The sequence below is a fragment of the Acinetobacter johnsonii ANC 3681 genome (assembly GCF_000368805.1).
Taxonomy (GTDB): Bacteria; Pseudomonadota; Gammaproteobacteria; order Pseudomonadales; family Moraxellaceae; genus Acinetobacter; species Acinetobacter johnsonii.
This window is the reverse complement of record NZ_KB849705.1, coordinates 1,441,889-1,672,574: the sequence shown is the minus strand read 5'-3', so window position 1 is coordinate 1,672,574 and position 230,686 is coordinate 1,441,889. Positions and strand designations below refer to the sequence as shown.

At 41.3% G+C, this 230,686-nt stretch carries 213 protein-coding genes, 7 tRNA genes and 3 pseudogenes (2 of these 223 cut by a window edge); 126 read left to right on the top strand and 97 right to left on the bottom strand.

Features of this window, described 5'->3' with window-relative positions:
• Both carB and carA read right to left on the bottom strand, forming a co-directional pair.
• Positions 1–3,150, bottom strand: partial view of a carbamoyl-phosphate synthase large subunit gene (carB, locus tag F946_RS12200; RefSeq protein WP_004982705.1) — the 5' portion only. 84 nt of this gene lie to the left of the window's left edge; only the first 3,150 of its 3,234 coding nucleotides appear in the window; the start codon lies at positions 3,148–3,150; its stop codon lies beyond the left edge, outside the window.
• A gap of 14 nt (positions 3,151–3,164) precedes the next feature.
• Positions 3,165–4,307, bottom strand: a complete 1,143-nt coding sequence (gene carA / locus F946_RS12195; protein ID WP_004695603.1) for a glutamine-hydrolyzing carbamoyl-phosphate synthase small subunit — start codon at positions 4,305–4,307, stop codon at positions 3,165–3,167.
• A gap of 308 nt (positions 4,308–4,615) precedes the next feature.
• Between carA and F946_RS12190 the strand changes: the two genes are divergently transcribed.
• Complete coding sequence (locus F946_RS12190; RefSeq protein ID WP_004982703.1) at positions 4,616–5,062, top strand: hypothetical protein; 447 nt, start codon at positions 4,616–4,618, stop codon at positions 5,060–5,062.
• Between the two features lie 86 nt (positions 5,063–5,148).
• Here the strand turns inward: F946_RS12190 and F946_RS12185 are convergent, their stop codons facing one another.
• Both F946_RS12185 and yhbY read right to left on the bottom strand, forming a co-directional pair.
• Positions 5,149–5,688, bottom strand: coding sequence for a DOMON-like domain-containing protein (locus F946_RS12185; protein WP_004695605.1), 540 nt, complete (start codon positions 5,686–5,688; stop codon positions 5,149–5,151).
• A 12-nt stretch (positions 5,689–5,700) separates the two neighbouring features.
• Positions 5,701–6,024 (bottom strand): ribosome assembly RNA-binding protein YhbY, encoded by a 324-nt coding sequence (gene yhbY / locus F946_RS12180; protein ID WP_004982701.1) that lies wholly within the window; start codon positions 6,022–6,024, stop codon positions 5,701–5,703.
• Positions 6,025–6,218: 194 nt separating this feature from the next.
• Between yhbY and rlmE the strand changes: the two genes are divergently transcribed.
• From rlmE to F946_RS12160, 4 genes are all read left to right on the top strand, one after another.
• Positions 6,219–6,869, top strand: a complete 651-nt coding sequence (rlmE, locus tag F946_RS12175) for a 23S rRNA (uridine(2552)-2'-O)-methyltransferase RlmE (protein ID WP_004695608.1) — start codon at positions 6,219–6,221, stop codon at positions 6,867–6,869.
• Positions 6,870–7,001: 132 nt separating this feature from the next.
• Positions 7,002–8,894, top strand: coding sequence for an ATP-dependent zinc metalloprotease FtsH (ftsH, locus tag F946_RS12170; protein ID WP_004695609.1), 1,893 nt, complete (start codon positions 7,002–7,004; stop codon positions 8,892–8,894).
• Between the two features lie 134 nt (positions 8,895–9,028).
• Complete coding sequence (gene folP / locus F946_RS12165) at positions 9,029–9,880, top strand: dihydropteroate synthase (RefSeq protein ID WP_004982698.1); 852 nt, start codon at positions 9,029–9,031, stop codon at positions 9,878–9,880.
• 160 nt (positions 9,881–10,040) lie between these two features.
• On the top strand, positions 10,041–10,352 hold the full coding sequence (locus F946_RS12160) for a DUF5713 family protein (RefSeq protein ID WP_004982696.1): 312 nt from the start codon (positions 10,041–10,043) through the stop codon (positions 10,350–10,352).
• A 54-nt stretch (positions 10,353–10,406) separates the two neighbouring features.
• Here the strand turns inward: F946_RS12160 and F946_RS12155 are convergent, their stop codons facing one another.
• Complete coding sequence (locus F946_RS12155; RefSeq protein WP_004982694.1) at positions 10,407–10,775, bottom strand: hypothetical protein; 369 nt, start codon at positions 10,773–10,775, stop codon at positions 10,407–10,409.
• A gap of 97 nt (positions 10,776–10,872) precedes the next feature.
• A tRNA-Leu gene (locus tag F946_RS12150) sits at positions 10,873–10,958 on the bottom strand.
• Between the two features lie 213 nt (positions 10,959–11,171).
• Here F946_RS12150 and F946_RS12145 point away from each other — a divergent pair.
• Positions 11,172–12,938, top strand: a complete 1,767-nt coding sequence (locus F946_RS12145; protein WP_004982691.1) for an alkaline phosphatase D family protein — start codon at positions 11,172–11,174, stop codon at positions 12,936–12,938.
• Between the two features lie 40 nt (positions 12,939–12,978).
• Here F946_RS12145 and F946_RS12140 read toward each other — a convergent pair whose 3' ends face one another.
• Positions 12,979–13,707 (bottom strand): hypothetical protein, encoded by a 729-nt coding sequence (locus F946_RS12140; protein WP_004982689.1) that lies wholly within the window; start codon positions 13,705–13,707, stop codon positions 12,979–12,981.
• Positions 13,708–13,880: 173 nt separating this feature from the next.
• On the opposite strand from F946_RS12140, the gene F946_RS12135 reads away from it, so the two are divergent.
• Positions 13,881–14,393, top strand: a complete 513-nt coding sequence (locus F946_RS12135; protein ID WP_004982687.1) for a hypothetical protein — start codon at positions 13,881–13,883, stop codon at positions 14,391–14,393.
• Between the two features lie 48 nt (positions 14,394–14,441).
• Here the strand turns inward: F946_RS12135 and F946_RS12130 are convergent, their stop codons facing one another.
• The 4 genes from F946_RS12130 to F946_RS12115 all read right to left on the bottom strand — a co-directional run bounded on the left by F946_RS12130 (position 14,442) and on the right by F946_RS12115 (position 18,873).
• Positions 14,442–14,726, bottom strand: a complete 285-nt coding sequence (locus F946_RS12130; RefSeq protein ID WP_004982685.1) for a hypothetical protein — start codon at positions 14,724–14,726, stop codon at positions 14,442–14,444.
• A gap of 121 nt (positions 14,727–14,847) precedes the next feature.
• Positions 14,848–16,188 carry a CitMHS family transporter gene (locus F946_RS12125; RefSeq protein ID WP_004982682.1) on the bottom strand — a complete coding sequence of 447 codons (1,341 nt, stop codon included), beginning with the start codon at positions 16,186–16,188 and terminating at the stop codon, positions 14,848–14,850.
• A gap of 237 nt (positions 16,189–16,425) precedes the next feature.
• Positions 16,426–17,754 (bottom strand): polyamine export protein PaeA, encoded by a 1,329-nt coding sequence (locus F946_RS12120; RefSeq protein ID WP_004982679.1) that lies wholly within the window; start codon positions 17,752–17,754, stop codon positions 16,426–16,428.
• Between the two features lie 129 nt (positions 17,755–17,883).
• Positions 17,884–18,873 (bottom strand): LysR family transcriptional regulator, encoded by a 990-nt coding sequence (locus F946_RS12115; protein WP_004982677.1) that lies wholly within the window; start codon positions 18,871–18,873, stop codon positions 17,884–17,886.
• A gap of 648 nt (positions 18,874–19,521) precedes the next feature.
• Here F946_RS12115 and F946_RS12110 point away from each other — a divergent pair.
• Positions 19,522–21,126 carry an isocitrate lyase gene (locus F946_RS12110; protein WP_004982675.1) on the top strand — a complete coding sequence of 535 codons (1,605 nt, stop codon included), beginning with the start codon at positions 19,522–19,524 and terminating at the stop codon, positions 21,124–21,126.
• 104 nt (positions 21,127–21,230) lie between these two features.
• On the opposite strand, the gene F946_RS12105 is transcribed toward F946_RS12110, so the two are convergent.
• Positions 21,231–21,605, bottom strand: coding sequence for a diacylglycerol kinase (locus tag F946_RS12105; RefSeq protein ID WP_035326984.1), 375 nt, complete (start codon positions 21,603–21,605; stop codon positions 21,231–21,233).
• Positions 21,606–21,813: 208 nt separating this feature from the next.
• Positions 21,814–22,959 carry a glycerophosphodiester phosphodiesterase gene (locus F946_RS12100; protein ID WP_004982671.1) on the bottom strand — a complete coding sequence of 382 codons (1,146 nt, stop codon included), beginning with the start codon at positions 22,957–22,959 and terminating at the stop codon, positions 21,814–21,816.
• Between the two features lie 256 nt (positions 22,960–23,215).
• On the opposite strand from F946_RS12100, the gene F946_RS12095 reads away from it, so the two are divergent.
• From F946_RS12095 to F946_RS17430, 4 genes are all read left to right on the top strand, one after another.
• Positions 23,216–26,320: a multidrug efflux RND transporter permease subunit gene (locus tag F946_RS12095; protein WP_004982670.1), complete on the top strand. Its 3,105-nt coding sequence runs from the start codon at positions 23,216–23,218 to the stop codon at positions 26,318–26,320.
• A 133-nt stretch (positions 26,321–26,453) separates the two neighbouring features.
• Positions 26,454–27,800 (top strand): magnesium transporter, encoded by a 1,347-nt coding sequence (gene mgtE, locus F946_RS12090; protein WP_004982668.1) that lies wholly within the window; start codon positions 26,454–26,456, stop codon positions 27,798–27,800.
• A 115-nt stretch (positions 27,801–27,915) separates the two neighbouring features.
• Positions 27,916–28,509, top strand: coding sequence for a DUF4112 domain-containing protein (locus tag F946_RS12085; protein WP_004982666.1), 594 nt, complete (start codon positions 27,916–27,918; stop codon positions 28,507–28,509).
• A 6-nt stretch (positions 28,510–28,515) separates the two neighbouring features.
• Positions 28,516–28,749, top strand: a complete 234-nt coding sequence (locus F946_RS17430) for a VOC family protein (RefSeq protein ID WP_004982665.1) — start codon at positions 28,516–28,518, stop codon at positions 28,747–28,749.
• A gap of 203 nt (positions 28,750–28,952) precedes the next feature.
• Here F946_RS17430 and htpX read toward each other — a convergent pair whose 3' ends face one another.
• Together htpX and F946_RS12070 are read right to left on the bottom strand one after the other, a co-directional pair.
• Positions 28,953–29,858: a protease HtpX gene (htpX, locus tag F946_RS12075; protein ID WP_004982663.1), complete on the bottom strand. Its 906-nt coding sequence runs from the start codon at positions 29,856–29,858 to the stop codon at positions 28,953–28,955.
• A gap of 117 nt (positions 29,859–29,975) precedes the next feature.
• A complete protein-coding gene (locus F946_RS12070; protein ID WP_004982661.1) occupies positions 29,976–30,848 on the bottom strand; it encodes a lytic transglycosylase domain-containing protein in 873 nt (290 codons plus the stop codon).
• Positions 30,849–31,350: 502 nt separating this feature from the next.
• Here F946_RS12070 and ttcA point away from each other — a divergent pair.
• Positions 31,351–32,274: a tRNA 2-thiocytidine(32) synthetase TtcA gene (gene ttcA, locus F946_RS12065; protein WP_004695645.1), complete on the top strand. Its 924-nt coding sequence runs from the start codon at positions 31,351–31,353 to the stop codon at positions 32,272–32,274.
• Between the two features lie 227 nt (positions 32,275–32,501).
• The gene (locus F946_RS12060) at positions 32,502–32,885 is read left to right on the top strand and encodes an SCP2 sterol-binding domain-containing protein (protein WP_004695646.1); all 384 of its coding nucleotides are present in this window, start codon (positions 32,502–32,504) and stop codon (positions 32,883–32,885) included.
• A gap of 66 nt (positions 32,886–32,951) precedes the next feature.
• Here the strand turns inward: F946_RS12060 and F946_RS12055 are convergent, their stop codons facing one another.
• Positions 32,952–34,064, bottom strand: a complete 1,113-nt coding sequence (locus F946_RS12055; RefSeq protein ID WP_004982658.1) for an MltF family protein — start codon at positions 34,062–34,064, stop codon at positions 32,952–32,954.
• A 364-nt stretch (positions 34,065–34,428) separates the two neighbouring features.
• Here F946_RS12055 and greB point away from each other — a divergent pair, with 364 nt between their 5' ends.
• From greB to F946_RS12030, 5 genes are all read left to right on the top strand, one after another.
• Complete coding sequence (gene greB / locus F946_RS12050; RefSeq protein ID WP_004695648.1) at positions 34,429–34,923, top strand: transcription elongation factor GreB; 495 nt, start codon at positions 34,429–34,431, stop codon at positions 34,921–34,923.
• A gap of 89 nt (positions 34,924–35,012) precedes the next feature.
• Positions 35,013–35,102, top strand: a tRNA-Ser gene (locus F946_RS12045).
• 583 nt (positions 35,103–35,685) lie between these two features.
• Positions 35,686–36,264, top strand: a complete 579-nt coding sequence (locus F946_RS12040; protein WP_004982657.1) for a TetR/AcrR family transcriptional regulator — start codon at positions 35,686–35,688, stop codon at positions 36,262–36,264.
• Positions 36,261–37,166 carry a DMT family transporter gene (locus tag F946_RS12035; RefSeq protein WP_004982655.1) on the top strand — a complete coding sequence of 302 codons (906 nt, stop codon included), beginning with the start codon at positions 36,261–36,263 and terminating at the stop codon, positions 37,164–37,166. The genes F946_RS12040 and F946_RS12035 overlap by 4 nt, the downstream gene beginning before the upstream one ends.
• Before the next feature lie 25 nt (positions 37,167–37,191).
• Positions 37,192–38,064 carry an EamA family transporter gene (locus tag F946_RS12030; RefSeq protein WP_004982653.1) on the top strand — a complete coding sequence of 291 codons (873 nt, stop codon included), beginning with the start codon at positions 37,192–37,194 and terminating at the stop codon, positions 38,062–38,064.
• A gap of 141 nt (positions 38,065–38,205) precedes the next feature.
• Here F946_RS12030 and F946_RS12025 read toward each other — a convergent pair whose 3' ends face one another.
• Entirely contained in the window at positions 38,206–39,354 is a 1,149-nt protein-coding gene (locus F946_RS12025) for an acetyltransferase domain-containing protein (protein WP_004982652.1), read from the bottom strand.
• A gap of 171 nt (positions 39,355–39,525) precedes the next feature.
• Between F946_RS12025 and F946_RS12020 the strand changes: the two genes are divergently transcribed.
• The 3 genes from F946_RS12020 (at position 39,526) to F946_RS12010 (ending at position 41,559) form a co-directional block, all read left to right on the top strand.
• Positions 39,526–40,158, top strand: coding sequence for a TetR/AcrR family transcriptional regulator (locus tag F946_RS12020; protein ID WP_004982650.1), 633 nt, complete (start codon positions 39,526–39,528; stop codon positions 40,156–40,158).
• 3 nt (positions 40,159–40,161) lie between these two features.
• Positions 40,162–41,139, top strand: coding sequence for a zinc-binding dehydrogenase (locus F946_RS12015; RefSeq protein WP_004982648.1), 978 nt, complete (start codon positions 40,162–40,164; stop codon positions 41,137–41,139).
• Positions 41,140–41,205: 66 nt separating this feature from the next.
• Positions 41,206–41,559, top strand: a complete 354-nt coding sequence (locus tag F946_RS12010) for a DUF1304 domain-containing protein (protein ID WP_004982646.1) — start codon at positions 41,206–41,208, stop codon at positions 41,557–41,559.
• Positions 41,560–41,636: 77 nt separating this feature from the next.
• Here the strand turns inward: F946_RS12010 and F946_RS12005 are convergent, their stop codons facing one another.
• The 3 genes from F946_RS12005 to F946_RS11995 all read right to left on the bottom strand — a co-directional run bounded on the left by F946_RS12005 (position 41,637) and on the right by F946_RS11995 (position 44,839).
• Entirely contained in the window at positions 41,637–42,332 is a 696-nt protein-coding gene (locus F946_RS12005) for a pirin family protein (RefSeq protein WP_004982645.1), read from the bottom strand.
• 122 nt (positions 42,333–42,454) lie between these two features.
• Positions 42,455–43,516, bottom strand: a complete 1,062-nt coding sequence (locus tag F946_RS12000) for a hypothetical protein (RefSeq protein ID WP_228128109.1) — start codon at positions 43,514–43,516, stop codon at positions 42,455–42,457.
• Between the two features lie 81 nt (positions 43,517–43,597).
• Complete coding sequence (locus tag F946_RS11995; RefSeq protein ID WP_004982643.1) at positions 43,598–44,839, bottom strand: L,D-transpeptidase family protein; 1,242 nt, start codon at positions 44,837–44,839, stop codon at positions 43,598–43,600.
• A 202-nt stretch (positions 44,840–45,041) separates the two neighbouring features.
• Here F946_RS11995 and hemE point away from each other — a divergent pair, with 202 nt between their 5' ends.
• The 5 genes from hemE (at position 45,042) to F946_RS11970 (ending at position 51,089) form a co-directional block, all read left to right on the top strand.
• The gene (hemE, locus tag F946_RS11990) at positions 45,042–46,112 is read left to right on the top strand and encodes a uroporphyrinogen decarboxylase (RefSeq protein WP_004982641.1); all 1,071 of its coding nucleotides are present in this window, start codon (positions 45,042–45,044) and stop codon (positions 46,110–46,112) included.
• A 36-nt stretch (positions 46,113–46,148) separates the two neighbouring features.
• A complete protein-coding gene (locus F946_RS11985) occupies positions 46,149–46,946 on the top strand; it encodes a DUF817 family protein (protein WP_171065419.1) in 798 nt (265 codons plus the stop codon).
• A 146-nt stretch (positions 46,947–47,092) separates the two neighbouring features.
• Positions 47,093–47,563 carry a DUF3015 family protein gene (locus F946_RS11980; protein WP_004695672.1) on the top strand — a complete coding sequence of 157 codons (471 nt, stop codon included), beginning with the start codon at positions 47,093–47,095 and terminating at the stop codon, positions 47,561–47,563.
• Between the two features lie 69 nt (positions 47,564–47,632).
• Positions 47,633–49,516 carry an Lnb N-terminal periplasmic domain-containing protein gene (locus tag F946_RS11975; RefSeq protein WP_004982635.1) on the top strand — a complete coding sequence of 628 codons (1,884 nt, stop codon included), beginning with the start codon at positions 47,633–47,635 and terminating at the stop codon, positions 49,514–49,516.
• 196 nt (positions 49,517–49,712) lie between these two features.
• Entirely contained in the window at positions 49,713–51,089 is a 1,377-nt protein-coding gene (locus F946_RS11970) for a diguanylate cyclase (protein WP_004982634.1), read from the top strand.
• Positions 51,090–51,145: 56 nt separating this feature from the next.
• Here the strand turns inward: F946_RS11970 and F946_RS11965 are convergent, their stop codons facing one another.
• The 6 genes from F946_RS11965 to F946_RS11940 form a co-directional block, all read right to left on the bottom strand.
• Positions 51,146–51,505, bottom strand: coding sequence for a cupin domain-containing protein (locus F946_RS11965; protein WP_004982633.1), 360 nt, complete (start codon positions 51,503–51,505; stop codon positions 51,146–51,148).
• Positions 51,506–51,591: 86 nt separating this feature from the next.
• Positions 51,592–52,140 (bottom strand): GTP cyclohydrolase I FolE, encoded by a 549-nt coding sequence (gene folE, locus F946_RS11960; RefSeq protein ID WP_171054237.1) that lies wholly within the window; start codon positions 52,138–52,140, stop codon positions 51,592–51,594.
• A gap of 93 nt (positions 52,141–52,233) precedes the next feature.
• Entirely contained in the window at positions 52,234–52,920 is a 687-nt protein-coding gene (locus F946_RS11955; protein WP_004982632.1) for a Smr/MutS family protein, read from the bottom strand.
• Positions 52,921–53,171: 251 nt separating this feature from the next.
• Positions 53,172–53,996 carry an SDR family NAD(P)-dependent oxidoreductase gene (locus F946_RS11950; RefSeq protein ID WP_004982631.1) on the bottom strand — a complete coding sequence of 275 codons (825 nt, stop codon included), beginning with the start codon at positions 53,994–53,996 and terminating at the stop codon, positions 53,172–53,174.
• Between the two features lie 32 nt (positions 53,997–54,028).
• On the bottom strand, positions 54,029–55,663 hold the full coding sequence (locus tag F946_RS11945) for a long-chain fatty acid--CoA ligase (protein ID WP_004982629.1): 1,635 nt from the start codon (positions 55,661–55,663) through the stop codon (positions 54,029–54,031).
• 71 nt (positions 55,664–55,734) lie between these two features.
• Positions 55,735–56,229 carry a 2,4'-dihydroxyacetophenone dioxygenase family protein gene (locus F946_RS11940; protein WP_004982627.1) on the bottom strand — a complete coding sequence of 165 codons (495 nt, stop codon included), beginning with the start codon at positions 56,227–56,229 and terminating at the stop codon, positions 55,735–55,737.
• Between the two features lie 346 nt (positions 56,230–56,575).
• Between F946_RS11940 and F946_RS17425 the strand changes: the two genes are divergently transcribed.
• Positions 56,576–56,752, top strand: coding sequence for a hypothetical protein (locus F946_RS17425; RefSeq protein WP_004982625.1), 177 nt, complete (start codon positions 56,576–56,578; stop codon positions 56,750–56,752).
• Positions 56,753–56,781: 29 nt separating this feature from the next.
• Positions 56,782–59,229 (top strand): winged helix-turn-helix domain-containing protein, encoded by a 2,448-nt coding sequence (locus tag F946_RS11935; protein WP_004982623.1) that lies wholly within the window; start codon positions 56,782–56,784, stop codon positions 59,227–59,229.
• A 115-nt stretch (positions 59,230–59,344) separates the two neighbouring features.
• Here F946_RS11935 and trpC read toward each other — a convergent pair whose 3' ends face one another.
• Genes trpC through F946_RS11915 form a run of 3 tightly spaced genes read right to left on the bottom strand, consistent with a single transcriptional unit; the run spans position 59,345 to position 61,815 of the window.
• Entirely contained in the window at positions 59,345–60,151 is an 807-nt protein-coding gene (gene trpC / locus F946_RS11925) for an indole-3-glycerol phosphate synthase TrpC (RefSeq protein ID WP_004982622.1), read from the bottom strand.
• Between the two features lie 16 nt (positions 60,152–60,167).
• A complete protein-coding gene (gene trpD / locus F946_RS11920; protein WP_004982613.1) occupies positions 60,168–61,214 on the bottom strand; it encodes an anthranilate phosphoribosyltransferase in 1,047 nt (348 codons plus the stop codon).
• A gap of 16 nt (positions 61,215–61,230) precedes the next feature.
• Positions 61,231–61,815, bottom strand: a complete 585-nt coding sequence (locus F946_RS11915) for an anthranilate synthase component II (protein WP_004695699.1) — start codon at positions 61,813–61,815, stop codon at positions 61,231–61,233.
• 842 nt (positions 61,816–62,657) lie between these two features.
• On the opposite strand from F946_RS11915, the gene glnA reads away from it, so the two are divergent.
• From glnA to F946_RS11885, 6 genes are all read left to right on the top strand, one after another.
• On the top strand, positions 62,658–64,073 hold the full coding sequence (glnA, locus tag F946_RS11910) for a type I glutamate--ammonia ligase (RefSeq protein ID WP_171065396.1): 1,416 nt from the start codon (positions 62,658–62,660) through the stop codon (positions 64,071–64,073).
• 90 nt (positions 64,074–64,163) lie between these two features.
• The gene (locus F946_RS11905; protein WP_004982609.1) at positions 64,164–64,439 is read left to right on the top strand and encodes a hypothetical protein; all 276 of its coding nucleotides are present in this window, start codon (positions 64,164–64,166) and stop codon (positions 64,437–64,439) included.
• Between the two features lie 87 nt (positions 64,440–64,526).
• Positions 64,527–65,012, top strand: a complete 486-nt coding sequence (locus F946_RS11900) for a chorismate--pyruvate lyase family protein (protein ID WP_004982607.1) — start codon at positions 64,527–64,529, stop codon at positions 65,010–65,012.
• Positions 65,009–65,890 (top strand): 4-hydroxybenzoate octaprenyltransferase, encoded by an 882-nt coding sequence (ubiA, locus tag F946_RS11895; protein ID WP_004982606.1) that lies wholly within the window; start codon positions 65,009–65,011, stop codon positions 65,888–65,890. The genes F946_RS11900 and ubiA overlap by 4 nt, the downstream gene beginning before the upstream one ends.
• 107 nt (positions 65,891–65,997) lie before the next feature.
• Complete coding sequence (locus tag F946_RS11890; RefSeq protein WP_004982604.1) at positions 65,998–67,338, top strand: alpha/beta hydrolase; 1,341 nt, start codon at positions 65,998–66,000, stop codon at positions 67,336–67,338.
• 98 nt (positions 67,339–67,436) lie between these two features.
• A complete protein-coding gene (locus tag F946_RS11885; RefSeq protein ID WP_004982602.1) occupies positions 67,437–67,667 on the top strand; it encodes a hypothetical protein in 231 nt (76 codons plus the stop codon).
• Between the two features lies 1 nt (position 67,668).
• On the opposite strand, the gene F946_RS11880 is transcribed toward F946_RS11885, so the two are convergent.
• From F946_RS11880 to F946_RS11845, 8 genes are all read right to left on the bottom strand, one after another.
• Positions 67,669–68,148 (bottom strand): DUF2726 domain-containing protein, encoded by a 480-nt coding sequence (locus F946_RS11880; RefSeq protein ID WP_171065395.1) that lies wholly within the window; start codon positions 68,146–68,148, stop codon positions 67,669–67,671.
• 41 nt (positions 68,149–68,189) lie between these two features.
• Positions 68,190–68,265 (bottom strand) — tRNA-Asn (locus F946_RS11875).
• A 288-nt stretch (positions 68,266–68,553) separates the two neighbouring features.
• Positions 68,554–68,629 (bottom strand) — tRNA-Asn (locus tag F946_RS11870).
• Between the two features lie 195 nt (positions 68,630–68,824).
• Positions 68,825–68,900: transfer RNA gene (locus tag F946_RS11865), tRNA-Asn, on the bottom strand.
• A gap of 4 nt (positions 68,901–68,904) precedes the next feature.
• Positions 68,905–68,980, bottom strand: a tRNA-Asn gene (locus tag F946_RS11860).
• A gap of 144 nt (positions 68,981–69,124) precedes the next feature.
• Positions 69,125–69,751, bottom strand: coding sequence for a superoxide dismutase (locus tag F946_RS11855; RefSeq protein ID WP_004982600.1), 627 nt, complete (start codon positions 69,749–69,751; stop codon positions 69,125–69,127).
• Positions 69,752–69,960: 209 nt separating this feature from the next.
• Positions 69,961–70,581: a superoxide dismutase gene (locus F946_RS11850; RefSeq protein ID WP_004982597.1), complete on the bottom strand. Its 621-nt coding sequence runs from the start codon at positions 70,579–70,581 to the stop codon at positions 69,961–69,963.
• Between the two features lie 345 nt (positions 70,582–70,926).
• Complete coding sequence (locus tag F946_RS11845; protein ID WP_004982594.1) at positions 70,927–71,685, bottom strand: Nif3-like dinuclear metal center hexameric protein; 759 nt, start codon at positions 71,683–71,685, stop codon at positions 70,927–70,929.
• A 168-nt stretch (positions 71,686–71,853) separates the two neighbouring features.
• On the opposite strand from F946_RS11845, the gene F946_RS11840 reads away from it, so the two are divergent.
• Positions 71,854–73,032 carry a S1C family serine protease gene (locus F946_RS11840; RefSeq protein WP_004982593.1) on the top strand — a complete coding sequence of 393 codons (1,179 nt, stop codon included), beginning with the start codon at positions 71,854–71,856 and terminating at the stop codon, positions 73,030–73,032.
• Positions 73,033–73,508: 476 nt separating this feature from the next.
• On the opposite strand, the gene F946_RS11835 is transcribed toward F946_RS11840, so the two are convergent.
• The 3 genes from F946_RS11835 to F946_RS11825 all read right to left on the bottom strand — a co-directional run bounded on the left by F946_RS11835 (position 73,509) and on the right by F946_RS11825 (position 77,486).
• Complete coding sequence (locus F946_RS11835) at positions 73,509–74,471, bottom strand: Tim44 domain-containing protein (RefSeq protein ID WP_004982589.1); 963 nt, start codon at positions 74,469–74,471, stop codon at positions 73,509–73,511.
• Positions 74,472–74,589: 118 nt separating this feature from the next.
• A complete protein-coding gene (gene radA / locus F946_RS11830) occupies positions 74,590–75,981 on the bottom strand; it encodes a DNA repair protein RadA (RefSeq protein WP_004982587.1) in 1,392 nt (463 codons plus the stop codon).
• 143 nt (positions 75,982–76,124) lie between these two features.
• The gene (locus F946_RS11825; RefSeq protein WP_004695773.1) at positions 76,125–77,486 is read right to left on the bottom strand and encodes an alanine/glycine:cation symporter family protein; all 1,362 of its coding nucleotides are present in this window, start codon (positions 77,484–77,486) and stop codon (positions 76,125–76,127) included.
• A gap of 331 nt (positions 77,487–77,817) precedes the next feature.
• Here F946_RS11825 and F946_RS11820 point away from each other — a divergent pair, with 331 nt between their 5' ends.
• The 6 genes from F946_RS11820 to F946_RS11795 all read left to right on the top strand — a co-directional run bounded on the left by F946_RS11820 (position 77,818) and on the right by F946_RS11795 (position 83,511).
• Complete coding sequence (locus F946_RS11820; protein ID WP_004695775.1) at positions 77,818–79,221, top strand: amino acid permease; 1,404 nt, start codon at positions 77,818–77,820, stop codon at positions 79,219–79,221.
• Positions 79,222–79,354: 133 nt separating this feature from the next.
• Complete coding sequence (locus F946_RS11815) at positions 79,355–79,579, top strand: hypothetical protein (RefSeq protein ID WP_004982578.1); 225 nt, start codon at positions 79,355–79,357, stop codon at positions 79,577–79,579.
• 32 nt (positions 79,580–79,611) lie between these two features.
• The gene (gene lysA, locus F946_RS11810) at positions 79,612–80,862 is read left to right on the top strand and encodes a diaminopimelate decarboxylase (protein WP_004982575.1); all 1,251 of its coding nucleotides are present in this window, start codon (positions 79,612–79,614) and stop codon (positions 80,860–80,862) included.
• Positions 80,863–80,868: 6 nt separating this feature from the next.
• Positions 80,869–81,714 carry a diaminopimelate epimerase gene (dapF, locus tag F946_RS11805; RefSeq protein WP_004982574.1) on the top strand — a complete coding sequence of 282 codons (846 nt, stop codon included), beginning with the start codon at positions 80,869–80,871 and terminating at the stop codon, positions 81,712–81,714.
• Between the two features lie 154 nt (positions 81,715–81,868).
• A complete protein-coding gene (locus F946_RS11800) occupies positions 81,869–82,780 on the top strand; it encodes a tyrosine recombinase XerC (RefSeq protein ID WP_035326758.1) in 912 nt (303 codons plus the stop codon).
• Between the two features lie 332 nt (positions 82,781–83,112).
• On the top strand, positions 83,113–83,511 hold the full coding sequence (locus F946_RS11795; protein ID WP_035326756.1) for a hypothetical protein: 399 nt from the start codon (positions 83,113–83,115) through the stop codon (positions 83,509–83,511).
• Here F946_RS11795 and F946_RS11790 read toward each other — a convergent pair.
• Positions 83,438–84,043, bottom strand: coding sequence for a GNAT family N-acetyltransferase (locus tag F946_RS11790; RefSeq protein WP_004982570.1), 606 nt, complete (start codon positions 84,041–84,043; stop codon positions 83,438–83,440). The two genes, F946_RS11795 and F946_RS11790, sit on opposite strands and share 74 nt — an antisense overlap.
• Complete coding sequence (locus F946_RS11785; protein WP_004695793.1) at positions 84,043–84,537, bottom strand: Lrp/AsnC family transcriptional regulator; 495 nt, start codon at positions 84,535–84,537, stop codon at positions 84,043–84,045. The genes F946_RS11790 and F946_RS11785 overlap by 1 nt, the downstream gene beginning before the upstream one ends.
• 114 nt (positions 84,538–84,651) lie before the next feature.
• Between F946_RS11785 and F946_RS11780 the strand changes: the two genes are divergently transcribed.
• The 6 genes from F946_RS11780 (at position 84,652) to F946_RS11755 (ending at position 92,118) form a co-directional block, all read left to right on the top strand.
• Positions 84,652–85,257 (top strand): LysE family translocator, encoded by a 606-nt coding sequence (locus F946_RS11780; protein ID WP_004982565.1) that lies wholly within the window; start codon positions 84,652–84,654, stop codon positions 85,255–85,257.
• A 481-nt stretch (positions 85,258–85,738) separates the two neighbouring features.
• Entirely contained in the window at positions 85,739–86,491 is a 753-nt protein-coding gene (locus F946_RS11775) for an electron transfer flavoprotein subunit beta/FixA family protein (RefSeq protein ID WP_004982564.1), read from the top strand.
• 17 nt (positions 86,492–86,508) lie between these two features.
• Complete coding sequence (locus F946_RS11770) at positions 86,509–87,444, top strand: FAD-binding protein (RefSeq protein WP_004982561.1); 936 nt, start codon at positions 86,509–86,511, stop codon at positions 87,442–87,444.
• 260 nt (positions 87,445–87,704) lie between these two features.
• Positions 87,705–88,313: a hypothetical protein gene (locus F946_RS11765; RefSeq protein ID WP_004982559.1), complete on the top strand. Its 609-nt coding sequence runs from the start codon at positions 87,705–87,707 to the stop codon at positions 88,311–88,313.
• A 306-nt stretch (positions 88,314–88,619) separates the two neighbouring features.
• Positions 88,620–91,601: a DNA gyrase subunit A gene (gene gyrA / locus F946_RS11760; protein WP_004982557.1), complete on the top strand. Its 2,982-nt coding sequence runs from the start codon at positions 88,620–88,622 to the stop codon at positions 91,599–91,601.
• Between the two features lie 73 nt (positions 91,602–91,674).
• Positions 91,675–92,118, top strand: coding sequence for a hypothetical protein (locus F946_RS11755; RefSeq protein ID WP_004982555.1), 444 nt, complete (start codon positions 91,675–91,677; stop codon positions 92,116–92,118).
• 33 nt (positions 92,119–92,151) lie between these two features.
• On the opposite strand, the gene F946_RS11750 is transcribed toward F946_RS11755, so the two are convergent.
• Genes F946_RS11750 through F946_RS11735 form a run of 4 tightly spaced genes read right to left on the bottom strand, consistent with a single transcriptional unit; the run spans position 92,152 to position 97,054 of the window.
• Positions 92,152–93,240 (bottom strand): ABC transporter permease, encoded by a 1,089-nt coding sequence (locus F946_RS11750; protein WP_004982553.1) that lies wholly within the window; start codon positions 93,238–93,240, stop codon positions 92,152–92,154.
• Entirely contained in the window at positions 93,237–94,367 is a 1,131-nt protein-coding gene (locus F946_RS11745) for an ABC transporter permease (protein WP_004982550.1), read from the bottom strand. The genes F946_RS11750 and F946_RS11745 overlap by 4 nt, the downstream gene beginning before the upstream one ends.
• Positions 94,367–95,515, bottom strand: a complete 1,149-nt coding sequence (locus tag F946_RS11740) for an HlyD family secretion protein (protein ID WP_004982548.1) — start codon at positions 95,513–95,515, stop codon at positions 94,367–94,369. Before F946_RS11740 ends, F946_RS11745 begins: the two co-directional genes overlap by 1 nt.
• A gap of 21 nt (positions 95,516–95,536) precedes the next feature.
• Positions 95,537–97,054, bottom strand: a complete 1,518-nt coding sequence (locus tag F946_RS11735) for a TolC family protein (protein ID WP_004982546.1) — start codon at positions 97,052–97,054, stop codon at positions 95,537–95,539.
• Between the two features lie 341 nt (positions 97,055–97,395).
• Between F946_RS11735 and serC the strand changes: the two genes are divergently transcribed.
• The gene (serC, locus tag F946_RS11730) at positions 97,396–98,475 is read left to right on the top strand and encodes a 3-phosphoserine/phosphohydroxythreonine transaminase (protein ID WP_004982544.1); all 1,080 of its coding nucleotides are present in this window, start codon (positions 97,396–97,398) and stop codon (positions 98,473–98,475) included.
• A 289-nt stretch (positions 98,476–98,764) separates the two neighbouring features.
• Here the strand turns inward: serC and F946_RS11725 are convergent, their stop codons facing one another.
• The 5 genes from F946_RS11725 to map all read right to left on the bottom strand — a co-directional run bounded on the left by F946_RS11725 (position 98,765) and on the right by map (position 103,604).
• Entirely contained in the window at positions 98,765–99,721 is a 957-nt protein-coding gene (locus F946_RS11725) for a TauD/TfdA dioxygenase family protein (protein WP_004982542.1), read from the bottom strand.
• 167 nt (positions 99,722–99,888) lie between these two features.
• Positions 99,889–100,023, bottom strand: a complete 135-nt coding sequence (locus F946_RS17495) for a hypothetical protein (RefSeq protein ID WP_004982541.1) — start codon at positions 100,021–100,023, stop codon at positions 99,889–99,891.
• The gene (locus F946_RS11715) at positions 100,016–101,224 is read right to left on the bottom strand and encodes an MFS transporter (protein WP_004982539.1); all 1,209 of its coding nucleotides are present in this window, start codon (positions 101,222–101,224) and stop codon (positions 100,016–100,018) included. Before F946_RS11715 ends, F946_RS17495 begins: the two co-directional genes overlap by 8 nt.
• Before the next feature lie 153 nt (positions 101,225–101,377).
• Positions 101,378–102,448 carry an OmpW/AlkL family protein gene (locus tag F946_RS11710; protein ID WP_004982538.1) on the bottom strand — a complete coding sequence of 357 codons (1,071 nt, stop codon included), beginning with the start codon at positions 102,446–102,448 and terminating at the stop codon, positions 101,378–101,380.
• Between the two features lie 328 nt (positions 102,449–102,776).
• The gene (map, locus tag F946_RS11705; protein ID WP_004695821.1) at positions 102,777–103,604 is read right to left on the bottom strand and encodes a type I methionyl aminopeptidase; all 828 of its coding nucleotides are present in this window, start codon (positions 103,602–103,604) and stop codon (positions 102,777–102,779) included.
• A gap of 207 nt (positions 103,605–103,811) precedes the next feature.
• Between map and rpsB the strand changes: the two genes are divergently transcribed.
• The 6 genes from rpsB (at position 103,812) to F946_RS11675 (ending at position 108,148) form a co-directional block, all read left to right on the top strand.
• Positions 103,812–104,561, top strand: a complete 750-nt coding sequence (gene rpsB, locus F946_RS11700; RefSeq protein WP_004982536.1) for a 30S ribosomal protein S2 — start codon at positions 103,812–103,814, stop codon at positions 104,559–104,561.
• Positions 104,562–104,702: 141 nt separating this feature from the next.
• Complete coding sequence (gene tsf / locus F946_RS11695) at positions 104,703–105,578, top strand: translation elongation factor Ts (RefSeq protein ID WP_004982533.1); 876 nt, start codon at positions 104,703–104,705, stop codon at positions 105,576–105,578.
• Positions 105,579–105,661: 83 nt separating this feature from the next.
• Positions 105,662–106,156, top strand: a complete 495-nt coding sequence (locus F946_RS11690) for a DUF3465 domain-containing protein (RefSeq protein ID WP_004982531.1) — start codon at positions 105,662–105,664, stop codon at positions 106,154–106,156.
• Between the two features lie 67 nt (positions 106,157–106,223).
• On the top strand, positions 106,224–107,057 hold the full coding sequence (locus F946_RS11685; protein ID WP_004982529.1) for an AraC family transcriptional regulator: 834 nt from the start codon (positions 106,224–106,226) through the stop codon (positions 107,055–107,057).
• 68 nt (positions 107,058–107,125) lie between these two features.
• Positions 107,126–107,827 carry an AzlC family ABC transporter permease gene (locus F946_RS11680; protein WP_035326754.1) on the top strand — a complete coding sequence of 234 codons (702 nt, stop codon included), beginning with the start codon at positions 107,126–107,128 and terminating at the stop codon, positions 107,825–107,827.
• Between the two features lie 3 nt (positions 107,828–107,830).
• A complete protein-coding gene (locus F946_RS11675) occupies positions 107,831–108,148 on the top strand; it encodes an AzlD domain-containing protein (protein ID WP_004982524.1) in 318 nt (105 codons plus the stop codon).
• Positions 108,149–108,794: 646 nt separating this feature from the next.
• Here the strand turns inward: F946_RS11675 and F946_RS11670 are convergent.
• The 6 genes from F946_RS11670 to F946_RS11645 all read right to left on the bottom strand — a co-directional run bounded on the left by F946_RS11670 (position 108,795) and on the right by F946_RS11645 (position 114,346).
• On the bottom strand, positions 108,795–109,403 hold the full coding sequence (locus tag F946_RS11670; protein WP_004695839.1) for a septal ring lytic transglycosylase RlpA family protein: 609 nt from the start codon (positions 109,401–109,403) through the stop codon (positions 108,795–108,797).
• A gap of 287 nt (positions 109,404–109,690) precedes the next feature.
• Positions 109,691–110,692, bottom strand: coding sequence for a lytic murein transglycosylase B (gene mltB, locus F946_RS11665; protein WP_004982522.1), 1,002 nt, complete (start codon positions 110,690–110,692; stop codon positions 109,691–109,693).
• Between the two features lie 458 nt (positions 110,693–111,150).
• Positions 111,151–111,801, bottom strand: a complete 651-nt coding sequence (locus tag F946_RS11660) for a hypothetical protein (protein WP_004982520.1) — start codon at positions 111,799–111,801, stop codon at positions 111,151–111,153.
• Positions 111,802–111,828: 27 nt separating this feature from the next.
• Positions 111,829–112,641, bottom strand: a complete 813-nt coding sequence (gene queF, locus F946_RS11655) for an NADPH-dependent 7-cyano-7-deazaguanine reductase QueF (protein WP_004982515.1) — start codon at positions 112,639–112,641, stop codon at positions 111,829–111,831.
• Positions 112,641–113,414 (bottom strand): ABC transporter permease, encoded by a 774-nt coding sequence (locus F946_RS11650; protein ID WP_004982514.1) that lies wholly within the window; start codon positions 113,412–113,414, stop codon positions 112,641–112,643. Before F946_RS11650 ends, queF begins: the two co-directional genes overlap by 1 nt.
• Positions 113,411–114,346, bottom strand: a complete 936-nt coding sequence (locus tag F946_RS11645) for an ABC transporter ATP-binding protein (protein ID WP_004982512.1) — start codon at positions 114,344–114,346, stop codon at positions 113,411–113,413. Before F946_RS11645 ends, F946_RS11650 begins: the two co-directional genes overlap by 4 nt.
• A 178-nt stretch (positions 114,347–114,524) precedes the next feature.
• On the opposite strand from F946_RS11645, the gene F946_RS11640 reads away from it, so the two are divergent.
• From F946_RS11640 to F946_RS17490, 3 genes and pseudogenes are all read left to right on the top strand, one after another.
• Positions 114,525–114,600 (top strand) — tRNA-Arg (locus F946_RS11640).
• A 709-nt stretch (positions 114,601–115,309) separates the two neighbouring features.
• Positions 115,310–115,696: pseudogene (locus F946_RS17560) on the top strand (tyrosine-protein phosphatase); the annotation flags it as partial.
• Between the two features lies 1 nt (position 115,697).
• Positions 115,698–116,300: a tyrosine-protein phosphatase gene (locus F946_RS17490; protein WP_407637081.1), complete on the top strand. Its 603-nt coding sequence runs from the start codon at positions 115,698–115,700 to the stop codon at positions 116,298–116,300.
• 159 nt (positions 116,301–116,459) lie between these two features.
• Here F946_RS17490 and F946_RS11630 read toward each other — a convergent pair whose 3' ends face one another.
• From F946_RS11630 to moaA, 6 genes are all read right to left on the bottom strand, one after another.
• Complete coding sequence (locus F946_RS11630) at positions 116,460–116,927, bottom strand: molybdenum cofactor biosynthesis protein MoaE (protein WP_004982505.1); 468 nt, start codon at positions 116,925–116,927, stop codon at positions 116,460–116,462.
• Position 116,928: 1 nt separating this feature from the next.
• A complete protein-coding gene (locus tag F946_RS11625) occupies positions 116,929–117,180 on the bottom strand; it encodes a MoaD/ThiS family protein (RefSeq protein ID WP_004982502.1) in 252 nt (83 codons plus the stop codon).
• 196 nt (positions 117,181–117,376) lie between these two features.
• Positions 117,377–117,982, bottom strand: coding sequence for a molybdenum cofactor guanylyltransferase (locus F946_RS11620; RefSeq protein ID WP_004982500.1), 606 nt, complete (start codon positions 117,980–117,982; stop codon positions 117,377–117,379).
• Between the two features lie 140 nt (positions 117,983–118,122).
• A complete protein-coding gene (locus F946_RS11615; protein ID WP_004982496.1) occupies positions 118,123–119,340 on the bottom strand; it encodes a molybdopterin molybdotransferase MoeA in 1,218 nt (405 codons plus the stop codon).
• On the bottom strand, positions 119,337–120,260 hold the full coding sequence (moaCB, locus tag F946_RS11610; protein ID WP_004982494.1) for a bifunctional molybdenum cofactor biosynthesis protein MoaC/MoaB: 924 nt from the start codon (positions 120,258–120,260) through the stop codon (positions 119,337–119,339). The genes F946_RS11615 and moaCB overlap by 4 nt, the downstream gene beginning before the upstream one ends.
• A gap of 139 nt (positions 120,261–120,399) precedes the next feature.
• Entirely contained in the window at positions 120,400–121,395 is a 996-nt protein-coding gene (moaA, locus tag F946_RS11605) for a GTP 3',8-cyclase MoaA (RefSeq protein WP_004982492.1), read from the bottom strand.
• 377 nt (positions 121,396–121,772) lie between these two features.
• Here moaA and F946_RS11600 point away from each other — a divergent pair, with 377 nt between their 5' ends.
• From F946_RS11600 to F946_RS11575, 6 genes are all read left to right on the top strand, one after another.
• Positions 121,773–124,187, top strand: a complete 2,415-nt coding sequence (locus tag F946_RS11600; RefSeq protein WP_004982490.1) for an FdhF/YdeP family oxidoreductase — start codon at positions 121,773–121,775, stop codon at positions 124,185–124,187.
• Positions 124,188–124,274: 87 nt separating this feature from the next.
• Positions 124,275–125,075 carry a formate dehydrogenase accessory sulfurtransferase FdhD gene (gene fdhD / locus F946_RS11595; protein WP_004982488.1) on the top strand — a complete coding sequence of 267 codons (801 nt, stop codon included), beginning with the start codon at positions 124,275–124,277 and terminating at the stop codon, positions 125,073–125,075.
• An 84-nt stretch (positions 125,076–125,159) separates the two neighbouring features.
• Positions 125,160–125,510 carry a winged helix-turn-helix domain-containing protein gene (locus F946_RS11590; RefSeq protein WP_035326753.1) on the top strand — a complete coding sequence of 117 codons (351 nt, stop codon included), beginning with the start codon at positions 125,160–125,162 and terminating at the stop codon, positions 125,508–125,510.
• Positions 125,511–125,792: 282 nt separating this feature from the next.
• Entirely contained in the window at positions 125,793–126,533 is a 741-nt protein-coding gene (gene modA / locus F946_RS11585) for a molybdate ABC transporter substrate-binding protein (RefSeq protein WP_407637080.1), read from the top strand.
• Positions 126,533–127,225: a molybdate ABC transporter permease subunit gene (gene modB / locus F946_RS11580; protein WP_004982482.1), complete on the top strand. Its 693-nt coding sequence runs from the start codon at positions 126,533–126,535 to the stop codon at positions 127,223–127,225. The genes modA and modB overlap by 1 nt, the downstream gene beginning before the upstream one ends.
• Before the next feature lie 4 nt (positions 127,226–127,229).
• Positions 127,230–127,847: an ATP-binding cassette domain-containing protein gene (locus F946_RS11575; RefSeq protein WP_004982479.1), complete on the top strand. Its 618-nt coding sequence runs from the start codon at positions 127,230–127,232 to the stop codon at positions 127,845–127,847.
• Positions 127,848–127,890: 43 nt separating this feature from the next.
• On the opposite strand, the gene F946_RS11570 is transcribed toward F946_RS11575, so the two are convergent.
• On the bottom strand, positions 127,891–128,304 hold the full coding sequence (locus F946_RS11570) for an Mpo1-like protein (RefSeq protein ID WP_004982478.1): 414 nt from the start codon (positions 128,302–128,304) through the stop codon (positions 127,891–127,893).
• Between the two features lie 67 nt (positions 128,305–128,371).
• Here F946_RS11570 and F946_RS11565 point away from each other — a divergent pair, with 67 nt between their 5' ends.
• Together F946_RS11565 and F946_RS11560 are read left to right on the top strand one after the other, a co-directional pair.
• The gene (locus F946_RS11565; protein WP_004982476.1) at positions 128,372–129,196 is read left to right on the top strand and encodes a helix-turn-helix transcriptional regulator; all 825 of its coding nucleotides are present in this window, start codon (positions 128,372–128,374) and stop codon (positions 129,194–129,196) included.
• A gap of 166 nt (positions 129,197–129,362) precedes the next feature.
• A complete protein-coding gene (locus tag F946_RS11560) occupies positions 129,363–130,139 on the top strand; it encodes a class II aldolase/adducin family protein (protein WP_004982474.1) in 777 nt (258 codons plus the stop codon).
• 33 nt (positions 130,140–130,172) lie between these two features.
• Here the strand turns inward: F946_RS11560 and F946_RS11555 are convergent, their stop codons facing one another.
• Positions 130,173–131,588 carry an aminotransferase-like domain-containing protein gene (locus tag F946_RS11555; protein WP_004982472.1) on the bottom strand — a complete coding sequence of 472 codons (1,416 nt, stop codon included), beginning with the start codon at positions 131,586–131,588 and terminating at the stop codon, positions 130,173–130,175.
• 127 nt (positions 131,589–131,715) lie between these two features.
• Here F946_RS11555 and F946_RS11550 point away from each other — a divergent pair, with 127 nt between their 5' ends.
• Both F946_RS11550 and F946_RS11545 read left to right on the top strand, forming a co-directional pair.
• Entirely contained in the window at positions 131,716–132,576 is an 861-nt protein-coding gene (locus F946_RS11550; protein ID WP_004982470.1) for a DMT family transporter, read from the top strand.
• Between the two features lie 411 nt (positions 132,577–132,987).
• Entirely contained in the window at positions 132,988–134,829 is a 1,842-nt protein-coding gene (locus tag F946_RS11545) for a monovalent cation:proton antiporter-2 (CPA2) family protein (RefSeq protein WP_004982468.1), read from the top strand.
• Between the two features lie 118 nt (positions 134,830–134,947).
• Here the strand turns inward: F946_RS11545 and F946_RS11540 are convergent, their stop codons facing one another.
• Positions 134,948–136,525, bottom strand: a complete 1,578-nt coding sequence (locus tag F946_RS11540; protein WP_004982466.1) for a sensor domain-containing diguanylate cyclase — start codon at positions 136,523–136,525, stop codon at positions 134,948–134,950.
• A 323-nt stretch (positions 136,526–136,848) separates the two neighbouring features.
• On the opposite strand from F946_RS11540, the gene F946_RS11535 reads away from it, so the two are divergent.
• A complete protein-coding gene (locus F946_RS11535) occupies positions 136,849–137,028 on the top strand; it encodes a hypothetical protein (RefSeq protein WP_004982464.1) in 180 nt (59 codons plus the stop codon).
• A 155-nt stretch (positions 137,029–137,183) separates the two neighbouring features.
• On the opposite strand, the gene F946_RS11530 is transcribed toward F946_RS11535, so the two are convergent.
• Both F946_RS11530 and F946_RS11525 read right to left on the bottom strand, forming a co-directional pair.
• Entirely contained in the window at positions 137,184–137,414 is a 231-nt protein-coding gene (locus tag F946_RS11530) for a DUF2171 domain-containing protein (protein WP_004982463.1), read from the bottom strand.
• A 183-nt stretch (positions 137,415–137,597) separates the two neighbouring features.
• A complete protein-coding gene (locus tag F946_RS11525) occupies positions 137,598–138,116 on the bottom strand; it encodes a serine O-acetyltransferase (protein WP_035326747.1) in 519 nt (172 codons plus the stop codon).
• A gap of 524 nt (positions 138,117–138,640) precedes the next feature.
• On the opposite strand from F946_RS11525, the gene F946_RS11520 reads away from it, so the two are divergent.
• Positions 138,641–138,859 (top strand): hypothetical protein, encoded by a 219-nt coding sequence (locus F946_RS11520; protein ID WP_004696033.1) that lies wholly within the window; start codon positions 138,641–138,643, stop codon positions 138,857–138,859.
• Positions 138,860–139,195: 336 nt separating this feature from the next.
• Here F946_RS11520 and F946_RS11515 read toward each other — a convergent pair whose 3' ends face one another.
• The gene (locus F946_RS11515) at positions 139,196–139,792 is read right to left on the bottom strand and encodes a hypothetical protein (protein WP_004982459.1); all 597 of its coding nucleotides are present in this window, start codon (positions 139,790–139,792) and stop codon (positions 139,196–139,198) included.
• A gap of 89 nt (positions 139,793–139,881) precedes the next feature.
• Positions 139,882–140,580 (bottom strand): exonuclease domain-containing protein, encoded by a 699-nt coding sequence (locus F946_RS11510; protein WP_004982458.1) that lies wholly within the window; start codon positions 140,578–140,580, stop codon positions 139,882–139,884.
• Positions 140,581–141,072: 492 nt separating this feature from the next.
• Here F946_RS11510 and F946_RS11505 point away from each other — a divergent pair, with 492 nt between their 5' ends.
• From F946_RS11505 to ahpF, 7 genes are all read left to right on the top strand, one after another.
• Entirely contained in the window at positions 141,073–142,332 is a 1,260-nt protein-coding gene (locus F946_RS11505; protein ID WP_004982456.1) for an alpha/beta hydrolase, read from the top strand.
• Between the two features lie 156 nt (positions 142,333–142,488).
• Positions 142,489–143,742 carry a serine hydroxymethyltransferase gene (glyA, locus tag F946_RS11500; RefSeq protein ID WP_004982454.1) on the top strand — a complete coding sequence of 418 codons (1,254 nt, stop codon included), beginning with the start codon at positions 142,489–142,491 and terminating at the stop codon, positions 143,740–143,742.
• Positions 143,743–143,912: 170 nt separating this feature from the next.
• On the top strand, positions 143,913–144,317 hold the full coding sequence (gene rnk, locus F946_RS11495; protein WP_004696044.1) for a nucleoside diphosphate kinase regulator: 405 nt from the start codon (positions 143,913–143,915) through the stop codon (positions 144,315–144,317).
• A 313-nt stretch (positions 144,318–144,630) separates the two neighbouring features.
• Positions 144,631–145,419 (top strand): hypothetical protein, encoded by a 789-nt coding sequence (locus F946_RS11490; RefSeq protein ID WP_004982453.1) that lies wholly within the window; start codon positions 144,631–144,633, stop codon positions 145,417–145,419.
• 19 nt (positions 145,420–145,438) lie between these two features.
• Positions 145,439–146,572, top strand: a complete 1,134-nt coding sequence (locus F946_RS11485; RefSeq protein ID WP_004982450.1) for a toxic anion resistance protein — start codon at positions 145,439–145,441, stop codon at positions 146,570–146,572.
• Between the two features lie 33 nt (positions 146,573–146,605).
• The gene (locus F946_RS11480) at positions 146,606–147,532 is read left to right on the top strand and encodes a hypothetical protein (RefSeq protein ID WP_004982449.1); all 927 of its coding nucleotides are present in this window, start codon (positions 146,606–146,608) and stop codon (positions 147,530–147,532) included.
• Between the two features lie 171 nt (positions 147,533–147,703).
• Positions 147,704–149,269, top strand: a complete 1,566-nt coding sequence (gene ahpF / locus F946_RS11475; RefSeq protein ID WP_004982446.1) for an alkyl hydroperoxide reductase subunit F — start codon at positions 147,704–147,706, stop codon at positions 149,267–149,269.
• Positions 149,270–149,555: 286 nt separating this feature from the next.
• On the opposite strand, the gene F946_RS11470 is transcribed toward ahpF, so the two are convergent.
• The 3 genes from F946_RS11470 to F946_RS11460 form a co-directional block, all read right to left on the bottom strand.
• A complete protein-coding gene (locus F946_RS11470) occupies positions 149,556–149,810 on the bottom strand; it encodes a YfhL family 4Fe-4S dicluster ferredoxin (RefSeq protein ID WP_004982444.1) in 255 nt (84 codons plus the stop codon).
• A gap of 14 nt (positions 149,811–149,824) precedes the next feature.
• Complete coding sequence (trhP, locus tag F946_RS11465) at positions 149,825–151,225, bottom strand: prephenate-dependent tRNA uridine(34) hydroxylase TrhP (RefSeq protein ID WP_004982443.1); 1,401 nt, start codon at positions 151,223–151,225, stop codon at positions 149,825–149,827.
• Between the two features lie 463 nt (positions 151,226–151,688).
• Entirely contained in the window at positions 151,689–152,117 is a 429-nt protein-coding gene (locus tag F946_RS11460) for a Cd(II)/Pb(II)-responsive transcriptional regulator (RefSeq protein WP_004982435.1), read from the bottom strand.
• A 76-nt stretch (positions 152,118–152,193) separates the two neighbouring features.
• Between F946_RS11460 and F946_RS11455 the strand changes: the two genes are divergently transcribed.
• From F946_RS11455 to F946_RS11425, 7 genes are all read left to right on the top strand, one after another.
• A complete protein-coding gene (locus F946_RS11455) occupies positions 152,194–152,817 on the top strand; it encodes a cation efflux transmembrane domain-containing protein (RefSeq protein WP_004696060.1) in 624 nt (207 codons plus the stop codon).
• 200 nt (positions 152,818–153,017) lie between these two features.
• Positions 153,018–155,627 (top strand): type VI secretion system Vgr family protein, encoded by a 2,610-nt coding sequence (locus tag F946_RS11450; RefSeq protein ID WP_004982431.1) that lies wholly within the window; start codon positions 153,018–153,020, stop codon positions 155,625–155,627.
• Positions 155,624–156,568, top strand: a complete 945-nt coding sequence (locus tag F946_RS11445) for a DUF4123 domain-containing protein (protein ID WP_004982429.1) — start codon at positions 155,624–155,626, stop codon at positions 156,566–156,568. Before F946_RS11450 ends, F946_RS11445 begins: the two co-directional genes overlap by 4 nt.
• Positions 156,569–156,576: 8 nt before the next feature.
• Positions 156,577–159,327 carry a T6SS effector BTH_I2691 family protein gene (locus F946_RS11440; RefSeq protein WP_004982427.1) on the top strand — a complete coding sequence of 917 codons (2,751 nt, stop codon included), beginning with the start codon at positions 156,577–156,579 and terminating at the stop codon, positions 159,325–159,327.
• Position 159,328: 1 nt separating this feature from the next.
• Positions 159,329–160,102, top strand: a complete 774-nt coding sequence (locus F946_RS11435; RefSeq protein ID WP_004982426.1) for a putative type VI secretion system effector — start codon at positions 159,329–159,331, stop codon at positions 160,100–160,102.
• Positions 160,102–160,917 carry a putative type VI secretion system effector gene (locus F946_RS11430; protein ID WP_171065418.1) on the top strand — a complete coding sequence of 272 codons (816 nt, stop codon included), beginning with the start codon at positions 160,102–160,104 and terminating at the stop codon, positions 160,915–160,917. The genes F946_RS11435 and F946_RS11430 overlap by 1 nt, the downstream gene beginning before the upstream one ends.
• Entirely contained in the window at positions 160,917–161,717 is an 801-nt protein-coding gene (locus F946_RS11425; RefSeq protein ID WP_004982421.1) for a putative type VI secretion system effector, read from the top strand. Before F946_RS11430 ends, F946_RS11425 begins: the two co-directional genes overlap by 1 nt.
• Before the next feature lie 127 nt (positions 161,718–161,844).
• On the opposite strand, the gene F946_RS11420 is transcribed toward F946_RS11425, so the two are convergent.
• Entirely contained in the window at positions 161,845–162,687 is an 843-nt protein-coding gene (locus F946_RS11420) for a hypothetical protein (RefSeq protein WP_004982414.1), read from the bottom strand.
• Positions 162,688–162,938: 251 nt separating this feature from the next.
• Here F946_RS11420 and F946_RS11415 point away from each other — a divergent pair, with 251 nt between their 5' ends.
• On the top strand, positions 162,939–163,505 hold the full coding sequence (locus F946_RS11415) for a TetR/AcrR family transcriptional regulator (protein WP_004982412.1): 567 nt from the start codon (positions 162,939–162,941) through the stop codon (positions 163,503–163,505).
• Between the two features lie 387 nt (positions 163,506–163,892).
• Here the strand turns inward: F946_RS11415 and F946_RS11410 are convergent, their stop codons facing one another.
• Positions 163,893–164,693 (bottom strand): DUF2071 domain-containing protein, encoded by an 801-nt coding sequence (locus F946_RS11410; protein WP_004982410.1) that lies wholly within the window; start codon positions 164,691–164,693, stop codon positions 163,893–163,895.
• 110 nt (positions 164,694–164,803) lie between these two features.
• Positions 164,804–165,583 (bottom strand): ferredoxin--NADP reductase, encoded by a 780-nt coding sequence (locus tag F946_RS11405; RefSeq protein WP_004982408.1) that lies wholly within the window; start codon positions 165,581–165,583, stop codon positions 164,804–164,806.
• A 102-nt stretch (positions 165,584–165,685) separates the two neighbouring features.
• Here F946_RS11405 and tsaA point away from each other — a divergent pair, with 102 nt between their 5' ends.
• On the top strand, positions 165,686–166,396 hold the full coding sequence (gene tsaA, locus F946_RS11400; protein WP_035326744.1) for a tRNA (N6-threonylcarbamoyladenosine(37)-N6)-methyltransferase TrmO: 711 nt from the start codon (positions 165,686–165,688) through the stop codon (positions 166,394–166,396).
• Positions 166,397–166,401: 5 nt separating this feature from the next.
• Here the strand turns inward: tsaA and F946_RS11395 are convergent, their stop codons facing one another.
• A complete protein-coding gene (locus tag F946_RS11395; RefSeq protein WP_004982403.1) occupies positions 166,402–167,658 on the bottom strand; it encodes an MgtC/SapB family protein in 1,257 nt (418 codons plus the stop codon).
• Between the two features lie 208 nt (positions 167,659–167,866).
• On the opposite strand from F946_RS11395, the gene F946_RS11390 reads away from it, so the two are divergent.
• The 4 genes from F946_RS11390 (at position 167,867) to F946_RS11375 (ending at position 172,235) form a co-directional block, all read left to right on the top strand.
• The gene (locus F946_RS11390; protein WP_004982400.1) at positions 167,867–169,624 is read left to right on the top strand and encodes a type IV pilus assembly ATPase TfpB; all 1,758 of its coding nucleotides are present in this window, start codon (positions 167,867–167,869) and stop codon (positions 169,622–169,624) included.
• 104 nt (positions 169,625–169,728) lie between these two features.
• Positions 169,729–170,091 carry a NirD/YgiW/YdeI family stress tolerance protein gene (locus F946_RS11385; RefSeq protein ID WP_004696098.1) on the top strand — a complete coding sequence of 121 codons (363 nt, stop codon included), beginning with the start codon at positions 169,729–169,731 and terminating at the stop codon, positions 170,089–170,091.
• Between the two features lie 144 nt (positions 170,092–170,235).
• Positions 170,236–170,898, top strand: a complete 663-nt coding sequence (locus F946_RS11380) for a response regulator transcription factor (RefSeq protein ID WP_004982398.1) — start codon at positions 170,236–170,238, stop codon at positions 170,896–170,898.
• Positions 170,898–172,235 (top strand): sensor histidine kinase, encoded by a 1,338-nt coding sequence (locus F946_RS11375; protein ID WP_004982395.1) that lies wholly within the window; start codon positions 170,898–170,900, stop codon positions 172,233–172,235. Before F946_RS11380 ends, F946_RS11375 begins: the two co-directional genes overlap by 1 nt.
• Positions 172,236–172,357: 122 nt before the next feature.
• On the opposite strand, the gene hemP is transcribed toward F946_RS11375, so the two are convergent.
• Positions 172,358–172,525: a hemin uptake protein HemP gene (gene hemP / locus F946_RS17080; RefSeq protein ID WP_004982394.1), complete on the bottom strand. Its 168-nt coding sequence runs from the start codon at positions 172,523–172,525 to the stop codon at positions 172,358–172,360.
• 150 nt (positions 172,526–172,675) lie between these two features.
• On the opposite strand from hemP, the gene F946_RS11370 reads away from it, so the two are divergent.
• A complete protein-coding gene (locus F946_RS11370; protein WP_004982385.1) occupies positions 172,676–173,575 on the top strand; it encodes an NUDIX domain-containing protein in 900 nt (299 codons plus the stop codon).
• A 12-nt stretch (positions 173,576–173,587) separates the two neighbouring features.
• On the opposite strand, the gene F946_RS11365 is transcribed toward F946_RS11370, so the two are convergent.
• Positions 173,588–174,136, bottom strand: coding sequence for a tetratricopeptide repeat protein (locus F946_RS11365; protein ID WP_004982382.1), 549 nt, complete (start codon positions 174,134–174,136; stop codon positions 173,588–173,590).
• Between the two features lie 21 nt (positions 174,137–174,157).
• On the bottom strand, positions 174,158–176,554 hold the full coding sequence (mrcB, locus tag F946_RS11360) for a penicillin-binding protein 1B (RefSeq protein WP_004982380.1): 2,397 nt from the start codon (positions 176,552–176,554) through the stop codon (positions 174,158–174,160).
• A gap of 153 nt (positions 176,555–176,707) precedes the next feature.
• On the opposite strand from mrcB, the gene F946_RS11355 reads away from it, so the two are divergent.
• From F946_RS11355 to F946_RS11345, 3 genes are all read left to right on the top strand, one after another.
• Positions 176,708–177,646, top strand: a complete 939-nt coding sequence (locus tag F946_RS11355) for an NAD(+) kinase (protein WP_004696112.1) — start codon at positions 176,708–176,710, stop codon at positions 177,644–177,646.
• A gap of 3 nt (positions 177,647–177,649) precedes the next feature.
• On the top strand, positions 177,650–177,916 hold the full coding sequence (locus tag F946_RS11350) for a YeaC family protein (protein WP_004696113.1): 267 nt from the start codon (positions 177,650–177,652) through the stop codon (positions 177,914–177,916).
• A gap of 84 nt (positions 177,917–178,000) precedes the next feature.
• Positions 178,001–178,441, top strand: coding sequence for a hypothetical protein (locus F946_RS11345; protein WP_004982379.1), 441 nt, complete (start codon positions 178,001–178,003; stop codon positions 178,439–178,441).
• Between the two features lie 28 nt (positions 178,442–178,469).
• Here F946_RS11345 and F946_RS11340 read toward each other — a convergent pair whose 3' ends face one another.
• A complete protein-coding gene (locus F946_RS11340; RefSeq protein WP_004982377.1) occupies positions 178,470–179,465 on the bottom strand; it encodes a glycosyl transferase family protein in 996 nt (331 codons plus the stop codon).
• A 409-nt stretch (positions 179,466–179,874) separates the two neighbouring features.
• Between F946_RS11340 and F946_RS11335 the strand changes: the two genes are divergently transcribed.
• Both F946_RS11335 and F946_RS11330 read left to right on the top strand, forming a co-directional pair.
• Positions 179,875–181,218 (top strand): dicarboxylate/amino acid:cation symporter, encoded by a 1,344-nt coding sequence (locus F946_RS11335; protein WP_004982375.1) that lies wholly within the window; start codon positions 179,875–179,877, stop codon positions 181,216–181,218.
• 142 nt (positions 181,219–181,360) lie between these two features.
• Positions 181,361–182,503 carry an acyl-CoA dehydrogenase family protein gene (locus F946_RS11330; protein ID WP_004982372.1) on the top strand — a complete coding sequence of 381 codons (1,143 nt, stop codon included), beginning with the start codon at positions 181,361–181,363 and terminating at the stop codon, positions 182,501–182,503.
• A 55-nt stretch (positions 182,504–182,558) separates the two neighbouring features.
• Here F946_RS11330 and F946_RS11325 read toward each other — a convergent pair whose 3' ends face one another.
• Positions 182,559–183,077 (bottom strand): DJ-1/PfpI family protein, encoded by a 519-nt coding sequence (locus F946_RS11325; RefSeq protein WP_004982371.1) that lies wholly within the window; start codon positions 183,075–183,077, stop codon positions 182,559–182,561.
• A gap of 456 nt (positions 183,078–183,533) precedes the next feature.
• Here F946_RS11325 and pheA point away from each other — a divergent pair, with 456 nt between their 5' ends.
• From pheA to F946_RS17075, 5 genes and pseudogenes are all read left to right on the top strand, one after another.
• Complete coding sequence (gene pheA / locus F946_RS11320; RefSeq protein ID WP_004696123.1) at positions 183,534–184,643, top strand: prephenate dehydratase; 1,110 nt, start codon at positions 183,534–183,536, stop codon at positions 184,641–184,643.
• A gap of 67 nt (positions 184,644–184,710) precedes the next feature.
• On the top strand, positions 184,711–185,802 hold the full coding sequence (hisC, locus tag F946_RS11315; protein ID WP_004982369.1) for a histidinol-phosphate transaminase: 1,092 nt from the start codon (positions 184,711–184,713) through the stop codon (positions 185,800–185,802).
• 3 nt (positions 185,803–185,805) lie between these two features.
• Entirely contained in the window at positions 185,806–188,055 is a 2,250-nt protein-coding gene (locus F946_RS11310; RefSeq protein ID WP_004982367.1) for a bifunctional prephenate dehydrogenase/3-phosphoshikimate 1-carboxyvinyltransferase, read from the top strand.
• A gap of 108 nt (positions 188,056–188,163) precedes the next feature.
• Positions 188,164–188,529 carry a hypothetical protein gene (locus F946_RS11305; RefSeq protein ID WP_004982365.1) on the top strand — a complete coding sequence of 122 codons (366 nt, stop codon included), beginning with the start codon at positions 188,164–188,166 and terminating at the stop codon, positions 188,527–188,529.
• An 85-nt stretch (positions 188,530–188,614) separates the two neighbouring features.
• Positions 188,615–189,367, top strand: a pseudogene (locus tag F946_RS17075) (IS5 family transposase).
• 93 nt (positions 189,368–189,460) lie between these two features.
• Here the strand turns inward: F946_RS17075 and F946_RS11290 are convergent.
• Complete coding sequence (locus tag F946_RS11290; protein WP_004982361.1) at positions 189,461–189,901, bottom strand: DUF2147 domain-containing protein; 441 nt, start codon at positions 189,899–189,901, stop codon at positions 189,461–189,463.
• Between the two features lie 394 nt (positions 189,902–190,295).
• On the bottom strand, positions 190,296–190,925 hold the full coding sequence (locus tag F946_RS11285) for an alpha/beta hydrolase (protein WP_010327145.1): 630 nt from the start codon (positions 190,923–190,925) through the stop codon (positions 190,296–190,298).
• Positions 190,926–191,051: 126 nt separating this feature from the next.
• On the opposite strand from F946_RS11285, the gene yaaA reads away from it, so the two are divergent.
• Together yaaA and F946_RS11275 are read left to right on the top strand one after the other, a co-directional pair.
• Complete coding sequence (gene yaaA / locus F946_RS11280; protein WP_004982360.1) at positions 191,052–191,831, top strand: peroxide stress protein YaaA; 780 nt, start codon at positions 191,052–191,054, stop codon at positions 191,829–191,831.
• A gap of 15 nt (positions 191,832–191,846) precedes the next feature.
• Positions 191,847–192,473, top strand: coding sequence for an HD domain-containing protein (locus F946_RS11275; RefSeq protein WP_004982359.1), 627 nt, complete (start codon positions 191,847–191,849; stop codon positions 192,471–192,473).
• Here the strand turns inward: F946_RS11275 and F946_RS11270 are convergent.
• Positions 192,470–193,897, bottom strand: coding sequence for a cryptochrome/photolyase family protein (locus F946_RS11270; RefSeq protein ID WP_004982358.1), 1,428 nt, complete (start codon positions 193,895–193,897; stop codon positions 192,470–192,472). The genes F946_RS11275 and F946_RS11270 overlap by 4 nt on opposite strands.
• A 228-nt stretch (positions 193,898–194,125) precedes the next feature.
• Here F946_RS11270 and F946_RS11265 point away from each other — a divergent pair, with 228 nt between their 5' ends.
• The 4 genes from F946_RS11265 to F946_RS11250 all read left to right on the top strand — a co-directional run bounded on the left by F946_RS11265 (position 194,126) and on the right by F946_RS11250 (position 197,543).
• A complete protein-coding gene (locus F946_RS11265) occupies positions 194,126–194,365 on the top strand; it encodes a hypothetical protein (RefSeq protein WP_228128108.1) in 240 nt (79 codons plus the stop codon).
• A 369-nt stretch (positions 194,366–194,734) separates the two neighbouring features.
• Positions 194,735–196,057, top strand: coding sequence for an NCS2 family permease (locus F946_RS11260; protein WP_004696144.1), 1,323 nt, complete (start codon positions 194,735–194,737; stop codon positions 196,055–196,057).
• A gap of 67 nt (positions 196,058–196,124) precedes the next feature.
• Positions 196,125–197,126 carry an adenosine deaminase gene (locus F946_RS11255; RefSeq protein WP_004982350.1) on the top strand — a complete coding sequence of 334 codons (1,002 nt, stop codon included), beginning with the start codon at positions 196,125–196,127 and terminating at the stop codon, positions 197,124–197,126.
• 54 nt (positions 197,127–197,180) lie between these two features.
• Positions 197,181–197,543, top strand: coding sequence for a hypothetical protein (locus F946_RS11250; protein WP_004982348.1), 363 nt, complete (start codon positions 197,181–197,183; stop codon positions 197,541–197,543).
• Positions 197,544–197,569: 26 nt separating this feature from the next.
• Here F946_RS11250 and F946_RS11245 read toward each other — a convergent pair whose 3' ends face one another.
• Positions 197,570–198,124 (bottom strand): cytochrome b, encoded by a 555-nt coding sequence (locus F946_RS11245; RefSeq protein WP_004982345.1) that lies wholly within the window; start codon positions 198,122–198,124, stop codon positions 197,570–197,572.
• 236 nt (positions 198,125–198,360) lie between these two features.
• Here F946_RS11245 and F946_RS11240 point away from each other — a divergent pair, with 236 nt between their 5' ends.
• From F946_RS11240 to rnhB, 3 genes are all read left to right on the top strand, one after another.
• Positions 198,361–198,738: a hypothetical protein gene (locus tag F946_RS11240; RefSeq protein WP_035326742.1), complete on the top strand. Its 378-nt coding sequence runs from the start codon at positions 198,361–198,363 to the stop codon at positions 198,736–198,738.
• Positions 198,739–198,877: 139 nt separating this feature from the next.
• The gene (locus F946_RS11235; RefSeq protein ID WP_004696154.1) at positions 198,878–199,240 is read left to right on the top strand and encodes a hypothetical protein; all 363 of its coding nucleotides are present in this window, start codon (positions 198,878–198,880) and stop codon (positions 199,238–199,240) included.
• 64 nt (positions 199,241–199,304) lie between these two features.
• Positions 199,305–199,892, top strand: coding sequence for a ribonuclease HII (gene rnhB, locus F946_RS11230; RefSeq protein ID WP_004982342.1), 588 nt, complete (start codon positions 199,305–199,307; stop codon positions 199,890–199,892).
• Positions 199,893–199,940: 48 nt separating this feature from the next.
• Here rnhB and csrA read toward each other — a convergent pair whose 3' ends face one another.
• The 3 genes from csrA to alaS form a co-directional block, all read right to left on the bottom strand.
• Positions 199,941–200,195, bottom strand: coding sequence for a carbon storage regulator CsrA (gene csrA, locus F946_RS11225; protein ID WP_004982340.1), 255 nt, complete (start codon positions 200,193–200,195; stop codon positions 199,941–199,943).
• A gap of 273 nt (positions 200,196–200,468) precedes the next feature.
• Entirely contained in the window at positions 200,469–201,749 is a 1,281-nt protein-coding gene (locus F946_RS11220) for an aspartate kinase (protein ID WP_004982338.1), read from the bottom strand.
• Positions 201,750–201,815: 66 nt separating this feature from the next.
• Complete coding sequence (gene alaS, locus F946_RS11215) at positions 201,816–204,509, bottom strand: alanine--tRNA ligase (RefSeq protein WP_171065392.1); 2,694 nt, start codon at positions 204,507–204,509, stop codon at positions 201,816–201,818.
• A gap of 392 nt (positions 204,510–204,901) precedes the next feature.
• On the opposite strand from alaS, the gene gap reads away from it, so the two are divergent.
• Positions 204,902–205,936 (top strand): type I glyceraldehyde-3-phosphate dehydrogenase, encoded by a 1,035-nt coding sequence (gene gap, locus F946_RS11210; protein ID WP_004982334.1) that lies wholly within the window; start codon positions 204,902–204,904, stop codon positions 205,934–205,936.
• A gap of 113 nt (positions 205,937–206,049) precedes the next feature.
• The gene (locus F946_RS11205) at positions 206,050–206,355 is read left to right on the top strand and encodes a hypothetical protein (RefSeq protein ID WP_004982331.1); all 306 of its coding nucleotides are present in this window, start codon (positions 206,050–206,052) and stop codon (positions 206,353–206,355) included.
• A gap of 9 nt (positions 206,356–206,364) precedes the next feature.
• Here F946_RS11205 and F946_RS11200 read toward each other — a convergent pair whose 3' ends face one another.
• Both F946_RS11200 and F946_RS11195 read right to left on the bottom strand, forming a co-directional pair.
• Positions 206,365–206,664, bottom strand: a complete 300-nt coding sequence (locus F946_RS11200; protein WP_004696169.1) for an AzlD family protein — start codon at positions 206,662–206,664, stop codon at positions 206,365–206,367.
• Positions 206,661–207,407: an AzlC family ABC transporter permease gene (locus F946_RS11195; RefSeq protein WP_004982329.1), complete on the bottom strand. Its 747-nt coding sequence runs from the start codon at positions 207,405–207,407 to the stop codon at positions 206,661–206,663. Before F946_RS11195 ends, F946_RS11200 begins: the two co-directional genes overlap by 4 nt.
• Before the next feature lie 164 nt (positions 207,408–207,571).
• Between F946_RS11195 and F946_RS11190 the strand changes: the two genes are divergently transcribed.
• On the top strand, positions 207,572–208,027 hold the full coding sequence (locus F946_RS11190) for an Lrp/AsnC family transcriptional regulator (RefSeq protein WP_004982327.1): 456 nt from the start codon (positions 207,572–207,574) through the stop codon (positions 208,025–208,027).
• Between the two features lie 133 nt (positions 208,028–208,160).
• Here F946_RS11190 and F946_RS11185 read toward each other — a convergent pair whose 3' ends face one another.
• Positions 208,161–208,571 carry an Lrp/AsnC family transcriptional regulator gene (locus tag F946_RS11185; RefSeq protein ID WP_004982324.1) on the bottom strand — a complete coding sequence of 137 codons (411 nt, stop codon included), beginning with the start codon at positions 208,569–208,571 and terminating at the stop codon, positions 208,161–208,163.
• A 134-nt stretch (positions 208,572–208,705) separates the two neighbouring features.
• Here F946_RS11185 and F946_RS11180 point away from each other — a divergent pair.
• Positions 208,706–209,250, top strand: a pseudogene (locus F946_RS11180) (cysteine hydrolase family protein).
• 69 nt (positions 209,251–209,319) lie between these two features.
• Here F946_RS11180 and F946_RS11175 read toward each other — a convergent pair.
• Positions 209,320–209,829 (bottom strand): hypothetical protein, encoded by a 510-nt coding sequence (locus F946_RS11175; protein ID WP_004982321.1) that lies wholly within the window; start codon positions 209,827–209,829, stop codon positions 209,320–209,322.
• Positions 209,830–210,258: 429 nt separating this feature from the next.
• Between F946_RS11175 and F946_RS11170 the strand changes: the two genes are divergently transcribed.
• The 4 genes from F946_RS11170 to F946_RS11155 all read left to right on the top strand — a co-directional run bounded on the left by F946_RS11170 (position 210,259) and on the right by F946_RS11155 (position 214,280).
• On the top strand, positions 210,259–211,425 hold the full coding sequence (locus F946_RS11170; RefSeq protein ID WP_004982318.1) for an ATP phosphoribosyltransferase regulatory subunit: 1,167 nt from the start codon (positions 210,259–210,261) through the stop codon (positions 211,423–211,425).
• A gap of 69 nt (positions 211,426–211,494) precedes the next feature.
• Positions 211,495–212,814 carry an adenylosuccinate synthase gene (locus tag F946_RS11165; protein ID WP_004982316.1) on the top strand — a complete coding sequence of 440 codons (1,320 nt, stop codon included), beginning with the start codon at positions 211,495–211,497 and terminating at the stop codon, positions 212,812–212,814.
• Between the two features lie 200 nt (positions 212,815–213,014).
• The gene (locus F946_RS11160; protein WP_004696180.1) at positions 213,015–213,320 is read left to right on the top strand and encodes a hypothetical protein; all 306 of its coding nucleotides are present in this window, start codon (positions 213,015–213,017) and stop codon (positions 213,318–213,320) included.
• Positions 213,321–213,506: 186 nt separating this feature from the next.
• Positions 213,507–214,280 (top strand): M48 family metallopeptidase, encoded by a 774-nt coding sequence (locus F946_RS11155; RefSeq protein WP_004982314.1) that lies wholly within the window; start codon positions 213,507–213,509, stop codon positions 214,278–214,280.
• A 124-nt stretch (positions 214,281–214,404) separates the two neighbouring features.
• On the opposite strand, the gene F946_RS11150 is transcribed toward F946_RS11155, so the two are convergent.
• A complete protein-coding gene (locus F946_RS11150) occupies positions 214,405–215,454 on the bottom strand; it encodes an NADP(H)-dependent aldo-keto reductase (RefSeq protein ID WP_004982312.1) in 1,050 nt (349 codons plus the stop codon).
• A gap of 203 nt (positions 215,455–215,657) precedes the next feature.
• A complete protein-coding gene (gene crp, locus F946_RS11145) occupies positions 215,658–216,365 on the bottom strand; it encodes a cAMP-activated global transcriptional regulator CRP (protein ID WP_004696183.1) in 708 nt (235 codons plus the stop codon).
• Between the two features lie 147 nt (positions 216,366–216,512).
• On the opposite strand from crp, the gene F946_RS11140 reads away from it, so the two are divergent.
• The 3 genes from F946_RS11140 (at position 216,513) to F946_RS11130 (ending at position 221,419) form a co-directional block, all read left to right on the top strand.
• Positions 216,513–216,935 (top strand): OsmC family protein, encoded by a 423-nt coding sequence (locus F946_RS11140; protein WP_004982311.1) that lies wholly within the window; start codon positions 216,513–216,515, stop codon positions 216,933–216,935.
• 390 nt (positions 216,936–217,325) lie between these two features.
• Positions 217,326–219,905 carry an ATP-dependent chaperone ClpB gene (gene clpB, locus F946_RS11135; RefSeq protein WP_004982310.1) on the top strand — a complete coding sequence of 860 codons (2,580 nt, stop codon included), beginning with the start codon at positions 217,326–217,328 and terminating at the stop codon, positions 219,903–219,905.
• 227 nt (positions 219,906–220,132) lie between these two features.
• Positions 220,133–221,419 (top strand): DUF945 family protein, encoded by a 1,287-nt coding sequence (locus tag F946_RS11130; RefSeq protein ID WP_004982307.1) that lies wholly within the window; start codon positions 220,133–220,135, stop codon positions 221,417–221,419.
• Positions 221,420–221,542: 123 nt separating this feature from the next.
• On the opposite strand, the gene rlmKL is transcribed toward F946_RS11130, so the two are convergent.
• The gene (gene rlmKL / locus F946_RS11125) at positions 221,543–223,747 is read right to left on the bottom strand and encodes a bifunctional 23S rRNA (guanine(2069)-N(7))-methyltransferase RlmK/23S rRNA (guanine(2445)-N(2))-methyltransferase RlmL (protein ID WP_004982304.1); all 2,205 of its coding nucleotides are present in this window, start codon (positions 223,745–223,747) and stop codon (positions 221,543–221,545) included.
• Between the two features lie 231 nt (positions 223,748–223,978).
• On the opposite strand from rlmKL, the gene F946_RS11120 reads away from it, so the two are divergent.
• From F946_RS11120 to F946_RS11100, 5 genes are all read left to right on the top strand, one after another.
• On the top strand, positions 223,979–224,332 hold the full coding sequence (locus F946_RS11120; RefSeq protein ID WP_004982301.1) for a hypothetical protein: 354 nt from the start codon (positions 223,979–223,981) through the stop codon (positions 224,330–224,332).
• Between the two features lie 286 nt (positions 224,333–224,618).
• A complete protein-coding gene (locus F946_RS11115) occupies positions 224,619–225,635 on the top strand; it encodes an aspartate carbamoyltransferase catalytic subunit (RefSeq protein ID WP_004696193.1) in 1,017 nt (338 codons plus the stop codon).
• Positions 225,636–225,645: 10 nt separating this feature from the next.
• Positions 225,646–226,881, top strand: coding sequence for a dihydroorotase (locus F946_RS11110; protein ID WP_004982299.1), 1,236 nt, complete (start codon positions 225,646–225,648; stop codon positions 226,879–226,881).
• 160 nt (positions 226,882–227,041) lie between these two features.
• The gene (locus F946_RS11105; protein ID WP_004982295.1) at positions 227,042–228,499 is read left to right on the top strand and encodes an OmpA family protein; all 1,458 of its coding nucleotides are present in this window, start codon (positions 227,042–227,044) and stop codon (positions 228,497–228,499) included.
• 114 nt (positions 228,500–228,613) lie between these two features.
• Positions 228,614–229,636, top strand: a complete 1,023-nt coding sequence (locus tag F946_RS11100) for a hypothetical protein (RefSeq protein ID WP_035326969.1) — start codon at positions 228,614–228,616, stop codon at positions 229,634–229,636.
• A 100-nt stretch (positions 229,637–229,736) separates the two neighbouring features.
• On the opposite strand, the gene F946_RS11095 is transcribed toward F946_RS11100, so the two are convergent.
• Positions 229,737–230,686, bottom strand: the 3' portion of a protein-coding gene (locus F946_RS11095) for a short-chain fatty acid transporter (protein WP_004982290.1). 460 nt of this gene lie beyond the right edge of the window; only the last 950 of its 1,410 coding nucleotides appear in the window; the start codon falls outside the window, past its right edge; it ends in the stop codon at positions 229,737–229,739.

Here is a 230,686-nt window from a genome sequence, read left to right as displayed (position 1 = left end):
GTTCAAGGTCGTAGTGTTATACACTTTCGCTTGAAGCGCTGAACGACGAATCGAGAACGAATCTTGTTGAGCTTGTTTGCCTTCAGTTGTATTGATAATGAGGTGAACTTCGCCATTTTTCAAGCGGTCCACGATATTAGGACGGCCTTCAGTGACTTTATTTACACGTTCACACTCAATACCTGCAGCTTTAATGAACTCATAAGTACCGCCAGTCGCAAGTACTTTGAAGCCAAAGCCTACCAGTTGCTTAGCTATACCAACAGCACGAGGCTTGTCTGAATCACGCACAGAGATAAATGCATGCTTCACTTCGCCCTCTGTAGGAAGACCTGGTACGCGTTCATTTGAGCCTAACACAGCTTTGTAGAATGCTTCACCAAATGTTTTACCAACACCCATTACTTCGCCTGTAGATTTCATCTCAGGGCCAAGAATAGGGTCAACACCCGGGAACTTGTTGAACGGGAACACCGCTTCTTTTACAGAGAAGTGAGTCGGGATGATTTCTTTAGTAAATCCTTGAGATTCTAAAGACTGGCCCGCCATACAACGCGCAGCAACTTTCGCTAAAGACTCACCAATACATTTAGAAACGAATGGCACAGTACGAGACGCACGTGGGTTCACTTCTAGGATGTAAACGTCTTCGCCTTTGACTGCGAACTGTACGTTCATTAAACCAACAACGCCAAGCTCTTTTGCCATAGCAACAGTTTGACGACGCATTTCGTCTTGGATTTCAACTGAGAGCGAGTATGGAGGAATCGAACATGCTGAGTCACCTGAGTGAATCCCTGCTTGTTCAATGTGCTGCATAATACCGCCAATCACAACGTCTTTACCGTCAGATACACAGTCTACGTCAACTTCGATCGCATCATCTAAGAAACGGTCAAGAAGAACTGGCGCTTCATTTGATGCTTGAACCGCATCACGTAAGTAGCGTTTAAGTTCGTCGTCGTTGTATACGATTTCCATCGCACGACCACCGAGTACATAAGAAGGACGTACCACAAGTGGGTAGCCGACTTTCGATGCTTCCGCCATACCTTCTTCAGCAGATTTTACAATGCTGTTGTTTGGCTGACGAAGTTGTAGACGTTGAATCATTTGTTGGAAACGTTCACGGTCTTCTGCGCGGTCAATCGCATCTGGTGATGTACCGATAATTGGCGCACCTGCTTCTTCTAAAGCACGAGCCAATTTAAGCGGAGTTTGACCACCGTACTGCACGATAATGCCTTTTGGCTTTTCAGTACGTACGATTTCAAGTACATCTTCCAAAGTGATTGGTTCGAAGTACAAGCGATCTGAAGTGTCGTAATCTGTTGAAACTGTTTCAGGGTTACAGTTCACCATGATGGTCTCAAAACCATCTTCACGCATTGCAAGCGCCGCGTGCACACAGCAGTAATCGAATTCGATACCTTGACCAATACGGTTAGGACCACCACCGATCACCATGATCTTATCTTTATCAGATGGGTTTGATTCACACTCATCATCGTAAGTTGAGTACATGTAGGCAGTGTCAGATTCGAATTCTGCTGCACAAGTATCCACACGTTTGTAAACTGGAGTCACGCCCAAGTTCCAACGGTGCTTACGGAATTGTTTTTGTGAAATACCCATCAAGTTCGCGATGCGAAGGTCAGATAAACCTTTACGTTTGAACGAACGGATGTTGTCTGCGTTTAGATCACCAAAACCTAAAGTTTTGATTACATTTTCAGTTTTGATGATGTCTTCGATTTGGATCAAGAACCATTTATCGATTTTCGTCGCTTGGAACACGTCTTCTAAGGTGAAACCATGACGGAATGCATCGGCTACATACCAAATACGCTCTGGACCCGGAACTTTAAGTTCAACCAAGATCTTTTCTTTCGCGCCTTCAGTACCTACTGCGATTTTTTCATCAAAACCACACGCACCCACTTCAAGACCACGAAGTGCTTTGTTTACAGACTCTTGGAAGTTACGACCAATGGCCATTACTTCACCCACAGATTTCATCTGTGTGGTCAGTGTTGCGTCTGCTTGTGGGAATTTTTCAAAGTTGAAACGTGGAATTTTTGTTACCACGTAGTCAATTGCAGGTTCGAACGAAGCAGGAGTCGTTCCGCCTGTGATGTCATTTTTTAATTCATCAAGGGTATAACCAACTGCTAGTTTCGCGGCGATTTTTGCAATCGGGAAACCAGTTGCTTTTGATGCAAGGGCAGATGAACGCGATACACGCGGGTTCATCTCGATGATTACCATACGGCCAGTATCTGGGCAAATACCGAACTGAACGTTAGAACCACCTGTTTCTACACCAATTTCACGAAGAACTGCTAAAGATGCATTACGCATCAATTGATATTCTTTGTCTGTCAATGTTTGCGCAGGAGCAACAGTGATTGAGTCACCTGTGTGCACGCCCATTGGGTCAAAGTTTTCGATCGCACAAACGATAATACAGTTGTCGTTTTTGTCACGAACAACTTCCATCTCGTATTCTTTCCAGCCAATTAAAGATTCATCAATCAATAATTGTTTGGTTGGAGAAAGATCGAAACCGCGTTCACAGATTTCAAGGAATTCTTCTTTGTTATAAGCGATACCGCCACCCGAACCACCCATCGTGAATGACGGACGGATAATCACAGGGAAGCCGAAGCGCGCTTGAATCTCTAAAGCTTCTTCCATGTTTTCAGCAATCGCAGCTTTTGGACATTCAAGACCAATTTTACGCATTGCTTCATCAAACAGTTTACGGTCTTCAGCTTTTTCAATCGCTTCTTTAGTCGCACCAATCAATTCAACATTGTATTTTTCTAAAATACCGTTAGCATCCAGTGCAAGCGCACAGTTCAATGCTGTTTGACCACCCATTGTTGGAAGGACAGCATCTGGACGCTCTTTTTCAATGATTTGAGCAACAGTCTGCCAAGTGATTGGCTCGATATAAGTTGCGTCTGCCATCGCAGGGTCGGTCATAATGGTTGCTGGGTTAGAGTTCACCAAAATAACACGGTAGCCTTCTTCACGAAGAGCTTTACACGCTTGCGCACCTGAGTAGTCAAACTCACATGCCTGTCCGATGACAATCGGACCTGCACCAATAATTAAGATACTTTTAATGTCTGTACGTTTAGCCATGATCGCTTCCTTAATTACTTCTTAGATGCTTCGATAAGTTCGATGAAATGATCGAACAATGGTGCGCAGTCATGCGGACCAGGGCTTGCTTCAGGGTGACCTTGGAAGCTGAACGCTGGTTTGTCTGTACGATGAATCCCTTGAAGAGTTTGATCGAACAAAGACTTGTGCGTAGCTTTCAAGTTTGCAGGAAGTGTTTCTGCATCCACTGCGAAGCCGTGGTTTTGAGAAGTAATCATCACTGTGCCTGTTTCCATGTTTTGAACAGGGTGGTTAGCACCGTGGTGGCCATGCGGCATTTTCACCGTTTTTGCACCTGAGGCAAGTGCAAGAATTTGGTGACCCAAGCAAATACCAAAGACGGGTAGGTTGCGAGCGTCTTCTACAATTGTTTTTACAGCTTCAATTGCGTAGTCACATGCAGCTGGATCGCCAGGGCCGTTCGATAAGAACACGCCATCCGGATTCAATGCTAGCACGTCAGCAGCAGGAGTTTGTGCAGGCACTACAGTGAGTTTACAACCGCGGTCTGCAAGCATACGTAAGATGTTGGTTTTGACACCGTAGTCGTATGCAACAACATGGAATTTAAGTTCAGGTTGTGTGAAGCCTTTGCCTAATACCCAAGAACCTTCTGTCCATTCGAAACCAGTTGGGTCACAGCATTCTTTAGCTAGGTCTAAACCATTTAAACCACCAAATGCGCGTGCTTTTTCTAAAGCCTGCTCTTCAGTAATATTTTCACCAGCAAGGATGCAACCATTTTGCGCACCTTTGTCACGCAAAATACGGGTTAATTTACGCGTATCAATATCTGCAATTGCGACAACATTATGTTCTTTTAAGTATTCGCCTAAAGATTGCGTTGATCGGAAGTTGCTATGCAATAAAGGTAGGTCACGAATGATTAATCCGTTGGCCCACACTTTATGAATTCGACCTGACTCAGCGTCTTCATCATTACAACCTGTGTTACCGATATGAGGGTAAGTTAAAGTCACAAGTTGCTGTGCATAACTCGGGTCAGTCAAAATTTCTTGATAGCCAGTCATGGCAGTGTTGAAAACGACTTCACCAGTCGTACTACCCGATGCACCAATAGACGTTCCTTTAAAGATCGTACCATCGGCAAGGGCTAAAATTGCTGGGGTGCTCAAACCAAAGCTCCTGAAATTTAGGCTGTAAAAAAGCGAGTAGACGAAAAAAAAGGAAGGCTATCTAAAAACCTACCCTCCCTATGTCTGCTCGCTTGAACTTAACATGGCACTATACGCAACTTCACTAACAAAGTCCATGCCAATAAGATGGAATTAACAAGATAAAGTGCTTTTATTTTGTAGCGGAAGCTGTTTCTAAGTTTTGTAAAGAAAAATGTAACAACAAATAATTGTCTAACAAATCAAAATCTAAATTTTATCGAATCACGCTAAGCTGTCGCTGTGTATATAACAACAGGAATAACATCATGACTGAACAAGACAAAGTGACCAAACCAAAGCCAGCGTTGAAAGAAGTTGTTGCAGAAAGCACTGAAAAGCTTGAGCAAGTGGCGAAAGAAGCAACAGAGCAGGTCACTGAAGCGGTAGTTGAAAGCAAAGAAAAGCTTGAAGCTGAAGCGAAGCAGTTGAATGCCAGTGTGCAAGAGCAACTCCGCCAGTTTAAACAAGATCTTTTACTGCGCTTAGAAACCATTAAAGGGCAGTTATCGAACTCTCAAAAAGACTTAACTGAACTAAAAGAGTTTGTTAAAACTGAGTTTACTGCTGTTTTAGATGACTTGACCAAACTAGGTAAAGAGTTAAAAGGTGATGTCAGCGAAATTTCAGTAAAACATAAAGATCAGTTGACTGAAACGTTTAAACGTTCAAAAGAACACACCTTAGATGCGTGGAATAAAGTTTCAAACAAATAATCTAGCTGTACGAGACTCAAGATTAAGTGCATAAAAAAGTGAGGTCATAGCCTCACTTTTTTATTGATCTGGTTTGTTTGTCTGGATTAAAACTGATGCAACCAATCACGTTTATTGTGAAAGTCAGCTTGTTGGCCACTATGCTGCATGGCATAGAACTGTTGACCTTGTGAGGTATTCAACACCGCGGATAAACCCAGATATAGGTCAGCCCATTTCAGTTTGTGTTGCAGCATAAATTCAGTCAGATCAATGCTGACATTTAAACCATAGTGAGTACGCTTCAATTGATTGAGTTCAATATCGTAAGCGACCTGTGGCGGCATATCTTCAGGATAACGATATTCCTCAAACTGATAGGCCTGCCAAGCTTGCGAAGGGGAGAGATTGATCTCGCGATAATAATCTTCGCCTTTTACCCCGATAAAGACTTCAAAACAGGTATTTTCCCATAAAAAGTCTTGACGAGGATTTGCATTCACGACTTCGGGCCAGTGCATGTACAAATTGGGATCGCGTAACCAAAAGCCGATATTGAGAGCATATGGGCTTTGTTGTTCAATCGCACCAACAAGCGAAATAGCTTGAAAGCGACGATCAAATGCACTGAGTTCGTAACTTGCCATAAAAAACTACAATTATTTTGCTGCGTGAGCGAAACGAACTAAATTAGACAATTTGGCATTTTGTTTCGCCGCTTTTTTGTAAAGCAACGCAATTTTACCAATGGTCTGTACAATTTCTGCACCTGTAGTTGAGGCAATTTCTGCAATAATTGCAGCGCGCTCTTCACGGTCTTCACCCGCGATTTTGACTTTAATCAATTCGTGGTCGTTTAAAGCACGTAAAATTTCTTCAACGACATTTTCAGTCAGACCTGAACCGCCAAGCATTACCACAGGGTTTAAAGCATGACCGATTTGACGCAAACGCTTGCGTTCCTGAATGGATAAAGTCGCCATAAAGATAACCTAATTTTAAAAACGGCTTAGTATAACAAACTGCGAAATTAAACGCTTTATATTCTGTGGAAATAATCGATTTAGATAATAGAAAAAAACAACTAAAACCCAAGATTTGGATACAGATGTATACTGCAAGCCTAGAGAATTTAACGTACAATTAAGTTTAAGAAATTTTAATGTTTTAGAGAGATATGGCAACACGCATTACCAACCAAAAGTTATCCAAAAGTAGCCGTGCGTGGATGAGAGAGCACCTTGATGATCATTTTGTGAAAAAAGCGCAAAAAGAAGGTTATCGAGCACGTGCAGCTTATAAGTTACTTGAAATTCAAGAAAAATATAACATCATTCGTCCGGGCATGACCGTGGTTGACTTGGGTGCTGCACCTGGAAGTTGGTCACAAATTGCAGGAAAGCTGGTCGGTGATCGAGGATTGGTGGTTGCATCTGACATTTTGGAAATGGATGCACTCCCAGATGTGACCTTCTTGCAAGGTGACTTCCGTGAGCAAGAAGTATTCGATAAATTGTTAAATATTTTAGATGGACGTAAAGTAGACGTTGTAATTTCAGATATGGCCCCCAATACTTCAGGTAATAAGGCTGTAGATCAACCTCGCCAGATTTACCTCTGTGAATTGGCCATCGATTTTGCTACGAAAGTGCTCGGTCCAAATGGTCAATTTGTTGTAAAGGTATTCCAAGGTACAGGCTTTGACGAGTTTCGTAAGCAAGTAGTCGACAACTTTGATGTGTTAAAGACAGTAAAACCTGCTGCATCACGTGCCCGATCTAAGGAAGTATTCTTAGTTGGGCAAGGCCGTAAGAAGGCTTTCAAATAAAGTTTACTTGCCAAGTCGTTAAAAATTGTGCATTTTGTACCTTTTTATTATTTTGCGAAGCTGATCTTCAGCAGAAACTTTAAGGTCACCCGATAGGGCATGATCAAATTAGATTGATATGGGAATAAAGCTTTGAGCGATCTCTTCAAGAATGCCATATTGTGGCTAGTGATACTGGGCGTACTGATCCTTATTTTCAGTAATGTCAGTAGCAATGAAAAGCCGACAGCGATGAATTATTCAGAGTTTGTTGCTGCGGTGAATGCTGGTCAAATTAAGCAAGTGACAATTGATGGCGAACGAATTCATGGCCAAAAATCAAACGGTTCAGAGTTTGAAAGTATTCGTCCTGCGGTTCAAGACCCAGAGCTTATGCCTAATCTGATTAAAAATAACGTTGTCGTTGAAGGTACTGCACCTGCACGTCAAGGTTTATTGATGCAACTTTTGATCGCAAGCTTCCCTGTACTTTTAATCATTTTGTTATTCATGTTCTTTATGCGCAACATGGGTGGCGGAGCAGGTGGTAAAAACGGTCCAATGAGTTTTGGTAAGTCAAAAGCAAAAATGTTGGCAGAAGACCAAATTAAAGTGACTTTTACCGACGTCGCTGGCTGTGATGAAGCAAAGCAAGAAGTTGTAGAAATTGTTGATTTCTTAAAGGATCCTTCAAAATTTAAACGCTTAGGTGCAACGATTCCTAAAGGCGTGTTAATGGTGGGTCCACCGGGTACAGGTAAAACTTTACTTGCAAAAGCAATCGCAGGTGAAGCAAAAGTACCATTCTTTAGTATTTCTGGTTCTGACTTTGTTGAAATGTTCGTGGGTGTGGGTGCGTCTCGTGTCCGTGACATGTTTGAACAAGCGAAACGTCATGCGCCATGTATCATCTTTATTGATGAGATTGATGCTGTGGGTCGTCATCGTGGTTCAGGTACAGGTGGTGGTCACGATGAACGTGAGCAAACCTTGAACCAAATGTTGGTCGAAATGGATGGCTTTGAAGGCAATGAAGGTATTATCGTCATTGCTGCGACAAACCGTGCCGATGTACTGGATAAAGCTTTACTTCGTCCGGGTCGTTTTGACCGCCAAGTAATGGTTGGCTTACCAGACATTAAAGGTCGTGAGCAAATTTTAAATGTTCACATGAAGAAATTGCCTTCAGTGACTGGTGTCGATGTACAAGTGCTTGCACGTGGTACGCCGGGCTTCTCGGGTGCACAATTGGCGAACCTTGTGAACGAAGCTGCACTCTTTGCTGCGCGCCGTAACAAGAACACTGTCGATATGCATGATTTTGAAGATGCAAAAGACAAGTTGTACATGGGCCCTGAACGTAAGTCGATGGTGATTCGTGAAGAAGAGCGTCGTGCAACCGCGTACCATGAAGCTGGTCATGCGATTGTGGCTGAAATTCTACCGGGTACAGACCCTGTGCATAAAGTGACTATTATGCCGCGTGGTTGGGCGTTGGGCGTAACATGGCAGTTGCCTGAACATGACCAAACTAGCCACTATAAAGACAAAATGTTGAATGAACTTTCAATTTTGTTTGGTGGTCGTATTGCTGAAGAAATCTTTATCAACCAAATGTCGACAGGTGCTTCAAACGACTTTGAACGTGCAACTAAAATGGCACGTGCGATGGTGACCAAGTACGGTATGTCTGACAAACTTGGTGTAATGGTGTATGAAGATGACTCTCAGCAATCATTCATGGGCAGCATTGGTAGTCGTACGATTTCTGAAGCAACACAGCAACAAGTAGATGCTGAAGTTCGTCGTATCATCGATGAGCAATACCATGTAGCGCGCAATATCTTGGAAAACAATAAAGATATTGCTCATGCGATGGTGAAAGCTCTGATGGAATGGGAAACGATTGATCGCGAGCAAATTCGTGACATTATGGAAGGTCGTGAGCCACAACCACCAAAAGTATATGTTGCAGAAAATCCTGTGATGGATGTAACTCCAACGGATGGTCCAAGCACACCACCACCATTACCATCGGCAACTTAATTTTTAAAAGTTAAAATAAAAAGCCACTTTCGGGTGGTTTTTTATTGCGCAAACTTTCACTACTGATGAAGAAAAATTAGCGCGTAAAGTTGGGAAAGCGTTAAGATAACGCGAGTTGAACTGGAGAATATCACATGCAATTGATGGCTTTGCCGAAGAAAATCCTACATTGTAGTGAGCTATCACTCGATCTGTCGGTACCGCATGTGATGGGTATTTTAAATGTGACGCCAGACTCGTTCAGTGATGGCGGTAAACATAATGGCAAAGCACAAGCGATTGCACATGCTAAGCAAATGATTGCGGATGGGGCGACAGTCATCGATGTTGGGGGTGAATCGACGCGTCCGGGTGCATCTGTGGTTGAGGTTGAGGAAGAGATTCGTCGTGTCGTTCCAGTGGTGGAAGCTTTGGCTGAACTTGATGTGGTCATTTCGATTGATACCTCTCAAGCTGAAGTGATTCAAGCAGCGGTCGCAGCAGGTGCGCATATTTGGAATGATGTGAGAGCATTAACACGTCCGAATGCTTTAGAGACGGCAGCTGAACTGAATATTCCAGTGATCATCATGCATATGCGTGGTGAACCGACCACCATGAATGGTTTAGATCAATATGATAATGTCACTATAGATGTGATGGCTGAGCTTTCCCAGCGTGTGGCGGATGCGCTCAAGGCAGGTGTCAAAGCTGAAAATATCATGATTGATCCGGGTTTTGGCTTTGCTAAAAATGCAAAGCAGAACCTTAAGCTTTTAAAAGAATTCCATCAGCTAAATCAACTTGGGTATCCCATCTTGTCCGCATTGTCACGGAAACGCTTTATCGGCGAAGCCTTAGGTGGGGCAGATGCAGGCCAGCGGGCCGTGGGTTCTGTAGCGGGACATTTGCTGAGTATTCAACAAGGCGCGTGTATGGTGCGCGCTCATGATGTCAAAGCCATGAGTGATGCGATCAAAGTTTGGCAAGCGATGAATATGGCTTAATGGGGCGGCGGAATGCTGGGCTAATGATTTAATTTGAAAATTTGATCTATATCAGATTGTTAGACTAGCAGCATCTTAAGATGCTGCTTTTTTATTTGGTGATTTGTTTGGTTTATGTTATACAGACTCGTTTTTTAAGTTTCTCGTTTTGAGTGCCTGTATGTTTGCAGATTTACTTCTCCCTATGTTTGATGATGAATATTATCCCGATATTCTTGTTGCTGAAGTGAAGCAGCATGTTGAGACTTTTGCTAAAAAAATTGTAAAAGCAAAATCTGAGGGTGATATTTATCAATATGCCAATGCCACAGTGGCTGAAATTAATGAAATGAAGCCGCATTTTGAAGATCTAGATTCATCATTAGATGACTCTGCTGCCGATTTTATTGCTGAAGCGATGATGATGGTGGTGCAAGATGCTGGCTTTATGGATATTGAAATGGAAGAATTGGTGGTGAACAGAGAGTGGTGAGTCACTCTCTCATTTCAAGTTCTGTTGGTTTTGCTTTAGAAACAGAGTTTGCTGTTACAACTCATCTAAAAGATCGGTGAGATGACAATTTTGGTTTAAATGTTCATCTCCAATCGCATCGACCGTCATCAGGTATTCGCCTTCGACCATTTCAGCATTTGCACTGAGATTCAGCCAAAATTTTGGATGCTTTTTCATGAGCTCACGAATATGTTGCTCATCTTTAGTGTGATTAAAGCTTAATTTAAAATGAGCATCTACTGATTTACACACATGTAAATAAAGTTGGTGGTCTTTTTCAATAATCGTGCCTGCAAACAAGTCATAAAACGTGTCGCCACCCGTTTGTTGAGAGAGTGTTTCTGCATGGCCGATGTTTGAAAAAATTAGGCATAAAATGATAATGAGAGTGTTCTTTTTCATATTGTGATTGTTATGTGATTCGATGCATAAATTATAGACATAAAAAAACCAGCATATCGCTGGATTTTTTATTGCACCATCTTAATTAGCTTAAGAATGGTGCCCGAGGCCAGACTCGAACTGGCACGCTTTGTGGGCGGGGGATTTTAAATCCCCTGTGTCTACCGATTTCACCACTCGGGCATGAGCGCAATAATAGAGGACGAAATAAAAGTTGGCAAGTCTATTTGTGATTATTTGCTTTCTTTTCAATCAATTCAGCGGTTTATGTTTAAAAAATAGCAAAATTATCTGTGCTGCACTTGTTCAGGCTTCATAAAAATGTCATCGACTTGAGATATGGATGTCATCTTTTTCGCATAAATTTCAAGTCCATATCGTCTTTAGGCAATCCACATGACAAAAAAAATGAACCGCCGAGAACTTATTCAAAAAACTTTGGCAGGATTTGGTGCTTTATCTTTACCTATTTCACTGACTGCTTGTGGTGATGACGCCGACTCAAACACACAGCCCAATACGCAAGTGCAATTTTTGCATGGGGTTGCCAGTGGTGATCCTTTACAAACTCAAGTGATCATTTGGACACGTGTAACACCGACGGACAGCAGTGCGCGTTTAGAGGTGCTCTGGGAAGTGGCAAAAGATGCAGGCTTTAAACACATTACAGCAACAGGAAAGGTGCTGACCACGGCTGCACAAGATTTTACGGTGAAAGTGGATGTGACGGGACTTGCTGCGGGACAAGTGTATTTCTACCGTTTTAAATCGGCGTCGAAGTATTCAATCACAGGGCAAACCAAAACCTTGGCAACGCAAGTACAGTCGGTACAGTTTGCCGTATGCTCATGTTCTAATTATCCAGCGGGCTATTTCCATGTTTATAAAGAAATGGCCAAACAGGATGTGGATGTTGTGATTCATTTGGGGGATTACATTTACGAATATGGCATGGGCGGATATGCAACGGAAGAGGCGGTGGCGATGGGGCGCACACTGGCGGATGATAATAATACAGAAATTATTCGCTTAGATGACTATCGCAAACGTTATGCTTTATACCGACTAGATCCAGATTTGCAGGCCGCGCATCAACGTCATCCTTTTATTGTGATTTGGGATGACCATGAACTCGCAAATGATGCCTGGGAAAAGGGTGCTGAAAATCATCAGTCAGATACTGAAGGCGATTTCCTTGAACGTAAACTTGCGGCACTGGCGGCCTATTTTGAGTGGATGCCAATCCGTCCAATTGATGATCAGCATATCAAGATTTATCGTCAATTTGATTTTGGCACGCTTGTTCAATTGACGATGCTGGATACACGGATTATTGCACGTAATGTGCAATTAGATTATGCAAACTATATGACTGCTACAGGTTTAGATATTGCAAAATTCCAAGCCGATTTAATCAATCCTGTGCGTAGCTTGATGGGTGTGGAGCAGCGAAATTGGTTATTGCAGAAACTTCAGCAATCTACGGCAACATGGAATGTACTCGGCCAGCAGATTCTGATGAGCAAAATGTTTGTTCCAGCAGAATTGTTAATGTCGCTGGCAGAAATTACAGCAGGAAATCCTAGTCCTGAGACCTTAAGCAAAATCACCACACAAATCACTGAACTATTAGAAATTAAAGCTCGAATGGATGCAGGTGATCCAACCGTAACTCCAGAGGAAAAAGCACGTCTTGCGGTTACTGCACCTTATAACTTAGATGCGTGGGATGGCTATTTTGCTGAGCGTGAAATTTTGTATGGCACTTTGGTACAACTTAATAAAAAAGTTGTGGTCCTTGCTGGAGATACCCATAATGCTTGGGCTTCAGATTTATCGAGTAAAGATGGGGTATTGGTTGGCGTGGAGTTGGCAACCAGTTCGGTCTCTTCCCCTGGGTTGGAGAAATATTTGTCCATTCCGATGCAGCAGCTACAAGCATTTGAATTTGCGTTTACCAGCTTGATTGAGGAGTTAAATTATTGCAATTTGAATCAACGCGGTTATTTGAAAGTCCGTTTTACCGCAGAGCAGGTGCAAGCGGATTGGATTTTCGTGGATACCATTAAGAACAAAGAATACATCGTTGATGAAACTCGCTCGCATCAAGTGATATTAGACTCGACATTATTGCCAATCAGTGCGTTAAAGCAAACGGCCTAAAATGACCTTAGAAAAAACCGAGCATCATTGCTCGGTTTTTTTATAATTTCTCATCGATATAACTGTCGAGATCGATATGCTTAATCTGCTTACAGTAAGCATGCTCATACTTCAGAAGTTGCACATACAAATCTGCTTCATGCCCCAGCTGGGTTTTCCGTGCCTGATAAACTTCAGATTGATGGGAACTAAAGCGTAATTGGAGTCGTGATTTGACCGTTTGCTTATAGGCCCAAAAACAAACGCGTCTGAGTTGTTGTAACTGATGATGTTCAACCGACTGGCTGTGGTCTCGAAATAAATTTTCTTTATAGAAGCGCACAAAACCAAAGTTCACACCAAAATAAAACAATATCCACATCAGCAAACTGCTTTCAAGGAACATCAGATTTAGTCCACTTAAAAGAATCACGGCAGCGAGTTTGAAGGGCGCATGGCGTTGCAGTTGATACAAGGAGTTTGATGAATGTTTAATTTGCTTAATGACAAAAGGTAAGACCCACATCAGTACCAGTAAAATACTAATAATGGCGTAACTATGACTTTGGAGCGGGTCGAGATTCTCCAAGTGAGTTAAGTAAAAATCTTTCAGAATTAAGCTGATTGGAATAAAAATCATCACCGCCAAAACCCACGGAATAATTTCACGTTGGTCATCTAAAATACCGCGTGTTTTGATTTGACTATAAAGCAAGTAATTACGTTTAAATGCGGCAGGGTAGCGGGTCTCTAATTGTTGCAGTAACAGTTGAACTTGTTTGGATTGCATCGTCAAAAAAGAGCGTATGAGAAAAATAGCCTTTACTATAGTAGATTTGGAGGAGGATGGCTCAAAAAAATACGTGAAACAGAATATTCACAGAGAAAAGCACAACAATTTCGCTTTTTCGCTCTGAATTATGCGAAAATGTCGGATTCAATTTTTTTGTCTAAGGGCAGTTCATGACTGATCATTCTCCTGAATCTTTAAGTGATATCGAAATTTTAGACATTTTGCAGTCTATGAAAGACGATGAGCTTGATACAGAGGCAAAAGAAGAGATTCGTAAAGGTGGTAAAGCGGGTCGTCAAGAAGCACATAAACTTGCGATTGTGGCTTTGAACCAATCTTTTGAAAGTAAGTTTGTTGAAGCTGTAGCTTTGGCATTGGGCCTGAATGAAGGTCAAGCCAAAAAAATTCGCTATAAGAAAGACCGCATCCGTATTTTAAAAGTACGTGGGATTGATTACATGGCGATTGATGGTGCGGAAACAGCACAAGTCTTGTCACAAGTTGCACAAGCCATTGTACGGGAAGATGCGACCGTGACACATGATTTGCACAACATCTTCCCATTTTGGAAAGAAGGCTGGCCAATGGTTCAGTTTGACAGTGCATATAAAATTTTATCTGAAGATATTAGCATTCACTATCAAGCGACTTTAGATAAACTGCTTGAATTATATGGTCGTTAAGATCGCAGTCTCAAAAGCACCTTCGGGTGCTTTTTTATGGTCTTATATTTAACTATGGAAAATCCAAGACAGTAATAAGCTGATGGGCCAAATAAACAGTCGCCACCATGTAATCAGTGGATTCCAGAAATACTGTCCAAAAGACAGAGTCTCGTTAAAGCTGCGTTGCCCACGTTCATAAGCATAAGGTGTAATCCGCCATGCTAAAATCAGCAAAACAATCGCACTTACGATCAGCAGCGTGTGGCTATATTGAGCAAAATAATAATAAATCAGATAGAGCGCAGAATAAAAGAAAGTACATGCCAAAACAGCGGGCAATGAAAAAGACATAAACTTGACTCTATTGTATTGTTATATCAAGGCATTATAAATGAAAATACCCGATGTGATACATCGGGTATTTATTGATTGTTGAACTTAAGGTTCGTTATAGCCCAGTGTGAGTATTCGATTAACCTAGTGTTGAATAAAGTGGGAAAATACCAAAGATCATCGCTGTAACCAACATGACTAAACAGGTAATTACTGCCCACTTGATGGTAAATTCTTGGTGTTCACCAAAGTTAATTCCAGCCAATCCACAGAGTAAGTAAGTCGATGGAACCAATGGAGACAGTAAGTGTACAGGTTGACCGACAATCGATGCACGAGCCATTTCCACAGGGGTAATACCATAGTGCCCAGCGGCTTCAGAGAGTACAGGCAGTACACCAAAGTAGAAGGCATCATTCGACATAAAGAAGGTCAGTGGCATACTAATCACAGCCGTGATTGGTGCTAAATACGGTCCCATACTTTCCGGAATAATGGCAACCAGTTCTTGAGACATGGCTTCAACCATACCTGTGCCGGACAAAATGCCAGTAAAAATACCTGCCGCGAAGATAATCCCGACTACAGCTAGGGCACTGGCAGAGTGGTTGCCAACCAAACGCTTTTGCATGTCTAAATCTGGATAGTTCACCACCAAGGCAATACACAGCGCTACCATGAACAGAATCGCCGCAGGTAAAACACCCATCACTAAGCAGACCATCAAGACCAAAGTCAGTAGAGCATTAAACCATCTTAAGTGGGCGCGGTTGGCTTCAGGTTCTTGTGAAATCTGAATACTGTCACCATGGCTAATATCTAATTCCACAATACCAATGCGCTTACGCTCCATACGGCCATACATAAAGCCGAGGAAGTATAACCAACCAATTGCAACCAGCATTGGTAAAATCATCGGAACAAAGACATCGTTTGGATCAACATGCAATGCCGTTGCAGCACGTGCTGTTGGTCCACCCCATGGCGTTAAGTTCATGATTCCGCTCGCAAGCATCATTAGGCAGGCCATAATTAAAGGGCTCATACCAATACGCTTATACAGCGGTAGCATTGCGGCAACACAGATCATATAAGTGGTTGAACCGTCACCATCCAGGGAAACAATTAAAGTCAGCGTAATGGTGCCAAGGGTCACTTTTAAAGGATCGCCTTTAACCTGCTTTAAAATCCACTTCACAGAAGGGTCGAATAGACCCGTATCGATCATAATTGCAAAATAAAGGATTGCGAAAAGGAGCATTACGCCCGTAGGAGCGAGCTTTTTAATGCCTTCCATCATCATATTGCCAAGTTCAGCAATATCAAATCCAGCAAGGTTGTCAACAAAGAGACTTAAAACATAAGTAAGTAATGCAAAAATGATAGGGATTAAAGTTAAAGCAACAAGAGCGCTCAGTCGTTTGGACATGATTAAGTACATGAAGCACATAATCATGCCTAAACCTAAAATGGTCAGCATGGATCAATCCTTTGAACGTGTTAAGTCTGTTTATTCATCAAGTGACAGCGATAGTATGCAATTCAGCATGATTTTTAAATGCTCTTAAACATATGTGATTTTTCGTTCTATTTTTCTAATAAATAATATATATCTATAAAGTATGGTTAAGATACTTATTTTGTATAACTCCATATGGTTAAATCTGAGGCCAAAAAAAACCTTGCAGTTGCAAGGTTTTGATTCAAGGCGATGTTTCTATTCATCGACTGTTTTGGTTTCAGGCTGTAGTGTTTCTTCAAGTAAACGCGTCACTAAAAGTTGGTCAATCTTAAAATGATCGACATCGACCACTTCAAATTTAAAGCCTGCGTATTCTACGGTATCTGCAGGGCGTGGAATTTTGCGCAGACGGTACATCATAAAACCAGCCAAAGTTTCATAATTTTCTTCATCCGGCATTTCATCAATGGCCAGTGCATGCTTCATGTCTTCAATCGGCGTGCTGCCATCAATCAGCCATGAATTATTATCACGTTTAATGATCTGTTGTTCGGCTTCAATTGGAGTAACCCAATCGCCCATGACCGTAATCATAATGTCTGACAGGGTGATGACACCCACTACCAACGCATATTCGTTAATCACCACTGCAAATTTTTCTTTGGTGGAGCGGAAACGGTCTAATAACTCAGACAAGGTTAATGTGTCTGGAATAGTGAGAACATTACGAATAGTGCTTTCATTGAGTTGCAGTAAAGATTGATTATTCAGGATACGGACCAGAATGTCTTTGGCATCGACATAGCCAATTACATCGTCAATATTTTCACTACACACCAAGAATTTTGAATAAGGATATTCGGCCAATTTTTGACGAATGCTGGCTTCAGATTCATTTAAAGTAAAATACACCACATTTTCACGCGTGGTCATACTTGAAGGTACATTCCGCTCTTCAAGTTCAAATACGTTTTCAATGAAATGGTGTTCTTGCTTTTGCAGCACCCCAGCTTGCGCACCAGCATCCATCACTGCAGAAATATCATCAAAGGTAATGTTGTCATCACGGGTGGTATTCACTTTAAACAGGCGGAATAACAAGTTGGCAAGGGCATTAATAATCCAAGCCAAAGGTTTGCAGACCTTAATAAACACCTGAATGGGGTTAATCACTGCAATAGAGATTTTTTCAGGGGCAATCATGGCCAAACGTTTTGGCATGAGGTCAGCAAACAAAATAAATAGCGAGGTGACTAAAGTGAAAGATAGAGCAAAGCTAATAGTTTCAGACCAAGGACCAGTATAAAAACGAGCAACAAAGCTCATGAAGTAAGGACGAAAAGCCCCTTCACCTAAAATACCGCCCAAGATTGCCACTGCGTTTAAGCCAATTTGTGAAGCGGCAAAGAAGTCAGCAGAATTTTCTTGTAAATTCAAAACTTTCTGTGCGCGATCATCGCCCGACTCAGCCAAGATTTTCAGCTTGACCTTACGTGCTCCTGCCAGTGCAATTTCTGTCAGAGACAAGAAACCCGCCCCAGCAATCAGGACTAGAATGATAACTATGTTTTGAAAAAGGCTCACGGAATCCACCTGTGATTCATCGTTATTATGAATATTTTTAACACAAAAAAATAAAGACAGTAATCACTTACTGTCTTCTATCATACCTGAGTTATTGGTATGAAAATGAATTATTTAGAGCTTGAATACTTAATAATGTGAGAATTGCGAGTTATTGCCTAAAAACTCACGATTTTCTTCCTCAATCATTTGACGTGCCACATACAAAATCAGCTGTCTAAGCCAGCGATGTGCAGGATGGTGATGCAACAGTGGACACCATGCCATTTTCAACTCAAATTCTGGAATATAAAAAGGTGGGTCTTTAATCAAGAGATTTTGACTTTTGGCTTGTAAGCGTGCAATACGGGTCGGTAAAGTCGCGATCAAATCTACATTTGAAGCCAATAGTGCAGGCATTTGATAATGTCGAGTGAAGACCGAAATTTTACGTTTTTGGCCAATACGCTCTAAAGCTTGATCAATCCAACCTAGACCTGCTTGTTTTTCAGGGTTAACGCCGAAACCAACGCCCATACCTGTTTTAGAGACCCAAATATGCTGTGCATCGAGGTAACTTTTTAGGTTTAAGTTGCTGGCAGCAGGGTGTTTACCATTGAGCAAACATGAAAAACTGTCACGCCAGACTAAAACTTGGTGGAAGCTTTGTGGAATTTCATTGAAACGGTTAATAGCGAGATCAACTTTACCTTGTTCCATATCACGATATGACACATCACTTGGGGTTAAGAAGTCTAAGACCACATTGGGTGCTTCTGAACGTAATGCTTTAACGAGGCGGGGAACTAAGGTTGCTTCGGCATAGTCCGAAGTCATAATACGGAAAACACGGTTTGAGGTATAAGGACGGAACTCGGTACGAGGTTCCAAAATCATGGAGAGATCAGAAAGAGCGTCACGTATGCGGGGTTGTAATTCTAATGCTCGTTCGGTCGGTGTCATACCTTCAGAAGAGCGAATTAGCAGGGGATCATTAAATAAGTTACGAAGACGACGTAGAATATTACTCATTGCTGGTTGGGTGACACCCAATTGTTCAGCTGCTCGGGTTACATTTTTTTCGCGTAAAAGTACGTCCAAGTAAATTAAGAGGTTTAGATCAACCCGCTCCAGATTCATAAAATAAATACCGAGAATAAAATCATGAAATTATTTGCATTATGCCATAAGCCATCGGGCTTGTGTAATAAACTGACGAAAAAAAAAGCATCGGGTTGGATAAAGAACACCCCCCTTCATTTTCTCAGAAAATGGGTTTTTATGCTTAAAAACTGAGGGCATATTAGCTCTAAGTAATGTTTCAATATGTGTGAATTGAGGCTTAGAGTATCGCCTAGGAAATGGCTTAATCTTGCCTGTTATTGATGGAATAAAAGCGTGATAAATACTCTTTTTGCTCAGTTTTGAACTTTTGTCATTTCGGTCACATTAAGTATTGATTTTCGGTTGGGACTCTTTTTTTCAACGGCCAAGACTTAAGTCTAATGAAGAAATATTCGACAAAGTATGTATTTTTTACTGTTTTCTTATTTTACTTAAGTTTAATAATAACAATTACTTAATTTTGTTTTATTGAAATATAATTAGACTTTTATCTATATATTTTTTAAATAAATACTGAAAATTAATGCAGAATATTGGATTAATTTTTTCTGTCAATCTAATCTGTATTCATCGCAACGAAGTGCTCTAAATCTAAGCAAAAGCTTGAGGGTCTGATTTTAGCTTTTCGTTGAAGAAAATCCTAATATTATTACAGGAAATATCATGACTACATATCAAACAGCGATTGATGCAATCCGCGAATTAAAAGCAAAATTCGGTAGCACTTGGCGCGATATTAGCCCAGAAGATGCTGCACGTATGCAAATGCAAAACCAATTCAAAACTGGTTTAGATATCGCTAAATACACAGCTGCAATTATGCGTCGTGATATGGCTGCTTATGATGCTGACTCTAGCCAATACACACAGTCTTTAGGCTGCTGGCACGGTTTCATCGCACAACAAAAAATGATTGCGAACAAAAAATACTTCGGTACAACTGACCGTCGTTATATCTACCTTTCTGGTTGGATGGTAGCTGCGCTTCGTTCAGAATTCGGTCCACTTCCTGACCAGTCTATGCATGAAAAAACTTCAGTACCTGCGTTGATCGAAGAAATCTACACGTTCTTACGTCAAGCTGATGCGAAAGAATTAAACGACCTTTTCCGTGCGCTTAAAAAAGCAAACGAAGCAGGCGATACTGCTAAAGCTGCTGAAATCACTGCTCAAATCGACGGCTTCCAAACTCACATCGTACCAATTATTGCGGACATCGATGCTGGTTTCGGTAACGAAGAAGCGACTTACTTACTTGCTCGTAAAATGATTGAAGCGGGTGCTTGTGCACTACAAATCGAAAACCAAGTATCTGACGCGAAACAATGTGGTCACCAAGCTGGTAAAGTAACTGTTCCACACGAAGATTTCATCTCTAAAATCCATGCATTACGTTATGCATTCTTAGAAATGGGTCTTGATGACGGTATCATCGTTGCGCGTACTGACTCTGAAGGCGCTGACTTGACTCAAAAAATCCCAGTGGTTAAAGAGCCAGGTGACATCGCTTCTCAATACATCAGCTACTTAGACACAACTGAAATTGACATTGCTGATGCTCAAGAAGATGAAATCTTGATCAAACGTAATGGTAAATTACACCGTCCTAAGCGTTTAGCTTCTGGCTTGTACCAGTTCCGTGCTGACACTCAAATTGACCGTGTTGTACTTGACTGTGTATCTAGCCTTCAAAATGGTGCTGACCTTCTTTGGATCGAAACTGCGACTCCAAACGTAGAAGAAATCGCTCACATGGTTAACCGTGTACGTGAAACTGTTCCAAATGCGAAGCTTGTTTATAACAATAGCCCATCGTTCAACTGGACTTTAAACTTCCGTCAACAAGCTTACGACCGTTGGGTTGCTGAAGGTAAAGACGTTTCTGCTTACGACCGTGCTAAATTAATGAGCGCTGAGTACGATGCTACTGAATTAGCTGCTGATGCAGACGCTAAGATCCGTACATTCCAAGCAGATGCTGCTCGTGAAGCGGGTGTGTTCCATCACTTGATCACACTTCCGACTTACCACACTGCTGCGCTTTCTACTCATGAGCTTGCACAAGGTTACTTCGGTTCTGAAGGTATGTTGGCTTATGTTGCTGGCGTACAACGTAAAGAAATCCGCGGTGGTATCGCTTGTGTTAAACACCAAGCAATGGCGGGTTCTGACATCGGTGATGATCACAAAGAAATTTTCTCTGGTGACAATGCTCTTAAAGCGCACGATGATGCTAAAAACACAATGAACCAATTCGCTGCTCACTAAGCACTGAACTAATTCAAAAGAAAAACCCTGCGAAAGCAGGGTTTTTTTATGAGTTAATTTTGAGCTTGTTGAACAGCTTGAAAGTGAAATATTGAACAAAAACGTTAAGGCATCAGAATCAGCAGCCAAACAATAAAGATAATACTTAAAGAAACAAACTGTGCAGCACTTCCCATGTCTTTGGCATTTTTTGAAAGCTCATGGCGCTCCAATGAAATACGATCCACAATCGCCTCAATGGCTGAATTAAACAATTCAACAATAATTGCAAGTAAACAGACGGCTACCATGAGGGCTTGTTCTAAGCGACTGACCTCACAGAAAAAGCTTGTTGGAATCAGAATCAGGTTAATCAATAGGACTTGTCGAAAAGCTGCTTCGTGCGCAAATGCGGCCTTAAAACCTGAAATAGAATAATGAGTTGCATTAAAAATACGTTTAAAACCTGACTTGCCTTTGAGTGGGGAATATTGGCTCATACCATCAACCATTTTAAAATTTCAGCCACAATACATGATCTATATTAAAAGTCACTTAATTATAGTATTCAAAAAGTGCTTAATCTATGTACACCTAAAATAAGGAGAAAGAGATTAAAAAAGCCTGCTTTTTAATCTCTATAGTTCAAGGATGGATATGGGTTGGAAGTAAACGAGTTGCTCAGTTGTCTGGTTTGCTTTGCGTGACTTATTCTATTTTTTTCAAAAAAGCATCGGCGGCTTGACGACCTAAAGCGGGATCATCGGTAAAGACACCATCCACTCCAGCTTTAAAGAAAATTTCAAACTCAGCCAGCGCACCTTTTTCGCACTTTTCAGCGGCAATGGCGCTACAGTCTAAATAGTCTGGTAAGAAATTGTTTTCAGGGCGTAGGGTATAAGGATGTACTTTTAAGCCCACTGTGTGTGCATCGTTCACAAAACTGGTCGGGGTCGCTGGCTGAGTATTCGGCACGATATAGGTTTTACTTGGCCCAACACCATGCGCATAACTTGCGACGTCTTTTAGGCCTTGAGGTGTTGCCATATCACTATAGCGGAGTGTTGATTTGGCAAGCACAGCATCGGCAGGTTGTTCGGACTTGCCGCCATAGAGTTGAATAATTTTGACATGTCGAATCGATTTTAATTGATCCAACTGCTGACGCATCTGTTTTAAGTTGCTGACTTCAAACGACTGAATATAGACTGGTGCAATGTCACGACTATAGGTGTGTTTGGCCAGCGTGGTTAGTAGGCGTTGCTCCATGGCCAAATTGAGACCTTGGAAATAGCTAGGATGTTTGGTTTCGATATACAGGCCCACAATTTTTCCTGTCTTTTTATAGTGCGCATCTACGAGTTCAATAATTTCATCTAAAGTGGGCAGATCAAATTGATCATTATATTGGGTATTCGCTGGGCGAATTTCTGGAATACGTTCTCGTGCTTTCAGTTGCTTCAGCTCGTTTAAAGTAAAGTCTTCAGTAAACCAACCTGTGTAAGTTACGCCATCAACGACTTTACTGGTCTTCCGCTCTGCAAACTGCGGCAAGCTGCTGACATTGGTGGTTCCTCCGATTTCATTTTCATGGCGAGCGATTAAATAACCGTCTAGAGTTGGCACCAAATCAGGCTCAATAAAATCTGCACCGTCATCAATTGCTTTTTGATAAGCGGCTAAGGTGTGTTCAGGGCGTAGCGCACTGGCGCCACGATGTCCAATAATAAGGAGTTTAGGCTCAATGTATTCGGCGTTGTTTGGCGGTGGTTGGGACGCTGCATTGTCTTTCTGATCATGATGACAGCCCAATAAGCCTAAAAAAATAAAACTCAATAATGTTCTTTTTAACATGTGTTCCTCAACATTTTATTGTGGTGTTGCGGACTCAGTGTTCAATTTTAATATCTCAGATCAATGACAAATTGCGAAAAATTACAGGATGTCATCAATTGGTCAAAAAGCTTTCTTCATAGTTTCTTCATATTTAGCTCTAATGTTCTATTTCATGTTGTTAAGTCTTGTTTTTTAATGATTCGTCATAGAAGATCAAGCATGAAGTGATACCAGTTTCTAGATCTAGCCTCAGACCCAAGAGTACCGCAGTCCCATGCTGTCTAAATTTTTTATTCATCGTCCAATTTTTGCTGGTGTGCTGGCGATTATCGTGATGGCATTTGGTTTATTTGCCACCTTTCAGTTGCCTGTAGAGCGCTACCCCGATATTGCACCTCCTCGAATTACGGTGAGTGCGACATATACAGGCGCGTCAGCAGAGACAGTGGAGGAGAGCGTTACTCAGGTTTTAGAGCAGCAAATTAAAGGGATTGATCATTTACTGTATTTTAGTTCGAGCAGTGACTCGAATGGCCGTAGTCGAATCAGCATTAGTTTTGAGAATGGAACTGACCCAGATACCGCTCAGGTGCAAGTTCAAAATGCCATCAATGGAGTGATTAACCGCTTACCTGAAGATGTACAGCGTCAAGGGGTCAATGTCTATAAATCGCTTGGCGATACGCATATGGTGATTGGCCTATATGACCAAACAGGCAAAAGCAGCAATATTGCACTGTCTGATTATATGATGACGCATTTGGAGCAAGATTTAGCCCGTATTGATGGAGTTGGTGAGGTTGATGTTTTTGGTGCACAGTATGCCATGCGCTTATGGCTGAATCCGCACAAATTGCGTCAATATGGACTGATGCCGAGTGATATTCGTGCGGCGGTTGAAGCGCAAAACACGCAAGTGGCCGCAGGGGCAATTGGTGAGTTACCTAGCCTGTCAGACCAATATTTAAATGCCAAAGTCACCTCCGGTACACGTCTAAAAACCGTTGAAGAATTCGAAAACATCATTGTTAAATCGACCCGCGATGGCAGTTTTATTTATTTAAAAGACGTCGCACGGGTGGAACTAGGCGCGGAAAATTATCAGTCATTTAATACCATCAATGGTTTCCCTTCAGCGGGCATGGGTATTTCACTGTCTTCAGGGGCCAATGCACTGGCAACTTCGGCATTGATCAAACAAGAAGTCAGCCGATTGTCCTCAAAACTTCCTGAAGGCTATCAAATTGTTTATCCACGTGATAACACGCCTTTTGTGCAAGAGTCGATTAAGGAAGTGGTCAAAACACTGTTTGAAGCAGTGCTTTTGGTGATTGTGGTCATGTTTGTCTTTTTGCAAAATTGGCGTGCAACGCTGATTCCGACCATCACAGTACCTGTTGTAATTTTAGGCACGCTGGCCATTCTGTATGTGCTCGGGATGAGTATCAACACCTTAACCTTATTTGCATTGGTCTTAGCCATTGGGCTTTTGGTGGATGATGCGATTGTGGTGGTGGAAAACGTTGAACGGCTGATGCATGAACAGCAGATGAGTGCTCAACAAGCTTCGATTGCATCGATGCAGGAAATCAGTGGGGCATTGATTGGGATTACTTTGGTGTTAACCGCAGTGTTTATTCCCATGGCCTTTTTCGGTGGCTCGACAGGAGTGATCTACCGTCAGTTTTCAATGACCTTGGTTGCTGCCATGGCGCTATCTCTGCTGGTCGCATTAATTCTAACGCCTGCACTATGTGCCTTAATTTTAAAACCCAATGATAAATCGGCACGATGGGCAACTTGGTTTAATCTGAAGTTAGATCAGCTAAAACAGCGTTATTTAAAGCTGAGTAGCCAGACCATTCAGCACAGTAAAATCATGCTGGTGGTTTTTGTGGTGCTCATTGCCGTCTTTGCGCTGTTTTATCGTGCTTTGCCGACCAGTTTTATTCCCAGTGAAGATCAGGGTATTTTAAGTGTCCAGTTTAAACTGGCCGATGGTGCACCGGTGAGTCAAAGCCGTGTGGTTGGGGAAGAAATTCGCCAATACTTTTTAGACCAAGAACAGGCCAATATCAATTTGGTGATGATCCGTTATGGTCGTAATTTCTCGGGGACGGGACAAAATTTAGGTCAAGGTTTTATTGCACTGAAACATTGGGATGATCGTAAGGGGAAAGAGAACTCCGCACAAGCGATTCGAGAACGGGCGATTGCTCATTTTAGATCGCATCGAAATGCACAATTTAATGTGAATATGCCGTCCTCAGTCAGTGGCTTAGGGCAAACCGATGGCATGGAGTTTTGGATACGTGATATCAATGGCGAAGGTCGGGCCTATTTAGAAGCACAGTTCAAAACTTTGCAGGACGCATCCAAGCAGTATTCTAGTTTTAGCAATTTAGATAAACGTTCTAATCCAGATAAAGCCGAGCTCAAAGTGGATGTAAACCAAAAACAAGCTTTGGCCAATGGACTGAGTCAGACCGCTATTAATAGCACTTTATCCAGTGCTTGGGGCGGAAGTTATATCAATGACTTTATTGACCGTGGTCGGATTAAGCGGGTAATTATGCAAGGGGATGCCGAATTTCGTTCAAAACCTGATGATCTTCAAGCATGGACCGTACGTAATGATCTGAACCAAATGATTCCTTTTACAAATTTTGCTCAAGTGTCTTGGAGTGGAGGCCCTGAGGTGGTGAATCGCTTTATGGGCTATACCGCACTAGAAATGGAAGCAGATACAGCACAAAATGTTAGTTCTGGACAAGCCATGCAAGACGTACAAGATATGGTACGAGGGCATGATGGTATTGATCTGGCATGGAGTGGATTATCGTTTGAGGAAAACCAGTCCAATAACCAAGCATTGCTGCTGTATTTGGTCTCCATAGGCTTTATCTTTTTATGCCTTGCTGCACTTTATGAAAGTTGGAGTATTCCAACAGCCGTCATGAGTGCGATTCCACTCGGTATCGGTGGCAATATTTTGTTCAGTTATCTGACGGGTTTTCCGAATGATATTTACTTCCAAATTGCCTTGCTGACCACAATTGGTCTGTCCTGTAAAAATGCGATTTTAATTGTGGAATTTGCTTCATTCGCGCAGCAAAAAGGCAAGACAGCAATTGAAGCAGCGTTGGAAGGAGCAAGCTTACGGTTACGCCCGATTTTAATGACGTCTTTGGCTTTTGGTGCGGGTGTCACACCTCTGGTCTTTGCCTTTGGTGCAGGGGCAGCAAGTCGTCAGGAAATTGGGGTGAGTGTACTCGGTGGCGTGATTTTTGGCACGGTGTTGGTATTGCTATTTATTCCTTTAATGTATGTCTTGGTTCGCCGTGTGTTTCATGGACGAACACCTCAGGACGAAGTTTAAGCTTGAATCCGAAACATTCGTATGCAGCGAATAGGCAAAGCGAACCTTTAACCCAATCAGGCCGAAAGGCCTGACATTTAAAGATCCTTTGCTATACTCACATAGATAAAGAAAAACAATATTTGAGTGGTGTATGCCAAATCCGTCATTTTCACAGCAAGATTTCCAAGAGCAATTAAATCAGCCCGATAACCATGCTTTTATCCAAAGTCTGAAACAGTACAGCACTGCGGATTTAGCTGATATTTTAATGGGCCTGCCTATAAATGACCAAATTCGGCTATTGGAACAATTACCACAAGCCAGTTATGTCTTTGAGTTTTTAGCATTAACCGAGCAGCAGCAGCTAGCAGCGAAATTGCCTCAGGCTTTGTTGCTGAAGCTACTGGCCCATATGCATTCGGATGACCGTACCGATTTATTTCAAAGCTTGGCGCAAGAAGTTCAAGGTCAGATTTTTCCGCAGCTAGACGCGCATGTTCAAGCTCAGCTGAAGACCTTGATGGATTATCCTGCCGAGTCTGCGGGTGCAATTATGAGCACCGAAGTCATTACGGTACATGCCGAAATGACCATGCAACAGGCGATTCAACATATACGACAGCATGCAGCGGAAAGTGAAACTTTATATCTCATCTATGTGACCGATGCCTCGCGTTATTTACACGGGGTGATTTCGCTGCGGCAAATTATCCAATCTCCGCCTGAGCAATTGATTGGACAGGTTATGACCAGCCATGTCATCACGGGTTTAGTCAGTGAGGATCAGGAAAGTATTGCACAGAAACTGGCTCATTATGATTTTATGGCTTTGCCCATTGTCGATGAGCAGCAGCGTCTATTGGGGATTGTGACTTATGACGATGCAATGGATGTGGTGCAACAAGAAACCACAGAAGATATTCTAAAAAGTAGTGCGGTTGCGGCCAGTCCGCAGATGAGTATTAAAACGGCTCCAATCCTATTACTGTATCAGAAGCGGGTGTTTTGGTTGGTGTTTCTGGTTTTTGGTAGTTTACTCTCGGGGCTAGGAATTGCACACTTTGAAGACTTGATTGCGGCACATATCGTTTTGGTATTTTTCCTTCCTTTACTGGTGGGAAGTGGGGGAAATGCGGGGTCACAGTCCGCCACTTTAATGGTACGTGCACTGGCAACTGGCGACGTACATTTTAAAGACTGGTTTTATTTGCTAGGGCGTGAAAGTCTGGTTGCGCTGTGTCTAGGCGGAACTATGGCAACAGCTGTTTCCATTTTGGGCTATTTCCGTGGGGATATTCTGGTCGCTGTAGTATTGGCACTGAGTATGATGGGCATTGTGTTGATGGGTTGTTTGATTGGTATGAGTCTGCCGTTTATCTTAAACCGCATGAAACTCGACCCAGCCAGTGCATCCGCACCTTTGGTCACCTCAATTTGTGATGCGTCAGGCGTGGTGGTATATCTGCTGATTGCATCGCAAATTCTGACCTTGTCTTAAGCTAATAAGTAATTGTTTCAGCACAAAGTTAGCACAGAAAAAAGTCATGAAAAGCAGCATAATTCAGTGGTTTTATGATGTTAAAGTGGTTGAAATGATGGAGGTCAGTAACAACATGCCTGAACCCTTAGAACAAAAAAAAATGAGCCAGCAAGATGTCATTCGGTTAGAGCGTGATTTGGCCAAATATGCCAATATGATGGACTCTGTGGTGCGTATTCCGTTCACCAAGCAGGGTGTCGGTGCCGATGCCGCATTGAGTACTGTTCCGATTGCTGGTGATATCGCTGGTTTTGCCCTAACGTGTTATGCCATTTATAAAGCCAAGCAAATTGGTGTACCGCAAGAGAAATTGAGTCCAGTATTGAAGCTGGCTATGATTGATGCTGTGGTCGGTTTTATCCCTGTGTTAGGGACATTGTTTGATATTTTTATACGTCCGAGTCGTAAAGCACTGGATGTGGTTCATGACCATATTCGGGAAGAATACCAAATCCATTCAGAACATCATCTGACGCATCCTTTTCTCCATGAAAAATTGGAAAAGAAACAGCAACAATCCGCATTTTGGCGAAATCCAGTAGTGGCATGGCTTTGGCTACACATCCCCGATTTGTTTGGCCTGATCTTTTTGGTGTGTTTTATGGGCTTATTGTGGTGGGGTGGTAGTGTGATGTGGCATTGGTTACAGGGACTAAACTTAGGATAGCCACTCATGAAATTTGAAGGTCAGATTACGGCAAATTTGCCAGCGATTGATTTGGCGTGCACTGCTTCATTTTATCAAAGCTTGGGCTTTGATCTGGTTTATCAGTCCGCAGAGTGGGTGATTCTGCGTTTGGGCGAAATGACACTGGAGTTTTTCCATCATCCGCATTTAGACCCAAATAGTTCATGGCATAGTGCCTGTATTCGCGTAGCGGAAATTCAACCCTATTATGAATACTGATCTAAAGTGAATTGGTCGTTGTGGGAAACTGTCCGTATGACCGATATTCAGGATTTTGATGAGATCCGCCAGTTTTGCATCATTGACCCAAATGGCAGTTTATTACGCTGTATCGAAGTGACGATTAAATAAAAATGTTCTTATGCCGAGTCACAAAAAAAGCCTCCATGCGGAGGCTTTTTAAAATCTAGTCAACGAATTGTTTATGGACAATCGAGCTGTTGTAAAGCAGCAACACGTTGTTCAATCGTTGGGTGGGTTTGGAACAAAGCAGCTAAACTAAAGCCTTGCTCTTGACCTGCCGCGATAGCAAACGCTTTCATTTCTTTAGGCATCGCATCTGGAAGTTGTGACTCCGCTTGTAAACGCAACAAGGCAGAAATCATTGCTTGTTTGCCTGCAAGACGCGCGCCTGCTTCATCTGCACGATATTCGCGGTAGCGGGAGAACCACATCACGATTGCAGAAGCTAAAATACCAAAGACAATATCAAGCACGATGGTAATGGCAAAATAAGCTAAACCTGGTGCTTCACCTTCTTCACGACCAAAGACATTACGGTCAATGAAATCACCTGCGACACGTGCAAAGAACATCACAAAGGCGTTCACGACACCTTGAACGAGCGCCAAAGTCACCATGTCACCATTGGCGACGTGACCAATTTCGTGAGCCAAGACTGCACGAAGCTCATCTTTATTCATACGCTCAAGTAAGCCGGTAGAAACTGCAACTAATGCATCGTTCTTGTTCCAACCTGTAGCAAAAGCATTAGATTGGTAAGACGGGAAAATACCGACTTCTGGCATTTTAATACCAGAACGTTGCGCCAATTGAGCGACTTCTTGTAACAACCATGCTTCAGCTTGGTTGCGCGGGGCATTTGGGTCAATTAACTCTGTACCAGTTGTTTTTTTCGCCATCCATTTTGACATGAATAGAGAAATCATTGAGCCAACCATACCAAAGACAAAACAGATAACCAGTAGGTTACCTAGATTTAAGCCACCCGCGCCATGGTAACTACCGACACCGAAGAGTGACAAGATAATGCCAGCTACAACCAGTACCGCGAGGTTGGTTAGCAAGAACAAACCAATCCGCATCATTGAGAAAATCCTCTTATAATAAAAAAATAATCTGATTTATAAATCGAAAATCATTGATCTCAATATGAGGTGAAACTCTTCAAAATTCAAGAAAAAATAATAAAACTGCTATAAAAATTATTCTGAAATTTGAATGCGGGCAGAGGCGGTTGCATTGGCTGTGGCATAGGAACCCGGCGCATCAGTAAAACTGCCATCGGCTGCGAGGATAATTTGGCGTGAAGGTGCGCTACGACTCACACTGAGTTGTGTGCTTGGAGAAGAGTCTGCATCGTAATGTGCAGATTGGGCAATGACTTGAGCATTGGCTGGTGTGCTATTTGAGCCTGCAGAAATGTTAATCCCGCCCGCATATAGATTGCTATAACGGCTACTCACGCGGCGAACATAGTCTTGAGTTTCACGGAAGGGTGGAATACCACCGTACTTTTGTACATTGCCTTCGCCAGCATTGTAGCCTGCAAGCGCAAGACTGGTGTTGCCGTTAAAGCGTTTCATCAGCCATGCCAAATACTTGGCACCTGCATTTATGTTCTGCTGTGGATCATACGCATTAGAGACATTAAAGCGCCGTGCTGTCGCAGGCATGAGTTGCATAAGCCCCTGAGCCCCAACAGGTGAGCGTGCATCGACATTAAAGCCTGATTCGGTATGCATGACCGCTTTAATTAAGCCTTCAGAAACGCCGTGGGTTTGAGCCGCTTGGCGAATAATGTGGTCAAAAGCATTTTTGTTGCGACTATAACTGGGCAACACGGAAGATTCAGAAGCCCCCCAGTTACTATAACTGTGGATATTACTGTCTGGATAATAGGTTTTCTTTTCGACTTTTAGGTTGCTATAACGACTTTGTTTATTGGTTAACAAGGTCGTACCGTTGGAATCTCTCAATTGGTAGATGGTTTGACCCGCGTGACAATCCAGTGCCATGAACGAAATCGTCATACACCCCAAAACGTAAAAACGACTCAAAAGCAGCTTATTTTTCATTATCTATTATTAATCGTAAAAAAATCGATTTCAGTGACTAGAAATGAGTTTAGCAAAAAAAGAACCGTCTGAAACTATTTTAAGTTCAAAAAATCCATGACTTTGTAAAAATCAAGTCAAATTGTTGAGCAAGTAATCAAAAAAAATAATTAATTTATTTTTAATGAGGATTGCTTGACTGGGTTAAGTTGTTGAAATTTAATAGTAAATAAATAGATCAAAAAATGATCAATTTAAATAGAAGCCTTAAAGAGTGGGGGGAACACCCTGTCAAGTCGATTAGAATCCACAAAGTTATCCCCAGCTTTTGTGGAAAAATGTGGAAAAGTCCAAAACATAAGCAGTTCAGCTAAAATATGAACGCAATCGTTCAAAGTTAAACCGATTTCAATACATGAATATGACAGCAATGACAATTTATGAGAATTTACATTCTTTAGGTGCGAGATGGCTGTGAATCGGATAAAATTGCGCGGTATTTTTTTTAAGGTTTAACTCGTCTATGTTCTCGCCAGTTGAGTCCAATCAGGGATTTAATTTTAAACCAGAACTACCCACTAGCTCTGCGTATTATCGTCTGTTGAAAAAGTTACGCCGTCAGGTGGGTCATGCCATTCGCGATTTTAAAATGATCGAAGAAGGCGATAAAGTGATGGTCTGCATCTCCGGTGGTAAGGACAGTTATACCTTGCTCGATATTATGTTGCAGTTTAAACGCATTGCACCGATCAATTTTGATGTGGTGGCTGTGAATTTGGACCAGAAGCAACCCGGTTTCCCTGAGGACGTGTTACCACGTTATTTAGAAGAGAATAATATTCCCTACTATATCTTAGAAAAAGACACCTACAGCATCACCAAACGTTTAACGCCTGAAGGCAAAACCTACTGTGCAGTTTGTTCACGCTTACGCCGTGGCTCTTTATACGGCTTTGCGCAAGAAATTGGCGCGACCAAAGTGGCGTTGGGGCATCACCGTGATGATATCTTGGCGACTTTCTTCTTGAACTTATTCCATGGCGGTAGCTTAAAGGCGATGCCTCCTAAATTGTTATCGTCAGATAAAAAGAACATCTTGATTCGCCCACTGGCTTATGTGGAAGAAAAAGACATCATTAAATATGCTGAAATGCGCCAGTTCCCGATTATTCCGTGTAACTTGTGCGGTTCTCAGGAAAATCTGCAACGTGCCATGTTAAATGACATGTTGCGTGAGTGGGATAAAGCACATCCAAAGCGTCTACACAGTATTTTTGGCGCCTTGCAGAATGTTTCGCCATCGCAGTTGGCAGATCGTGAGTTATTCGACTTTGAAGCGTTAGATAGCGAACGTGAATTCGACTTTAAAGGTGAAAGTTGTTCAACGGAAGATGAACCGGAGAACAAACGCATTAACATGGTTAATCTTGGCTTTGCAGCAGACTAATTTTGTCAGTTAAGCCAATGCAAAACACCAATCAATGATTGGTGTTTTTTTTATGTGGATGATTTTGATAAACTTTGTATAAGAAATATAAAATATGAACGGTACGTACAAAAAACTTTAGGCACATGTAGGATATACATGCTATAACAATCTCCGAGCGTATTTAGCTTCACAATGATGCCGTCTGGATAGGCAGCACACAACGAACAAAGAATTGAGGAAACATCATGCCTGCTTTTTTAACTGATGATTGGTTTTCAACTGTAGAAACATTAACTGCTCAAGCGGGGAATTTGAACCTGCCGCCAGCACTTGCGAATCTTGCAATTAACTTAGTTGTTGCTGACAATGCGGGTAATACCGAATTATCTTTAGATGGCGGCGCAATTAAAAAAGGCTTGTCTTCAAACGCGAAAACAACCTTGAACATGGATGCTGAAACACTACGTAAAGTGTTCCTTGAGTTTGATATGGCTGCAGCAATGCAAGCGTTCATGACGGGTAAAATAAAAGTTCAAGGTGATATGTCACAGTTGATGGCATTGCAAACAGCGAAGCCAAGCCAAGAGCAAAAAGATTTATTTAAGAAAGTGCTTGAGCAAACGGCTTAAGTATTCTGAAATAAAAAAAGCTTACCTATATAGGTAAGCTTTTTTTATGCCAATAGAGATGATCTTTTAGATATTGACCAGCTGCGGCGTGGTTTTAATGTGCTCAAGATAAGCCCGGATACGCGTCACATACTGAAGCGCTTGGCGGTAGCGACCATTTTTGGCTTGGTTCTGTTGTAGGTAAGCATACAAATTGAGCCAGTTATTAGGGTCTTTACCTTGTGCCTGAATCCGTTTTTGAATCTGATTCACCGCACCCGGTCCCATATTGTACGCAACCAGTGCATACCAGTTCCGGTCAGGAAAGGGAATATCATCATAGCGACTCAGCATTTGGTCGTAGTACTTGGCACCACCTTGAATGCTTTGCGCTGGATCGGTACGGTTACTCACACCCATGGCTTTGGCTGTGCTATTGGTCAACATCATCAAACCACGTACACCCGTGGGAGAAACGGAGTTCGGCTTAAGATAAGACTCTTGATAACCAATCGCTGCCAATAAGTGCCAATCTAAATCGTACTTTTGCGCTGTGCTTTTAAAACTGGCCTTATAGATTGGCATACGCTGACGCAAATCGCGTTGAATCGTATTCCAGTTTTCAGGCTTCACGACATTACGGTTGTAAAAAGAGGCCAATTGACCAATTGAACCAGATTGTTTACCACGGCAGACAAATCCGCTCGCCGTTTGTGTCAATGGATCATTCGCATGTTTAAATACCCAGTTCAGCTCAGTATTGAGGCCATTTTTACGTAAAACGTTTAAATCACCACAAGTAGCAGAAAAGGTTGCGAGACTTTTTTGCTCAATCGTTTGAACACTTGCCGTCGTCATTGCAAAATTTGCTTTGCCCTGTACGACCCATTTCAGTGCTGTAGCGTTATCGGGGACGGTTTTGAAGTCTAGCTTTACATTTAAGCTGTCTGCATAGTTACGTGCAAGGTCATAACCAAAACCATGCAAATGCTGACCATCTTTAAAAACGGTCGTTGGGTTTTCCACTGAAACGACAGTCAATTTATTATGATTGACGACGTTATCATACTGGTAGGTCTTACTTGCATTAATACTATGAAATGGAATTAACAAAGTACTTAAAGCAAGGGCTTTCAACGGGAGAGAGAAAGTTAATGAATTAAGGCAAAGCCTCGATCCAGAAGTTGAACTACTGTGCATGTTGTCTCCGCTACAAGTAATTTATGCCCTAGAACGCAAAGGCAAAAACATGCCTTAAAACGAGTTCAAGTTGTCTAAATTCAATAAGAGGTTGGGCATTCATGACGTCATTCAAAATGACATGGGATTAAGAGGATTATGTAGAAAAACTACATGGATTAAAAAATAGGCAACTAATTTAAGATGAGCGCATAATATATATCAATTTTAAAAGTGTCAAATTTTGTGCAATATTTTTTGAAAAATGTAACATAACAATTTAATTTAATTCAGGAATTTATTTTATAAACTTCTGTTGTGGAGAAATAAGGGATAAAATAATCCTTTGTTGTAAATCAATTAGCAGATTTAGACGGCATTCATCATGAAATCAAACTTAATTACACGTGCAGGTCACGACAAATTGGTGGCGGAATTAAAGCAGCTTTGGCATGAAGAACGCCCTGAAATTACCAAGAAAGTAAACTGGGCGGCGAGCCTTGGTGATCGTAGTGAAAACGCGGATTATCAGTACAACAAACAGATCTTACGTAAGATTGATCGACGGGTTCGCTACTTGGGAAAACGCCTCGAAGAACTTCGTATTATCGACTTTTCTGAAGAGCAGGCTGGCAAGATTTATTTTGGCGCTTGGGTCGAAATTGAAAATGACGCAGGGGAACAAAAAACCTTACGCATCGTCGGGGTGGATGAAATTTACGATCATCACCCGCAGCACATCTCCATCGACTCGCCGATGGCACGTGCTTTACTGTCCAAACAAGTCGATGATGAAATTGAAGTGTTGACGCCAACTGGAAAAAAACACTGGTATGTCAATTCAATTCGTTATGACAGACCTGAAAGTTCAGAGAACTAAAAGATTTTGCTTTAATTTTAGCCACTTGGTGTGATTTTTGAAGAAAAGTATTTGCCAAGTAGATTGAATGTTTATATGATGTCGCCCATGGAAGCGTGGCAGAGCGGTTTAATGCACCGGTCTTGAAAACCGACGAGGGTGTGAGTCCTCCGTGAGTTCGAATCTCACCGCTTCCGCCAAATTATTTTTAAATACAAATTAAAACTAATCATTAATCGATAACCCAAGTTTAAGTTGGGCCATTACGTCAAGTAGTGTGGGGAACACCACATAGATCGGCAGTGATCAAATTCTAAAAAAAGCAGTCAGACCTTCTCTTACTGCTTTTTTTTATTTAAGGTATTTAACCTTCTTTTATAGTATTCAGCTATAGCTTGAGTTGTCCAACTCGATCCCTTTTTAGATTCGCTATTCGTTTTTAGACAAGCAGTTATAGAGACTACACTGTTGTGCTATGTAGTAGTCGTTTTGGTAGATCAGTTTTTCGAAAGTTTCTCAATTTCATCTGAACGGTTCTTAACATCCTTCGTTTGGTTTATCTAGCAACTTCTTACCTATAAGTTGGAACTACATATGATTTGTAAAAGTATAGAGCGATAGTTCCGTTTCGTTTTTTTTCTACCGCCATTGCGATGGGTCGATTGAAGGGTATTCTCCCGTATTTGATTCATCTGATATTTCCTTCATTAAATAAGCAAAGGTGTCTTGCATATTTTTACAGATTCTATAAATTAGGTAGATCGGTCTACTTAGTTGAGTGTGATGAATACGAAAACTGCGAAACAGAAAATTTTAGATGCAGCCGCGATTTTGTTTTATAACGATGGCATCACCAGTACAGGGATTAACAGCATTACCGATAAGGCCAAAGTTGCCAAAATGTCCTTATATAATAATTTCCCGACCAAGGCTGACTTGATCACTTCTTATATAGAAGCACGGCATCAAGAGTGGTTAGATTTGTATGCGCTTCGAAACCAACAAGCCCATACCCCTATTGATAAAATTGTCGCGGTTTTTGAAGCCTATCAAGACCATGCTGAGTTTGCCTATGAAAAAGGCTTTCGGGGCTGTGGTTTGTTGAATGCTGCTGCTGAGTTCCCAGCGCACAGCGCCGAGCGCTTGGCTGTAAAACGGCATAAGGATGAAATTGAAAACATTATCTCTACACAGCTTGCCCTTATCATTTCGGACGCAGACAAGGTCAAACAAATGGCTTTGTTGTTGTCTTTTGTTTTAGAGGGATCGATTGCGCGAGCAGGCTTGGAAAGCTCGAGTGAAAAAGTGCAAGCTGCAACAGCGATGGTGAAAACACTTTTAGCACAGGAAATCAGCACGTGAATCAGTCTGTTTCTGCGGTACCGAATTATGGTTTTATCGCGGTGCTGTTCGCTGCTTTTCTATGGGGAACGACGGGCACAGTCGCATCTTTTGCACCTAATTTGAGTCCTTTGGCTGTTGGCGCTGCCGCAATGGGCGGTGGAGGACTGTTACAGGCACTTTTGGCGCGAAAAAGTATTATCTACCATCTGGCACATATCAAAGCCAATGCGGTGATGCTCGGTGTAGGCGTAATTGCGGTTTTTATTTATCCTTTGGCCTTTTATTCATCGATGCACTATGCAGGCATCACCATTGGTACGGTCGTGTCGATTGGTACGGCGCCTTTATTTACCGCACTTTTAGAAAGGGTGTTTGACCGAAAAGCACTTTCGATGACATGGTTGATGAGTTTCGTATTGGGCGTGACGGGCGTTGCGCTACTTTCTCTCGGGGAATCACATGTTGTGGCAACCACGGAGCATTTGTCCCAAAACCGACCAATGTTGGGTATTGCTTTAGGGGCGGTTGCGGGATTGACCTATGCTTTATATTCTTGGGCGGCAAAACGAATGATTGACCAAGGAATGGATGCAAAAGCGTCAATGGGGCTTATCTTCGGACTTGGTTCTTTATTATTACTTCCGACTTTATGGATAACAGGTTCAAACTTGTTTGAAGAAAACATCAACCTTTATGTCGTGGGGTATATGATGTTGATTCCAATATTTTTGGGCTATGTTTTATTTGGATATGGCTTAAAAACCGTACCCGCCAGTAAAGCCATTACCTTGACCTTATTTGAACCTTTGGTTGCCGCTGTTTTTGCAATCCTGTTGGTGGGAGAACAACTTGCACCAATCGGTTGGATTGGGATGGTTTTAATTTCAATCTGCTTAGTATTACTCACCAAAGCAAAGTAAATTTTCTCCTTGGGTCGTTTCATACATGATGATACATAAACAAGAAACAGCACTTTTCGCAGCCGTATTGTCTTTAATTTCAGTACAAGTGGGTGCTGCATTTGCAAAAATGCTTTTTCCCATCCTCGGAGCTGAAACGGTCGCTTTGGTGCGTTTAGGTTTATCCGCAGTCTTTTTATGGATTGTATTTCAGCCATGGAAAACTTTTCGTCAAAACAGCATGGAATGGAAAGATCTCTTTTGTTATGGCGTGATTTTAAGCTTGATGAATTTACTCATTTATAAAGCCTTTTCCTATATGTCGGTCGGGATCGCGATTTCAATTGAGGTCTTAGGGCCTTTGGCTGTGGCTATTTTTATGTCACGAAATAAATCGGACTTTGTCTGGGGTGGCTTATCGCTGATTGGTTTGATCTTATTTCCCTTAGGGAAGGTGGATAATAACTTTAGCTATATTGGCATGTTATATGCGCTTGGTGCTGCCATCTGCTGGGGACTGTATATTATCTATGGAACCAAAGTGGCCAAAGGCGGCAGTAACACGGTAGCAATTGGCATGATGATTGCGACGCTATGTATTGTTCCTTTTGGAATATCTAATGTTGGACAGGCTTTTAGTACATATGAGGTATTCGGTCTATGCATTGTGGTGTCATTGCTGTCGAGTTGTATTCCATTTTTACTGGATATTTTTGCAATGAAGCGTTTGTCACCCAAAATATTTGGGGTGTTGTTAAGTGCTTCACCAATCATCAGTGCATTGGCGGGATGGTTCATTTTAGGTGAAAATTTAAACCTTTATCAAATGATAGGGGTGTCAATTATCATGGTATCGTGTGCAGGGTTCTTCTATTGTTCTTATCAAAAGACAGGCGTTGCTCAAACATGTGCAGACTAGGTCTGTTTATAACAGTTGAAGCAGGGCAGTACTGTGCATATAAGCGCCATGATTCATAACCCAATATAAGGTCAAGATTGATGCCTCGTTGGACTAAGCATCAATCTTGTTTCAGTGAAATTGGCTATACACCTTAAACCCTTAAAGGTATTTAAGAATGCGAATATGTTTGTTTTTATGTTTAAAGGCTGAAAATTTCAACATCAAGGGATAGTGAGCTACAGTTAAAATAATCGAAATGAGCCAGAGGGTGGAGACATGATCGACGCCAAAGTATTCGCCATGGGTCGTGCCAAACAGTGCGACTGCAATGAGATAGAGGGCTTTCAGCACATATAAGTGTACGATATAGAAAAACATCGGCACGGAACCAAAGATAATCAAGGGTTTGATCCAAGGTTTACTTTCAACCCTTTGAAGTAACACTAACAGGACTAAGCCTAGCCCGACATTCCACAAAATAAACAGCAGCGATGGCGGATACTTGGTCAAGTTCAAAAAACTCATAATGGTTTCAGTGCTGGTCGGCATGACTGACCATGCTTGGTCGCCATAGAGATTGATCATTCTTAAAACGATAAATAAGCTGATACTTGCAAGTCCGAAGCCTAACAAGATTTGATTTCTTTTTGCGACATCGTATGTACTGTTAAATATGGTATGACCGATGCAATAGCCGAGGGCAATCACCCCAATCCAAGGCAGTACTGGGTAAGAGGTTCTAAAACGAATCAGATCTCCAAATTCGATCCAACCACGTTCATGTAAAACAAACCACAGATTTTGCAGGATCGATATTTGTGAAAATGACACTTGATCCAGCGTATTATGTCCAAAAATAATGCTGAGACTGATCACCCAAAGCCATTTTTGCGATAGCCCAATCAAGCCTGCTAAAACCACCATACTGAGACCAATGGCCCAAATCACTTGTAAATAGATGACATCGGGCGGGAACTGTCCAGTCCAAGCGAAGTTGATAATGATTAGTTCGAGAAAAATCAGAAATAGACCGCGTTTGAGTAAAAATTCACGTGTCATTTGAACACTGTTGTTTTTTGCTTGGTAAAGATAAGCCGATAAGCCTGTTAATACCACAAAAACAGGGGCACATAAGTGAGCCAAGATTCGGCTAAAGAAAAGGGATTCTTCGGTTCCTGGAATCAGCATCGGGTCGGGGACTTGCTGGTGGAGATAAAAAGTTTCTCTGACATGGTCGACCATCATAATCAGAATAACCAATCCTCTGAGGGCGTCAATCGCTTGTAAACGTTGTGAAGGTGTAGACATAAGATGAATTGAAAATTAGTGTTATAGTATAATGTAACATTTATTTCAATCATTTATATCTAAAATTTAATCAGCAAAATTTATATGTAATCCAATGATTCGAGATGAAGTATCAAAGGTAGATGCATTATTTTATAGACGACTGGTCTATTATTGATTTATAGTGTGGATATGAAACGATCAGATAAAAGTGAAGCAACACGACTACACATTTTAAATAGCAGTTTTCAACTGGTATTACATAAAGGTTTTGTCGGAGTGGGCTTACAGGAAATTCTAAAGAATTGTGATGTGCCGAAAGGTTCATTCTATTACTACTTTGCTTCGAAAGAGGCTTTCGGCTGTGCGCTACTTCAGCAGTATCTGGCCGACTATAAAGTCAAAATCAATCAGCTGATACAGCAAGAACAGCGAAGCGCCTATGCAAGTCTCGTGGCACTTTGGCAAGCATGGATTGATAACCCATCGCATATTGAAAGTGATGTTGAACATCATAGCGATGGGGGATGGGCGGAGAACTGTCTGATCGTCAAGTTGGCAGCAGAAGTCTCAGATTTATCTGAAGATATGCGTCAGATTTTGAACTTCGGGGTGCGTAAGTTAACAGAACGTATTTCGGGTCTAATCCAAGCCGGGCAGCAAGATGGTTCAATTCCAGCGCATATTGACGCTGAAAAAATGGCACAAACCATGTATCAATTGTGGTTGGGAGCAGCTTTATTGGCAAGACTGGCCCGAGATAAGCAGCCCCTTTACCTCGCTTTGGAAACTACCCAACAACTATTACAGCCGATAAAGGAATAGCAAATGCAAAGTATTATTCATCACCATTTTGGTGAACCTGTTGACGTCTTGGAAGCTGCAGATATGCCGCAACCTGAACCGAAAGCGGGTGAAGTACGTATTAAAATGATTCTATCGCCAATGCATAACCACGATGTGTGGACAGTGCGTGGTAGTTATGGTTATAAACCAACACTGCCTGCAATTGGTGGTAGCGAAGCTGTGGGCGTGATTGATGCGCTTGGTGAGGGTGTACAAGGCGTATCGGTAGGGCAGCGTGTAGCAGTTGCTGCAGTTCATGGCAGTTGGGCTGAGTATTTTATTGCGCCAGCACATGGCATCGTGCCTTTAACTGACGCTATTGATGATGAAACGGCAGCGCAGTTGATTGGGATGCCGATCAGTGCACTGATGCTTTTAGATTTTATCGATTTACCAGTAGATTCGTGGTTGATTCAGAACACTGCCAATGGTGCGGTGGGTAAAACCGTGGCAATGATTGCAAAAGCGCGTGGTCAAAAGGTAATTCATTTGGTTCGCCGTACTAAGGCTGTAGCTGAAATGCAGACCTTAGGCATTCAAAATGTGGTAGCAACAGACCAAGCTGATTGGAAAGAACAAGTCAAAGCGATTCATGCAGATCAGCCACTGATCGCAGGTGTAGACTCCATTGGCGGTCAGGCCAGTGGTGAAATGTTGGCTTTGCTGAGTGAAAATAGTCTATTGGTTTCATTTGGTAGTATGACGGGTGAGACCATGCAGATTTCTTCGGGAGATCTGATTTTTAAACAAGCCACAGTCAAAGGTTTTTGGGCAAGTGTGGTGAATAAGCAATTGTCTGCTGAACGTAAAAAGGAGTTAATTGTGGAGTTATTGACGCTTGCTGCACAGAAAAAATTACTGCTGCCTGTTGAAGGCATCTTCAGCTTTGCTCAAATTAAAGATGCTGCACTGAAAGCGACGCAAGGCGCACGTCAGGGTAAAGTACTTTTGAAACCCTAAGAGTTTCGACCTAGATCAGCTGTGAAGCTGATCTAGCATCATTCATCAAAAATAAGGATAAAACGTATGATGGGACAAATTTTAATTACTTTAATTGCACTGTTGCATGTGTATATTTTAGTTTTAGAGATGTTTTTATGGGATAAGCCCTATGGCTTAAAGGCCTTTGGCAATACGCCTGAAAAAGCACAACTGACTAAAATCATGGCGCAAAATCAGGGTTTATACAATGGTTTCTTGGCTGCAGGTTTATTTTGGGCATTATGTGCACCTGAAACTTATGCACTGCCACTGGCCAATTTCTTTTTAGGCTGCGTTTTGGTTGCTGGGATTTATGGTGGGTTGACCGCCAGTAAGAAAATTATCTACATCCAAGCCTTACCTGCTGCTGTAGCGTTACTTGCGGTGAACTTTCTCTAAGCTAAATGAAAAAATGCTTGAGTTCTGCATTAAAAAAGCCAACGTCGAGACGTTGGCTTTTTATTGTGAGTGATGACTTATCTGACTTCAGGCAAATCAAACCAAATCATTTGTGCATCTTCCAAGGCTTTAACGTCACTTGCTTCTAAGAACGCAATTGCGTCACCTGCATGAAGAGTATGTTCTGCAACTTGGATTGAACCTGAAATCACATGCACGTAGTTAATATGCTGTGTAGCTTTAACTTCTAGTATTTGATCTTTCTCAATTACAGCGGTTTTGACTTCGGCATCTTGACGAATATGCATTGCAGCATTGTCATTTGGACCACAGATCACATACCATTGATTTGGTTGCTCATGCGGATCAAGACGAATCTGTTGATAGGTTGGCGCTGCATCTCTTTGATTTGGGGTAATCCAAATTTGTAGCAAATGTACTGGCTCATCACCCTGATTCATTTCACTGTGCTGTACACCCGTACCTGCACTCATCAGTTGCCATTCACCTGCAGAAATACCGCCGTGGTTGCCCATGCTGTCTTTATGGGTGATGGTGCCTTTGATCACACAGGTCAAGATTTCCATATTGTCATGGGGGTGTTGTCCAAAACCTTGATGGCCCGCGATCACGTCGTCATTGATGACACGTAGAGCACTCACGCCCATATATTTAGGGTTATACCAACTGCCAAAAGAAAAGCTGTGTTTAGACTCTAGCCAACCGATATTGACATGACCGCGGTCTTGACTGCGATGAATGAAAGCATCCATTTTGAACTCCAATCTTATTTTTAATCTATGGAGTAATTTTAGCGTTTTATATTTATCGCTAAAATAGTGAATTTGCAATGTTGCGTTTCAATATTGAAATGATTAAACGCAACATAGCAGTCTTAGTCTAAATCACAATACCGCACACGGAAATCTTTCCAGACGTAGTTTTTGCCTTGAGCATATTCAGCTAAAAATTGTTGATGCAACTTCGGCTGCTGTTGCATCCAGTCATTGCCCCATTTCACATCGAGTGGAGCTGCTTTGTCTTTAAAAACAAAATAGTCATCAAGGCAAGTACTGCTTTCAACGGAGAGTGGTACATCTTGATCATCGAGATAATTTTCATAATTAATCGAGTTGGGTGGATTCTTTAAGAACACTTTGTCACTGGCGGTGAGCAGAACTTTTTGTTCAAAGTGCTTCAATTGACCTTGTTTGTATTCATAGCGGGTTTCAAGGTTATAAGGGTGTACGGTTTGGTAGTCGCCTGGGGACTTGGTGCTGTATTCCAGTATTACATTATTATAATCCGATGAGTCCTCGTCCCATTTGGGGCCAAAACTCATCCCATCTTCAATGGCAGGAGCCACAAATTGTACGCGGTGAAGCTGTTTGCCATTCGTGTCGATTTCAATAATTTCATAGCTGTATCGGTAGCGATTGTTGGCATAGATGGCGTTCATGGCCGCATTGGCTTTCAACTCTGTAGGGGTATAGGCATAGCGAGTACGAAATATCAGAGCGAAATGCTGAGCGACAGGCATAATCGAAAACAGCTCATAATCTTTGACGGTGTTGTTGAATTGGGGCTGTAGGGTGATTTTTTCTCGATTTTCAGCATAAGCCTCGCCTATTGAAAAAACTGCAGAGTGGGGCGAGTTTAAATAAAGCAGTTTAGGCTTTTGCCCCGTTCGAATCGCGTAATAGTGAATCGGAGATTTGCCTGCGATGACATAATAGCGTGCATTCAAAAGTGGATCTCTGAGGCTATCTTGCTCTGGAATGTATTGCGGATGACGGATTTTTTCATGATCATCCAGACTGTCGAATGGATTGTCAGATTCCACCACATAAGCAGAAGCATCCACGCTGGTCACTATTTCTTCATCTAATTCGGCAAAGCTATAAGTTGAGAAAGATAGTAAGCAGGCCACGGGCAGTATTATTTTTAAAGCATTCATCGTCATTTTTATATTGTTGTAATTGAAAAAAGGTGCTCTCAAGAGAACACCTTTTATAGCGTAAATGCCTTAGAAAGCCAATTATTCTAAGAATTTAACCGTTACACCTGACTTCACTTTTTTGCCAAGATCATTGGCATCCCAGTTGGTCAAACGGATACAACCGTGTGATGCTGTTTTAGAAATAGCAGAAGGGTTTGGCGTACCGTGGATACCAAATGATTTTTTGCTTAAACCAATCCAGATATTCCCTACAGGACCGTTTGGACCCGGTGGTAGAGAAAGTGGTTTTAAGTTTTTGCCCTGTACAAAGTTACTTGGCGAGTAGCTATACCATGGATTTGGTGCAACACCAGTGACTTTATAGGTACCCGCTGGCGATGGAGTGTCCGAGCTACCAATGGTTGCAGGGAAAGAACCAATCATTTGGTTGCGGCTGTTAAATAAATACAGCTGTTTTGCACCTTTGTGTGCAACAATCAAATGAATGTCTTCTGGCACTTCATTGCGGATATTGGCCACAATAATTTTTTCGCCCGCTTTTTTGAAGGTTGCTTTTGGATTTAACTTCTGCAAGAAGTCTTCATCCATATGGAACTTTTCACCCAACATTTCAGTCACGCGAGTGTAATACAAACCTTTCATTTTGGCTTGTAGTGCATAATCGCGTGGAATTGATGCGGCATAAGGACCTTTTAGGTCTGCTTCGGTAATGGTGTATTCAATAAATGCAGGCTTAGAACCTTGGCTTGCCAGTAGGGCATCCCAAGTTTCTTTGGTTAAAGTGCCTGTTGCTTTTAAACCGCTCATTTGCTGGAACGAAGCAATGGCTTTGAGGGTATTTTTACCGCTCATGCCATCAATTGCACCCGGAGACGCATGTGCATTATTCAGCATCACGTGAGCACGTGCATAGACAGGGAATTGGCCTTTACCAATATTGTCAAACCATTCTGCACTGTTTAGACCATTTAATGTCCACGATGCTTTAGCCGCAGCAGGATTGGTCGTCGTGGTGGTCGGTGCAGGGGTGGTTTTGCTTGGTGCAGCACCAACGTCAGCGGTTTTATCTTCAGATTGTTCAAGTTGATCTAAAGTTTGCGAAGCTTGGTTTAAGTCTGCTTGTTCTTTTGCTGTAATTTGGCTATTTGCAACCGCAGTAGAAGCTGAAGCGACATCTGTTGCTAAAGGATCAATAGGATCTTGAACTGAAGTATCAATGATCTTTTTTGGCGTCAAGGGTTGTTCAGTAGTAGATGCAGCAAACGCTGTACCAGCAAGAATGCAACTTAAACTCATCGCGAGTATTGTGCGAACGAACATGTAATTCAACCTTAAGAATTATTCATTTACAAAGTAAAAACTAGTGAAGTATTACAGAAAAAAGATGGAGATGCAGTATTTGTTTTGTGTAAATATTCGTTTGCATCTTTGTCCTGATCGAATTTTAGTGTTATGAGAAGTTATTAAAAATTCGACCTTTTTGTTATGATGGTGAGCAAATTTAATTGAGATGGGAAAGTAAATGACGACGCTTAAAAATGATCGTTTTCTACGTGCTTTATTACGTGAACCTGTAGATACCACACCCGTCTGGATGATGCGTCAAGCAGGGCGTTATTTACCTGAATATCGTGCAACCCGTGCACAAGCGGGTGATTTCCTTTCGCTGTGTAAAAATAACGAATTTGCGTGTGAAGTAACTTTACAGCCTTTACGTCGTTATGAGCTCGACGCTGCCATTTTATTTTCAGATATTTTAACTGTACCCGATGCTTTGGGTTTAGGGCTGTATTTTGAAGCTGGGGAAGGGCCTAAATTTCATAAAACAGTTCGTACTGAACAAGATGTGGCGAACTTACCTCAGTTTAATGCCGCGTCTGATCTCGACTATGTGATGAATGCGGTCAAGACGATCCGTTCAGCGCTTGGCGGCCAAGTGCCATTAATTGGTTTTTCAGGCAGTCCTTGGACGCTGGCAACTTATATGGTTGAAGGCGGTTCGAGCAAAGATTTCCGTTTCACCAAGCAAATGATGTATGCGCAACCTGAAGTTTTACATGCATTGCTTGATCGTTTGGCTGATGCGGTGATTGATTATCTAAATGCGCAAATTGATGCAGGTGCTCAAGCCGTACAGATTTTTGACAGCTGGGGCGGGGCATTGGCACACCGTGAATATTTAGAATTTTCTTTAAAATACATGCAAAAAATTGTTGCAGGTTTAAAGCGTGAAAATGAAGGACGTAAAGTGCCTGTGATTTTATTCACCAAAGGTGGCGGTCAGTGGCTAGAGCCAATGGTGGCAACAGGGGCGGATGCTTTTGGTCTAGATTGGACGACGTCATTGAATGTGGCTCGCCAAACGGTGGCTGGCCGTGCGGCACTGCAAGGTAACTTAGACCCTGCAACATTATATGGTTCGCATGACACCATCGTGAAAGCCACCAAAACTATGTTAGATGACGCTTATGCAGGCGGTGAGAAAACAGGTTATGTTGCAAACTTAGGTCACGGCATTACTCAATGGGTTGACCCTGAAAACCCGAAAGCCTTTATTGATACTGTGCATGAATACAGTGCCAAATACCTCTAAGTTTCACAGCTTCAATTCAATTAGGGTTCATGCGTGATCACGATTTTAAAATCATGTTTTGAGTTCTCATCTAAGGCAGCTTCGGCTGCCTTATTTGGGATATTGCTGTTATTGGCTTTTGCCTTCACAGCCAGTATGGGGAGTCAGGAATATTTCGGCTTTTTCCGTTATGACTATCTACTGTTTTATGCCGTGCTGATTCAAGTTTGTCTGCTGTATTTAAAACTGGAGTCTTGGGCCGAGGCCAAAGTGATTGCGCTATTTCATGTGATGGCAATGGTGATGGAAATCTTTTTGACCCATCCGCAAATTGCATCTTGGCAGTATCCGCATCCCGCCGTGTTTAAAATTTTAACAGTGCCTTTGTTTGCAGGTTTTATGTATTCGGCTGTGGGCAGTTTTTTTGCGCGTTCATTACGTCTTTATCATGTTTCTTTTGAACACTTGCCCCGTTTCTCCGCCATGCTGACATTGGCGGTGTTGTCTTATATCAACTTTATGTCCAAATTTTTTGTTCCAGATATTCGTTATCTTTTGTTTGCGTGGAGCATAGTGCTGTTTTGGAAAACCAAGATTGGCTTTGAATTGCAGCAGCATCGTTTTTACCTGCCGATGTTACCCGTGCTTTTACTGTTGGCCTTTATTATTTGGATTGCGGAAAATATCAGTACGTTTTACCAAATCTGGCTGTACCCAAGTCAAGTCGATGCATGGCATATAGTCGGTTGGGGTAAGTTGGGTTCTTGGTATTTATTGCTACTGCTCAGTCTGGTGTTGGTGCTAAAGATTTTAGGGAAACGAGACCTACGTGGCAGTTGGTCCTTATACCGCTAAAGCACATTTTTAAATATTCACTTCACTTTAGTATAAATTGTTTTGCGTTATGCGCTTGTTACCGCTATCTTACAAGGGTGTAGCTCAAAATACACACAATAGGAACAATAAAAATACTCGGAGATAATCGAGTCTGGAGAAACCTTATGTTGAAAAAAATAGCATTGGCTGCGGTTTTGGCTGTTGGTTCTACCGCTACATTTGCAGATAATGACGTCGGTTGTGGTATTGGTTCACAAATTTGGGCTGGCCAGTCTGGTAAAGTCGCTAAAATTTTAGCGGGTACAACCAATGGTCTTTTCGCTAACCAACTTTTCGGTATTACCTTTGGTACTTTAGGTTGTAGCGGTACGGGTACTGTGACTGCTCAGGCAGTAACATTTACCAACGAAAATGCGGAAGCATTGGCGCGTGATATGGCAGTCGGTGAGGGCGAAAGTCTAAATGTACTGGCTGAATTACTGAACATCCAGTCTGAAGATAAAGCACGTTTCTTTGAAGTGTCTAAACAAAACTTCGCAAAAATCTATTCAGCTGAAAACCAAGATGCGCTTCAAGTATTAGCATCTTTACAAGCAGTCATGGCAACGGATAGCGTATTAAAAGCATACGTTTAATTGCACCATAAAACCCTGCCATTCAGGCAGGGTTTTTCATATCTAAAAAAGAAGAATAGCTAACACTGCATGAAATCTGTTGTCCTCCTCTTTAGTGTGCTATTCAGCACCAGCATCTTTGCTCAAGCACCTAGCTCAGCCGAGTTTTATATTGAAAAAGCACAGCAGCTGAAGCTAGCCTCAAATGTGACTTGGCAACGTTTGATGTATGCCAATGTTTCAGGACAAAGTGAAGTCACTTACCGTCCATTTTTTTATAGCGAACACGGACAAACTCAGCTCAAACAAGAGCTTGATACCAATATTGCAGCACTTTTTACCCCAGCCGAAGCCAATCAATCGATTCAGTGTCGCTTTCCGGCACGTTCAAAATGGCTCATAGGACAACTGAATATTGCATCAAACCAACTGCCTAAAGCCTCATGTCCTGAGCTGGATGAGTGGCTTGGGCAAATTAAGCCGTATAAGGCGACTTTAATTTACGCTACGGACTTTATGGGCAATCCCAGTTCGATGTTTGGGCATACCCTGTTAAGGCTTGATCCTAAAGACCAAAAACAGCTGAACTTAGTTTCTTATGCCGTGAATTATGCAGCGACAGTGGCCAATAGCGATAGCTTTTCTTTTGCATGGAAGGGCTTAACCGGGCAGTACCCAGGTGAGTACTCACTCATGCCGTACTATCGAAAAGTGAAAGAATATGGTGATTTGGAAAGCCGCGATTTGTGGGAGTACGAGTTAGCCCTGACGCCAGAAGAAACCAAAACCATGGTTGAGCATATTTGGGAACTCAAGCATGTGCAATTTCCTTACTATTTTATCAGTGATAACTGCGCCTATCGTTTACTGGGTTTAATTGATTTGGTACGGCCAGAGGTCAACCTACAAAAACAATTTAAAACCGCTGCGATTCCTGTTGAGACTATTAAGGCGGTCGATGAAAACCATCTAATTGCAGAAAGTGTTTACCGTCCAGCTTTAGAAACTCAGTTGTTGGCACAAGCCAAACAACACGGACAAGCCTTGGCATCGGCTGCGCATCAGGTTGCGCAACTTGAACCTGCTCAAATGCAAGATTATTTGAATCGCTACGCCTTGGTGGATCAGGCACGTATTTTAGAAATGGCTTATGACCATGTGTATTTACAGTTAATTGCACAAAAGATTGCGGCAGAAGACGCCCAACCGCGTATTCGACAACTGCTGGGTTTGCGGAGTCAGATTGACTTGGAAAAGCAACGTCAAGTAGTCGAAGCGCCAAAAGTAGATCCGGTAAAAGGCCACCATGCGCGAACCGTTCAGTTTGAAGCGGGTGAAATACAAGGTGACACTTATTTCCGACTGAGCCATCGTCAGGCCTATCATGACTTGATTGACCCACAAGGCGGTTTCCGTTTGGGTACACAGCTTAAGTTTCTAGAAGGCAGTCTCGAATACCGTGATGATCGACTAAAACTGCAAGAGCTAAATGTGCTGGAGGTCAATGCCTACAGTCCACTGACTGCCTTTAAAACACCATTAAGCTGGGGGTTTAACATGGGTTGGCAACAAGAGGCACTAGATCGAGATGGTGCATTTAGTGAACAGGATCAACACGGTGTATTCAATCTATCCAGTCAGTTTGGCTATAGTGTGGCAGATCAAGAGCGTCAACATTTATGCTATGCACAATTGCAAAATCATGTTCAAGCAGGTAAAGCTTTAGACCGAGGTTGGCGCGTGGGACTTGGGCCAACGGTAGGCTGCCAGAACATCTGGAGTGAACATATCAATAGTTTGGTACAGGTCGAGCTGCCATATTGGGAAGATAGCCATCAATGGCAAGTCAGACTGAATACACAGTTGCAATATTTATTCAATCAGCAAAATGCGTTGAGGCTTCATTGGCAGTATCAACAGCAAAAAGGCAAAGATTGGGATCAGACGGGTTTGAGTTATATCCATTTCTTTTAGTTCGATCCTCTTTTCAAAGCTCCAATAATGGGGCTTTTTTTATGAAAGTCATTGCCGTTAAAACAACCAAACGTGAGCCTTACTTTTTATAAAGCGCTGAAAATGAAAGCTGATGGTGAAAATAAGTATTGAAATTTGTTATATTAATCACATAAATGTCTAGTAAGTCTCAAAAATATATAAATAGGTAAGTTTTATGAATGATGAATGCATGGCTAAATTGGCCGAGCAATGGGGGAAAATTTGCCAACATTATTCAGTGAATGATCACGTTAAAGCGCAAAATTTTATTCAGCAGCATTCGTCTGTATTGGTCAATGAATTTTATAGCAATATTGTCTTGGAGCCTGAGGCTGCAGATTTTTTTAAAGATGACATCATTCAACAACGTTTAAAAAACAGTTTAAACCAATGGCTCATTGAAAGTTTCGACGTGGCTGTGAATGAAGCTTATTATGCAGCAGTTGAAAAACAACAAAAAGTTGGGCAGGTACATGCGCGGGTGGGCATTCCTTCTTGGTTGATCATGCGCGGTATTCGTGAGATTGAAAACAAGATCTTGGAACTCTTGGCTGGACTTCCGCTAGAAAACAACCACTACATGCTAAGTTATATGCTGCAAATTATGGGCTTTGCGACAGAAATTATGTGCAGATCCTATGAAGCCAATGCAGAGCGGAGCCATGAAGTTAAGCATAGCTATCGTTTATTTTCTGCAATGCAAGATGTCGCAGTACAAAAAGATAAGCAGCGCAGCATTTTGCTCGACTGGGAAAATGAGTTGATGTTCAAAGTTTTCTCCGAGCATCCGCAGTTGCAACATATTGCTTTGTCTAAGTCGGAATTTGGTCTATGGTTTGTGCATAAAGCAGCGTATGCCTTTACAGGTGCAGAGCAGGTGGAGACCATTATCAGGCTGATTCAACAGGTCGATACCCTCAATTTTGACGTGCTCGACTGTCAGGATCAGACTCAGAAAGTTGAACGCATTCAAGAAATTCGTGACGTGAACCGACAGATTCAGCATTTGGTCGATCAACTGTTTCAAGTGACCGAATATATAGACTCAGGCAATGACTCACTGACTCAGCTGTTAAACCGTCGTTATTTAAGTACGATTGTGTCGCGTGAAATTAATTTTGCCCGTAAAAATGATGCAGCGCTGAGCCTATTGGCAATCGACGCGGATTATTTCAAACGTATCAACGATAAATATGGGCATACCGCAGGGGACTTGGCACTGCGTTTTATTGCTGAAGTCTTGTTAGATGTTGCCAAGGGTAGTGACTATGCCTTCCGTGTCGGTGGCGAAGAGTTCTTATTGCTGTTGGTCGACAGTGATCTCACGCGTGCTTTACAAATCGCTGAAACGATCCGTATGCGGATACAGGAAACCCCAATTCGTACCGCTCATGGGCAAAGTTTTAGTTTTACCGTCAGTATTGGCTGTACGGTTTATAATGGTCATCCTGACTATCAACGCTTTTTAGACACTGCCGATTCGGCACTCTATGCTGCCAAAAATAAAGGGCGTAACTGTATTCATGTGACTGAAAAAGTCCTGAGTGTTTAAAGCTCAGACTTAAACACGAACTATTCTAAGACGTTTCAAATCGGTTGTTGAGGTTTTTATACCTCAACAATCACATAGTATTTTTTTACAGCTTCAACCACTTCAAATGTGCCGATAAAACTCGGTGGAATAATTCCTGCCTGACCTGCTGTGACTTCAATGAAGTCTTGAGTGTGGGCATCATGAATACGGATGATGCCTTCCATCACTTGAAAAAATTCTTGTTTATTGTCGGAAAATTGAATATTCCATGAGCCAACTTCACAGTGCCAAATCCCGCAGCCCATGTGTGGGTGTTCATATAGACTATAGGTCTGGCGCTGTGGATTGCCTTGAACCAAACGGTCTGGACGTGGAAAATCAATACTCTGTTCGCCTTGGGTCAAACCATGACCTGCTAACCAAATTGCTGACATTGCGTATTCCTCTAAACAAAAAATGAATCGTTCAATGATATATGCATAAAAAAAGCCCCAACAGAGGTTGAGGCTTTATGTTTCAATTAATAGCTTTCAGGGACTGCACTTAAAAACTCGCGGCGCTCTTCTTTATTGGTTTTAAAGTCACCAATAAAGGAAACGGTACGTGTAGTCGATTCTTGTTTGCCGACGCCGCGCATCATCATGCACATATGTGCCGAATCAATCATGACTGCCACACCGCGTGCACCCGTCACTTCTGCAACCGCTTCTGCAATCTGCTGCGTCAGATTTTCTTGAATCTGTAAACGGCGTGCAAACATTTCGGTAATGCGTGCAAATTTAGAGAGTCCAAGGACGTTGCCTTCAGGTAAATATGCAATATGTACGCGACCATAAAAAGGCAATAAATGGTGTTCACAGAGTGAATAAAACTCGATATTTTTAACCAGTACCATTTCACGGTTGTCCGATGGGAACACCGCATTGTTGGTCACTTCTTCTAAGCTTTTGCTATAACCAGACGTTAAATACGAAAAAGCTTTAGCAGCACGCATAGGCGTATCGAGGAGACCTGGACGGGTTAGGTCTTCACCAACGGCAGTTAAGATGTTAGCGTAGGATTGCTGCATAGACATAAGACGTGTTCACTTACACTGATATTGAACAAGGACGGCATTGTAGCAGAAAACTATTCCAATGCCTTATTTTGGACAAAAATCCGATTACTGTTTAAACTTTGGGTTCTTCTCGCTTCGTTTTAGCAACACTAAAACTGCACCTGTGCCACCTTGCTTCTCTGGCGCACTGACAAAAGCCAGCACATCGCGGTGTTGACGCAGCCAACCATTCACATAGGTTTTTAAAATGGCTTCCGGACCTTTGCCGTGCACAATTTTAATGACATTTTGATTTTCATCTTTGGCCATTTGAATGACTTGTAAAACTGCGACACGGGCTTCTTCAACGGTGCAACCATGCAAGTCGACTGCTTCAAACCAACGAATGTTACCCGCTTTTAAATCTTCAAATACTTTGTGTTGCAGCGTAGCAATGCGATAACTGAGCGCGGCTTGGCTCGCGACAGGGTTGAGCATTGCTTGAGTATCGGATAGCTCAGTTGCATCGGTATGCATTGGGCCTTCAGCCGCTGCACGTTTTGCTAAAGTTTGTGCATCGATTTTTTTCTTTGGATTTTTTTCTATTTTGGCAATGTTCGCAGTCTCCATTTTTTGGACACCTTGCATTTGTTTTTGAAACAACGCGAAATCATCTTCTGGCTCGGGCGGAGCAACTTGAGCTTGGGCCTCAGACTGTTTGATGGCAGTCGAATGCGGATTGGTGATTTGCTTTTTAAAGTCTTTCAGTAAATTAAACTGTTCTTTAGAAAGCGATGAATCATGTTTGCTCATAGTGTCAGAAAAATACGCAAAATAAGAAATTAGGCGATAATTATAGTCTGATTTTCCCTATATTTGAACTGAATTGCATTCATAGAGATTTGCAAAAAATTGCATATCAAATGGCTAATAGTATTCTGCGGGGTGCTCAAGAGAACTGCTGTTCTGTAAGAACTTAAAATGATTGAACCCGAGCAACCATGCTACCTAGATAGAAAATGATCCACTCGGGTTCAGGTTTGGCATGCTAAGTCAGTCGTACCTTAACTTGCACGTAAATTACTGAGAATTTTATCTAGTTTTTTGTCAATTTGACCACGGAAGGTATTCGGTAGTAAACGCGATACTTTAATAAGAAGACGTACTTGTGTACCTGGAATGATCATGAAATCAGAAGATAAAATACCATTGTAAATTTCTTTAGATGCCTTATCTAGAGGCATACTGCCACCCAGCTGTTTCAAAGCAGCTGTTACAGGCGAGCCGTGTTTACGCTCTTCAGTCACCAACGGCGTATCAATTTCAGGTGGGCATACCACGGCAATATCAATGTTTTGGCTGCGTAGCTCCATACGGAGTACTTCAGCTAGGCCAACCACACCAAATTTAGAAGAACAATAACCTGTATAGCCATAACAACCGAGCAACCCAGATGCTGAAGCAATGAAGACAACTTTAGGGCGTCTGCCTTGTTGGGTAGTTTGTTTTAAATAAGGTAATGCAGCATGAGCAACGTTACGGCTACCGACCAGGTTAATATTAATTTGGCGTAAAAACTCTTCAGAACTCATATCTTCAAAAGATTTTGCAATCACAATACCAGCAGAATTGATTACAAGATCAGGTGTACCCGCTGCAGTAACTGCTTCAGCAAATGCCTTTTCCAAATTGCTTTCATTTTGTACATCAATTTCAAAACCATGTACCGATGGTGACTGTTTATTTAATTCAGTTAGTGCTTGCTCAATACCCGTATGGGCAAAAATACAAACCTGATATTTATCTTTTAATAACAGTTTGCTTAATGCAAGGCCGATACCGCTGCTGCCGCCTGTTACCCATGCTGTTCTAGATGTATTGTTTTTCATTTAAGAATCCTTCTAAATGTTTTAAGTTGGTTTTAAACAACTTCTTCTTTTAGCAAAACATCGCTAAATTTTGTACGAAGTTCTGCCTTCACAATTTTACCTGTACCGTTGATTGGCAGTGCATCTACAAAAATCACCACGTCAGGAATCTGCCAGTGGGCAATCTTATTATCAAAGTAAGCCAGCACTTCTTCTTCAGTCAGTGTTGAGTTTTCTTGTTTTACGGCAATCAAAATTGGGCGCTCATCCCATTTCGGATGACGTGCTGCAATAGCAGCTGCCATACGGATTTCAGGGTGACCCACAGCAATATTTTCGAGTTCAACCGAAGAAATCCATTCACCGCCCGATTTGATCAAATCTTTGGCACGGTCACAGATGGTCATATAACCGTCTGCATCTAGGGTTGCGATATCACCCATGTCGAACCAGCCATCGGCTGTGGTAGCACTTTTTTCTTGGTTAAAATAATGATCAACAATCCAAGGGCCACGGATTTGTAGATTTCCTTGGGTATGGCCATCGTTGGCTAAGACTTGATTGGTGCTTTCATCAACGATACGTAATTCAACACCAAAAGGTGGACGACCTTGGGTTAAGCGTAACTTTTCAAACTCTTCAGCACTCAAAGTGGCATGTTTTGCTTTCGGTTGGTTCGCTGTTCCCAGTGGGCTGGTTTCAGACATTCCCCATGCATGAATAGTGTCGCAAGCATAGTTGTTTTTGAAATCACGAATAATCGACGGTGGGCATGCAGCGCCACCCACGACATTACGGTTCATACTTTCTAAAGTTGTCCCGCTTTTTTTCGCAGCAGCTAATAATCCTTGCCAGATGGTAGGTACACCTAAAGCCAGAGATACTTTATAGCTGTCAATCAGATTAACAAGGCTGTCACCATCTAGATTGGGGCCTGGTAAAACGATACTTGTACCCACCATGGCTGCTGCATATGGCACACCCCATGCATTGACATGGAACATTGGAACGACAGGCATGACCACATCATTTGCCGACAGGTTCAATGCGTCTGGCAAGCTAATCGCCATAGTGTGTAGTAGGGTAGAGCGGTGGCTATACAGTACGCCTTTCGGATTGCCAGTCGTACCTGAGGTATAACATAAAGAACTTGGGGTTTCTTCACCGAATTGCGGCCAGTTAAATTCAGCAGATTGGTTTTGAATTAAATCATCATAGAAAATCACATCTGGAAGTGCGGCTAAGATTTTTTCATCACGTGCACCGTAACAGATAAATTTTTCAACGGTTGGCACTTTGCCTTGGATTGCGACAATTAACGGTAGAAAAGTTGAATCAAAGAAAATCGCTTTATCTTGTGCATCGTTAATAATGAAGACCAGTTGTTCTGGGAATAAGCGAGGGTTGATGGTGTGGCAAACATAACCACTACCAGAAATAGCATACCAAGACTCTAAATGACGATGATTGTTCCATGCGATGGTTGCAAGACGATCACCCTGTTTAAGATTGAATGACGTGAAAGCATTGGCTAAACGTTTGCTGTTTTGTTGGATTTGGAGCCAATTGGTGGTGGTCATTTGACCACTAACTTCACGTGAAAGTACAGCGGTGTCAGAGTGGTACTTTGCTGCATGTTCGATTAAATTACTAATCAACAAAGATTGGTGCATCATTTTGCCAAACATTTCATTCATCCTTGGTGGCTTTTTTTATCATAAAAAAAGGCTTTTAGCCGAAGCGAAAAGCCTTTAAATACTTATTGGTCGCTGAAACCAACTGCAGAACCTGGTTTGATATAACGTGGCATTTTTTGCCCAGTTTGTTGTGCCACAGCATGAAGCGTACGTTCGATCCAGCCTGCATCCATAATGAACATTAATGAATCATCATCGTTTAAGTTCACGTTTGCACCTTCAATGACCATGAAGCCTTCAGCACCTTCTGGAGTTGATAAGGTATGAATAGAACCCGCTGGTTCAAATAAATAGCTTCCTGCCGTTTGAACATCTTCAGGGTATTCGACATAATGCCACGAACCTGCTGTGGTATAGAAATGTACTACACCTGTGTGGAAGTGACGTGGCAGAATCGTACCTGCGTCAAAACGTACATTGACTACCCATACGCCATTGTCTGGATCTAAAAAGCAAGGTGATACATGTACACCTGGTAAAGCGTTTTTGACTTCACCTTCTCTAATATTAATGGTTAATAAACGGTCTTGATGTTTAACGGATTGTGCAATGCTCATGACAAACTCCTTGTATGTCGCTATTTCAGAATGCGATACCATGTAGGGGTATCTAATGTTTCCATGACTTCGAGCATAGCAATGTTTGAGTGAATACAAACCACTCGAAAGAATGGATTTAGAATTGTTTGAGAATTGCGCGAATGAATGGTTTAAAATATATATTTGAAATCATGATTTTGATTCAATATCACATTGTGTAATAGCCAGCCCCCCACTAATTTATAGGTGCTTGGATCTTCGGATAAGCATAAAATCATGGTTGAACATGATTTTTTGATTAATGCAAATTTCAGGGAAGTGAAATTTGCGAATGTAATTGAATAAAAAGATTGGATGAATATACATGCAAGTGTTGAAGACTAAACTCAGTCGTCCGAGCATGCTGAATGGCAGGGCAATGCAACGTCCCCAACTGTTAAGTCAGATCGTGGACTATTGTCAATCTTCTTTGGTTTTTATTCACGCCGCGGCAGGTTATGGAAAAACCACGCTGATGCATCAACTTTCAGAGTCTATTTAGCAAAGGGAAAGAAAGTCTGTTGGTTAACTTTGGATGATGATGACAATGATCCGATTCGACTCTATCAATACTTGCGTTTGGCGCTTTTAGATTTAGAACCGCCGCATTCGATCTCTTATGGACAGATCCATAAACAACACATCATTGATCTGACGCAAAAAGTTGCAGAAGAGGATGCTGACACAGTTTTATTTATCGATGAGTTTGAAGCATTAACAAACCCAGAATGTTTAAATATCTTTTGGTGGTTGTACCAGTCCTTGCCTGAAAATTGTCATTTGGTGATTGCTTCAAGAGTCAAACCCAACTGGAGTTTCGCGAAAGAATATCTACTAGGTCGTTTAAAGTGGGTCACAGAGTCTCAGTTGAGCATCAAACAGCAAGAAAGCAGTGCGCTTATTCAGTTTTTACAGCAACAAAACTTTGACCAGCTTGCTTTAAGCACAGAGCTTGCAGAACAATTGATTGATAAAACTGAAGGCTGGTTTACAGGCATTCAATTCACCAATTTATATTTGAAAGAACATCAAGATATTCATGTTTTTATTCAAAATTTAACTGGTGCGCATCATCAGATTGTGAATTACCTCAGTGAGCAGGTTTTTTTACAACAAGACCCTGAAATCCAGCAATTCTTATTGCAAATTAGTGTACTGAGAAAAATTAATCCAGTTTTGGTCATCGCCTTAACAGGTAATCCTGCTGCACAGCAGATTCTCGATGCCATTAGCCAAAAAGGCTTGTTCATTCAAGCCATAGATGAACAGCGTACGTGGTACCGCGTGCATCATTTATTTCGAGACTTTTTGCAATCGAAGTTTAAGCTTTTACAACCTGATGAATATCAGCAAATGCATAGTAAAGCGGCAGAATTGTTCAAACAACAGCGTTATCTGATGGAGGCAATTTATCACGCCCAACAAGCAGAAGATCAGCAGTTGATTTTGTCTTTGCTCAACTCGGTGTGTCGTGAACTGATTTTAGAAGGCCGACACTATACTTTCTTGGAGTTGGTCAAACAGATACCAGATTCTGTTTTGGTGCAAAATCCAAATTTGCTCTATGACATTATTTGGACCTTAGTGCTGACTCATCAAGTGACCTTAGCCAATCATTATCTACAGCTCTGGCATAGCGTGGATCAACATGAAACCTTATTACAACATGAGGACCAATTAGGTTTAGCCCCTCTCATTGCAGTTTTAGAAGACAAGTTGGATGTGGCTTATACCTTAGCGCAACAAAACTTAGCACAACTGGCAAGTACGGCTTATTTTGCGCGTGCTCCACTCATAGGAATTGTGGGGTTGTATCACATTTGTTTGGGGCAAATGAGCGAAGCACGAAAGTTGCTGTTACAAACGCGTATTATCTATTTGCAAGGGCATAACCTATACGGTGTGGCAATGGTCGATTGTATTGATGCCCTATGTGATTATTTATTAGGAGATTTGACTCTCGCAGCAGAAAAGTTTGCACAAGTTGGACAGAGCGAGGAATATCGTAAATTAGGCTTAGATGATGACAATAAAGCAGCCATTATGAATATTCTAAGCAGCTTTAAAGCAGACTTGTATTATGAAATGAACCAAATGGCGCAAGTTGAAGCTGCATTAATGGATTTCAATGGCGGCGATCATTTGGCTATGCCTGATATGGTGGTGGTGGGCTATATCTTACAAATGCGTTTAGCTACGTTGCATCAAGATCAAGCCGCGATACAAGTGTGTTTGCATCAAGCCCATACCCGCAGTAGTCAATGGTCGTTACCTCGACTCGCACAAACTATACAAGCCTATGCGCAACAAGCAAGCCCGCTTTCTGTATTAGCAGATACTGAACAGGCAGCATTTCAGCCGTATTTAAATTTCACCCATTTGCTGCGTGGCGATGATTTAATGGTGGTGCGTCAGCAAATTTTCATGGGGCAAGCCGAGCAAGCTAAAGAATATTTAAGCCAACAGTTAGCATTTTTTAGGATTTATCCGATACGTTTTGCGCGTGTTCAAATCTTGTTTGCACTGGCCCTGTATCAGTTGAAACAACATGAACAGGCTTTTGAAGCTCTACAACAAGCGCTTGAAACCCTCATGCCGACTCAGGCAGTGCGGGTGATTCTAGATGAAGACCCTTTAATTTGGGATATGTTAAGTGGGCTAAGTCAGCATTTAAGTCGACAGAAGCAAAAGCATACAGTTGTATTGCTAGAATATATCCAGCAACTTCAAAAGCTCAATCAAGCTGAAAGCAGTGTTGAAGCTTTGATCGGCAGTTCTGGCCTTGAGGCTTTATCGAAACGTGAAATCCAAATTTTAGAAAAACTAAGCCGTGGCTGTACCGATGCTGAAATATCCGAGTCGATCTTTTTGTCCATCAACACGGTGAAATGGCATCTGCGTAAAATCTATAACAAGTTGCAGGTTCGCTCTCGAATGGAAGCGGTGAATGAGGCCAAGAAGCAGGGCTTAATTGAGTAATTTAAAATTGAACAATTTTTTATATGTTACTGTTTAACGAGATCTTCAACGGCTTTTTGAAAGAACATATCACAAAGTATTCAGGGCAAGAGCATGCCTTACCCTGAATGTGCGATTAAAGTGTTTGAGGTGTTCCAAACAGCTCAGTAAAGGCGTGGTCTGGACGCGGCTGCTTCATAAAACTTTCACCGACCAAGAAAGCATGAATGTCATGCTCTTGCATCATCGCAACATCCGCTGGAGTCGCAATGCCGCTTTCAGTCACCAGTAGACGAGATGGTTCAAGTAGTTTTTTCAGACGAATCGAGGTGTTTAAGTCAACATCAAAGGTTTTTAAGTTGCGGTTATTGACACCCAATACGCAACGCTCAGACAGACGTAAAGCACGTTCAAGTTCTGACTCATCGTGTACTTCAACCAAGACATCTAAATTGTGTTCAAAAGCTGTTTTAGACATTTCTTCGAGTTGTTGATCGGACAAGCATGCCACAATCAGAAGAATACAGTCCGCATGTAAAGCACGTGCTTCAATCACCCCATAAGGGTCAATCAGAAAGTCTTTGCGTAATGCAGGCAGAGCACAGTGAGAACGTGCAATTTGAATATTCTCATCGGCACCTTGGAAAAAATCGACATCAGTTAAAACCGATAAACATGCTGCACCTGCGGCTTCGTATTGCTGCGCGATTTCAGCAGGATCAAAGTTTTCACGAATGATGCCTTTAGATGGTGATGCTTTCTTGATTTCAGCGATCACACCCGGTTGTTTGCTCAGTAAAGACTTTGCAAAACCACGTACAGGAGTTGCCTCAAGTGCCCATTCTTCAACATCTTTATAGCTACGTTGTTTGAGGCGTGCAGCAAACTCTTCCTGCTTACGATCCACAATTTTGCCTAAAATCGTATTTGCGATATCTACCATGACAAAATCCTGTCTATCAAGCGTCGTATTGTTTAAGGGTTTTGCTGAATTCAGCAAGGATGCTCATCTTTTCTAAAGCTTGTCCGCCGTAGATGATGTCATGTGCTAAAGCCACGCCTTGTTTATAGCTGGTACAAAGTCCAGAGACATACAGACCGGCACCTGCATTTAAAGCAATCATGTTGGCTGCTTTTTCGCCTTTATCGGATTTGTTTTTACCTAAGGCATCTTTGATTAGGCTTAAACTTTCAGCAGAATCTTGAATGATTAAACCTGTTAAAGTTTGTGATTCGATCCCAACATCTTCAGGTTGAATCTCCCATTCGGTGACTTCGCCATTTTTAAGTTCAGCCACATAAGTGCTTGATGCAAGGCTAATTTCATCTAAACCATCTTTAGAATGAACCACCATGATATGTTCTGCGCCCAGTTGTTTCATCACTTCTGCAATAGGACGGCACAATTCAGTCGAAAACACCCCAATCACTAGACGTTTTACTCCAGCCGGATTCGTAAGCGGGCCAAGTAAATTGAAAATACTGCGAATGCCTAATTCACGACGCGGGCCTACCGCATACTTCATGGCTTTGTGATGATTCGGGGCAAACAAGAAACCTACACCCATTTCGCGAATACAGCGTTCAGTTTGTTGCATGTTCAAGTCAAGTTGGATGCCTGCTTGCTCTAACAAGTCCGAGGAACCCGATTTGGTTGAAACACCACGGTTACCATGTTTAGCAATGGTTGCACCTGCCGCTGCAATCACAAAAGCAGATGCAGTCGAGACGTTAAATAAGTTCTGACCGTCACCACCTGTACCGACGATATCGACTAAATAAGGCACATCACTGACATCAATTTTGATGGCAAACTCGCGCATGACACGAGCTGCTGCGGTAATTTCATCAATACTTTCGCCTTTTAAGCGAAGACCCATCATCAGTGCACCAATTTGGGCATCTGTTGCTTCACCATTCATGATGGTGCGCATGACGTCTTCCATTTGCGGTTGCGTCAACTCAATATTTTTAGTGATGTTATTTAAGGCTTGTTGCATATTCATTTTTCACTGCACTCATTTATGCGTAAATTTCTAAAAAGTTCTTAAAGATTTGATGGCCATGCTGACTCAAGATTGATTCAGGGTGAAATTGCACGCCTTCAACGGCAAGCGTCTTATGCTTTACACCCATGATTTCCTCAATTGAGCCGTCGGCTTCATTGGTCCAGCAAGTCACTTCTAAGCATTCAGGCAAGCTTTCTTGATCAATCACCAGTGAGTGATAACGCGTTGCTGAAAACGGAGAAGGGAGGTCGCTAAAAATGCCTTTATTCGAGTGGTGCATGTCAGACAGACGCCCATGCATCACTTTTTTGGCACGAATGATTTCGCCGCCAAAAGCTTGACCAATGGCCTGATGTCCTAAACACACCCCTAATAATGGAATTTTTCCAGCAAAATGCTGAATGGCTGGAATGGAAATTCCTGCTTCCGAAGGTGAGCATGGACCAGGGCCAATCACAAGATACTTAGGTTGCCATCGCTCAATATCTTCCAATGTCACGGCATCATTACGCACTACTTTTACTTCTTGATTTAACTCGCCAAAATACTGGACGATGTTGTATGTAAAAGAGTCATAGTTGTCGATCATTAAAAGCATGAGCTTAACCTATTGAAATTTATGCACATAAATGTGCTTGAAAAGTCCTGTGGTATTCGTGCGATTACATTATAAAGCTATAAGTAAATTATTTTTCTCATTCAATGACTTGAATGGAGGCACAAAACCGAAATTATCATAGCAAAAAATACCCAGCTAGGGCGTGACATTTTTTAGTGGGTCTAAAAATTACAATGGGTTTTGTTACTAACAGATATAGAATTTATGAATATCTCAGATTCAAATCCTAAAGAGAAACTACGTAGATTATGTCTAAATGTCATGAAGCATGCACATTCAAGGAATATAAAAGAATATCTCTTAATGCAGTGAGCCAAAAACTCCCCTAATGTCACCAAAACAGAGCATATTTTTTTACTTGCTCACATCTGAGATGTCGGCTTTATATTTAGTTTGAAAGGAGAGGTTTTTAATTTTTTAAAAATCAAATAAAAACAGTTAATTACGCTTCTTATATTTGATTTTAGGTATATCGCTCGCCGTGATATGAGGTGTGGAAGTCAAATCAATGCGAAAATAACAGCTTAAACAGTGCTCTAATTTATAAAAAACGGGTGTAAATCGACCAGTGAAATTTAAAAATGCACCATTATGATCCATACTCAAAATCTTTTAGATTAAATGTGAAGAAGCATGCTTGAATATGGTGCATTTACTTTTTAGCTCAGTATAATAGAGCCAAAGCAAACAGCTTAAAACTGTTATTCTGATAATGAATTCAACATTTTAGCTAAGCTTTTTAAAGTTGGTACGGTAATTGCTTTAGAACAACCAACTACTAACACGCACTAAAGAGTGCAACAAAAATTCATCGGAGCAAAATGAGCATGGCGAACAAGGTCCTACAACTCATCCAAGAAAGTGGCGCAAAATGGGTCGATTTCCGTTTTACGGATACTAAGGGTAAAGAACAACACGTAACTTACCCAGCAGATACTATCGACGAAGATACTTTTGAAGACGGTAAAATGTTTGATGGTTCTTCTATTGCAGGTTGGAAAGGCATTGAAGCATCTGACATGATCTTACGCCCAGATGCTGCAACTGGTTTTATCGACCCGTTCTTCGCTGAGCCGACAGTAGTTGTTACTTGTGACGTTATTGAGCCATCAACAGGTCAGGGTTATGACCGTGACCCACGTTCGATTGCTCGCCGTGCTGAAGAATACCTAAAATCTACAGGTATTGGTGATACTGCATTCTTTGGTCCAGAACCAGAATTCTTCGTATTTGACGAAGTAAAATGGGAAATCGATATGTCTGGCGCGCGCCATACATTGATTGCTGAAGAAGCTGCTTGGTCAACAAATAAAGACTATGAAGGCGGAAACTCTGGTCACCGTCCACGTGTTAAAGGTGGTTACTTCCCAGTTCCACCAGTTGACTCTTCACATGACATGCGTGCTGATATGTGTGCGCGTATTGAAGACATCATGGGCCCAGGTCGTGTAGAAGTACACCACCACGAAGTTGCATCTTGCCAATTAGAAATTGGTGTAAGCTTCAACACAATGGTTCGTAAAGCAGACGAAGTACAACAGTTCAAATATGCGGTTTGGAACGTTGCGCACCAATATGCAAAAACTGCGACTTTCATGCCTAAGCCAATGGTTGGTGATAACGGTTCTGGTATGCACGTTCATATGTCAATCTCTAAAGATGGCAAGAACTTGTTTGCTGGTGATGAATACGCTGGTCTTTCAGAAATGGCGCTTTACTTCATCGGTGGTGTAATTAAACACGCTCGTGCATTGAACGCAATTACGAACCCATCTACAAACTCGTATAAGCGTTTAGTTCCACACTTCGAAGCGCCGATTATGTTGGCTTACTCAGCACGTAACCGTTCTGCTTCTATCCGTATTCCTTACGTTTCTAGCCCTAAAGGCAAACGTATCGAAGCTCGCTTCCCAGATCCAATGATGAACCCGTACTTAGGTTTCGCTGCATTGTTAATGGCGGGTCTTGACGGTATCCAAAACAAGATTCACCCAGGTGAAGCAGCTGACAAAAACTTATACGACCTTCCTCCTGAAGAAGAAGCGAAAATCCCTACAGTTGCTCATAGCCTAGATATGGCGCTTGAAGCGCTTCAAGTGGATCACGAGTTCCTTCTTAAAGGTGGTGTATTCACTAAAGAAATGCTTGATGCATATATCGAACTTAAAACTGAAGAAGTGCGTCGTTTGAACACGACAACCCACCCAGTTGAATTTGATATGTACTACAGCTTGTAATTCTGAACTGAATTTCACTGTAAAAAACCCGCGCTAGTCGCGGGTTTTTTTGTATCATCTGTTTAACTTGAAAAAAAATTGATGAGAGCAATGGCACAGCGTAAAAAGCACACCAGTTTTTATCCTTGGATTGACCCTAAAGATCACGACAAAGGATTTAAGCTAAATTTTTCGATGGTGACTTATATTGAAGTTGGTCGCACCCCTGAAGGTTATAAGCAGGCAGAATTTGTCGCATTGAAAAGTCCAGAGTTAGCACTGGATTATGATTATCCTCAAAGTTTTTATTTGAGTGCTGAAGGTTTTATTTTGGTGAAAACTCCGCAAGGTAAATTTGAAACCATTGCAAAAACAGATAATTGCTAAAGATTGATCTTACAATTGAATCAATAACATTCTTCATAACTCAAAAAGCGTTTAAGCGCACAGTAAATCAATGGTACAGGTAGGCTTATGCAGCAGATTCCAGCTGAACTGAAAACATGGTTATATGCTTCAGGTTCACTTACTCAGCAACTCACGGATTTGGCTGATGGAGCGTTTAGGGTTCAACCGACCAAAGAGCATTTTCAGCGTCTTCAGTTTATCGATGCAAAATGGATGGGCATGCCGTTTCAGCATACGTCATGGGTACGAGAAAGTTTTTTATATGGCAGTGATGCAGAGCCTTGGGTTAAAGCCAAAAGCATTTTCCCGATCTTAAGTTTGCAAGGCCGCGCACGGCTTTTTAAACATATTGGTAAAAAACCGATTGGCTGGTTCTTGTTTCAGCGCACCAATCCAGCATGTGAACGTCGTGTGATTTGGCTAGAAGATGGCTGGACTAGACAGAGCTGTTATACTTGGCACGGCTGCAAGTTTATTGTTCAAGAAACCTTTTTAGCGAGTTTTGAGCAATTTTTGCAAAAGCAGGATTCAGCATCTGAAGGACAGTCATGACAACTGCGCATCAAATTACTTGGCGTGAACGTTTAGAAGCCTATTATTATTTATGTCGTTTTGATAAGCCTGTTGGCACAGAATTGGTGTTCTGGCCTACCATGTGGGCATTATGGATTGCAGCAGAGGGAATACCGCCAATTGGTATTCTGATTCCGATGGTACTTGGCACGATATTTATGCGTGCGGCTGGGTGTGCAATTAATGATTTTGCTGATCGTAAGGTAGATGCGCATGTAGAGCGCACGAAAACGCGGCCTTTAGCAACAGGGATTATCACGGCCAAAGAAGCCATTTATGTGTTTCTAGTTTTAGTCTTTGCCAGTGCTTGTATGTTGTTGTTTCTACCGATTGAAACGTTTTATTGTGCTTTAGGCGGGCTTTTTCTCGCATTTATATATCCTTTCATGAAGCGCTATACCCATTTGCCTCAGGTTGTTTTGGGCATGGCTTTTTCGTGGGGAATTCCGATGTCCTTTACGGCCATGGGTAAGCCATTAGATTTAACCTGTTGGTTGCTGTATTTTGGCAATCTGGCTTGGACTGTGGCGTACGATACGCAATATGCGATTACCGACCGTGAATATGATTTAAAAATTGGGGTGAAGTCGACAGCTATTTTGTTCGGTCGTTTTGATATTCAAATCATTGCACTTTTACAGGCGATGAGTGTCGTTTTGATCGGTACGGCGCTTTATCTTGAAAATTTATTGATGCCATTGGGTTTAATCGCATTGCTTGTAGTTGTGGCTGATTTTATTTATCAATGGTCAAAAACCAAAGACAAAGATCCACAGCGTTGTTTTTGGGCATTCCGTCACAATCGTTGGGTGGGATTCATTATTTTTACTGGAATCTTTTTAGAATTAATTATTTAAAGTGATTGTTTGGTTGAAAAGCGTCCTATACAGGGCGCTTTTTTTATGTCTTAATAAAACGGCATGTAGTTTCATGCTTAAAAAAACAACGAATAAAAGGATATTTTATGAAACGCTCGAAAATAGCATTAGCCCTTACAGTTGCCGTTTCAATGCTGTCTTTAACTGCTTGTAATGACGATGATGATTCGCCCGCTTCAAATCAAAAACAGACCTATGTTTCTGAAAGTGCCTATTCAGAAGACACATTAACCACTGCAGCCTCTATTAAGGTAATGACTTATAACATGGAAAATGTTCAAGGTCAGACCGCTAAAGCAACGGCGCTGGTGATGTTCCCTAAAGTAGCACCACCTACAGATGGTTATCGCGTAGTGGTTTGGGAGCATGGCACGGTTGGGGTTGGTGATAGTTGTGCGCCAAGTAACAATATGATTCACCCACGCTTTAAAATTTTAGCAGACAGTCTACTAGCTGCTGGTTATGTGGTTGTTGCGCCAGATTATGAAGGTTTGGGCACGTCAGGGATTCATCCATATTTAAACTTATCTAGTGCTGCGAAGTCAGCGCTTTCTGCTGTACAAGCAGCAAAAGATCATTATGGTAAGCAGTTGAATGGTGCGTGGATGTCTGTGGGGCAATCTCAAGGGGGGCATGCCTCATTAGCGACCGCAGAATACGCAAATACAGATACAACCTATAAAGGTGCTGTGGCAGGTGCACCAGCTTCGAGTTTGGGCAAAATTATTCTTGAGGTTGCGCCTGCTGCATTGGCAGATATTGAAGCACGTGAAACGGCAGCTAATATCCCTCTAGAATTTCGAACATCGGTGGATACTTATGCAACTTTATTGGCTTATGCAGCATTAACAGGGGTGGGTATTAAAGCGTATGAGCCGCGATTTAATTATCAAGATATTTTCCAATCACGTGCCAAATCTTTGGCTGAGTTTGCAGAAGGTTCAACAGGGGATAATGGTCTGTGTTTAGACAATGATAATGACCCAAGTCTAAGTCTAATTAATAAGTTTAAAGATGATATTATTCAGTTTATGACTGCAAATCCTGATAAAAAAGTCATGGATTATCCTGGTTTAGATACTAGTGTTTTTGCGACCAATGAAACCGTAAAAAACTTCTTAATTAGTAGTCAGCCAGGTACTAAACGAATTGATAAACCAGTTTATGTAATACAAGGCACAGCAGATACAAATGTACCCTATCCAATTACGCAAGCTTTGGTTGCAAACTTGAAAACATTGGGTTCGCCAAATATCACGCTTGATCCCGTTATAGGTGCATCTCATACCCAAGCCATAGTTTGTCGGAATGCAGAGGTGGTAGACTTTATTCAGACCTACATGTCTGCGGGTACGGGTATTGTGTTAACTGATGCGCAAAAAGATGCCAGCACCAATGAAAACTGTACAGGTAAAGCACCGACATAAAATGAACCATTTAAACTGAAAAAAGAGCCTCATGATTGAGGCTCTTTTTTGTTATAGTATTTGCCCATCAAAATCTAGATATTGGAAATAGGCTGGCTATGACGAAATCAACTCAAAAACTAACGCCAAAAGTGATGTTTTTAGCGAGTCTTGGTATTGTGATTCCATTGCTTATTTTAGGGATTGCTTTTTTAGCGGTAAAAAGCGATGCAAAAAACCAAGCGGAATATCAGCGTATTAAAGAAGAACAACAGCAGCGTATTCAAGAAAAGTTGGCTGCCGAAAAGCAATTAACACTGCAGGAAGCGAGCAGCGCAGTCTCAAAATAATTCAAGCACGCATTGCAGGCGTAATCCCAATGTGTTTGTGCAGTTGGCGAATGCTTGGAATTTCTGTAAAACGCAGGACGATGTAACCTGCTTCATTGAGCATGGCATCACGTTCTGCATCTTCTTGTTCTTTGCCGATATGGGAAGGATCATCAAGTTCAATAATCACCACGACTGCTAATTGTTCATCTAATAAAACGAAATCGGTGACTTTACGGTTAAATTTGGCCCGTATTTTATAGTGATTACTGGTAATCAGTGAACTAAATGAAACTTGAGCTAGAACATGATGGCGTGGGAAGGCTTCTTTTAAGCGAATAAACATTTTACGTTCAAACGGCGTAATGACGTGTTTGGCATAAAACTTTTGTTTACGGCGAAACAGGTCAGGGTAGACCATCATCACTAACGTAATAGTGGCGAAGCAGCCGATGATAAAAAAGATGATTTGACTCAGATCGAACACAATATTTTCTAGCACAAAGAAAAAACCCACTCGCATGGAGTGGGTTTTTAGAATTTTGGCTCTCCAACCTGGGCTCGAACCAGGGACCTGCGGATTAACAGTCCGTCGCTCTACCGACTGAGCTATTGGAGAATCTGCACGCATTCTATGTGGCAAAGCTCAAAGGGTCAAGTCTTTGGCCTGATATTTTTATATAATCTGCTTTAAATGATTTAAAAATAAACGGTTTAGCTTTTATTGATACGATTTGATTCAATCTTTTTGGTTTTCCATGGAGATATTTGGGAGATTCAAGCTGAGAAGAGCCTGTATGGAAAGCTGCTTTGGAGTGATTTTGAGAGATTGGTTTTACGTATGGGTGAATGTCATTTTTATAGACAGAAAAAAGCCCAAGTCATAATGCTTGGGCTTTTTAAAATTTGGCTCTCCAACCTGGGCTCGAACCAGGGACCTGCGGATTAACAGTCCGTCGCTCTACCGACTGAGCTATTGGAGAATCTGAAATGCAGTATAGAGAAATTTACACATCGGTCAAGTTACAATGCTAAAAAAAGTCGAATTTTAGATTAAATGTTTTTTTTATAAACAATTTGATATGTCATAACTGTATACCAGAATGGTATAGGTTTGTGGATCAGAACAATGAGCGATAAAAAAGCCCAAGTCACGATGCTTGGGCTTTTTAGAATCTTGGCTCTTCCACCTGGGCTCGAACCAGGGACCTGCGGATTAACAGTCCGTCGCTCTACCGACTGAGCTATGGAAGAATAGTGGCTCTCCAACCTGGGCTCGAACCAGGGACCTGCGGATTAACAGTCCGTCGCTCTACCGACTGAGCTATTGGAGAATCTGATGCGCATTTTAGGGAGGAAAGGAAAATGGGTCAAGCAAAAAATATTGAGAAATGAATTGTTTGCTTTATAAATATGCGTTTAGGCAGCAAAAACAAAAAAACCGCTCAAAAAGAGCGGTTTTTTAAACAAGACGAATCTTATTTTTCAACGCCAGCAGCTTGACCTGCAAATTTCGCGTTTGCATAATCCCAGTTTACAAGGCTTTCAAGGAAAGTTTTGATGTAAACAGGACGCGCATTGCGGAAGTCGATGTAGTAAGCATGTTCCCAAACGTCAATGGTTAGCACTGCAACTTTACCGTGTGCAAGTGGAGTGTCTGCATTTGAAGTTTTAAGGATAGAAAGGTTGCCATTTACTTCGTCAGCAACTAACCAAGCCCAACCTGAACCGAATTGAGTTGTTGCAGCAGCAGCAAATTCTTCAGCGAATTTTTCGTAAGAACCGAACGCTTCATCAATTTTAGCAGCTAAAGCACCTGTTGCTTTACCACCACCGTTTTTAGCCATACAGTTCCAGTAGAATGTGTGGTTCCAAACTTGTGCTGCGTTATTGAAGATACCTGCTTTAGCTGCATCACCAGCAGAAGCTGTGATGATTTCTTCTAAAGTTTTGCCTTCAAGGTCAGTACCCTTGATTAGGTTGTTTAGGTTAACAACATAAGTATTGTGGTGTTTGTCGTGGTGGAATTCTAAAGTTTCTTTGCTGATGTGTGGAGCAAGATCTTCGTAGCCATATGGAAGTGCAGGTAAAGTAATGGTTGTCATGTTTCATTCCTTGCAGATTTGCTGGGTTTTACTTTAAGTGCATTTATTGTAAATGATTCTATAGACAATAGGGCAGTCTTTTAATACACAAAATATGCAAAAAAATTCGCAAGGAGACATATACGATACACAAGATATCATTAGAGTCTTTCGTACAGAATATATTCATTTTAAAAGACTCTAAGCTCTAGATGGATTGAGGTGTGTAATTAATTTTTAGTCTGCAACGCTGCATGGTAACGGCGATTTACCTCATCCCAATCGACCACATTATAAAAGGCATTGATATATTCAGGACGGCGGTTTTGGTATTTTAGATAATACGCATGTTCCCATACATCTAAACCGAGAATAGGGGTATGACCGTGCATAAGTGGGGAATCCTGATTTGCACTACTTTCAACAATCAGGTTGCGTTCAGGTGTCACGCTCAGCCATGCCCAACCACTGCCAAAACGGCTAATCGCTGCTTTGGTAAATGCCTCTTTAAAAGCATCAAAACCACCGAGTTGCTCATCAATAGCCTTTGCCACAGCTCCAGTCGGTTGCCCACCACCTTGTGGACTCATGACTGTCCAAAACAGTGAGTGGTTGGCATGACCACCTGCATTATTGATCACCATATTTTTAAGATCAGTAGGGACTTCATTGACTTTGGCAACCAAATCTTCCACAGACAGTTTCTCCCATTTTGTGCCTGCAATCGCGCCATTAATGTTATTGATGTAGGTTTGATGGTGTTTACTGTGGTGAATTTCCATCGTTTTCGCATCAATATTGGGTTCGAGTGCATCATAGGCATATGGAAGAGCGGGTAAAGAATAAGCCATGTGTTTGATTCCTTTAATCATCAAAATTGTTTTATTGGGATTTTTTAAAGCAGTTTCATTATCCACTTAAAAGTTAATGAGAATCAATATGCTTATTATTTGCAATTTTAAGATGGAAGGTCGCAAGTTTTATTGTTCATATGGGGTTGGAAGTTCAGTATGCATAACAAAGGTGAGATGCACAGAATTTTTGAGCTGATGCTATGTTTTGATTTAAAAAGATGAAAGGCTAGGAATAATATTTTAGAAAGTAATAATTTGCTTAAATGGAGGTAATGTCGGATGCCATGCGATGTAAGCGCATTGAAAGGACTGGGATGAAAGAGGTCTCATCCCAGTGATTGCTTAGATTGGGTTGTTTAACTCGAAATAAACATATTCAATATCAAATTGTTCTGAAATTGCTTGACCTAATCGCTGCACGCCATAGCGTTCAGTCGCATGATGTCCGCAAGCAAAATAATGTACGCCTAATTCTTTAGCTTCATAGAAGGTACGTTCACTGACTTCGCCTGAAATATAGGCATCACAGCCTTGTTCAGCGGCTTTTACAATAAAATCTTGTGCACCACCAGTACAAAAACCGACTTTTTCAATCATGGTCTTGTCCGCAGGAAGATGGATGGCATCGAATTTTAATTTCTTAGATACAAATTTTTTAAAATCTTCCACAGGCATAGGCTGGTTTAAATAACCAATATTGCCAATAGGATGACGCTCAGATGGGTCAAGTGCCTCAATACGTTCCAATTTGAGCAAATCTGCAATCGCTACATTATTTCCAAGACTTGGATGGCTGTCGAGGGGGAGGTGATATGCCAGCAAAGAAATGTCATGTTGAATCAGACTCTTGATCCGTTTACCGCGCATACCTGTGATGGGGTAGGCTTCACCTTTCCAAAAATATCCATGGTGCACCAGTAAAAGATCCGCATTTTCTCGTATCGCGGCATCTATGGCATCTTGCGATGCAGTCACAGCAGCTAAAATTTTACGCACTTCGGTCTTTCCTTCAATTTGAAGGCCATTCGGTGCATAGTCCTTAAACTCAGGTGATTTGAGGGTTTGATCACACCACTGAATAATGTCTTGTAATTTTGCCATATCGACTTAAAAACTCTTTTAAATTGATTACATCGGAACCTATTGTTTATTGTAACTAAAGCATGACAAAACTCTTGCTTATTTTTGTGCTTCGGCTTGAATTTCGCTTTACAATAGGCATAAATTACTTAGTCATCAATGAATTAAAACATTTTAGAGGGTGAAATCGTGCGCAGGACCTTTTCCTGGTTACCTTGGGTATTACTCATTTTAGTCATTGCTGGATTTTTTGCTTGGCAGCAGTATCAAAAGCCAAAAGCGCCTGTGGCGTCCGATGGTATTAAGATGCCTGCTGAAAAGGTTGAACCTTTAATTAACACCACGCGTACCGGTGGGGTGGTTTCTTATAGCGCCGCCGTGAAAGTGGCTGCACCAGCAGTAGTAAATATTTTTACCACGCAAAAAGTCAAACAACTTGACCATCCATTACTCAATGATCCTGCGTTCCGTGAATTTTTTGGCAATCAAATTCCAGATCAGTTTAGCCAAAATAAAAATGAAAACAGTTTGGGTTCAGGTGTGATTGTTCGCCCTGATGGTTATATTTTGACGAATAATCATGTGATTGCTCAAGCCGATCAAATTGTTGTGGCGTTACAAGATGGTCGTCGAGCAGTGGCAAAAGTGATTGGTACCGACCCCGATACCGATTTGGCTGTGATTAAAATTGAGCTAGCGAATCTGCCTGTTTTACCCTTTAAGCTAAGCGGCAACGAAGTGGGTGATGTGGTCTTGGCCATTGGTAATCCATTTGGTGTGGGGCAAACGGTTACGCAAGGTATTGTCTCTGCTACAGGTCGCTCTGACCTGGGTATTAACACTTATGAAGACTTCATTCAAACCGATGCTGCGATTAATCCAGGTAATTCTGGTGGTGCTTTGATTGATGTGGCCGGTAATTTGATTGGGGTTAATACAGCAATTTTCTCTCAATCAGGTGGATCTTTAGGCATTGGTTTTGCCATTCCTGCAAGAATTTGCCAACAAGTACTAAACTCTATTCTTAAAGACGGCCGTGTGGTACGTGGTTGGTTGGGTATCAGTTTACTGCCTGTTGAACAAGTCAATATCTTAGAGCCTAAAGGGCCTGGTGTGGTTGTCGCGGACGTATTAAAAACGGGACCTGCTGCAAAAGCTGGTTTAAAGAAAGGCGACAAGATTGTGAAAGTGAATGATGAAGTGATTACTTCAACCTCACATTTGATTAATTTTGTGGCTTTACAACCGCCAAATAGCACCATTCAGATTTCACTTGAGCGCGATGGCAAACCTTTAGATGTGGCTGTGGTTGTTGGGGAAAGAAAAGAGCAAAATCAGGACTCTCAATTTATCCCATTACCTGAATAAGACTAAAAAACGTAAATAAAAATGCCTCTTTATAGAGGCATTTTTTATGAGTAGATGATTTACAGTGTGAATATTAAATGCAGAGCATGATCAATAAAAAACCTGTGCATTTTAAAGCTTGAGAGTGGTAAATGATGATCTCAGTTTTATTCGAAAATCAAAGCTCACTTATTTTTAGATATTGCCCAATCGCATCAAGCATTAATAACGCGATGAACTTATTTGGATTGAAAGTCTAAGCTAAAAGAAGGCATGTGATTGAGGATGCATTGTACAGCCTCCTCTCATTACGCTTGTTATTTAACATGGATGTTACAGGAAATGTTGAGCGTAACTTTTAGGAAAACTATTGCTGTTATCGTTTTGAATGGTGTTTTTGTTTAAGCGAGGCGCTGATGACTCGGTTGAATCGACAGGAGGATTTATAGGGCACAAAAAAACAGCAACCGAAGTCGCTGTTTTTATATATCTGGAAATTACGCTTCTTGCTGGATACCCGCAACGAGCCAGTCTTGGGTAGAACCCGCAGGTTTTACAAAGTGCCAAACTTCAGCAAAAGGTTGCGGTAAGCTGTTGAGATCTTCACTTACTGTACCTGTAAAACGTACGCTAACCACGTATTGACCATTTTCTGTTGCAGAGTCCGCAACCATTGCATTAAGGTTTGAAAACTCAGCTACATCTTGATCTTGATTCGCCATAATGTCTTGATACATAGACTGGTAAAGATCAGGTGTTAAGTAACGCTGAATTTCAGAAATGTTACTTGCCGTGTTCATCGACTGAATATGATTGAAACGTTGACGAGCAATACGTAAGAAAGCCGCAGGTTCTGTACCGTCTGGCAGCTGACTACCACTATTGGTATAGGCAGCGCCAAAAGGTGCATTGTTTTGTGGTGCAGCAGCTGAACCACCTACAGACTGACCAAAAATGTTACTGTTGTCATTTGATGTACGTGGTGCAGCTTGTTGGCCAAACGGTGCTTGAGTTGAACCATTGTTTGGCGCGTATGGATTAGGTGCTACTTTTTTTTTTGCGCCCATTTTACGGAAAATGAAGAAGGCAACAGCAGCGGCAAGAAGAATCCAAATCCAGCTCGGAATACCACCTTTTTCTTCCTGTGCTTGCGCTTGAGAAGCAGAGTTGTCATCTGCCAGTGCATTTGCAGCAACAGCACCAATTGCAGCACCCGCTACACCCGCCGCAACCATACCACCGACGCCTGGACCAGATTTAGCTGGAGCTGTAGCGGGCGCTGTCGGTTGTTGAGCTGGAGTTGCTTGACGAGGTTGTTGATAAGACTGAGTTGGTGCAGCTTGACGGCTCATGCCGTGGCTTTTACCACCACCTGCACGTTTAGCTTCTGCGGCTAAGGGTGCAACTAAAAGAGCCGCTGTTAAAAAACCAGCAATCAAACCACGCTGTCGAACTTCCATCAAATTTTCCTACTCTATAAAAAATAAATTTTAACTCTACCTTTATGCAGTCTTTCATCCTAAATTTCAATAAAAAACGTGTTTATTTTATGAGGAATCCAAATGAATGGAATTTAGCTTAGTTGAGTTCGTCACTTAAGCCCATGGCTTCAGTGAGTGCCTCATGTAAGCGCGCCACGGCAATTACCTTCACCCCAGCAATGTCTTTTTGCGGTGCGTTGCCTCGCGGTAGAATAATGTATTTAAAACCATGTTTAATGGCTTCTTTTAAGCGTTCCTGCCCATTTGGCACTGGGCGAATTTCCCCAGAGAGTCCTACTTCACCAAAAACAGCCAGTTGTTGTGGCAGCGCTTTACCTCGCAGGCTAGAGGCACAGGCCAATAAGACGGCCAAGTCAGAGCCTGTTTCCGTGATTTTTAAACCACCGACAACGTTGACGTAGACATCTTGTCCAGATGTTTGCACGCCACCATGGCGATGCATTACCGCCAAGAGCATATTTAAACGGTTTTGTTCTAAACCTAAGGCGACTCGACGCGGTTGACCATGTGCATCATCAACCAAAGCTTGAACCTCAACCAACAGAGGACGTGTGCCTTCACGGCTGATCATTACGATTGAGCCTGCAATGGCTTCATCATAACGGCTTAAGAAAATGGCTGAAGGATTCGCTACTTCTCTTAAGCCTTTATCGGTCATGCCAAAAACCCCGAGTTCATTGACTGCACCAAAACGGTTTTTAACAGCTCGAATCATCCGATAACGTGAGTCGGACTGACCTTCAAAGTACAGAACACAGTCCACCATATGTTCAAGCACACGTGGACCAGCCAGTGCACCTTCCTTGGTGACGTGTCCGACGATGAACAAGGCTGTGCCACTATTTTTAGCAAAACGTGTTAGTAAAGCAGCAGATTCGCGAATTTGAGAAACGCCGCCCGGCGCTGACTGGAGTGTTTCGGTATACAGGGTTTGAATGGAATCTAAAATTGCCACAGCTGGACGCTCATGGGCAAGCATTTCACATATCCGCTCGACACAGGTTTCAGCCATGACTTTGAGTTTATCTGTGGGTAGATCAAGACGATTTGCACGCAAAGCCACTTGAGAGAGTGATTCTTCACCTGTGACATACAATGCCGCACTGTTGGCCGCGGCCATATGCGTTGCCGTTTGCAATAAAATGGTTGATTTCCCGATGCCCGGATCACCGCCAATCAGCACCACGGAACCCGTGACGAGACCACCCCCAAGCACACGATCAAACTCACCAATTCCTGTAGCCAGTCGAGTCTCATGTGAAACTGAAATTTGATTTAAGGTGCTAATAGCAGCAGCTTGACCTGCATAGCCGCCCCCCATTTTGGGCTGCGCACGATGTGTGACTGCAGGTGCAATATTGACTTCAACCAGACTATTCCATTCTCCACATTCAGAACATTGACCCGCCCATTTTGAATGGTCAGCGCCACATTGTTCACAGCGGTAAACACTTTTTGCTTTTGCCATGCTTTATTTGATGCACTATTTGGAGTATTCGATGGTTCAACAGCATACAGAGGATTGGATTTGAAATGAATGCTCTGAATCAAAAAGCCACCTGAAGGTGGCTTAACTATTGAAGATTTTAAAAATGTGCTTTGAAAATAGCCTTAGTACAACTCACCTGATTTACGCTTTTCGACAAAATCACGTGACTCTTTCACAATCACCGTCGACAGCAATAACAAGGCAATTAAGTTTGGAACCGCCATTAAACCATTAAAGGTGTCGGCAAATAGCCAGACTAAATCAAGTGATGCTACGCAACCAATAAAGACTGACGCGATGTAAATGAGACGGTACAGCAGAACATACTTTTCACCGAGTAAATAAGTACAGCATTTTTCGCCGTAATAGCACCAACCTAAAATGGTGGAATAAGCGAAGAACACAATACCAAAAGTTACGATCCAGCCTCCGACACCCGGCAGTAATTGGTTAAAAGTATGGGTGGTTAATACCGCGCCTGTTTCGCCACCAAAACTATTGCCCGCCATAATAAAGCCCATGACCAAAACGATCCCTGTGATACTACAGACGATAATGGTATCGATAAACGTACCTGTCATTGAGACTAAGCCTTGACGCGCAGGGTGGTCGGTTTTTGCAGCAGCTGCGGCGATCGGCGCCGAACCCATACCAGCTTCATTTGAGAAGACGCCACGAGCGACACCGTAACGAATGACAGCACCAATTGCGCCACCTGCTACCGCTTCACCCGTAAAGGCATCACGGAAGATCAGTTCAAGTGCAGGCATGACGAGTTCAAGATGGTTGAAGATAATAATGAGGCCACCGAGGACATAGCCAATCGCCATAATCGGCACGATGAAAGAAGCAGCTTTAGAAATCGATTTAATCCCGCCTAAAATAACCAAAGCGGAGAATACCGTAATGACGATACCTGTGATCCATGTTGCAACTCCCGTACTGTTTTCAACAGCGAGCGCAACTGTGTTGGATTGCACTGAACTGCCAATCCCAAAAGACGCCAAGGTGCCAAATAGTGCAAAAATCAGGGCTAACCATTTCCATTTTAGGCCGCGTTCAATGTAGTACATTGGACCACCAGACATTTCACCTTTTTCATTTTTGATTCGGTATTTAACTGCCAGTACGCCTTCACCATATTTGGTTGCCATACCGAACAGGGCTGTCATCCACATCCAAAACACCGCACCTGGGCCACCAAGGACACAAGCGGTTGCAACACCGGCGATATTACCCGTACCAATGGTGGCAGAGAGTGCTGTCATGAGGGATGCAAAGTGCGAGATATCTCCTGCATGAGAATGTGCTTGGTCATGTTTGCCAAAGACTTGTTTAAAGGCCAGAGGCAACATGCGAATTTGCCAGAAGAACAAGCGTAATGTGAGGAATATCCCTGTTCCGACAATGAGGACCAACATATAGGGTCCCCAGACCCAACCACTGATGGTTTCCATAAAAGTTTGTAAACTTTGTGTATTCATTTTTCTTTTAGTCCTCTATGTTTTAAAACTTGAAATTTCTAGAAAAATTTTGAGTTTTATTAAGCAATTGATATGCCACAGTCATGCTTCCTGCACGATTTTTTATTGATTTTTAGTCTTGTTGTATTTGTTACACGGAAATTTATTTTTGACAAGTGTTTTGCTGATTTTTTCAACAGGAACTTTTACGTGTCCTTTGTCGTGTTAAATATAAGAAAAATTAATTAACTTTTCAAAAGATGTTGAAAATATAGATTAATACAATTTTATTTTTATTTTTTTGTTCTTTTCGGGTAATTTTGGCGACTGGAAATAAAAGACGACATCAAGAATGAGTTTAGAAAATACAGAATCGACCTCTGAACAAGGTGATTTAAAACGGAGTTTATCCAACCGCCATTTACAACTCATTGCGATTGGCGGTGCGATTGGTACGGGTTTATTTATGGGGTCGGGGAAGACGATTAGTCTCGCTGGGCCATCTATTTTAATCATTTACATGATTATTGGTTTTATGGTGTTTTTGGTCATGCGCGCGCTTGGCGAATTACTGCTGTCTAACTTGAAGTACAAATCGTTTATCGATTTCTCTACCGATTTGATTGGGCCGTGGGCAGGCTATTTCGTTGGTTGGACCTATTGGTTATGTTGGATCACGATTGGTATCGCGGACTTATCAGCCATTATTTATTACCTTCAGTTCTTTAATGGAGGGATGCCGTTCACACCTGGGGAAGGGGTGATGATCAGTGTTGCGGCCATTGTGTTCATCATGGGCTTGAACTTGGTCACGGTGAAACTGTTTGGTGAGCTGGAGTTCTGGTTTGCACTGATTAAGATTATTGCCATTGTGGTGTTGATTGCCGTTGGTTTATGGATGATCTTTACAGGTTTCACTTCAACGACGGGTGAAATTGCATCATTTAGTCATCTTTGGTCACATGGAGGAATGTTCCCAACAGGCGTGACAGGCTTCCTTGCGGGTTTCCAAATTGCGATCTTTGCCTTTGTAGGTGTAGAGCTGGTCGGTACCACGGCTGCTGAAACTAAAGACCCAGAAAAGAATTTGCCTAAAGCGGTGAACTCGATTCCAATTCGTATCATTGTTTTCTATGTACTGTCTTTAGTGATTGTAATGTCTGTGACACCATGGAACGTGATTGATCCGGCGGTTTCGCCTTTTGTGAACTTGTTTAGTCAAGCGGGTATTGCAGCAGCAGCAATCATCATGAACTTGGTGGTATTGTCTTCTGTGATGTCATCAATGAATAGTGGTGTGTTTTCAACGTCGCGTATGTTGTTTGGTTTGTCTCGTGAAGATCAAGGGCCAAAAGCATTTGGCCACTTAAACAAGCGTGCTGTTCCTGCAAATGCATTGTACTTTTCAGCAATTTGTTTACTGTTAGGTGCTGCACTACAGTACTTTGTACCAAATACTGTTGAAGCCTTTACTTTGGCAACTACACTGTCGACGATTTTGTTTATCTGTGTCTGGATTATGATTATCTGGAGCTACATTGTGTATTACAAAACACGTCCAGAGTTACATGCAAAATCGACTTTTAAACTACCAGGTGGTCTATTTACCTGTTGGTTTGTGATCGTTTTCTTCATTGGTGTGATCTATGTGTTATCACTTGAAGCCGATACAATGAAAGCTTTAATGGTGAGTCCGATTTGGTTCATCATTTTGATTATTGGTTATTTTGGTTTCTACAAACCGAAACATAAATAATCGATACCATTGAAAAAAACGCCAGTCTTTAACTGGCGTTTTTTTTTAACTCACTATAATCTTTAGCGCTTAGTGGTTTGGTCATGTATGTTGATCAGGTTATACTTCTTCAAAATATCAAATAGGTGATCAGATGCGTTCTGTCATTTGCTGCATCAGTGTCTTGGTGATGAGTACTGCATTCGTCGGTTGTGGTCAGTCTGGTACATTACATATGCCAAATGATCCAAACTACGACAAGCGAGCGAAATATTTGCTTTATAAAGACGCAGCATCTAAGCCGTCTGCACAAAAGGAAGATACAGCGCCCGTTAAGCAAGAGTTTGCTGCACCTTCAGTTGAAACCAATCAGCCTTAATACCTTAAACGCTTCATAGAAAGGATACATTCATGAGTTTTACCCGCAATCATGGGGTTTTGCATGCTGAGCAATGCTCACTGCAACAGCTTGCGCAGCAATTTGGTACACCACTGTATGTTTATTCAAAAGCGACTTTTGAAAAACACTTTACAGAGATGGATCGTGCTTTTGACTTTATCGATCATCAAATTTGTTTTGCGGTTAAGTCAAACTCAAACATTGCGGTATTGAATGTCCTTGCGAAGCTCGGTGCGGGTTTTGATATTGTGACGGGCGGAGAGCTGGCTCGTGTACTAAAAGCGGGTGGTGATGCTTCTAAAATTGTCTTTTCGGGTTTAGGTAAAACTGAGATCGATGTTCAAAAAGCCTTAGAAGTGGGTATTGCATGCTTCAATGTAGAGTCTCACGCAGAACTGGATCGTATTCAAAAAGTTGCAGCGAAGCTCGGTAAAAAAGCACCCATTTCATTGCGTGTCAATCCAGATGTAGATGCGAAAACGCATCCTTATATTTCAACAGGCTTGAAAGAAAATAAATTTGGGATTCCGTCAGATACGGTGTTTGAAACCTATCAATATGCTGCAACGCTGCCGAATTTAGACATTATTGGTATCGACTGCCATATTGGTTCACAGCTGACTGAAACACAGCCTTTTGTGGATGCGCTAGATCGTGTGATTGTCATGATCGATCAGCTTAAAACCATGGGTATTCAGCTGAAACACATCGATATTGGTGGTGGTTTAGGCGTAACCTATAAAGATGAAGTACCGCCTACCGTTTTTGAATATGCCAATGCAATGAAGCCCGCTTTAGAAAAATTGGGTTTGAAAGTGTATATGGAACCGGGACGCAGTATTTCGGCAAATGCAGGAGTACTCCTGACCAAAGTAGATTTACTCAAACCGACTATTCACCGTAACTTTGCGATTATTGACGCAGCCATGAACGATTTGATTCGTCCTGCACTGTATGAAGCATGGATGGATATTCAGCCCGTTACCCCGCGTTCAGATGTCGAGGCAAAAGAGTGGGATGTGGTTGGTGCGATTTGTGAAACAGGTGATTTCTTAGGGAAAGAGCGTGTGCTTGCACTCAAAGAAAATGACGTACTGGCTGTATTGGGTGCTGGTGCTTATGGTTTTGTCATGAGTTCAAATTACAACAGTCGCGGTCGTGCCGCTGAAGTGATGGTGGATGGTGAAAACGCACATTTGATTCGTGAGCGTGAAACCATTGAGTCGCTTTGGGACAAAGAACGTTTATTGCCTGAAGGATAATTCAAGATGTTATTAGAATTTACCAAAATGCATGGTCTAGGCAATGACTTTATGGTGGTTGATTTAATCAGCCAAAGAGCATTCCTTGATACTGTTACGATTCAGCGCTTGGCGGATCGTCATTTCGGCATCGGTTTTGATCAGTTGTTGATTGTTGAGCCACCCGATTTACCTAATGTCGATTTCAAATACCGTATTTTTAATGCTGATGGTTCTGAAGTTGAACAATGTGGTAATGGCGTGCGCTGCTTTGCACGTTTTGTACATGAGCGTCAGCTCACGACAAAGACCAAGATTAAAGTGCAAACCAAGGCAGGGATTGTAGAACCCGAACTCGGTCAAAATGGCTGGGTACGCGTGAATATGGGCTATCCAAAATTCTTACCACAGGAAATTCCATTTATTGCGGATGCACCAGAAGCTTTGTATGACATTGCTTTGACGAACAATGAGCAATTGACCATTGATGTGGTGAATATGGGTAACCCTCATGCAGTTACTATCGTTCCTGACGTGATTACAGCTGATGTTGCGCGTCTAGGGCCTCAGGTTGAATCGCATGAGCGTTTTCCGCAGCGTGTGAATGCAGGGTTTATGCAAATCATTGATGAAAAGCATGCGCGCTTACGTGTGTTTGAACGGGGTGTAGGCGAAACCTTGGCTTGTGGAACTGGAGCTTGTGCGGCTGCGATTTCAGGTATGCGCCGTGGTTTACTCGATTCATCTGTTGAGATTGAGCTCGCAGGTGGTAAGTTGCATATTGAATGGCGTGAAGGTGAAGTGGTTTGGATGACGGGTCCAACCTCAAATGTCTACGAAGGACGTATTGATCTGAGTTACTATCAAAACTAAGTTTAGCGTCACACAAGAAGCACTGATTCATCAGTGCTTTTTTTATGAAAAATGTACATAGGTATAGAAAGAGCTGAGACAGTGCTACTATGCAAAAGAAAATCAATCTTCCACAGAATAGAACTATAGAGGCTGACTTGTGACTTTTGAGCCCATGCAACTGCTCGCGATGTGGTTAAAACAACGAGAAATACAAAATCAGTCTACCCATACTTTGCAGGCTTATGAACGAGATGTGTCTGATTTTCTGCTATTTTGCGAACAGAAAAAGCTTGAGTTGGGCGATGTTGAAGCTACTGATTTGCGAGAATTTATTGCACAAAAAGTTGAATATCAACAGTTGAGCTCTAGTAGTTTACAGCGGATGTTGTCCTCTATTCGTCAGTTTATGAAATGGGCTGAGCAGGGGCAACATTTGGCTTTTAATCCTGCCGATGACTTTCAACTTAAACGTAAACCTCGTCCTTTACCAGGTCTAGTGGATATTGAAACCATCAATCAAATTTTGGATCAGGCCTTGCCTGAGAAAGAAGTCGAACAGCAAATGTGGTATCGAGACAAAGCTTTGCTTGAGCTGCTTTATTCCAGTGGATTACGCTTAGCGGAAGTGCAAGGCTTAAGAATTAAAGATATCGACTTTAACCGACAGTTACTGCGTATTACAGGTAAGGGTAATAAAACTCGGGTTGTGCCTTTTGGTTCTAAAGCCAAAGATGCAGTAATGAAATGGCTGAGCATTTATCCGCTGTGGAATGGTGATTTTGTGCCGGATGCACAAGTTTTTATTACTCAAAAGGGCAATCCTTTGGGGATGCGCCAGATTGAAAATCGGGTCAAGTTTCAGGCACAGCGTGCAGGCGTAAATATCGATCTGCATCCGCATTTACTCCGTCATTGTTTTGCTAGTCACATGCTGTCAAACAGTGGTGATTTGCGCGCAGTGCAGGAAATGTTAGGCCACAGTAACTTAAGTACCACCCAAATTTATACCCATGTCGATTTTGACAGACTGGCTCAAGTGTATGATCAGACACATCCACGAGCACAGCAAAAGGTGAAAACTTAGTACATTACTACTTTAAAAATAGTGTCACATAAGGCATGCACTATAGCACTGTGTTTTGGTCTAAACGCTAATAGTCAGAACAAACAGCATAAATACCTTAGTGGATATCTATGTTAGTGCTGGGGCGAGATTTGGTGTTATTTTTGCTTTAATTACTCTTGCTTGAATCAACTAGATCAATAAGTAGCAGTCATGGCTCACTTTTGTTGGAAAAAGTGTGATTATGAACTTTTGTAGAATAATAAATCGGCAAAAAATAGAGTATAAACTTAAAAGAGGATGAGCTGAATGTGCCGGTTCAAGGAAACGGTAGATTTAAGCTTATATTGAAGATGACAAATGTGAAAATAGGTCAGTATATGATTTCAGATATACAAGCAAAGTATGATCAACTCAGCTCCGCGCAAAAAGATATTTTTGCGGGCTATGGTTTGCGTCAGGTCAAACACTTTGTTGAAATTAGTTTAGCCAATATTGAGCCTGTACTGCCTGAAAATGCATTTGTTCAAGGCGTCAATGCAGCAGGTAAAGTTCAGGCTTTTAATGCAGAGACTGGGCAATACTATTTATGGATTTCCGATTTACAGTGGCAAGCGACTGCACAGCCCTCAAATAGCATTGATTTGAAAGAAGACTTTCTTGAAGTCTGGAAAGTTTTTAATCTTGGACAATATGAATTGATTGATTTAAGTCATATTCATCGTGATTTTTTAGAAAGTCAGTTGGCTTAATGGCATAGAGCGTATGTCGAAGCAGTGGGCTATTTTGATCGAGTTTAGGATGATTAAAATAGCCGCGATGTTGCATGCCGAGACGTTTCATTACCGCTTCAGAAGCCCTATTTTGAACTGCGGTAAAAGCAACAACCTCATTCAGTTCTAAAACTGAAAAAGCAAAATATAGGCAAGCTTGTGCAGCTTCCGTTGCATAACCCTGATGCCAAAACTTCGAGTCCAATCGCCAACCGATTTCGATACAGGGTGAAAAGTCAAAGCGCTCAGGTTGAGCATGTAAGCCTGTAAATCCAATGAACTCCTGACTATGCTTTAGTTCGACTGCCCAAAAGCCCCAACCATTTTGATTGATGAATTGCTGAAACTTTTGCGCAAGATTATCGCTTTCGGTTTGCGTGAGTGTGCTAGGAAAATAACGCATCACTTGAGCATCGGCATTTAACTGCGCAAATGCAGGAAAGTCATCTGCGCGCCAAGCCCTTAGACGTAAACGCGCCGTTTCTATCACAAAATTTAAATGCGCTGACATTAGATTTCATCAAGAGGCAGTTGGAAACTTTGTTTAATGATTTGACTTGGCAAGTCTGTTTTGACACTGGTAATGCCATTCTTTTTGGTCAAATGCGTGGATTGGAATTCACGATAGCTTTCTAAATCAGGTACCACGACTTTCAGCATTGCATCGCATTCCCCTAAAATAATGTAGCATTCCATGACTTGAGGGAGCTCTTTCATGGCTTCAATAAAGGTGTCGATGGTTTCGGCATCTTGACCGACCAGCCAAATACGCGAGAACAGAATCAGTTGAAGGCCAATTTTTTGTGGATCAACCACTGTAGTATAATTTTGAATGACGCCTGCTTCTTCTAATAGTTTGACGCGTCTTAGGCACGAAGACGGTGATAGACCGATTTCTCGTGCTAAGTCATTATTTTGAATACGGCCATTGTCTTGTAAGTGGCGAATGATATTTTTATCAATACGGTCAAGTTTTATGCGCACAGACTTTGGTGATTGTTTCATATCTTAGAATATAATTTGAAAAATATGTTTTATTATAGAATAAATTGAAAGCCAATTTTGTATTATTTCGCACATACTAATTTTCACTTTCTAATGGATGAAAGGGGAAAGGAAATGTCTGTATATGTACTCTTTGCACTGACCGTGCTGCCGCTGATTTTTACACCTGGGCCAGATATGTTATTTATTCTGTCTCAAGTTATGGGCAAAGATGCAAAAGCAGGCATGATGGCGACTGTCGGCGTATGTACAGGCTATTTACTACATTCAATTTTAGTGGCTTTGGGTATTGCTGCCATTATTGTGTCTTTCCCGCTTTTATTTGAAACCATCCGCTGGTTAGGTATTGCCTATTTGTTGTATTTGGCCTTTGGTTTATTAAAGTCGGTTTTTAGCACTAAAAAATTGCAACTAGACCGAAAAACGGAAAATAACCCGATCAAAAAAGGCTTTTTTACCGCACTATTAAATCCCAAAGGTATGCTTATCTATTTTGCAATCTTGCCGCAATTTATCGATAAATCTGCCAACACTGTCAGTCAAGGTTTGATTTTATCTTTACTCTTTATTGCGATGATTTTTGTGGTCTACTGTAGTTTGAGTCTGGTTTTTGCAAAACTGACACAGAAGGTCCCAATAGATGAACGTAAGCAAAAATGGATTGATGGTACTTCAGGTGGGCTGTTGGCATTGGCCGCGACATGGCTGATTGCCAATTAAACTCAGAGAAGCATGTCCGAATGGCATGCTTTTTTTTGAGGAAGTTTTTCAGATTGCCTAATAAAGCAGCAATATTGTGTCATCGTATGTCTAGAATAATGAGTATTTGAATCTAAGGATGTGTGATCTATCTTAAATGACAGATTTGTGAAGCCTGATAAAGATGTGAACAGACAGTCAATCATCTATTTGATAGTGAATATTAGAGAAAAGAAATCAAATCTTTGAATAATGTAAATCAGATAAAAATATAATAAAAATCATAACTTAATCTGAGTGTGATTTTGTGCAAATATAGTGCGTACAAAAAAGTATGAACGCGTCGTTCAGCTAAATTTACGCATTTTTACAGCTCTTTGGTGAATTGTGACTTGACCGAAATGCCGTACACATTGCAAGATAGGGCACCTAAAAAAATTTAAGTGAAGAGTTAAACTAACTTTTCTCAACATTTACATTTGCTAAAACAGCCGAGGATTACATGAAGGCTCTTGTTGCTGTAAAACGTGTGGTTGATGCCAACGTTAAAGTTCGCGTTAAGCCGGACAACAGTGGTGTTGACTTAACCAACGTTAAAATGTCAATTAACCCATTCTGTGAAATCGCAGTGGAAGAAGCGGTTCGCTTAAAAGAAAAAGGAACTGTTTCAGAAATCATCGTTGTTTCTATTGGTCCTAAAGAAGCGCAAGAGCAAATCCGTTCTGCTATGGCGCTTGGTGCTGACCGCGGTATTTTAGTTGAAGCTGATGACAGCCAACTGGGTGCTTTAGAAATTGCGAAAGTGTTGAAAGGCGTTGTTGACGCTGAACAACCTCAGTTGATTCTTCTTGGTAAGCAAGCAATTGATGATGACTCTAACCAAGTTGGCCAAATGCTTGGTGCGCTTCTAGGTGCAGGTCAAGGTACTTTTGCTTCTGAAGTCAAAGTTGATGGCGACAAAGTACAAGTGACTCGTGAAATCGACGGTGGTTTACAAACTGTTGAACTTACACTTCCAGCGATCATCACCACTGACTTGCGTTTGAATGAGCCACGTTATGCAGCTCTTCCAAACATCATGAAAGCGCGTAAAAAACCGCTGGATACGAAGTTTCCTGCTGATTTTGGTGTTTCTACAACAACTAAACTTAAAACAGTTAAAGTTGAAGCGCCTGCTGAACGTAAAGCAGGCGTACAAGTGAAGTCTGTAGACGAACTTGTAGAAAAACTAAAAAATGAAGCGAAAGTGATCTAATACAGAAGGATAAAATCATGAGTATTTTAGTTATCGCTGAGCACGACAACAAAGCACTAAATGGTGCAACTTTAAACGTTGTTGCTGCAGCTCAAAAAATCGGTGGTGATATCACTGTATTAGTTGCTGGTTCTGGCGCTCAAGCTGTTGCTGATGCTGCTGCAAAAGTTGCGGGTGTAAGCAAAGTATTACTTGCTGACAACGCAGTTTACGCAAACCAATTGGCTGAAAACGTTGCTGCTTTGGTTGCAGATATTGCTAAAGGTGGTTTCAAACACGTATTGGCTGCATCAACTACAACGGGTAAGAATATTCTTCCACGTGTGGCTGCACTTCTTGATGTCAGCATGATTACAGACATCATTGCTGTTGAATCTGCAAATACGTTCAAGCGTCCAATTTACGCAGGCAACGCGATTGCAACAGTTCAGTCTGATGAAGCAATCATTGTTGGTACTGTACGTGGTACAGCATTTGACCCTGTCGCTGCTGAAGGTGGTTCTGCTGCGGTTGAAGCTGTAAGCGAAGCAAAAGATGCTGGTATCTCTAAGTTTGTTGCTGAAGAGATCGTGAAATCTGAACGCCCAGAATTAACTGCTGCGCGTATCGTGGTTTCAGGTGGTCGTGGTGTGGGTTCAGGTGAGAACTACCATACTGTTCTTGATCCATTGGCTGACAAATTGGGCGCCGCTCAAGGTGCATCACGTGCTGCGGTTGATGCTGGCTTCGTTCCAAACGACATGCAAGTAGGCCAAACAGGTAAAATTGTTGCGCCTGATCTGTATATCGCTGTAGGTATCTCTGGTGCGATCCAGCACTTGGCAGGTATGAAAGACTCTAAAGTGATCGTTGCGATCAACAAAGACGAAGAAGCACCTATCAATGCAGTAGCAGATTACTGGTTAGTAGGTGATTTGAATACCGTTGTTCCAGAATTAGTATCTAAAATCTAATTCCTAACAACGTTTCAAAAACGCTCCGAAAGGGGCGTTTTTTTATGTGCGCTTTGTTTGATAATGCATACTGCCTTTATGCAAATGAAGGGTGAAATAACTTATCGGTATTTTGTTGTTTTAAATCATTGTAATCTGAAAATTTAAGCATTTCTTAAGATGAGTGTGCATCTGAATATTCAGATTTATGATACTATTTGCCATCCATTTTTAAGCTTAACTTACATAAAACTTTTTTTGTTAAGTTGGGAGTTGTAATCTTGCTGATTGATACGCGTGTATCTTGGTCTGTTCTGATCCTTGCTGTTCTGTGTCTAATTTTTCCATTTTTAGCTGATCTACAGTTCCCACTTTTAGAAGGTGCTGTTGTACGTGGTGTGGAAAATATTCAAGCGCTACTTTTATTGATATTTGCTGTATTTAGCTATTTTTACATGCAACCGATGCGTCTTCCTGAGGGTAAAAAGTATTTTTGGATCTGGGCTGTACTGTGGTGGTTGCTTCTATTTGGGCGTAGCACCAGTTGGGGCAGAGACTATTTTCCTGAAGTCCCAAAAGTATATTTTCGTAGCATCTCGGTGGTTTTGATTGGTTCAGTCGTATTTATGTTGTTGGTTAAACCACTGCGCGATGAGATTGCGATAAAAATGAAGAGTATGACGATTCCTGCTTGGGCAATGCTGCTCACGGTGTTGGGTTTGATTATTTCTGACGGCATTGAGCACAGCCGCATTTATGGTGGAATTTTCTTACATCAGATTGCTTATAAAGACCTTATGGAGGAGCTATATGAGTTTCCTTTAATACTGGGCTTGTTTATGGCGGCATTTCATATTATGCAGCGCGATAAGCAAGGGATCGATCAGTAAGTTCAAAGATAGGCAAGACATGGCTTAAAGCTCTCAAAAATGAGGGCTTTTTTGCATTTTATGCAACGCTGATAGGGAATGTGATGGAGCTGTAAATGTACATCCTATACATGTGTAAAAAATAACCCCTAAATTAAAGAAAATTAACGAGATTAACTGTGGTGACGTGACACAAAAATCAGAGTGTTTATGCTATAATTTACGGCTATATTTCAGTTTTTAGTTCAGTATTTTGAACTAATAATTTTGCAAGTTTTACGACATATAAATGCAAGCGGTTTTACGTTTGTAGAATAAGGAGTATGCATGAGCGTATCGGAAATCAGACCGATTGCGATTGAGGATGAACTCAAGAACTCGTATCTTGACTATGCAATGAGCGTGATTGTTTCTCGTGCTTTGCCAGATGTTCGAGATGGTCTAAAACCTGTTCATCGTCGTGTGCTTTATGCAATGCACGAATTGGGTAATGACTACAACAAAGCTTATAAAAAGTCTGCCCGCGTGGTTGGTGATGTGATCGGTAAATATCACCCACACGGTGATTCTGCTGTTTATGAAACCATTGTTCGTATGGCTCAAGACTTTAGCTTGCGTTATCAATTGGTTGATGGTCAGGGGAACTTTGGTTCGGTTGATGGCGATAGCGCAGCTGCGATGCGTTATACCGAAGTTCGTATGCGTAAGTTGACTCACGAGATTCTTGCCGATCTTGAAAAAGATACGGTGGATTGGGAAGACAACTACGACGGCTCTGAACGTATTCCGCAAGTGATGCCAACGCGTATTCCTAACTTACTGATTAACGGTACTACAGGTATTGCTGTGGGTATGGCGACCAATATGGCGCCGCACAACATGACTGAAGTAGTGAACGCTTGTTTGGCCTATGCTGAAAACCCAAATATTTCAATTGAAGGATTGATGGAATATATTTCGGGTCCAGACTTTCCTACAGGTGGTATTATTTACGGTAAAGCGGGCATTGTTGATGCTTACCGTACGGGTAAAGGTCGTTTGCATATTCGTGGTAAATACCACTTTGAAGAAGACCAAAAAACAGGTCGTACCACGATCGTTTTCACAGAAATTCCATATCAAGTCAACAAAGCAAGAACGATTGAACGTATCGCTGAGTTGGTGAAAGAGAAAAAACTGGAAGGTATTTCTGAGCTACGTGACGAATCTGACAAAGACGGGATGCGTATTGCCATTGACTTAAAGCGTGGTGAAAACGCTGAAGTTGTGGTGAATAACTTATTCCAAAATACACAGTTGGAAAACTCATTCAGCATTAACATGGTGTGCTTAGACAACGGCCAGCCAAAGTTAATGAACTTGAAAGACATTGTTGCGGCATTTATTCGTCACCGCCAAGAAGTGGTGACGCGTCGTACCATGTTTGAATTGCGCAAGGCACGTGAGCGCGGCCATATTTTAGAAGGTTTGACGGTAGCATTAGCAAATATTGATGCGATCATTGAAACCATTAAAACCTCTGCAAACCCAGCTGAGGCGCGTGAGCGTTTACAAGCAGGTGAGTGGGCAGCTGGGAATGTAATTGCACTGCTTGAAAAAGCAGGTTCTGTTTCTGTACGTCCAGACGAAATTGAAGGTGAAGATCCAAGTCGTCCGTTTGGTTTAGATGGTCAGATATATCGTTTATCGCCTGCGCAAGTCGGTGCTATTCTTGAACTTCGTTTGCACCGTTTAACGGGTCTTGAACAAGACAAGTTACAAGCTGAATATACTGAGATTTTAGGTCAAATTACTGAACTCACAGCTATTTTAAATGACTTCAACTTATTGATGGGCGTGATTAAAGAAGAATTAGCTTTAATTTTGCAACAATACGGTGATGCTCGTCGTACCGCAATTGTTGAGTCTCGTATTGACTTCTCTCGTGAAGATTTAATTCCTGAAGAGCAAGTGGTACTGACTGTTTCAAAAACAGGTTATGCGAAAACTCAACCACTTTCAGACTATGCTGCGCAGCGTCGTGGTGGCCGTGGTAAATCTGCGACCTCGATGAAAGAAGATGATTACATCCAGCATCTGATTGTGACATCTAACCATGCTACAGTACTGTGCTTTACCAATGTTGGTAAAGTCTATCGCCTGAGAGTGTTTGAAGTGCCTCAAGCGTCGCGCGGTTCAAAAGGTCGCCCAATGGTGAACTTGTTACCGTTAGATGCCGATGAGACGATCACAGCAATTCTTCCTGTGATTGATGCACCGAAGAAATTTAAAGAACGCTTAGCTGAGTTTAAAAACTTTGTGCGTAGCAATGTCGCGACATTACGTGAAAATAGTATTATCGACGCGCATTATGAAGCATTAAAAGCTTCATTCGATGAGTTGGCTGAAGATGCTGATGAACTTTCTGATGCATTACGTAAGCAATTGAAAGAGTTGGGTGTTGAGCTTTCAACAACTGATTTAGACAATGAAACGGTTGTTGAATTTGCTGATCTTGCAGAGAAAATGCGTAAGAATTTCTTTGTATTTATGGCAACAGCATCTGGTACAGTCAAGCGTGTTGAATTAGAGCAATTTAGTAATGTTCGTTCAAATGGCTTACGTGCAATTGAGCTGAAAGAAGAAGATACCTTGATTGGTGTTGCAATCACCGATGGCGAACAGCAAATCATGTTGTTCTCAAATGAAGGTAAAGCAATTCGCTTCTCTGAAACTGATGCACGTGTGATGGGACGTACTGCAAAAGGGGTACGTGGTATGCGCGTCACTTTGGCTGCAGCCCAGGCCGAAGATGATGTTGAAACTGACACAGATTCAGATGATGAAGAATCTTCTGATTTAAATGTGGCGAGCCGTATTGTTTCATTAGTTGTTGTACCTGAAACTGGCGAAGTACTGTGTGCTTCTGCAAATGGTTATGGGAAACGTACGCCAGTTGATGACTTCCCAACCAAGAAACGTGGTGGTAAAGGTGTTATTGCTATCAAAACATCTGAACGTAACGGTGAGTTGGTCGGTGCTGTTGCCATTGATGAATCTAAAGAGCTGATGTTGATTTCTGATGGTGGTACTTTAGTTCGTACTCGTGCCTCTGAAGTTGCTAGAACGGGTCGTAATGCACAAGGTGTACGTCTGATTCGTTTAGGTAATGAAGAAATCTTGGTCGGTGTCGTTGCTGTTGAAGCAGTTGAAGTCGAAGACGATATTTTAGATGCTTCTATGGAAACAACTGAAGAAACTGTGGTTGACGAAGTAAATGTAGATGCATCTGAAAATACAACAGATACCAATACATCGAACGAAGACTAACTGAATGAAAAAGAAAAGGGCGCTTCGGCGTCCTTTTTCATATTGGCGATGACCGAGTGGTGGATAAGATTTTATGAAAGCAAAATTACTGGTTTTGAGTTGTGCGTTGGCTTTAACAGCGTGTGATAAATTGGGACAACAGGCATTGGATTCGATCCCAAATCCGAGTCCTGCTCAAGAGAAAGCAGCTCAGCAGGCTTATCAAGCCTTTACTCAGGGCGATTTTCCGCAGCTATATACTTATTTTGAGCCAGAGTTACAGCGTAAATTTAAAACTCATGAAAAAGACATGCGCAAATTTGCAAAATCGATTCCTAAACAAGCCATAACGACTCAAAAAATTGTATCGAAACACATTGAAAAATCGACAGAAAAACCAAGTTTGTATGCAGTTACCTATGAGTATGCTTATAGCAATAAAAACCTAGTTCAATACGATGTTGGTTTCGACAAAGCAGGCGGAAGCACAAAAATTCGCAGCTTTGATGTCAAACTTTATGGGGCTTCAACGGATTAAATGGGTAGGATTGCTATCAATACGTTCTAAAATTTAGCGATGCTTGAGACGCCAATAAGCAAATGCTGCGCAAACTATACCAAACACAAAGAGATACAGTAGTTTCGACAGAATAAGTGCAGTTGGTACACCCATTTGGTTCAGTTGAATAAACATTTGAATCCCTTGGGTCGATGGCAAAACATTGCCCAAGTATTGCATCCAAGCGGGCATTGCGGCGTGTGGCCATGCTGTTCCTGAAAGTAGAAATAGCGGAATAGAGGTAAATACAATGACATGTCCTGCACGTTCAGGCATATCGAAAAATGTTGAAATCAACATGCCTAAAGCCACGATACAGCCTATAAAAATCGGCACGGCCAGTAACATGCCACTAAAATTTCCCCCATGTGGGTAGTCATTTAACCAATAAATAAAGCCAAATAAATATAAACAACCGAGCATACCAATGGTCAGAATGGCGCAAAAAATCGCAAAAAATTCTGTCGTCGTTGGTCGCCATTTCTGTTCGCGGTATCCGGCCAATAACATCCCTAAACCGAGCACGATGGTTTGATGAATAATCAGCGGAGCAATGGCGGGGAAAATATAACTGCCATAACCCGACATGGTGTTAAAAAGCGGCGTTTGATGAATGGAAATAGTTGGAGAAAAGTGCGAAATATTGCCAAATTTTTCCACGTGCTCGCGTACAGCATTTTCAATTGAGGTAGCGAGACCTAGTCCAATTTGCTTGGTTTTTAAGAAGTTTGCCGCGCTGAGATAGAGCCCAATCCCACCGACTTCGCCATGCCGAAGACTATTGGAAAGATTTTCGGGTAAGAGCAAAATACCATCGGCTTGCTGTTGTTTAATCATATTTTCAGCATCGAGGAAATTGCCCGTCACAGCTTTCACTTCAACATTTGGACTAAGCGAAACTTGCTGAATGATGTTATTGGTCACGATACTTTGTTCTTCATCCACAATTACAATCGGCAAAGCTTCTGCTTGCTGTGCTTTGTAGGCAGTCGGATAGAAAACACTATAGAAAATCACCGAGAGGATGAGCGTGGTTAAAATCGACTGATTGGCGATAATGTCTTTAAATGTCTTGATGTAATAGTGCAAAAATGACTTCATGACACTGCTCCTTTGATTCGTTTTTTGAGGAGCAGGATAGAGGTCAAAGCGTAAAAGACCACATAGAGGATAAGTATGAGTAAAGGCAATAGCGCTGAACTGATTGGGCTACCAATGACCCATTGTTCGGTTTGTAGTTTGGCATAAGGTGTGTAAGGGATAATATTGGCCCAAAATTTGGTAAACAGTGGTGCGTTATTTAAGGGGAGGGTCACTCCTGCAAAACTGAGTGATGAGCCGCCGTACACAGCAATTAAACCAAAGGTTTTGGATAAATTATTGGTGGCTAAAACAATGGTGCTACTGATCAAGGCATAGGCACTATAAAATAAAAGCTGTGCCAACATGATCAACCAAAGCTGACCTGCAACAAACCAACCGCGAATCTCAATCAGCCAAAACATCCACGCCCATGTCCATAAGCTAAAAATAAGTACATAGGTCAGGTTTTTCGTGAGGATGGCTTTAAAAGCAGATTGCTTGTTTAGCCAATTTTGCGCTGTATGAAACTTAAATTCTTGACCGACTGAAAATGCGACACAGCAGCAGAGTAGTAAATGCAAAATCGCAGGAATCATAAAGGGTTCTAAATAGAACTCATAACTCAAATTTGGGTTGTATAAGGTCGAAATTTTAACGTGTGGTGTAGGTACATCTAAATAAGGGATCGTATTTTCTAAATAGCTTTCACCAGCATAGTCTGCCATGGCTTCAACTGTGCTGAGTAACATGGCTGATGAAATGGTGTTCCCCACACTAAAGTAACTTTGGTTATAGGCGATGCTGATTTCAGCATCTTTAGCTTGAACAAAACGTTGTTCGGCGCCATTGGGAATACTGACGTAACCCCAAACTTTGGTTTGGTTCAGTAGCTTTTCAACTTCGGTATTTTGATCACTGACGATGGCGACATCTAAAGTATGGTTGAGTCTCAAGTAGCGCTGTATGTTTTGGCTGAGCTCGCTTTGGTCCTGATCAATAATCGCAATAGGCAAATGTTCAGGTTTACCTTGGGCAAACATGCTGGAAAACAGCACGATAATAAACAGTGGGGCAAGCGTGACTAAACATAGATCCCACTTATGCTTCAGTAAATAGTTCAGTTCCCGCAGTAGCCCGCTTAGCATTATTTGCTCTCTTTGACTTTAAACAACACACTCATGCCAACTTTTAGGTCTGGAATGGCTTGCGCAGGCGTCAAATGAACTTTAAAGCTACGAATGTCATAGCCTCCTGTTTGGCGTGTGGTCTTAATGGTGGCAAATTCGCCTTCGGCATCAATATTCTTAATATTAAAGTTGGTATTCAGGTTTAAGGCTGGAATAAAGCCTTCAATTTGTTTTGCCTGATAGATGTTGGCGTATTGGTCTTCACGAATATTCAGTGATATCCAAAGCTCGTGATCTTGAATAATACTGACAATCGGCACCCCTATCGCTACCAATTCAGAGGGTTTGCCATAGGTTTTAGACACGGTACCGTCAATGGGCGAGAGTAGTTTGGTTTCAGCTTCAAGTGCATTGACTTCAGCAACAGCTGCTTTTGCAATTTGCACTTGCGCATCTGCTGAACTTTTTTGCTGTGGAGTACTGCCACGTTCAGCCCGAGCATATTGTTGATATGCGGCTTCTGTCATTTGAGCGGCTGATTGCGCTGCAGCATGCATTTCATCGCGACGTTGGCGTGAGATGACACCTTGTTGGTACAAGTTTGCACCACGTTGATAGGTGGTTTGTGCCAAAGTTTGCTGTGCTTTCAGTGCTTGCCAGTTGGCGTATAAACTCGCAATATTTTCTTCCTGAGAGCCACGGTCAGCGGTGGACTGGAGTGCTAAGGCAGCCTGTAAGCTGGCCAGTGCTTGCTGTTTTTTGGCATCGACTTCAGGGCTATACAGTCGAACGAGTTCTTGGTTTTTGCTGATCTTCTGTCCGTCATGTACATAAATTTCATCAATTCGACTTGGCACTTTGGTGCTAACATGGATCGTTTCTGCTTCAACTCGACCTTGGATTTCAACCGTTTTCGGTTGATAGGCCTTCCACAGTCCAAAAGCAATCACGATGAATAGAATAATAAGAGAAAGCCCCCCAATTAGCTTGATCGCTTTGGACTTTTGCTCGGTGTTCGTATTGACTGATGCTGGCTCAATCTGTTCGCTCTCAGTCTGTACCTGCTCTTGAGTATCATTTGTGGTTAATTCCTCTGTTGATGGCACCGCTTGATCTTCTTGTTTTTCAGGTTTTTGCGGATCAGATTGGTTTTGATCTTGATTCATTAAATGGCTCTCATCAAAGAATTAACGAATAAATCGTGTATTGGGTTGCAGAAGATAGGTTTGGAACTGATGGATCGAACCATGACTTTGTAGAAGCGTCGCTAGTGACATGACATATTTATAGGCATTTAGTGCTGTTTCTGCTTTTAAAGCGCTGAGCATATTTTGTGCATCGATCACTTGGGTCGCCGTTCCCATATCTTCTTTAAAGGACAGTTCTTGTATACGTAAATTTTCTTGCGCTGCTTTTATATTTTGCTGTAATAACTGATCACTTTGCTGTGCTGTGGTGGCTTCGCTATACGATTTATAAATCACATTTTCAATTTCTTGTTTAGTCCGTGCTGTCATCAGTTCAGAAGCGTAGCGTTGTAACTCTGCTGCTTGGACATTTTTGTTTTTATCAATGCCTGAGAACAGATTGTACTGTGCGGCTAAGCCAACGATCCAGTTATTTTTATCGTCCAGACTGTATTCACCAAAGGCAAAAATATGTGGTTTCTTGGCGGCGTTTTGTGCGGTGACATTGGCTTGTGCCAGTTGAGTGTCCATTTGCAGTTTTTGTACTAAAGCCGATTTATCTGCATATGACTTGAGTAGGGTATTCAGATCTTGGTTTTGGGTACTGTTAATAAAGAGTGGTGTGGTGAGCTCAGTAATTTGGCTGCTTTGTAAAAGGTTATTCAGTTGAAATAAACTGGCTTTTAAATTGGCCTGACCGGCTTGCTCACTGCGCTGTGCATTGTTTTTTGCCACTTCAAATTGCATGCGCTGACCTTTACTAATAAAGCCCTGTTGTTCAAGTTTAAGTGCATTGTCATAGTGTTTTTGCATTGCATGCCAATTATATTGGCTAGACGCGAGTAACTGTTTTTGCAGTTGAACATTGAAATAGGCTTGAATCAGCTCAAAGCGTTGTAGGTCTTGCTGTTGTTTTGTATTGAGTTCGCTACGTTTTGCTTTGATATTGGCGACTTGTTTCGCACTTGAGGTCAACCCACCTGTATAAAGTGGCATCATTGCAGAAATGGTCGGGCGTATGACTTGATCTTCTAAGGTGATTTGTGAGCTATTCGGAATAAGCCCGACACCTTTGTGGATGGTTTGATCAATACCTTGCTCTAAACCGCTTAAATCGCCCAAATTTGGATAGGTGTTTTGCCACTCATCAATTTTCGTGGCTACACCATCAGTCAGTGTTTGTTCTAAATTATTTTTGAGTGCACCAAGAGGTACATCGAGCTCATTATGAAAAGCATAAGCACGTACGTTCAGATCGATACGGGGTAGCCCCAAACCTTTGACCGCTTCAGCTTCTAGTTTGGAGGCTTGTTGTAAGGCTTGGGTGGCCTGTGTGCTAAACGAGTCTTGTAACACACTTTGCTCAGCTTGTTGATAGCTGATGGATGCAGCAAAAGTTGTCGAGCTGATTCCGAGACTGAGACCGAACATGCTTAATGACAAGATTGATGGCAGTGATGTACGCAATAAGAATTTGTTGGCTGGTGTATTAAGCATGTTGAATAGTCTTTGTGGCATGAGCACGACTCTTTTCTATGTTTTTGCACATTATACGCATAATCTAACTGTTCTGAATGCTGACTCAGTTACTGAATTGTTTAATTTGCAAATGTATATCAATAGATTAGCGACATTTTTAAGCAAAGGAAATGCTTTCGTTTGAGCTTTGGTGAATCGGAAAGCGCTGCTGTAATTGATTGAGGAGTGCTGAGTTCAAACTGGATCGTTGATCTTGATTGAGTTTTTGACTGTAAAGGTGAGATTACATTGAAATATTTTCAGTTGAATTTACTGCAAGCACTGGCTATCTGTGGTTAAATGCCATCATTTTATTGTGTTTCACTTTGAAAGGAAAAATCATGCGCGCGTACAACTTCTGTGCTGGTCCTGCTGCATTACCTACTGCCGTTTTAGAAAAAGCACAAGCTGAAATGCTTGATTGGCAAGGCAAGGGTCTTTCCATCATGGAAATGAGTCACCGTAGTAAAGACTATGTTGCTGTGGCTGAAAAAGCAGAAGCAGATTTACGTAAACTCATGAACATTCCAGAGAACTATAAAGTCTTGTTCCTTCAAGGTGGTGCTTCACTTCAGTTCTCCGCGATTCCTTTAAATTTGTTGGGTAAAAACAGCAAAGCGGACTATATCCATACTGGAATTTGGTCTGAGAAAGCACTGAAAGAAGCGCAGCGCTATGGCGATATCAACGTCATTGAAGCGGGTACGCAAATTGATGGAAAACTTGCCATTGCAGACTCAAGCACTTGGAACTTATCTCAAGATGCGGCTTATGTGCATTATGTCGATAATGAAACGATTGGTGGTCTTCAGTTTGCGGCTATTCCAGAAACCAATGCACCATTGGTTGCAGACCTGTCTTCAAGTATTTTGTCTGCACCTGTTGATGTGACTAAATTTGGTATCATCTATGCAGGCGCGCAAAAGAATATTGGTCCAGCGGGTTTAACCTTGGTTATTGTTCGTGAAGATCTGCTAGATCAAGCCAAACCTGAAATTCCAAGCATCTTGAAATACGCTTCACAAGCGAAGAATGATTCGATGGTCAATACACCGTCGACCTATGCTTGGTACTTATCAGGTTTAGTGTTTGAATGGTTGCTTGAACAAGGTGGTGTTGAGGCGATTCATAAAGTGAACCTTGAAAAGGCGAAACTGCTTTATGGCTATATCGATGCAAGCGATTTTTATGCAAACCCAATTGCTGTGCAAAACCGTTCAATTATGAATGTGCCGTTTACTTTAGCGAATCCTGATTTAGAAAAACTCTTCCTCAAAGAAGCTGAAGAAAACCATTTGTTGAACCTTGCAGGTCACCGCTCAGTTGGTGGGATGCGCGCAAGTATTTATAATGCGGTTCCACTAGAAGGCGTTCAAGCGCTAGTGAATTTTATGGATGACTTTGCGAAACGCAATGCTTAAGCCATAGAGTCAGAAAAGCCAACTTAAAAGTTGTAATGCCAGTCAGTTAAGAAACTGACTGGCATTTTCTTTTTGCTAAACAAAAGAACAGAAAGAACTCCAAAAATTCGATTTAAAACAGTAAGACTCCGTTGAGAATAGTCCTACAGTAAGTACATTCTATTGAAATGCATTTACTGATCATTCGTACATTATTTGATAGGTTTTTTTATTGGTTTTTTAACAGATTATCTAAAACAATCGTGACATTTTGGTGTCATGCCAATGAATTATTCATTTTATTTATCGCCTAGTACGGACGCCCACCTGCAAGACTAATACGTTTGAGTAAGCGACGTTGATCGACAGGAAAGGGACGACGTGAATGTAGTGTCACCTGATTATCCCAAAATACAATATCTCCAGTTTCCCAGTGATGTTCATAACGAAACTCAGGTTTGATGATGTGCGTACGAAGTGCAGCAATCAGTTCACTGCCTTCGCTATCATCGACATTGAGCAATTCAACTTCCGAACGGGTATTGAGCCAAAGTGCTTTGCGCCCAGATTCTGGATGTGTGCGGACTAAGGGATGCGGATAGGCATGACCTAAAATAGGTTGATCTTTAAAGCGATAATAAGGGCTGTCTCCATAACCCGTATTGCCTGTATTACTTTGTGCACGGATGAAGGGGTTATAAGTAATCAGCTGTAGCTGTTCGATCTGCTTTTTGACGGCATCGGGAAGCGCATCATAGGCTTTGATGGTATTGAACCAAGAGGTTTGTCCACCGTCTTGAGGAAGCTCAAGAGCATAGAGCAGAGAGCCAAAAGAGGGAAGAGGTGTCCACTGGTGATCGGCATGTGGGGTAAGTTCGCCATGACCAGTGTAGTCGCCTTGACCGACTGCATTGGAAACAGGAACCACATCGGGTGGAACACCAGTGTCAGACTGACTAGCCAGCACTGGATTGTCTGCACTTGGGCGGAAGATAGAACCAAAATAGCTGGCAAAGGCTAAATATTGCAGATCATCCAAAGTTTGGTTTTTAAAAATTAAAATTAGATGTTCAGCCAAAGCTTGTTTTAAGCGATAAATGGTTTCTCCTGCTTGGGCTTTACGGGCATCTAAACCAAAAACCACAGCACCTAAGGCTTCTTCCGCCAGTGGGATAATTTGTATTTCTTCTGGATCTTGAAATTGTTCAGGTTGATGCCAACGCGGGGCATCATGAATCGCTTGTGAAAGTTGAGTTAATGCGGTCATTTTGATTATTTTCTCTAGATATGCGGTCTAGAGAAAATGTAATCAAAATATGTGTAATCTTAAAATTAAAAGAAGTTCTAAACTTATGAAAAAAATTAAAAAATACTAAGCTGATGATTATATTGTTTTTCTTTTATAATGAAATATTGAGCTCAAAATATGCAGATTTAATGTGCGCAAAATGCCTGATTAAAATACTCAAACAGGTCAGGCGTATTCAGCCAAAGGCTAATCGCCAGAGCAAACAAAGCAATAATACTAATGCCGATACCGCATTTGAGCCATAAAAATGAATTAGTCATGGACAACTGCCTTTTCATCGACAAAGAAATGTACCAGTACGCCAAAAACACTCAGAATAATAGAGAACAGCCAAATCAAGTCATAATTACCTGTCACGTCATGGTTCACACCACCCAGCCATCCACCGAAAAATGAACCGACTTGATGAGTAAAGAACACGATGCCGCTCAGCATGCTCAGATATTTAATACCAAACATATTGGCCACAATACCGTTGGTCAAAGGCACTGTAGATAACCATAATAAACCCATCACTACACCAAAGCTATAGATGGTGACTGTGCTGAGTGGGAGCATCAAAAAGGCAATAATGGCAATGCCTCTGAGTCCATATAAGCCCATCAGTAACTTTGGTTTAGAATACTTCCCACCTAGCCAGCCCGCAGTGTAGGTGCCAACGATATTAAATAAACCGACCAGCGCTAAGAAAACAGTTCCTGTAGTTGCATTAAAACCATGGTCAATCAAATAGCCAGGTAAATGGATACCTATAAAGACCACTTGGAAGCCACAGACCAAAAAACCAAGTGATAGGAACCAAAATGGTTTATGGTTTTTCGCAATGACTAAAATATCTTTAAAACTGAGCTGAACTTGATTGGTTGACGCATTCGGTACAACAAAGGCGGGAGCTTTGAGCATCCAAGCCAGTGGAATAATCATCGCAATTAAAAGTGCACTAACGACCAACGCCGCAGACCAGCCAAAGTTTTGTAACAGCAGTAAGGTTGACGGCAGCATAATGAACTGCCCAAAAGAACCCGCTGCACTGGCAATGCCCATAGCAAGGCTACGTTTTTCAGGCGGTGCAGCACGACCCACCGCGGATAACAATACAGAAAAAGAGGTCGCAGATAATGCTAGGCCCAAAATAAGACCGACACTTAAGTTGAGTAACCAACCCGTAGAGCTGACTGCCATGAGCAGCAAACCGATGGTATACAACACACCACCGACGGCAACCACGATTTTAGAGCCATATTTATCTGCTAATGCGCCTGTAAAGGGCTGCGCAGCGCCCCAAATCAGGTTTTGCATCGCAATCGCTAGACTAAAAACATTATGTCCCCAGCCAAACTCATCACTCATAGGCACAAGGTAGAGTCCAAAGCCATGTCGGACACCCAGTGATAATGCCAGAATTATTGCACTTCCAATGAGCATGTAAATCAGCGGTTTGGAAAAATGAGTTTCTGACATATTTCAACCAAAAAATGAGCTTAGAGTTCGCTATATTAAGTGAATTATTTGCTGAAAGCGATGATAAAAAATTGACTATTTGATCAATAAAAACAATGAATATTCATGAAAAAAGACGACTTGGTGTCGTCTTTTTTGTAGTTCTTTTAAGGCTTAGAACCGGTAGCCGACACCTGCATACGCTAGAATAGGGTTAATTTCAATATCGGCTGTGGATTTAATCAGTTCACCGTGCGTAGCATCTTTGACGGTAATCGTGGTTTCATTTTTAAGATGAGCATAGGACACGGAACCGACAGCAAACCATTTATCATTAAAGTCATAGGTGAAACCGACGGTTGCAATAGGCGCGAAGGCATCAGTTGCTTCTAGCTTAACTTTGGGATTGGCTGAACTTTTTTTCCCTTCAAGTGATGCGCCAGCATTTCCTTCTTTAATATTGGCAATCATATGACCTGCTGCAATCAAGTCTTTTTCAGTTTGTGGGTTAATTTCCAGCTCATTAAAGTAGGCATACATCATTCCAACACCGATATAGGGGCGGAATTTATTTACCCCTGTTTTACCAAAGTGATATTGGAACTCGAAAGCAGGTGTCCATGCACGTGCAGATGCCGCAGGGCCGTGTGCTTCCAAATCGGTAATGAAAATATCATTTTCAAGTTCTAAATTTCCTAAAGCTCCGCCCATAGGTGTTGCAGTTGCTGAAAAAGGCGCATAAATTTTTCCTTTACCTTGTAAATCGACTTTTGGTGGAATCCCTGCTTTCATTTCAAAAGAAATATTGTCGGTAAAAAAGTAATTGGTCATGATGCCCAATGTAGTGACATCATCGGCTTCTAAACCCGTACCTGGATTATCCCATTGACTGAGTCCACGGATTTCAGCAGTTCCACTTAGTGCTGAGGGGACATCAGCATTAATTAAAGCTAGCCCATCAAGAGTAGCCTTTAAGAGAGGATTGACGCTACTTCCTGGCTTGATATTGTCGAGCACCGTTTGTGCTTTGATATCTCCAACTTTTGCAGTTTCACCTTCTTTAACCGATGTGTTAACTCGGAAAGGTTGGGCTTTACCTTGTGGCATGACATGTAAAGCACCGACCGATACAGAAAAGCGTTTAAAGCCATCACCATCTTGTAGACTAAAATAAGGTGAATCTGCATGTGTGAGCATAGGTAAAGCAGCAATAGACGTTGCTACACAAAGCAATGTTTTTTTCATTCTGGGACTCCATGTCCAAATTAGCTATTCGTTTTTATAGAGCGTATTATTAAGGTTGCTGCTACGATAAAGCTGTTGTTTTTGAAGGACATGTGTTTTTGACATTTGTGAATGTCAAAACCTGTTTTGTGTGATCATGTTACTAGCTTGCAATCTTTGTTACAGGTGAATGAATGTAATAGAAAGCTACTGTTGAATATTTTTTGATTCTAGCTGTTTGTAAAATAAAGAATAAATTTCAAATCCAATATTTGCTTAATTATAAAAAAGACCACCCGAAGGTGGTCTTTTTGACAGATGGCATCATATTTCATGCCAATGACATCATTTAAGACTGAAAACGTGATAAATCTTCTTCAGGACGTGCAGTTAAAACTTCAACACCATTTTTAGTGACTAATAATGTATGTTCATACTGTGCAGACAAGCTATGGTCTTTGGTCACTACCGTCCATTTATCCCCCAGTAATTTAGTTTTCCAGTCACCACCATTGACCATTGGCTCAATGGTAAAGGTCATGCCTTCTTCTAAAATCATGCCTGAGTTTGGTTGACCATAGTGTAAGACTTGAGGTTCGTCATGGAACACAGTCCCAATACCGTGACCACAGTATTCACGCACGACACCAAAACGTTCCGATTCGACATATTGTTGAATGGCGTGACCAATGTCGCCAATGGTTGAACCCGGCTTCACTGTTGCTATTCCGCGGTACATTGCTTCTTGTGCCACTTTACATAAACGATTCGCGAGAATAGAAGTTTCGCCACCCACGATGTACATCATGTTGGTATCACCGTGGAAACCATCTTTAATGACCGTCACATCAATATTTAAAATATCGCCTTTTTTCAACACTTTTGCATCTGAAGGAATGCCATGACAGACCACATGGTTTACAGAAGTACAAATCACATGTTGGAAAGCAGGGCGACCCGGTGCTGCACCGTAACCTAAACATGCTGGAATCGCGTCTTGTTTATTGACAATATAATCGTGACAAATCGTATCTAACTCAAGTGTAGTCACACCCGGTTTAATATGTGGCTTGATCATATCCAAGACTTCAGCCGCCAGTCGTCCAGCCACACGCATCTTTTCGATGTCTTCAGCGCTTTTGATGAGTCGACGGGGTGCTTCGTAAGTACTGTTCATGATCTCTAAAAACTTTTGGAAATTTGTGTGTGACTATGGTATAAATAGCCGCCCATTTTATCAAATGCTTTTTCGTGAATAAATTTCACGGGCTTTGTGCGATGGGGCAATAAAATCCGCACATATATCGACACATTTCTCTGGGTGCCCGTTAGGGTGGAGGATGCGGATATATGGAGGCCTAACCCAAACTTTAAGGTAAAGAAAATGGCAGATTACAACGTAAGCATGCGCGACCTTCTTCAAGCAGGCGCACACTTCGGTCACCAAACACGTTTCTGGAACCCAAAGATGCGTCAATACATCTTTGGTGCGCGTAACAAAATTCACATCATCAACCTTGAGCACACTGTTCCTGCGTTAAATGATGCTTTGAACTTTGTTAACAACCTTGCTAGCAAAAAGAATAAAGTATTGTTTGTTGGTACGAAACGTGCTGCTTCTAACATCATCCGTGAACAAGCACAACGTGCTGGTCAACCATATGTTGATCACCGTTGGTTAGGTGGTATGTTGACGAACTGGAAAACACTTCGCCAATCTATCAACCGTCTTAAAGACCTTCAAACTCAATCTCAAGATGGTACTTTCGCTAAGCTTACTAAACGTGAAGCTTTAGAGCGTACTCGTGAGATGGAAAAACTTGAACGCGCTTTAGGCGGCGTTAAGAACATGGGTGGTTTACCTGACGCATTATTCGTAATCGACGTTGATCACGAAGCAATTGCAATTAAAGAAGCTAAAAACCTTGGTATTCCTGTAATCGGTATCGTTGATACAAACTCTAACCCAGACAACGTAGACTACGTTATTCCGGGTAATGACGATGCGATCCGTGCAGTTACTTTGTATGCTTCTGCTATGGCTGATGCGATTCTTGCTGGTAAAGAATATGCTCAATCACAAGCAAATGCACAAGCTAAAGTTGAAGAAGCTAAAGAAGCTCCTGAGGCTTAATGCGTTTGACGTAAGCTTGTCATTTTTGCGACATGTGATGGTGGCAAAGTAAGCGTCATGTATGCAGACGGCCCAAGAGACAGCTCTGGGCCGTTTCTGTTCTAAAAAGAATTCATTTTCTACCGTATTTAGGAGATTGACATGACTGCAGTTACAGCAAGCATGGTTAAAGAATTGCGCGATCGTACTGGTCTTGCAATGATGGAATGTAAAAAAGCATTAACAGAAGCGAATGGTGACATCGAATTAGCGATTGATAACCTTCGTAAATCTGGTCAAGCTAAAGCGGCTAAAAAAGCGGGTAACATTGCAGCTGATGGCGCAATCACTATCGCTCAAGACGGTAACAAAGCGCTTCTTTTAGAAGTAAACTGCCAAACTGACTTCGTTGCTAAAGACGAAAACTTTGCTGGTTTCTCTGCTCAAGTTGCTGCTGCTGCGTTAGCTGCTGGCGAAACTGATGCTGCTAAAATTGCTGAATTGAAACTTGATGATGGTGCAACTGTAGAAGAAGCGCGTATTGCTCTTGTTCAAAAAATTGGTGAAAACATCCAAGTTCGTCGTGCTCAAATTATTGAAGGCGAAAACCTTGCAGTTTACAAACACGGTTTAAAAATCGGTGTTGTTGTATCTTACACAGGTGATGCTGCAACTGGTAAAGGTATTGCAATGCACGTTGCTGCATTCAACCCAGTTGCTATCTCTGCTGAAGGTGTATCTGCTGAACTTATCGCTAAAGAGAAAGAAATTGCTGAAGCTAAAGCAATCGAATCTGGTAAACCTGCAAACATCGTTGAGAAAATGGTCACTGGTTCGGTTGAGAAATACTTGAACGAAGTTGCTCTTGATCGTCAAATGTACGTAATTGACAACGACAAGAAAGTTGCTGACGTTCTTAAAGCAACTGGTACTACAGTTGTTCAATTTGCTCGCTTTGAAGTGGGTGAAGGTATTGAGAAAAAAGCTGAACTTTCTTTCGCTGAAGAAGTTGCTGCTGCTCAAGCTGCTGCAAAATAATTGAAAAATTATTTTGTATAAAAAAAGCCCCTTTGGGGCTTTTTTTATACAATTAATAAAAATAAAACGGGGGAAGTAAACAAGTGGCCAACAAAACCAACCTGAGTATTAGTGCGGTGATCGTACTTTTGATTGCTGCATATTTCGGAATCGATCTTCAAGAAAATCAATTACAAACATCAACACCATCAGTCGCGGTAGAGCCCTTTACACAGACCAGTCAACCGCAAAATCAAGTACTTGATGGCACAGCAAAAATTGCCCAAGCGTCTCAAACCCGGAAAAGTAATATTCAAGTTCAATCACAAGGGCGTGTTGTGGCTGTGCTTCAAGATGATAATGACGGTTCTCGTCATCAAAAATTTATTGTAGAACTTCCTAATGCAATGACGGTTTTGATTGCACATAATATTGATTTAGCACCACGTATTGAACGCTTACAAAAAGGCGATACCGTTAGTTTCAATGGGGAATACGAATATAGTGAAAAAGGCGGGGTGATTCACTGGACACATCACGATCCACAACAGCGCCATGAAGGTGGTTGGTTAAAACACCAAGGAAAAACCTATCAGTAGTAGAGCAATTTTGTTCTATACGTTTTGCTGAATCGCAGTATGCTGAGTGTTCAGGAGAGGCCAACTCATGCACGAAATCAGACCCAGTGAATTTGTAAATTACCATCATGTTCAAGAACTTGATGGTCTTGAAATGTTAAAAGCCTCCTATCAACATACGCAGTTTTCAAAACATACCCATGAAGGCTACTGTATTGGTTTAATTGATGAAGGTGCGCAGTCTTTTTTACGCACAGGGAATCAGCATATTGCACCGCAAGGCGATATTATTTTAGTGAATGCTGATGAGGTACATACGGGTTCTTCTGCTGTTGAAACTGGCTGGTGTTATCGGGCAATTTATCCGACTCCTGAAATGATCCAAGAGGTGAGTAAAGATTTTTTTCATGAAGCAGGTACTATGCCGTGGTTTCCGCAAGCTGTGGTTCATGATGAAGGGTTAGCCGAACAATTGAATTTGCTATTCGATTTGTTATTACAGCCGAAAAATACACTGTTTAAGCAGAGTTTATATATTTCAACTTTGGCTTATTTATTAAGCCGTTATAATCAATCTAAGAAAATATTAAAAGACTTACCCGAAGCACAGCGTAAAGTGGTCTTGGTACAAGAACTACTTGCTGCGGAACCTGAAAGAGAACATCAACTGGCTGAGCTCGCCGCTGTCGTCGGGATGAGCCCATGGCATTTACTGCGTCAATTTAAAAAGTTTACTGGACTTCCACCTCATGCATGGTTGGTACAGTTTCGTTTACGTAAATCTTTATATTTACTCAAACAAGGCTGTGAGATTGCGACAGTCGCACAACTCTGTGGTTTCTCCGATCAAAGCCATTACACTCGTCATTTTAAAAAGTCTTTGGGCTGTACACCTGCGCAATATCTGGCACATAAAATTTAAAATAACAGCAATTTCATACAAGAAAGCCATCTAAGGTATGCCGCATATTGACTCTAGCGAATTGAAAAATGGAGTCTGCTGTGCAGTCGCAATTGATCCAACAAAAAAGTTTAAGCTTTTTCCGTGGCGTACAGGAGATGTTGCCGCTTTCAATCGCCGTTATTCCATGGGGAATATTGGCAGGCTCAGCAGCGATTAATGCGGGTCTGAGTGTCATGCAAGCTGTAGGCATGTCGGCGTTAGTGTTTGCAGGTGCGGCACAATTGGTCAGTTTGAGCATGCTCATGACGGGTGCATCTTTACTGAGTATTCTGATCACCGTGTTTTTTCTAACCAGCCAGCACTTTATTTATGCACTGAGTCTAAGAGAAGAGGTAAAGCCATGGTCACTCAAAAGAAGACTGAGCATTGGCTTTTTGCTGACCGATGAACTCTACGCCACCGCGATGCTGAAGGAAAAGCCGTCTTATGCCTATATGTTGGGTGCAGGATTCAGCTTTTATGTCAGTTGGGTGTTGTTTAGTCTAATGGGTATTTTGCTTGCAAATAAAGTACCTGATCTTTCAACTCTCCACTTAGAATTTTCAATTGTGGTGGTGTTCTTGGTTATGGCGGTGTTGCTGATTCAAAATAAGGCCGCAATTTATGGCGTGGTGAGTTCATCGATCATGGTGCTGATTTTGAGTTGGTTCGAGCTTGGATCAGCTATTTTGCTGGCTGGATTTAGTGGGATGTGGGTTGCTGCGCTCTTTAATCAAGCAGAGGACTAAAACATGACCTGGTTATTTGTTTTGAGTTTGACCTGTGTGACCTTTTTTAATCGGTATTTATTTTTAGAGCCTAAAACTCAAATTCGGCTGCCTAAATTTGCGACACGCATGCTGAAATATGCGGCACCTTGTCTGATGATTTCGATTTGTTTGCCACTGGTTTTTTTTGAAGGCGGGCACTGGAAAGGGATACTTCAAAATAGTTATTTTTATGGGGCAATTTTTACGTTGTTAATCACTCTTTTGACGAGAAAATTATTGCTCAGTATTTTGCTGAGTTTAGGATTTTTTTACGGTCTGAATCTGTTATTCGATTTCTAGCATTTCATTAGCAAATAGGCCCATAAAAGACCGAAAAAAGCATGAAAAAGTGTGAGAGCCCGATCTTTTTCATTGCTTTTAAATTTGTATTGTTCTAGATGCTCACTATTTGCGATTTTTACTATGTCTATCAAATTGGCGTAGCTTCGATTGGGTAACTAAAAAAATTGAAAATAGAGCAAATGAGGCGGGGTTTGAGAACTTTGAAGAAATAAGAAGGTTTTCTTTTTAGTTTTGGTTCATAAAACTGCCCTAATTATACAAAAACAAACAGGGCACTAGTGAATCTAATATCGCAAAAATGGCGCTTAATTTACTAGGTAATTCATAAAATCATTCTAATTTGAAGAATGCATAAAACTACAGTTCAGGGTAGGCAGAAAAATTGGCTTTGATCAGATAAGAATGAGCCGAGAAAATATTTAATTTTGCTAGTCTTCCACCGCTGTAAAAATGTGAGAGCACTCGCTTCAAAAAAATCGGATCGATTAGATTTCGCATCTTATTCAAACTAAGCATCTGGGAGGGATCAAATGATGGGGATCGAGCTGTTTACGGTTGTGTAAAACATTAGGCAAAGATAGGACAATAAAAAAAGCCACATTACTGTGGCTTTGCTGTCAAATGCATGCTGTAGGAAAGAATCTTAAGAGTTTGGTCCATCAATACGTTCAATGCTGACTTTCGCAGTACCTGCATTGGTAATACCCAGTTGCTTCGCAGCACCATAAGAAAGATCAAGTACACGGTTACCGTGGAATGGGCCGCGGTCATTTACTTTAACCACAACACTTTTACCATTGGTTTTATTCGTTACACGAATAAAGCAGTTTAGCGGCAAGCTACGGTGAGCTGCAGTTAATGCATTCATATCGAATGTTTCACCGCTTGCTGTTTTACGACCGTGGAACTGACGACCATACCAAGACGCCATGCCCGTTTGACTAAACTTACGTACTGTATTTGATGCAACAGTATTTAACTTTTCAATCACTGAAGGCTCTTCTTCAGGGATCTCAATTTTTGCAGCGATTGTTTCGCGACGAATCTTATCGCCTGAACGTTCAGTGATTGAAAGGCTATTTAAATTTGAGAAGTGTGAGTTGAAGCCTTGAGCATCTTTATTCAAGACACGCGCAGCTAGGCGAGAGTTATCATTATCATTGGTAAATGATGACTGAACCATCTCTGCTTGCGATTGGCTCAGCGCGATGGTCGAGGCAATGGCCAGTATATATTTAAGCGAAGACTGCATTTATAAACTCCAAAAGACAATACTTTTTTCTTTAAACTAAGTGGTTGAAAGATAAAAAAACTTGCCTGTTAATTCACTTTTGCAACAACATTTGACGAAATGGATAATATTCATGCAGTCATAAGCATGTCTAGTGTTTAATTAAAATAATGATAAAAACTACATAAACCGAACATTTTTTGATTAAAAAATAATCAATATTGTAACAAGGTATGAAAAATGCCGAAATTTACATCATTTTTAAATATTTTTTTATTGACATCTCAAGCTTGAGTAAAAAGCTAGCCCTATCGGCTAGCAATTTCAGCCCCTAATTGCCACACTGCAGTCGCATACATACGGCTCTTGTTATAGGTCGTAATCACTTGAAAGTTAGGGTAAGTGATGTAATAACTTTGCCCATAATTTTCCTGTAGTTGGATCACATTCACCATATCTAAATCATCGATTTTGACAATCGGATTGGTCGGTTGAATGCCCTGATTTTTTAAAACACCATAAGGCGTCGGTAAAGTTAAATCTTTAGCAATGACCGCTTCAGGATTTGAGCCACTATAGCGTGCTGCGAATCCAATTGGCTGATTACGTTGCCAGCCATGATTTGCTAAATAGTTGGCAATCGAGCCGATGGCATCGACAGCTGAATTGCGTAAATCGACATGGCCATTGCCGTCATAATCCACACCAAACTTTGGAATATTGCTAGGCATAAATTGTGGATAGCCCACAGCGCCTGCATACGAACCTACAACCGAGTTGGTTGGCACGCCATCTTTATAGCTCCATGCGATTAAAGCACTGAGTTCATCTTGGAAATATTGCTTACGACGTTCATAACCAAAACCTAAAGTTGCTAAAGCATCACGGGTGACAAAATTACCTTTGTTCGTCCCAAAACCTGTTTCTACCCCTAAAATGCCAAGAATGACTGATTGCGGTACACCAAATTGTTGTTCGGCGCGGTTTAAAGTATCTGCATATTGGGCTTTAAAACGGACACCTCGTTGAATGGTGCTTTCTGCCATAAAGTTGGTTTTATATTCGTACCACGGTTTACTTTCACCAGGGCGGTTCATAATGTTGATGATGTTGGGTACATTTTTAGAACCATTCATCGCCCAATCAACTTGTTCAGCAGACAGACCATAATTTTGCATGGTTTTTTGTTTAAAGCTGTAATAGTCAGGATGAGAAGCGAAATCGTTGGCTTGGCAAAAACTGGTGATCGACAAAGCGCCAATCAATAAAGGTAAACGTTTAACTTTGTTATAAAAGTTTAAATTTAACATAGAAGTCTAATTTCCAGAGTCGTTATTGGCAGTGGAGCAAAGCGAATAGGGGAATGCCCATAGTTCGCGTTTCTGTTATGTCGAAATTCTTGTGAACGGAGTCTAGCGTGAGTAGGCTTTAAGATAACATTGTCTGTACTGAAGCGGGCAAATAGGTATACAAAAAAAGACAAACTCAGTCTATATAAAGGACAGATCAATCAAAATGGTACATTTTTTCAGGCAGAATATTTACGTGACTATGTAAGTCAAGTTTTACTGACTGATATAAAAAGTCCTCCTTATATAGAGGCAATTAAAATTGTAGTATTTAGGGTCTAGTGACAATGACAAAAAGATCTGGTCTCAGCTTATATATGGACTTTATATAAAGAGCAAGAAATCACAGCTTAGAAACCAAAATGACCCTACACAAGTAGAGTCATTTTGATCTGAAAAGTCTCGAAGACTTTTAGTACTTAAGCATGAAATAAGGTGTCGTGATATTCAGCTAAAGCTAAAAGTTCATCTTTGGTTAAATTGGGGATGATTTTATTGGCAGCAATATGCACTGCTTTAATGACAGCTGCAGAACCGATATCGGCCGCTTTACGCTTAATCATGCCCAAATCGAGGGTTTTATTAAAGTCATTCATGAAGTGGCGTACAGTCGCTTCAGCAAACTGTTTATACAGTTCGGTTAACGCGGCTTTATCTACTTCATTGCCTGCTTTAATTTCAGCATAGTTATATTTGAGGCTGGTCACTAAGCTTGCATCTAACGCTTCACCTACACGGAACTGACTTTCAGCATCTTTAAACAAGCTTTTTTCAGAAAACTGAATCGATGCTTGAACCACATCATTCGATGATTTGCCTAAAAGCTGCTTCAACAGAACCGCAACTGTTGACTTAATATAGCCAGCCAGTTTCTCGGCTGTGTCTCGTTTATCACTCGGTGGGAAACGACGTACTAACTCAGTCAAAATGGCATCAATAATTTCATCATTGATGAGTAGTGCTGTTTTATCTCGAAGTGGATATAAAGGCTCACTTGAGTCTTTCTTCTGCTGAGCAGTTTGAATAGTCTGTAAAAGTTCAGTCGATGGAATAAAACCAAAAAATGGCATCGTGTATTAACCTCAATGTTCTTTATTTTATTGTCGCGCCAATCGAATTGGGCGGGGCATCCATGACACATCTGACACACGACAAGGGTTAATGTCTAAACCACCACGACGTGTATAAGCTGCGTACACCATCAGTTTTTCAGGTTTCAAATTTTGCCAAATATCGGCAAATATTTGTTCCACACATTGTTCGTGGAAACCGTTGTGCTGACGGTAAGAGATAATATAAGCCAGTATGCTGTTATAACAAGGCTTTTTACCTTTATATCGAATAAATACCGTACCCCAATCAGGTTGTCCAGTGACTGGACAGTTACTTCTGAGTAAATGCGAGTAAATCTGTACTTCAACATCTTCCGCAGCGTCATCTAATGTCAATAGATTTGCATTGGGATGATTTTCCAATTGGGTCGGAGTCAGTTCATCAATACAGATACCTTCAGGTTGACTAATTTCCACATCATCGACATGAAAAAGATCAATCTGGACATCTGCGCCAGCCGCCGCCGATAAATCCTGTTCAACCGTTGCTTTAAACGCAGCTTTAGACTCAAACTGAGTAAAGTTCATGCTATTAAAGTAAAGTTTTAATGACTTTGACTCAATGAGGTTGGGCGAGGTGGCCGGCAGGCTGATGCGACCAATGGCAACTTGCGGAACACCATGGTGATTTAACCAAGAAATTTCAAAAACATGCCACCAGTCTTTACCTTGTTGAATACCTTCAACATGCGCATAGTGCTCACGTGCTGTAGCACGAGCAATAGGAAAAAGAATATCGGGTTGATAAGTTGTAGGGTAATTGGTGTCTTTACCCAAAAGAGAATGTTCTACACTCATTATTCACGCATTCCTGAACCACGAGAAAGTAAATAGTAAGCAATGCCATAAAGCACTGCACAGCATATGGTCATAACAGATAGGGAGACGACGACGTTAACATCGCTATGACCTAAGATACCGAAACGAAAAGCATTGACCATATATACAATCGGATTGATCAACGATAAATTTTGCCAAAAAGGGCTGAGTGCTGAAATGGCATAAAATACGCCACCTAAATAAGTTAAAGGAGTCAGCACAAAGGTTGGGATGATGGAGATATCATCAAAAGATTTGGCATACACCGCATTGATAAAACCACCCAGTGAAAATAAGAACGAGGTGACCAAGACGGTGTAAATGGTAACAAACCAATTGGTAATATAAAGGTCAGTAAAAAATAAACTCATGGCTGTCACAATGATACCGACCAAGACCCCGCGACAGACACCACCTAAGACAAAGCCCCATAAAATGGCATGCAAAGGTACAGGACTCATGATCAGCTCTTCAATACTTTTTTGAAATTTGGCACTAAAAAAGCTCGAAGAAACGTTAGCATAACTGTTGGTAATCACAGCCATCATAATTAGTCCAGGCACGATGAACTGCATATAGCTAAAACCGCCCATCTCACCAATACGAGAGCCGACCAAATTACCAAAAATCACAAAGTACAAACTCATGGTAATGGCAGGTGGAAGTAAGGTTTGCGGCCAGATGCGCATAAAGCGGCGAATTTCTTTATGCACCAGAGTATATAAAGCTACGCTAAGTTGATTTAAGTTCATGGCGTAGTTCCTTCGAGATTTTTTTCGACCATCTTCACAAACAGTTCTTCTAAACGGTTAGATTTGTTCCGCATACTACGAACTTGGATTCCTTGCGATTCGAGCAATTGAAATAAGTCATTGAGAGTATGCGCTCTATCCATAGTCACTTCTAAAGTCACGGTATCGACTAAATGGAAACGAACCCCAATGATGTCGATATGAATCGGTTCAATCGGTGCGGCCAAATCAAAAATAAAGGTTTCCTCATTGAGTTGATTGAGGAAATTTTTCATGCTGGTGTCTTCTTTAATGACACCACGGTCAATAATGGCAATTCGACGACACAGCATTTCCGCTTCTTCTAAATAGTGTGTGGTTAAAATGATCGATGTGCCTTTATTGTTCATTTCTGTGAGGAAGTCCCACATCGAACGACGTAGCTCAATATCAACCCCTGCTGTGGGTTCATCTAAAATAAGGAGTTTCGGTTCATGCATCATGGCACGGGCAATCATCAGGCGACGTTTCATACCGCCTGAAAGCATACGGGCTTGAACACCGCGTTTTTCCCATAAGCCGAGTTTTTCTAAATATTCTTCAGCACGAACTTCCGCAATTTTTTTAGGAATACCATAATAGCCCGCTTGTGTGACTAAAATATCGAAGGTTTTTTCAAACTGACCGAAGTTAAACTCTTGAGGTACAACTCCTAAGCATTGTTTAGCTTGAGAGGGGTGTGTGTCGAGATTATATCCAAAAATTTCGACAGTGCCTGAGGTTTTCTTGGTCAATGAGCTGATAATACCAATCGTTGTAGATTTGCCTGCACCATTTGGTCCAAGAAGGGCATAGAACTCGCCTTCAGGAACAGTTAAATCGATGCCTTTTAAAGCCTGAAACCCATTTTTATAGGTTTTGGACAAATCTCTTAACGTCAATGCATCAGTCATGAAATTCTCGAATGATTAATAGTGGCACTATTGTGAGCGATTATGCCTAATAAACCAAGTAATCTACTCGCAATTCTGTGTTGCAGATATGGAACATTGTATAAAGCATAAGCAGGAAAATCACTCTAAGCTATATAGATGCTTTACCTTGTGATTTTTTTTGATATGATGTGCTCGCGCGCTCATAGCTCAACTGGATAGAGTACAGGTCTCCGAAGCCTGTGGCGTGGGTTCGAGTCCCGCTGAGCGCACCATTTTTTATTTTCCTTTCCGAAGCTATCTTAAATATATTAAAAATACAGTTTTAAGCTCTATTTTCATTTCACTCAAAGCTACCTTCGTTATATTTCTTGCAACAATTTAAATGTTTATTGTTGCTCTATGGCGACACTAGCTATTTGCAATAAATCTAAATGTTGTAACTAATCATGGCGACTCTGTTATCGTAGATGACGTAAATTGATCGAATTTATATAGAACAAGTAATTGGTTTGAATCAGGTTTTAATCTTTATGAAGTAAGTTATTCAAATGTCATCAGTTTTTTTACGCCTATAGCTTAGAAAATTTTATTTTCCAAGGCAAAATATTAAAAATTTAGTGCATGCGTTAGCATATGGAAGCTCGTGTATTTTTAGATATGGGCAAAATTTTAGTATTGATTGATGCAATTACATGAACTGATAAGACAATGTGCTTAGTACTGGTCTAGCTATAACAAATCGTGTTCAGCGCAGCATTTGATTATCATAAAAAAATGACAAAATAATTAAATTATTCCATCCGGTTACTTACGTGGGTTGATGTGTTTTAAATTGTGATTTATGACACGAATGTGATTTTATTTTGAGATAAATACCATAAAAATTAATATATTGGCTTTTATTTTATTATTGATTATTCATGTAAATGTAATGTGCTCTAACAATAATATGACTTCCGTAAATTAGATGTGTAAAAGACCATGGACGTCAGTACCAAACAAAGCCTTTTAGTTTCTTGTCTTAAAAAAATTTTATTCGTCCCATTACTTGTAGGAACGATTATCCTTACAGGATGTGGTGAGGAAAGCAGTTATTCGAACTCATCAAGCAATGCGAATAACTCTAATAACACCGCCGTTGATAATCCCGCAAATACTACGGATGATCCGAGTTTATATTTGGCAGATACGCCTGAAATTGAAACAGCAGACAACTTTCGTGATATTGCAGGAAATAGCATGTCAACGAACTATGCTAACGTTGATGGTTTGAAATTAAGACGGGGCGTGATTTATCGATCGAACTATTTACCATTAAATGAAACAGACTTAGAAACCTTTAAAACATTGGAAATTAAGACCGTCTATGATCTGCGAACCAATTCCGAAAGAGAAAAAAAGCCCAGACATTTTGAGTCCCGATACCAATATTATGATGGTAAATATTGCTGGTTCAAAAGAGAGCGATCTACCGAAAGGGATTGCGACAGCTGAAGATATGATCAATTTTTTTAATAGCTCAATGGCGAATATGGCTGCGCATGATAAAGGCACTCAATTACGTTTCGGAGTAGTGATTAATAGTTTAATTTATACAGATGGTGTTCAGCTTTATCATTGCACAGCAGGCAAGGATCGTACGGGATGGGTTACTGCTGTGATTCAGTTATTGGTCGGCATGAAGTATGACGATGTCTTACAAGACTATCTTTTAACAAATGCGTATACCGCAGACCGTGTCAATGCAACGTATCAATACATGGTCAGCACCCAAGGTGAAGTAGCCGCTAATATATATCGACCAGTTCTTGATGTGCGTGAAGAATTCTTTAAAGCACAATTCGATGAAGTCATCAAAGTGTATGGCAGTATTGATAAGTATGCGACAGAAGGTTTGGGCTTATCGGATGAAGATATTGAAAAATTGAAAGAAAAGATGCTCGTTGGTTATAAATCAAAAAGTGCTTCATAATATCAAGACATAATAATGCCGTCTGAATCCAAAGCTCAAAGTAGAAGAGGGCTTTGGACTGACTGGAAAAACTAAACTTGAAGATGGTGGTAAATGACTTCCCATTATTTTTGTTTAAAGAGTTTCATTGATTTTTAGTATCAATGGATACAAGTATTTCTAGTGATGATGGTGTTGTTCATGCTTTTCATCATAGTCTTGGCGAATACAGCAGCCTGCAACATATTGGCTGCTTCCATCGGTATAAAACTCTTCTTTCCAAACCGGCACTTCATGTTTAACACGCTCAACCGCTTCTTCACAGGCCTGAAATGCTTCTCGGCGATGTGGAGCATACGCAATGGCAATAATAGCTTTATCACCAATGTCTAATGTACCAATCCGATGTACAACCCGAACATAGCGAAGCGCATATTTTTCTTGTATCTCTTGTTCAATCGTTCTTATCATCTTTTCGGCAACAGGTGCATAAGATGTATATTTCAGTGCCTGAACCGTGCGTCCTTCATGATGGTTTCGAACCGTACCAATAAAAATACCTGTTCCGCCGCATTCAGGAAATGCTTGAATGCCGTCAAAATCCTCTAAATTGAGAGCAGTATCTTGAATACGAGCAAACTCTAACATCTTAGCCTCCGGCAACGGGTGAAAGTAATACCAAGGTGCTATCTTGTACTAATCGACTTTGACGCGCCACAATATCTTCACCAATCGCACAAGCACAGCGCTCAAGTAGGTCAGAAGCAGATGGATAACGTATTTTTATTTCATCGAGTACATCAGCAACCAGACTGTTCGGCACACAGCTCAGGCTAAGTTCAGCAGGAAGATGCTTTTCAATTGCACCATAAGCCTCGATTTTGATATGAATGTCCTGCATGTCGCCTCTGTCAAAACGGATTTAAAAAATAGGTTGCTGACTTCAATTTATTGAATACTTATTAATTCACTTTAGCATTATTTAATTTGATCATTAAAATGGAAAAGTCAGTTTTTACAGACAAATAAAACACTATTTTTCTTATAGATGTGGCTATTTCTATCTATGACAGAACGGTTTGAATGATATGACTCGACTAAGAGTCTAATGAATTTTGGTAATCATGCACTTCTTCAAATGAATTGAGGCTGTGGTAAGTCAAACGTGAGTTTTGAATATCTACTATTTGTGGCGATAGATTGTTGAAACAGCGTTTTAAACTGAATTGTTGTTGGTGCAAATGTTTATTTAAGGTTTCTAGACTATTGCGTTTTAACAAACAAAAAGGGTAGAGCGCTTGTCCATTGATATTCAGGTAGACAACAGAAGAGCGCGGATGTTGTTCTAATGTGTGATGGAGGCGTTGCAATATATCTTGTGGAATGTTGGTAATATCACACGGGATAAATAAAATATAATCAGCCTGCACATATGACCATGCTGTTTGCATACCGATTAAAGGCCCTAAAAAACCGGCGCTATTATCTTTGAAACAGCGAATATCAGGAATCAACTCACTATATTGCGCATAATCGCGATGACTATTGATCCATATGTCCTGAACTTTTCCATCAAAAGCTGAATATATTTTTAACAACTGGATTTCATGGTCAAATCTTTGCAAAAGCTTATTGACCCCATTCATTCGTGTGGCTTTACCACCCGCTAAAATCACCAGTGCTGTTGCTGGGTAGTTTTGCATGATTTTGACCTAACATCCGTGTATAGGGGGAGCAATAACGATCGTTCAATATTGAGATGTACGGTCTAAGACAAAGCTGTCCAAGCCTTAGACCGTGTGCAAAAAAGTATTTGGTTGATATCACTATCCAATCTATGTTCTTAGATCGAGATGAAATCGACATAGTCCAATGTTACAGGGGCATCAGATCGAGCAGGGATTCGAACTATACTATTGGCTCGATTTAAATTACTGAGCATGTGGGATTGTTGTTTGCCGAGTTTGGAAACGGTTAATTGTCCAAATTCGTTGACATCTAATACCATGCGAACCAGTTGCTCACGGCTGTCTTGTTTAATGCTGTCGTTGAAGCGAGCTTTTTTCCACGCGGGTGCAGGACACGTAACCCCCTGTAAAGCCGCCAATAATGTCGATACATGTACAGCAAGACAGGTGAGCACAGCAGCAGGGTTCCCAGGCAAACCAATCAAATAAGAATGATGATAGTCTGTCTGATATTCAGCAAAATATAGTGGTTTACCCGGTTTTTGTGCAACTTGCCAGAAAATCTCTTTGGCACCTAAAGCCATTGAAACAGGTCGAATCAAGTCATAATCGCCTACCGAAACACCGCCTGTAGTAATGACTACATCATAATGATTCATGACATTCGAGAGCGCTTGTGTGAGTATCTTCTCATCATCAATCACATGCTCTAAATGCACTTCAGCAAAACCGTGTTCTTTAAGCCAAGTACGGACCATTGGGGCATTGGCATCGAACACTTTAGATTGATTGTCCAGTTGCGTACTGACTTCATCACCAGTAATAAGCACTGCAATTTTAGGTTGGCGATAAACCTCGACATCCTGAACCCCCGCCATACTGAGTGCCGCAACTAAACCGCTGCCTAAATGCTGGCCTTGTTGCGCAAGTGTTGTCCCGATGGATAACTCCTCACCTTGATAACGAATGTCTGCTCCTTTATCCAAAGCTTGAGTTAGAGTCGCTTGCTTATGGCTACGCGTGATAATTTCCTGTCGAGCCACAGTATCTGCTGAGCTTGGCAGTTTGCCCCCAGTAAAAATACGAACGGTTTGTCCTGTTTGAATCTCAATATGTTCTTCAATACCTGCACGAATTTCACCAACCAATTCAAAACTAGTAATTCCTGCTTGTAAGTCTTCAGAGCGCAGCGCATAGCCGTCAACCGCACTTTGGGTAAATAGAGGCAAGGCAACTGTTGATAAAACATCTGCCGCTAAAACATGTCGATGTGCTTGTACTAAAGGCAAAGTAACGACAGGCAATGTTTGGACGGTGCTATAGTGTTCAAGAGCTTGATCGAGTGTAATTAAACCAACGCCAGAGCAACTCATTCATAGCCTCCTGGATGAGGTAGATCACGGCAGACATCAAAAATATGGACCAAAGCAGGTAAAATGGCTGCCATAGATTCACTTGCACCACCACGGCTGCCCGGAAGGGTAATCACCAATGAACGGTCGATAAAACCTGCAACGCCACGTGACATCGCAGCATAAGGGGTACGTTTTTGTCCGAAAGCACGTGCGGCTTCCATCAGGCCATTGAGCTCACGTTCAAGTAAAGGCTCAAGTGTGTCTACTGTAATGTCACGTTTGCCGATGCCTGTTCCGCCTACCGTAATAATGCAGGCATAAGATTGAGTGAGCTCTAAGACCAATGCTTTTAACTGATCGGCTTCGTCAGGTAAAATTTGATAATGAATTGGATCAAAACCAGCTTCGGTTAAGGTCTCGACGACGGAGCGGCCAGCAGTATCGGGTTTACGACCTGCGGCAACGGTATCTGATAGAACCAATACTGCCGCAGAAACAGGCTGACGCAAATGACGTTTAAAGTGTGATTTTCCACCTTTTTTCAGATCGAGTTTACATTGCTGAATGATCAACTCATGCGGTTCGCAATGGGGTTTGAGCATGTCGTAAATGGTGAGGGCCGCAATACTGGCAGCGGTCAACGCTTCCATTTCTACACCTGTTGGCCCAATCGTTTCAACGGTTGCACGAATAACCACACGGTCGACAAGCAGTTCAAAATCGACATCGGCACGGTAAATAGGCAGGGGGTGACACAGCGGAATCAGTTCATCAGTACGTTTTGCGGCTAAAATCCCAGCAATGCGGGCTGTTTTGAGAGCATCACCTTTTTCTGTATTGCCGTCGGCAAGAAGTTGTAAACAATGTGCAGGGGCAAGCAGTTCAGAGCTTGCAGTTGCAACGCGATAGCTTTCTGGCTTCATGCCAACGTTTTTCATAAAGTATTCCGAAACATTGAAGTGTTGATCTAAAGTGAAACTGTTCGATCAAGAGAAAAAGTTTATGACGTATTTAGATAACACAAAAATAAATGCGGATACAGTCGAATGACTGACAAACTCAAAATTAACCAGTTGATTAACCCCCTATGGCATGCATACTGATTTTGCGTGTTGGGGCATGTTGATGTTCAATAAACCCTGCTTTTTTATGCCATACCGCATTCAGAATCTGGGCTTGTAATAAAGCGGAATCTTTTTGTTGAAGTAAATGACGCAGCGGTGTTCCCATATTGGCAAATAAACAGGTAAAAAGCTCTCCCGTTGCAGTGATACGTAAACGGTCACAGCTTTGACAGAAGGGTTTGCTGATGGTGGAAATAATGCCTAATGTGTACTGATCATTAAGCAGATAAATGGTTGCAGGGTCATGTTGTCTGGCTTGTTTCTGAATCTGAAAATGAGGATTAAGTGTTTGGATAATGTCATCTTCAGTGATGACTTTTTGAGGCTGCCAGTGCTCAGGTTGATCTAGAGGCATATATTCAATAAAACGTAATGCGATCTTCTGTTGATAAGCCCATTGGGTCAGTTCAAGCACTTCATGATCATTTTGTCCTGCGACTAAAACACAGTTTAATTTTATCGGGAGATTGGCTTGTTGTGCTGCCGCAATGCCTTCGAGAACAGGTGCTATCGGACGTTTGGTCATGTTCATAAACGTGTCTGCATGAATGCTATCGAGGCTGATATTAAGATCATCTAGTCCTGCTTCTTTTAGCGCTCGTGCATACTTGTTTAAATAGAAAGCATTACTGGTCATGGAAATACGTTCTAAACCCTGTGGCTTGAGCCGATTCAAAGCATCAATAAAATTGACTACGCCTTGACGCATCAAAGGCTCACCACCTGTTAAGCGGATGTGCCGAATGCCTAGCCCCACCATCATTTCACAAAAGGTTAAAAGCTCTTCAAAGCTCAAGATGTCTTTTTTTGCCAACCATTCCGGCCTATCGGCCATGCAATAACTACAACGATCTGTCAGTGAGATTCGGAGTTTATGTTTATGACGGCCAAATTGATCGATCAGTTGCGCTGACCTATGTTGTAAGCGTGCAGTCGTCGAACCGTCCATAGTCGCTCCACCTCGTATTTACATAGGATTTAGTTTTTATAAACGAGAGTATGAAATGTTTTATTTCAAAGATCAAACGGCGTCTTGAAGCTGTTTAGTTCATTCATTTTCAAAAAATGAGAGGGTATTCCTCGAACACGATCCATCAAGTCATTGTCTTTTGTAATAATTCATCTATTGAAATTGCATACTAAAAGGGTGATATTTTTGATCAGAAGTGTTTTTGGAATTGTGCCAAGAAACGCAGGCATGATGAATAAGAAAAGAGCAATAAAAAAGGGATGAGCAATCCAAATCGCTTGCAAGTATGAGCAAAGTGAACAGTGAATTGATCATTGCAGAACTTTTTACCGAAGATAAATATTGAGGGCGGTGAGATGGAAAACACTGAAGATAAAAAGCATAACGATGAAGAAACCAGCTATGCGCGAATAGAGCCTTATACCAATCCTGCGGGTGGATGGGGTGCGTTGTTAAGTGTTGCAAGAAACTTAAAGCGACAGGAAGTTTTCAAAAAAGGTACGATTACGCTTCTCAATATTAACCAACCCACGGGTTTTGACTGCCCAGGATGTGCATGGCCTGAAAAGAAAGATGCACATGCCTTTAACTTTTGTGAAAACGGTGCGAAAGCCGTTGCTTTTGAAGCCACATCAAAACGTGTTACACCTGAATTTTTTGCGACCCATACGGTCAGTTGGCTGTCTGAACAAAGTGATTTCTTGCTTGAAGATTCAGGTCGTCTAACCGACCCAATGCGCTATGACAGCGCGACCGATAAATATGTGCCCATCTCATGGGATGATGCTTTTGCCTTAATCGCAAAACATTTACAAGCCTTGGATCATCCAGATCAAGCGGCATTTTATACTTCTGGTCGTGCCAGTAATGAAGCGGCGTTTCTATATCAACTCTTTGTCCGTGCTTATGGTACCAATAATTTTCCAGACTGTTCCAATATGTGCCATGAGACCACCAGTGTTGGCTTACGTGACTCAATTGGTTTGGGTAAGGGAACAGTGACTTTAGAAGATTTTGATATCGCCGATGCGATTTTCAGTTTTGGGCATAATCCAGGCACCAACCATCCGCGGATGCTGGGGACTTTACGTGAAGTGTCGCGTCGTGGTGGCAATATCGTTGCCATCAATCCACTCAAAGAGCGTGGATTGGAGCGCTTCCAAGATCCGCAAGCAGCTGTTGAGATGATGACCAATGGCAGTACACCCATTAGTCGTTATTATTTCCAACCCAACGTGGGTGGCGATTATGCACTCATGTTCGGGATGCTGAAACATTTACGTGAGTGGGACATTCAAGCACTGGCAGCTGGGAAAAAGAGCGTTTTTGACCGGTCTTTTATCGAAATGAATACAGTCGGTTTTGATGCCATGATGGAAGAAATTGATCGAACTACATGGTCAGATATTCATGCACATACGGGACTTCGCCCTGAGCATTTAGAATCTTTAGCTAAAATGTATTTGGATGCTAAAACGGCCATTTTCTGTTGGGGCATGGGGATTACACAGCATCGACACGGGACTGCGAATGTACATATGCTGGCGAACTTAATGTTGGCTAGAGGGCATATTGGTCGCTCAGGGGCAGGTTTAGCACCGATTCGCGGGCACAGTAATGTGCAGGGAGATCGAACCATGGGCATTAATGAACGACCGAGTCCAAAATTACTAGATAGTATTGATCATGTCTTTGGGGTCAAATCACCACGACATCATGGTTTTGGGGTAGTGGATACCATTAAGGCCATGTATGAAGGGGATGTAAAAGTCTTTATTGGTTTAGGTGGTAACTTTGCTGTTGCCACTCCAGATACACCGTATACACAAGAAGGCTTACGTCGTTGTGATTTGACGGTACAGATTGCAACGAAGTTGAATCGTAGCCATTTGGTTTGTGGTAAAGAGGCATTACTTTTACCCTGTTTGGGCCGTACCGAAGTTGATATGCAACAGCATGGGCCACAGGCCGTCAGTGTTGAAGATTCCATGAGTAATGTGCATCTTTCAGCAGGGCGTAATGAACCTGCATCCAAGAATCTACTTTCAGAGCCTGACATTGTGGCACGTATGGCGGCAGCCGTCTTGCCAGACAGTGATATCAAGTGGAAATGGTATGTAGAAAGTTATGACCGTATTCGAGATTCGATTGAAGACGTATTTGATGAATTTCATGATTTTAATGCACGTGTCTATCAGCCGGGTGGTTTTCACTTAGAGCATCCTGCCAATCAGCATGTGTGGAATACGCCTGTAGGCAAGGCACAGTTTTTAATTACGCCGTTGGCTGAAGTGTATGCCGATAAAGAGCATCAATACGCTGAACAATATACAGGGGCCAAAGTCTATACCCTAATGACCACACGCTCTCATGACCAATACAATACAACCTTGTATGGACTCGATGACCGTTATCGTGGGGTATTTGGTCAGCGCCGTGTATTGTTTATGAATGCCGAAGATATCGCTGCGGCTGGTTTTGTTGCAGATCAATGGGTGGATATCGAAAGTATTTATTCGGATGGTGTTAAACGTGTGGTTCAAAGCTTCCGTATCGTACCGTATAACATTCCACGGGGTAGCCTCGCAGCCTATTATCCGGAAACCAATCCATTGGTTGCGCTCAGTAGTCATGATAAACACGCCAAAATACCGGCTTCGAAAAGCGTGCCTGTGATTTTACATGCAGGTCAAGCGCCTGAACATTTCAACTTGGCACAAGCCGTTGATCCTGAAGATGCCAATCAGATCGTGAATCGAGAGGTTAGTTGATTCAATGCTGAAATGGCGCCTGATTTGCAGGTGTCATTTTTTGCATGATTGAAAGGTTTAGTGTTTAGGGAAGATTGGAAAATTATTATGGATATTCGGGCGTCTAAGTTGAGTTCTCTGGGGTATGAAACTGTTGATATCCAGCGTTTAAGTGAAAATAGAGCTGTTGAACAATCTGATTTTGTGGTGCAAGAATATCCTATTGCCTTGGTTTATAATGGGATTTCTCATGCAGTAATGATGGCAACGCCAGCAGATATTGAAGTTTTTGCGAAAGGCTTTAGCTTGTCTGAAGGTATTTTGACGAGTTTGAAAGAGCTTTATTCTTTAGACATACACGAAACGGAATTTGGAATCCAAGTCGAAATGACGATTTCTGCCCGCGCCTTTATGGCGCTCAAACAACATCGACGGATGATGGTTGGACGCACGGGTTGTGGTCTCTGTGGAATTGAAAGTTTACAGCAGCTTCATTTGGATTTACCTCAAATTACCACAGCCATCTGTGAGGGATGGTTAGCTCAAATTCCGCAAGCCATTGCTCAACTCAATACCCGACAGAAAATCACCCAAATGACGGGTGGTGCACATGCGGCTGCATGGGTTGAAGCAGGGGAAATAGTGGCTTTGTTTGAGGATGTAGGCCGACACAATGCTTTAGATAAACTATTGGGTTATATTGCAGAAAATCATTATGATGTAAATCAAGGTTTTGTCGTGATGACCAGCCGCGCCAGTTATGAGTTGATTCGTAAGTGTGCTCAACTGAATATTGCCTTGCTGGCGTGTATTTCAGCCCCAACCAGTATGGCGATTAATATGGCAAAGCAGTCAGGTTTGACCTTAGCGAGTTTTTGCCGCGGTAATGGTTTTGTTTTATATACTTGATATTCAAAATTTTGCTGTATAAAAAGTAAAAGGTTTTTCTTTAGGTCATCTGCTTTGATGACAGGTCTTTATTTGAGTGAATGTATGCAGGACGTTAAATTAAAATTACAGCTCAGAATACTTCTCAATCAAGACATTGCCTTTGGGCCAGGTAAGGCCGAGTTATTGGAAGAAATTCGCCGTACAGGTTCAATTTCTCAAGCTGCAAAAAGTATGAATATGAGTTACCGCCGTGCATGGCAGTTGGTTGAAACCATGAATCATAGTTTTCAGTCAGGATTGGTCGAAACTCAAAAAGGTGGAACGCATGGGGGTGGGGCAAAACTCACGGACTTGGGCGAAAGTATTTTAAGTCAGTTTAGACAGATGGAAATAAAAGCACGCCTTGCGATTGAGCAGGATTTTGAAGAAATAGCTCAACACCTTAAACCATAATCTAGCTAGTTAGGTCAGCTAATCCTTTTCGTACCCAGTAATTGCTTACACGAATAAGCTTCCTCTATTTGATAAAACCTCTTATTTAATCACTCGATAGCAAGAGCAGTATCAGTCACGTGATTAAGATACAAACACTTTAACTTGAATGATAAATAATCTGTTTCTGGAATTGACGTTGCTTATGTATCCATATATTTTTAAAAACATATCGGTCAATTTATAACGCTTAAGGGGAACATGGTGCTGCTCAATTTTAAGAATAAGTGCATGCAATATGCGATGTTGTGTTGTGCTTTGGCTCTTGCGGCACAGGTACATGCAGAGCAAGCCATTACCGTTTATGCAGCAGCCAGTTTGACCAATGCTATAGCAGATGTCGATGCAATGTTTGAACAACAAAAAAGAGTACGCGTGAAAACCTCTTATGCAGGCTCGTCGACTTTGGCCAAGCAAATTGAAGCGGGTGCACCTGCAGATGTTTTTATTTCGGCAGATGAACAGTGGATGAATTATCTGCAAAATAAAAAGTTAATTGTACCGAATAAACGTGTGAATTTATTGGGCAATCGTCTTGTTTTGATTTCGCCAAAAGCTAAGCCCGTCAAAATAAAAATGGATAAAAGTTTTGATCCTTCTACCGCTTTTCAAGGCAAGCTTTGTACAGGGGACACCAAAAGTGTTCCAGTCGGAAAATACGGGAAACAGGCGCTGACCGCACTGGGGTGGTGGTCAAAACTTGAACCAAGATTGGTTGAAACGGAAGATGTCAGAGCTGCGCTCAACTTTGTAGCGCGTGGCGAATGTCAGCTTGGCATTGTTTATGCAACCGATGCTGCTATCAGTAACCATATCACCGTCGTTGGCGTTTTCCCTATCAGCAGCCATACCCCGATTGTTTATCCTTTAGGCCTTGTAAAAAATAATCCCGATGCGCTAGCTTTTTATCAGTTTGTACAGAGTAAACAAGCACATGCAGTCTTTAAAAAATATGGCTTTACCGTTTTATCTGCTGCTAAGTGATGATGTTTTCTTTATCGGCTGAAGAGATAGAGGTACTCAAGTTATCCTGCCAAGTGGCTGCAACCTGTTTGGCCTTTAGTCTGATCCCTGCATTGGCAGTGGGTTGGGTTTTGGCACGTAAAGAGTTTTTTGGAAAATCATTATTTGAAACCTTTATTTTCTTACCTTTGGTGCTGCCGCCTGTGGTGCCGGGATATTTGCTGTTACAGGTTTTTGGAGGAAACGGAATACTGGGTAAGTATCTTGAGCCCTTTGGACTGAATTTTGCATTTAATTGGAAAGGCGCAGTTTTGGCTTCAGCCGTGATGGGCTTTCCACTCTTGGTTCAATCGATTCGTTTGGCCATAGAGTTGGTGGATCAACGGCTAGAAATGGCGGCGAAAACGCTCGGTGCTTCCTCCTTGGGTACTTTTTTTTATGTCACTTTGCCTTTAGCCAGCAGTGGCATATTGGTAGGGGCGATTTTATGTTTTTGTCGCAGTCTGGGTGAGTTTGGTGCAACCATTACCTTTGTCGGTAACATTGCAGGCGAGACCAGAACCTTGCCCTTGGCCATGTATAGCTTGATGCAGCAACCCGACACAGAACAAGCGGTTTGGCGACTGATTATTCTGTCATTAACTGTGGCATTTTTGGCGTTATGGTTTGCCCAGTGGTTCCATCGCTATCAGAAAAACAAACGAGGGCATTAAGACGATGATTAACTGTCATATTCAGTTAAATTTAGGCAGATTTAAACTCGATCAGACATTTTCATCTGAACATCCTGTCATTGGTTTATTTGGAGCGTCAGGCTCAGGAAAAACCAGTATTTTGCATGCCATTGCAGGACTCAATACCCCAGCAAATGGCTGGATTAAAATCAATCATCAGACATGGTTTGATGCGAAAAATAAGATTAATTTAAACGTGCAGCAACGTCATGTAGGTTTGGTCTTTCAGGATGCACAACTGTTTCCACATATGACGGTGATGCAAAATTTATTGTTTGGCTATAAGCGCATTCCGCCTGAAAGCCGACGTTTTGATCCTGATTATATTATTGAACTGCTTAAACTTAATCATTTACTCAGTCGTATGCCGACGAAGCTTTCAGGTGGTGAAAAGCAGCGTGTTGCATTAGGTCGGGCGTTATTATATTCGCCAAATTTATTATTATTAGATGAACCATTGTCTGCATTAGACGCTGCACATAAACAGGAAATCCTTCCTTTTTTTCAAACTGTCCAACTTGAAACCCATATCCCGATGTTATATGTCAGCCATGATATGGATGAAATTAAGCAGCTGACCGAAGCAGTTTGGTTGTTGTAGTCTGAAACTGCCCTATAAATATATAAGACAGTCGCATTTTTATTTACCAATCAACGCGTTTGAATAAAATGTCTTTATACATTTTAAAATCACAGGCTAAGCTGTAGAGAGGGTATTTAAATGTGGCTGGCTTATTGTGCTCAAAAAAGAAATGTCCGACCCACGCAAATCCATAACCCACTACAGGCAAAGCCCAGAGTAGTTTTGGATTTTTGGTCATCGCTGCAGCCGCGGTAATCCCGATCACACAGGTGGTTCCCACAAAGTGTAAACGTCGGCAAGTGGGATCTTCATGCTGAGAAAGATAGAAGGGATAGAATTCTTTTAATGTTTTATAACGGCCATCACTTCCTTTAATTTGCACATCAGGGCTTGCAACTAATGCAGAAGAATGATTTGCGTTATTCACCAAATCTTGCATATTGTTTTTAATTTGGGTTTGGGTATTCTGTAACATGTCCTACTCCTTTAGTGTTTACTAGGCGTAGTTTTAAACAGTAAACCAAAGATGGTCTTGAACGAATATGCTATCGCAAAGCAAGGATGCGAGTTTAGGGTTGGCGCACCAAAGTAAAATTTACACTTGGGATGGTGTCATTTTGTATGTGACTCATGAGCAGTTGAATAATGCCCATGCCCATTTTCCAGCACTTCTACAAATTGGCTTGGGCACACCTTTTGCAATCACTTTAGACGACCAAGTACGTCGTTATCACGATATTGTGGTGATGGCACCCAATGTGATGCACAGTACCGATTCAGAAAATCAACCTTATCTGGCACTCATGATTGATCCTGATCATGCGCTCTATGGATACTTGCATCCATTGCTGAATGGCGAACAGATTTGTTCCTTACCAGCCTCTTGCCTCGCTTCGTTTTATTCACAGCTTCAAAAGTTGATCGCTGGGCAACTTACTCCTGATGATGCCAAACAATTGGTTTTAACACTGCTGTCAACGTTAAACCCAAATCCGTTGCAGGTATTGCCATGGGATGCCCGCGTTTTACAAGCCTGTCATTATATTCAACAACTTGTACCTCAGCAGATTCCCACAGTAGCCCAAGTCGCGGCACATACGGGGCTGTCTGAGTCGAGACTGATGCACTTGTTTAGCCAGCAACTAGGGATTTCAATGCGTCGCTACATTCTTTGGTTGCGTATTCGCTATGCCATCAAACTCTGGGCAGCAGGTCGGAGTTTGATTGATATTGCCTTGGAAGCGGGTTTTGCCGATCAGGCACATTTCACCCGAACTTTACGTAGCATGGTCGATTTTGCACCCTCGATGCTGAGAGGCAAAACCATCTTTGTGAATGACTCCATTAAAACACTATCGACGTCATAGCGTGTTAAGTTGCTTGATAGCACACGGAAATAGCAGAATCATTCAAGACAGGTTTCGCTATTTTACGAAGAATCAGTTTATGTTGAGAGAAGGACTTAAGCAGGGTTGGGCTTTTTCCTTCAAGCTCAATGTCAACTTTAATGGATAGAGATAATAGGGATAACAAATGACCAGTTTACATGCGATGAAAAGTCTAAAAGATGTCGTGTCAGAAAAAGAATGGGATGCGCGTTGTCAGCTTGCGGGGTTGTACCGTCTAATTGCGCATTTCCGCATGACCGATTTAATTGATACGCATATTAGTCTACGTGTCCCCGACGAAGACGGTCATTTTCTGATTAATCAATATGGCATTCCCTTTGAAAAAATGACGGCTTCGCATTTGGTTAAAATTGATTATGCAGGCAATATTATTGCGGATTATGATCAGGGGAAATTGGTCAATACCGCAGGTTTTGTGATTCACTCCGCGATCCATGATGCACGTAAAGATGTGCACTGCGTGATTCATACGCATACCGCAGATGGCATTGCAGTGTCTGCACAAAAACATGGTTTATTGCCTTTGTCTCAACATGCTTTGAAGTTTTATAACAAAGTTAGCTATCACGAGTATGAAGGGGTGGCGTTATTGACCGAAGAACGTGAGCGTCTTGTGAAAGACTTGGGGCAAAACCGAGTCATGATTTTACGTAATCATGGTTTGCTATCGACAGGGGATTCGATTCAACGTGCTTTCCACGAGATCTATTTCCTTGAACGCGCATGCCAAGCGCAGATTAAAGCGATGGCAGGTGGAGCAGAGCTTCATCTTCCGTCTGAAGCTGTACGTCAACACACAGCTCAACAGTTTGAAAGTGAATTGATTGAAATGGTGATGCTGAAAGCATGGAATGCCGCACTGTCTTTAATTGAGCATCAACGCGACGAGTATTGTTCATAAGCCATTCAACCATTTTAATAAAAGCCTCTATTTCTAAGTAGAGGCTTTTATTAAAATGGTTGAGTTTTGCTGTTGAGCTAACACATTTTTGAGCGTTTCGAAAATACGCGGATCTACCGATTGTGCGACATTGAAGCGTAAGAAATTCTGTGCATTTAAGGATTGGCTAAACGCATTTCCCGGCGCTAAAACAACGCCGTGTTTTAAACACTCTCGCGCAATGAGCGCAGCATCGAAACCGTCGGGAAGTTTACACCAGAGGAATATGCCCGCTTGTGGGACTAGCCACGGGTGAATATTTAAAGCTTCGAGCTGAGTGATGACTTTTTGTATTTCATGGGCAAGGCGTAAGCGCACTGTTTCCATATGCTTACGATATCCACTGTCTTTTAAGGCAATCAGCACCATATCGGCGGCAAGTCGGCCTCCACCAAAAGAGGTGGCGATCTTTAAATCGATTAGATTTTCAATCCATTCATTTTTGGCCACGATATAGCCACAGCGCAAAGAGGCTGAAATCGTTTTTGAAAAACTACTAACTTGAATGACACGATTGAGTCCATCAAAAGCAGCCAGTCGTGGGGCAGGGGTATGTTCAAAGTCGGCAAAAATATCATCTTCCACAATGACTAAATTGGTTTGATCGACCAATTTAAGTAAACGATGCGCCGTGACGGGGGAAAGCACTGCACCAGTTGGATTGTGTATACCTGAGTTGGTGATATACAGCCGTGGTGAGTGTTCAGCTAAAACAGACTGAAAGATCTCCAAATCTGGGCCATGGGGGGTATAGGGCACACTCACAATATTGATGCGATGGGCTTTGAGCAGCGCATGAAAATTAAAATAACAAGGGTCATCAACAATGACGGTATCGCCAGCTTCCAATAAAAAACGACAGATCAAATCAATTGCTTGCGTGCCAGATTCGGTGAGCATGATGTGTTCAGGCGAAGCTTCAACACCAATGTGGGTTAAACGACGAGAAATTAATTGTCGCAGTTCAGGATGTCCTGCTGGTGTTGCATATTCCACCAGTTCTAAGCGATCTGCTTTTGCCATGCTCCGCAGAGCACGTCGAACACCAGTCTCATATAACCATTCGGGTGGTAACCAGCCGCAACCCGGTTTGAGTGTGCTGTGATCTGTATCCAAGGCTTGTCTAGAGACCCATAAAGGATCGACCTCTCTATCTAGCTTAGGCCCCATTTGGGCTAAAGCCAGTGGCGCGACGGGGCCAGACACATAAAAGCCTGATCCGGGTTTAGACAGAATGATGCCTTCAGCCATTAAACGTTCATAGGCTTCGACAACGGTTGAAACAGAGACCTGCAATGTACGTGCTTGTTGGCGCACAGAAGGAAGGCGATGATTGGGGAGGTAGGTACGTGAGCTAATTTTAAGTTTAATTTCATCCATAACTGCATCAATTCGAGTTTGGCTACGCATTCCATTTCTCCTAAACTGTATGGGCTCTTTACACATAACAGTTTTTATTTATTGTATTGGATTGTATCTCGATTCAAACATGCGGTCTATGTTCAAATTGAGCGATTAACGATAAGAGAATCACGCCATGAAACAGGCAACCAGCGGCTGGGTAAACGGATTAATCGGTGTCGCTATTTTTGCGGGCTCTTTACCTGCAACACGGGTCGCCGTTGCCGATTTTAGCCCCATCTTTTTAACCAGTGCACGGGCCACAATTGCAGCGTTATTAGGATTATTTTTTCTGGTGTTACTTCGCCAAGCACGCCCGACCGCTTCAAACATACCTGCACTTGCAGGCAGTGCATTGGGCGTGGTCATCGGATTTCCACTCTTAACCGCTTTGGCCCTACAGCATGTAAGTTCTGCACATTCCATTGTTTTCTTAGGATTATTACCTATCAGTACTGCAATTTTTGCAGTTCTACGCGGAGGTGAACGACCCCAGCCACTTTTTTGGTTGTTTTCAGTGCTGGGAGCCATTTTTGTAGCAGGCTATGCTGCACTTGGAGAAACGAGTACCGCATGGAAAGGTGATTTATACATGTTGGCAGCAATTATTCTATGCGGACTAGGCTATGCAGAAGGAGCAAAACTTTCGCGAACACTGGGCGGTTGGCAAGTCATTAGTTGGGCTTTACTGCTCTCGTTACCTGTGATGTTGCCAATAGCATTATGGAGCATGCCTATCTCATTTCAGCATGTTAGTACAGCTGCATGGATAGGACTGGCTTATGTTTCTATCTTTAGCATGTTACTGGGTTCTGTGTTTTGGTATCGAGGATTAGCACAAGGCGGCATTGCATCTGTTGGTCAACTGCAATTATTCCAACCCTTTATGGGACTTGCACTTGCCGCTCTATTACTACATGAAAGCGTGAGTTGGATGATGTTGGTCGTCACTTTGGCAGCCATTATCTGTGTGGCTGGAGCGAGAAAATATGCTTGAACATACGACCTTCTACTTTATATTGATGGAGTAAAATTCCGAATGTCATCTCTATATCGTCAAAGATACAATTTATCTTTGACGATAGAATCTTACTAAACACTATTGTTAAGTATCTATCTGTTATAAAAATCTGGTCTTGATTATCTTCTGTTCATAAGTAGTGAGGTGTTTTTTATTCCTTGAATAAAATCTTGCTGTATAGCAACAATGCTGTATATAGTTTTAAACATAGGCTGGTCCAGCCATGCTTAATTCGCAGCATGTTGAGTGTTGATGATAAGCCTTCGGACATGCAGAGCGAAAAGATCACAGCTGAGAAGTTTTATCCGTACTGACATAGACCTTAATGAATAAAATTAAAATAGCGTGAAATTGGCATGGATTGCCAACAACCAAGATGAGAACAAAATGAGTGCAGAAGTAGATTCACTGGGACTGGTTGGGCCTGTTGTACTGTTGAGTGCAGCGGTCATTGCCGTCCCTATTTTTAAACGTATTGGTCTAGGTTCGATATTAGGCTACTTAATTGCTGGATTGATTATTGGGCCATTTGGTTTTGCCTTTTTTAACAATCCCACAGCCATTTTACATATTGCTGAACTCGGCATCGTGATGTATCTCTTTATCATCGGATTGGAGATGCAGCCTTCGCACTTATGGAGTTTGAGGAAAGAGATTTTTGGATTGGGCAGTTTGCAAATCCTTATTTCAGTCATTGCCTTAACGGGTATGGGCATGTTGTTTGGCTTTAGCTGGAAAATAGCGTTCATTGGAGCTGCGGGTTTTGTTCTGACGTCGACTGCGATTGTGATGCAACTGTTAAATGATCGTGGAGAGCTGCATCAACGACGTGGTCAAAAGATCGTGGCGATCTTATTGTTTGAAGACTTATTGATCGTTCCCTTATTGGCATTGGTTGCCTTTATGGCACCCAATCAAGCAGCGGAAAGCTCATCTATCGATTTACAAGGGATTGGCATCGGACTGTTGGCCATTGCTGGATTAATTGTTGCAGGGCATTGGTTACTCAATCCATTATTTAAAGTGCTAGCTGCTGCCAAAGCACGTGAAGTGATGACTGCTGCGGCGTTGTTGGTGGTCTTGGGCGCGGCATTGCTGATGCAACTCAGTGGTTTATCCATGGCACTGGGCGCATTTTTAGCGGGAGTGTTACTGTCCGAATCGACTTTCCGACACCAAATTGAAGCGGATATTGAACCCTTTCGAAGCTTATTACTCGGCTTATTCTTCTTGGGTGTCGGGATGTCTTTGGACTTGGCAGTGGTCAGACAAAATTGGCCGTTAATTGTCAGTGGTGTCATTGCGTTGATGTTGACCAAAGCGCTGATGATCTATGTAGTCGCGCGTTTGACCAAGAGTAATCATCCCGAGGCTTTAGATCGTGCCTTACTGATGGCGCAGGGGGGCGAGTTTGCCTTTGTATTGTTTAGTGCCGCGACGACAGCTCAAATTATTGACAATACCATCAAGTCGAATTTAACCGCGATCGTCGTATTGTCTATGGTGTTGACGCCAATCATCGGCGTGTTATTTAAACGCTTTACCCTTGAACAGGATGAAAGTTCTCTTGATCAGGTCAGGGTTGCCGATGGCTTAACGGGTAAAGTATTGATGATTGGTTTTGGTCGCTTTGGTCAAGTGGCCAGTCAGTTGTTATTGGCGCGTAGTGTGGATGTGACCATTATTGATAATGACGTCAATATGATTCAGAACGCGGAAAAGTTTGGTTTTGATGTCTACTATGGCGATGGATGTCGTTTAGATATTTTACATGCTTCAGGGGCAGATACCGCAGAAGCCATTTTAGTCTGTGTCGACCACAAAGAAACGATTAATAAAATTGTAGAGTTGGTGAATGCTGAATTTCCTTTGGCTAAGCTGATTGTTCGTTCCTATGACCGTGAACACGCGCTGTATTTGTCTAAGAAAAATGTCAGTCTGATGGTTCGAGAAACCTTTGAGTCTGCATTGGCTTTAGGTCAAATGGCCTTGCAGCAATTGGGAGCAAGTCAGGATGAAATTCAACAGGTGAGTGAGGATATCCGAGCTTTAGATAATCAACGTTTTGAAACGGAAGTTGCAGCTGATGATGTCAAAGCGGGTATAGGTATACAATATACGCAGCGCAACCCACGACCTACTGCACCCTTGATTAAGCCGCAACATACGGGGCAGTTGTTAAATGATGCAGAACTAGAAAAACCGAGCGAAGTAGATGATAGAACTTAAAAATATAAGTTGAATCATCTTGCATGAAAAGGCCTATTTTAGGCCTTTTCATTTTTGAACAGATGGATCTGAAAGCACTGCATGATTTGGCCTAATTTTATATTGAACGAAATCTATGTCAGTCCGATGATGTCGAACGGATACGATTTCGACCATCATTCTTGGCTTGATAGAGTTTTTGATCTGCCAATTTAATTACATCTTGAATATTTTCTGAGTCTTGAGGCCACGAGGCGATACCAATTGAAACCGTGATCGTGCCAATTGGGTCAATGTAGCTGTGTGCTACCGTTTTACGAAGTCGTTCAGCTGCTATATAGGCAATCTTTGGATCTTCGTGCACCACAAAGACAATAAATTCTTCTCCACCGACACGGCAGCACACATCATGTTGACGAAAGTTGCTTTTCATATGTGACGCTAACTTTTTCAATACGTGATCACCTTGATCATGGCCGTAGCTATCATTTACCGCTTTAAAGTGATCGATGTCCAATGTCAGTACCGAAAAAGGCGTATTGGTTGCTTCTAATTCATTTAAAAACAGTTTCATACCACGGCGGTTATAAAGTCCCGTCAGCGGATCGGTATTCACGTGTTGTTTAAGCTCTGCAATTTCATCTTTAAAATGTTTGGAGCTAAGCAAGAGAGCGGTGCGAAAGCGTAAAGCCTCAAAATACCAAGGATCGATGTTTTTAATGTCTTGATCAATATTTGGGCGCGTCAACATGCTGGCCATTTGTGCAAGCTTATTGAGTGGTGACGAAATCCAGTAAGAAAGTTTCCACACAAAAATGAACAAGAGTAAATAGAAGCCGAGCATAGCCAGTGTTACTTTAACGATGATCGAGTTGGCTTGGCTTAATAACTCTAACGTCGGTTGTTGTGACACCACAACCCAATTCACACTTGGAATTGCCGCAAACCCCGCAAGGTTTTCGATCCCTTTACTATTGACCAGTGCAATCTTTCCAGTGGGGTGGGAGGTAATATATTGCATCCCTGTGTTATTTTTTAATGAATCTCCAATGCGAGCTTTATCTGGATGGAAGATGATCTTATTTTTATTATCAACAACATAAGTATAACTTTTCTTATAAGAATAAGTGGTGGCTAAAAGTTCACTCACCAAGTTTTCTTTATTCAAATAAATCGAGCCCGTGACGATACCGAGGAACTCATTTTTACGATTAAAAATAGGCTGAGCAATCAGTACAATTAAATTGTTTGACAAGCCTTTGTATGGAGAGGAAATATAGGTTTTCTTGAGCTTTAATGCTTCGGTAATACCTGGAGTTTTATATTGTTTTTTTTGATTAACATGTAAAGTCTCGGGTGAGTATTCCAAAATAAAAGCATTTTTATCGATAATCGTGATTGAGTTAAATTTTTGTGATTGACCTTTGAGACGCGTAACTTCAGCTTTTAAAACCTGTTGATTGGAAAAATCTTGACCAACAATTTGAGCACTATAGCGAAGCTCACTCAACATACTTTCAAAATATTTGTCGGTACTAAATGCAATTTTTGAGGCATAGCGTTGATTGGCAGCTAAAGAGTTTTCGGTTAACTGCTCTTTGATGACATAGTTCAGAACAAAAATTGAAATTAGAAACAAGCTTGAGACACAGCCAATAATTAAAATCAAAATAAGTTTTTGTAAATCTAAACTATGAAAAACAGATTTCTTGATCACTCATGCCCCCAAGACAAGAACAGATTTTTTAAAGTTTTGTTGTGACGCCTGTAGAAGCTCACTTCTCATGACTGAAATCAATCTGGGTGAAAATTGATCGAATTTGCTTGCTGGTATTTTTCTAAGTATAGAGAAACTTCATATTAATATATATGTAATTTTTATATAAAAATTACATTAGTTTTCATTAAGATAATATGAATAGTACACAATAGCGCCTCATCAATCAAAAGCACTATTAAAGTTTAATGAAAACAACATTAAATTGACATGCCTAAACGTAATAATGAGCTCTTTATTATTTCGATCATTGGAGAACAAACATGAATGTCTTAGGCATCGGATTGATCATTTTATTATCATTCATCGGGTTAGGGGCACTCATTACCGGTTTTGCTGTGGGCGAAACATTCTTTATCGTGATTGGCTTACTTTTATTTATTATGGCTTTTTTGGTTTGGTTAAGTATTAAAGATAAAATTTCAAACCCTTTTAAAGATTAAGAATGTTGTGGTTGAGTAATTTTTATACTTTTACGATAGATCAATATTGATCAAGCTTAGATAGATGGATGTAGATTACGCTCTTTGCATCTAATTAGTGTGCCTATCATATGCAGTACCAGCCCAAAGGCTGGCAGCTTTGCAGTTTTTTGAGTCTATGCTTCAATCCAATTATCTTTAATTTCTTGGGCATCTTTGCTTAATATGACCTGATCCTCTCGAATTTCTCTTACCCATGCACTCGGGATAATATGATGTTTGCCATCACCATGTTTGGTGAGTTTGATCTCTTTACCTTCTATGTGGTCAACATCTCCAATCTTCGTTCCACATACGGCAATCACACTAGAATGTTCTTTAATGTCTGAAATATTAATCGTGGTCATAATGTACCTCTATCTTATTCATCGAACAAAAGCGAAGATTTACCCTAACCTAATTTCTCCTATTCATGAGCTTTTGAAATACAACAGCAACATATTATGTCTTAAAATTTACGGAGTATAAAAATTATCAGTCTATGTTTTATTTATAGAGTGCTAAGTTGATTAAATTATGCTGATGTTGTTTTAGTTGCAATTCAGCCAGCGTTTATTTACTGAATTTCCAGCATTATTATAGTGAATGACTTTTGCATAATTACCTACAGCTGTTGCATTATCAGGAATATCTTTGGTGACCACACTACCTGCACCGATGGTGGCATTATCGCCAATTTTAACATGATCGATAATACAGACATTTGGGCCAATATATACATTGTCGCCAATTACAGCGGCCTGACGACCGCCATTGGCACCAATCGTTGTAAACTGAGAAAGGTTGACATTGTTTCCAATCACAGTCGTTGGGTTGACAATCAAAGGTCCCCCATGACCGATGAACAAGCCATAGCCAATTTTTGTGGTGCAGTGGATATCGATCCCGTATTTCTTCTTCTTATAATAAAAAATAGGGTAGGCCAGTTTGCCAATCCACGATTTTGAAGCCGAAAGAGGTAACCAAACGCTAAAGTTAAAACCACGATTAAACAAATAAGTTTTGAGGAATGAGCTTAGTTTTGTATTTATAAATGACTCAAAATCAATTGAACTAACATGGAAAAGAGCTCATAGGTTGAATGCGCGATTTTACTTGATTTGACGCTGAGATGTTATCTCGATTTTGCCTTTCAGTAAGGTCTCTTATTTTTTTAAAATATCAATTGGCTTTTATTTGTACTGTTGTTTCGAAATGTCATAGACCCTTGTCGATAGTGAAAAATGCTTTTATATTGTAGTTACAGTAGGTCGATAACTAAGACGCTACGATGTAGTTGGACGGATCAATGACAGCTCGTTGAGTTTGAAACGAAATGTTCAAACAATAAATCAGCACTAGCCTTCCAACATAGAAAAGCTCGCAGCAATGCGAGCTTTTTTTATGTGAAAAAATATGACTATGTATCTCGGTTGTTAAACATATTTGATTTAAGTTTATGATTTATAGTTATGATTTTGAAAATATTTATATAAATTAACATTGCGATAAATTCTAACAACTCAAGGGGCGGTGTTGGAAAAAACTTGTGCTATAAGATTAAGCAGAGCTAAAAAAGAAAAGGAAAATGACTATGACTCAGCTTGTAGATGTAAAGGTAAAGGACCAGTACAGTCAAACGTATAATGTGAAGGCCCAGTTAAGACAAGTACCTGAAAACTCCGAAGCAGAACGTTTGGATTTGTTTAAACGAATTGAACATATCGTTGTTGATGGTGAAGTGATTCTGCCTAGTATTGAACTGTTATTTGAAAGTCGACAAACGGAAAATATATACCGAGTTGTTGATTAACCCTATTGAAAAAAGCCCATCTTTACATGGGCTTTTTTTTATGGGCGATCTATATCGAGTTAAGTTAGGCCATCGAAGAATATAAGGGATAAATTTTTGTGCGATTATATTGAAGATCCTAAAGTGAAATTAGGATATCACTTCACACATAGTTATTATTTATCAAGCTGTTTGATAAATGGTTCGAGTAACCATTGTGCCAAAGTCTGAAAAGTCGATGAAAGACATTAGGATTTTTTGCCTGAATAATAAAACAATAGATTGCTAATCAAACTCGTAGTCTTTAAATCTTAACTAAGACCGAAAAAGACTCAATTATCCATTGAATTTATTTCTTTAAGCTGCTTGCAAACGCAACAGTGAATGATTGATCTGTTGTAAGTGTTGATTGAGTGCTGTGGGTTCTATTCGACTTTCCTGTAACGTCGTAATCCATTGCATTTGGCAGCGTTTGAGACTGTGTAAGTCTGTCGCCGATTGAATTTGAAGAATGAGTTGTTTTGCCATTAAGCCACAATAACGTTGTAATAAGCTCATCATCAAATCGCGTGTTTCTTCAAAGCTATAAGCTTTAAGTGGTGGGGCTGGGCTTTGTGTAGGAGCAGGTGGTGCAGGAGTCTGCGCTTTGCTGTTTAAATCTATTGGATTGACGCTATTTTGACTATTTTCTAGTAGTGAGGCAGGTGGTTGAGATTTGGATAGAGGCTCTATTGGGCTAGAGACGTGAGCTGTTTGTGTGGAATGAATTAAACCCAATTCAATTAATTGTCCGAGGATTTCAGGCGTTGCGATGCGTTGTTTGAACTGGTCAGCCAATTGTTCAAAATCTTCTGTACCAATTAAAACCAATAGTCGTCTTTGACGCGCATTGAGTGGGATATGACGTTGTTGTAAAGCATCTAAACCCAATGCTGTCTTTTGATAATGATTCATACCTTAATTTACTCCCCCGAACAAATAAATTAAGGCTGAACATACAGGGTGAAAATTACAACAATATTAAGAATTTATGACAATACATTTTAGAGCGTTTTAATGCTCGTATTTTCTAAAGCTTTGCGTAAGTAAGGATCGAGTTCATCTTGACGCATTAACCACTGAATATAGTCAGCAGGGAGTTCAGCAATCGCTGTTCCGCGATGTTTGCCAAAATTAATGACTCGCGGAATACGAGCATCTTCAGAGACAGCAAATAATTGTTCCATGCTGTTTATTTTTAATTGATGAACCACATGCATTAAAATATTGGCCGTTAAAATAATATCCATATCGGCACGATGAGCTTTTTTAATCATTTCACGGGCTTTTTCACTGCCTTTTGCAATCATATAAATGAGTGCCGAAATATTGTGGGCTTCAGCATCAGGCCAGACCAAACGTGCAAGAGCGAGTGTACAAATCGCTTTAATATGAGAAGTATCGACACCACATTTTTCGATAGCACGAATATCATAATCAATATTATGACCAATGATGTATTGCGTTTCTGCAGGTAGTTTAAAGGTCGTATAGTGAGGCTTCCCAACGAGGTCTGACTCTAAAATATGATGCACAGCCATCGCTGCGAATGAGATTGGTTCATCGACGGTATAGAGCTGATCAAATACTTGGCTTTTGTCTAGGCTTAATTTGCCATTTGCAATTTCAATCGGTGCATATGCAATCTCAATGGGTTGACCATTTAGGGTATGGGTTTCTGTGTCGAGAATAATGGCTTGCATGTGCATATCCGAAAATTAAAAGCTGAATAAATTTATCATTTTCAAGACTATCAAGACAGCCTATGACTGCCAGATTTGTGTTTTATTCGCTGATTTTGTGCGGTGATGGTGTTTAAATCATCTGGTGAAGCTAGGTGATTAGAGATCAGGCTTTATTAAGCAAGGGAAAAGTTGGAAACTACTTGTCGATTTATTTAGGCGGGTTTAAAAGTTGCAATCAGGCCTAAAATTAAAATAATTCTTTGGGATTTGGTTCAAACAAAGACTAGAGAAGAGCTCACTGCCTCAATTCAGTTGTAGGATCAGGATTTATTTTGAACTCCCAATGACCTGTTTTTATAACCATGGTGAGTGCGCATTTGCAGACAATGTTCACTTTGTATCATTCTCGTAACTGGTCTTGCCATGCGTCATTTTGAGGCGTAAATCATTAATGTATTCAAGTGATTTGAATCGTTACAACAAGAAAAAATGTCATAAAGGAATTTTAAGATGAAAAAACATATATTGGCCGTGTTCGTCAGTAGTTCTATGCTTGTTTTAACAGCCTGTGGAGGAGGGGATGGCGATTCAACTTCTGTTATCGTAGATGACGGGATTCCTAAAAATAATATTGTTAATCCAGTGGTTAGAGTAGAGGCTTATACCGATGTAGATACTAACGCTAATGTTGTGTTGGATAGTGTGAGTAATTCTAAAACATTGATGACCTATTTAATGCGCGGGGTCAATGGAAGTGAAACGCAAGCAACAGCTTTAGTCTTTAAACCTAAAGGACCAATTCCATCAGGCGGTTGGCCGATAGTTGCATGGGCGCATGGAACTACAGGTGTTGCTGATCAATGTGCCCCGAGTCAGCAAGGTTTAGGTGGAAACGAATTCTTAATTGCAAAGTTACTTGCAGCAGGTTACGCCGTGGTTGCTCCAGATTATGAAGGTTTAGGTGAACCTGGAGGTCGTGAGTTACATCCATTTTTAAATCTGAAAAGTGAGGCTTATTCGATCACAGACGCAGTTGTTGCCGCGAGTAAAAATTTAGGGAATACAGCGGAGAAACGGTGGACTGTTATTGGCCATTCTCAAGGGGGACATGCCGCATTAGGTGCTGCTGAGAATGCATCAAGAGCACAGCTCGATTACAAAGGCGCTATTGCGATTGCACCAGCATCCAACCTGAGTTTAATCCTCACAGGTGGTGAGCAGCAAGCTGCTACGGAAACGGATCTAACGAAAAAAATTAATATTCTTGCGCCATTAGATACTTTTACTGCTTTAATTACAGCAGGATTAAGAAATCCTTACCCAGCATTACGCTATAGTGAAGTCTTTGAAATTCCAACAGATGATATTGCGAGACAAGCTGAGTCTCTATGTTATACGCTATTAGGAGGTACTTTTCGTGCCCCAATGGTCGATTACGCAGACATTTTTGGAACAATAGAGGGATATCCACGTACCCAAACTGGGTTTATGACCAATATTCCGGAAGTAAAAGATTTTCTGGCAAATGGTTCTCAGCCTTTGAAAAAGAAGATAAGTACTCCAATCATTATTTATCAAGGATCATTTGATGAGACTGTGCCTAGAACGGTTACGGATTTATTAGTAAATACTGCCCCAGCGGGGACAGTCATTACTTACAAAAATGATGGACTACTTGCTCCAGTTGATAAATGGAATCATACGACTGTTTATACTCGTAATTTGGATAATTTTGTGACCGATGTCAAAACTCTCATGCCAATTCAGTAATTTGCTTTGACTCAAATCGCTCATGGAGTTCTGCTTCATGAGCGATTTTTTATTTAAAACTGCGTAAAGTTCGTTCTCGAACTTTATAAACTTCATGCTACAATACGCGCCAATCTTAGCACGGCTTAAAAGCCCTAATTTCATAGGACCTCGCTAATGTTTGCCAATATCTCAATTGCTGAATTTGATCCAGAAATCGCGCAAGCAATCACAAATGAAGATGCTCGCCAAGAAGCGCACATCGAACTGATTGCTTCTGAAAACTATTGCTCTCCAGCAGTAATGGAAGCGCAAGGTTCAAAACTTACAAACAAATATGCTGAAGGCTACCCAGGCAAACGCTACTACGGCGGTTGTGAATATGTAGACGTGATTGAACAATTAGCGATTGACCGTGCTAAAGAGCTTTTCGGTGCAGATTACGCAAACGTTCAACCACATGCAGGTTCACAAGCAAACTCTGCTGTTTACTTAGCTCTTCTTAACCCAGGCGACACTGTTTTGGGTATGAGTTTGGCTCACGGTGGTCACTTGACTCACGGTGCTAAAGTAAGTTTTTCTGGTAAAACATACAACGCAATTCAGTACGGTTTAAACCCTGAAACTGGCGAAATTGATTACGAAGAAGTTGAGCGTTTAGCAGTTGAGCACAAGCCACGTATGATCGTAGCTGGTTTCTCTGCTTATAGCCAAATTGTAGATTGGCAGCGTTTCCGTGACATCGCGGATAAAGTTGGCGCTTACCTATTTGTAGATATGGCTCACGTTGCTGGTCTAGTTGCTGCTGGTGTTTACCCAAGCCCAGTTCAGATTGCTGACGTAACAACAACCACTACACACAAAACACTTCGTGGCCCACGTTCAGGTTTAATCCTTGCGAAAGCAAACGAAGAAATTGAGAAAAAATTACAATCAGCTGTATTCCCTGGCAACCAAGGTGGTCCATTGGTTCATGCGGTAGCGGCTAAAGCGATTTGCTTTAAAGAAGCAATGGCTCCTGAATACAAAGTTTACCAACAACAAGTGGTGAAGAACGCTCAAGCAATGGCTGAAGTTCTCATTGCTCGTGGTTATGACATCGTTTCTGGCGGTACAGAAAACCACTTGTTCTTGTTATCTCTTATTAAGCAAGATGTAACAGGTAAAGAAGCAGATGCATGGTTAGGTGCAGCTCATATTACTGTGAACAAAAATGCTGTACCAAATGACCCGCGCTCACCATTTGTGACTTCTGGTATCCGTATTGGTACACCAGCTGTGACGACTCGTGGTTTCGGCGAAGCTGAAGTACGTGAACTTGCTGGTTGGATCGCTGATATCCTAGACAGTAAAGGTGATGAAGCTGTGATTAACGCTGTTAAAGCGAAAGTTGAAGCTGTTTGTGCGAAATTTCCTGTTTACGCAAACTAAGTTCTGACTTGAGAAAGCCCCCTCAAGGGGGCTTTTTTTATAGCATTAAAAAATCAAAATCAGTTGAAATGTAATTTAGACTGCATTTCTGATATAACAGAAGTTATAGGCTAATAAATTATTTTTAATAAGAATTTTATTCATACCGTATTCAAATAGGAATGCAGCACATGGCAAACCCAGCAATTATCATTTCTGAGCAGGATCTTCATCGTTTAGAAACGATGTTAGAACATCAGCCTAAACTTACACCGACCATGCAGTTGCTTGAAGAAGAATTGGCACGCGCCGATGTTGTTGCTCCACAAGATATGCCTGCCAATGTGGTAACGATGAATGCAAAAGTTTTACTGACCATTGCGCCATCTACAGAAGCATCTGAAATTACCTTGGTTTATCCGCATGATTTTAAAGGCGAGAAAGGACAGGTTAATGTTGTAGCCCCAATTGGTGCAGCAATTCTTGGCTTAGCTGAAGGTCAAGAAATTGAATGGCCGCAGCCAGATGGTCAAATGATGAAAGTCAAAATTGAAAAAGTGGTTTATCAACCTGAGCGTGAAGGCGATTATTTATAATATCGAAACACCTCATTTTAAAGCCATGTTGATCATGGCTTTTTTATGACTTCAAATATGCGTTTTGTTTCATAAAGGATTGTAACTCCATAGAAGATAAAAACAGAGTATGTATTGATTGGATCTTTTATTTCTACTCAATAGGTTTGGGTCCTAGTACGAATAGAGTACTTAATAACAGATATAACCTTCGTGATAATTTCTACGGCACAAAAGATGTCACAGCATTTTTGCAAAAATCTACATGTTATTTGACATAAAAGCTGTACTATAAAAATGATTTTATTCAATTTCTTTATTGGGTTAAAGCACTATGGCACAAATTGACGTTCTTGTTCCTTTAAGGGATATACTAGTCAATTCAGATGAACTTTTAAGTATCCAGCGTAATGATTTGGTTCCGTTGCTGAACGATCAATATCGTCTCAATCATTATGCAGATGGTGTCATTCAAGCGCAGTCTGTGCTGTTAAATGGAGTGGACCCGCAGCTCACTTTACAGTTGAGTCAGACCATTGAGCAACTGATCCAGTCACTGGCTGACTCAAAAAAATATCTGAAGAAGCGAAAATTTAATGGGCTGCAAAAGTGGCTCGGGATTGATGTTGAATATGGTTCGGCCCAAGTTGAATACTATAAAAAACTGGATCAGCTGCTGGATCGAGCCAATCATCTCAGCCAAAAATTGCAAATCGAAATTCAAAAGTCGCAAGCGCGCTATCAGCAGTTAACAGGCTTACGTGAGCAAATGGCCAAATATATATCTGCGGCTGAAGCATTTTTAATGGAATATCCTAAATTTGTGAAGAATGCACATCCTTTAGATAATTTTGCAGAACGTTTATCCAAGAAAATAAACAGCTTGCAGACTTTGCAAAGCAGTAATGATATTGCGATTACGCAAATGCAGTTGTCACAGCAGCTTTCACTGAGTTTGTTAGACCGATATAAAGAGGCACAACAGGTCTTGATCCCAGCATGGCAATATCATGTCAAACAATCGCAGCAATCAAGCTCGACAATTGAACTGGAAAAGCTCGATAATAGCCGTGAAAAATTGATTCATACCTTAAAAAAATCACTACAGAAACCAACACTTTAAGAAATAGATTAGGTGAATTATGACCAACTCAGAACAAAACAGCCTTGTGGTAGAGCCAACCACTGAAGTGATTGAACAGAAGTTTCAACAGTTAAATTTGCAAGAAATTGGCTTGCAACAAGATGACTTCAATGCAGTCTTGGCAGCGCGGAAAGAGTTGGCAGAAATCAACCATAACGCCGTGGCGGAGTATGGTAAAAATATTGCGACACAAACCTCTGGATATACCGATGAATTGTTAAATTTGGTGCAAAACAAGGACCTTGATGAAACAGGGCAAAAGCTGAATCAGGTGGTACAAGTCGCACAACAGCTCAATACCTCAAGTATCTTAAATAAAAAGAAAAATTCAGGTTTCTTCGGTGGCTTGATGAGCAAAATTAAAGGCGCAAAGAATAATATTGATATGCACTTTAATACCACCAAAGAACAGATAGATACTTTGGTGAAAGAAATTGAAAAATCGCAGTCTGGTTTAAAAGCACGTGTTGATACGCTCGATCGGATGTTTCATGGTGTACAAAGTGAATATAAACAGCTCGGTGTCTATATCGCAGCAGGTAAGTTGAAACAGGATGAAATTCAGCAGGAAATCTCAACACTGACTGCACAGGGGCAAGACCAAACCACGACACAGAGAGTTTACGACCTCAATCATTTAGCCAATAATTTGGAAAAACGTGTGAGTGATTTGCAGGTTTTACAACAATCAGCCATGCAAACATTACCGATGATTCGTATTATTCAGTCTAATAATTTGATGTTGGTCGATAAGTTTTATGCGATTAAAAACATCACATTGCCTGCATGGAAAAATCAAATTAGTTTGGCGATTTCTTTAAATGAGCAGAAGAATAGTGTGCAGTTGGCCAATACCATTGATGATGCGACCAATGACTTATTGAAGCGTAATGCCGATTTGTTACATCAAAACTCAGTAGATACAGCAAAAGCCAATCAACGTTCAGTGATTGATATTGAGACGCTTGAACATGTACAAAACACCCTCATTAAAACAGTAAATGATGTGATTCAAATACAAAAAGAAGGGATGCAGAAACGTGCTGAAGCAACCACACGTTTGCGTAGTTTGCAGGACAATTTGAATCAATTGGTTTTAGACTCGAGTTCTAATCGTACGACACCATCTTAATGCCGAGTTGGGTGGTCGATAGAGGAGAAGTATTTGCCTTCCTTAGATGAGTATGTTGTTCAGCCTCAACACATTGAACAAGGCGTGGTTGCACTCAAACAACGTCAACGTAAACTGAGTTTATGGTGTATGTTGAGTGCCGCCTTGTTTATTGCTTCCAGCATTAGCTATTTTCTACAACCTGATTTTGTCTATAGCTTTTTTGGACTGAGCACTGAAATACAGCAACTTCATATGCCCATGAGTGTCGATGAGAATCTCGCATCACTTGGACATCAGCCAGATTATTTTCTGAATTTGCTGTCGTGGTTTGGTTGGCTTGTGCTCAAGATCATGGTGTCTTTTATTGGGGCATTCATACTAGTGCACTATGCACGGAAAATTCATTTTTTCTATGTACGTTTTCAATCTTTTATACTGAAGTTTGTGGCATGGCTGATTGCCTTTATTCTGCTTTGGTCTGGGCTGACTTATGTGCAATATGATTTAAAAGATGATGAAAGCGAGGCTTTTCAGCAAATCGTACACTACGATAAAAACATTCAGCAAAGTGAAATAGCACAGTATATGCAGCAGTCACAAATACAAATGCCTGTAAAACATTATTTGCTTGCGCAGACGGCATTGTTACACCAACCTGTCGATAAAAATGCAGCAATTCCGCATGTGCTTGCTCTGGTCCAAGCAGAAAAAACCGATTCACATTTTATTGAATATGGGTTTAAGCCTGAACAGTTATGGGCGATGCAGCATCAACTCTATGGCAAAACACTCACGCCGATGGCTGCAAGTGTAGAAAAACAAGTTCAGCAAGCAGCGCAGTTCACGAAGGTTATGCAATTCTTTTCGCTTATCTTGATGCTACTGATGGCGGTACTAAGCACTGTGTTGTTTGGTTTGACGCGTCAGTTAAAGGCCAGAACCCTCAGAATTGAACAGCGGATGCAAAGTGAATCTTAAGCTTTGACTTCGTAAAAAGTCCTGCGGGGTAGCGGGACTTTATTATGATGAATATCTTTAAATCTATAAAACCGATTATTAAAATAAAAACAAACTGTTTTATCTATTTTTAGATTTACTCTATGATTCTTCTATCAAATAAATTTATAGACTGCTTTGGAGAGCTTAACAATGTTAGATCAAAATACTTCAGCTCAATTAAAAACACTTCTTGAACGCCTAGAAGGTCCGATTGAATTGGTTGCGACTTTGAACGGTACTGAGAAATCAGACAAAATCAAAGAATTGGTTGAAGAGGTTGCAGCACTGTCTCCACTGGTGACTGCACGTTTTGATGGTCAAAACGCACGTGCACCGAGCTTTGGTGTGGCAAAGGCCGGTGAAGAGCCGCGTGTCTTCTTTGCGGGTTTACCAATGGGGCATGAGTTTACCTCTTTGATCTTGGCATTGTTACAAACCTCAGGTTATGCACCCAAAGTATCGGATGAAGTTTTAGCTTCAATCAAAGGTTTAGGCATCCAGTCTGACTTTGATGTATTTGTCTCTTTAAGCTGTCATAACTGCCCAGACGTGGTGCAAGCCTTAAATCTGATTGCCATTTACAATCCAGGCACGACAGCAACTATGATTGATGGTGCATTCTTCCAAGACGAAGTTGAAGAACGCAAAATCATGGCTGTACCGATGGTGTTCCAAGACAACAACCATATTGGTCAAGGCCGTATGACCTTGGAAGAAATTATTGCCAAACTGGATACCAATTCCGCTACCAAAGAAGCTGAAAAACTCAATGCCAAAGCTGCTTTTGATGTTTTAGTGATTGGTGGTGGTCCTGCAGGAAATACCTCTGCCATTTATGCTGCACGTAAAGGCATTAAAACAGGGATTGTGGCTGAACGTATGGGTGGTCAAGTCATGGATACCATGGACATTGAAAACTATACCTCAATTCAAAAGACCCAAGGGCCGAAGTTTGCTGCTGAAATGGAAGCACATGTACGTGAGTACGGTGTGGACATCATGAACTTACAACGTGTTTCTAACATCAAAGGTGCAGATGAGACAGCGAATGGCTTGGTTGAAGTCACTTTAGAAAATGGTGCGAAGCTTGAATCTAAAACAGTCATCCTTTCAACAGGTGCACGTTGGAGAGAAATGAATGTGCCGGGCGAAGCAGAATACCGTACCCGCGGTGTTGCCTACTGCCCACACTGTGATGGCCCACTGTTTAAAGGCAAACGTGTAGCAGTAATAGGCGGAGGGAACTCAGGTGTCGAAGCCGCGATTGATCTTGCTGGGATTGTAGAACATGTGACTTTGGTTGAGTTTGATACCAAACTACGTGCTGACCAAGTGTTGCAAGACAAATTGCATAGCTTGCCTAATACCACAGTGATCCTGAACGCACTCTCAACTGAAGTTGTGGGTGATGGTAAGCAAGTGACGGCATTGAAATATAAAGACCGTGCAACTGATGTAGAACATACGGTTGAGCTTGCAGGAATCTTTGTGCAAATTGGTTTATTGCCAAACACCGATTTCTTAAAAGAAACAACGGTTGAGCTTTCAAACCGTGGTGAGATTGTGATTAACGATCGCAACGAAACCAATGTCAAAGGTGTATTTGCCGCAGGTGACTGTACGACTGTGCCATACAAGCAAATCATCATTGCCACAGGTGAAGGCGCGAAAGCAGCTCTGTCTGCTTTTGATTATATTATTCGTTCTGGGCTGTAAGTGTGAAATGAAAAAGCCAACGCTCTCCCAAAATATACGTTGGCTTTTTCCCTTTATGTTGTATCGCTGATCTTTGGTTTTACCCTTGATAGGAACTGAGTCACTAACAGCTCAGTTCCTTTTTTTTCGTTTAAAGCAAATATCTTCTACAAAGAAAAAGCCAAAGTGCTCCCCAGTCACTTTGGCTTTTTCATTTAGTTGTTGTTTATTGTTATTCTTTGCCCAGTTTTTGTTTTGAAACTCTGAGTGTGGTCAGTACTCGGTTTCTTTTCTACTTTCCCCAAGGTTAGACGCTAAATAAGTTCAATCCTTTAAATTTTTCTAACAATTGTTGCTGTGTTTCAACGTGTTCTGGATGTGGCTCGATACAGGCAATTGGGCAAACATTGACACAGGTTTGGGTGTTATAAAAACCAACACATTCGGTGCAACGGCTGACATCTATTTCATAAATTTTATCACCTTCAAAAATAGCGGTATTGGGACATTCGGGAAGACACATATCACAGTTAATACAAGCATCCGTTATTTGTAATGCCATAACATTATCCCCTGTCAGCTTGCAACATAGGCCAATGCAGGCGCTGAAATGTCGGCACTTGAATGCGGTAAATTACGAATGAGCAGGGCATAGCGCATATCGACATCAGCAGGAACAGGTATTTCAACCACATGCCCTGAACCTTTCGCTTCAAGTATTGGATTACCTTTTTTATCGAGGATTTCTGTTAGTTTAAAAGTGACGTTGCCTGAAGTGGTCATGAGTTCGAGCACATCGCCCACTACAAAACGGTTTTTGACATCGACTTTCAAATAATCGCCATTGCGTTCCAAAATTTCACCGCAGTATTGTTGATGGTCAAAACTGGATGAACCATTTTCATAGTTTTGATATTCGCTATGTACGTGGCGACGTAAGAAACCTTCGGTATAACCACGATTCGCCAGACCTTCGAGTTGTGTCATGAGTGAGGCATCGAAAGGTTTACCTGCGAGAGCATCATCTATGGCTTTGCGATAAATTTGCGCTGTACGCGCACAGTAAAAATAAGACTTGGTACGTCCTTCAATTTTTAAAGAATGGATGCCCATTTGGGTTAAGCGTTCAACATGCTGCACCGCGCGCAAGTCTTTTGAGTTCATAAAGTAAGTACCATGTTCGTCTTCTTCAGCAGCAAACATGTCTTCATCATGACGTTGTAGTAATACGGGTTCATCGAACTGATGTTGTGCTTGCATATGCAGTTCATCAGCATCAGAGCTTGAACAGCAATTGGAGTCTGTCTTCAGATTCTGGACTGGGATTACATCACCATTTTCATCTTGCGTAGTCTCATGAACTTTGTATTCCCAACGGCAGGCATTGGTACATGCTCCTTGATTGGCATCACGTTTATTCATATAGCCTGAAAGCATACAACGTCCAGAGTACGCCATGCATAGCGCGCCATGCACAAAAACTTCAATTTCCATGTCAGGCACTTGCTGCTTAATTTCTTCAATTTCATCAATGGATAATTCACGGGACAAAATGACACGAGTCAGTCCCATATTTTTCCAAAACTTCACAGTAGCCCAGTTGACAGCATTTGCCTGAACCGAAAGATGCACATCCATGTCTGGAAAATGCTCGCGTACCATCATAATCAGCCCTGGATCTGACATGATCAGGGCATCTGGTTGCATTGCAACTACAGGTGTGAGGTCACGAATAAAGTTTTTGAGCTTTGAGTTATGGGGTTGAATGTTGACGACCACATAAAACTTTTTGCCTAAGCCATGCGCTTCTTGAATGCCGATAGCCAGATTGTCATGGTCAAATTCATTATTGCGCACACGTAAACTGTAACGAGGTTGTCCGGCATAGACTGCATCTGCACCATAGGCAAATGCATAACGCATATTTTTAAGCGAACCTGCAGGAGAAAGAAGTTCAGTAACGTGATGAATGCTCATGATTAAACTAAGGCATAAAAAAAATATGGGTTTATTGTAGGGCTTTAAAAAATAGATTCAACCTAGTAAACAACTCGGAATTTAAGCGGGGATAGACGCGAAAATCACACGTTCAAACGCTGGACTTGAGTGCTCAATTATAAATTATCTGGATCTATGGTTTTATGTAGCTAAGGATAGAAGTAAATTTAAATATCCTTGTTTTATAAAGTAAAAGATCGGTTATATAAAACTTACTTGAGGTTCTAATCATCAAAAAGCTAGAGTTCTTTGTGGCCTTTTATCCGAAATAATTAGGGATCATTTTTATTAGATTTGCTGTGAAGCTAGATTTTTTATTTGTGAATTTATTAAAAAATTAAAGAAAATAAATATAAAAATTCTGCATTGACTATGTAAGGCTCGGGTAAATAGATAGCAAAACCGAGTAATACCCATATTCTAAATTCTGCGTTGATGTGTTTTATGCATCTAACCCTGCTTCAAGATGCCTTAAAATTTGACAATCATCAATGGTTGATTGGGTTGCGCAAGACTGCCGAAGTTGTTGTAGTTGTATCTGAAATTTTTGCAATTCAATGATTTTTTGTTCGACTTGTTTTAAATGCTCATCGATCAGTTGATTGACAGCACTACAGTCTTGTTGAGGTTTTTGTTCCAGTTCAATCAGGTATTCAATTTCTTTGAGTGAGATATCCAGCGCGCGGCAACGTTTAATAAAGATGAGTCGTTTAAGTGCATCATCTTGATAATAGCGATAGTTATTGTCCCCGCGAAAAGAAGGCTCTAATAAATGCTTTTTTTCATAGAAACGAATGGTATCGGCACTTAATCCTGTTTTATGGACTAAGTCTTTCATCAAATAAACAGGAGATGAGTTTTGTTGATTCATTTTGCTTGACCTTAGAGCAACTCCATAGTTTTTAATCATAATAGAAAATGATTAGGTCTGAATAGAGGTTGTGTATATGGCATGTTCTTCTTGCAGTTGTGCACCCGCACCGCAAAAGCCAAATAGTAAGTTTAGAACGGCATTGTGGATAGCCTTATTTATCAATTTAGCTATGTTCGTGGTGGAGCTTATTGGTGGAGCTTATGCACATTCGTCATCCTTATGGGCTGATTCTTTAGATTTCTTTGGTGATGCAGTCAACTATGGTATTTCCCTAGCGGTGCTTGGTGCGAGTTTATATTGGCGGGCGACAGTGGCACTGCTCAAAGGCATGACCATGGCGTTGTTTGGCTTGGTGGTGATTGGTAAAGTGATTTATGCCTATGCTTTGGGAATTCCTCCTGAAGCTATGACCATGGGGGTGATTGGTGTGATTGCTTTGCTCGCGAATGTGGTTTGTGCCGTCATTTTATATGCCTTTAGAGAAGGTGACTCTAATATGCAATCGGTCTGGCTTTGTAGTCGAAATGATGCGATTGGGAATGTGGCAGTTATTTTTGCTGCAATAGGTGTTTTTGGTACAGGCAGTTTGTGGCCAGACATAATCGTGGCAGGCATTATGGCGACTTTAGGTATGACTGCGGGCTATCAAGTGGTGAGCAAAGCATTATCTGAGCGTAGATTACAGCTCGAGAATTAAGAAAAACGCTAAATTTTTTAATCAAAGTGAAATTATTTTCCATAAAAATGCTCCGCAGTTGCTCGGAGCATTTTGTTGTTTACATAATAAGAATAAAACTCTGCTCATTTGTCGGATTGATCTAGCTATAATGGCGCCTAATTTATGATCGCTATTTGCGATTAATGATGACTGAAACTTACTTTTTAAAAATATAGACGATGATAAATACAATCACTCAAGTGCTTGAGCAATTGGGGCTAAGTGCACAAAAGCGTGCCATTCATGCACAATTTTCACCTGCTGCATTAACTCATGACATCTTTTTGCAGCATATTGAAGGCACTCATGCATTAAACCAAGGTTTAAATGTTGAATTGATCTGCCTCTCAACCAATGCCCTGATTCCACTCAAACAATTTATCGGGGTACAAGTCGCGGTCGATCAGGTCACAGACCAAGGCACATTATTTCGCAGTACAGGGATTATCACCCAAGCCGAACAAGGACAAAGTGATGGTGCACTGACCCTGTATAAACTTCGCTTAGAAGACGCAACGGCACTTTGGCATAAACGTCGCAATAGCCGAGTGTTTATGAATAAAAGTGTGCGAGATGTCAGTGAAATACTCTTTAAGGAATGGCAGAGTAAAAGTCCGCTATTTGCTGCTAGCCTCAGTCTTGATCTTTCTGGTTTAAATACAGAGACCGATGTTCGTCCCTTCATCATGCAGTCAAATGAAACCGATTATGACTTTCTAACACGGCTTTGGCGCAGTGAAGGCATCAACTGGCTGATTGATGAAGCTGAACTCTATGTCCCTCATACTCGTCATCCGATTCAAGCCCAAAAACTGAGACTCTTGGATAACAACAGTCAGTTCCAAGCTTTAAAGCGTCGACAGATTCGTTTTCATCGTTCTAGTGCCACCGAACAACAGGACAGCATCATCAGTCTGAGTGCACAGCGCAGCCTGCAACCCACTGCAGTCCATATCCAACGTTGGCAAGCCGATCACCTGAGTCAAGAAGAAGGCGCAGGTTCAGTCCAAAGCCAGCATCAACACAGTACACAACAAGACAATGCTAGCCTCAGCCTAGAACAAGCGTGGCATATTAGCCCTGCATGGATGCAAGATTTAAATGGAGAAGATCAGGCGACCGCAGCATCAAACAGCCAAATTGAAAAACTCAATCAAACCCTGAGTCATGTCTACAACCAACAGGCAAAACAATTCACTGCACAGAGCACCGTACGTGATGCCCAAGTAGGGTATTGGTTTGAGTTACATGAACATCCTGAACTGGATCAACACAGTGATGCAGACAAAGAATTTCTGATCACTACCAAGACTTTTTATAATCAAAACAACTTGCCCAAAGATTTGAGTGAGCAAATTCAACATTTACTGAAACAAAGCCAATGGTCACTCAAAACCAGTGCAGTGCCAAGCGAACGCCAAGCCAACCACTTGAGTTTACAGCGTCGTCACATCACGACCGTTCCAGCGTATAACCCAATAGAGCACCGACCAGCCACACACCCACAGCGCGCCAAAGTCGTGGGACCAAGTGGCGAAGAAATTCATGTGGATGAATGGGGGCGGATCAAAGTTCGCTTCCTGTTTACCCGCAACGATGACCACAGCCATGATGGCGGTGCAGGCGCCAATGACAATGATACAGACTCGGCATGGGTTGATGTCTTGACCCCATGGGCGGGTGAGGGCTATGGCGCACGCTTTCTACCGCGCATTGGTGAAATCGTGGTGATTGATTTCTTTGATGGCAATCTTGACCGTCCCTTTGTGGTTGGACGGATTCATGAAGCGCAGCGCAGTCCAACGAAATTTGATCAGAAGGGGCAATTGCCAGAGACCAAGAAACTAGCTGGGATTCGCTCTAAAGAAGTAGGGGGGGAGGGCTATAACCAGCTCCGCTTCGATGACACTACGGGTCAAATCTCGACTCAACTACAAAGTAGTCATGGGACAACTCAGTTGAACCTCGGCAACCTCAGCCACCCCAAAGAAACAGAGACGAGTGAGGGGCGAGGAGAAGGCTTTGAGCTTCGAACAGATCAATGGGGCGCGATTCGAGCAGGTGAGGGGTTACTGCTCAGTAGCCATAAACAAGATCAAGCTGTTGGTACACATCTTGATGCACAACCTGCTAAACAGCAGTTGGAAGGCAATCAAAACAACGCCAAGGCACTGAGCGAAGTTGCCAAAAACCAGCAGACCGATGAAATTGAATCCGTTGAACAATTGAAAGCGTTTGCTGATGAAATTGAAGCTGATATTGCTAAGTTTAACAAGGCGATGCTGTTATTGAGTTCGCCAGCAGGCATTGGTCTAAGTACCAATGAAGATATTCATTTATCTGCTGATGGACAGATCAACCAGTTTGCGGGTGATAGCATAAATCTAAGTACGCAAAAGAATTTGATTGCCCATGTCAGTGGTAAAGCCAGTTTGTTTGCCGCGCAAGGTGGGATCAAGCAAGTTGCTGCCAAAGGTAAGTTTGAGATGTTGGCACAGGCTGATGGAATGGACTTATTAGCAAAACAAGGCATCCAGATTATTTCGACTGAAGATCGTATTGAGATCAGCAGTCCGAAAGAGATTGTGATTACTGCGGGAGGTTCTCAGATTAAGCTGGATGGTTCGGGTATTTTTCCTGTGACTGGTGGTAAGTTTGAGGTAAAGGCAGGGCAGCATTTGTTTATGGGTGGGGCATCGGTGAATGTCCCTGCAATTGATTTACCAGATTGTTCTGCGAAACAGACACAGGCAGCTCAAAATGGTTCAGCAAAGGTAGACTTATCATGAGTTTATCGATTTTTACAGCCATTCGAAATGATCTTGAACAGGATGGCTGTATTCCATTAGAACAGCAGTGTTTAAAACTTTTAAATCAATATGGACATCTGATCTTTTTATTGGATAGTACGCTTAACCCATCCATTTTTGATGATGTCGTAAATGCTTTAGCAAAAAAGAATATTGCATATATTCCTTTGGCGATCAAAAAAGATATGGTGACATCTGATCTTTTTCTGATCTGTATTGATGATCATAAAGTTTTCGAACAAGTAAAAGATGATTTATTACAGAACTTAATCCGCAATAAAGACATTGCAAATGACAGCTACTTTGTACATGGTTTTGGTACAACAAAAATAGAATCACTTGAAGAGTTAAGGGATCAGATAAGAAATAAACTGGTAGTGTCGGATCAAGGAAGAAAAATTTTATTCCGTTGGTATGATCCACGAGTATTGATCTATTTAAATGACATTTTAGAAGAAAAAAACTTAGTGAGTTTAGCGGATAACTTTGAAGTATGGCATTTCTTACATCCCACAGGATTTTATAGCATCGAATCTAGTGAAGAATGGACTCAGATTGAAAAACTACCTCTGCGTTCTTTAAATAAAGCTGAATCAATAGCATTGGATTTAGTTGAATTATCAAATAGTGTTTTTCAGCAACTTAATGATTTTAATGAAGTAGATATTTCACAATTAAATCCAGTAAATATCCATAAAACATTATTACAAGCTCATAATCATTATGGGTTAGAGAATAATTTAGACCTCGTGACTTATGGTTTATATGGGCAAATCATTCATCAAGATTTTATGACTCATCCTGTGGTTACCGATATCCTTTATACGCATTGTGTGCAGGGTGAGCTTTCATTTACAGATGCAATGGATTATCTGGATTCAGAGTTGTATTTAGTTATTCAAAAAGATTTAAATGTATAGGGTGTGATATGACAACAAATCAACAAACGAATTTGAAAACACCAAATGCTAGCAACTCTAAATTCAATGAGATGATTCAGCAGCAAAAACAAAAGCAAGCCAAGATTTTAGTTCCAGGAAAAGCTGAGTCTGTTGGGAGTATGAGTAATAAAACAAATGCTGAAAAGGTGAATAACAGAATAAAAACAAGCAATATTGCTAAGTCCGTAAAGCAGTCTACTCCTGCAAATGTACAAAATAATAGTCCAGGTCAATCACAAAAAGAGTGTTCTTTTTGTCGTAAAACGGGTTTTAATATTCTCCCTTTACGTTATACCGTGGTTAGAGGTAATGCACCTGCGTTACCAGCAACATTAGGGAAAAATGTTAAAGACATTCAGCTGAGTCATTTTAAATATGCAGTTGAGATGATTGATACTGGATATATATACCGTTTAGTAAAGCGAGCATCGGGTGCTTTGGAATGGGCTGGTTATTTAGTTACACCGAAAGGACATTTGTCTTATTTCCCTGTTGGTAAAGCAGCCCCTAAAAGTGTTCCTGAGTTTGCCTGCAAAGGTGCTGGACATAACTTTAACTCATCTGTGATTTCGGTAGAAAGTAATCCTAAAGATGAAGCAAAGGTCGCTTATATTATTCATACACATGTACCTATGAGTAAGGCAAAGCTGAGTGAATATGAAAAAAATGCAGAGAAGTTCGTAACCGAAGGGAAATGGCAGAAAGTTTTAATCAGTGCTGGAAATACACAAGAACATTGTATTGCAGCAGGTCAGTTTAAAACCACGGTTTATAATATAAAGAGTTTTGGTGAAAACCGTATTGATGCAACGCTGAATAAATTTAAAAATGAACCAAAGTCACTTGCTTGTATGGCATTGTATGATCCAGTTGGTATTACGAAAAAGTTGAACGAGGGTCGTAATAGTCAGTTTGGTAAATTAACAAAATATCTAGCTAAAAATGAAGAAAAGATTAGCAACGAGCACCGACTGCAATCTTCTCAGCTCGTAGATAGTATTAAAATGGTTGTTGAGAATAAGCTAATCAATCAGCAATTAAGCGCCCGAAGTCAAGTTGTTGATCTAAATGAAAAATTAGAATATGCCAGAGATAAAATGCCAAAATTTGGTTCGATGGATCAAAGAGAATATTTAAGTAAGGTCCAAGAAATTTGGGATCGTGCGCCTGCTGCTGAAAAAGATAAATTTCTTCAGCAACGGAATAAAAAATTTGCAGAGGGCGAGCAAAATTTAAAAGAAAAAATCATAACCCAATCTAAAGCTGAAGCTAAACTAACATGGGAAACTAAATATTCTCCAAAAATTAATTGGGATGCTAAAAAAGATTTTGATAAAGAAGTAAAAAAGCTAACTAATGAGGGTATTACACTTGCTCAAACTTATGCAAGTGATCATATTAAGTGGCTGAAATCTAATCATTTATTAAATGCATTTTATATTTATGACCAAACAATTTTAAAAGAATATGGTGCATTGTTTCATATACATGCTTTAGCTGTAATGGATGGAATGACAGGCTGTGATGAGGGGCAAGCATTAATGGAAAAATGGTTGGGGGTTGCAAAAATTTCTGACGATAATCTATATATGCGGGCTGTCACCTATAACCAAAAAAATTTAATTGATCAATATAATGCAAAAAGCTCGGAGATTATCTCTTTAACTTGGGATCAGACACAATCCAGTTTAAAAAGCTTAATTGCTGCATTTGTAAGTGCTGATCAGCTTTGGGAGCAATGGTTAGCTGATCCAAACAATAAAGTTAATAATCTAAAATGGTATAACCCAGCCAAATCCTTGCTCTGGATTTCAGAAATTACTAGAAGTGTGACTAAGTGGAGTCTGCAATATAACGTAAACCCGTTGATTGCAAAAAGTCTTGCGCGCGTCTCATTTATAGCTTATGCACATAGCTCGCTATTAACAGACAGGGTGCCAAAGTGGTCATTGCTCTATAATATAGATTTAAAAATGACAAATGCAGGGGCTCAGCTGAATACAACTGAGATTCAAAGGCGCTGGAAAAATGCAGGGCAGAATACCGCTGCACAAAAAATTAAAGAAATTCTAAGTAAATCTCCTGCTAGTGTAGCGCTGAGAATTTCGGCTATTGTTGCTTTATTTGAGTTAATGAATTTAGGAACACAAGCGGGCCTTTTTGCAGGTGATAAAAATTGGGAAAATGGTTTTAAAGTAACAGCTGGATTATTGGCATCTTCCGCAGCCGTTTTAGATGTTGCTGGTGGAGGGATAACAGCATTAAGTTTTGAAGAAAAAGCTAACCAAATTAAACGCTTTGGTGCATGGTTTGCAGTTGGTGGTGCTACATTTGGTTTTATTGCTGATACTACTGCATTAAGTAAAGAATATTTAGGAGATAAAAATGGTTGGTTAATTGCCTTACTTGCATCTAAGTTGATTCCATCTTTAGGGATGCTTGCAGTTAGTTTTGGGATGTTAATTCAATTACCAATTTTAAGATCAACAATGATTGAAATAGCTAGTAAAAATGCTTTAGTTAGTAAATTACTACTTGTTAATTTTATACGTGGTGCAGCTATGTTTAACTGGATTGGTATGGGTTTAACTGTCTTAGAGATTATTTTCAGAAATTATTATTTAGATAATGAACTTCAAAAATGGTGTGAAAAGTCGATATTTGGTTTTGAAGCTAATAAGTATAAATCTCTCGAAGAAGAAGAAAATGCATTTAGCAAAGCTATAGTGAGTATTTGATATGGAAGATGTACTAGTCATTAAAGGCAAGATAAGGAATCTTAAAATCGAAGAATCTAAGATTCATCCACTAAAGAACCTTAAAGTTCAAGCCGCTGGATCAGCAATATTAGGTACTTTGGCTGCTAGTAGTACATTGATGACTAACGCACCAGTCTTGATGATGGCAGCAAAAGGGGTAGATGCTAAAACATTTATTGGAGAAGTAGATGGCGTAAGAATTATAGGACAATTTACTACTGTTAAATTTAAAGAAAGTGATTCGCTTATTTGGGTAATAAGTGAAGAGAAAGAGCAAGGAAGGCACCTGGCATATTCTGTACTTGATCCAAAGACAGGGTTGCTTTATATGATGTATGAGATGGGGCGATCATTAAAGAATTTATATGTAAGTACTATAAAGTCAATTTTTTTTCTTTTTCTTTTTCTTTTTCTTTTCTTTTCTTTTCTTTTTCTCTTTTTAAACTTTTTAGATGGTGGTGGCGGAGATTATATTAGATATGGTGGAATAATATTTTTAAGCTGCTTTATTTTTTCCACTGTATTTATGCTAGGTTATATTACAATTGGAAACTCTATAATCTCATTATCAAAAATATCAGAAAGAATTTTTGATAAGTTAGGTTTTGAAAACCCTAAAAGTCAGGACTTTTTCCAAAAAAGTTTACTTGATATGGATGGTATGCATGCTAGTGTCATGGAATATCGAAAAAATTTAAAAGGCCCAGACCCTTATCCAGAAGATTATTTTGATAAGAAAAAAGTTAGTGAATGATGACTGGTCTACAATTAAACCTAAAACTGGTAGAAGGCCGGATCCATTCTTTAGAAAAAGCCAAATCCAAAATACCCGTAAATCAAAATGTGGGAGGAATCGCAACTGGCACCGCTTTTGCTGGTGTACTGGCTGAAAGTAGTTCGTTGCTTACCAGTGCTCCTATACTAGTGTTGGCAGGTAAAGCTAAAGATGGCATCACGTTTACAGGGGAAATATATGGACATTCTTTACTCGGGCAATTTACGATGGCTCGTTTTAACGAAAATGATGAACTGATAGCGGTAATTAATGACAAACCTGTAGATGGACGTTATCAGGTCTATGCCATTATTGATCCTAAATCAGGCTTATTATATATGATCTATGAAATGGGTCGTTCAATAAAAATGGGCTATAAAGCCATTATTATGCAGACTTACTATTTTACATTGTTATCATGGGGTTTTCTCTTTATTTTATTTTATTTTATTTTATTTTATTTTATTTTATTTTATTTTATTTTTAATTTTTCCTATTCTATGAACACCATTTTATACTTTCTAGAGATTGTGGGAATTTCTTTATTTGTTTCTGTAGAAATTTCTGGTTTTGTTAATTATTTTGGCTATAGGAAGTCATATGAAAATTTCGGAGCATTATCAGAGCAGATATTTGAAAAACTAGGTTTTGAACACCCTAAAGAGCAGGATTTTTATAATGATTTTTTAACTGATGATGGTGTTCAGATTAGTGTAATGAAATATCGTAATAAGTTAAAAGGTCATGACCCTTATCCAGAAGATTATTTTGATAAGAAAAAAGTTAAAGAATAATGACTGGCCTACAATTAAACCTAAAACTGGTAGAAGGCCCAATCCATTCTTTAGAAAAAGCCAAATCCAAAATACCAGTAAATCAAAATGTGGGAGGAATCGCAACTGGTACTGCTTTTGCTTGTGTACTGGCTGAAAGTAGTTCGTTACTTACCAGTGCCCCTATCCTAGTGATGGCAGGTAAAGCTAAAGATGGCATCACGTTTACAGGGGAAATATATGGACATTCTTTACTCGGGCAATTTACGACGGCTCGTTTTAACGAAAATGATGAACTGATCGCTGTAATTAATGACAAGCCTGTAGATGGACGTTATCAGGTCTATGCCATTCTTGATCCTAAATCAGGCTTATTGTATATGATCTATGAAATGGGTCGTTCAGTAAAAAAAGGCTATAAAGCGATTATTATGCAAACCTATTATTTTACTTTAATTTGTTGGGGTGGGATGTCAATAATGCTTTTACTTTTTTATATCTTTGATTTTAATTATTCTTGGGATTCTTTTCTATATTTAATAATGTGGATACTTATAAGTATTTTTATCTGTATTCCATTGATGGCTTTTGTAAATTATTTTGGTTATAGGAAATCATATGAAAATTTTGGAACTTTATCAGAGCAAATATTTGAAAAACTAGGTTTTGATGATCCTAAAGAGCAGGATTTTTATAATGATTATTTAATTAATGATGGAATCAACATCAGTGTTATGGATTATAGAAAAAATTTAAAAGGTCAAGATCCTTATCCAGAAGATTATTTTTATAAAAAAAGTGCGGTTGAAACTTTAAATTAAGCGTTGAGAAGACTTTTCACACAATGTTATTGACTTCAATACTTATTCCAGCATGACTTTTCATGTATGAATTGAATGATTTTTCCAAGCTTTAATATGTCATGTTGGACGAAATTTAGATTAAAGTTTAGCTTAATACCAAATTCATCTTGCTCCAAAAATTATTCCATAGACTTAAATATTCAGTTTGAAGTTGCTGGAAATACAGAGCCTGTTCAGGTTTATAGCATTGTGTGAATAGCACCCAAATATCGTCTTCATGATTGTCATCGTTAGCAAGGGTTGTATCACATGTTTCTGCAAGGCCATGACATGCATAGTAGCCTTGGGTAAATAAAGGATGATAGGCTGCGAGATTAGTTCTGAGTGCTTCACTAAACTTAATCACTTGTAATTCAGTACAAGCCAAAATAAGCAGCAAGTCTGCATAAGAATGAATATGTTCTTGAATAAATTGTGAGATTGCAAATGCTTCAGGCTCGGTCTGTTTTTGATCGGTGGCATTGAGTTCAAGTTGCTGCATCAGTTGAAGGAAATAGACCAAATGCGATTTAGAGGGCGAGCTTTTCTCAAGTTGGTGGGTATTAAAACCCAATTCATCTAGAAGATTTAGTGACAACAAATAACGTGCATATATCTTGGCTGCAATGCGGTCTTGTTCCAAGATATTGCTGTCGCGCTCAAGTTGCAGCGCTTGATACATAGCCATACTCAAAGCATCAGTGAAAATTTTAACAATGGCGGTAAAATAATTCAGATGAATAAATTTCAGTTGTTCAATGCTTAGTTGGCATTGATGCAGCCGTGTCAGTATCGGATGTTGGAATAAAATATGTTCAGCTGTCGTTTGCTTTAAATGGCTGATCGCTTGAGTATTGGCTGCCCATGACGCTGAGTTTAAGGATCGTTCAATAAAGCGCAAAACTTCTGCGCGGGTATGTTCAGACTGGGTGAAGGAGAGAGCATTCATATACGAGGTAAATTTTAATTGTCATCATTTTTATCATAGTGAAAAAGACTCGATTCTTCTAGTGTTTTATTTATCTTAAAATTCATATATTTCAAATGCTTATTTTAATATTGATATTGTTTCTTATAAAAAAACGGTGTTGATCTAAATTTGATATATAATATCGTCTTCAATCGATGTATTTCGTTTTCATGTGCTGTTCTTTTGGGTTAATGGCTTAATTTTAAAGTTTTGTGCATCAGGTAAAATAAATGTCAAAAAAAGAAGACATCATTAACACAGCGCTTAATCTCTTTAACTCACATAGTTATAATTCTATCGGTGTGGATCGGATTATTAGCGAGTCTGGCGTTGCTAAAATGACGTTTTACAAATACTTCCCATCTAAAGCTAAATTAATTGAAGAATGCTTAGTGACAAGAAACCAAAATTTACAGCAGTCGCTTGAAGCGACGATTGCTGAATGTGACCCAAGTGATTATCTCTCCCATATTCGTGCAATTTTTGAATGGTACCATGCTTGGTTTCATAGCGCGGATTTTAATGGTTGTATGTTCCAAAAGGCAGTTGAAGAAATTTCAAAAATTTATCCTTCTTCGCTACAGCCTGCAATTGATTATAAAGAATGGTTAAAAGGCAAGTTATGTCAGGCTTTGAATCGTCTAGGTGTGAAGCAGGATGAACAGTTGGCGGCTTTTTTATCCAGTATTTTGGATGGCATGACCATACAAGCGCAAATCGATCCGAACCAAGTGCATTTGGAAGATTATTGGAAGCGTGTGAATACTTTAATCCAAATGGAACTTTCAGCTGTCTAATGTATAAAATTTCATCTTAAACTTAACCCAATACACATTATATTGCTGGCTTAAATGAGTTTAAAATAAATCAAGTACAAATAAATAAGCGCGATAACGGTTAAGTTATCGCGCTTTGCTGATAATGATTATGTTCCATATCGCACATTATTTGACAATAATGCATGATATGAATATGAGCAACTTAATGTGCCTTCTTATATTTTTTGTACCCTCTGAATGTTTTCGGTCATTCAGTATTTCAGCAAAAATAGACAGACTTGTCTGTTTTGTTGAATTATAGAGACTTTGTGGAGAAAAACAACCAGTCTCTCATTATCTTAGCTGAAATTTATTCATCATGCTTAATATTCCTTAAAATATGTAGGGTATTTATTATTTGTTGCGTTATTTACCCAAATGATTTAAGCACCTTGGGGGTAAATAAATGGTAAATTCATTGATTGGTTCAATCAGAACACTATAGGGCTTGAGCTGATCTTCATAGCATACAAGATTGAGTCTTGCTAAAAGTTCAAAGCGAGCGTAATGCAGCGTTGCAGGTTTCGGATTTAAGCGACCATGCCACACGCGATAGCTGCCAAGTTTTCCATCGCGGCGATGGTAAAATCCTGCCAAAGGATGAGTCAAGAAGACCTGATAGCTTTCTAAATTGGGAAAGCCTTCAAAATGCCATTGGTCATGTTCGGACTGAGACAAATGTACATCTGAAGTGGCCCATGCCGATTGGGTACGCATTTTATATTGTGTATATCGACCCTCTACATCTTGCTGACAATCAAACTCAATCTGTGCAGGATGCCACGGTAGTTGCCAAACATAACGAGGAACGATCAGTGTCCAAGAGTCCAAAGTCGTTCCTAAAAACCAAACACAACGTTCCTGTGTCTCCTGATCAATTACGTAGATCCGATAATTGGTTTGCCCCATCGTGAATTTTGGGAAAGGGTAAACTGCGGAGCTGAAATCGACATCGATAAAGGGGACTACCGACATCAGTGCATCTTGTTTGCCTTGGTAGTGTACCGTGTCTAGCTTAAACCGTGCTGGAATGATTTCTTTAAAACGAGTAGGGTCAACGGCATAAGTAATGAGGGCAAAATGCTGGAGTTTGCACTGTATATCGAGGCCGCTGGGCTTGGGTTTCGGATGTAAATAGTCTTTAAATTTGAGTTCTGGAAAGGTCATTGGTTTAAATTCTAGATTTGTTATTTTTTTTAATATTAGATAAAACTATGCAAAGAGTAAATAAAAAAACCGAAGCCTAAGCTTCGGTTTTTTATTATATTTATACGATCTTATTTTTCAACGAATGCACGTTCAATCACGTAGTCGCCGAGTACACCCATACGTGGCGATTCTTTTAAACCATGTTGGTCTAGAAGTGCAGCAACGTCATCGAGGAATGCAGGGCTACCGCAAAGCATTGCACGATCCGTTTCTGGGTTGAAACGTGGTAAACCGATCTTCTCAAAAATCTCGCCAGTTTCAATCACAGTTGTGACACGACCTTGGTTTGGATAGTCTTCACGAGTAACCGTTGGGTAGTAAACCAATTTGTCTTTAATGCCTAATTCTTCAAAGAACTCATTGTTCGGAAGTTCGTCTAAAATGAGGTCTTGGTAAGCCAACTCAGAAATGAAGCGTGTACCATGAACCACAATCACTTTCTCAAAACGTTCATAGGTTTCAGGGTCACGAATGGTTGCCAAGAACGGTGCAAGACCTGTACCAGAAGAAAGCAGGTATAAGTTTTTACCTGGGTTTAAGTCATCAAGCACTAAAGTTCCAGTAGGCTTTTTAGATACCAAAATTTCGTCGCCCACTTTAACTTTTTGTAAAATAGAGGTTAACGGGCCATCAGGAACTTTAATTGAGAAAAACTCAAGTTCTTCTTCGTAGTTTGCGCTAGCGATAGAATAAGCACGCATTAACGGTTTGCCATTTACTTCAAGGCCGATCATCACAAATTGACCGTTTTTAAAACGTAGAGCAGTGTCGCGCGTCGTTTTAAAAGAGAATAAAGTATCATTCCAATGGTGGACGTGAGTAATCTTTTCGACGTTGAAAGCAGCCATTAAAGGTCTCAATAAATTATCAAATTAGAACAGGTTGCTATTCTAATCTAAAATCATTCTCGATAAACTGAATATATTTAATTGAGCTTATTAGAAAAAGTGATGATGACTGAGTTAACCTTGCCGATTATTGGCTATATGCACTCTTCTTATAAGGAAAAGTTTGGTATTCCTCGTCAGCCTAATTTGGTTCAAGTGGAATCGTATATTGAAATGTTAGCGCCCTATAATGATGTTCTAGCCTTTGAAGGGATTGAGGCATTTAGTCATTTATGGTTGGTGTGGCAGTTTCATGACAATAAAAATCCAGAAAAAACCCAGTTTCGCCCACAAGTTCGTCCGCCACGCTTAGGAGGGAATAAAAAAATAGGGGTGTTTGCTACTCGCAGCATGTATCGTCCTTCACCGATTGGTCTATCGGTGGTAAAGCTCAAGTGTGTCAAAAAAGAAGGGAGGTCTGTTCGAGTGTATGTCACAGGAAGTGATTTGCTAGATGGCACCCCGATTGTCGATATTAAACCCTATATTCACTACTCAGATGCCGTTATAGATGCAGAAAGTGGCTATGCGCAAGATGAACCTAAACGTAAATTGGTGATATGGTCGGATAGGGCAATCGAACAGAAGCAGCAGCTCTTGATGAGTGGGAAATTGTCTGTACAGACTGTACAAGAACTTGAAGCCGTTTTATCTTTAGATCCACGACCTGCGTATCAGGATGATGAAGCGCGGGTATATAAAATGAAATTTGCTGCTGTTGATATCGCTTTTACAGTGGGTGAAACTACAGTGAATATTACGGCCGTAGAATGAGAGTCTTAAAGAGAGAAGCTCCAATACAACAGCCCAATCAAAACCATCATATGCAAAATCTGAATCGGGGCAAAAGCTATAAAGTATTGCTTACCACCTGTTAAGGCGGCATTAACGGATTTGGCAACAGCGTGTGCAGCCAAACCTAAGATAAATGCAGACATTGCTGCCGTGTCTGCTGGTGCTCCTTGCATGACCACAGTTGCCATCGCTGCATGGATTTCAAATAAAGAAGCCAGCAAAGTCCCTGCTATTAAACCTGCATCTCCCAGCCAAAGGTTAAGTCCATACACACCCGCTTGGATGAACGTCAAAGTCAGGGCAATAATGCCAGCCTCTTTTAAGCTAAACATGCGTGAATCAGTGGGTTGATGTTGTTCTTGTGCAGGGGCAGATCGTACCAACGCATAAGCACAGATCCCTAAAAGGACACTTGCTACAAGGGTCGGAAGCAGTATGGTTTTGAGCCAAAGTATACTCACACCTGCGACTATAATTAGTAGTTGTAACAAAGTGGCAATACAGGACATAAGGGCCGCACCTGCATTGGGTTTGGCCAGTGCTCGACCTGCACGTACTTCCATACCTAAGCTGGCAACAGTCGCTGTACTGGATACAAAACCTGAAGCGATTGCCGATAAAATCATGGCATTTTTTGTGCTCAGTAGTCGTTTGGCAATATGTGCAAGCGCTTGAACAGCAAGAATGAGCGTGACTAATTTTAAAATAATATAGGGATTCAGCACAGCACCCCATAAAGGCGTATTCGGCGTTAAGGGCAAGGCAATTAGAATCAGTGCTAGAAGAAAGATACCGTCTTTAAACTCTGCCTCAGTAATCCATTTCCCCGCAATGCTGTGCATAGGATGTTTGGTCATTAAAATAATGGTCAGGAGCACGGCTAAACCTGCAGCAAGTGATGTATTCCATAAGCACATGGCACCAATAAAATAAGTCATGACAAAGGCAAGTTCAGTGGTTGAACCCAAATCTTCTGTTTGGTTTTTCATTGAGAATATAACGATGCCGCCGATGATCAGCGCACCGACAATGCCAATACTGACACCAAATAAAAAACAAATAGCACCGAGGAGTGCACAAATTGCAAAGGAGCGTAGTCCTGCAAAGCTCTGTTGGTTTTCACGTTGTTTACTTCGTTCACGTTCTAAACCAATCAATAGGCCACAGCCTAATGCTGAAGCCAAGGTGATGAGGACCTCAGATAAAGCTAAGCTGTTGATGGAAATTGCGCTGAAGTCCAAGCCTATCTCACAAAATCTAATGACCTGTCTAAAATATAGGCGAATGCTGAAGGTGGATTCAAGTTAAAAGAGCAAGATTTGTGAGTAAATTCGTGATTATATTGATGAGCTTGGCTACTCCTCGATATTTGTAGGATTTGCTTATGCTTTGTGCGAATGAATACAGAAAATCTTGCTATAGTGGGGTTATGTTTGGGGACGTATAACAATGAATTTTAATTTTGAAATTGATACCACTTGGTGCTTAGATCAACTGTTTAAAGATGGGCGAATTACTGAAAAAGAAAAAAATCTAGTACAAACCTCGCACCGTCAACGCGATCAATTGAAGTGGCATCCATTACAGTGGATTGCTCATTTTAATCTGGTGGATCAGTTGCATCCACAGTCGAGACTGACATTAAATCGGCTGTGTCAATGGTTAGCCGAAAAGACCCAATTACCGTTTTATGTGATTGATCCACTCAAAGCCGATGTGCAAGCTTTGACTTCGGTGATGTCTCAAGAATTCGCCTTTCGCAATAAAATCTTGGCTGTTGAAGTTCAGGCCAATCAAGTGTTGATTGCAACAGATCAGCCGTATATGAAAGATTGGATCGCAAATTTGGAGCACAATGTTGCACCAAAAAAAATCCAGCGTGTATTACTCAGCCCTGAACAATTACAGCGATATATGGTCGAGTATTATCAGGTGAGTCGTGCTGTCAGTAACTCCCAGAAGTCTGGGAGTTATGAGCGTGATAATAAAGGCGTTGAAGCACTTTTACAGTTGGGCGATAGTCAAAACCCTGATGCGAATGACCAACACATTGTTAAATTAGTCGACTGGGTTCTACAGTTTGCTTTTGAGCAAGGTGCCAGTGATATTCACTTAGAACCACGTAAAGACAATGGCAAAGTTCGTTTCCGTATTGATGGGGTATTGCATACGATTTATAACATGCCAGCCAATACTTTAACCGCGGTGATTTCGCGGATTAAAATTTTAGGTCGAATGAACGTGGCAGAGAAACGTAAACCACAAGATGGACGTTTAAAAACACGGACACCGAAAGGGCAAGAAACAGAACTGCGTCTTTCGACTTTACCGACTGCTTTTGGTGAAAAGTTGGTGATGCGTATTTTTGACCCTGAAGTTTTAGTGCGCAGTTTTCAGCAGTTGGGTTTTGAAGGGCATTTGCTCAGTGATTGGCAAGCACTGACCTCGCATAGTCACGGCATTATTTTGGTGACAGGGCCAACAGGTTCAGGTAAAACCACTACGCTTTATTCGTCCTTAAAACAATTAGCTACCGAACAGGTGAACGTCTGTACCATTGAAGACCCGATTGAAATGTTAGAGCCGAGTTTTAACCAAATGCAGGTGAATACAGGCATTGATCTTGGTTTTGCTGATGGTGTTCGTGCACTGATGCGTCAAGACCCTGACATTATTATGGTCGGTGAAATTCGTGACCATGATACGGCCAATATGGCGATTCAAGCAGCACTTACAGGGCATTTAGTGCTGTCAACTCTGCACACCAATGATGCACCTTCCAGTCTAACGCGTTTGCATGATTTAGGCGTACAACCGTTCTTAACTGCGGCAACCATTTTAGGGGTATTGGCACAGCGTCTCGTGCGTCGTTTATGTCCACATTGTAAAGTTGAAAAGCAAATCAACAGCCAAGAATGGGAGCATCTGACTTTTGATTACATCATGGAAATGCCTGAAAAAGTCTTTACCGCAGTAGGATGTGAAGAGTGTCGGCAAACGGGTTATAAAGGACGAGTCGGTATTTATGAATTTATGCCTGTGAGTTTAGAGGCCAAGCAACTGATTGGTGCCAATGGTGACTTGACTGCACTGCGTCAACAAGCCAAAAAAGAAGGCATTGAGCCTTTAAGAATTGCGGGGGCACGTAAAGTTTTAGAAGGCGTCACCACGCTAGAAGAAGTGTTACGTGTCGTCCCACTCAACTAATAAGCGTTTAATGCGTTACTTGAAGCTTTCTTAAGATTCAGCTCATCTAGTTTTGGTTTAATCACTTCATCGAATAGGTGAACAATTAAATAGAGGTAGTAGATATGAATATGATGATGAAAGCGTTATTGGTTGCTGGTGTTATTGGTTCAACGACTGTCGCTGTAGCAAACACCGCAGTGAACCAAGCGGCAGTTGCTGCTTCAACACCAACTACGGTTAAGCATGCGTTAACATTAAAAGATGACAGTCACGTCCAGTTAAAAGGTTATGTGGTCAAAGCCATTGGGGATGAGAAGTATGAATTCCGTGACCAAACAGGTTCAATCACTGTCGACATTGATGATGAACTATGGGGTGGCAAAGCGATTTCAGCTAAAACACCTGTAACCATTATCGGTGAAGTGGATATTGACTACAAACCAGCAAAACGCGTTGAAATTGATGTAGATCAGGTGAAATTCTAAATACGCTAGTTCAAGCTCAATTCAATTTTGATTGGACTTTCTTAAAAAACCACAGGGCTTCGATTGGATCTTAGCCCTGTGGTTTTTGTATTTTGAGCCATTTCACGGCATGATCTAAACAATCGTAATAAGGCAGGTTAAGCAGTGCGGATATTATTGGCAGAAGATGATGCCTCTCAAGCTGAGAGTATTAAAACTTGGCTTGAAATGGATGGCTACAGTGTCGATTGGGTGGAACGGGGTGACCATGCCATTTTAGCCATTGAACAGCATCACTATGACTGTGTGCTTTTAGATCGTGGTTTGCCGCATGCCACAGGCGATGACATTTTGCTGAAAGTCCGTGGCAAGAACCTCTCGACGCCTGTGATTTTTTTAACAGCGCGTGACAGTATTCGAGATCGAGTCGAAGGTCTAGACTTGGGCGCCAATGATTATTTGGTCAAACCTTTTAGTCTAGAGGAATTATCTGCTCGAATTCGCTTACAACTTCGACAGCAACAGCATAGCAGCTCGCAGGTATTGAGTTATGCCAATATCCAACTCGACCCACAAGCCAAAAGTGTGACTCAAAATGGTCAAGCTGTTAATTTAACTGCCAAAGAGTTTCAAATTTTGCATAAATTGATGCTCAAGCCCGAATATGTTGTTACGCGGGAACAACTTGAGGAAAGTCTTTATGCATGGGGCGATGAAATCGAAAGTAATGCGATTGAGGTCTTTATTTATCAATTACGAAAAAAACTCGGTAGTCAGTGTATTAAAACCATACGTGGTTTGGGCTACAGAATGAATCAGGACACATAATGGCTCAGCCAATTTCACTGCAGCGTCAGCTTGTTAAAAGTTCGCTCCTCAGTTCGATACTGGCGGGGCTTTTGGCATTGCTGATGTTTATTGGGGTGTCGGTTTATCAGACCATGACTATGCAAGATGAAATCATGGATGAAATGGCCGATATGTTGCTGGCAGATGATTTAACGGTCAGCAATGGTCAAGCCTTGGCAGAGCTTAGTGATGAATTCGAAATTCGCTATCGACTCGATAATGCACAGCAACTTTTGACTGCATCCGAAGATGTACCTGAAAAAATTACCGTTGATCATTTGAGTTTGGTTTCAGATGCACCTTATGGTTTTTATTGGTCAGAGCATAAACTGTGGCGTATTTATACTGCGCAGGATAATCACGGTTTACAGGTTCAAGTGACCCAGTCGATGTCCGAACGTTTCCATGCCTTTTGGCAAAGCATCCTAGTTTTCAGCGGTGTGTTGTTTTTAGTGTGGTGTGTACAGTGGTTGTTGATGCATTTTGCCATTCGACGTAAATTTCGGGTGATACATCAAGTTTCAGAGCAAATTTCAAATAAATCGGTCAATGATTTAGCACCTATTTCTATGCCAGAACCTGAGCTGATTGAGTTGCAACCGATGCTGTCTCAACTGAATGCCTTATTGGCGCGTTTAGACCAAGCTTTAGTGGCAGAGCAGCGCTTTACCGCGGATGCTTCACATGAGCTACGTTCTCCACTTTCTGCGATACAAATGCGACTTCAGGTGCTCAAGCGCAAGTTTCCTGAACTTGAAAGTGAGTTCAAACCGATCCAACAAGATGTCAGTCGTGGAGTACAGGTGTTGGATAATTTGTTGTTGCTGGCGCGTCTAGACCCTGAGCAAAAGGAAAGCTTGGCGAAGACTAAGTTTGACTTCAGTCTGCTAATGCTGGACGTGATGAAAGCTTTACAGCCTTTTGCGGACTCAAAACAGATTAAAATTAGCGCGGTGCTTGCAGAGCAGGTTTATGTATTGGCCAATGAGCAGCTCTTATTTAGCGCACTTCGCAATTTGCTCGACAATGCCATTCGCTATAGCCCCGAGCAGGCACAAATTTTTATCAATCTCACGATCGAAAAACAGCATCTCAGACTGAGGATTGAAAATAGTGGACACGGTGTCGACGCTGCGGTTATCCAGCGTTTAGGTGAACGCTTCTATCGGGCTTTAGGTACAAAAACACAAGGTTCAGGCTTGGGCTTATCGATTTGTCAGAAAATTGTCGATTTACACGCAGGGCAGTTGTTATTTAGTCCATCCGACTTAGGCGGTTTAAAAGTGGAACTGCTGTTAAATACGCTTGAGACTTAGATATGCAGATTGTGATCTGTGATAAAAACAGCATAAATGATCAAACTTAAAGACATTAAAAAGCAGTACGCGCTGACATACTGCTTGTTTCCACGATTATTGTTATTGGGTTTTTATAGTTCTTATTTGGTAAGAATGAGTCGATTATTGCGAGTGAGTCGTAGACGATACTCTTCTCCAGCATGCATAATGCGAATTTCACGGCCTAGGGCAAATAAGTTGTTTGAGTGTAGCATTGGTAGTGAATGGGTTGTTTCGTTACGAGTAAATAAGCTAAATGGTGCGTTCATTCTGGCGACTCCGTGGTATATGTTGAACGATTTAAATGATAATCATTATCGAATGAGGCTGTCAACATTTTCTCGCTGAAAATATAAAAAACTTCAATATCGTTACATGCAATCACTCAATACACTACACGTCTGAAATGGAATCTGATTATGTCAAAACCTTTGGTTCAAGTTGCTATAGCCATCCTTTTACATCAAGGCAAAGTGTTGGTGGGCTGGCGCCAGGCGGAACAGCATCAGGGCAATAAGCACGAATTTCCTGGAGGGAAGGTGGAAGCAGGTGAAACGCCTGAGCAAGCTTGTCGCCGTGAAGTGTTAGAAGAGGTCGGAATTGATATACAAGATTGGCATGCTTTTGACTGTATTCAGTTTGAATATGACGATGTGATTGTCAATTTGCATTTATTTCATGCCGTAGTATCAAATCATCTATTGGCAGACATTCACTCACCATGGGCGTGGTTCAAGCGTGCCGAATTACAAGATCTTAACTTTCCAAAAGCCAATCAGGCCATTTTGAAGCGACTTTATGCTGCACCCGTGATTAAAATTTCAGATCAAATCGATGTGTTGAAGGATTTGCCTGAACAACAAGTGCTGTATTGGCGAGTGCCTGCCAGTCCTGAACATATTTTAAAAATTGCAGAACTGAGTGTAGAACAATTGGCACGGGTGATTGTCAATATAGAACTATGGAAAGGTTTAAATCCACTACAACAGCAGGCAGTTGCGGCCATACACCTGAAACAATCTCAATTGATGCAACTGAGTAAAGGGGAGTTGAACGTTGGGCAGCGTTATATAGCGGCCTGTCATGACCGTAGCAGTGCTGAACATGCACAAGAAATTGGCTGTGATGCTCTTTTACTCAGTCCCGTACTTGATACACTCAGCCACCCAAATAGTGAAACTTTGGGTTGGCAACAGTTCAGTTTGATTGCAGAAGAGATTCATATCCCGATTTTTGCTCTCGGCGGCTTACAGTTAGCCGATTTAGCCAAGGCACAAAGTTATGGTGCTTATGGTATAGCAGGGCAGCGCTCCATTTAACGGAGCACGCTTTTAAGACAGACTTTTGATTGCTGTTTGGGCTTGTTGAATGGTTTTCTGATTCTTCTGCATTTGACCCGCTTTTAAGATAATGCTCCAAAGCTGCTTTTTCATGGCATTGCTTTGGGCATAACTCAAGCCGCGACGTGCAAGCGATTCCGCATTTGCAGGTTGTTTTTGTTGATTAGCAATTAAAGCCAAATACAAAAAGGTCTCACTCGACTGTGGTGCTAAACGCTGTGCTTGCATGGCGTAGCTTTGTGCTTGACTCCACTGGCCTTGGCGATAGGCCGTTTGTGTTTTTTGCATCAGATTTTTAAAAGCAGGAAGCTGTCGCCCATCATCAAACTGTTGTTTGCTTTTCTGTTCAGGAATCACAATCTTCTGACGTTGAATCTCTTCGCGGTCATAAGGGTGAATTGTGACCCCTGAGGGTGTTTTCTGCTCTTTATCCGCCTGTGTCGGCTTTTCAGGTATCTTTTTTTCAGCTGGCTGTGGGAGGCTTTGACAGCCTGCCACAGTCACGATGGTTGCTAAGATACTTAAACGTTTAAACCACATCAAAATTTAAATCCGTCCTATTTATTCAGGTTGGTAGCTACCACTCGAAATGACTTGCGTCTCATCTTCTAAGTTGCGCTGCATGTTTGATTCACTTTCACGAATATAGTTGTCTATGCTGTCGCCTTGTTCAGGTGTAGCTTGGTAACCATCTGTTTCAGGATTGTAAGTGGGTTCAACTTCATAATGCGGTAAGCCACATGCGGTTGCTTTGCGTGGTACTGTGTTTCGCAAGAGGGGAATATACATTGCGCCTTCACAACCTTGAGCGGCAAGATAACCCGTGCCACGATCAATCCAATGCCATTGCACATCATCCGGTTGGCGTAAGTTGACTGGTTTTTGACGCAACTGGCTCATTACATTGGTCCACACTGGCAACGCGCCTGAAGAACCTGTTAAGCCAGTTTGTTTGTTGTCATCTAAACCTAGCCAAACCACAGAAACATAATTGCCCGAGTAACCTGCAAACCATGAGTCACGGGTGTCATTGGTGGTTCCAGATTTGCCTGCAAGCTGAAGCGAGTTCGGTAGAGTGTTATAAGCTGAACGACCTGTACCTGAGGTCATCACTTGTTGTAGACCATAGTTCAGGACATAGGCAGAAGCAGGGTCAATGGTTTGTTGGACATTTAAACCATAACGGGTCAGCAAGCGACCGTTTTGATCGACAACAGTACGAATGGATTTAGTCGGATACTTAAAACCGCCTGTGGCAAAGTTGCCATAAATGCTGAGCATTTCCATCGGAGACATGTCTACCGCACCCAAGAAAATGGATGGATAGGTTGGAATATTACTGGTCACACCAAAACGTTTTAGGTGATTGCTAAACGTTGATAAACCAAACTCTTGACCAAGGCGAACAGCTGATAAGTTATATGAATTAGACAGTGCTTGTACCATTGGTACAACGCCATGTTCACCACCACTATAGTTCTTAGGTGTCCATGCTTTACCATTGGCTTGAATACTAATGCTACTGTCTTCAATTGGGCTGGCCCAGTTGTAACGTCCCGATTGAATTGCACTGAGGTAAATCACTGGTTTAAGCAGTGAGCCGACTTGACGTTTGGCATCGAGTGCACGGTTAAAACCCGTAAAGTCTTGGGTTGAACCAACAGCTGCGACCAATTCACCATTTTCAGGATGAGCAACCAACACCGCACCTTGTAGCTCTTTTAGACGGCTTGAGCCACGGCTTAAGCGACCAACAGTCGATTTAAACGCATCTTGAATTTTGGTTTGGGCAATCGGATCGAGCGTTGTAAAGATGCGTAGACCTTGGTTGGTCAAATCACCTTCTTGGTATTCGGTACGTAACTGACGGCGTACAATGTCTAAGAAATCTGGGAAACGTGAAGGGCCGAGAGTCGGTTTGGCAATCACATTTAAAGGGCGAGCTGTTTCAGTTTCATATTGTTCTTGGGTCAGATAGCCCATGACCAACATGTTGTTTAAAACAATATTACGGCGCTTTTTCGCAGCTTCTGGGTTACGCCAAGGGTTATATAAGGTTGGACCTTGTACCAAACCCACCAAATAAGCTTGTTGTGCAATATTTAGCTCACGTAAAGGCATCCCGAAGTAGAACTGCGAAGCCAAGCCATAGCCATTAATAGAATAGTTGCCATTTTGCCCGAGGTTCACTTCATTGAGATAGGCTTCTAAAATTTCATCTTTGTCATAGTGAAACTCGACCAATAAAGCCATAAATGCTTCATTGACTTTACGCTTAATGGTTTTTTCAGGGGTGAGGTAGAAGTTTTTCACCAACTGTTGGGTCAGTGTTGAACCACCTTGACGTTTTCCACCCGTGACATTACTCACAATCGCACGTGCCGTACCACGAATCGAAACGCCGTGGTGACTATAGAAATTACGATCTTCTGTTGCAATTAAAGCCTCAATTAAAGGCTTAGGGACTTTGTCGAGTTTAATCAGGACACGGTCTTCATTATGCTGCGGATAAATCCCGCCAATCAGCATCGGCTCTAAACGTGCAATCCCTGTAGAAGAGGGTTTAGTTGCACTGACTTCAGCCACTTGCTCATCGGCAAAGGTGACTTTAAGCACTTGTTCAGGCTCGACACTATCACCGAAGTCAAAGCCACGGGTATGTACATATAGCTCATTGCCAGAACTGACAAAGTTCCCTGATTTGGTATAGTTTTCCGAGGACTTATAGCCCAAAAGTTTTAACTCTTGAGTGAAGTCAGCCTGACTGACAGGGGCATTGGTATACACTTCGAGTGGGCGTGCGAATACCTTCGCAGGAATGTCCCAGCGCTTGCCTTCAAACTTGTCACGTACAACGGAGTCGAGTCTTATTAAATAAATACTAAACACCAAGAATGCTGCAATGACTAAGATGCAGAAGATCAGTGCAATTAAACCTATGCCACGTTCTGACTTCATAAATACGAATAAGATCCTGAGAAATTGTGCTAATCATGCGAAGCTTTTCGCTAATTTGCAATAATTAAACTGTGAACGAACTGAAATATAGAGACAATTCCGTGTGTAGCAGCAGTCACTTTAGTTTTTGAATCAATTTAAATAAATAATGTTATGATAGGCGGGAATCGTAGCGGAGCGATGTTGCAGGTGCAAATTTCACATAAAACATTTCGAAACATAGGCTTAATTGGACGTCCAGATAAGTCTTCAGTTGTCGAAACCTTATGTCTTATTCATGATCATCTACTCAGCTTAGGGTTACATCCCGTTTTTGATGCGCAAACCGCTGAACTGGTTCCTTATAAAAACACGCAAACGGTGAGTCGTGCGCTTCTTGGTGAAGTGGTCGATTTGGTGATTGTGGTAGGTGGAGATGGCTCACTTCTGCATGCTGCACGTGCCTTGGTTAAATTTAATACCCCTGTAATGGGTGTAAACCGAGGGCGTTTGGGTTTTTTAACCGACATCAAGCCGACTGAAGTGATTTTTAAGCTCGATCAAGTTTTAAAAGGTGAGTTTCAGTTAGATCGTCGTTTCTTATTGGAAATGGAAATTCGCTCAAAGGGCGAGACGATTTATGATGCGATTGCGCTAAACGATGTGGTATTACACTCGGGTAAGTCGGTGCATATGATTGACTTCGAACTGAATATCGATGGTCAATATGTCTACCGTCAACACAGTGATGGTTTGATTGTATCGACGCCTACGGGTTCAACAGCCTATTCGTTGTCAGGTGGTGGTCCAATCGTGCATCCGGGGATGGATGCGATTGCTTTGGTACCGATGCATCCGCATACCTTGTCTTCACGCCCAATTGTGGTGGGTGGACACAGTGAAATAAAGCTTCTGATTCGTGAAAACCGTGTTTTGCCGATGGTCAGTGCCGATGGTCAACACAGTGTTTCGCTCAATGTGGGTGACAGCTTACATATTCGTAAGCACCCCTTTAAACTGAATTTATTACATCCACCGGGTTATGATTTTTATATGTCATGCCGAACTAAACTCGGTTGGAACCAAGATTTTGACTCTTTTCAACAGGATTAAATCATGAATATTGAACAGATGCTTTCTATTTTAGATGCCGATATTGTTGAGCGTTTAAAAACAGCTGTAGAAATTGGTAAATGGCCAAATGGCGTTGTGTTGACTGCTGAACAACGTCAAACTTGTATGCAAGCCGTTATTGCTTGGGAGCATCAGAACACTCCTGAAAAAGAACGTACGGGTTATATCGATAAAGGGCATAAAGAAGAAGGTGAGGAGTGTGATTCTCATGTGCCTGAACCAGAATTTAAACCTATTCGTTTTATTTAATTGATTAAAAATACGTTGAATCGCTTAGCAACAGATGCTTGGTGATTCAACAACTGAATAACCTGTAAAACTGTTTCAATCATTATGCTTATAAAAATAATAAAGCTCACTCGACTCAGTTTATTCTTCATTACTGCAATTTCGAGCAATGTATTTGCTGAGACAGCAAGTGATGCAAGAAAAATTGAATGTTTATTAGATGTTTCTGTGTTACCGAGTCAAAATTTTCAAAATCCCGTCACACAATACACATCAATGAAAAATGATGGTTATCCGATGTTATTGATTGGAATAAACATCCATAACGCCCATGCAAGTGATGCATCAAAAAAGATAAAAAGCCATCAGCTCTATTGTTCAAACCTCATTGGACAACAAAAAGATGTTTATTTATCTGGCCCTTATGAATCTCGAAAAATCGATATCCATATTGGTGATCAGTTGATTCTCAGAAATATTCATTCTTCAGGAAAGCGTTATCCTTACTGGGCCGACTTTTACTGGATCGAAAAGCGTGACGAATAACGTTCACGCTTTTGTTTGTCCCCTCAGCTTAGAAACGAGTGCGCCAAAGCTGCTTGGCCTGTTGCATGGCGTCGCCATACGTATCGCAGACGCCCATGGTATATAGCGCAATGCCAATGGTTTCAGTCACTGCCATTTCACCATATTCATGCTGTTTTTCACCCAGCCAAACTGCTTTAAACTCAGCCAAATCTAGCTCTTCTTCAATTGGGCTACGGTTGTCGGTGAGTTTAGGGAGTTCATGTTCGTAGAGTTCACCATTTTTGATGCCGCAGATCAGTGTTTTGGCATCTGGGTTACGTTCAAATTCGCCGCCTTCACCTTTAATGACCGCACTATTTTGATAACCCAGTTTAAATGCTGCTTGCTGATGCGAACCACGATAGGCAGGGTGGAAAATAGCTTGCAAGGTCGCTTTGGCATTAAATGGATTGATCAAGCGTGCAAGAGTATGAATGGGTGAACGAAGACCCATAACATTTCGTAGGGAAATTAAGTCACTTAAAATCGGCGAGATGGCGTGCAGCGGTAAATACGCAAAATTACGCGACGCTAATTCCTGCTCCACATCTGCTTGAGTTTGGCAAATATTAAAATCGAGATATTCTAATACCTGTTCAGTATAAATACGGTTAATGGTATGGCCTGATGCACCATGCATCACGACCTTATAACCTGCTTTAGCTAAAGTCAGTGCTGCTAAGAGAAACCATGGATAGTGTTTACGCTTGCCTGCATAAGACGACCAGTCTAAATCGACCTCTAAAGCCGTGAACGGCAGTTGATCTCGTGTGGCTTGAACAAAGCCTGCCAGTTCATCTACAGACTCTTCCTTAACTCGTAGTAGCATCAGAAATGCACCGAGCTGTACATCTAACACTTGATTTTTCAAGATCATATCAAAGGCTTGGTAAGCTTCTTCATAACTGAGTGAGCGTGCCCCATTTTTTCCTTTGCCAATAATGCGAACAAACTGAGCAAATGGGTGCTCAGCATCTTTATAAATATTTCTTTTGTTGTTCATGAAAAAACCAAAGTAAGTGAAGGCTGTGTTGAGTTATTTTAGTGGAACAATCAAAAAAACAGCACTTTTAATTTTAAATAAATTTTCAACCATTAGACTAAAGTATGAGCCATATTGTTTAGATTTTATACATTATGATTAAAATCAGTTTACTTTGATTAAAGAATGTTAGGTAAAATTTACCCAATTATTGTGACTCGCTAGTTTTTAGTCTCTCCCATTGCAGTAAATGTGAATGAACTGTGATTTTTGTCACAGTGCTGTTGTTTGTACACCATGATTTTTTTACCCGGTGTTTGGATGCGGTCCAAACTGTGGGCTTTTTTGTGTTTATCAGAAAGCCAACTACCTATGAGGAAGTATAGGTATACCGATTTTTTCAGTCTTTTGATTTACAGAAGTATTCGTTATGACTAAGAAACCAATCTATAAGTCACTATATTTTCAAGTTATTGTCGCGATTATTGCGGGTATCTTAGTAGGACATTTTTTCCCTAGTGGTACGCAAGTTATCAATGGCGTTGAAAAATATGTACCCGGCTGGGGCGAGCTTTTTTATCCTTTAGGTCAAGGCTTTATTAAGCTGATCAAGATGATTATTGCGCCAGTAATTTTCTGTACCGTCGTGAGTGGTATCGCGGGTATGGAAAGTATGAAGTCTGTGGGTAAAACAGGCGGTGTTGCGCTACTTTACTTTGAAATTGTATCGACTATTGCACTACTGATCGGTTTACTGGTCATTAACATCTGGAAGCCAGGTGTGGGCATGAACGTTGACCCTTCAACATTAGATACTTCTGGGATCTCAAAGTTTGTTGAATCTGGTCAGCAGCAATCGACTGTCGACTTCTTTATGCATATCATTCCAAACACGGTTGTTGGTGCATTTGCTGAAGGTGAAATCCTGCAAGTGCTACTCTTTGCCTTGATGTTTGGTTTTGCATTACATAAGTTGGGTGATGCAGGTAAGCCTGTACTGAAGTTCATCGATCAAATTTCTCATGTGTTCTTTAACATTGTAAATATGATCATGAAACTTGCTCCAATTGGTGCTTTTGGTGCAATGGCATATACCATCGGTAAATATGGTATTGGTAGCTTGGCGCAGCTTGCTCAGTTGATTATCTGTTTCTACATTACCTGTTTACTTTTCATTTTCTTGGTTTTAGGCACAATTTCACGTCTTTGTGGCTTCAGTATTTTGAAAATGATTCGTATGATTCGCGAAGAGTTGTTGATCGTACTGGGTACGTCATCTTCAGAATCGGTTTTACCGCGTATGCTGAAAAAGCTTGAAATTGCGGGATGTGAAAAGTCAGTGGTTGGTTTGGTTATTCCAACAGGTTATTCATTTAACTTAGATGGTACCTCAATCTACTTAACGATGGCTGCGATCTTCATTGCACAAGCGACCAATACTCAGCTTGATCTTATGCACCAAGTGACTTTATTGGGTGTGTTATTGATTTCATCGAAAGGTGCTGCGGGTGTAACAGGCTCGGGCTTTATTGTGATGGCAGCGACTTTGTCAGCCGTTGGTCATATTCCAGTGGCGGGTCTTGCGCTTATCTTAGGTATTGACCGTTTTATGTCTGAAGCACGTGCCTTAACCAACTTGGTGGGTAACTCATTGGCAACGATTGTTGTTGCGAAATGGGTGGGTCAGTTAGACCAAGAAAAATTAAACTTCGCACTTGCAAATCCAGATGAAGTAGACCGGCAAATGGCTGTTGAAGAAAATGCTCACGCATAATTTCAGTTCATCTTAAAAAGGAAGCCTAAGGGCTTCCTTTTTTTTGGCATAAAAAAATGGCCTGATGCGGTCATGACAGTTGCGTTAAAAATGGCTAGCATGTGAACTGAATAATAAAACAACGTCACTACAAGGAAGAAACATGTTGAATTACGATGCAGACTTAGAACTATTTCGCGATAACTTTCGTCGTTTTATGAATGAACACATTGCACCACACTATGAACAGTGGGAACGAGAAGGCTTAATGCCGCGTTCAGTCTGGAATGCCTTGGGTGAAAATGGCTTCTTATGTGTCGATGTTCCAGAGGAATACGGCGGTTATGGTGTTCCAACGCATTATTCACTCATGTTGGTGGAAGAGTCGGCACGTGCGGGTTTTAGTGCTTTATCGACAGGTATTTCTTGTCACTCTGAAATTGCTGCGCCTTATATTTTGCACATTGGAACGGAAGCACAGAAGCAGTACTGGTTACCGAAAATGGTGTCAGGTGAAGTGGTCGGTGCGATTGGAATGACGGAACCGGGTGCGGGTTCAGACTTACAAGCCATGCGAAGTAATGCCATTTTGCAAGGGGAGTATTATATTTTAAATGGCTCTAAAACCTTTATTTCAAATGGGCAGCATGCCGACCTTGTGGTGTTGGCAGTAAAAACTGATCCGCAAGCCCGCGCAAAGGGTGTTTCGCTGATGTTGGTCGATACCCACTTGGATGGGTTTAAAAAAGGCACCAACCTCGACAAAATTGGGCTACATTCACAAGACACTTCTGAGTTGTTTTATGACAATGTGAAAGTCCCGAAAGATCAATTGTTGGGACAAGCAGGTCAAGGTTTTGCTTATCTGATGCAAGAGCTACCACGAGAGCGTACAGCAATTGCAGCAACGGCTATAGGGGCAATTCGTGGTTCGATAGATGTCACTATCCAATACGTCAAAGAGCGTCAAGCCTTTGGTCAACATATTTCGCAGTTCCAAAATACACGTTTTGTTTTGGCTCAAGCCAAGATTGATGAACAAGCCACAGCTGCTTTTTACAATCAAAACGTTGAGCTTTATATGCAAGGTAAGCTGGATGTCGAAACCGCAGCTGCGCTAAAAAGCTTTTCAACAGATATGCAAATGAAGGTGGCAGATAATTTATTGCAGCTCTTTGGTGGCTATGGCTATATGAGTGAATATCCAATTTCACGTTTCTTTGTCGATGCGCGTATTCAACGCATCTACGGTGGGACCAATGAAATTATGAAAGAAATTGTCGCACGTAGTTTGCTTGGGCGCTAAGCCTTAGGTGTTGATATAAACATGTGTCTAAAAAGAGCCTCAAGTAGGCTCTTTTTTATCGGTTCAGTACCAATAAACTTTCTTGTATAAAGGCGGGTAGGTCATATTGGGTTTGCGATGAAATGTATAAATTATTGTCATTCATAACACCTGTGTCATACAGCACGGCACCTGCATCTTTTAAGTCTTGATGAAGGTGATGGATACACGTCATGCGTCTACCTTTCACAACTCCAGCATGCATTAAAATTTGCGGAGCGTCTGCACTGCATAAAATAGGTTTTTGCGTGTTTGCAAAGTGCCTGACAAATAAGACATAGCGTTCATCTTGGCACAGGTTGTCTGGCGAAAACCCACCTGGGATGAGTAAGGCATCGAAGTCATGCACAGAGGCATCATCGATACTTTGGTCAATGGTGACAAAAGCTTTACGCTTTTTGCCATAAATGATTTTGCCAGCCTGACTTTCAAGGTTAATAATACTATGCCGAGCTGCTCGAAATGCTTCTACGGGTTCAGCATATTCGGCATCCTCAAAGTCATAGGTGACCAAGACTGCAATTTTTTTGTGCATGACAGTACCTACAGTTCATTATTGTTTTGTTTTATTGAGACTATAGAGCAATCGCTACTGCTGCATACTCTCTTTGTTATGAATACGTCAACTTAAGTAAAGCATATTTTAAAAAAAAGTCTAACGCACTGAAATACAGATAAATGGTGATTTTTGTGAAGGTGTAGCAAAGTTTTTCAAAACCTAGACGCAGCTTTAAAAGCGTTGAGTTAAGACCCAAATACCATCATCTTAGTGTTTTGCTTGGGTGCTGTTCTATGCATAATTGCACGAAGAAAATAGGCAGGGTTCAGTGGTTTTATTGATGTCTATTATTGGGGCAGTTTATTGATAAACTTGATGATTAAATCAACTGTATGTTTTTAGCACTGAAACATGCAAAGTCTTATTGCGCAAGATTTCAAAGCTAACTATTGTTATACTGTTTGCACAATGTATATGAAGGGCGACATAACAATGATCCAAGACGATCAAAACACAACGACTTCTCTTGACCTCAATCAAATCCGTCAGGATATCGACTCTGTTGATCAACAGATTCAACAACTTATTAACCGTCGAGCGAAACTGGCGGAAGCTGTTGCAAAAGCAAAATTTGCTTCTGAAGAGAATCCAATGTTTTACCGTCCAGAACGTGAAGCGCAAGTTTTACGGAATGTTATGGAGCGTAATGAAGGCCCTTTGTCTGATGTGACCATGGCACGTTTGTTCCGTGAAATCATGTCTGCATGTTTGGCGCTTGAAGCACCGCAAAGTATTGCATTTTTAGGCCCTGTTGGAACTTATACACACTCTGCGGTGTTGAAGCATTTTGGACATGATGCTGTGGTTCGTCCTTTACCGACCATTGATGAAGTGTTCCGTGAAGTGGAAGCAGGCAGTGCACACTATGGTTTGGTGCCTGTAGAAAACTCATCAGAAGGTGTGGTCAATCATACTTTGGATTGTTTTAAAGCCTCACACTTAAATGTGATTGGTGAAGTTGAATTGCGTATTCATCACCAGTTTCTTGTATCTGAAAACACGCGTAAAGACAGTATTAAACAAATTTATGCGCATCAGCAAACTTTGGCACAGTGTCGTGCATGGTTAGACGCACACTATCCAGGTGTGGAACGTGTAGCTTTAAGTTCGAATGCTGAGGCGGCACGTCGTATTCGTACTGAATGGCATTCGGCTGCTATTGCATCTGATGTTGCAGCAAGTATTTATGATTTAGAAATTTTACACAGCAATATTGAAGATAATCCTGAGAACACCACACGTTTCTTGGTGATTGGTCGTGAAAGAATACCGCAAAGCGGTAATGATAAAACGTCATTGCTGATTTCTGCACATGATCGTGCAGGTGCATTATTGGAAATCCTTGCACCATTTGCAAAGCACAACATTAGTTTGACCAGTATCGAAACGCGTCCTGCATTGCCTGAAAAATGGGCTTATGTTTTCTTCATTGACCTAGAAGGGCATGTGGAACAAGATAATGTTAAAGCAGCTATTGAAGAGATTCGTCCACTCGTGAAAGAAGTTCGAGTATTGGGTTCATACCCGATTGCAGTACTGTAATCTCTAAGGTGGTTGGGTTTACTCCAAACTCAACCATGTACACCACTTGTAAGAATGGAAAGGTCACATGTCGTTTGCTCCAGCCAATGAAGGTATTGCGAAGTTAAAACCATATCAACCGGGTAAGCCAATCAGCGAATTAGAGCGTGAATTGGGAATGACCGATATTGTTAAGCTTGCTTCAAACGAAAACCCTTTGGGTTGTTCGGACAAAGTCAAAGAAGCAGTTGTTGCTGAATTGGTGGAAATTGGACGATATCCAGACGGTGGTGGTTTTATCTTGAAGGATCAAGTTCATGCGCAGTTTAGTGTAGCGCATGATTGTATTACTTTAGGCAATGGTTCAAACGACCTACTTGAAATTTTTGCCCGTGCTTTTGTTTCAGAAAAAGACTCAGTGGTGTATAGCCAACACGCATTTGCAGTCTATGCTTTGGTCACGCAAGCCATCAATGCCGAAGCGATTGAAGTACCTGCTCAAGGTTTTTCGCATGACCTTGACGCGATGGCGGCGGCAATTAAAGACAATACCAAATTGGTGTTTATTGCGAATCCCAATAATCCGACAGGAACTTGGTTTGAAGAGGCCGAATTTGAGCGCTTCATGCAAAAAGTACCGAGTCATGTGATTGTGGTTTTAGATGAAGCTTATGTGGAATATTTCCCAGAAAACTTTAACAGCTTAAAGTTTTTAGCACAGTATCCGAACCTGATTGTTAGCCGTACCATGTCGAAGTGCTTTGGTTTAGCGGCATTACGTGTTGGTTTTGCTTTAGCATCGGCAGAAGTGACAGACTTCTTAAATCGTATTCGTCAGCCGTTTAACGTCAACCATTTAGCCATGGTGGCAGCGGTTGCTGCACTGAAAGATGAAGATTTCATTGAGAAATCACGTATGGTCAATAAAGCTGGCATGGTGCAACTTGAAACAGGTTTTAAAGCGCTAGGCCTAAACTATGAGCCTTCTCGTGCTAACTTCATTTTGGTCGATATACAAGCCGATCCTGCACAAACTTTTAATGCTTTATTAAAAGAAGGGGTGATTGTTCGTCCCGTGGGCATCGCCAATCATTTACGGGTATCGATTGGAACTGAAGCTGAAAATACGAAATTTCTAACGGCTTTGGCCAACGTACTAGGTTTAGAGGCGAACGCTTAAATTATGTCTGCGCCACTGTTTGAAAAAGTTGCATTTATTGGTCTTGGACTGATTGGTTCGAGTCTTGCACGGGTGATGATTGCCGAAGGTTTAACCCAAAACATTGTAGCCTCTACACGTTCTGAAAAAACCTTACAGGATGCCAAAGCTTTGGGCTTAATCCAACAGGGGTATAGTGATCCTGTGCAGGCGGTTCAAGGTGCGGACTTGGTGGTTTTAGCCTTACCCGTTCGTGCAACGCTAAAAGTCTTGGAAACCATCAAACCATATTTGCAAGAACATACGATTATTACCGATGTGGGCAGTACCAAAGGTAATGTGGTCGACGCGGCCAAAGCAGTGTACGGCGAAGCATTACCTGCTGGCTTTGTACCGGGGCATCCCATTGCGGGTGCAGAACACACGGGTGTGCATGCGGGTAAGGTCGATTTATTTGCAAATCATAAAGTGATTTTGACACCATTACCGACCAGTGCTGATTGGGCTGTAGAGAAACTGATTCAACTATGGCAAGCTGCGAAAGCAGAAGTGATTTGTATGGATGTGGCCAAGCATGATGAAGTCTTGGCGCATACCAGTCATCTTCCGCATTTGATGGCCTTTAACTTAGTTGAACAACTGGCAAACCGTGAAGATAATTTAGATATTTTTCGCTATGCTGCGGGGGGATTTCGCGATTTTTCTCGAATTGCGGCAAGTGACCCACAAATGTGGCACGACATCTTTTTTGCCAATAAAAAAGCCATTTTAAATGCCGTAGATGGTTTTGAAAACCAACTGGCAACGATTCGTAAACTCATTGAAGATGAAGATTCACATGCTTTAATGGGCTTGCTTGGACATGCGCAAGCAGCACGCCAGCATTTTAACCATATGCTCGCTCAAAAACCTTTCATGGAGAACAATAAAGTGACGACACAGCAATTCACCATATTACCGGGTAAAAAAAGTTTCCAAGGTAAGTTTAGCGTGCCAGGTGATAAATCTGTGTCACACCGTTCAATCATGTTTGGTGCAATTGCAGAAGGAACGACGCATGTGACAGGTTTCTTGGAAGGAGAAGATGCGCTAGCGACCTTACAAGCCTTCCGTGATATGGGCGTGAGCATTGAAGGTCCTAAAAATGGTGAAGTGACGATTCATGGTGTGGGCGTAAATGGCCTAAAAGCGCCAGCAAGTGCGCTTTACATGGGTAACTCAGGGACTTCAATGCGTCTGCTTTCAGGGATGCTTTCTGCACAAAAATTTGACTCTGTCATGACGGGTGATGCATCACTGTCGAAGCGTCCAATGGAACGTATTGCTAAACCGTTACGTGAAATGGGTGCACAGATTCAAACCACAGGTGAGCGTGGTACACCTCCTGTTTCGATCACTGGAAACCAAGCTTTACAAGGCATTCACTATGACTTGCCAATGGCATCTGCGCAGGTGAAATCTGGAATTTTATTGGCAGGTTTGTGGGCAGCAGGTGAAACATCGGTCACAGAACCTGAACCTACACGTGACCATACTGAACGTATGCTACGTGCATTTGGTTATGACGTGAAAACAGAAGGCAACCGTATTTCACTGCAAGGTGGCGGTAAGTTAGTTGGTACAGAGATTCAAGTGCCATCAGATATTTCATCGGCTGCTTTCTTTATGGTGGGTGCTGCGATTACTGAAGGTTCAGACGTAACTTTAGAAGCAGTGGGCATTAACCCAACGCGTACAGGTGTGATCGAGATTTTGAAGCAAATGGGTGCAGACATTACGGTTGAAAATGAACGTATTGCAGGCGGAGAGCCGATTGCAGACATTCGTATTCAAGGCACACGTACACTCAAAGGTATTCATATGCCTGAAGATCAAGTGCCATTGGCGATTGATGAATTCCCTGCATTGTTCATTGCCGCTGCCTGTGCCGAAGGGCGAACCGTATTAACGGGTGCTGCTGAGCTGCGTGTGAAAGAATCAGACCGTATTCAAGTGATGGCAGATGGTTTAAAAACCATGGGTATCGATTGTACACCGACTGACGATGGCATCATTATTGAGGGTAAAGGTCATTCGGGCGAGTGGGGCGCGATTTTCACCGGTGGAGAAATTGAATCACATCACGATCACCGTATTGCGATGAGTTTCTCAATGGCCGGCTTACGCACCTCTGGTGAAATTAAAATCATTGGTACTGAAACGGTTGCTACGAGTTTCCCGACCTTTACGCAATTAAGCAATCAAGCTGGTTTAGCGATCCAAGTCACTGAATAAGACTAAAGCTTAGATATTTTGTGTGAAAACAGCCAAGCTTTTGCTTGGCTGTTTTGTGTTAAGTCATTATGCTAAACCCATATAACAAAAAAGCCTTTAGGATGATCAATGAGAAAATTACAATTTACAGCACAGCATGGACAGCAGCAGGATGTAAATGAAAGCGGTGTAGTACAGAAGCAAGTACAAGACCTACTGGTTCAAAAGTTAGGTCAATTTGGTTTTGAAACTTTGCTACAAAGTGGTGATCAAGTAGCTGTGAGTGTCGATAATCATACTTTGCCACTGTCTATTACGTGCCAAGGTCATGACGGCGAAGGAAATCTGGTGTGCGAAATTGCCTCTTATCCAGATGAAGAGCAAGACTGGTTAGACCGAATTGCTGAACGAAGCTTGTTAAATCAATTGGCACAAGCGGTTGAAACTACACTAAAAACAGATAAAAGTTTTACTGAGTTTGAGTGGAAAGGCTAATTGAATAGATAAAAAATGCTGAATTGGTTTTTCCTAGGGCTTGTTGAGAATTAACAAAGGCTACTGATTAATTTATAATAGTACTATGGATAGATACATACTTACTGATGCCCAATGGGCAAAAATGGAACCTTTTTGCCTAGGTAAAGTGACCGATCGAGGTCGTAGTGGAAAAGATAATCGATTATTTTTAGAAGCAGTCCTATGGATTGCCCGTACAGGCAGTCCATGGCGTGATCTACCTCCTCATTTTGGTAAATGGAATACCGTCTTTAAAAGATACCGTGATTGGGTGAAAGCTGGTGTATTTGAAACTATTTTTGCATCTGTAAATGAAGATGTTGATTTGGAATACGCCATGATTGATGGAACGATTGTTAAAGTTCATCGACATGGGCAAGGTGCAAAAGGGGGACTTTCAAACAGTCTATAGGTAAATCTCGAGGTGGAATGACCTGTAAAATTCTTGCCTTAGTGGATAGTCTAGGCAACCTTATTAAGTTTCGATTAATGCCTGGTCAATATCACGATTTAGTAGAAACCAAACCTTTAATTGAAGATGTTGATTTTCAAGCATTACTAGCGGATAAAGCATTTGATGCAGATTGGCTCATCCAAGAACTCAATGAACGTAAAGTGAAAGTGGTGATCCCACCCAAATCTAATCGAAAAGTAATGAGAGCCTTTGATACGATTATGTATAAATGGCGTCATCTCATTGAAAACTATTTCTGTAAGTTAAAAGAATTTAAACGTATAGCGATGCGTAGTTGTAAAAACAGATACGAGTTTTGAAGCCATGATTCAACTGTGCGCGAGTTTAATTAACTCTCGGTAATTCTCAACAGACCCTAATTCAGCATTTTTTAGAACAGAACACGTTTAATATTTTGATGGGGCAATGTGCTTATAACTGGATGTGCTAGAAGCCTTATTCCACACGTAACCAAGTTTGGCTACGTCCCACAGCAGAAACACCTAAATACCCTCTTAAGAATAGCTTTTTCCCATTTGGGCTAATTTTACCTTTTAGGCTATATAGCTTGCCTGAAACGGGATCGATGATTTTGCCATGCGTATAATTAATATTATTTTCAGTCTTTAAACCGGTAATCACTTGCATACCAATAATAGGCTTATTGGTGTAGGGTGCAGGGCAGTTGGTACAGAACTCTTTTGCTGTATAACCTGGACGAGGTGTTGCTTTCAGTGCAGTTCCAGCATAAGTCCCATTGGCTTGCTTTTCAATTTTCACCAGACCTTTGGGTTCTCCAGTTTTATCATCGATATAACGCCAAGTTCCTATAATGTCCTGAGCACAGGCAGATGTGGTGGCTATAGTGACTAAAACTGCCCCGAGAATTGTTTTCATAAAATCCCTGAATATTTTAAAAATTATCTAAATGAATAGCTCTCACGAGCTAAGATGTTGATTGTATAATTTATTATTTGAATAATGATGTGCAGAATATATCAAGTTCAAGCGTAGATTGTTGCATAAAGTACCATTAGCAGGATTAAATCCTTACTTATTTTTAAAACAGGCATTGGATGGAGATTGTGCTGATTGAGTTTGGCGCTCAAAAGGAAACTTAAAATTATTTTGGGAACAGAAGAGATATAAGGGACGACTAATGAAGCTGCTGGAAATGGCTTATTAAGCGTTGGAATAGAAAAAGAGATACATCTAGATTAAAAATAAAAAGTTCAAGAAAGAAAGGGGGCTAATGTTAGACAGCCATTTCTTTCTTGAACTGAGTGATGCGTTAAATCCACAAGAAACGTGTAATCGCAATACGTAACTGTTTTAAGTAACCGGTAAAGAAATGGTTTGCACCAGGTAATACAGTCACTAAATGGCGCTGCGGTTTAGCCCATGTAATCATGTCAGACAGTAAGGTAACTTCATCGGCTTCGCCATGGATGAATAAGATGTCACCTTTAAGCTGTGGTGTTACATAGTGGCGTACACCTGCAACAGTTGCCGTTGGTAGACCACATAAAATGGTTTGTTTTGGTCGAATTTCTTCTTGTAAAGCATCATAGCATTTTGCCATGACATGCGCACCGAAACTAAAACCACCTGCATAGAAGGGTAAAGTTGTATGTGCTGCACGAGCATGCTTAATCACTTCAAGAACATCATCAGTTTCGCCATGACCTTCGTCGTGTAGACCAACACTTTGACCTGAGCCACGGAAACTTGGACGGTACACAATACAACCACGTTCTAAGAACATTTGCGCAAGCAATGCAGGAACCTTATGTTGAGGTGTACCACCTTGGAGTGGATGGGGGTGAGTAACTACCGCGAATCCTTTCACTTCACCCTGTGGATAATCTACAAAAACTTCAATTTGCCCAACTGGACCTTGAATGAACATCTGCTCAGACATAGAGAATCGATACATATAACAGGAGAATGGGCTAGTTTAACCGTTTATGCTTATTAAAAACACAGATTGGCAATAAAATAAGTCTACTGATATAGTCTGTTTAATTGTTTTTTAATCAGGTTATCTATGCTTGCCCTTGTTTCTCCTGCCAAAACTTTAGATTACCAAACTGCTTTACCTACCGATGCGTATACACAACCCAGATTGCTGCAATATTCCCAAGAATTGATCGAAGTTAGTCGCAAACTGTCGGCAAGTGAAATTGCAAGCTTAATGAGCGTCAGTGAAAAAATTGCCACCTTAAACGTCGATCGTTTTCGCGATTGGCAGCCAGAATTCAACTTTGCCAATGCGCGACAAGCCATGTTTGCTTTTAAGGGCGATGTCTATACTGGTTTAGATGCTTATCATTTTTCAGAGTCAAACATTGAATATGCACAGCAACATTTAAGAATGCTCTCTGGGTTATATGGTTTGCTACGTCCACTGGACTTGATGATGCCGTATCGTTTAGAGATGGGAACCAAGCTGGCTAACCCACGCGGACATAATCTGTATGAGTTTTGGGGCAATCACATTACCGATTTAATTAACCAAGATTTAGAGCAGGCAGGTTCTAAAATTTTGTTGAATATTGCTTCGGATGAATACTATAAATCCGTGAAAGAAAGCAAAATTCAAGCTGAAATTATTAAACCTGTGTTTTTAGATCAGAAAAATGGCAAGTATAAAGTCATTAGTTTCTATGCCAAAAAAGCACGTGGTTTGATGGCGCGTTATATGATTGAAAACCAAATTGATCGAATTGAAGGGTTAAAATCATTCCAGACAGATGGTTATTACTTTGATGCCGACAGCTCATTAAAAGGTGAGTTGGTCTTTAAACGAGATGAACAGGCGGCATAATGCAAGGGCATTCCAATGGCGCAGTATACAAAACAGTTTCAGGACTATTGGGCGCTCACCGCAAAGAAACTGAGTTTGGATGACGATACCACTCAAAATTTCTATGTGTCGCTGTATGGCGCCTATAGTGAAGTGCAGCGACATTATCATAACATTCAACATATTGTTGAATGTTTAGAGCATTTTCATCAGATCAAAATCTACTTAGACGATACTTTGTCTGTTGAGTTGGCCATTTGGTTTCATGATGTCATTTATCACCCGCAAGCACATGACAATGAGCAGCAAAGCGCCGACTACATGCAACAGATGCTTAAAAATGTGCTTGGAACTGAGCAAATTTCAAAGATCTATGCATGGATTTTGGCAACCCAAGCACATGCACCGACAGCTGACACTGATTTGGCTTATCTATTGGATATTGATCTGGCTATTTTAGCTAGTGATCCTATGCGTTTTGCTGAATATGAACGCCAAATTCAGCAAGAATATGCTTGGGTTGAGCCCGCACTTTATGTGCAGAAGCGCCAGCAAGTGTTAAAGCACTTTTTAGAAACGCAACCATTGTACCAGACGCCATTTTTCCAAAAGTGCTATGAGCGTTTGGCTAAGCGGAACTTAGCCCAAGCTTTAGGTGTTTAAAGCCCTTTAAATGCTTCGATGGCACGAACACGACTGGATTTTAAATCGACGATTGGTTGGGGGTAGTCCAAATCCATATTCGGCTGCTTCGCATAAGGCTCATGAATGCTTTTGGCATCTAAATGTGCAAGCTCTGGCAGCCACTGTCGAATATAGTCACCATTGCTATCAAATTTTTGCGACTGGCTCACAGGGTTAAAGACTCGGAAGTAAGGCACAGCATCGGTGCCCGTGGAGGCACACCACTGCCATCCGCCATTATTGGCAGCTAAGTCACCATCAGCCAAATGTTGCATAAACCATTGCTCGCCCAGACGCCAATCAATCAACAAGTTTTTAGTTAAGAACATTGCGACAATCATACGAACTCGATTATGCATCCAGCCTGTCGCAAGTAGTTGTCGCATACCTGCATCCACAATTGGAATACCAGTACGACCTTGTTGCCACGCGTTTAAATCTTCAGGCGAATCTCGCCATACAATACGCTGTGTATTGGCTTTAAATGGCCGATGTTTAGAGACATGTGGAAAATCAAATAAAATATGCTGATAAAATTCCCGCCAAAGTAATTCATCTAACCAAATCTGCTGGCCTGTGTTATCAATCATAAATTGACCGTGTTGAGCACGAAACAGGGCATTGAGACACTGGCGAATCGACACGATCCCGAGATTTAAATAAGTTGAAAGTTGACTGGTGCTATTTAAAAATGGAAAGTCTCTCTCTTTTTGATAGTCACTAACTTTGTGATCAATAAAATCATCGAGCACTGAAAGCGCATATATTTCCGTTTCAGGCCAATAGGCTTTAATTTGATTTAACTCATTCGTATTCACATCAATCAGCGATTCAATGTGTGGAATGGCTCTATTTAAATCGGCAGGAAGCAGTATAGGTTGCTGTGCAGAAGGGAGAGGGTAGCACAGTGGTAAGCCAATATTTAAGCGCTCATAACAGGTTTTTTTAAAAGCGCCAAAGACTTGATAGGGCTTACCAGATTGGTTACGAATACTGTTTAAGGGAAAGAGGGTTCTATCTTGGAAGAGCGTAAATTCAATGTGTTGCTGATTTAAGCATTGTTGAACTTCGGCATCGCGCTTAAGCTCATTCACGCCCATTTCGATATTTGCAAAGATTTGTTGTACTTGCAGTGTATGACATAAAGATGAAAGCTGACGTGGAATATCTTGCCACAGCGGAATATTTAGAATGAGCAAAGGAATATTCAGCTGAGCAAGGCTCTGTTTTAAATCGTGCAATTGTCTGACATATAAATCAATTTTTACAGCCGCGTCATGATGTAATAGCCACTGTTGTGGGGATAGGATCACTAAAGCCAGCATAGGTCCATGTTGGCTTGCATGCCAAAGTGCAGCATGGTCGTGTGTGCGAAGATCTTGTCTAAACCAAATTATGTTCATAAAAGGTTAATCAACTGTAATTTTTTGAAATATAAAATATTACAAAATTGAGCACTTTGATCATATTTTTTTCTCACTCGTTTAACTTAATCTTATGTTATTGAAATAATTAAATCAGAAAAAACTATAAAGTGTGAAGATGCTTTTTATCTGATAAATGTGTGACCCTTTGTATTATTTGTTATGATTTGTAATCATGCTAAAGCAGTTGTGGATATTGTGAATGTCATGAAAAAAATTCTAATCCCTATTTTTGTGGCTGCAGTTTGTTTGCTTGGGTTTGCTGTTTTTCAGGATACAGAAACGAAAAAACAGCAACAGTTGAATCAACTCATGAACAGTGCTGAGCCTAAAGTACAAAAGTTGAGTCCTTTCTCAAAGGCAAAGGTCATGCCTGAAAAAGTCAGTAGCCCTCTTCAAAGTGATGCTGAAGCAATAATCGAGCAGGTCTCCACTAAAGTACTTTGACGCTTAAGATAGAATAAAATCATGTGTAAATGACTTATCATGTTGAATTTTAATTAAAAATAAATTTAAAACAATTAAAAATCAGTGTGTTATAATTCGCGCCAAGATATATTGAATTTTAGATTTTGAGTCTAAAATGACGTTTTTGTTGAAAGCTGCATACAGTTTATGCGGCTTTTTTGTTTAGGTATATATGGTTCGACCCTGCGTTTGAACCATTCATGGCTAAATAAACTTTTCCTGAATTGAGGAAATTTGGCATATTCATTGCTTTAACTTCCAGAAATTTAATCAGATTTTCATCATACTGAGTGTCGAAATTTTTTGGCAGTTATACAGTTTTAAAAGTTTATTTACAGGGGCTAGGTCATGACGACTCCTAATCCATCTTCAGAAAATATGCTCGAGCGTATGTTCAAACTGAGTGAAAATAAAACCAGTTTTCGTACAGAGCTTCTTGCAGGTGTAACCACATTCTTAACTATGTGTTACATCATTATTGTGAATCCAATGATTTTATCCGAAACGGGGATGGATCATGGTGCTGTCTTTGTAGCGACTTGTCTTGCAGCCGCAATTGGCTGTTTGGTTATGGGTATTGTTGCAAATTATCCAATTGCATTGGCACCGGGTATGGGCTTAAACGCTTACTTTACCTATTCGGTGTGTATGGGTATGGGTGTGCCTTGGCAGACTGCTTTGGCTGCAGTGTTTGTATCAGGTTTGGTGTTCATTGCGATCAGTATGTTTAAGATCCGTGAAGCCATTGTGAATGCAATCCCAATGTCGCTTAAGCTTGCGATTGGCGGCGGAATTGGTTTATTCCTTGCGTTGATTGCTTTAAAAAATGCAGGCGTTATTGTGGACAATCCAGCGACTTTGGTTGGATTGGGCGACTTAAAGCAACCGACGGTTCTTTTGGCTTTATTTGGCTTCTTGATGGTGGTTGTACTGCATCACTTTAAAGTGCGTGGTGCTATTATTATCAGCATCTTGGCTTTAACTGCAATTTCAACAGCAATGGGCTTAAGCGAGTTCAAAGGTGTTGTTGGTGAGATTCCATCAATTGCTCCAACATTCATGCAAATGGACTTTGAAGGCCTATTTACAGCAAGCTTAGTGGGTGTCATTTTTGTATTCTTCTTGGTCGATTTATTTGACTCAACAGGTACATTGGTGGGCGTGTCACACCGTGCAGGCTTACTGAAAGATGGCAAGCTTCCACGTTTGAAAAAAGCATTATTTGCAGACTCAACCGCAATTGTTGCAGGTGCAGCACTAGGTACATCATCGACGACACCATATATTGAGTCGTCTGCTGGTGTTGCTGCTGGTGGCCGTACAGGTTTAACCGCAGTTGTGGTCGGTGTGTTATTTATCTTATGTTTGTTTTTAGCACCCTTAGCTCAATCTGTACCAGGTTTTGCAACAGCTCCAGCATTGTTATTTGTTGGTGTGTTGATGATTCAAGGGATTACCCATATTGATTGGGATGATATTACTGAAGCTGTACCTGCGTTCTTAACCATTGTATTTATGCCATTTACCTATTCAATTGCAGATGGTATTGCAATGGGTTTTATTAGCTATGCATTGGTTAAATTGTTCACCGGTAAAGCGGCGACTGTACCGTACATGGTGTGGATTGTGGCTGTGCTTTGGGCATTAAAATTCGCGTTATTTGGTGGCTAATTCATCAAATAGTGATAAGGGTGTAAACTCAGTTTACGCCCTTTTTTATTTTTAAAGAGGAAAAGATATGAGTCAATTGGAGCTCATTCGTGCTTTACCAAAAGCTGAATTGCATGTGCATATTGAAGGGACATTTGAGCCAGAACTCATGTTTGCAATCGCACAGCGTAATCAAATAGACATTCCTTATAAGTCGGTTGAAGAAGTAAAACAGGCTTATAATTTTCACAATTTGCAATCGTTTTTAGACATCTATTATGCAGGCGCAAATGTACTGATTCATGAGCAAGATTTCTATGACTTGGCTTGGGCGTATTTTGAAAAATGTGCCGAAGACCGTGTAGTGCATACTGAAATGTTTTTTGACCCACAAACGCATACAGACCGTGGTATTGCTTTTGAAACAGTGATTAATGGTCTGCAACGCGCATGTGATGATGCCAAGGCAAAATTCGGCATTAGCTCGCATTTGATAATGTGTTTCTTGCGTCATTTAAGTGAAGAAGCAGCCCTTGAAACTTTAGCACAGGCATTGCCTTTTAAAGATCAAATTATTGGTGTAGGTTTAGACTCAAGTGAAGTTGGGCATCCCCCTTCAAAGTTTGAACATGTCTTTGCTAAAGCGCGTGAAGCAGGCTTTTTAGTGGTTGCGCATGCGGGTGAAGAAGGCCCGGCAGAATACGTATGGGAAGCTTTAGATTTGCTTAAAGTAAACCGTATTGACCACGGTGTACGTTCTGAAGAAGACCCTGTATTAATGCAGCGTTTGATCGCAGAAAAAATGCCACTGACAGTTTGTCCACTCAGCAACTTAAAGCTATGTGTCGTTGACGATATGGCACAGCACAATATCCGCCGTTTGTTGCAACAAGGTGTGCAAGTGACGGTAAATTCAGATGATCCATCGTACTTTGGTGGTTATATGAATGATAACTTTATTGCCATTACAGATGCGTTAGACTTAACAGTAGCTGAGCTAAAACAATTGGCGCTGAACTCTTTTGAGGCGTCGTTTATTTCGGCAGAAGAGAAGCAAAAATGGGCGGCTGAAATTGCAGCCATTGCTTAATCTGATGTCCTTTTAAAGACAGAGTTCGCTCTGTCTTTTTTATGTGAGGTCGATATGAAAAAAATCATTGCATCGCTTGTGGTTATTGTTGTGCTCTTTGCAGTTTATTTACTCAAAACGGATACAGGGTTAACTCAAAAGCTATTAAGGCCAGTGGTGGTGTATCAGTGCAGTGTTGAGCTTGAAGCGACAAGGCTGTGGAAAGTCAGTACAGCATTGCTTAGTGAAGAGAAAAAGAATCAGCTCCAAACGCAAATCTGTGGTTGCGTGGGTGAAAATGCGTTAAAGGATATTCCAGCAACAACCTTGCTACATGCCGTAGTTGATGAACAAGTCAAAAAACAGGTGGTACAACAGGGTGTGTTGAATACGCTGAAAGGATGTGTGGTGGATGAAATCCTAAAAGCAACAGATTGATGCTTTTAGGCTGGTTCAACTTAGTATTACTTTGCTTGTTTGGTCATGCTATTTAACACATTATCTTTATCAATAAAGTGGTGTTTCAGTGCTGCTGCAATATGACCTACCAACAGCAATCCTGCTGCCCATGAAATCCAGATATGTAAAGGTTTTACGATCGCGAGTAATTCAGGGTTATCTTGTACTAAGCGGGGAATTTCAAAAAGGTATAATACAGGTGCAGGGTGCCCAGCACTCCAGCTAAATAAACAGCCAGTAATAGGCAAAGCCAACAAAATGAAATATAAAGCCAAATGACCGAAGTGTGCCATTTTTTGCATTAACGGTGACATGCTGTCTGGAAGTTTGGGTGCAGGGTGGGTATAACGCCAAAAGATACGAATCACTACTAGAAAGATAATCGTGGTTGCAATGTTCTTATGTAAGGTAATGACATCCCCTTTAAAGCTACCATCAGCATCATAACTGAGGAAGTTTCCGCTATAAAAACCAATCAGCCAAGCAGCAATAAAGATAATTGCCATGAGCCAATGCAGGATTTGAGCAGTACGCGTGTAATGGGTATTTGCCGAGTTCATTAGATTCACATCCATTTTTATGTTGCGCTATTTTATAGAACTATAGATAGGTCAAAAATGTAGTAGATGCAACATAGCGTTGATATTCTGCAACGCTGCACAGACCAATGGCGTATGACTGATCTAAAGCTGTGCAATAGGCGAAAGATATTAAAATGGCATGGAAATAGTGTTTCCGTAAATAGCAAAGATTCGGCAAAATACGCGCACTTTAACTGTTATAAATGGATAACTCCGTGAAAAAAATGATTGCAGTGCTTGCTCCTTTGGCTTTGATCCTGTCGGCTTGTACAACGACTGATATGGCAACGACCAATACGACGACCACCACGCAACAACTGGGTACAGCGGCGCTTAAAATTGCCATTAATGCAAAATGTACGACTGAGTTGAATAATCTACCGGCATGGAAAACAGCAACCAAATTTATGACGGCTGACCAAAAAACCGATATTCAAACCGAAATTTGTGGTTGCGTAAGTGAAAAAGCCCCACAAAATATTACCGCTGTCGATGTGGCAACAGCGGCCATTGACCCTGCGGCGCGAACAACCATTATTAGCAATGCTGTGACCAAAACCATCAATGCATGTGTGGCTGAAGCGGTGAATTAAGTTGTGATATATCAAAGAAGCGGGGGACATGCCTCGCTTCTTTGCGGTTTTTTTTGTACTTTTTGGCGTTTATCTTTTATATTGAATTGAATAATAACAATTGAAGCCTGATTTCTTTTACAACAAAGGGTGTATCTGTATGAAAAATGATAAGTTAATTCTCTGTTTGTTTGGCTCGCTTATGCTTTCCGCGTGTGTGTCGAATCCTTTATCTAGCTCAGATGATGATGGAATTTCGGCTATTAAAATGGCCTCACATGCAAAATGTATGGATGAAATCGAAACTAATCCGACATGGATCATGGGCAGTAAGCTGTTATCAGAAGACCAAAAACAAAAGAAAAAACGTGAAGTATGTAACTGTGTAGGTGATAACTCTCCCAAAGTATTGTCTAAAGAGCAGTTGGCTTTGGCGGCAATTGATCCCAAAGCAAAGGCAACCTATGGCGCTTTAGCCGCAACAAAAACAACAGCCACATGCGCCTCTGAAATGCTAAACTAAGCCGAATAAATTGTTAAGTTTTTAAAATGGCTGTTGATCAGCCATTTTTTTATGAGAGTAGAAAATGCAAATTGCAGGTGCAGATGAGGCAGGGCGCGGCCCTTTGGTGGGTTCAGTGGTCGCTGCTGCGGTAATTTTAGACCCGAATAACCCAATACAAGGGTTGAATGATTCCAAAAAATTGACTGAAAAAAAACGTGAAAAACTTTTTGTCGAAATTAAGGAAAAAGCATTAGCATGGGTGATTGCTGAGGCGAGTGCTGCTGAAATTGATGAGATCAACATTTTACAAGCATCTTTGCTTGCGATGCGCCGCGCGGTTGAACAGCTTGCAATACAGCCCGAACATGTCTTGGTTGATGGTAATAAAATTCCACAAGGCTTGAGTATGAGTTGTGAGGCAATTGTGGGTGGGGATGCTTTACATGCTGAAATCTCAGCAGCGAGTATTTTGGCCAAAGTGACACGTGACCATCAAATGATTGAGATGGATCGAAAATATCCTCAGTTTGGTTTTGCCAAACACAAAGGTTATCCAACCAAAGCGCATTTTGAGGCGATTGCTGAACATGGGGTCATTGACGAGCATCGTCGTAGTTTTGGGCCTGTAAAGAAAGTGATCGAGGCACTTGAGCAAAAAGAGACTGTATAAAAATTTAAAGCGGCCAATCGGGCCGCTTTATATCTGAATGTTTCAATCTTAACGATTGAAATTATTCTGCTGTGCACCTTCATCTTCAAATGCAGGCTGGTAGTCCTGATCAAGATGTTGAAGATGTTCATGCATTGCACGTTCATGCTGAATGCGTTGATAAATCTCTTCACGATGTACAGATACTTCTTTGGGAGCATTGACACCAATACGAACTTGGTTGCCTTTGACACCAAGTACAGTAACACTTACTTGATCCCCAATCATTAATGTTTCACCGACGCGTCGGGTCAAAATCAGCATGTTTATCTCCTTGCAAAACGCTAAACCTGCAGTTGTACTAAAGTAAAATACATAATTTTTTGTATTTAAAAAAATTTAAACAAATGTTTAATACAACCGCATGACACTTGAATTTTTAGATATCTAGTGACATTAGGTATAACATTCATCTAAATTTAAGAAAGCCTCGGGCTTAATATAACAGAGCCACTATAGAAAAAACTATAGTGGCCCCTGATTTTTGTAGTCTTTTGCAAAAACTGTCAGACAATGACAAGTTTTTCGCAAGATTGCTTAAGCACGTGCGCTTGATTCACCATGTTCACGGTCTAAACCAAAAGCAGTGTGTAGAGAACGTACAGCAAGTTCTAGGTAGTTTTCTTCAATAATCACAGAAATTTTGATTTCTGAAGTTGAGATCATCAAAATGTTGATGCCTTCATCAGCCAGGGCAGTAAACATTTTACTTGCAACACCTGCGTGTGAACGCATACCAACACCTACGATTGACACTTTAACAATGTCGTCACGTGTAGCAACTTCGCGCGCACCAATGGCTTGAGCAGTTTCTTGAAGAATTTTTGTTGCTTTTGCAAGTTCGCCACGGTTTACCGTGAAGGTGAAGTCAGTTGTACCATCTTCTTCAACATTTTGGATAATCATATCCACTTCAATGTTGGCATTACCAATTGGCGATAAAATTTTAGATGCAATACCTGGTTCATCAGGAACACCTAGAATCGTAAGTTTAGCTTCGTCACGGTTAAATGCGATACCAGAGATAATTGGTTGTTCCATGTTGTCTTCCGCCTCAGTGGTGATTAGTGTTCCGACGTTCTTTTTAAATTCTTCGTCGAATGCGCCATCATCGTCATTATCAAAACTTGATAATACGCGTAAAGGCACTTGGTATTTTCCTGCAAATTCAACCGAGCGAATTTGTAGAACTTTAGAACCAAGTGATGCCATTTCCAGCATTTCTTCAAATGAAATACGGTCTATTTTTTTCGCTTTTGGTGCAACGCGTGGGTCAGTGGTATAAACGCCATCTACATCTGTATAGATTTGGCATTCATCTGCTTTTAATGCCGCAGCAAGTGCTACACCAGAAGTATCTGAACCGCCACGGCCGAGGGTGGTGGTATTACCATCGGCATCGAAACCTTGGAAACCAGCAACCACGATCACACGACCAGCATCTAAATGCGCAGTCATGGTATCGGTATCAATCGACTCGATACGTGCTTTGGTAAACGCATTGTCTGTTTTGATACCGACTTGGCGACCTGTAAGTGACTTAGCTTCAACGCCAATAGAATTGAGCGCCATTGCTAACATTGAAATCGTTACCTGTTCACCCGTAGAAACCATTTGGTCTAATTCTCGTGGGTCAGGGGTTTCGGTAATGGCTTTCGCTAAAGCAAGTAGACGATTGGTTTCGCCACTCATTGCTGATACAACCACTACAACCTTGTGGCCGTGGTCATGCCAACGCTTTACACGACGAGCAACATTTAAAATGCGCTCTGGAGTACCCATAGAGGTACCGCCATATTTTTGAACGATTAATGCCATAGTTGTTCCATATAAACCATGACCCTGAATGCATCATTCAGGGTCAGTTACACAAAAGGTGAAGTTTTATTTCGCTTCAAGCCAAGCAGTTAAATCTGCCATCACTGTTGCAAACTTCTCGTTTAGTGGCGCGCCACCTTGTGCTAAGTCAGGTTTGCCACCACCTTTACCACCAAGCTCAGTTGCTAGATGTTTGATGATGTCACCTGCTTTAATAGAAGCAGTAAAGTCTTTTGCTACAGATGCAATCAGGCTAACTTTGTCACCTTCAACACCAGCAAGTACGATGACTGCATTTTCTAATTTTGATTTCACACCGTCATGTAGGTTGCGAAGTGATTTCGCATCCATATTTTGAACAGTCGTGATCAGCGTTTGACGACCCGCAAGCGTTTGAACTTGGCTAAGCAGTTCAGCAGCTTGGAAGCTGGCAAGTTTTTGATTGAGTTGCTCAATCTGTTTTTGCAAGCTTGATGCTGTGTCGACTAAGGCTTCAACTTTTTCTAAAGTTTGGTCTTTTTGAGCTTTCAATAAACCATTGATGGTATTGATATCACGGTCAGCTTTTTGAGCAACTTCAATGGCTTTGGTACCTGTTACCGCTTCAATACGGCGTACACCTGCAGCTACACCACCTTCAGAAGTGATTTTGAACAAGCCAATGTCGCCTGTGCGTTTAACGTGAATACCACCGCATAGCTCGATTGAGAAGTTTTTCTCTTCAATGATTGAACCCATTGAAAGTACACGAACTTCATCGCCATATTTTTCACCGAACAGCATCATCGCACCTTTTGCTTTCGCAGATTCGATGTCTAGAAGTTCAGTACTTACTGCTGTATTTGCAATCACTTCAGCATTGACTAAGCGTTCAATTTCTTGAAGTTGTTCAAACGAAACAGGTTGATCGTTGGCAAAGTCAAAACGTAAGATGTCTGACGCAACCAATGAGCCTTTCTGTTGTACGTGCTCACCTAAGATTTGACGTAGTGCAGCATGCAAAAGGTGAGTTGCAGAGTGGTTACGTGCAGTTGCAGCGCGGATGTCTGCTTTAACTGTTGCTTCAACATTTTGAGCAAGCTTAATGCTACCTACAGTCACGATACCTTGGTGTACAAAAGCGCCGCCTGATTTCTTGGTGTCCTGGACTTCAAAAATACCTGTGTCATTTTTGAAAATACCCGTGTCACCAATTTGACCGCCGCTTTCTGCATAGAACGGGGTTTGGTTCAGTACGATGAGGGCTTCGTCACCTTCAACCACTTCATTAACTTGTTCGCCATCTTTATAGATCGCAATAATTTGACCTTCGCCAACTGTTGCGTCATAGCCGTCAAACTGAGTTTCGCCTTCAACTTTAACAACAGAGTTGTAGTCAATTGCGAATTTACCTGCATCGCGTGCACGTTGACGTTGAGCAGCCATTTCAACTTCAAAGCCTGCTTCATCAATGGTTAAATCACGTTCACGAGCGATGTCAGCAGTTAGGTCAGTTGGGAAACCGTAAGTATCATACAGTTTAAACACCACTTCACCGGGAATCACTGAACCTTTCAGTTGAGCCAACTCACCCTCAAGCAATTTCAAACCTTGCTCTAGAGTTTTAGCAAATTGCTCTTCTTCTTTCAGTAATTGCGCTTCAATACGTGCCTTTTGTGCTTCAAGTTCTGGGTAAGCTTGACCCATCACTTCAATTAAAGGTTGCAACATTTTATGGAAGAATGAGCCTGTTGCACCCAGTTTGTTACCATGACGAACTGCACGACGGATTATACGGCGCAGTACATAGCCACGGCCTTCATTTGATGGGTTTACACCATCAGCAATCAGGAATGAACATGAACGTGCGTGATCCGCAACCACTTTAAGTGACGCAGGATATTGAACTGGTGTACCTTTTTCGCGAGCTTCTGCTTCAAGTGCAGCGGTATCTAAACCAATAATTTCAGCGGCTGCTTTGAGTAAGTGTTGGAACAGGTCAATTTCGTAGTTTGAGTTAACGTGTTGTAAAACAGCAGAAATACGCTCTAAGCCCATACCTGTATCAACAGAAGGCGCCGGAAGAGGGTGTAATACGCCATCCGCAGTACGGTTAAACTGCATGAATACGTTGTTCCAAATTTCAATGAAACGGTCGCCATCTTCTTCAGGTGTACCCGGTAAGCCACCCCAAATATGGTCGCCATGGTCAAAGAAGATTTCAGAACATGGGCCACAAGGACCTGTATCGCCCATTGCCCAGAAGTTATCTGATGCGTATTGGCCACCTTTGTTGTCGCCAATACGGATAATACGTGATGCATCTAAACCAATTTCTTTGTTCCAGATGTCAAATGCTTCGTCGTCAGTGTGGTAAACCGTTGCATAGAGTTTGTCTTTAGGCAGTGCTAACCAAGCTTCACCAGTGAGGAAATCCCATGCAAATTTGATTGCATCACGTTTGAAGTAGTCGCCAAATGAGAAGTTACCTAACATTTCAAAGAAGGTATGGTGACGTGCGGTATAACCGACATTGTCTAAGTCGTTGTGTTTACCACCTGCGCGGACACACTTTTGTGAAGACACTGCACGTACATAATCACGTTTTTCTAGGCCTAAGAAACAATCTTTAAATTGGTTCATACCCGCGTTGGTAAACAACAAGGTAGGGTCGTTGGCGGGAACTAGAGAACTCGACGCGACACGTGTATGCCCTTGCGATTCAAAGTAGCTTAAAAAAGCTTCGCGAATTTCAGCTGATGTCATAAAACGAGTACTCACAACCAAGTCACTCCATAATTTCGATTTGGCTAATAGTAGCTGAAGAAAGTCTTATTCTAAATACGCTGACTTCAGATACTGGCTTAAAAATTTTAAAACGCCAAATTATAACGGAAAAAGGATGTTGCACCAATCACTTTAAGGCGAATTGATGACATTTCTATGTATTCGATAGTTCTAAGATTTTGCTTGTTATTGTTGGATATTTATATCATTTCGTGGAAATGAGTTGATTGGTCCGAGGTGGTTAGGTAGATCAATTTATGACTTAAGGGTTCATATTCATCATCTTCGCTGATGGATGATAGAAAAAGAAAGCTTAACCAAATCTGTATAAATCCATTAATATAGGCTTGCTTTATCTTTCATCATTTTATAAATAAGGGCAAGTCATGCAACGAGTGGCGATAAATGGATTTGGTCGAATCGGACGTAATGTACTACGCGCTTGGTTTGAAAATCCAAAGAACTTTCAGTTTGAAATCGTCGCGGTAAATGATGTAGCAGATGTAGAAACCTTATTGCATTTATTTAAATATGACACCACGCATGGGCGCTTTCCGGGAAAAGTCGATTTAAGTTATGAAAATGAAAGAATTTATTTACATCTTTCTAAAGATCAAGCGCAGCTCAAAGTTGAAGTCTTGCGTCAGGCAAACCCGCAGGATTTACCTTGGTCAAGCCTCCATGTAGACGTGGTTCTAGAGTGCACAGGTTTATTTCGCTCGCGTGAAGCAGCAACAGGGCATATCAGCGCAGGTGCAAAGCGGGTCATTATTGGCGCGGCACCTTTTGACTCGGTTGATGCCGCAATTGTGTATGGGGTGAATCACCATGAGGTCAAAGTCAGTGACCAAATCATTTCCAGTGTGTCATGTACTACGCAGGCCTTAGTGCCTTTGGTTAAAATCATTGATGATGCTTTTGGAATTGATACTGCGCTCATGACCGAAATTCATGCAGTGACTGCCGATCAGTCTGTATTGGATCATGCGCATCGTGACCTAAGGCGTGCCCGTGCTTCAGGTCAAAACATTATCCCAACGACATCGTCAGCCCTTGGTGCTTTAAAACAAGTGATGCCTAAGATGGCTGATCGTATTGATGGTTATTCGATTCGTGTGCCAACCATTAATGTGGCTGCAATTGATTTAACTTTTATTTCGCAGACACCAATTACCGATCATAAAATTAATGAAGTACTGATTCAGGCGGCGAAGTCAGACTACCGTGAAATTATGGATGTGACGGATGAACCTTTGGTGTCTTCAGATTTTAACCATTCACCCTATTCACTCATTGTTGATTTAACGCAAACCATGGTGGTGGGGCATCAAGCCAAAGTCTTTGCGTGGTATGACAATGAATGGGGCTATGCAAACCGCTTATTAGATTTGTGTGAATCTTTTAGTGCGTCAACCACCTAAAGATCTTTATTTTTAGGCATCTTTTACTCTGAAAACAAGATGATAGGCATAGACCGAATACAGACTTGTGGTTATCATGAATTCATAAACGAAAATAATGTAGAGTGGTGTTTATGTTGATCTTAATTTGGGGATTTATTTTGCTGTTGGCGGTCGCTGTCGTATTTTTAATTTGGTTTCAATTTAAAAATCAGGCAGATAAAACCGATCCAAGCGTAGAGCAAAATCAACTGCAAGAAAAAGTACATCATCTTGAAGAAAATTTAAAAAAGACCTTGGAAATTATGCAAGATCTTGCAAAAAAGATGCATGTGCAACAGGAAGTGATCGAGCAGACCACGTCTAAGTTGCAAAAAGTTGAGCTACAAAACGCTGAGTTGGTGAGTATTCTTGCTAAAGCCGTACAACCAGAACGCTAAAAATTAAGTTTAGATGAGCACGGTACGTAATAATGCCGCGCTCAGCATACTAATCACAACGGTTGGTAAAAGTGAAAAGCGTGAAGCTGCAATTAGAGTGATGGCAATGGCGAGTAGATCTGCGACATTGTCTTTGACAAAATAAGGTGCAATTACTGAAATAAGTACGCAGCCCGGAACAACTTCCAAAATCTTTCGTTGTTTGTTGCTTAAAGTTTTATTTTTAAGCAAAACATAGCCCAATATACGCGTCAGATAAGTGGTTGCTGCGACCAATAAAATCGCGACAAGTGTTGTGCTGTGGATCATAGCTCATCCTCCTGAATAAATAAGAAGGCAGAGGCGATGCCACAGATTGCACCAATAGGCACATACCAACCCATCGGTAAATATAAATAAGCAATGGCTGCACTGATTAGACTGACGAGCCAAGGGCGAGCTGCACTGAATCCTTTCCACATGCCACGTAGTAAAACCAAAAATACCGCAGCAAAGGCCATATCAAACCCATAACGATGAACATCGCCTAGCAAAGGACCAAGAATGGCACCTAAGCTGGTAAAACTAACCCACATCAAGTACAGGGCAAAACAGATGCCTGCGTAGTAGGACATGCTAAAGGCCTGTTGTAGCCCAAATCTTTTCTTTTGTTCTGCATCGGCAAGGGCTGCAGCCCAACTTTCATCACACATGAAAAACAGGGCAGGGAAAACTTGTCGATTAGGCAAATGGCGTAAAAAGGGCACGAGACTTGCACCCATGAGCAAATGACGGCTATTGACTAGGAACGTAATGAAAATTAAAACGAGAAAATTTGGTGGATTGGTCCAGACTTCGAGCACGGCAAACTCGGAACCGCCCGCAAAGTTTAGGCCAGTAAATAATGGAACTTCTAAATGACTAAAGCCTTTTTGAGTGGCTTGTGTTCCTAGGACCAAAGCAAAAGGAATAATGCCCAGCAGCATGGGGATAGATGTTTTAATACCACGCTTAAACTCGACGTAATCGGTGGAGTCATTGAGTTCTTGAGTCGTATTTCTAAGGGAGAACATTTTAAATCGCCTATGCGTGCTAGGTTTTGGTGCAGTAGGTGAATAAGTGTAGGCTTTTTTTGAAGATATTTTTTGCTTTATTTAGCTTAATATAGGGCTTGTTTGGAATAATATGCTGTAATTGGTTAAATATCAGCAAAATTATGCTTTAGGAGGTGAAATTTATGGATCAAACCGATAAACGTATATTGCAAGTGCTACAAGTTGATGGAAAACTTCAAAATAATGAGTTGGCTCAGCGCATTGGACTGTCTGCCTCACCGTGTTTAAGACGAGTAAAAAAACTAGAAGAAGACGGAATTATTCGGGCTTATGTGGCTTTGGTTGATCCTGTTAAAGTGAATCTGCGATTGACCGTGTTTGCACGCATTTGGCTAAAAAGTCAGGATCCGCAAACGGTGAACCAATTTGTTGAATCAATTCGTGAAGTTCCTGAAGTAGTCGAGTGTCATTTAATGGCAGGGGATTGTGATTTCTTTTTACGTATTGTGGTTGCAGACTTAGACGCCTATAGACAGTTTCAAATCCATCGTCTAAATAAAATCCCCAATATACAAAGTATTAAAACAGAAATTCCGCTGCAAAATATCAAGCAGACAACCGAGTTGCCAATTACTTAGATTTTTTAACGGTTGTGCGTGTTTTTTTAAGTTGAGTTCAATAGTGTGTAGACAAATGTTTAACTCATTAGACTGGCTTTTCAGTTGAATCAAATTGATCACTCTGGAGTTACTTTCATGAGTGGCTTGGGAGTTAAGGCTGCAGTTCAATTGCTCTGACGACACTGTCTACAGAATATTGTCCCCATGGAGAAAGTTTTTCAATGAAGTCATTCATGTCTTGTTGGGTAAAGTGGCTAATCAGCATATAACACGCTGAACCACAGACTTTATAGGCATATTCAATTTTATCGAATTGGCTTAAAAATATTTCAAACTGATCAAATTGATGATTTTCCATCATGATGCGAATAAATTGAGTCGCCTCATATTCTAATTCAACCGTATATTTTTGGATTAGGCCTTCATTTTGCATTTTTGCAATACGATTTCCTACAGCTTGACCTGTGCGATGAACCAATTCGCCAATATCTTTATGACTTAATCGTGAGTCATTTTTAAGAATCTTTAAGATTTTTGAGTCAATTGGATCTTGATTTGCCATCGTGATGATTGTTCTTTCAGAATGAAAGCATTTATTGATACATTCTTTCACATCCAACTGCAAGAATGGGTTCATTTTACTTATTCTATGGCATAGATACATTAGACTGAAATGAAGATGAGAGGGTGATTAAAATGGAAAAAACAGCATTGATCGTTATTGATGTTCAAAATGATTATTTCCAAAAGGGAAGATGGAGTTGTATCAGGCTGAGCAGGGAGTGAAACAGATTAATTTACTAGAAAATGCATTTTTAGAAAACGAACAACCCATTATTTATATTCAACATATTTTTAATCAACCAAATGTACCATTTTTTGAAGCTGGCACGGTGGGCGTTGAATTACATTCAGGCTTAAAAATGCAAACAGACTCTATTGTGGTTGAGAAGCATTATCCAAACAGTTTTTTTCAAACCAATTTGAAAGCTAAATTAGATCAGCTTGGTGTGGAAAAAGTAGTAATTAGTGGCATTATGACGCATATGTGTGTAGATGCAACCTCACGTGCGGCTGCTGAGTTTGGTTATGACCCTGTTGTAATCGCAGATGCGACAGCGACACGTGATTTGAGCTATGCAAATAAAACCACACAAGCGAGTGATGTACAGACTGCATGTTTAGCTGCATTTCAAATGTTTGCGACAGTGATGTCCGTCGATGAATATTTGAAACGATAATCCTTAAATTTGAATTGTCATAATCGAGCAAAAGCACACAAAGGATTATGTGTACTTTGCTTTTTACATTTATTCTTCGTTTAAAAAGCCTTCTTTAATTTCTTTAGGCAGATCTGCGTGCCACCATGTATAAATACTGGCTTTAATTTCTTCATCTTCTTCAGGGTCATTTAGAGGTTCATCATCTTCACGAACCAGTTCATCACCTTCAAATTTGAACCAAAACTCCCAAGGATCATCATCACCGCAACCCCATGCTTGCGCATGGATGTCTGGAAGCAAGGCTTTCAGGAAGAATAAAATCGCTTCCATGAACTCATCACCTGACGAACCATGGACAAAGTGTGCGATGGAATAACCCGCGAGGGAGTATAGCGATTCAGGACCTAAGTCAAACTCGATATTATCGACGGTATTTAAAATATCTTCGGCCAGTTCAGCACCATGTTCTGGGTTGATGTCACAAACTAAAGCCGTAAATTGACTCGCATCACCGCGATGTTCTTGAAATAATCGGTCTAATTTTGACATGATTTGAGCATCTGAATGCTTGTAATATAAGTTGCTGTGCATTTCCATCGAATTTTCCCCAAGTAAAAAATATGTGATTAAAAGTGTTATCTGTATAACGCCGTTGTATTTATTGTTGCTGTTAAATTGAGCTGAAGTATAAAAGAATGTGCCTTTTGTGCAAGCATAGGTATAATTGGAAATAAAATATAAAACAAAGTCTTATATGAATTTTTCCAATCTGTGCAGAGCACTAGGATGAGTTAATATTCTTTATTCTGATACTTGGGCATTGTCTAAAGTCAAGTTTTGAATGGCTCGCTCAAAATCGGTAAGAATGTATAAAGTTGTTAACGATGACATCGAAGCGATAAATTAAATTTTCCGAAATTGTCTAATGCACAGCACATTGTATCGTGATAGACTAAGAGAAATCGGGTGTGCCCCGATTTTTTTATGCGGATTCGTTCCGCGCAGACAAGATTTTAGGTTTACAACATGCCCATTTCAGAGACATGGTTATTACCTGATGGTGTAGCTGATGTACTACCAGAACAGGCGCAAGTGATTGAAACTTTGCGTCGTCAAGCATTAGATTTCCTCGCAACTCGAGGTTATCAGTTGGTGTACACGCCATTCATTGAATACATCGAATCGTTATCTTCTCTATCAGAATCGAATCAAGATTTAGACTTAGCCACTTTTAAAGTGATTGATCAGCTTTCTGGTCGTTTGCTTGGTGTACGTGCAGATATGACACCACAAGTGGCTCGTATTGATGCGCATGTACATCCAGTTGAAGGCATTGCTCGTTATTGCTATGCAGGAACAGTCCTACATACCAAACCACAAGGCTTTAATACCACGCGTACACCTTTGCAGTTAGGTGCTGAGCTATTCGGTTCAGACAGCATCGATGCCGATGTTGAACTGATTGATGTGATGATCAGCCTGCTTGAAAAAACAGGTTTTGCAGACGGTATCCATTTAGATTTAGGCCATGTGGGCTTATTCCGTAGTATGGTGAAGGTTGCGGGTTTAAACAAAGCGACTGAACGTCAACTCTCTGATTTATACCAACGTAAAGCTCTGCCAGAATTGGCAGAATTTACCCAAGATTTAAACTTTGGTGCTGACTTTTATACTTTAGGTCGTTATGCAAGTGACTTAGCTGCCTTGCAAACGCATTTAAGTGCAGAAGTTATTGCCGATGTAGAATTTAAGCACGCTTTTGATGCATTAAAAACCACACAATCTGAGATTCAAGCACGTTGGCCAAATCTTCAGATGGGTATTGATGTGGTTGAGCTACGTTCGTATCACTACCATACGGGCTTAATGTATGCCGTTTATGCACCAAACCGTGCTGCGCCATTGGCACAAGGTGGACGCTATGACGGGATTGGTGAGCACTTTGGGCGTGCACGTCCAGCAACGGGCTTTAGTTGTGACTTATATGCACTTAGTGCAGGTCGTTTTCAGCAAAACAGTCTTGTGGTTGCACCCAAAGGTACCCAAACAGATTTGATCCAAGCGATTGAACACACGCGTGCTCAAGGCATGAGCGTGATTCAACTTTTGGGGCAGGATGATTTAACTACGCTTCCATATGCAACGCACCAGTTGGTGAATGTTGCAGGTCAATGGACTGTAGAACAAATTTAATCACTTCTTCAGGTAAGCTAAAACCTGAGAAGTTCTTCAATTTTAACAGCATGATGCAATGAGGCTATTATGGGCAAGAATGTTGTGGTACTCGGTACCCAATGGGGCGACGAAGGTAAAGGTAAAATCGTCGACCTGCTCACAGATCAAGCGGCTGCGGTCGTTCGTTATCAAGGCGGACATAACGCAGGTCATACACTTGTCGTTGGTGGTAAGAAAACTGTATTACACCTCATTCCATCTGGTATTTTACGTGAAAACGTACTGTGCTTAATTGGTAATGGTGTGGTGCTTTCTCCTGCAGCGCTCATCAAAGAGATGGACATTCTTGAAAAAGAAGGCGTGCCAGTTAAAGAACGTCTACGTATTTCTCCGAACTGTCCACTGATTTTGCCAAACCATATTGCACTTGACCAAGCGCGTGAAATCAAGCGTGGTAATGCGAAAATTGGTACCACTGGTCGTGGTATTGGCCCTGCCTATGAAGACAAAGTTGCACGCCGTGCAATTCGTGTTGCAGACTTGGTTCGTGGTGGCGAGCATCTTAAAGCTCAGTTAACTGAACTTCTTGAGTACCATAACTTCCAATTAACGCAATTCTACGGCGTAGAAGCAGTTAAATTAGAAGATGTACTTGCGCTGTGTGATCAATGGCGTGAAGTGGTTGCACCACTTGTGATTGATGTCACTACAGAGCTGCATAATTACCGTAAAAACGGTGATAATATCATGTTTGAAGGTGCTCAAGGTTCACTTCTAGATGTTGACCATGGTACATATCCGTATGTAACTTCTTCAAACACGACTGCTGGTGGCGTAAGCTCAGGTTCTGGTTTGGGTCCATTACATCTTGACTATGTATTGGGTATTACCAAAGCATATACAACACGTGTAGGTGCAGGTCCGTTCCCAACTGAGTTGGTTTATGACGCTGCAAATGACGTAGGTGATGCTATTGGTAAGCACTTAGGGACTGTAGGTTCTGAATTTGGCGCTTCTACAGGTCGTCAACGTCGTTGTGGTTGGTTCGATGCTGAAATCCTTCGTCGTTCTGTAGACGTAAACTCACTTTCAGGTATTTGCTTAACTAAACTTGATGTTCTTGACGGTTTAGAAGAAGTGAAAATCTGCATAGGTTACGAAGCTGCTGATTCTGGTTGTGTTGGTTCTTCTGATGCGCTTGCATTTGAAACTTTAAAACCAATTTACGAAACGATGCCGGGTTGGTCTGAGTCTACCTTTGGTGCGAAATCAATGGATCAATTGCCACAAGCGGCGATCAACTATGTAAAACGCATTGAACAATTAATCGAATGCCCAATCGATATCATTTCTACAGGTCCAGACCGTGAAGAAACGATTGTTTTGCGTCATCCATTTGACGCTTAAGCGATAAAGCATTGAGTAAAAAACCCTGTCTCGTACAGGGTTTTTTATTTGTGCGATACATTTGTACATGAGCTTGATAGGTATTGATTTAAGCTACTGAGCTGGAATGATTTTCCCGACTAAAGTTGCATGAATAAGCACGACATAATGTATAAGTGCTTGTTAGAATAAAATGCATAATAAACAGATGAGCAGGCAGGATGCAAAAGAATATCGCGGGAACTATTTTTTACTCACTACTTTTTGCTATGGGTGGTGCGCCAACAATCGCGATGATGATTATTCAAGGGCAAACCACCGATCCAGACGTGATTTATAGTGCGCTCATTGGATTGTCTGTGATTATTGCTTGTATCTTGGTGCCGATCATTCTGCTCCAAAATGCATTTCTGTTTGCAAAGCGTAAAAGTGCGACCCTTGAGGAAAAAATTGAACCCTTAAGCCACCTGTATTTGGGTTTAAATATCCTGTGTTTGGTTTATTGGCTTTTAATTCAGTTTATGTAAGTAGGTTTAAGGTGGCGTGTAGATAAAGCTTTACCGCTGAAATTTGGCTTATTGTACTTAATTGTGAAGATGTTTTTACATAATTGCTATGATAAAACGCGGTGATGATATTTAACACTTTAAATCTATTCAATATAATTCAGCACATTATGTAAAATGCTTTGAGATGGATGGAGTTAAGCAATAATGAAAAATAAAATATTAATGAGTTTGTGTGCAGCAAGTGTGGTTACAATTTCAGGTTGTGCAACTTTTGCGGAAGTGGCAGGTGCAGACACTGCAACATTAAATGCAGCAGCAACCCAAGGCTTCAACAAAACAGTGAATGAAGCGCGAAGCACAAAGACCTTAGATACCTCATCTACGACCTATAAGCGTATTTATGGTGTATTCAATCGCTTGAAGCCATATGCCGATCAAATGAATCAAACTGGAACGAAATTTGACTGGCAGTTGGCAGTACTTAAGTCAAATCAGGTCAACGCCTATGTTGCACCTGGTGGTAAGGTGGTGTTCTACACAGGTATTGTAGATAAATTGAACCTAACTGATGCTGAAATTGCAGCGGTGATGGGACATGAGATGGTCCATGCTTTGGAAGAACACTCGAAGAGTAAAGTGGGTGCTCAGGCATTAACGGATTTGGCCTTGGGAATTGGTCTAAGTGCAGCAGGTGTAGGTCAAACGGGTTCAGCAGCAGCGCAGCTAGGTAGTCAAATTGGTATTGGTTTGCCTTACTCACGTAGCCTAGAAAGTCGTGCAGACCAAGGTGGCTTAATGTTGATGGCTAAAGCAGGCTATAACCCTCAAGCCGCAATTAGTCTGTGGGAAAAAATGAATAAGCTTGATGGAGCAGGCGGCTCTTCATTCCTGTCGACGCACCCATCAAATAGTCAGCGTATTGAAGCAATGCGTAAGAACTTAGCCGCTGCTCAAGCGGTTTATAATCAAAGACGTTAATTTGTTTTGAATAAAAAAGGACGCTAAGGCGTCCTTTTTTACTATCTGTTGATGATTTTGAAAATCATCAACTATTTGTGACAGGTGAAGTAGTGCTTCACCTGAATAGCTAATTAAGAAATATCTATGGTGCGGGATTAGGTTGTTGCTGATGAATAGCTTGAATACCCTGTAAAACATCTTCGGATAAATCAATCTCAAAGGCCTGAATATTTTCTTTCAACTGGTCTAAGTTGGTCGCCCCAATAATCGTACTGGTCACAAAAAATTGCTGCTTGATAAAGGCTAAAGCCAGTTGTGTCGGCGTTAAACCATGACGTTCAGCCAGTTGTGCATACTGTTCTGTTGCCCATTCACTCTCTGGGTTGCTGTAACGACTAAAGCGGCTGAAAAGTGTCACGCGAGCATTCGCTGGGCGTGCACCATTACGGAATTTACCTGTGAGATAGCCAAAAGCGAGTGGGGAGTAAGCGAGTAAACCAACGCCTTCATATTTCGCAATTTCTGACATACCAATTTCATAAGTACGGTTCAATAGGCTATATGGGTTCTGCACACTGACAAATTTAGATAGACTAAGCTGTTCTGCAATTTGTAGAAACTTCATGGTGCCCCAAGGTGTCTCATTAGATAAGCCAATATAACGAATACGCCCTTTTTGAATCTCTGCTTCTAGTGCTTGTAGTGTTTCTTGCAAAGAGGTCACGGTTTGCGTGTTATGAGCTTCACTGTTTTCATAGCCTAATTTACCGAAAAAGTTGGTTGGACGTTGTGGCCAGTGTAGCTGATATAAATCGATATAATCGGTCTGTAAACGCTTTAGGTTGCCATCTAGAGCCGAAGAAATGTCACTTGCATTAAAACGAGTCTGTCCATCACGGATATGACTACCACCTTGCGATGGCCCTGCAATTTTAGAGGCTAGAAATAACTTGTCCCGACCGCCGCGTTGGGCAATCCATTGGCCAATAATACTTTCGGTTGCACCTTGGGTTTCAGGTTTTGGAGGAACAGGGTACATTTCCGCAGTGTCCCAAAAGTTAATGCCTTGCGCTAAGGCATAATCAAGTTGTTCAAAGGCTTGAGCTTGAGTGTTTTGTTCACCAAAGGTCATGGTACCGAGACAAATTTCAGGAACCAAAATGCCTGTATTGGCTAAGGGTTTAAATTGCATTCAACATTTCCTTTTATGGACTGCGTTTTTTCGGTCGAATTAGGTTACACAGTTATGCCCAGTAGGTTAAATCACTATTTTTACAAAGTTTGTCATGATTTTGTCAAAGTAGGATTTTGTGAAAACAGCAATAGATTTAAAGACATAAAAAAAAAGCAAATCCTAAGATTTGCTTTTGGCTGTATCAGCTACGAAGAAAAGTCTTATTCTTCGTCTTCATAGTCATCAGCATTCGCTTTTGACTCTTCTAAAGAGGCATCAAAAATTAAGATGGCTTTACCATCAGTTTCGATCATGCCTTGCTCTTCGAGTGTTTTCAAAACACGACCAACCATTTCACGTGAACAACCGACAATACGTCCAATCTCTTGACGCGTAATACGAATTTGGCGGCCATTTGGTAAAATCATCGCTTCAGGTTGCGAAGATAAGTCGATTAGGCAACGTGCAATACGACCTGAAACATCGATAAATGCAAGGTCAGTCACTTTACGAGTGGTATTTTTTAAACGGCGAACTAGCTGTGCAAATACTGCATAGCTCAGGTCAGGGTATTGTTTGCTGAGTTCATGGAAGTTTTCATAAGTCACTTCAGCAATTTCGCAGACATCACGGGTACGCACTTCTGCAGTACGTTGTGAGTTTGCTTCGAATAGACCCATTTCCCCAAAAAAATCACCCGCATTTAAATAAGCGACCACGATTTCACGTTCATCGTCTTCACGCAGAATAATGGAGACCGAACCTTTTAAAATCAAATATAAAGATTTAGATTCTGAGCCTGCATCTACGATGGTGGTACGCTTAGGATAACGATTAATATATGCGCGTTTTAATAATGCTTTGACTGACTCGGGGAGTTGACCTGGAGACAGCGCATCAGTGCTTAATTGTGAAAAGCTTGAAGTCATGCTAACGGTTCCGAAAATGGATAAAATATAGATCGCACAGACCTAGGGTGAACTTGTCACACAGTCAGAGCTGAAATTCCTTATCAACTCAATTTATGTTAGTGTACAGTCACTTCGTCAATCTATAGCTTTTTTTAGGTACTTGCAATGCAAACAACTGTTCATTGGTTAGAGAATGTTGCTTTCGAAGCAAAAACTCAAAGTGGTCACAGTGTTATCATGGATGGATCGCCAGAATATGGGGGTGAAAATCGTGGTCCAAGACCAATGGAATTGATCCTGACGGGACTGGGTGGTTGCGCCTCTTTTGACATCGTGACCATACTTAAAAAATCACGCCAAGAAATTACCGATGTACGCTGTGAACTCAAGGCAGAGCGGGCAGATAGCATCCCTGCAGTGTTCACAAAAATCCACTTACATTTCGTGATTACGGGTCATGCGGTGAAGGAAAAGCAAGTCGCAAAAGCCGTGGAATTATCGGCAGAAAAGTACTGTTCTGCGAGCAAAATGTTGATGGATGGTGGGGTTGAAATCACCCATGATTTTGAGATTATTGAAGCAAATTAAAAGCTGACTTTTAAGTCATTTGAGGCTGATCTAGTGATCGGCCTTTTTCATGCTTCACGCTTTTGTTTTGATTCCGTAAACTGGGACACAATTCATCACACGAATAAATAGAAAAATGCGTTGCTTGTTTGATTAATAATTGATCAAATGATTTGGGTTGTCACTGATTGATAGGTCGTCGTGGTCTTTAATACATAAATAATCTAGGTTGACGCTTGAAAATAAGGCGGGTAAGACCCATCTTATAACCGAGTCTTATAAGTTTATTATTAAGATAAACTAATGAAAAATAAGTTAAAATGTAGAAAAATTAATTAAATTTAAATTGAATTTTGAGCAATTGTTCCCATATATCCATCAAGTTCGAAATTTGTTGTGAGGAAAACAAGAATGCGATTTGAAAAATTCACAAACCGCTTACAGCAAGCTCTCTCAGATGCTCAATCACTTGCAGTGGGGAAAGACCATACCGCAATTGAAGGTATTCATATCTTATCAACATTGTTAGAAGAAACCTCCAATCTGAGTTTGTTGCAACAAGCGGGTGCTAATTTACCTGCTTTACAAAGTAAATTAAAACAAGCACTAGCTGATGCACCAACACTGACAAATCCTACAGGTGACGTCAATTTAAGTTCAGAGGCTGTCAAAGCGCTGAATTTGGCAGATAGCTTCGCGCAAAAAGCAGGCGATGAGTTTTTGTCTACCGATTGGGTGATGCAAGCCTTGGCCGAAGTGGGGGCAACTAAAACGCTACTCAACAGCGTGGGCGTACAAGCAGAAAGCTTACGAAAAGTCATTTTAAAAATTCGAGGTGATGAGAAAGTCATGAGCAACAATCATGAAGATCAACGTGATTCTCTGAATAAATACACCATTGATTTAACTGAACGCGCACTTGCAGGTAAGTTAGATCCTGTGATTGGGCGCGATGACGAGATTCGTCGTACCATTCAAGTTTTGTCGCGTCGTACCAAAAATAACCCAGTGTTGATTGGTGAACCAGGGGTTGGTAAAACAGCCATTGTTGAGGGCTTAGCACAGCGGATTATTAACCGTGAAGTACCTGAAAGCTTACAAGGTAAACGTGTTTTATCCTTAGATTTGGGTTCATTGCTTGCGGGTGCTAAATACCGAGGCGAGTTTGAAGAGCGCTTAAAAGCAGTACTGAAAGATTTGTCTAAACAAGATGGTGAAGTCATTTTGTTTATCGATGAATTACACACGCTGGTGGGCGCAGGTAAAGGTGATGGTGCGATGGATGCAGGTAATATGTTGAAACCTGCTCTGGCACGTGGTGAGCTACGCTGTGTTGGTGCAACCACATTGGATGAATATCGCCAATTCATTGAAAAAGATGCTGCACTAGAGCGTCGTTTCCAAAAAGTGTTGGTCGATGAGCCGAGTGTGGAAGATACCATTGCGATTTTACGTGGTTTGAAAGAGCGCTACGAAGTGCACCATGGTGTGAAAATTTTAGACTCTGCCATTATTGCAGCAGCGAAAATGTCACATCGTTATATCACCGACCGTCAATTGCCTGATAAAGCGATTGATTTGATTGATGAAGCGGCTTCTCGTATCAAAATGGAGCTGGACTCTAAGCCAGAAGCTTTGGATAAACTTGAGCGTCGTTTGATTCAATTGAAACTGCAACTTGAAGCAGTGAAAAAAGATGAAGATGCAGGTAGTCGTGCGGAAGTCGCTCACCTTGAAAAGCAAATTAGCGAAGTTCAACAAGAATACAATGATCTAGAAGAGGTTTGGAAAGCTGAAAAAACCTTAGTTGAAGGTACCAAACAAGTTCAAGCTGAATTAGATCAGGCTCGTATTGCGTTGCAAAAAGCGCAGCGTGAAAACGACTTGGGGGAAATGTCGCGTCTTCAGTATGGTGTGATTCCAGAGCTGGAAAAACGTCTCAATGAAGAAGAAGTCGTTGAGGAAAAAGAAGAGCCAAAACTACTGCGCAACAAAGTCACTGACAATGAAATTGCAGAAGTCGTTAGCGCTGCTACGGGCATTCCAGTGGCTAAAATGATGCAAGGTGAACGTGAGAAACTTCTCCATATGGAAGAGTTCTTACATAACCGTGTCGTTGGGCAGGATGATGCTGTAGTTGCAGTATCCAATGCGGTTCGTCGTTCGCGTGCGGGCTTGTCTGATCCGAACCGACCAAGCGGCTCGTTTTTATTCTTGGGTCCAACTGGTGTTGGTAAAACAGAGTTGACCAAAGCACTGGCAAACTTCTTGTTTGATAGTGACGATGCCATGATTCGTATCGACATGTCCGAGTTTATGGAAAAACACTCTGTCAGTCGTTTGGTGGGTGCACCTCCTGGTTATGTGGGCTACGAAGAAGGTGGTGTGTTAACCGAAGCTGTACGTCGTAAACCGTATAGTGTCGTGCTGTTCGATGAAGTGGAAAAAGCACATCCCGATGTGTTTAACATCTTGCTCCAAGTGTTGGATGATGGTCGTCTAACGGATTCACAAGGTCGCGTGGTTGACTTTAAAAATACCGTGATCGTCATGACATCGAACTTAGGTTCGAGTGATGTGCGTGAGTTGGGTGACAATCCTTTGGATGAAGAAGTACGAGCAGTGGTGATGAATGCCGTGACGCAACATTTCCGTCCAGAGTTTATCAACCGTATTGATGAGTTAGTGGTTTTCCATTCACTCAAAAAGGCGCAAATTCGTGGTATTGCCGATATCCAATTGGATCGTTTACGTGATCGTTTGGTTGAAAAAGATATGCGTTTAACGGTGGATGATCAAGCCTTTGACTTATTGATTGACGCTGGTTTTGACCCTGTTTACGGTGCACGCCCATTGAAACGTGCCATCCAGCAACAGGTTGAAAACAACTTAGCGCAAAAAATATTGTCGGGTTACTATGTGGCCGGAGACAATATTATGATCACTGCACATGATGGTCAGTTGAGCTTTGATAAAGTGAAAATGAGTTAATCATTTAAACGGTTCATTGAAACTAAAAAACCCAGCTTCGGCTGGGTTTTTTTTACGTGATAGAAATGTTAAAAGATGACACTTTTAAGCCAAAATGTGACGTAAGTTTTCACATTTATGTGATGGGTATGGCATCTAAGGGATTTATTTGCAAAACAATTATCTTTATTTAAAGATTCTCTTTATAATTTATTTTAATAAAAAACAAACAACTTGAGATAGAAGAAATGACTCAATTGAAGTGGGGTATTGGAGGCGTACTTACGCTTGCTGTGGTCGCAGTAGGGGGGAATCTTTATGCGGATAAAAGTTTGAAGGCTTATTATCAACACAGCACCAAACAGTCGAATGATTTAAAGTTGCAATATCAACAATTTCAAATGGGTGCTTTAAATGGCAGTGCGAACTGGACCGCTGAATTAGTACTAGACCCATGTAAACCGAAAGAAGTGATCCAATTGAAGGGGCAGGATCATATTCAACGGAGTTGGAATGGATATGCGATTCGTTCAGATATTAACATTACTCAGGCACCCGGCGCACTTCAGTCCTTGTTGAAGGAACCACTTAAAGTACAAAGCAAAGTGAATTGGTTCGGTACTTTGAATAGTACCTTGACTACGCCAGTGATTACCCGCAATGAAGCTCAACTCCAGTCTAGATTAGACCCGATGACATTAAAGTTTCGTGCAAAACCAATCGAGCAACAGTTAAAGATACTGGATTTACAGCTTGAAATTCCGAATCTAACAGTCACCGATCCAAATATACATTTGCAAATGGTGGGGCTAAAGCTAGAAAGTAACCAAGGGCTGAATGGTGAGTATCTTGAGGCGGGTGAAACCAAAATTAAGATGGATCTGCTGAAAATGTCAGATCGAGATATCAATAAGCCCATCAATGCTGAACTGAAGAATTTTAGTATAGAAACGCAAAGTGAACTGACAGATCGAGTTGTAAACACTGAAATGTTATTGCGTCTAGATGAAATGAAAATGCCTTCAGCACCCGCAGTCCAAAACGTACAGTTTAATTTTAATGTGCTCGATGTAAACCGACAAAAATTACAGACGCTGTTTGATATTTTGGCGAAAAGTGAAAACAGTTGTTTGGCAAAAGAGGCTGTGGAAAAAGATATGGAGCCTGCTTTATTGGCAGTGATCAATGAAGGTTTCCGTTTTGAATCCAAAGAGAACCAATTTGCTATCGGGGAAGGGGTTGCACAAGCGAGTGTGACGGGGCGTATTATGCCGAGTCATCAATCGACGGTGATGGGTATGGTGAAAATGATGCCGAGTTTAATGGAATACAGAGCAGATGTTCAGTTTGATAAAAATATGATCTCGCGCATCATGAATAATTATCTGCAAAAAGGTGGCATCAGCATGTCTGATCAAGAGATCGAAAGCATGCTTTCGACGATGCAGAGTTCAGGGCAGGTGAAACGTGAAGGGAATGTCATGAAAATGTCAGTTGATTACAAATATGGGCAAACCAATTTCCTGACTGAATAATGCAAAATATGATGATCTAACATAATAAAAGGGACGTATTTCGTCCCTTTTTTATATCTGAAAATTGTCTAATGCAAAATCTAGCGAAGATGAAATACCAGCGGGTATTTCATCTTCAGTGCATTAGTTTTTTGGATGGGTAATTTTCCATGCACGGTGGATTTTTTGATTGCGCTTGAAATCAGGCCCAATGGTTTCATTGGTAATTTCTTCGACATCAAAGAACGCCAAAATTTCTTCGTCCATTTCAAAACCACGGTAGTTGTTCGAGAAGTACAAGGTACCATCCGTAGTTAAACGGTTCATTGCACGTTTAAGCAATGATAAATGGTCGCGTTGTACGTCAAAGGTACCGTAGAACTTCTTCGAGTTTGAGAAAGTCGGTGGGTCAATAAAGATCAGCTCATATTGCTCATGACCTTCTTTTAACCACTCAAAACAGTCGCTGGCAAAGAACTGATGTTGTTCATCAGCATGATCGACTGTTAAGCCGTTCAAGACGAAGTTCTCTTTAGACCAGTTCAAATATGTATTTGAAAGATCGACGCTGGTGGTACTTGCCGCACCGCCTAAAGCTGCATGTAAGCTGGCTGTAGAGGTATAGCTATAGAGGTTCAAAAAGTGCTTACCACGCGCTTCTTGTGCAATGCGTAAGCGGATTTGACGGTGGTCTAAGAACAAGCCAGTATCTAAGTAATCAGTTAAGTTTACTAAGATTTTTGCTTTGCCTTCTTGCACGATAAAACGCTTAGAAGCAGTACTTTGCTTGGTATATTGAGTTTTACCTTCTTGGCGAGCACGTGTTTTGATAAAGATCGCATCACGACCAAGGCCAGTTACTGCACGAATCGCCTGTAAAGCAAGATTGAAACGTTTCTTGGCTTTTTCAGGATCGATTTTTTTCGGTGGCGCATATTCTTGGACGTGTAAACGTTCACCATACAAATCGACTGCGACGTTAAAGTCTGGAAGGTCAGCATCATATAAACGTAAACAGTGAATGTTTTCTTTTACTGCCCATTTCTTTAAGGTCTGCATGTTCTTTTGTAAACGGTTAGCAAAGTCTTCAGCGCCTTCAATTGCTTCAAATTGCTGAGGCTGCCATGTTTCCAAGAATGGCTTAATCACTGCAACAGGTTTAACTGAACCTGAACGCACGTAAATTGGCAATTTACCATTCATCAAACGCATGGTTTGCGGGTCATTCAGCGCCAATACATCGGCTTGCTCGACGGCTGCTGCGATGACGGCTGCGGTCTGATTTGGGAAGTTCTTTTGCAGTAAAGCAGATAAGCCTAAATATAAAGCACGGTTTGAGGCTTTATCACCCAAACGCTCACCATAAGGTGGGTTGGTCACAATAAAGACTGTTTTTCCTTCGGCTTCAAAGTTTGGCCAATCGGCTAAAGTTCGTTCTTCGATTTGGATCTGGTCAAGTACACGTTCAAAACCAGCAGCAATAATATTTTGCTTGGTGGCTTTTACCGCTTCCCAGTCTGCATCAAACGCGTAGAACTTAGGGAGAGGTTGTTCCAAGGCTGTTTGATGGCGTTCAGCTGCTTCCGCTTTAATGCTCATCCACAGATCATGATCATGGCCATTCCAGCCATTGAAACCGAAACGACGAACTAAACCAGGTGCGCGGTCAGTCAGCATCATCAATGCTTCAATAATAAACGTCCCAGAACCACACATTGGGTCAAGGAAAATATCGGGTCTTTTTGCAAGGAGCTTAGCTTTTTGTAAAATCGCAGCGGCTAAGTTTTCTTTAATTGGGGCATCGGTCATATAACGACGGTAGCCACGTTTATGTAATGAATCACCAGATAAGTCTAAACAGTAGGTGTGTTCAGTTTTTCCTGCGAGTGCATAAATGGTAATTTCAGGTTGCTTAATATCAATACTTGGACGCTTACCGACAGCTTCCATGAATGAATCCACGATACCGTCTTTTACACGTAAAGTTGCAAACTGGCTGTTCACCTTAATTTCACGTTCAATATGTAAACGAACGGCGAAGGTGCTTTGTGGTGCAAAAATCAGCGACCAATCAAAGTTCATTGCACCTTCATAGAGCTCTTCAGCAACATCACGAGCATCATGGCTAAATTCCAGCTCATGGACATGAATTGGTGTGAGTACACGCGACGCAAGACGCGACCACATACAAATGCGATAGGCATGTTCCAGTGTACCTTTGAAAACTAAACGCCCAGGAAAACGTTCAATGTTTTGAACACCTAAACCTTCTAATTCTTCTTGGAGTAAGGTTTCTAAGCCATCGGCACACGTAACCCAATAGCTGCTTAAACGCGAAGCGGTTTTCATAAATTTGAGAGACCAAAATAAAACAAAATAAACTCGCTAAAGTTTAACGTATTTTGCCTCTGAATGGTTTTTTAAATATGCTTCTACTCAGCGGAAATATCAAAATAAATGAATCACCATGTGAACAATAACGTTTTTGGTACGTATTTTGCTAAATCCTTGCAAGTTTAATTTACTGACTGATTTCTGCTAGATCGTCAGTAAATATTTTTCACTTGAAAGGGGATGAATATGTCGACCAAGTTAGATTGCGGTGTTGTAAGTCATGCTGATGCTTTTTCAATTGCAACTTTACTTTATGCACGTTTGCGCCGTGTATCGGGGCGTGTAATTGATGTGATGTATTTGGTGGAAAATCCAAGTTATGCACGTCAGATGGCAGAGCTTGCTTTAAGTACAGAAGATGCTGAACTGATTCGATTGGTGAGTCGTTTAGACAGTGTCATGGATGTTTTTAACTATGAAGAAACCGCCGTGATCGAAAAACCTAGACAGGTCGACACGACACGACATGAGTTGGAAGCCACTGAAGAAGAAATCTACCGTGCCCAGGTGTCACATCACTATATTGGCGCTTTACGATAAGAATCGCTGAAGTTGGATCGCTCTCGCAAGAGAGCTTTTTTAAATGTCCGCTTGGGATAAATGAGATAAGAAACTCTATAGAATTGATATTTATAGCAATTTGATGAACTCTGAATTTAGCTAATTTAGCCTTTGATGGTTTAATTTAACTGGTTGAAATAATAGATAAGAATTTCATAATCTTAGTTTTGAAGCCGATGATAATTAAGGCAATTGTTTTAAACTGAGGTCCAAATCAAAAAGAAAATCTGTATAATGCGTTAACTTAACGTACAAGGAATCTCTCATGCACTTGGCAGCATTGCATACTCCGAGTCAGATTCAACTCAATCAAGATGGTCATCTCAAACACTTCCTCACCATCGAAGGTCTTTCTAAAGAAACTCTTACAAAAATATTGGACACCGCGCAGTCCTTTTTTAATGACCAAAATCAGCTGATTACCAACAACCTCTTAGAAGGTCGAACGGTAATGAACCTTTTCTTTGAAAACTCAACCCGTACTCGTACCACTTTTGAAGCAGCGGCAAAACGCCTTTCTGCAAATGTATTAAATATCGATATCGCACGTTCAAGTACTTCCAAAGGGGAGACGCTCAGAGACACTTTATGGAACTTAGAGGCGATGGCTGCGGATATTTTTGTGGTACGTCATTCTTCGTCGGGTGCGGCACATTTTATTGCTCAAACCGTTTGTCCACACGTTGCAATTATCAATGCAGGTGATGGCCGTCATGCGCATCCAACACAAGCTATGTTGGACATGCTGACCATTCGCCGTGAAACCAAAAAGAAATTTGAAGATATTTCAATTGCCATCATTGGTGATATTAAACATTCACGCGTAGCGCGTTCAGATGTTGCTGCATTACAAACACTGGGGTGTAAAGACATTCGCGTAATTGCACCGAACACGCTGCTGCCATATGGTTTTGATGAATATGGTGAAGGTGTACGTTTATTTAATAACATGGAAGCAGGGATTCAAGACTGCGACGTGATTATTACCTTACGTATTCAAAATGAACGTATTGATTCGCCTGCGCTGTCATCTCAAGCTGAATTCTACAAAATGTACGGTTTAAACAAAGAACGTCTTGCGATGGCAAAACCTGATTGCATCGTGATGCATCCGGGGCCTATGAACCGTGGTGTCGAAATTGATTCCAGTATTGCTGATGGTCCACAATCTGTGATTTTAAATCAGGTGACCAACGGGATTGCTGTACGTATGGCAGTTTTGGCGCTTGCAATGCAAGGTCAACTGCAAGAGCAAGGTTTGTTAGACGCGATTGCGGGATAAGGAATAAGTCATGACTGTTGTAAAAATTGAAAATGTACGTGTTCTTGACCCAATTCATCAAACAGATGCGGTTCAAACGGTGTATATCGAAAATGGCAAGTTGGTTGCTGAAACAGCCAATGTCACTGAAACAATTGATGGTCAAGGCAAGTGGTTGATGCCAACCATGGTGGACTTATGTGCACGCCTACGTGAGCCAGGTCAGCAACAGCACGGGACATTAAAATCAGAAGGTCGTGCTGCGCGTGAAAATGGTATTTTGCATGTGTTTACACCGCCAGACTCAAAACCGATTGTGCAAGACAATGGTGCTTTGATTCATGGTCTGATGGAAAAAGCGATGCTGGATGGCGGCATTTATCTTGAAGTGATTGGTGCTCAAACCCAAGGTCTACAAGGTAACCAACCTGCAAATATGGCGGGTCTCAAAAAGGGTGGTTGTACAGCCGTTTCAAATGCCAATGCGCCTTTTGCAGATGACGATGTGGTGCTGCGCACTTTAGAATACGCAGCTGGCCTTGGTATGACGGTGGTGTTTTATGCCGAAGAGCCGCAAATTGCCAAAGATGGCTGTGTCCATGAGGGCTTTGTGGCATCGCGTCAGGGCTTACCAACCATCCCTGCGATTGCTGAAACGATTGCCATTGCCAAGTATTTGCTAATGATTGAAGCGACGGGTGTTCGTGCTCACTTTGGCTTATTGTCTACAGGCGCTTCTGTCGATTTGATCAAAATCGCTAAAGATAAAGGCCTGCCAGTCACATGTGATGTGGCAATGCATCAGTTGCATTTAACAGATCAGCTGATTGATGGCTTCAACTCACTTGCACACGTCCGTCCGCCGTTACGTGCTGAGTCGGATAAAGAGCTCCTGCGTCAAGGCGTGAAAAGTGGCGTGATTGATGCGATTTGTACGCATCATGAACCGCTGAGCAGCTCTGCAAAGCTAGCACCATTTGCTGAAACACAGCCGGGCATTACCGCTTTTGATACCTATGTAGCTTTTGGTGTGCAATTGGTACGTGAAGGTTTATTCAGCCCTTTGGAATGGGTCGAAAAAGTCACGATTGCACCTGCCACGGTAGCCAATATGCTTGAACGTTGGTCTGTTGAAGCTGGCTGGGTGTTGGTTGATCCTGAGTTAGACTGGATTGTGAATAAAGACAATATTTTGTCACAAGGTAAAAATACACCTTTGATCAATCAAGTGGTGAAAGGAAAAGTTATAAAAACTTTTGCAGCTTAAATATTACCTTAAACGTGGATTAAAAAGTCAGCTTCGGCTGGCTTTTTTATTGGGCCTAGGTAAAACTGATGCAAATACAATATTTTACAAAGTATAAAAAATGAACAGATAAACTGAAAAATGACGATGAAAACAATGAGAAAAAGTGGGGTAAGACTTCATGAATGTCGATTTTATGGATTTACTAAAACAAAATGTCTCTGCAATTGTTTTAGAGGGTGATACACAACATTTACTTGAAAAAAATCAAGCAATTCAATCCTTTTTACCAATTTTACTGTCTATATTAAAGTCAAAATCTGAACTGATTCCTGCATTTCAGCAGCAGTTGAATCCACGTCTCAATGATGCTTTTGCCTCGAATGTCAGTCTCAAGCAACAGTTTTTGGAGCATGTTCGCGGGGCAGCACCCGCAGATGAAATTGAAAGTACCTTGAGCCGTTCGATTACACCTGCATTAGCATTTTTAGCCACAGAGGCAGGCTCTTCAGAACCTGAAGCGATTTCTCATTTACTACAGGTCAACACAGATTCCATTAGTCGTGCGTTACCTGAGTGGGCAAGCGCGTTACTGGCTGGATTAGGGGTAAATACCTTACAAGGACAGGCTACACATGTCGCACCTGCAAGTGTACATGCCACAAAAGTAGATGAGAAACGGTCATTTTTACTGCCAATTTTGGCTTTAATTATTTTTGCGGCATTGTTTGCTTTTATTTTTAGGGCCTGTACCGAAAAAGCCACGACTGAAACAGCACCAGTTGCAAATGTGAATGCCAGCCAACCTGCTAAATTTCAAATCACCACAGGGGCAACAGGAGACTTGGTCACTTGCCAAATTTTCTCAGCCAATGCAGCTTATGTTGAAATTTTACAAAAAGAAGTAAAGCAAATTTTTAATAACAGCATCGGCTGTGGTGCAGATATGCAGAGTATGTATCACACTGAATTTATCGACCAAGATGCGATACCCAGTGTAATCAGTGCATTGAAAGGTGTGCCAAATGTAAATTTAACATGGTTTGGCAATCAGTTATCGATTCAATCACAAGATCCAGCCAATGCACTTAAAGTGGCAGATCAAATTAAACCTTTACTGCGTAATATGACAGTTGTGACTCAGCAAGCACTGGATGTCAGCCGTGCCGTGGATACCAGTATTAGTGATGCTGAGCGTGCACTGGCAGAAATTAATCCTGAGCAAGTTCGAGCATTAGACGTTGCCACGGCATTGAATTTGCAAATTATTAACTTTGATACAGCTTCATCGGCGATACCTGATGTCAATAAGTCGATTTTGGATCAGGCCGCGGCACTGATGCAAAAAGCACCTCAAGTCAAACTGACCGTGATGGGGCATACAGATGCAACGGGAGATGCGGCAGTCAATAAAACTTTGTCGCAAAATCGAGCGCAGGCGGTGGTGGATTATTTAATTTTTAAAGGCGTCGATCCTGCACAGTTGCGAGCGATTGGTTATGGCCAAGAAAAGCCAATTGCAGACAATCAAACCGATGAAGGTAAGTTTAAAAACCGCCGTATCGAGTTTGAGGTTTTAAATACAGACTCTGGTGTGGTGCGTGAAGTGGATGATCGTGGTGTTGAAAAGGTTAATTAAGCGATGTTTTAACCCTGCTACGGCAGGGTTCTTTTATATAGCTACTCGCATAAAAGCTTATTTTTTGGTTAAATACGCTGCGAAAAACAACAGCCTTATGGTTTTATAACAATGATGAAGAAAACAATTTTTGCCAGTTTAATCTTGAGCAGTTTATTTTTAAGTGCTTGTAACCGAACCGAGAATAAAGCAGAAACGGTTGCTGAACCACAAGAAATGTCAGATTGGAGTTGTACGGCTCCTGCCAATGTCGAACAAATTCAAGCGCATTTAAAAGCTGAATACTTAAAAGCCCTAGACCGTCGTCTGCGTGATAGCCGTGAATATGAGGCCGATGAAAAATTATTAACGCAGATTAATAACGGTATTCGCTTTGAAATTAAAGGGATTTCAACAACTACAGAAAAACCTGATACAGCGAAGCAATTGGACTGCGAAAGCCAGTTGGTGGTGATTTTCCCGAAAGGGTTACAGAAACGTGCTGAAAATGCGTTTTTAGCGCGTCCATGTGAAGAGTGTGAGGACGGTTATCAAAGTACTTTGCGTGATGTCTTAGAAGAGGGTGAATATTCACTCAACTTAGACAATGATCAGCTACAAGGTGCATTTAGCTATAACATCATTAAAACGGATAAAGAAGGCATTAGCCTGAATGTACCCAATCAAAATGGCGTGATTGATGGTGTAGTGTTGGTGACGCAGCATGCGGTTCAGTTTGCGGCATATGAAAAAGAAAATGCAGAAATACAAAAGAATATAAAACAATATAATGAGCAAGAAGTTGCGCAGATGGAACTGGCACAGAAAGCCATGAATATTCGTAAGAAGGAATTGGATGCTGACCAAGTCAAAGCGGTGGAACGTCTGAACCAAACTTGGGACAATTTCACTGAGGAACAAAAACAGCAGCTACAACAAGACCAAACTGAGTGGTTTGAAAAGCGTGATGTGGACTGTAAAGTGATTTCCCAAAAAAGTGTCTACCAAATGACGGATAGTGAAAAAGAAACCTATCAAAAGCAGTCACAATATTGGGATGATGCTTTACGTGCCCAAGATCAACAATTGCAATATACCAAGTGCTTTAATCAAAAAACCAATGAGCGCATTGTGTATTTAAATAACGTGTTTACTTAATTGGGCTACATTAAAAATACGCTTTATTGAATATTTATAGAATGAGAAAAGGACGAATATGATTCGTCCTTTTTTATTTAGATTGTGTTTTTTTCCTCGTTTAGAAGGTAGGTGGCATATAGGTCAGGCTACGGCCTAAAATCCAAAGTAGGAACAGCACCAAAGGCAGGTGGAAAACCAATTGAGTGACGGTAAAGCCAATCACATCTTTGGCTTTTAATTTGAGAATGCCAAGCATTGGCAGCATAAAAAATGGGTTGATTAAATTTGGCAAGGCTTCAGCAGCATTATAGATTTGCACCGACCAGCCCAAATGCACTTTTAAATCATGTGCAGCTTGCATGACATAGGGTGCTTCAATAATCCACTTACCACCGCCAGAAGGAATGAAAAAGCCTAAAATGGCAGAATATAAGCCCATCACAATGGCAAAGGTCTCTTTGGAGGCAATCGAAACAAAAAACTCAGCAATATAATGTGATAGCGACAAATCATGACTGTTCAAGGCTTGCGTCATCATAAAGGCGATACTGCCATACAGCGGAAACTGAATCAGAACACCTGAGACCGCTGGCACGGCTTTTGTGACGGCATTGAGGAAATTTCGTGGCGTACCATGCAGTGCAATACCCAGCATCAGGAAAATAAAGTTGTAGGTGTTTAGGCTTGAAATAGCCAAGATCGGATTGCTTTTGCTGAACTCATTGAACATCCAAACCAGACCCAAGAGCACAATCAAGATACTCAATAAAGGCGAGTTCTCTAACCAGTCTCCTGGGCGTTTTGTGGTTGGTGTCGGGTTAGTTTCTTCCTCAAACTGAATGGGAAATTGATCAATGGTTTTAATGTCTTGCCCTTTGGGTGCAGACCAAAATGCAATAGCAATCGAGGCAATAATCAATACAGCCGTCATGATCATGGACTGTGGCAAGAAAATGGTTTCGGTAAAGGGAATCACACCGGTTAGATTGTAAATCGATTCGGGCAGGCTGGCTTTGTTGGCTTGCAGTTGTGCCGCAGAAGAACTAATACCTAAGGCCCACGTTGCTC

Bases quoted from the DNA above. Each gene is read 5' to 3' on its own strand.
- F946_RS11555 (WP_004982472.1), bottom strand. From the start codon at position 131,588: ATGCGTAGCCAAACTCGAATTGATGCAGTTATGGATGAAATTAAACTT.
- F946_RS11485 (WP_004982450.1), top strand. From the start codon at position 145,439: ATGACCAACTCAGAACAAAACAGCCTTGTGGTAGAGCCAACCACTGAA.
- F946_RS11745 (WP_004982550.1), bottom strand. From the start codon at position 94,367: ATGCTAAGCGGGCTACTGCGGGAACTGAACTATTTACTGAAGCATAAG.
- F946_RS11455 (WP_004696060.1), top strand. From the start codon at position 152,194: ATGGCATGTTCTTCTTGCAGTTGTGCACCCGCACCGCAAAAGCCAAAT.
- F946_RS11385 (WP_004696098.1), top strand. From the start codon at position 169,729: ATGAATATGATGATGAAAGCGTTATTGGTTGCTGGTGTTATTGGTTCA.
- F946_RS11550 (WP_004982470.1), top strand. From the start codon at position 131,716: ATGAAACAGGCAACCAGCGGCTGGGTAAACGGATTAATCGGTGTCGCT.
- csrA (WP_004982340.1), bottom strand. From the start codon at position 200,195: ATGCTGATTTTGACCCGACGCGTCGGTGAAACATTAATGATTGGGGAT.
- F946_RS11890 (WP_004982604.1), top strand. From the start codon at position 65,998: ATGAAACGCTCGAAAATAGCATTAGCCCTTACAGTTGCCGTTTCAATG.
- pheA (WP_004696123.1), top strand. From the start codon at position 183,534: ATGATCCAAGACGATCAAAACACAACGACTTCTCTTGACCTCAATCAA.
- F946_RS12085 (WP_004982666.1), top strand. From the start codon at position 27,916: ATGCCTGAACCCTTAGAACAAAAAAAAATGAGCCAGCAAGATGTCATT.
- F946_RS11940 (WP_004982627.1), bottom strand. From the start codon at position 56,229: ATGAGCATTGCACAATCCGTTAAACATCAAGACCGTTTATTAACCATT.
- F946_RS12095 (WP_004982670.1), top strand. From the start codon at position 23,216: ATGCTGTCTAAATTTTTTATTCATCGTCCAATTTTTGCTGGTGTGCTG.
- F946_RS11140 (WP_004982311.1), top strand. From the start codon at position 216,513: ATGCAAACAACTGTTCATTGGTTAGAGAATGTTGCTTTCGAAGCAAAA.
- F946_RS12040 (WP_004982657.1), top strand. From the start codon at position 35,686: ATGAATACGAAAACTGCGAAACAGAAAATTTTAGATGCAGCCGCGATT.
- F946_RS11945 (WP_004982629.1), bottom strand. From the start codon at position 55,663: ATGTTTGGCAAAATGATGCACCAATCTTTGTTGATTAGTAATTTAATC.
- F946_RS11510 (WP_004982458.1), bottom strand. From the start codon at position 140,580: ATGCAAGCCATTATTCTCGACACAGAAACCCATACCCTAAATGGTCAA.
- F946_RS12115 (WP_004982677.1), bottom strand. From the start codon at position 18,873: ATGAATCTGGAGCGGGTTGATCTAAACCTCTTAATTTACTTGGACGTA.
- F946_RS11625 (WP_004982502.1), bottom strand. From the start codon at position 117,180: ATGCAGGACATTCATATCAAAATCGAGGCTTATGGTGCAATTGAAAAG.
- F946_RS11620 (WP_004982500.1), bottom strand. From the start codon at position 117,982: ATGCAAAACTACCCAGCAACAGCACTGGTGATTTTAGCGGGTGGTAAA.
- rnk (WP_004696044.1), top strand. From the start codon at position 143,913: ATGGCAAACCCAGCAATTATCATTTCTGAGCAGGATCTTCATCGTTTA.
- F946_RS11440 (WP_004982427.1), top strand. From the start codon at position 156,577: ATGACAACAAATCAACAAACGAATTTGAAAACACCAAATGCTAGCAAC.
- F946_RS12005 (WP_004982645.1), bottom strand. From the start codon at position 42,332: ATGGATGCTTTCATTCATCGCAGTCAAGACCGCGGTCATGTCAATATC.
- F946_RS11815 (WP_004982578.1), top strand. From the start codon at position 79,355: ATGCGTTCTGTCATTTGCTGCATCAGTGTCTTGGTGATGAGTACTGCA.
- F946_RS11195 (WP_004982329.1), bottom strand. From the start codon at position 207,407: ATGTTCTCCCTTAGAAATACGACTCAAGAACTCAATGACTCCACCGAT.
- F946_RS11650 (WP_004982514.1), bottom strand. From the start codon at position 113,414: ATGAACTTAAATCAACTTAGCGTAGCTTTATATACTCTGGTGCATAAA.
- queF (WP_004982515.1), bottom strand. From the start codon at position 112,641: ATGAGTGTAGAACATTCTCTTTTGGGTAAAGACACCAATTACCCTACA.
- F946_RS11535 (WP_004982464.1), top strand. From the start codon at position 136,849: ATGAATGTCTTAGGCATCGGATTGATCATTTTATTATCATTCATCGGG.
- F946_RS11445 (WP_004982429.1), top strand. From the start codon at position 155,624: ATGAGTTTATCGATTTTTACAGCCATTCGAAATGATCTTGAACAGGAT.
- F946_RS11750 (WP_004982553.1), bottom strand. From the start codon at position 93,240: ATGAAGTCATTTTTGCACTATTACATCAAGACATTTAAAGACATTATC.
- lysA (WP_004982575.1), top strand. From the start codon at position 79,612: ATGAGTTTTACCCGCAATCATGGGGTTTTGCATGCTGAGCAATGCTCA.
- F946_RS11670 (WP_004695839.1), bottom strand. From the start codon at position 109,403: ATGCAGTCTTCGCTTAAATATATACTGGCCATTGCCTCGACCATCGCG.
- F946_RS11835 (WP_004982589.1), bottom strand. From the start codon at position 74,471: ATGGAAGTTCGACAGCGTGGTTTGATTGCTGGTTTTTTAACAGCGGCT.
- F946_RS11390 (WP_004982400.1), top strand. From the start codon at position 167,867: ATGAATTTTAATTTTGAAATTGATACCACTTGGTGCTTAGATCAACTG.
- F946_RS12125 (WP_004982682.1), bottom strand. From the start codon at position 16,188: ATGCTGACCATTTTAGGTTTAGGCATGATTATGTGCTTCATGTACTTA.
- yhbY (WP_004982701.1), bottom strand. From the start codon at position 6,024: ATGGCGACTTTATCCATTCAGGAACGCAAGCGTTTGCGTCAAATCGGT.
- F946_RS11290 (WP_004982361.1), bottom strand. From the start codon at position 189,901: ATGAAAACAATTCTCGGGGCAGTTTTAGTCACTATAGCCACCACATCT.
- dapF (WP_004982574.1), top strand. From the start codon at position 80,869: ATGTTATTAGAATTTACCAAAATGCATGGTCTAGGCAATGACTTTATG.
- F946_RS12135 (WP_004982687.1), top strand. From the start codon at position 13,881: ATGACTGATCATTCTCCTGAATCTTTAAGTGATATCGAAATTTTAGAC.
- tsaA (WP_035326744.1), top strand. From the start codon at position 165,686: ATGATGACTGAGTTAACCTTGCCGATTATTGGCTATATGCACTCTTCT.
- ubiA (WP_004982606.1), top strand. From the start codon at position 65,009: ATGACAACTGCGCATCAAATTACTTGGCGTGAACGTTTAGAAGCCTAT.
- F946_RS11330 (WP_004982372.1), top strand. From the start codon at position 181,361: ATGTTGAATTACGATGCAGACTTAGAACTATTTCGCGATAACTTTCGT.
- F946_RS11950 (WP_004982631.1), bottom strand. From the start codon at position 53,996: ATGAAAAACAATACATCTAGAACAGCATGGGTAACAGGCGGCAGCAGC.
- F946_RS11565 (WP_004982476.1), top strand. From the start codon at position 128,372: ATGCTATCGCAAAGCAAGGATGCGAGTTTAGGGTTGGCGCACCAAAGT.
- hemP (WP_004982394.1), bottom strand. From the start codon at position 172,525: ATGAACGCACCATTTAGCTTATTTACTCGTAACGAAACAACCCATTCA.
- folE (WP_171054237.1), bottom strand. From the start codon at position 52,140: ATGCAGCAATCCTACGCTAACATCTTAACTGCCGTTGGTGAAGACCTA.
- F946_RS12060 (WP_004695646.1), top strand. From the start codon at position 32,502: ATGCCTGCTTTTTTAACTGATGATTGGTTTTCAACTGTAGAAACATTA.
- gyrA (WP_004982557.1), top strand. From the start codon at position 88,620: ATGAGCGTATCGGAAATCAGACCGATTGCGATTGAGGATGAACTCAAG.
- F946_RS17430 (WP_004982665.1), top strand. From the start codon at position 28,516: ATGAAATTTGAAGGTCAGATTACGGCAAATTTGCCAGCGATTGATTTG.
- F946_RS11795 (WP_035326756.1), top strand. From the start codon at position 83,113: ATGACAAATGTGAAAATAGGTCAGTATATGATTTCAGATATACAAGCA.
- F946_RS11155 (WP_004982314.1), top strand. From the start codon at position 213,507: ATGAAAAATAAAATATTAATGAGTTTGTGTGCAGCAAGTGTGGTTACA.
- F946_RS11120 (WP_004982301.1), top strand. From the start codon at position 223,979: ATGTCGACCAAGTTAGATTGCGGTGTTGTAAGTCATGCTGATGCTTTT.
- F946_RS11685 (WP_004982529.1), top strand. From the start codon at position 106,224: ATGCACGAAATCAGACCCAGTGAATTTGTAAATTACCATCATGTTCAA.
- F946_RS11370 (WP_004982385.1), top strand. From the start codon at position 172,676: ATGTCAAAACCTTTGGTTCAAGTTGCTATAGCCATCCTTTTACATCAA.
- F946_RS11255 (WP_004982350.1), top strand. From the start codon at position 196,125: ATGAGTCAATTGGAGCTCATTCGTGCTTTACCAAAAGCTGAATTGCAT.
- F946_RS11150 (WP_004982312.1), bottom strand. From the start codon at position 215,454: ATGCAATTTAAACCCTTAGCCAATACAGGCATTTTGGTTCCTGAAATT.
- F946_RS11560 (WP_004982474.1), top strand. From the start codon at position 129,363: ATGACCAGTTTACATGCGATGAAAAGTCTAAAAGATGTCGTGTCAGAA.
- F946_RS11725 (WP_004982542.1), bottom strand. From the start codon at position 99,721: ATGACCGCATTAACTCAACTTTCACAAGCGATTCATGATGCCCCGCGT.
- F946_RS11185 (WP_004982324.1), bottom strand. From the start codon at position 208,571: ATGGCAAATCAAGATCCAATTGACTCAAAAATCTTAAAGATTCTTAAA.
- F946_RS11755 (WP_004982555.1), top strand. From the start codon at position 91,675: ATGAAAGCAAAATTACTGGTTTTGAGTTGTGCGTTGGCTTTAACAGCG.
- F946_RS11575 (WP_004982479.1), top strand. From the start codon at position 127,230: ATGATTAACTGTCATATTCAGTTAAATTTAGGCAGATTTAAACTCGAT.
- F946_RS11630 (WP_004982505.1), bottom strand. From the start codon at position 116,927: ATGTTAGAGTTTGCTCGTATTCAAGATACTGCTCTCAATTTAGAGGAT.
- F946_RS11375 (WP_004982395.1), top strand. From the start codon at position 170,898: ATGGCTCAGCCAATTTCACTGCAGCGTCAGCTTGTTAAAAGTTCGCTC.
- F946_RS11790 (WP_004982570.1), bottom strand. From the start codon at position 84,043: ATGTCAGCGCATTTAAATTTTGTGATAGAAACGGCGCGTTTACGTCTA.
- F946_RS12185 (WP_004695605.1), bottom strand. From the start codon at position 5,688: ATGGCAAGTTACGAACTCAGTGCATTTGATCGTCGCTTTCAAGCTATT.
- F946_RS12010 (WP_004982646.1), top strand. From the start codon at position 41,206: ATGATGGGACAAATTTTAATTACTTTAATTGCACTGTTGCATGTGTAT.
- F946_RS11715 (WP_004982539.1), bottom strand. From the start codon at position 101,224: ATGTCAGAAACTCATTTTTCCAAACCGCTGATTTACATGCTCATTGGA.
- modB (WP_004982482.1), top strand. From the start codon at position 126,533: ATGATGTTTTCTTTATCGGCTGAAGAGATAGAGGTACTCAAGTTATCC.
- mgtE (WP_004982668.1), top strand. From the start codon at position 26,454: ATGCCAAATCCGTCATTTTCACAGCAAGATTTCCAAGAGCAATTAAAT.
- ahpF (WP_004982446.1), top strand. From the start codon at position 147,704: ATGTTAGATCAAAATACTTCAGCTCAATTAAAAACACTTCTTGAACGC.
- F946_RS11325 (WP_004982371.1), bottom strand. From the start codon at position 183,077: ATGCACAAAAAAATTGCAGTCTTGGTCACCTATGACTTTGAGGATGCC.
- F946_RS11775 (WP_004982564.1), top strand. From the start codon at position 85,739: ATGAAGGCTCTTGTTGCTGTAAAACGTGTGGTTGATGCCAACGTTAAA.
- F946_RS11235 (WP_004696154.1), top strand. From the start codon at position 198,878: ATGAAAAATGATAAGTTAATTCTCTGTTTGTTTGGCTCGCTTATGCTT.
- F946_RS11265 (WP_228128108.1), top strand. From the start codon at position 194,126: ATGAAAAAAATTCTAATCCCTATTTTTGTGGCTGCAGTTTGTTTGCTT.
- F946_RS11470 (WP_004982444.1), bottom strand. From the start codon at position 149,810: ATGGCATTACAAATAACGGATGCTTGTATTAACTGTGATATGTGTCTT.
- F946_RS11425 (WP_004982421.1), top strand. From the start codon at position 160,917: ATGACTGGCCTACAATTAAACCTAAAACTGGTAGAAGGCCCAATCCAT.
- F946_RS12025 (WP_004982652.1), bottom strand. From the start codon at position 39,354: ATGTCTACACCTTCACAACGTTTACAAGCGATTGACGCCCTCAGAGGA.
- F946_RS11710 (WP_004982538.1), bottom strand. From the start codon at position 102,448: ATGAAAAAAACATTGCTTTGTGTAGCAACGTCTATTGCTGCTTTACCT.
- F946_RS11645 (WP_004982512.1), bottom strand. From the start codon at position 114,346: ATGACTGATGCATTGACGTTAAGAGATTTGTCCAAAACCTATAAAAAT.
- F946_RS12055 (WP_004982658.1), bottom strand. From the start codon at position 34,064: ATGCACAGTAGTTCAACTTCTGGATCGAGGCTTTGCCTTAATTCATTA.
- F946_RS11345 (WP_004982379.1), top strand. From the start codon at position 178,001: ATGCTTATAAAAATAATAAAGCTCACTCGACTCAGTTTATTCTTCATT.
- F946_RS11785 (WP_004695793.1), bottom strand. From the start codon at position 84,537: ATGAAACAATCACCAAAGTCTGTGCGCATAAAACTTGACCGTATTGAT.
- yaaA (WP_004982360.1), top strand. From the start codon at position 191,052: ATGCTTGCCCTTGTTTCTCCTGCCAAAACTTTAGATTACCAAACTGCT.
- hisC (WP_004982369.1), top strand. From the start codon at position 184,711: ATGTCGTTTGCTCCAGCCAATGAAGGTATTGCGAAGTTAAAACCATAT.
- F946_RS11405 (WP_004982408.1), bottom strand. From the start codon at position 165,583: ATGGCTGCTTTCAACGTCGAAAAGATTACTCACGTCCACCATTGGAAT.
- F946_RS11270 (WP_004982358.1), bottom strand. From the start codon at position 193,897: ATGAACATAATTTGGTTTAGACAAGATCTTCGCACACACGACCATGCT.
- F946_RS12020 (WP_004982650.1), top strand. From the start codon at position 39,526: ATGAAACGATCAGATAAAAGTGAAGCAACACGACTACACATTTTAAAT.
- F946_RS11200 (WP_004696169.1), bottom strand. From the start codon at position 206,664: ATGATCCACAGCACAACACTTGTCGCGATTTTATTGGTCGCAGCAACC.
- rpsB (WP_004982536.1), top strand. From the start codon at position 103,812: ATGGCAGATTACAACGTAAGCATGCGCGACCTTCTTCAAGCAGGCGCA.
- F946_RS11245 (WP_004982345.1), bottom strand. From the start codon at position 198,124: ATGAACTCGGCAAATACCCATTACACGCGTACTGCTCAAATCCTGCAT.
- F946_RS11305 (WP_004982365.1), top strand. From the start codon at position 188,164: ATGAGAAAATTACAATTTACAGCACAGCATGGACAGCAGCAGGATGTA.
- F946_RS12030 (WP_004982653.1), top strand. From the start codon at position 37,192: ATGATGATACATAAACAAGAAACAGCACTTTTCGCAGCCGTATTGTCT.
- F946_RS11250 (WP_004982348.1), top strand. From the start codon at position 197,181: ATGAAAAAAATCATTGCATCGCTTGTGGTTATTGTTGTGCTCTTTGCA.
- F946_RS11435 (WP_004982426.1), top strand. From the start codon at position 159,329: ATGGAAGATGTACTAGTCATTAAAGGCAAGATAAGGAATCTTAAAATC.
- F946_RS11365 (WP_004982382.1), bottom strand. From the start codon at position 174,136: ATGTGGTTTAAACGTTTAAGTATCTTAGCAACCATCGTGACTGTGGCA.
- F946_RS11515 (WP_004982459.1), bottom strand. From the start codon at position 139,792: ATGAATCATTATCAAAAGACAGCATTGGGTTTAGATGCTTTACAACAA.
- F946_RS11355 (WP_004696112.1), top strand. From the start codon at position 176,708: ATGATAGGCGGGAATCGTAGCGGAGCGATGTTGCAGGTGCAAATTTCA.
- F946_RS12145 (WP_004982691.1), top strand. From the start codon at position 11,172: ATGACAAAAAAAATGAACCGCCGAGAACTTATTCAAAAAACTTTGGCA.
- F946_RS11105 (WP_004982295.1), top strand. From the start codon at position 227,042: ATGAATGTCGATTTTATGGATTTACTAAAACAAAATGTCTCTGCAATT.
- F946_RS11285 (WP_010327145.1), bottom strand. From the start codon at position 190,925: ATGTCTGAGCAGATGTTCATTCAAGGTCCAGTTGGGCAAATTGAAGTT.
- F946_RS11505 (WP_004982456.1), top strand. From the start codon at position 141,073: ATGAAAAAACATATATTGGCCGTGTTCGTCAGTAGTTCTATGCTTGTT.
- modA (WP_407637080.1), top strand. From the start codon at position 125,793: ATGTTGTGTTGTGCTTTGGCTCTTGCGGCACAGGTACATGCAGAGCAA.
- F946_RS11275 (WP_004982359.1), top strand. From the start codon at position 191,847: ATGGCGCAGTATACAAAACAGTTTCAGGACTATTGGGCGCTCACCGCA.
- ttcA (WP_004695645.1), top strand. From the start codon at position 31,351: ATGTTCTCGCCAGTTGAGTCCAATCAGGGATTTAATTTTAAACCAGAA.
- F946_RS11130 (WP_004982307.1), top strand. From the start codon at position 220,133: ATGACTCAATTGAAGTGGGGTATTGGAGGCGTACTTACGCTTGCTGTG.
- serC (WP_004982544.1), top strand. From the start codon at position 97,396: ATGCGCGCGTACAACTTCTGTGCTGGTCCTGCTGCATTACCTACTGCC.
- F946_RS11680 (WP_035326754.1), top strand. From the start codon at position 107,126: ATGGAGTCTGCTGTGCAGTCGCAATTGATCCAACAAAAAAGTTTAAGC.
- F946_RS11735 (WP_004982546.1), bottom strand. From the start codon at position 97,054: ATGCCACAAAGACTATTCAACATGCTTAATACACCAGCCAACAAATTC.
- tsf (WP_004982533.1), top strand. From the start codon at position 104,703: ATGACTGCAGTTACAGCAAGCATGGTTAAAGAATTGCGCGATCGTACT.
- moaA (WP_004982492.1), bottom strand. From the start codon at position 121,395: ATGGACGGTTCGACGACTGCACGCTTACAACATAGGTCAGCGCAACTG.
- F946_RS11900 (WP_004982607.1), top strand. From the start codon at position 64,527: ATGCAGCAGATTCCAGCTGAACTGAAAACATGGTTATATGCTTCAGGT.
- F946_RS11310 (WP_004982367.1), top strand. From the start codon at position 185,806: ATGTCTGCGCCACTGTTTGAAAAAGTTGCATTTATTGGTCTTGGACTG.
- rlmKL (WP_004982304.1), bottom strand. From the start codon at position 223,747: ATGAAAACCGCTTCGCGTTTAAGCAGCTATTGGGTTACGTGTGCCGAT.
- F946_RS11885 (WP_004982602.1), top strand. From the start codon at position 67,437: ATGACGAAATCAACTCAAAAACTAACGCCAAAAGTGATGTTTTTAGCG.
- fdhD (WP_004982488.1), top strand. From the start codon at position 124,275: ATGGATATTCGGGCGTCTAAGTTGAGTTCTCTGGGGTATGAAACTGTT.
- F946_RS12070 (WP_004982661.1), bottom strand. From the start codon at position 30,848: ATGAAAAATAAGCTGCTTTTGAGTCGTTTTTACGTTTTGGGGTGTATG.
- F946_RS11490 (WP_004982453.1), top strand. From the start codon at position 144,631: ATGGCACAAATTGACGTTCTTGTTCCTTTAAGGGATATACTAGTCAAT.
- F946_RS12140 (WP_004982689.1), bottom strand. From the start codon at position 13,707: ATGCAATCCAAACAAGTTCAACTGTTACTGCAACAATTAGAGACCCGC.
- F946_RS12130 (WP_004982685.1), bottom strand. From the start codon at position 14,726: ATGTCTTTTTCATTGCCCGCTGTTTTGGCATGTACTTTCTTTTATTCT.
- F946_RS11205 (WP_004982331.1), top strand. From the start codon at position 206,050: ATGTTGATCTTAATTTGGGGATTTATTTTGCTGTTGGCGGTCGCTGTC.
- rnhB (WP_004982342.1), top strand. From the start codon at position 199,305: ATGCAAATTGCAGGTGCAGATGAGGCAGGGCGCGGCCCTTTGGTGGGT.
- F946_RS11415 (WP_004982412.1), top strand. From the start codon at position 162,939: ATGTCAAAAAAAGAAGACATCATTAACACAGCGCTTAATCTCTTTAAC.
- F946_RS12000 (WP_228128109.1), bottom strand. From the start codon at position 43,516: ATGAATGCTTTAAAAATAATACTGCCCGTGGCCTGCTTACTATCTTTC.
- F946_RS11110 (WP_004982299.1), top strand. From the start codon at position 225,646: ATGACTGTTGTAAAAATTGAAAATGTACGTGTTCTTGACCCAATTCAT.
- glyA (WP_004982454.1), top strand. From the start codon at position 142,489: ATGTTTGCCAATATCTCAATTGCTGAATTTGATCCAGAAATCGCGCAA.
- F946_RS11995 (WP_004982643.1), bottom strand. From the start codon at position 44,839: ATGTTCGTTCGCACAATACTCGCGATGAGTTTAAGTTGCATTCTTGCT.
- map (WP_004695821.1), bottom strand. From the start codon at position 103,604: ATGAACAGTACTTACGAAGCACCCCGTCGACTCATCAAAAGCGCTGAA.
- F946_RS11115 (WP_004696193.1), top strand. From the start codon at position 224,619: ATGCACTTGGCAGCATTGCATACTCCGAGTCAGATTCAACTCAATCAA.
- trpD (WP_004982613.1), bottom strand. From the start codon at position 61,214: ATGAATATGCAACAAGCCTTAAATAACATCACTAAAAATATTGAGTTG.
- folP (WP_004982698.1), top strand. From the start codon at position 9,029: ATGCAATTGATGGCTTTGCCGAAGAAAATCCTACATTGTAGTGAGCTA.
- F946_RS11410 (WP_004982410.1), bottom strand. From the start codon at position 164,693: ATGACCTTTCCAGAACTCAAATTTAAAGACTATTTACATCCGAAACCC.
- F946_RS12015 (WP_004982648.1), top strand. From the start codon at position 40,162: ATGCAAAGTATTATTCATCACCATTTTGGTGAACCTGTTGACGTCTTG.
- F946_RS11335 (WP_004982375.1), top strand. From the start codon at position 179,875: ATGACTAAGAAACCAATCTATAAGTCACTATATTTTCAAGTTATTGTC.
- F946_RS11450 (WP_004982431.1), top strand. From the start codon at position 153,018: ATGATAAATACAATCACTCAAGTGCTTGAGCAATTGGGGCTAAGTGCA.
- F946_RS11825 (WP_004695773.1), bottom strand. From the start codon at position 77,486: ATGAATACACAAAGTTTACAAACTTTTATGGAAACCATCAGTGGTTGG.
- F946_RS11660 (WP_004982520.1), bottom strand. From the start codon at position 111,801: ATGCCATTTTTTGGTTTTATTCCATCGACTGAACTTTTACAGACTATT.
- rlmE (WP_004695608.1), top strand. From the start codon at position 6,219: ATGGCAACACGCATTACCAACCAAAAGTTATCCAAAAGTAGCCGTGCG.
- glnA (WP_171065396.1), top strand. From the start codon at position 62,658: ATGAGCATGGCGAACAAGGTCCTACAACTCATCCAAGAAAGTGGCGCA.
- F946_RS11975 (WP_004982635.1), top strand. From the start codon at position 47,633: ATGAAATCTGTTGTCCTCCTCTTTAGTGTGCTATTCAGCACCAGCATC.
- F946_RS11845 (WP_004982594.1), bottom strand. From the start codon at position 71,685: ATGGCAAAATTACAAGACATTATTCAGTGGTGTGATCAAACCCTCAAA.
- htpX (WP_004982663.1), bottom strand. From the start codon at position 29,858: ATGATGCGGATTGGTTTGTTCTTGCTAACCAACCTCGCGGTACTGGTT.
- F946_RS11740 (WP_004982548.1), bottom strand. From the start codon at position 95,515: ATGAATCAAGATCAAAACCAATCTGATCCGCAAAAACCTGAAAAACAA.
- trpC (WP_004982622.1), bottom strand. From the start codon at position 60,151: ATGGTAGATATCGCAAATACGATTTTAGGCAAAATTGTGGATCGTAAG.
- gap (WP_004982334.1), top strand. From the start codon at position 204,902: ATGCAACGAGTGGCGATAAATGGATTTGGTCGAATCGGACGTAATGTA.
- F946_RS11160 (WP_004696180.1), top strand. From the start codon at position 213,015: ATGCAAAAGAATATCGCGGGAACTATTTTTTACTCACTACTTTTTGCT.
- F946_RS11530 (WP_004982463.1), bottom strand. From the start codon at position 137,414: ATGACCACGATTAATATTTCAGACATTAAAGAACATTCTAGTGTGATT.
- crp (WP_004696183.1), bottom strand. From the start codon at position 216,365: ATGACTTCAAGCTTTTCACAATTAAGCACTGATGCGCTGTCTCCAGGT.
- F946_RS11430 (WP_171065418.1), top strand. From the start codon at position 160,102: ATGACTGGTCTACAATTAAACCTAAAACTGGTAGAAGGCCGGATCCAT.
- F946_RS11170 (WP_004982318.1), top strand. From the start codon at position 210,259: ATGCCCATTTCAGAGACATGGTTATTACCTGATGGTGTAGCTGATGTA.
- mrcB (WP_004982380.1), bottom strand. From the start codon at position 176,554: ATGAAGTCAGAACGTGGCATAGGTTTAATTGCACTGATCTTCTGCATC.
- F946_RS11955 (WP_004982632.1), bottom strand. From the start codon at position 52,920: ATGAGCAAACATGATTCATCGCTTTCTAAAGAACAGTTTAATTTACTG.
- F946_RS11675 (WP_004982524.1), top strand. From the start codon at position 107,831: ATGACCTGGTTATTTGTTTTGAGTTTGACCTGTGTGACCTTTTTTAAT.
- F946_RS11590 (WP_035326753.1), top strand. From the start codon at position 125,160: ATGCAGGACGTTAAATTAAAATTACAGCTCAGAATACTTCTCAATCAA.
- F946_RS11570 (WP_004982478.1), bottom strand. From the start codon at position 128,304: ATGTTACAGAATACCCAAACCCAAATTAAAAACAATATGCAAGATTTG.
- F946_RS11340 (WP_004982377.1), bottom strand. From the start codon at position 179,465: ATGAACAACAAAAGAAATATTTATAAAGATGCTGAGCACCCATTTGCT.
- F946_RS11855 (WP_004982600.1), bottom strand. From the start codon at position 69,751: ATGACAACCATTACTTTACCTGCACTTCCATATGGCTACGAAGATCTT.
- clpB (WP_004982310.1), top strand. From the start codon at position 217,326: ATGCGATTTGAAAAATTCACAAACCGCTTACAGCAAGCTCTCTCAGAT.
- greB (WP_004695648.1), top strand. From the start codon at position 34,429: ATGAAATCAAACTTAATTACACGTGCAGGTCACGACAAATTGGTGGCG.
- F946_RS11780 (WP_004982565.1), top strand. From the start codon at position 84,652: ATGTCTGTATATGTACTCTTTGCACTGACCGTGCTGCCGCTGATTTTT.
- F946_RS12110 (WP_004982675.1), top strand. From the start codon at position 19,522: ATGACTACATATCAAACAGCGATTGATGCAATCCGCGAATTAAAAGCA.
- F946_RS11600 (WP_004982490.1), top strand. From the start codon at position 121,773: ATGGAAAACACTGAAGATAAAAAGCATAACGATGAAGAAACCAGCTAT.
- F946_RS11175 (WP_004982321.1), bottom strand. From the start codon at position 209,829: ATGGAAATGCACAGCAACTTATATTACAAGCATTCAGATGCTCAAATC.
- F946_RS11800 (WP_035326758.1), top strand. From the start codon at position 81,869: ATGCAACTGCTCGCGATGTGGTTAAAACAACGAGAAATACAAAATCAG.
- F946_RS12190 (WP_004982703.1), top strand. From the start codon at position 4,616: ATGACTGAACAAGACAAAGTGACCAAACCAAAGCCAGCGTTGAAAGAA.
- mltB (WP_004982522.1), bottom strand. From the start codon at position 110,692: ATGTTAAATTTAAACTTTTATAACAAAGTTAAACGTTTACCTTTATTG.
- F946_RS17495 (WP_004982541.1), bottom strand. From the start codon at position 100,023: ATGACTAATTCATTTTTATGGCTCAAATGCGGTATCGGCATTAGTATT.
- F946_RS11820 (WP_004695775.1), top strand. From the start codon at position 77,818: ATGAGTTTAGAAAATACAGAATCGACCTCTGAACAAGGTGATTTAAAA.
- F946_RS11100 (WP_035326969.1), top strand. From the start codon at position 228,614: ATGAAGAAAACAATTTTTGCCAGTTTAATCTTGAGCAGTTTATTTTTA.
- F946_RS11165 (WP_004982316.1), top strand. From the start codon at position 211,495: ATGGGCAAGAATGTTGTGGTACTCGGTACCCAATGGGGCGACGAAGGT.
- F946_RS11770 (WP_004982561.1), top strand. From the start codon at position 86,509: ATGAGTATTTTAGTTATCGCTGAGCACGACAACAAAGCACTAAATGGT.
- trhP (WP_004982443.1), bottom strand. From the start codon at position 151,225: ATGAGCATTCATCACGTTACTGAACTTCTTTCTCCTGCAGGTTCGCTT.
- F946_RS11915 (WP_004695699.1), bottom strand. From the start codon at position 61,815: ATGCTTTTAATGATCGACAACTATGACTCTTTTACATACAACATCGTC.
- F946_RS11905 (WP_004982609.1), top strand. From the start codon at position 64,164: ATGGCACAGCGTAAAAAGCACACCAGTTTTTATCCTTGGATTGACCCT.
- F946_RS11190 (WP_004982327.1), top strand. From the start codon at position 207,572: ATGGATCAAACCGATAAACGTATATTGCAAGTGCTACAAGTTGATGGA.
- F946_RS11615 (WP_004982496.1), bottom strand. From the start codon at position 119,340: ATGAGTTGCTCTGGCGTTGGTTTAATTACACTCGATCAAGCTCTTGAA.
- F946_RS11420 (WP_004982414.1), bottom strand. From the start codon at position 162,687: ATGAATGCTCTCTCCTTCACCCAGTCTGAACATACCCGCGCAGAAGTT.
- F946_RS11965 (WP_004982633.1), bottom strand. From the start codon at position 51,505: ATGTCAGCAATTTGGTTAGCAGGTCATGGTTTGACCCAAGGCGAACAG.
- F946_RS11970 (WP_004982634.1), top strand. From the start codon at position 49,713: ATGAATGATGAATGCATGGCTAAATTGGCCGAGCAATGGGGGAAAATT.
- F946_RS11850 (WP_004982597.1), bottom strand. From the start codon at position 70,581: ATGGCTTATTCTTTACCCGCTCTTCCATATGCCTATGATGCACTCGAA.
- F946_RS11260 (WP_004696144.1), top strand. From the start codon at position 194,735: ATGACGACTCCTAATCCATCTTCAGAAAATATGCTCGAGCGTATGTTC.
- F946_RS11520 (WP_004696033.1), top strand. From the start codon at position 138,641: ATGACTCAGCTTGTAGATGTAAAGGTAAAGGACCAGTACAGTCAAACG.
- F946_RS11545 (WP_004982468.1), top strand. From the start codon at position 132,988: ATGAGTGCAGAAGTAGATTCACTGGGACTGGTTGGGCCTGTTGTACTG.
- F946_RS11220 (WP_004982338.1), bottom strand. From the start codon at position 201,749: ATGGCATTAATCGTTCAAAAATATGGCGGTACCTCTATGGGTACTCCA.
- F946_RS11460 (WP_004982435.1), bottom strand. From the start codon at position 152,117: ATGAATCAACAAAACTCATCTCCTGTTTATTTGATGAAAGACTTAGTC.
- F946_RS12160 (WP_004982696.1), top strand. From the start codon at position 10,041: ATGTTTGCAGATTTACTTCTCCCTATGTTTGATGATGAATATTATCCC.
- F946_RS12100 (WP_004982671.1), bottom strand. From the start codon at position 22,959: ATGTTAAAAAGAACATTATTGAGTTTTATTTTTTTAGGCTTATTGGGC.
- F946_RS17425 (WP_004982625.1), top strand. From the start codon at position 56,576: ATGCAAGTGTTGAAGACTAAACTCAGTCGTCCGAGCATGCTGAATGGC.
- hemE (WP_004982641.1), top strand. From the start codon at position 45,042: ATGACGACGCTTAAAAATGATCGTTTTCTACGTGCTTTATTACGTGAA.
- moaCB (WP_004982494.1), bottom strand. From the start codon at position 120,260: ATGAAAAACGTTGGCATGAAGCCAGAAAGCTATCGCGTTGCAACTGCA.
- F946_RS11980 (WP_004695672.1), top strand. From the start codon at position 47,093: ATGTTGAAAAAAATAGCATTGGCTGCGGTTTTGGCTGTTGGTTCTACC.
- F946_RS12155 (WP_004982694.1), bottom strand. From the start codon at position 10,775: ATGAAAAAGAACACTCTCATTATCATTTTATGCCTAATTTTTTCAAAC.
- radA (WP_004982587.1), bottom strand. From the start codon at position 75,981: ATGGCAAAAGCAAAAAGTGTTTACCGCTGTGAACAATGTGGCGCTGAC.
- F946_RS12105 (WP_035326984.1), bottom strand. From the start codon at position 21,605: ATGAGCCAATATTCCCCACTCAAAGGCAAGTCAGGTTTTAAACGTATT.
- F946_RS11350 (WP_004696113.1), top strand. From the start codon at position 177,650: ATGAATATTGAACAGATGCTTTCTATTTTAGATGCCGATATTGTTGAG.